The sequence below is a fragment of the Pseudomonas fluorescens genome, from assembly GCF_005938625.1.
GTDB classification, from domain to species: domain Bacteria; phylum Pseudomonadota; class Gammaproteobacteria; order Pseudomonadales; family Pseudomonadaceae; genus Aquipseudomonas; species Aquipseudomonas fluorescens_BD.
In genome coordinates this window covers 57,207-287,892 of the sequence record NZ_VCNJ01000024.1, presented here as the reverse complement: position 1 = coordinate 287,892, position 230,686 = coordinate 57,207, and the positions used below count along the sequence as shown (strand labels likewise).

Annotated in this window: 201 protein-coding genes, 3 tRNA genes, 1 other RNA gene and 4 pseudogenes (2 of these 209 only partly in view); 128 read left to right on the top strand and 81 right to left on the bottom strand. The window is 58.2% G+C overall.

Annotation, left to right across the window (positions count from 1 at the left end):
* The 5 genes from recB to FGA82_RS16560 form a co-directional block, all read left to right on the top strand.
* Window positions 1–2,889: the 3' portion of an exodeoxyribonuclease V subunit beta gene (recB, locus tag FGA82_RS16580; RefSeq protein ID WP_141127873.1), read on the top strand. Its footprint begins 801 nt before the window's first position; the window shows 2,889 of its 3,690 coding nt (coding positions 802–3,690); the start codon falls outside the window, past its left edge; it ends in the stop codon at window positions 2,887–2,889.
* Window positions 2,886–4,994: an exodeoxyribonuclease V subunit alpha gene (recD, locus tag FGA82_RS16575; protein WP_141127872.1), complete on the top strand. Its 2,109-nt coding sequence runs from the start codon at window positions 2,886–2,888 to the stop codon at window positions 4,992–4,994. Before recB ends, recD begins: the two co-directional genes overlap by 4 nt.
* Window positions 4,995–5,113: 119 nt before the next feature.
* Complete coding sequence (locus FGA82_RS16570; RefSeq protein WP_141127871.1) at window positions 5,114–5,689, top strand: YfiR family protein; 576 nt, start codon at window positions 5,114–5,116, stop codon at window positions 5,687–5,689.
* On the top strand, window positions 5,686–6,954 hold the full coding sequence (locus tag FGA82_RS16565; protein WP_141127870.1) for a diguanylate cyclase domain-containing protein: 1,269 nt from the start codon (window positions 5,686–5,688) through the stop codon (window positions 6,952–6,954). Before FGA82_RS16570 ends, FGA82_RS16565 begins: the two co-directional genes overlap by 4 nt.
* Window positions 6,955–7,001: 47 nt before the next feature.
* Window positions 7,002–7,454, top strand: coding sequence for an OmpA family protein (locus FGA82_RS16560; RefSeq protein ID WP_371043470.1), 453 nt, complete (start codon window positions 7,002–7,004; stop codon window positions 7,452–7,454).
* Here FGA82_RS16560 and FGA82_RS16555 read toward each other — a convergent pair.
* Window positions 7,451–7,588: pseudogene (locus tag FGA82_RS16555) on the bottom strand (LysR family transcriptional regulator); the annotation flags it as partial. The gene FGA82_RS16560 and the pseudogene FGA82_RS16555 overlap by 4 nt on opposite strands.
* Before the next feature lie 238 nt (window positions 7,589–7,826).
* Between FGA82_RS16555 and FGA82_RS16550 the strand changes: the two are divergent.
* From FGA82_RS16550 to FGA82_RS16535, 4 genes are all read left to right on the top strand, one after another.
* Window positions 7,827–8,987, top strand: coding sequence for a tyrosine-type recombinase/integrase (locus FGA82_RS16550; RefSeq protein ID WP_141127869.1), 1,161 nt, complete (start codon window positions 7,827–7,829; stop codon window positions 8,985–8,987).
* A complete protein-coding gene (locus FGA82_RS32310) occupies window positions 8,984–10,036 on the top strand; it encodes a DUF2815 family protein (RefSeq protein WP_212760540.1) in 1,053 nt (350 codons plus the stop codon). The genes FGA82_RS16550 and FGA82_RS32310 overlap by 4 nt, the downstream gene beginning before the upstream one ends.
* Window positions 10,037–10,321: 285 nt before the next feature.
* Window positions 10,322–10,630 (top strand): hypothetical protein, encoded by a 309-nt coding sequence (locus FGA82_RS16540; RefSeq protein WP_141127868.1) that lies wholly within the window; start codon window positions 10,322–10,324, stop codon window positions 10,628–10,630.
* 115 nt (window positions 10,631–10,745) lie between these two features.
* Window positions 10,746–11,090: a hypothetical protein gene (locus FGA82_RS16535; protein WP_141127867.1), complete on the top strand. Its 345-nt coding sequence runs from the start codon at window positions 10,746–10,748 to the stop codon at window positions 11,088–11,090.
* Window positions 11,091–11,095: 5 nt separating this feature from the next.
* Here the strand turns inward: FGA82_RS16535 and FGA82_RS16530 are convergent, their stop codons facing one another.
* Window positions 11,096–12,016 carry an HNH endonuclease gene (locus FGA82_RS16530; RefSeq protein WP_171057296.1) on the bottom strand — a complete coding sequence of 307 codons (921 nt, stop codon included), beginning with the start codon at window positions 12,014–12,016 and terminating at the stop codon, window positions 11,096–11,098.
* Between the two features lie 100 nt (window positions 12,017–12,116).
* Here FGA82_RS16530 and FGA82_RS16525 point away from each other — a divergent pair, with 100 nt between their 5' ends.
* From FGA82_RS16525 to FGA82_RS32925, 6 genes are all read left to right on the top strand, one after another.
* Window positions 12,117–12,680 carry a BRO-N domain-containing protein gene (locus FGA82_RS16525; RefSeq protein WP_141127865.1) on the top strand — a complete coding sequence of 188 codons (564 nt, stop codon included), beginning with the start codon at window positions 12,117–12,119 and terminating at the stop codon, window positions 12,678–12,680.
* A gap of 30 nt (window positions 12,681–12,710) precedes the next feature.
* Complete coding sequence (locus FGA82_RS16520; RefSeq protein ID WP_141127864.1) at window positions 12,711–13,229, top strand: HNH endonuclease; 519 nt, start codon at window positions 12,711–12,713, stop codon at window positions 13,227–13,229.
* Between the two features lie 161 nt (window positions 13,230–13,390).
* Window positions 13,391–17,503: a transglycosylase SLT domain-containing protein gene (locus FGA82_RS16515; RefSeq protein WP_141127863.1), complete on the top strand. Its 4,113-nt coding sequence runs from the start codon at window positions 13,391–13,393 to the stop codon at window positions 17,501–17,503.
* Window positions 17,504–17,748: 245 nt separating this feature from the next.
* A complete protein-coding gene (locus FGA82_RS16510) occupies window positions 17,749–18,237 on the top strand; it encodes a phage protein Gp13 family protein (protein ID WP_212760539.1) in 489 nt (162 codons plus the stop codon).
* The gene (locus FGA82_RS16505; protein ID WP_432767156.1) at window positions 18,122–18,844 is read left to right on the top strand and encodes a virion core protein, T7 gp14 family; all 723 of its coding nucleotides are present in this window, start codon (window positions 18,122–18,124) and stop codon (window positions 18,842–18,844) included. The genes FGA82_RS16510 and FGA82_RS16505 overlap by 116 nt, the downstream gene beginning before the upstream one ends.
* 225 nt (window positions 18,845–19,069) lie before the next feature.
* A complete protein-coding gene (locus FGA82_RS32925) occupies window positions 19,070–19,243 on the top strand; it encodes a gp19.5 family protein (protein WP_432767155.1) in 174 nt (57 codons plus the stop codon).
* A gap of 46 nt (window positions 19,244–19,289) precedes the next feature.
* Here FGA82_RS32925 and FGA82_RS16500 read toward each other — a convergent pair whose 3' ends face one another.
* Together FGA82_RS16500 and FGA82_RS16495 are read right to left on the bottom strand one after the other, a co-directional pair.
* Window positions 19,290–20,393, bottom strand: a complete 1,104-nt coding sequence (locus tag FGA82_RS16500; RefSeq protein WP_141127861.1) for a hypothetical protein — start codon at window positions 20,391–20,393, stop codon at window positions 19,290–19,292.
* Window positions 20,394–20,737: 344 nt separating this feature from the next.
* Complete coding sequence (locus FGA82_RS16495; RefSeq protein ID WP_141127880.1) at window positions 20,738–21,685, bottom strand: LysR family transcriptional regulator; 948 nt, start codon at window positions 21,683–21,685, stop codon at window positions 20,738–20,740.
* 149 nt (window positions 21,686–21,834) lie between these two features.
* Here FGA82_RS16495 and FGA82_RS16490 point away from each other — a divergent pair, with 149 nt between their 5' ends.
* Entirely contained in the window at window positions 21,835–23,361 is a 1,527-nt protein-coding gene (locus FGA82_RS16490; protein WP_141127860.1) for a CoA-acylating methylmalonate-semialdehyde dehydrogenase, read from the top strand.
* 9 nt (window positions 23,362–23,370) lie between these two features.
* Entirely contained in the window at window positions 23,371–24,273 is a 903-nt protein-coding gene (mmsB, locus tag FGA82_RS16485; RefSeq protein WP_141127859.1) for a 3-hydroxyisobutyrate dehydrogenase, read from the top strand.
* 161 nt (window positions 24,274–24,434) lie between these two features.
* Here mmsB and FGA82_RS16480 read toward each other — a convergent pair whose 3' ends face one another.
* Window positions 24,435–24,779, bottom strand: a complete 345-nt coding sequence (locus FGA82_RS16480; RefSeq protein WP_003177747.1) for a cupin domain-containing protein — start codon at window positions 24,777–24,779, stop codon at window positions 24,435–24,437.
* A gap of 513 nt (window positions 24,780–25,292) precedes the next feature.
* Between FGA82_RS16480 and FGA82_RS16475 the strand changes: the two genes are divergently transcribed.
* The 11 genes from FGA82_RS16475 to FGA82_RS16425 are packed head-to-tail and all read left to right on the top strand — an operon-like array spanning window position 25,293 to window position 39,977.
* A complete protein-coding gene (locus FGA82_RS16475; RefSeq protein ID WP_141127858.1) occupies window positions 25,293–25,862 on the top strand; it encodes an acyl carrier protein in 570 nt (189 codons plus the stop codon).
* Window positions 25,863–25,870: 8 nt separating this feature from the next.
* Complete coding sequence (locus FGA82_RS16470; protein WP_141127857.1) at window positions 25,871–27,145, top strand: beta-ketoacyl-[acyl-carrier-protein] synthase family protein; 1,275 nt, start codon at window positions 25,871–25,873, stop codon at window positions 27,143–27,145.
* Between the two features lies 1 nt (window position 27,146).
* On the top strand, window positions 27,147–28,205 hold the full coding sequence (locus FGA82_RS16465; RefSeq protein WP_141127856.1) for a beta-ketoacyl synthase: 1,059 nt from the start codon (window positions 27,147–27,149) through the stop codon (window positions 28,203–28,205).
* Window positions 28,202–29,497: a beta-ketoacyl-[acyl-carrier-protein] synthase family protein gene (locus FGA82_RS16460; RefSeq protein WP_141127855.1), complete on the top strand. Its 1,296-nt coding sequence runs from the start codon at window positions 28,202–28,204 to the stop codon at window positions 29,495–29,497. The genes FGA82_RS16465 and FGA82_RS16460 overlap by 4 nt, the downstream gene beginning before the upstream one ends.
* Entirely contained in the window at window positions 29,494–30,702 is a 1,209-nt protein-coding gene (locus FGA82_RS16455) for a beta-ketoacyl synthase N-terminal-like domain-containing protein (RefSeq protein WP_141127854.1), read from the top strand. Before FGA82_RS16460 ends, FGA82_RS16455 begins: the two co-directional genes overlap by 4 nt.
* Before the next feature lie 54 nt (window positions 30,703–30,756).
* A complete protein-coding gene (locus FGA82_RS16450; protein WP_141127853.1) occupies window positions 30,757–33,627 on the top strand; it encodes an aminotransferase class III-fold pyridoxal phosphate-dependent enzyme in 2,871 nt (956 codons plus the stop codon).
* Window positions 33,628–33,636: 9 nt separating this feature from the next.
* Complete coding sequence (locus FGA82_RS16445; RefSeq protein ID WP_141127852.1) at window positions 33,637–34,374, top strand: 3-oxoacyl-ACP reductase family protein; 738 nt, start codon at window positions 33,637–33,639, stop codon at window positions 34,372–34,374.
* The gene (locus tag FGA82_RS16440; RefSeq protein WP_141127851.1) at window positions 34,371–35,135 is read left to right on the top strand and encodes an SDR family NAD(P)-dependent oxidoreductase; all 765 of its coding nucleotides are present in this window, start codon (window positions 34,371–34,373) and stop codon (window positions 35,133–35,135) included. Before FGA82_RS16445 ends, FGA82_RS16440 begins: the two co-directional genes overlap by 4 nt.
* A gap of 2 nt (window positions 35,136–35,137) precedes the next feature.
* Entirely contained in the window at window positions 35,138–36,436 is a 1,299-nt protein-coding gene (locus FGA82_RS16435; RefSeq protein ID WP_141127850.1) for a DUF1302 family protein, read from the top strand.
* Window positions 36,437–36,491: 55 nt separating this feature from the next.
* Window positions 36,492–37,328, top strand: a complete 837-nt coding sequence (locus FGA82_RS16430) for an outer membrane lipoprotein-sorting protein (RefSeq protein WP_141127849.1) — start codon at window positions 36,492–36,494, stop codon at window positions 37,326–37,328.
* Between the two features lie 33 nt (window positions 37,329–37,361).
* Window positions 37,362–39,977: an efflux RND transporter permease subunit gene (locus tag FGA82_RS16425; RefSeq protein WP_141127848.1), complete on the top strand. Its 2,616-nt coding sequence runs from the start codon at window positions 37,362–37,364 to the stop codon at window positions 39,975–39,977.
* Between the two features lie 69 nt (window positions 39,978–40,046).
* Here the strand turns inward: FGA82_RS16425 and FGA82_RS16420 are convergent, their stop codons facing one another.
* From FGA82_RS16420 to FGA82_RS16410, 3 genes are all read right to left on the bottom strand, one after another.
* Complete coding sequence (locus FGA82_RS16420) at window positions 40,047–40,457, bottom strand: MerR family transcriptional regulator (protein WP_034154373.1); 411 nt, start codon at window positions 40,455–40,457, stop codon at window positions 40,047–40,049.
* A 199-nt stretch (window positions 40,458–40,656) separates the two neighbouring features.
* Entirely contained in the window at window positions 40,657–41,232 is a 576-nt protein-coding gene (locus FGA82_RS16415) for an NAD(P)H-dependent oxidoreductase (protein ID WP_141127847.1), read from the bottom strand.
* 55 nt (window positions 41,233–41,287) lie between these two features.
* Window positions 41,288–42,169: a LysR substrate-binding domain-containing protein gene (locus FGA82_RS16410; RefSeq protein WP_141127846.1), complete on the bottom strand. Its 882-nt coding sequence runs from the start codon at window positions 42,167–42,169 to the stop codon at window positions 41,288–41,290.
* A gap of 212 nt (window positions 42,170–42,381) precedes the next feature.
* Here FGA82_RS16410 and FGA82_RS16400 point away from each other — a divergent pair, with 212 nt between their 5' ends.
* Window positions 42,382–43,146: a sulfite exporter TauE/SafE family protein gene (locus tag FGA82_RS16400; RefSeq protein WP_141127844.1), complete on the top strand. Its 765-nt coding sequence runs from the start codon at window positions 42,382–42,384 to the stop codon at window positions 43,144–43,146.
* Here the strand turns inward: FGA82_RS16400 and FGA82_RS16395 are convergent.
* The gene (locus FGA82_RS16395; RefSeq protein ID WP_141127843.1) at window positions 43,136–43,450 is read right to left on the bottom strand and encodes a putative quinol monooxygenase; all 315 of its coding nucleotides are present in this window, start codon (window positions 43,448–43,450) and stop codon (window positions 43,136–43,138) included. The genes FGA82_RS16400 and FGA82_RS16395 overlap by 11 nt on opposite strands.
* 184 nt (window positions 43,451–43,634) lie before the next feature.
* Here FGA82_RS16395 and FGA82_RS16390 point away from each other — a divergent pair, with 184 nt between their 5' ends.
* The 8 genes from FGA82_RS16390 (at window position 43,635) to FGA82_RS16350 (ending at window position 51,667) form a co-directional block, all read left to right on the top strand.
* Window positions 43,635–44,225 (top strand): NAD(P)H-dependent oxidoreductase, encoded by a 591-nt coding sequence (locus FGA82_RS16390; protein ID WP_141127842.1) that lies wholly within the window; start codon window positions 43,635–43,637, stop codon window positions 44,223–44,225.
* Window positions 44,226–44,349: 124 nt separating this feature from the next.
* A complete protein-coding gene (locus FGA82_RS16385) occupies window positions 44,350–45,261 on the top strand; it encodes a LysR family transcriptional regulator (RefSeq protein ID WP_016984263.1) in 912 nt (303 codons plus the stop codon).
* A 103-nt stretch (window positions 45,262–45,364) separates the two neighbouring features.
* The gene (locus tag FGA82_RS16380; RefSeq protein WP_141127841.1) at window positions 45,365–46,258 is read left to right on the top strand and encodes an NAD-dependent epimerase/dehydratase family protein; all 894 of its coding nucleotides are present in this window, start codon (window positions 45,365–45,367) and stop codon (window positions 46,256–46,258) included.
* 186 nt (window positions 46,259–46,444) lie between these two features.
* Window positions 46,445–46,753 carry a Fic family protein gene (locus FGA82_RS16375; RefSeq protein WP_249384250.1) on the top strand — a complete coding sequence of 103 codons (309 nt, stop codon included), beginning with the start codon at window positions 46,445–46,447 and terminating at the stop codon, window positions 46,751–46,753.
* A gap of 661 nt (window positions 46,754–47,414) precedes the next feature.
* Window positions 47,415–48,764 carry a GntP family permease gene (locus FGA82_RS16365; RefSeq protein WP_141127840.1) on the top strand — a complete coding sequence of 450 codons (1,350 nt, stop codon included), beginning with the start codon at window positions 47,415–47,417 and terminating at the stop codon, window positions 48,762–48,764.
* 16 nt (window positions 48,765–48,780) lie between these two features.
* Entirely contained in the window at window positions 48,781–49,641 is an 861-nt protein-coding gene (locus tag FGA82_RS16360) for a MurR/RpiR family transcriptional regulator (protein ID WP_141127839.1), read from the top strand.
* Between the two features lies 1 nt (window position 49,642).
* The gene (locus FGA82_RS16355) at window positions 49,643–51,100 is read left to right on the top strand and encodes an N-acyl-D-amino-acid deacylase family protein (protein ID WP_141127838.1); all 1,458 of its coding nucleotides are present in this window, start codon (window positions 49,643–49,645) and stop codon (window positions 51,098–51,100) included.
* Window positions 51,101–51,298: 198 nt separating this feature from the next.
* Window positions 51,299–51,667 (top strand): glyoxalase superfamily protein, encoded by a 369-nt coding sequence (locus tag FGA82_RS16350; protein ID WP_141127837.1) that lies wholly within the window; start codon window positions 51,299–51,301, stop codon window positions 51,665–51,667.
* A gap of 254 nt (window positions 51,668–51,921) precedes the next feature.
* Here the strand turns inward: FGA82_RS16350 and FGA82_RS16345 are convergent, their stop codons facing one another.
* Window positions 51,922–52,287 carry a DUF6124 family protein gene (locus FGA82_RS16345; protein WP_095119566.1) on the bottom strand — a complete coding sequence of 122 codons (366 nt, stop codon included), beginning with the start codon at window positions 52,285–52,287 and terminating at the stop codon, window positions 51,922–51,924.
* Window positions 52,288–52,802: 515 nt separating this feature from the next.
* Window positions 52,803–53,819, bottom strand: a complete 1,017-nt coding sequence (gliR, locus tag FGA82_RS16340; RefSeq protein ID WP_141127836.1) for an AraC family transcriptional regulator GliR — start codon at window positions 53,817–53,819, stop codon at window positions 52,803–52,805.
* 211 nt (window positions 53,820–54,030) lie between these two features.
* Between gliR and FGA82_RS16335 the strand changes: the two genes are divergently transcribed.
* From FGA82_RS16335 to FGA82_RS16300, 7 genes are all read left to right on the top strand, one after another.
* Window positions 54,031–55,626 (top strand): FAD-binding oxidoreductase, encoded by a 1,596-nt coding sequence (locus FGA82_RS16335; RefSeq protein ID WP_141127835.1) that lies wholly within the window; start codon window positions 54,031–54,033, stop codon window positions 55,624–55,626.
* Window positions 55,627–55,631: 5 nt separating this feature from the next.
* Entirely contained in the window at window positions 55,632–57,227 is a 1,596-nt protein-coding gene (locus tag FGA82_RS16330; protein WP_141127834.1) for a glycerol-3-phosphate dehydrogenase/oxidase, read from the top strand.
* A 20-nt stretch (window positions 57,228–57,247) separates the two neighbouring features.
* Window positions 57,248–58,816, top strand: a complete 1,569-nt coding sequence (locus FGA82_RS16325) for an FGGY-family carbohydrate kinase (protein WP_141127833.1) — start codon at window positions 57,248–57,250, stop codon at window positions 58,814–58,816.
* A gap of 229 nt (window positions 58,817–59,045) precedes the next feature.
* Complete coding sequence (locus FGA82_RS16315) at window positions 59,046–60,335, top strand: phospholipase (protein ID WP_141127832.1); 1,290 nt, start codon at window positions 59,046–59,048, stop codon at window positions 60,333–60,335.
* A gap of 47 nt (window positions 60,336–60,382) precedes the next feature.
* The gene (locus tag FGA82_RS16310; protein WP_141127831.1) at window positions 60,383–62,341 is read left to right on the top strand and encodes a DUF1302 domain-containing protein; all 1,959 of its coding nucleotides are present in this window, start codon (window positions 60,383–60,385) and stop codon (window positions 62,339–62,341) included.
* Window positions 62,342–62,504: 163 nt separating this feature from the next.
* A complete protein-coding gene (locus tag FGA82_RS16305) occupies window positions 62,505–63,878 on the top strand; it encodes a DUF1329 domain-containing protein (protein WP_141127830.1) in 1,374 nt (457 codons plus the stop codon).
* 76 nt (window positions 63,879–63,954) lie between these two features.
* Window positions 63,955–64,203, top strand: a complete 249-nt coding sequence (locus FGA82_RS16300) for a FitA-like ribbon-helix-helix domain-containing protein (RefSeq protein ID WP_141127829.1) — start codon at window positions 63,955–63,957, stop codon at window positions 64,201–64,203.
* Window positions 64,204–64,502: 299 nt separating this feature from the next.
* On the opposite strand, the gene FGA82_RS32920 is transcribed toward FGA82_RS16300, so the two are convergent.
* Together FGA82_RS32920 and FGA82_RS32915 are read right to left on the bottom strand one after the other, a co-directional pair.
* Complete coding sequence (locus FGA82_RS32920) at window positions 64,503–65,216, bottom strand: methyl-accepting chemotaxis protein (protein ID WP_371042694.1); 714 nt, start codon at window positions 65,214–65,216, stop codon at window positions 64,503–64,505.
* A gap of 144 nt (window positions 65,217–65,360) precedes the next feature.
* Window positions 65,361–66,287 (bottom strand): annotated as a pseudogene (locus tag FGA82_RS32915) (methyl-accepting chemotaxis protein); the annotation flags it as partial.
* 388 nt (window positions 66,288–66,675) lie between these two features.
* On the opposite strand from FGA82_RS32915, the gene FGA82_RS16290 reads away from it, so the two are divergent.
* Together FGA82_RS16290 and FGA82_RS16285 are read left to right on the top strand one after the other, a co-directional pair.
* Complete coding sequence (locus FGA82_RS16290) at window positions 66,676–67,347, top strand: histidine phosphatase family protein (RefSeq protein WP_171057295.1); 672 nt, start codon at window positions 66,676–66,678, stop codon at window positions 67,345–67,347.
* Entirely contained in the window at window positions 67,344–68,165 is an 822-nt protein-coding gene (locus tag FGA82_RS16285) for a phosphatase PAP2 family protein (RefSeq protein WP_141127826.1), read from the top strand. The genes FGA82_RS16290 and FGA82_RS16285 overlap by 4 nt, the downstream gene beginning before the upstream one ends.
* Window positions 68,166–68,228: 63 nt before the next feature.
* Here FGA82_RS16285 and FGA82_RS16280 read toward each other — a convergent pair whose 3' ends face one another.
* The 3 genes from FGA82_RS16280 to FGA82_RS16270 form a co-directional block, all read right to left on the bottom strand.
* Window positions 68,229–69,668, bottom strand: a complete 1,440-nt coding sequence (locus FGA82_RS16280) for an ArnT family glycosyltransferase (protein ID WP_171057297.1) — start codon at window positions 69,666–69,668, stop codon at window positions 68,229–68,231.
* Window positions 69,669–69,736: 68 nt separating this feature from the next.
* On the bottom strand, window positions 69,737–70,324 hold the full coding sequence (rimJ, locus tag FGA82_RS16275) for a ribosomal protein S5-alanine N-acetyltransferase (RefSeq protein WP_141127824.1): 588 nt from the start codon (window positions 70,322–70,324) through the stop codon (window positions 69,737–69,739).
* A gap of 248 nt (window positions 70,325–70,572) precedes the next feature.
* Window positions 70,573–70,947 (bottom strand): DUF6124 family protein, encoded by a 375-nt coding sequence (locus tag FGA82_RS16270; protein ID WP_141127823.1) that lies wholly within the window; start codon window positions 70,945–70,947, stop codon window positions 70,573–70,575.
* 315 nt (window positions 70,948–71,262) lie between these two features.
* Here FGA82_RS16270 and FGA82_RS16265 point away from each other — a divergent pair, with 315 nt between their 5' ends.
* Together FGA82_RS16265 and FGA82_RS16260 are read left to right on the top strand one after the other, a co-directional pair.
* Complete coding sequence (locus FGA82_RS16265) at window positions 71,263–72,303, top strand: DMT family transporter (RefSeq protein ID WP_141127822.1); 1,041 nt, start codon at window positions 71,263–71,265, stop codon at window positions 72,301–72,303.
* A gap of 82 nt (window positions 72,304–72,385) precedes the next feature.
* Window positions 72,386–73,012: a hypothetical protein gene (locus tag FGA82_RS16260; protein ID WP_141127821.1), complete on the top strand. Its 627-nt coding sequence runs from the start codon at window positions 72,386–72,388 to the stop codon at window positions 73,010–73,012.
* Between the two features lie 289 nt (window positions 73,013–73,301).
* Here the strand turns inward: FGA82_RS16260 and FGA82_RS16255 are convergent, their stop codons facing one another.
* Window positions 73,302–74,279, bottom strand: a complete 978-nt coding sequence (locus tag FGA82_RS16255; RefSeq protein WP_141127820.1) for an ATPase — start codon at window positions 74,277–74,279, stop codon at window positions 73,302–73,304.
* Window positions 74,280–75,616: 1,337 nt separating this feature from the next.
* On the opposite strand from FGA82_RS16255, the gene FGA82_RS16250 reads away from it, so the two are divergent.
* Genes FGA82_RS16250 through FGA82_RS16235 form a run of 4 tightly spaced genes read left to right on the top strand, consistent with a single transcriptional unit; the run spans window position 75,617 to window position 80,440 of the window.
* Window positions 75,617–76,888: an SAM-dependent DNA methyltransferase gene (locus FGA82_RS16250; protein ID WP_141127819.1), complete on the top strand. Its 1,272-nt coding sequence runs from the start codon at window positions 75,617–75,619 to the stop codon at window positions 76,886–76,888.
* A gap of 7 nt (window positions 76,889–76,895) precedes the next feature.
* Window positions 76,896–79,181 carry a sensor histidine kinase gene (locus tag FGA82_RS16245; RefSeq protein ID WP_212760538.1) on the top strand — a complete coding sequence of 762 codons (2,286 nt, stop codon included), beginning with the start codon at window positions 76,896–76,898 and terminating at the stop codon, window positions 79,179–79,181.
* Window positions 79,178–79,810 (top strand): hypothetical protein, encoded by a 633-nt coding sequence (locus FGA82_RS16240; protein ID WP_141127818.1) that lies wholly within the window; start codon window positions 79,178–79,180, stop codon window positions 79,808–79,810. Before FGA82_RS16245 ends, FGA82_RS16240 begins: the two co-directional genes overlap by 4 nt.
* A 3-nt stretch (window positions 79,811–79,813) precedes the next feature.
* Window positions 79,814–80,440 carry an HNH endonuclease gene (locus FGA82_RS16235; RefSeq protein WP_141127817.1) on the top strand — a complete coding sequence of 209 codons (627 nt, stop codon included), beginning with the start codon at window positions 79,814–79,816 and terminating at the stop codon, window positions 80,438–80,440.
* A gap of 103 nt (window positions 80,441–80,543) precedes the next feature.
* Here FGA82_RS16235 and FGA82_RS16230 read toward each other — a convergent pair whose 3' ends face one another.
* From FGA82_RS16230 to FGA82_RS16140, 19 genes are all read right to left on the bottom strand, one after another.
* Window positions 80,544–80,909, bottom strand: a complete 366-nt coding sequence (locus FGA82_RS16230) for a histone-like nucleoid-structuring protein, MvaT/MvaU family (protein ID WP_141127816.1) — start codon at window positions 80,907–80,909, stop codon at window positions 80,544–80,546.
* A 218-nt stretch (window positions 80,910–81,127) separates the two neighbouring features.
* Window positions 81,128–82,072 (bottom strand): chromosome segregation protein SMC, encoded by a 945-nt coding sequence (locus FGA82_RS16220; protein ID WP_141127814.1) that lies wholly within the window; start codon window positions 82,070–82,072, stop codon window positions 81,128–81,130.
* Between the two features lie 93 nt (window positions 82,073–82,165).
* On the bottom strand, window positions 82,166–85,072 hold the full coding sequence (locus FGA82_RS16215; protein WP_141127813.1) for a DUF927 domain-containing protein: 2,907 nt from the start codon (window positions 85,070–85,072) through the stop codon (window positions 82,166–82,168).
* Window positions 85,069–85,341 (bottom strand): DUF3077 domain-containing protein, encoded by a 273-nt coding sequence (locus tag FGA82_RS16210; RefSeq protein ID WP_077574441.1) that lies wholly within the window; start codon window positions 85,339–85,341, stop codon window positions 85,069–85,071. Before FGA82_RS16210 ends, FGA82_RS16215 begins: the two co-directional genes overlap by 4 nt.
* Entirely contained in the window at window positions 85,338–85,622 is a 285-nt protein-coding gene (locus tag FGA82_RS16205) for a hypothetical protein (protein ID WP_136491916.1), read from the bottom strand. Before FGA82_RS16205 ends, FGA82_RS16210 begins: the two co-directional genes overlap by 4 nt.
* Window positions 85,619–85,777: a hypothetical protein gene (locus FGA82_RS32115; protein ID WP_171057294.1), complete on the bottom strand. Its 159-nt coding sequence runs from the start codon at window positions 85,775–85,777 to the stop codon at window positions 85,619–85,621. The genes FGA82_RS16205 and FGA82_RS32115 overlap by 4 nt, the downstream gene beginning before the upstream one ends.
* 374 nt (window positions 85,778–86,151) lie before the next feature.
* Window positions 86,152–86,457, bottom strand: coding sequence for a hypothetical protein (locus FGA82_RS16200; RefSeq protein ID WP_141127812.1), 306 nt, complete (start codon window positions 86,455–86,457; stop codon window positions 86,152–86,154).
* Window positions 86,454–87,062 (bottom strand): hypothetical protein, encoded by a 609-nt coding sequence (locus tag FGA82_RS16195; protein ID WP_141127811.1) that lies wholly within the window; start codon window positions 87,060–87,062, stop codon window positions 86,454–86,456. The genes FGA82_RS16200 and FGA82_RS16195 overlap by 4 nt, the downstream gene beginning before the upstream one ends.
* Window positions 87,059–87,298, bottom strand: coding sequence for a helix-turn-helix transcriptional regulator (locus tag FGA82_RS16190; RefSeq protein ID WP_141127878.1), 240 nt, complete (start codon window positions 87,296–87,298; stop codon window positions 87,059–87,061). The genes FGA82_RS16195 and FGA82_RS16190 overlap by 4 nt, the downstream gene beginning before the upstream one ends.
* Window positions 87,299–87,411: 113 nt before the next feature.
* Entirely contained in the window at window positions 87,412–87,606 is a 195-nt protein-coding gene (locus FGA82_RS16185; protein WP_249384253.1) for a helix-turn-helix domain-containing protein, read from the bottom strand.
* Window positions 87,607–87,819: 213 nt separating this feature from the next.
* The gene (locus FGA82_RS16180; RefSeq protein ID WP_141127809.1) at window positions 87,820–88,134 is read right to left on the bottom strand and encodes a pyocin activator PrtN family protein; all 315 of its coding nucleotides are present in this window, start codon (window positions 88,132–88,134) and stop codon (window positions 87,820–87,822) included.
* A 256-nt stretch (window positions 88,135–88,390) separates the two neighbouring features.
* Window positions 88,391–89,620, bottom strand: coding sequence for a tyrosine-type recombinase/integrase (locus FGA82_RS16175; protein WP_141127808.1), 1,230 nt, complete (start codon window positions 89,618–89,620; stop codon window positions 88,391–88,393).
* Window positions 89,621–89,787: 167 nt separating this feature from the next.
* Window positions 89,788–90,176, bottom strand: a transfer-messenger RNA (tmRNA) gene (gene ssrA / locus FGA82_RS16170).
* A 96-nt stretch (window positions 90,177–90,272) separates the two neighbouring features.
* The gene (locus FGA82_RS16165; protein ID WP_141127807.1) at window positions 90,273–90,551 is read right to left on the bottom strand and encodes a hypothetical protein; all 279 of its coding nucleotides are present in this window, start codon (window positions 90,549–90,551) and stop codon (window positions 90,273–90,275) included.
* 130 nt (window positions 90,552–90,681) lie between these two features.
* Entirely contained in the window at window positions 90,682–93,492 is a 2,811-nt protein-coding gene (locus FGA82_RS16160) for an FAD-binding and (Fe-S)-binding domain-containing protein (RefSeq protein WP_141127806.1), read from the bottom strand.
* Window positions 93,489–94,160: a LutC/YkgG family protein gene (locus tag FGA82_RS16155; RefSeq protein ID WP_141127805.1), complete on the bottom strand. Its 672-nt coding sequence runs from the start codon at window positions 94,158–94,160 to the stop codon at window positions 93,489–93,491. Before FGA82_RS16155 ends, FGA82_RS16160 begins: the two co-directional genes overlap by 4 nt.
* Window positions 94,160–95,614 carry a LutB/LldF family L-lactate oxidation iron-sulfur protein gene (locus FGA82_RS16150; protein ID WP_141127804.1) on the bottom strand — a complete coding sequence of 485 codons (1,455 nt, stop codon included), beginning with the start codon at window positions 95,612–95,614 and terminating at the stop codon, window positions 94,160–94,162. Before FGA82_RS16150 ends, FGA82_RS16155 begins: the two co-directional genes overlap by 1 nt.
* Entirely contained in the window at window positions 95,611–96,435 is an 825-nt protein-coding gene (locus tag FGA82_RS16145) for a (Fe-S)-binding protein (protein WP_141127803.1), read from the bottom strand. The genes FGA82_RS16150 and FGA82_RS16145 overlap by 4 nt, the downstream gene beginning before the upstream one ends.
* Window positions 96,436–96,596: 161 nt before the next feature.
* Window positions 96,597–98,291: a lactate permease LctP family transporter gene (locus FGA82_RS16140; RefSeq protein ID WP_141127802.1), complete on the bottom strand. Its 1,695-nt coding sequence runs from the start codon at window positions 98,289–98,291 to the stop codon at window positions 96,597–96,599.
* 262 nt (window positions 98,292–98,553) lie between these two features.
* Between FGA82_RS16140 and FGA82_RS16135 the strand changes: the two genes are divergently transcribed.
* The gene (locus FGA82_RS16135) at window positions 98,554–99,321 is read left to right on the top strand and encodes an FCD domain-containing protein (RefSeq protein ID WP_141127801.1); all 768 of its coding nucleotides are present in this window, start codon (window positions 98,554–98,556) and stop codon (window positions 99,319–99,321) included.
* 119 nt (window positions 99,322–99,440) lie between these two features.
* On the opposite strand, the gene smpB is transcribed toward FGA82_RS16135, so the two are convergent.
* Entirely contained in the window at window positions 99,441–99,923 is a 483-nt protein-coding gene (smpB, locus tag FGA82_RS16130) for an SsrA-binding protein SmpB (protein WP_008088297.1), read from the bottom strand.
* A gap of 118 nt (window positions 99,924–100,041) precedes the next feature.
* On the opposite strand from smpB, the gene FGA82_RS16125 reads away from it, so the two are divergent.
* From FGA82_RS16125 to FGA82_RS16115, 3 genes are read left to right on the top strand one after another with little or no spacing between them, the layout of a single operon-like run.
* Window positions 100,042–101,445, top strand: coding sequence for a sodium-dependent transporter (locus tag FGA82_RS16125; RefSeq protein ID WP_141127800.1), 1,404 nt, complete (start codon window positions 100,042–100,044; stop codon window positions 101,443–101,445).
* Between the two features lie 7 nt (window positions 101,446–101,452).
* Window positions 101,453–101,887 (top strand): type II toxin-antitoxin system RatA family toxin, encoded by a 435-nt coding sequence (locus FGA82_RS16120; protein ID WP_016986510.1) that lies wholly within the window; start codon window positions 101,453–101,455, stop codon window positions 101,885–101,887.
* Window positions 101,880–102,194, top strand: coding sequence for an RnfH family protein (locus FGA82_RS16115; protein ID WP_141127799.1), 315 nt, complete (start codon window positions 101,880–101,882; stop codon window positions 102,192–102,194). The genes FGA82_RS16120 and FGA82_RS16115 overlap by 8 nt, the downstream gene beginning before the upstream one ends.
* Before the next feature lie 60 nt (window positions 102,195–102,254).
* Here FGA82_RS16115 and FGA82_RS16110 read toward each other — a convergent pair whose 3' ends face one another.
* Window positions 102,255–102,782, bottom strand: coding sequence for an outer membrane protein assembly factor BamE (locus tag FGA82_RS16110; protein WP_038357476.1), 528 nt, complete (start codon window positions 102,780–102,782; stop codon window positions 102,255–102,257).
* A gap of 97 nt (window positions 102,783–102,879) precedes the next feature.
* Between FGA82_RS16110 and fur the strand changes: the two genes are divergently transcribed.
* Window positions 102,880–103,284, top strand: coding sequence for a ferric iron uptake transcriptional regulator (gene fur / locus FGA82_RS16105; protein ID WP_064119476.1), 405 nt, complete (start codon window positions 102,880–102,882; stop codon window positions 103,282–103,284).
* Between the two features lie 75 nt (window positions 103,285–103,359).
* On the opposite strand, the gene recN is transcribed toward fur, so the two are convergent.
* A complete protein-coding gene (gene recN, locus FGA82_RS16100) occupies window positions 103,360–105,033 on the bottom strand; it encodes a DNA repair protein RecN (RefSeq protein WP_141127798.1) in 1,674 nt (557 codons plus the stop codon).
* 240 nt (window positions 105,034–105,273) lie between these two features.
* Here recN and grpE point away from each other — a divergent pair, with 240 nt between their 5' ends.
* The 8 genes from grpE to FGA82_RS16060 all read left to right on the top strand — a co-directional run bounded on the left by grpE (window position 105,274) and on the right by FGA82_RS16060 (window position 115,745).
* A complete protein-coding gene (grpE, locus tag FGA82_RS16095; protein ID WP_122598517.1) occupies window positions 105,274–105,840 on the top strand; it encodes a nucleotide exchange factor GrpE in 567 nt (188 codons plus the stop codon).
* A gap of 102 nt (window positions 105,841–105,942) precedes the next feature.
* The gene (dnaK, locus tag FGA82_RS16090) at window positions 105,943–107,859 is read left to right on the top strand and encodes a molecular chaperone DnaK (protein ID WP_007915221.1); all 1,917 of its coding nucleotides are present in this window, start codon (window positions 105,943–105,945) and stop codon (window positions 107,857–107,859) included.
* A gap of 297 nt (window positions 107,860–108,156) precedes the next feature.
* A complete protein-coding gene (gene dnaJ, locus FGA82_RS16085) occupies window positions 108,157–109,281 on the top strand; it encodes a molecular chaperone DnaJ (RefSeq protein ID WP_016986506.1) in 1,125 nt (374 codons plus the stop codon).
* A gap of 9 nt (window positions 109,282–109,290) precedes the next feature.
* Window positions 109,291–110,097: a 4-hydroxy-tetrahydrodipicolinate reductase gene (gene dapB / locus FGA82_RS16080; protein WP_038357479.1), complete on the top strand. Its 807-nt coding sequence runs from the start codon at window positions 109,291–109,293 to the stop codon at window positions 110,095–110,097.
* Window positions 110,098–110,354: 257 nt separating this feature from the next.
* Complete coding sequence (gene carA / locus FGA82_RS16075; RefSeq protein WP_007915228.1) at window positions 110,355–111,491, top strand: glutamine-hydrolyzing carbamoyl-phosphate synthase small subunit; 1,137 nt, start codon at window positions 110,355–110,357, stop codon at window positions 111,489–111,491.
* 126 nt (window positions 111,492–111,617) lie between these two features.
* Complete coding sequence (gene carB / locus FGA82_RS16070; protein WP_007915231.1) at window positions 111,618–114,839, top strand: carbamoyl-phosphate synthase large subunit; 3,222 nt, start codon at window positions 111,618–111,620, stop codon at window positions 114,837–114,839.
* Window positions 114,836–115,312, top strand: coding sequence for a transcription elongation factor GreA (gene greA / locus FGA82_RS16065; RefSeq protein WP_064119469.1), 477 nt, complete (start codon window positions 114,836–114,838; stop codon window positions 115,310–115,312). Before carB ends, greA begins: the two co-directional genes overlap by 4 nt.
* A 28-nt stretch (window positions 115,313–115,340) precedes the next feature.
* Window positions 115,341–115,745, top strand: coding sequence for an MFS transporter (locus FGA82_RS16060; protein ID WP_141127797.1), 405 nt, complete (start codon window positions 115,341–115,343; stop codon window positions 115,743–115,745).
* 9 nt (window positions 115,746–115,754) lie between these two features.
* On the opposite strand, the gene FGA82_RS16055 is transcribed toward FGA82_RS16060, so the two are convergent.
* Window positions 115,755–116,063 carry a YhbY family RNA-binding protein gene (locus FGA82_RS16055; protein WP_016771761.1) on the bottom strand — a complete coding sequence of 103 codons (309 nt, stop codon included), beginning with the start codon at window positions 116,061–116,063 and terminating at the stop codon, window positions 115,755–115,757.
* Window positions 116,064–116,164: 101 nt separating this feature from the next.
* Here FGA82_RS16055 and rlmE point away from each other — a divergent pair, with 101 nt between their 5' ends.
* The 17 genes from rlmE to FGA82_RS15970 all read left to right on the top strand — a co-directional run bounded on the left by rlmE (window position 116,165) and on the right by FGA82_RS15970 (window position 132,305).
* Complete coding sequence (rlmE, locus tag FGA82_RS16050) at window positions 116,165–116,794, top strand: 23S rRNA (uridine(2552)-2'-O)-methyltransferase RlmE (RefSeq protein ID WP_141127796.1); 630 nt, start codon at window positions 116,165–116,167, stop codon at window positions 116,792–116,794.
* Window positions 116,795–116,996: 202 nt separating this feature from the next.
* Window positions 116,997–118,904 (top strand): ATP-dependent zinc metalloprotease FtsH, encoded by a 1,908-nt coding sequence (ftsH, locus tag FGA82_RS16045; RefSeq protein WP_016986501.1) that lies wholly within the window; start codon window positions 116,997–116,999, stop codon window positions 118,902–118,904.
* Window positions 118,905–118,912: 8 nt separating this feature from the next.
* On the top strand, window positions 118,913–119,764 hold the full coding sequence (gene folP / locus FGA82_RS16040; RefSeq protein WP_141127795.1) for a dihydropteroate synthase: 852 nt from the start codon (window positions 118,913–118,915) through the stop codon (window positions 119,762–119,764).
* Between the two features lie 16 nt (window positions 119,765–119,780).
* Window positions 119,781–121,118 carry a phosphoglucosamine mutase gene (glmM, locus tag FGA82_RS16035; RefSeq protein WP_122598522.1) on the top strand — a complete coding sequence of 446 codons (1,338 nt, stop codon included), beginning with the start codon at window positions 119,781–119,783 and terminating at the stop codon, window positions 121,116–121,118.
* Between the two features lie 65 nt (window positions 121,119–121,183).
* Complete coding sequence (gene tpiA / locus FGA82_RS16030) at window positions 121,184–121,939, top strand: triose-phosphate isomerase (protein ID WP_016986498.1); 756 nt, start codon at window positions 121,184–121,186, stop codon at window positions 121,937–121,939.
* 4 nt (window positions 121,940–121,943) lie between these two features.
* Window positions 121,944–122,330: a preprotein translocase subunit SecG gene (secG, locus tag FGA82_RS16025; RefSeq protein ID WP_141127794.1), complete on the top strand. Its 387-nt coding sequence runs from the start codon at window positions 121,944–121,946 to the stop codon at window positions 122,328–122,330.
* Window positions 122,331–122,352: 22 nt separating this feature from the next.
* Window positions 122,353–122,438, top strand: a tRNA-Leu gene (locus tag FGA82_RS16020).
* 97 nt (window positions 122,439–122,535) lie between these two features.
* Window positions 122,536–122,612 (top strand) — tRNA-Met (locus tag FGA82_RS16015).
* A gap of 139 nt (window positions 122,613–122,751) precedes the next feature.
* The gene (gene rimP, locus FGA82_RS16010) at window positions 122,752–123,210 is read left to right on the top strand and encodes a ribosome maturation factor RimP (protein ID WP_007915250.1); all 459 of its coding nucleotides are present in this window, start codon (window positions 122,752–122,754) and stop codon (window positions 123,208–123,210) included.
* A 47-nt stretch (window positions 123,211–123,257) separates the two neighbouring features.
* On the top strand, window positions 123,258–124,739 hold the full coding sequence (gene nusA, locus FGA82_RS16005) for a transcription termination factor NusA (RefSeq protein ID WP_008088341.1): 1,482 nt from the start codon (window positions 123,258–123,260) through the stop codon (window positions 124,737–124,739).
* 27 nt (window positions 124,740–124,766) lie between these two features.
* Window positions 124,767–127,298, top strand: a complete 2,532-nt coding sequence (gene infB, locus FGA82_RS16000; RefSeq protein ID WP_064119461.1) for a translation initiation factor IF-2 — start codon at window positions 124,767–124,769, stop codon at window positions 127,296–127,298.
* Between the two features lie 160 nt (window positions 127,299–127,458).
* Window positions 127,459–127,860 (top strand): 30S ribosome-binding factor RbfA, encoded by a 402-nt coding sequence (gene rbfA, locus FGA82_RS15995; RefSeq protein ID WP_095049714.1) that lies wholly within the window; start codon window positions 127,459–127,461, stop codon window positions 127,858–127,860.
* A gap of 4 nt (window positions 127,861–127,864) precedes the next feature.
* Window positions 127,865–128,782, top strand: coding sequence for a tRNA pseudouridine(55) synthase TruB (gene truB, locus FGA82_RS15990; protein ID WP_034154423.1), 918 nt, complete (start codon window positions 127,865–127,867; stop codon window positions 128,780–128,782).
* Between the two features lie 142 nt (window positions 128,783–128,924).
* A complete protein-coding gene (gene rpsO / locus FGA82_RS15985) occupies window positions 128,925–129,194 on the top strand; it encodes a 30S ribosomal protein S15 (RefSeq protein WP_003197723.1) in 270 nt (89 codons plus the stop codon).
* A 193-nt stretch (window positions 129,195–129,387) separates the two neighbouring features.
* Entirely contained in the window at window positions 129,388–131,493 is a 2,106-nt protein-coding gene (pnp, locus tag FGA82_RS15980; protein WP_007915263.1) for a polyribonucleotide nucleotidyltransferase, read from the top strand.
* Window positions 131,494–131,687: 194 nt separating this feature from the next.
* Window positions 131,688–131,763 (top strand) — tRNA-Thr (locus FGA82_RS15975).
* 242 nt (window positions 131,764–132,005) lie between these two features.
* On the top strand, window positions 132,006–132,305 hold the full coding sequence (locus tag FGA82_RS15970) for a DUF6388 family protein (protein WP_141127877.1): 300 nt from the start codon (window positions 132,006–132,008) through the stop codon (window positions 132,303–132,305).
* Between the two features lie 88 nt (window positions 132,306–132,393).
* Here the strand turns inward: FGA82_RS15970 and nadC are convergent, their stop codons facing one another.
* The gene (gene nadC / locus FGA82_RS15965; protein ID WP_141127793.1) at window positions 132,394–133,242 is read right to left on the bottom strand and encodes a carboxylating nicotinate-nucleotide diphosphorylase; all 849 of its coding nucleotides are present in this window, start codon (window positions 133,240–133,242) and stop codon (window positions 132,394–132,396) included.
* A 386-nt stretch (window positions 133,243–133,628) separates the two neighbouring features.
* On the opposite strand from nadC, the gene FGA82_RS15960 reads away from it, so the two are divergent.
* From FGA82_RS15960 to FGA82_RS15940, 6 genes and pseudogenes are all read left to right on the top strand, one after another.
* On the top strand, window positions 133,629–135,809 hold the full coding sequence (locus FGA82_RS15960; protein WP_141127792.1) for a DUF1631 domain-containing protein: 2,181 nt from the start codon (window positions 133,629–133,631) through the stop codon (window positions 135,807–135,809).
* Between the two features lie 64 nt (window positions 135,810–135,873).
* Window positions 135,874–136,434 carry a 1,6-anhydro-N-acetylmuramyl-L-alanine amidase AmpD gene (ampD, locus tag FGA82_RS15955; RefSeq protein ID WP_141127791.1) on the top strand — a complete coding sequence of 187 codons (561 nt, stop codon included), beginning with the start codon at window positions 135,874–135,876 and terminating at the stop codon, window positions 136,432–136,434.
* A complete protein-coding gene (gene ampE / locus FGA82_RS15950; RefSeq protein ID WP_141127790.1) occupies window positions 136,431–137,270 on the top strand; it encodes a regulatory signaling modulator protein AmpE in 840 nt (279 codons plus the stop codon). Before ampD ends, ampE begins: the two co-directional genes overlap by 4 nt.
* A 232-nt stretch (window positions 137,271–137,502) precedes the next feature.
* Window positions 137,503–138,594 (top strand): annotated as a pseudogene (locus tag FGA82_RS32910) (methyl-accepting chemotaxis protein); the annotation flags it as partial.
* Window positions 138,571–139,500 (top strand): methyl-accepting chemotaxis protein, encoded by a 930-nt coding sequence (locus FGA82_RS32905; protein ID WP_432767159.1) that lies wholly within the window; start codon window positions 138,571–138,573, stop codon window positions 139,498–139,500. The pseudogene FGA82_RS32910 and the gene FGA82_RS32905, both read left to right, overlap by 24 nt.
* A gap of 246 nt (window positions 139,501–139,746) precedes the next feature.
* A complete protein-coding gene (locus FGA82_RS15940; RefSeq protein ID WP_141127788.1) occupies window positions 139,747–140,136 on the top strand; it encodes a hypothetical protein in 390 nt (129 codons plus the stop codon).
* Here the strand turns inward: FGA82_RS15940 and FGA82_RS15935 are convergent, their stop codons facing one another.
* Both FGA82_RS15935 and cra read right to left on the bottom strand, forming a co-directional pair.
* Window positions 140,137–140,913, bottom strand: a complete 777-nt coding sequence (locus FGA82_RS15935) for a TatD family hydrolase (RefSeq protein ID WP_141127787.1) — start codon at window positions 140,911–140,913, stop codon at window positions 140,137–140,139.
* Window positions 140,914–140,916: 3 nt separating this feature from the next.
* A complete protein-coding gene (cra, locus tag FGA82_RS15930; protein WP_141127786.1) occupies window positions 140,917–141,912 on the bottom strand; it encodes a catabolite repressor/activator in 996 nt (331 codons plus the stop codon).
* A gap of 307 nt (window positions 141,913–142,219) precedes the next feature.
* On the opposite strand from cra, the gene ptsP reads away from it, so the two are divergent.
* The 4 genes from ptsP (at window position 142,220) to FGA82_RS15905 (ending at window position 149,494) form a co-directional block, all read left to right on the top strand.
* Window positions 142,220–145,081: a phosphoenolpyruvate--protein phosphotransferase gene (gene ptsP / locus FGA82_RS15925; RefSeq protein WP_141127785.1), complete on the top strand. Its 2,862-nt coding sequence runs from the start codon at window positions 142,220–142,222 to the stop codon at window positions 145,079–145,081.
* Window positions 145,081–146,022 (top strand): 1-phosphofructokinase, encoded by a 942-nt coding sequence (gene pfkB, locus FGA82_RS15920; protein ID WP_141127784.1) that lies wholly within the window; start codon window positions 145,081–145,083, stop codon window positions 146,020–146,022. The genes ptsP and pfkB overlap by 1 nt, the downstream gene beginning before the upstream one ends.
* Before the next feature lie 11 nt (window positions 146,023–146,033).
* Complete coding sequence (locus tag FGA82_RS15915) at window positions 146,034–147,767, top strand: PTS fructose-like transporter subunit IIB (protein WP_141127783.1); 1,734 nt, start codon at window positions 146,034–146,036, stop codon at window positions 147,765–147,767.
* Window positions 147,768–147,952: 185 nt separating this feature from the next.
* On the top strand, window positions 147,953–149,494 hold the full coding sequence (locus FGA82_RS15905) for an alkaline phosphatase D family protein (RefSeq protein WP_141127782.1): 1,542 nt from the start codon (window positions 147,953–147,955) through the stop codon (window positions 149,492–149,494).
* Window positions 149,495–149,879: 385 nt separating this feature from the next.
* Here FGA82_RS15905 and FGA82_RS15900 read toward each other — a convergent pair whose 3' ends face one another.
* On the bottom strand, window positions 149,880–152,408 hold the full coding sequence (locus tag FGA82_RS15900) for a PepSY domain-containing protein (protein WP_141127876.1): 2,529 nt from the start codon (window positions 152,406–152,408) through the stop codon (window positions 149,880–149,882).
* Window positions 152,409–152,642: 234 nt separating this feature from the next.
* The gene (locus FGA82_RS15895; protein ID WP_141127781.1) at window positions 152,643–154,964 is read right to left on the bottom strand and encodes a TonB-dependent receptor; all 2,322 of its coding nucleotides are present in this window, start codon (window positions 154,962–154,964) and stop codon (window positions 152,643–152,645) included.
* A 207-nt stretch (window positions 154,965–155,171) separates the two neighbouring features.
* On the opposite strand from FGA82_RS15895, the gene FGA82_RS15890 reads away from it, so the two are divergent.
* Both FGA82_RS15890 and FGA82_RS15885 read left to right on the top strand, forming a co-directional pair.
* Window positions 155,172–155,852: a Fe2+-dependent dioxygenase gene (locus tag FGA82_RS15890; protein WP_141127780.1), complete on the top strand. Its 681-nt coding sequence runs from the start codon at window positions 155,172–155,174 to the stop codon at window positions 155,850–155,852.
* Window positions 155,849–156,625 (top strand): tetratricopeptide repeat protein, encoded by a 777-nt coding sequence (locus tag FGA82_RS15885; protein WP_141127779.1) that lies wholly within the window; start codon window positions 155,849–155,851, stop codon window positions 156,623–156,625. Before FGA82_RS15890 ends, FGA82_RS15885 begins: the two co-directional genes overlap by 4 nt.
* 17 nt (window positions 156,626–156,642) lie before the next feature.
* Here FGA82_RS15885 and FGA82_RS15880 read toward each other — a convergent pair whose 3' ends face one another.
* From FGA82_RS15880 to FGA82_RS15850, 7 genes are all read right to left on the bottom strand, one after another.
* Complete coding sequence (locus tag FGA82_RS15880) at window positions 156,643–157,644, bottom strand: alpha-xenorhabdolysin family binary toxin subunit B (RefSeq protein ID WP_141127778.1); 1,002 nt, start codon at window positions 157,642–157,644, stop codon at window positions 156,643–156,645.
* 32 nt (window positions 157,645–157,676) lie between these two features.
* Complete coding sequence (locus tag FGA82_RS15875; RefSeq protein ID WP_141127777.1) at window positions 157,677–158,732, bottom strand: alpha-xenorhabdolysin family binary toxin subunit A; 1,056 nt, start codon at window positions 158,730–158,732, stop codon at window positions 157,677–157,679.
* A 160-nt stretch (window positions 158,733–158,892) separates the two neighbouring features.
* Complete coding sequence (locus tag FGA82_RS15870) at window positions 158,893–160,056, bottom strand: type III PLP-dependent enzyme (protein WP_008088754.1); 1,164 nt, start codon at window positions 160,054–160,056, stop codon at window positions 158,893–158,895.
* Between the two features lie 650 nt (window positions 160,057–160,706).
* A complete protein-coding gene (locus FGA82_RS15865) occupies window positions 160,707–161,864 on the bottom strand; it encodes an osmoprotectant ABC transporter ATP-binding protein OsmV (RefSeq protein ID WP_034154441.1) in 1,158 nt (385 codons plus the stop codon).
* The gene (locus tag FGA82_RS15860) at window positions 161,861–162,514 is read right to left on the bottom strand and encodes an ABC transporter permease (protein ID WP_064585940.1); all 654 of its coding nucleotides are present in this window, start codon (window positions 162,512–162,514) and stop codon (window positions 161,861–161,863) included. Before FGA82_RS15860 ends, FGA82_RS15865 begins: the two co-directional genes overlap by 4 nt.
* Before the next feature lie 12 nt (window positions 162,515–162,526).
* The gene (locus FGA82_RS15855; protein ID WP_038357501.1) at window positions 162,527–163,420 is read right to left on the bottom strand and encodes a glycine betaine ABC transporter substrate-binding protein; all 894 of its coding nucleotides are present in this window, start codon (window positions 163,418–163,420) and stop codon (window positions 162,527–162,529) included.
* Between the two features lie 20 nt (window positions 163,421–163,440).
* The gene (locus FGA82_RS15850) at window positions 163,441–164,130 is read right to left on the bottom strand and encodes an ABC transporter permease (protein ID WP_169844036.1); all 690 of its coding nucleotides are present in this window, start codon (window positions 164,128–164,130) and stop codon (window positions 163,441–163,443) included.
* A gap of 357 nt (window positions 164,131–164,487) precedes the next feature.
* On the opposite strand from FGA82_RS15850, the gene FGA82_RS15845 reads away from it, so the two are divergent.
* The 3 genes from FGA82_RS15845 to FGA82_RS15835 all read left to right on the top strand — a co-directional run bounded on the left by FGA82_RS15845 (window position 164,488) and on the right by FGA82_RS15835 (window position 168,449).
* A complete protein-coding gene (locus tag FGA82_RS15845) occupies window positions 164,488–166,071 on the top strand; it encodes a peptide chain release factor 3 (protein ID WP_064119440.1) in 1,584 nt (527 codons plus the stop codon).
* A gap of 757 nt (window positions 166,072–166,828) precedes the next feature.
* The gene (locus tag FGA82_RS15840; protein WP_141127776.1) at window positions 166,829–168,028 is read left to right on the top strand and encodes an MFS transporter; all 1,200 of its coding nucleotides are present in this window, start codon (window positions 166,829–166,831) and stop codon (window positions 168,026–168,028) included.
* Between the two features lie 160 nt (window positions 168,029–168,188).
* Complete coding sequence (locus tag FGA82_RS15835; protein WP_141127775.1) at window positions 168,189–168,449, top strand: hypothetical protein; 261 nt, start codon at window positions 168,189–168,191, stop codon at window positions 168,447–168,449.
* Between the two features lie 209 nt (window positions 168,450–168,658).
* Here the strand turns inward: FGA82_RS15835 and FGA82_RS15830 are convergent, their stop codons facing one another.
* From FGA82_RS15830 to FGA82_RS15790, 9 genes are all read right to left on the bottom strand, one after another.
* Entirely contained in the window at window positions 168,659–169,639 is a 981-nt protein-coding gene (locus FGA82_RS15830) for a peptide ABC transporter ATP-binding protein (protein ID WP_007917625.1), read from the bottom strand.
* Window positions 169,639–170,607 (bottom strand): ABC transporter ATP-binding protein, encoded by a 969-nt coding sequence (locus FGA82_RS15825; protein WP_102900707.1) that lies wholly within the window; start codon window positions 170,605–170,607, stop codon window positions 169,639–169,641. Before FGA82_RS15825 ends, FGA82_RS15830 begins: the two co-directional genes overlap by 1 nt.
* Before the next feature lie 10 nt (window positions 170,608–170,617).
* Window positions 170,618–171,541 (bottom strand): ABC transporter permease subunit, encoded by a 924-nt coding sequence (locus tag FGA82_RS15820; RefSeq protein ID WP_034154447.1) that lies wholly within the window; start codon window positions 171,539–171,541, stop codon window positions 170,618–170,620.
* Between the two features lie 11 nt (window positions 171,542–171,552).
* A complete protein-coding gene (locus FGA82_RS15815; RefSeq protein ID WP_007917620.1) occupies window positions 171,553–172,563 on the bottom strand; it encodes an ABC transporter permease subunit in 1,011 nt (336 codons plus the stop codon).
* Between the two features lie 73 nt (window positions 172,564–172,636).
* Window positions 172,637–174,232 (bottom strand): ABC transporter substrate-binding protein, encoded by a 1,596-nt coding sequence (locus FGA82_RS15810; RefSeq protein ID WP_141127774.1) that lies wholly within the window; start codon window positions 174,230–174,232, stop codon window positions 172,637–172,639.
* A gap of 78 nt (window positions 174,233–174,310) precedes the next feature.
* A complete protein-coding gene (locus tag FGA82_RS15805) occupies window positions 174,311–175,732 on the bottom strand; it encodes an OprD family porin (protein ID WP_141127773.1) in 1,422 nt (473 codons plus the stop codon).
* A 175-nt stretch (window positions 175,733–175,907) separates the two neighbouring features.
* Window positions 175,908–177,506 carry an ABC transporter substrate-binding protein gene (locus FGA82_RS15800; RefSeq protein WP_141127772.1) on the bottom strand — a complete coding sequence of 533 codons (1,599 nt, stop codon included), beginning with the start codon at window positions 177,504–177,506 and terminating at the stop codon, window positions 175,908–175,910.
* Window positions 177,507–177,805: 299 nt separating this feature from the next.
* Window positions 177,806–179,431: an ABC transporter substrate-binding protein gene (locus tag FGA82_RS15795; RefSeq protein ID WP_141127771.1), complete on the bottom strand. Its 1,626-nt coding sequence runs from the start codon at window positions 179,429–179,431 to the stop codon at window positions 177,806–177,808.
* Window positions 179,432–179,691: 260 nt separating this feature from the next.
* A complete protein-coding gene (locus FGA82_RS15790; RefSeq protein WP_141127770.1) occupies window positions 179,692–181,293 on the bottom strand; it encodes an ABC transporter substrate-binding protein in 1,602 nt (533 codons plus the stop codon).
* Window positions 181,294–182,287: 994 nt separating this feature from the next.
* On the opposite strand from FGA82_RS15790, the gene FGA82_RS15785 reads away from it, so the two are divergent.
* Complete coding sequence (locus tag FGA82_RS15785; protein ID WP_141127769.1) at window positions 182,288–182,644, top strand: DUF6124 family protein; 357 nt, start codon at window positions 182,288–182,290, stop codon at window positions 182,642–182,644.
* Window positions 182,645–182,826: 182 nt separating this feature from the next.
* Here FGA82_RS15785 and FGA82_RS15780 read toward each other — a convergent pair whose 3' ends face one another.
* The gene (locus FGA82_RS15780; RefSeq protein WP_141127768.1) at window positions 182,827–183,543 is read right to left on the bottom strand and encodes an SIMPL domain-containing protein; all 717 of its coding nucleotides are present in this window, start codon (window positions 183,541–183,543) and stop codon (window positions 182,827–182,829) included.
* Window positions 183,544–183,780: 237 nt separating this feature from the next.
* On the opposite strand from FGA82_RS15780, the gene FGA82_RS15775 reads away from it, so the two are divergent.
* The 4 genes from FGA82_RS15775 (at window position 183,781) to FGA82_RS15760 (ending at window position 188,343) form a co-directional block, all read left to right on the top strand.
* The gene (locus FGA82_RS15775) at window positions 183,781–185,043 is read left to right on the top strand and encodes an ATP-binding protein (protein ID WP_007915316.1); all 1,263 of its coding nucleotides are present in this window, start codon (window positions 183,781–183,783) and stop codon (window positions 185,041–185,043) included.
* A complete protein-coding gene (locus tag FGA82_RS15770; RefSeq protein WP_003221630.1) occupies window positions 185,036–185,596 on the top strand; it encodes a response regulator transcription factor in 561 nt (186 codons plus the stop codon). The genes FGA82_RS15775 and FGA82_RS15770 overlap by 8 nt, the downstream gene beginning before the upstream one ends.
* Window positions 185,597–185,692: 96 nt before the next feature.
* Window positions 185,693–187,420 (top strand): ABC transporter ATP-binding protein/permease, encoded by a 1,728-nt coding sequence (locus tag FGA82_RS15765; protein ID WP_141127767.1) that lies wholly within the window; start codon window positions 185,693–185,695, stop codon window positions 187,418–187,420.
* A 176-nt stretch (window positions 187,421–187,596) separates the two neighbouring features.
* Complete coding sequence (locus FGA82_RS15760) at window positions 187,597–188,343, top strand: FadR/GntR family transcriptional regulator (RefSeq protein WP_016984324.1); 747 nt, start codon at window positions 187,597–187,599, stop codon at window positions 188,341–188,343.
* A gap of 6 nt (window positions 188,344–188,349) precedes the next feature.
* On the opposite strand, the gene FGA82_RS15755 is transcribed toward FGA82_RS15760, so the two are convergent.
* A complete protein-coding gene (locus tag FGA82_RS15755; protein WP_249384249.1) occupies window positions 188,350–188,661 on the bottom strand; it encodes a hypothetical protein in 312 nt (103 codons plus the stop codon).
* Between the two features lie 258 nt (window positions 188,662–188,919).
* Window positions 188,920–189,300, bottom strand: coding sequence for a hypothetical protein (locus FGA82_RS15750; RefSeq protein WP_141127766.1), 381 nt, complete (start codon window positions 189,298–189,300; stop codon window positions 188,920–188,922).
* 297 nt (window positions 189,301–189,597) lie between these two features.
* Between FGA82_RS15750 and kdgD the strand changes: the two genes are divergently transcribed.
* The 5 genes and pseudogenes from kdgD (at window position 189,598) to FGA82_RS15725 (ending at window position 196,312) form a co-directional block, all read left to right on the top strand.
* Window positions 189,598–190,509: a 5-dehydro-4-deoxyglucarate dehydratase gene (gene kdgD / locus FGA82_RS15745; RefSeq protein ID WP_034154457.1), complete on the top strand. Its 912-nt coding sequence runs from the start codon at window positions 189,598–189,600 to the stop codon at window positions 190,507–190,509.
* A 75-nt stretch (window positions 190,510–190,584) separates the two neighbouring features.
* On the top strand, window positions 190,585–192,030 hold the full coding sequence (locus tag FGA82_RS15740) for an aldehyde dehydrogenase family protein (protein ID WP_141127765.1): 1,446 nt from the start codon (window positions 190,585–190,587) through the stop codon (window positions 192,028–192,030).
* 117 nt (window positions 192,031–192,147) lie between these two features.
* Window positions 192,148–193,542 (top strand): annotated as a pseudogene (locus FGA82_RS15735) (MFS transporter); the annotation flags it as partial.
* 11 nt (window positions 193,543–193,553) lie between these two features.
* The gene (gene garD, locus FGA82_RS15730; protein WP_095119494.1) at window positions 193,554–195,107 is read left to right on the top strand and encodes a galactarate dehydratase; all 1,554 of its coding nucleotides are present in this window, start codon (window positions 193,554–193,556) and stop codon (window positions 195,105–195,107) included.
* A gap of 263 nt (window positions 195,108–195,370) precedes the next feature.
* Window positions 195,371–196,312, top strand: a complete 942-nt coding sequence (locus FGA82_RS15725) for an AEC family transporter (protein ID WP_134174578.1) — start codon at window positions 195,371–195,373, stop codon at window positions 196,310–196,312.
* Between the two features lie 84 nt (window positions 196,313–196,396).
* Here FGA82_RS15725 and FGA82_RS15720 read toward each other — a convergent pair whose 3' ends face one another.
* The 6 genes from FGA82_RS15720 to gatC form a co-directional block, all read right to left on the bottom strand.
* Window positions 196,397–196,774, bottom strand: coding sequence for a carboxymuconolactone decarboxylase family protein (locus tag FGA82_RS15720; RefSeq protein WP_141127763.1), 378 nt, complete (start codon window positions 196,772–196,774; stop codon window positions 196,397–196,399).
* Window positions 196,771–197,832: a calcium/sodium antiporter gene (locus tag FGA82_RS15715; RefSeq protein ID WP_141127762.1), complete on the bottom strand. Its 1,062-nt coding sequence runs from the start codon at window positions 197,830–197,832 to the stop codon at window positions 196,771–196,773. The genes FGA82_RS15720 and FGA82_RS15715 overlap by 4 nt, the downstream gene beginning before the upstream one ends.
* 46 nt (window positions 197,833–197,878) lie before the next feature.
* Window positions 197,879–198,253: a septal ring lytic transglycosylase RlpA family protein gene (locus FGA82_RS15710; RefSeq protein ID WP_016984175.1), complete on the bottom strand. Its 375-nt coding sequence runs from the start codon at window positions 198,251–198,253 to the stop codon at window positions 197,879–197,881.
* Between the two features lie 145 nt (window positions 198,254–198,398).
* On the bottom strand, window positions 198,399–199,844 hold the full coding sequence (gene gatB / locus FGA82_RS15705; protein WP_141127761.1) for an Asp-tRNA(Asn)/Glu-tRNA(Gln) amidotransferase subunit GatB: 1,446 nt from the start codon (window positions 199,842–199,844) through the stop codon (window positions 198,399–198,401).
* A 10-nt stretch (window positions 199,845–199,854) separates the two neighbouring features.
* Window positions 199,855–201,306 carry an Asp-tRNA(Asn)/Glu-tRNA(Gln) amidotransferase subunit GatA gene (gene gatA / locus FGA82_RS15700; RefSeq protein ID WP_095119488.1) on the bottom strand — a complete coding sequence of 484 codons (1,452 nt, stop codon included), beginning with the start codon at window positions 201,304–201,306 and terminating at the stop codon, window positions 199,855–199,857.
* Window positions 201,307–201,322: 16 nt separating this feature from the next.
* A complete protein-coding gene (gene gatC, locus FGA82_RS15695) occupies window positions 201,323–201,610 on the bottom strand; it encodes an Asp-tRNA(Asn)/Glu-tRNA(Gln) amidotransferase subunit GatC (protein WP_007901429.1) in 288 nt (95 codons plus the stop codon).
* 211 nt (window positions 201,611–201,821) lie between these two features.
* Here gatC and mreB point away from each other — a divergent pair, with 211 nt between their 5' ends.
* From mreB to tldD, 8 genes are all read left to right on the top strand, one after another.
* Entirely contained in the window at window positions 201,822–202,859 is a 1,038-nt protein-coding gene (gene mreB, locus FGA82_RS15690) for a rod shape-determining protein MreB (RefSeq protein WP_002555108.1), read from the top strand.
* A gap of 141 nt (window positions 202,860–203,000) precedes the next feature.
* Window positions 203,001–204,143, top strand: coding sequence for a rod shape-determining protein MreC (gene mreC / locus FGA82_RS15685; protein ID WP_141127760.1), 1,143 nt, complete (start codon window positions 203,001–203,003; stop codon window positions 204,141–204,143).
* A complete protein-coding gene (gene mreD / locus FGA82_RS15680) occupies window positions 204,143–204,634 on the top strand; it encodes a rod shape-determining protein MreD (protein WP_077571118.1) in 492 nt (163 codons plus the stop codon). Before mreC ends, mreD begins: the two co-directional genes overlap by 1 nt.
* Before the next feature lie 37 nt (window positions 204,635–204,671).
* Entirely contained in the window at window positions 204,672–205,268 is a 597-nt protein-coding gene (locus FGA82_RS15675; protein ID WP_141127759.1) for a Maf family protein, read from the top strand.
* 58 nt (window positions 205,269–205,326) lie between these two features.
* Entirely contained in the window at window positions 205,327–206,784 is a 1,458-nt protein-coding gene (rng, locus tag FGA82_RS15670) for a ribonuclease G (RefSeq protein ID WP_007915369.1), read from the top strand.
* 75 nt (window positions 206,785–206,859) lie between these two features.
* Window positions 206,860–210,666, top strand: a complete 3,807-nt coding sequence (locus FGA82_RS15665) for a YhdP family protein (protein ID WP_141127758.1) — start codon at window positions 206,860–206,862, stop codon at window positions 210,664–210,666.
* 58 nt (window positions 210,667–210,724) lie between these two features.
* Window positions 210,725–211,585, top strand: coding sequence for a carbon-nitrogen hydrolase family protein (locus FGA82_RS15660; protein ID WP_141127757.1), 861 nt, complete (start codon window positions 210,725–210,727; stop codon window positions 211,583–211,585).
* A 4-nt stretch (window positions 211,586–211,589) separates the two neighbouring features.
* Window positions 211,590–213,032, top strand: coding sequence for a metalloprotease TldD (tldD, locus tag FGA82_RS15655; RefSeq protein WP_034154473.1), 1,443 nt, complete (start codon window positions 211,590–211,592; stop codon window positions 213,030–213,032).
* Between the two features lie 90 nt (window positions 213,033–213,122).
* On the opposite strand, the gene yjgA is transcribed toward tldD, so the two are convergent.
* Entirely contained in the window at window positions 213,123–213,647 is a 525-nt protein-coding gene (yjgA, locus tag FGA82_RS15650; protein ID WP_007915377.1) for a ribosome biogenesis factor YjgA, read from the bottom strand.
* A gap of 108 nt (window positions 213,648–213,755) precedes the next feature.
* Between yjgA and pmbA the strand changes: the two genes are divergently transcribed.
* The 6 genes from pmbA to FGA82_RS15620 all read left to right on the top strand — a co-directional run bounded on the left by pmbA (window position 213,756) and on the right by FGA82_RS15620 (window position 219,114).
* Complete coding sequence (gene pmbA, locus FGA82_RS15645) at window positions 213,756–215,102, top strand: metalloprotease PmbA (RefSeq protein WP_141127756.1); 1,347 nt, start codon at window positions 213,756–213,758, stop codon at window positions 215,100–215,102.
* A 242-nt stretch (window positions 215,103–215,344) separates the two neighbouring features.
* Window positions 215,345–215,752 carry a FagA protein gene (locus FGA82_RS15640; RefSeq protein WP_141127755.1) on the top strand — a complete coding sequence of 136 codons (408 nt, stop codon included), beginning with the start codon at window positions 215,345–215,347 and terminating at the stop codon, window positions 215,750–215,752.
* A complete protein-coding gene (locus FGA82_RS15635; RefSeq protein WP_141127754.1) occupies window positions 215,733–217,109 on the top strand; it encodes a class II fumarate hydratase in 1,377 nt (458 codons plus the stop codon). Before FGA82_RS15640 ends, FGA82_RS15635 begins: the two co-directional genes overlap by 20 nt.
* A 27-nt stretch (window positions 217,110–217,136) precedes the next feature.
* Window positions 217,137–217,577: a hypothetical protein gene (locus tag FGA82_RS15630; RefSeq protein ID WP_016984162.1), complete on the top strand. Its 441-nt coding sequence runs from the start codon at window positions 217,137–217,139 to the stop codon at window positions 217,575–217,577.
* A 1-nt stretch (window position 217,578) separates the two neighbouring features.
* Window positions 217,579–218,190 carry a superoxide dismutase gene (locus FGA82_RS15625; protein ID WP_141127753.1) on the top strand — a complete coding sequence of 204 codons (612 nt, stop codon included), beginning with the start codon at window positions 217,579–217,581 and terminating at the stop codon, window positions 218,188–218,190.
* 30 nt (window positions 218,191–218,220) lie between these two features.
* Window positions 218,221–219,114, top strand: coding sequence for a ZIP family metal transporter (locus FGA82_RS15620; protein WP_141127752.1), 894 nt, complete (start codon window positions 218,221–218,223; stop codon window positions 219,112–219,114).
* A gap of 94 nt (window positions 219,115–219,208) precedes the next feature.
* On the opposite strand, the gene FGA82_RS15615 is transcribed toward FGA82_RS15620, so the two are convergent.
* The 10 genes from FGA82_RS15615 to FGA82_RS15570 all read right to left on the bottom strand — a co-directional run bounded on the left by FGA82_RS15615 (window position 219,209) and on the right by FGA82_RS15570 (window position 226,241).
* Entirely contained in the window at window positions 219,209–219,490 is a 282-nt protein-coding gene (locus FGA82_RS15615) for an HPr family phosphocarrier protein (protein WP_141127751.1), read from the bottom strand.
* 15 nt (window positions 219,491–219,505) lie between these two features.
* On the bottom strand, window positions 219,506–220,363 hold the full coding sequence (gene rapZ, locus FGA82_RS15610; RefSeq protein ID WP_038357533.1) for an RNase adapter RapZ: 858 nt from the start codon (window positions 220,361–220,363) through the stop codon (window positions 219,506–219,508).
* 2 nt (window positions 220,364–220,365) lie between these two features.
* Entirely contained in the window at window positions 220,366–220,830 is a 465-nt protein-coding gene (gene ptsN, locus FGA82_RS15605; RefSeq protein ID WP_141127750.1) for a PTS IIA-like nitrogen regulatory protein PtsN, read from the bottom strand.
* A gap of 11 nt (window positions 220,831–220,841) precedes the next feature.
* Window positions 220,842–221,150 carry a ribosome hibernation-promoting factor, HPF/YfiA family gene (gene hpf, locus FGA82_RS15600; protein ID WP_007912419.1) on the bottom strand — a complete coding sequence of 103 codons (309 nt, stop codon included), beginning with the start codon at window positions 221,148–221,150 and terminating at the stop codon, window positions 220,842–220,844.
* 73 nt (window positions 221,151–221,223) lie between these two features.
* The gene (locus tag FGA82_RS15595) at window positions 221,224–222,717 is read right to left on the bottom strand and encodes an RNA polymerase factor sigma-54 (RefSeq protein WP_123451690.1); all 1,494 of its coding nucleotides are present in this window, start codon (window positions 222,715–222,717) and stop codon (window positions 221,224–221,226) included.
* Between the two features lie 187 nt (window positions 222,718–222,904).
* Window positions 222,905–223,630, bottom strand: coding sequence for an LPS export ABC transporter ATP-binding protein (gene lptB, locus FGA82_RS15590; protein ID WP_008085069.1), 726 nt, complete (start codon window positions 223,628–223,630; stop codon window positions 222,905–222,907).
* Complete coding sequence (gene lptA, locus FGA82_RS15585; RefSeq protein WP_141127749.1) at window positions 223,630–224,175, bottom strand: lipopolysaccharide transport periplasmic protein LptA; 546 nt, start codon at window positions 224,173–224,175, stop codon at window positions 223,630–223,632. Before lptA ends, lptB begins: the two co-directional genes overlap by 1 nt.
* Window positions 224,162–224,734, bottom strand: a complete 573-nt coding sequence (gene lptC / locus FGA82_RS15580) for an LPS export ABC transporter periplasmic protein LptC (protein ID WP_141127748.1) — start codon at window positions 224,732–224,734, stop codon at window positions 224,162–224,164. The genes lptA and lptC overlap by 14 nt, the downstream gene beginning before the upstream one ends.
* Before the next feature lie 8 nt (window positions 224,735–224,742).
* Window positions 224,743–225,267 (bottom strand): KdsC family phosphatase, encoded by a 525-nt coding sequence (locus FGA82_RS15575; RefSeq protein WP_141127747.1) that lies wholly within the window; start codon window positions 225,265–225,267, stop codon window positions 224,743–224,745.
* Window positions 225,267–226,241 carry a KpsF/GutQ family sugar-phosphate isomerase gene (locus FGA82_RS15570; protein ID WP_007912405.1) on the bottom strand — a complete coding sequence of 325 codons (975 nt, stop codon included), beginning with the start codon at window positions 226,239–226,241 and terminating at the stop codon, window positions 225,267–225,269. The genes FGA82_RS15575 and FGA82_RS15570 overlap by 1 nt, the downstream gene beginning before the upstream one ends.
* Before the next feature lie 275 nt (window positions 226,242–226,516).
* Between FGA82_RS15570 and FGA82_RS15565 the strand changes: the two genes are divergently transcribed.
* From FGA82_RS15565 to murA, 7 genes are all read left to right on the top strand, one after another.
* On the top strand, window positions 226,517–227,326 hold the full coding sequence (locus tag FGA82_RS15565) for an ATP-binding cassette domain-containing protein (RefSeq protein ID WP_007912403.1): 810 nt from the start codon (window positions 226,517–226,519) through the stop codon (window positions 227,324–227,326).
* Window positions 227,326–228,123: a lipid asymmetry maintenance ABC transporter permease subunit MlaE gene (gene mlaE, locus FGA82_RS15560; protein ID WP_007912402.1), complete on the top strand. Its 798-nt coding sequence runs from the start codon at window positions 227,326–227,328 to the stop codon at window positions 228,121–228,123. The genes FGA82_RS15565 and mlaE overlap by 1 nt, the downstream gene beginning before the upstream one ends.
* Entirely contained in the window at window positions 228,123–228,590 is a 468-nt protein-coding gene (gene mlaD, locus FGA82_RS15555; protein WP_007912400.1) for an outer membrane lipid asymmetry maintenance protein MlaD, read from the top strand. The genes mlaE and mlaD overlap by 1 nt, the downstream gene beginning before the upstream one ends.
* 11 nt (window positions 228,591–228,601) lie before the next feature.
* Entirely contained in the window at window positions 228,602–229,249 is a 648-nt protein-coding gene (locus FGA82_RS15550) for an MlaC/ttg2D family ABC transporter substrate-binding protein (RefSeq protein ID WP_038357539.1), read from the top strand.
* Window positions 229,246–229,551 (top strand): STAS domain-containing protein, encoded by a 306-nt coding sequence (locus tag FGA82_RS15545; RefSeq protein ID WP_141127746.1) that lies wholly within the window; start codon window positions 229,246–229,248, stop codon window positions 229,549–229,551. Before FGA82_RS15550 ends, FGA82_RS15545 begins: the two co-directional genes overlap by 4 nt.
* A 115-nt stretch (window positions 229,552–229,666) precedes the next feature.
* Window positions 229,667–229,906 (top strand): BolA family protein, encoded by a 240-nt coding sequence (locus FGA82_RS15540; protein WP_008085051.1) that lies wholly within the window; start codon window positions 229,667–229,669, stop codon window positions 229,904–229,906.
* A 22-nt stretch (window positions 229,907–229,928) separates the two neighbouring features.
* Window positions 229,929–230,686 carry the 5' portion of a UDP-N-acetylglucosamine 1-carboxyvinyltransferase gene (murA, locus tag FGA82_RS15535; RefSeq protein WP_007912385.1) on the top strand. The gene runs 508 nt beyond the window's last position, so the window shows 758 of its 1,266 coding nt (coding positions 1–758); the start codon lies at window positions 229,929–229,931; its stop codon lies off the right edge, out of view.

The following is a 230,686-nucleotide window of genomic DNA, read 5'->3' as shown; positions in this document are numbered from 1 at the left end:
GAACCCTGGTTTGAAAAGCTCAAGGCATGGGCCGAAGACGAGTCCCTGGAGCAACTGGATATCGGCACCGGTTTCACCCGACTGACCCCCGACGGCATGGCCGAAGCGTGGAAAGGTCAGGCCCCGAGCCACCCTGGCCTGGACGCCATGCCGACACTCAAATCGAACCTCGATGCATTGCCGACCCCCGATGCCGCTGTGCTGCAACATGCCGCTAAGTGGGTAGGTGCACGCTTTGAAGAAGAGAAGCGGCGGCGCGCCGAGATGGGCTTCGACGACATGCTGTTGCGCCTTGATGCCGCTCTGCAATCCGACGGTGGCGAACGTCTTGCGACGTTGATTCGAGAGCAGTTCCCGGTCGCGCTGATCGACGAATTCCAGGACACCGACCCGGTGCAGTACCGGATCTTCGAAAGCATCTATCGCATCGAAGACAACAGTCCTGACACCGGCCTGTTTCTGATCGGTGATCCGAAGCAGGCGATCTACGCTTTTCGCGGTGCAGACATCTACACCTACCTGCGCGCGCGGCAGGCCACCACTGGCCGACTGCACACGCTGGGCACCAACTTCCGTTCCAGCCACGGCATGGTCAACGCGGTCAATCATGTATTCGCACGCGCCGAGTCCCGAGAGCTGGGCCGTGGCGCGTTTTTGTTCCGGGAGAAAAACGGCGACAATCCGGTGCCGTTCCTGCCCGTGGAATCCCAGGGGCGCAGGGAACAACTGCAGGTTGGCGGACAAGATGTCGCAGCGTTGAATGTCTGGCACCTGCCCAGCGACCAGCCACTGTCCGGTGTGGTCTATCGCCAGCAATTGGCCGCCGCGTGCGCCAGCGAAATCACCGCGCTGCTCAATAGCGGGCAAAGCGCTAACGCGGGGTTCGTGCAGGATGGCAAAGACTTCAGAGGTCTGAGGCCGTCCGACATTGCGATTCTCGTGCGCGACGGCAAAGAAGCCCAGGCCGTACGCAGTGAACTCGCCGCTCGCGGCGTGCGCAGTGTTTATCTGTCGGACAAGGATTCGGTGTTCGCGGCGCAAGAGGCTCATGACCTGTTGTCCTGGCTCAAGGCCTGTGCCGAACCGGATGTCGAACGTTCCCTGAAAGCCGCTCTGGCCTGTATCACCCTGAACCTGCCATTGGCCGAGCTGGAACGTCTGAACCAGGACGAGCTGGTATGGGAAACCCGGGTCATGCAGTTCCGTGGCTATCGCGAGTTATGGCGCAAACAAGGCGTGCTGCCGATGTTGCGGCGCCTGCTGCATGACTTCCATCTGCCGCAAACCTTGATGACACGCACGGATGGCGAGCGTGTACTGACCAACCTTTTGCACCTGTCGGAATTGATGCAGCAAGCGGCTGCGGAGCTGGACGGTGAACAAGCGCTGATTCGTCATCTGGCCGAGCTGCTGGCAGTGTCCGGCCAGGCTGGCGAAGAACAGATCCTGCGTCTGGAAAGTGATGAGCAACTGGTCAAAGTCGTGACCATCCACAAGTCCAAAGGCCTGGAGTATCCACTGGTGTTCCTGCCGTTCATTTGCTCGGCGAAACCCGTGGATGGCAGTCGCTTGCCGTTGCATTACCACGACGGCGCGGGGAAGGCTCAGATAAGTCTCAAGCCAACCGCCGAACTGATTGCGCAAGCGGACGACGAGCGTCTGGCCGAAGACCTGCGCTTGCTCTACGTTGCCCTGACGCGCGCGCAGCATGCCTGTTGGTTGGGCGTGACGGATCTCAAGCGTGGCAACAACAACAGCTCGGTACTGCACCTTTCTGCGCTGGGTTATTTGCTCGGTGGTGGCGCATCTCTAGGCGAGTCCAGCGAGCTGAAACGCTGGCTGCAAGACCTGCAACAAGACTGCCCGGCCATCCACATCGATGAAATGCCGCAACCCACCGACGAGCATTATCAGCCGCCACGCAATGACGCCGTGCTGAGCGCCACACTGTTGCCCAAGCGCAAGGCCAGCGAAAACTGGTGGATCGCCTCCTACAGTGCTTTGCGCATCAGCGACGTGCTGAGTGTCGGCAGCGATGAAGCACCGGACAGCCCACAAGCGCAAAAGCTGTTTGATGACGAACGCCTGGACCCCGATGCACCGCGAGAAATCATTGCCGGTGGCGCCGATATCCATCGCTTCCCGCGTGGCCCCAATCCAGGAACGTTTCTTCACGGTTTGCTGGAATGGGCCGGAGATGACGGCTTTGCCGTTACCCGCGAGGCGCTGGAAGATGCGATCGCCCGTCGCTGCAACTTGCGTGGCTGGGAAGGCTGGATCACCACCCTGAGTGACTGGCTGCAGCACCTGCTCAAGTCGCCACTGCCAGTTGCAGGCGGGCAGCCGCCTGTTGTTCTGGAACAGCTGAAGCAATACCGGGTCGAGATGGAATTCTGGTTCGCCAGCCATAAAGTCGATGTCCTCAAACTCGACGAACTGGTCCGTCAGCACACTCACAGAGGCGTGGCCCGCGTGGCGGCAGAACCGGTGCAGCTCAACGGCATGTTCAAAGGCTTTATCGACCTGACCTTTGAACACAATGGCCGTTACTACGTGGCCGACTACAAATCCAACTGGCTCGGCGTGGATGAACTGGCCTACACCGAGCAGGCCATGGAACAGTCGATCCTCGACAACCGCTATGACCTGCAATACGTGCTGTACCTGTTGGCGTTGCATCGCCAGCTCAAGGCCCGGCTGCCAGATTATGACTACGACCGGCATGTCGGCGGCGCGTTGTATCTGTTCCTGCGCGGCACCCGCGCGGACAGTCGCGGTGTGTATTTTGTTCGTCCGCCCCGTGAACTGATCGAACGTCTCGACCGAATGTTTCAAGGCAAACCCGAACCCAAGACCGAACCCGCCTGGGAACAGGGAGTCCTGCTATGAGCCGCACCTTTGCCGATCTGCTCCCTACGCCGCTGGCTGCTGACAGTCTGTCGAGGTTATCGCCCCTTACCAGCGCCGATGATCTTTTGGTCTTGTTGACCCGGTGGGTCGAGCGCGGCTGGTTGCGAGCGCTGGACAAAGCATTCGTCGCGTTCCTTCACGAACTTGAGCGCGATACGGATCCGCTGGTGTTGCTCGCGGCCGCCCTGACCAGCCATCAACTTGGCCACGGTCACGTCTGTCTCGATCTGTATGAAACCCTGAAAGCGCCTGACTTCGCTCTGTCGCTGCCCCCCGAAGGAGACGTGCAAGGTGGTGTGTTGCTGCTACCTTCGCAATTGCTCGAGGCGCTTGATGGCGCTCACTGGTGCAAGGTTCTGGCGGGCAGCTCTCTGGTTGCACTTTCGGCGGATAGCAGCGATTCAGCACAACAACGTCCGTTGGTAATCGCGGGGAAACGCCTGTATCTACGACGCTACTGGACGTACGAGCGGCGCATCGATACGGCGTTGCGTCAGCGTCTGCAGCAAGTCGAGCCGACGCCGGACGATCTGCCGCAGCGCTTGAACGAGCTGTTCGGATCAGCGAAACCGGGTGAGGTGATCGACTGGCAGAAACTCGCCTGCGCCCTCGCCACTCGTGGCGCTTTCAGCATTGTCACCGGCGGTCCGGGCACCGGCAAAACCACCACCGTGGTGCGTTTGCTGGCCCTGCTTCAAGCACCTGCAGTAGCCACCGGTCACCCGCTGCGCATTCGTCTGGCGGCACCGACGGGCAAGGCCGCGGCGCGGTTGACCGAGTCCATCAGCCAGCAAGTGCAGTCACTGGAAGTCACCGAAGAGGTGCGAGCAAAAATCCCTTGCGACGTCACCACCGTGCACCGTCTGTTGGGAAGTCGGCCCGGCACTCGACACTTTCGGCACCACGCCGGCAACCGCCTGCCACTGGATGTGCTGGTGGTCGATGAAGCTTCGATGATCGACCTGGAAATGATGGCCAATCTGCTCGATGCCTTGCCAGCCCATGCTCGACTGGTATTGCTCGGCGACAAGGATCAATTGGCCTCTGTGGAGGCCGGCGCGGTGCTGGGGGATTTGTGCCGAGACGCCGAGGGTGGCTGGTACAACCCGCAGACCCGACAGTGGCTGGAGTCGGTCAGCGGTGAGTCGTTGCAGGATAGCGGTTTGCACGAGGACGTCGATGGCTCCCACCCGTTAGCGCAACAAGTGGTGATGTTGCGCTACTCGCGGCGCTTCGGCGAGGGCAGCGGGATCGGCCAGCTCGCGCGTCGGGTTAACCAACAGTTGCCGGATGAAGCGCGCCAGTTGCTCACGGCCGGACACTACGGCGATGTGTATTCGCTGCCGCTCAAGGGCGAACACGATCACAAGCTCGAGCGCCTGTTGCTTGAGGGACATGGCGACGGCCCACAAGGCTACCGCCATTACCTGACTGTGCTGCGTGATCAGCGTCCACCCGCGGGCCGGCCACTCGAACATCCGGACTGGATCATTTGGGCCCGCGAAGTTCTGCAGGCGTTCGACACCTTCCAGTTGCTGTGTGCCGTACGCAAGGGACCGTGGGGTGTCGAAGGTCTGAATCAACGCATCACCGCCGCGCTGCTCAAAGCACGTCTGATCGAAAACGATCAGCAATGGTACGAAGGCCGGCCCGTGCTGATGACCCGCAATGACTACGGTCTGGGCTTGATGAACGGCGATATCGGCATCGCCCTCAAGCTGCCCGAACGCGAAGGGCCTGACGCGGGCAAACCGGTGTTGCGCGTGGCGTTCCCGCGCAACGATGGTCAGGGCGGTGTGCGCTTCGTATTGCCGAGCCGCCTCAATGACGTCGAAACCGTCTATGCGATGACGGTGCACAAGTCCCAAGGCTCGGAATTTGCCCACACAGCGCTGATTCTTCCCGACGCCTTGAATCCGGTGCTGACCAAAGAACTGATCTACACCGGCATCACCCGCGCCAAGCATTGGTTCACCCTGATCGAATCCCGCCCGGGGGTGTTCGAGGAGGCGGTGCAGCGCAGGGTCAAACGCCTGAGCGGGCTGATGCTGGAACTGGAGGAGGGCGCCGTGCCTCGGGGGTGAAAATCCCTGCGATTGGCGGCGTTTACTGACCAACCGGTCAGAGGTCACTGTCTCGCTGGTGTTTCACTGCTGTGCTATCGTTGCGGCATCATTTCGCTACGATCCAAGAGAATCCCTGCATGAAGGTGTCTGTCTGGGCGACAGAGCGCGTAGTGGTCTGCAAGCACGCGTTGCTTGTCGGTCTGCTCTGGTTGTTGACGGGTGCAGCTGTCGCGCAGCCGCAAGCGCCGACGGGCATGGCCGAACAACGGGCCAAATCCGTCACGCAGGTTGTTCTTGGCATTCTCAGTTACGCGCGCTGGCCAGTGGAACCGGCGCAATTGCGCCTGTGCATCGTCGGCCCGACCGAATACACCGACGATCTGGTCAAAGGGACCACTCAGGCCACCGGCCGGCCGGTCACCGTACGTCGCCTGCTGGCCGACAACCCGGCCATCGTCAGCGAATGCGATGCGGTGTACATCGGCAAACTCACCGCGGATGAACGCACTCGCTTGTTCGCTTCGCTGATCGGTCACCCGGTGTTGAGCATCAGCGAGGGTGGCGATCAATGCACGGTCGGCAGCCTGTTCTGTCTGCGCGTTGGCGATGAGCAAGTGTCCTTCGAGGTCAATCTCGACTCCGTAGCCCGCAGCGGCGTGCGCATTCACCCCAGCGTGCTGCAATTGTCGCGTCGCAAACCGGCGGCGCCATGAACCTGTTCAGATCGAATAGCCGCCCAACGCTGGGCTCGGTCATTGGCCGAGGACATTTGACGGTCGCGCTGGTGGGCGTGGCGATGGCCAGCGTTTCACTGACGTTGCTAGGCGTACTGGCTTTACGGGTGTACGCCGATCACAACCTGCACTTGATCGCCCGTTCGATCAGCTACACCGTGGAAGCCGCAGTAGTGTTCAACGACAAGACGGCCGCCAACGAATCGCTGGCGCTGATTGCTTCCACCGAAGAGGTCGCTGACGCCCAGGTGCTGGACAGTCAGGGACAACTGCTCGCGCATTGGCAACGCCCGGAAAACGGGTTGTTCTCTGAGCTGGAAATGCAGATCACTCGCGCCATCCTGGAAAAGCCTGTCAGCCTGCCGATCGAGCATCAGGACCGTGAAATCGGTCGTGTGCTGCTCACCGGCCATGGTGGCAGCCTGATGCGCTTTCTGCTCAGCGGTCTGGCGGGGATCATCCTCTGCACCGCGATCAGCGCTTGGGTTGCGCTCTACCTGGCGCGCCGGCAGTTACGCGCGATCACCGGTCCTCTGCGCAGTCTGGCCAATGTGGCCCACGCCGCCCGCAGCGAACGCGCGCTGGATCGCCGCGTGCCGCCAGCGCAGATCGCCGAACTCGACAACCTCGGCAATGACTTCAACGCCTTGCTCGACGAACTGGAGTCGTGGCAAACCCATCTGCAAAACGAAAACCAAACCCTCGCTCATCAGGCCAGTCACGACAGCCTGACCGGTCTGCCAAACCGAGCGTTTTTCGAAGGGCGCTTGATCCGTGCGTTGCGCAATGCCAGCAAACACGACGAGCGCGTTGCCGTGTTGTTTCTCGACAGCGACCGCTTCAAAGGCATCAACGACAACTTCGGCCACGCCGCCGGTGATGCGGTGCTGGTGGCGGTGGCCAACCGCGTTCGTGCGCAGTTGCGCGAAGAGGATCTGGTGGCGCGGCTGGGCGGTGACGAGTTCGCCGTGCTGCTCACGCCGCTGCACAAGGTCGAAGATGCCGAGCGCATTGCCGACAAGATCCTCGCCAGCATGGACATGCCGATCGCGCTGCCGGGCGACACCAGTGTCGTGACCTCGCTCAGTATCGGCATTGCGGTTTTTCCCGATCATGGGGTCACGCCGGGGGCCTTGCTCGATGCCGCCGATGCGGCGATGTATCAAGCCAAGCGTCTGTCGCGCGGCGCCCAATTCACGGCTGGGGCGGAGCACCCGGTCGATTCCGTTCAAACCAGGAGCTGACTCTCGTGTTCACACTGTCCATTCGATCTTTTTACGCCGTGCTGTTGATGGCCGTACTGGCCCTGACCGGTTGCCAGACTGCACCACAAAAAGGCCTGACCCCGGCGCAAGTCGCGGTCCTCAAACAACAGGGCTTTGAGCTGACCGACGAGGGCTGGGAGTTTGGCTTGTCCGGCAAGGTGCTGTTTGGCAGCGACGTCGAAAGCCTGAACCCGCAAAGCACCGAGATCGTCGAACGCATCGGCAAGGCCCTGCTGGGTGTCGGCATCGAGCGTGTGCGGGTTGATGGCCATACCGACGCATCGGGCAAAGAGACGTACAACCAGCAACTGTCACTGCGTCGTGCGAAAAGTGTCGCTAACGTGCTGGGCACGGTCGGCATGAAACAAGAGAACATCCAGCTGCAAGGCCTGGGCAGCAAAGAGCCGGTGGCGTCCAACGATACGGCGGCCGGTCGCACGGAAAACCGCCGGGTGTCGATTGTGGTGAGCGCCGACTAGTCGGCGAACTGCATTTCGCCGGTCTGCCCCATCAGCAGACCCTGATTGCGCTCGGTCACCTCGCGGATGTAATCCCACAACAAGGTGATCCGCTTCAACTTCCTCAGATCCTCCCGGCAGTACATCCAGAACTTCAAGGAAAACAGGTTAACCCAATGATTACAGGGGCTAACCGCCATGCGTCTCCTTGAAGCTCACCCTGCTGTTACAAACACCGTTACAAACCTCAGTTTTCCTGTGAGGCCGACGACAAGACTCGCCAAGCCATATCACTTCAGGCGCAACGGGATTTACTACATGCGTCTTAGGGTTACGGGCAGCACCACTGAGTTCGCTTCGGTTTCTCTCAAGACCAGTAACAGGAGGGCTGCTATGGATGTCTCAGAGCAGCTATCAGGCTTCGTCAGAGCATTTCATTTGAAGAACCCAGAGGCTTCATGGAGCGAACTGAAGGAACATTTCCGTGTTGTCTCAGTGGAGCTGTTTGAGTCTGAGCGTGATGGCGACGTGGCACAGGTGTGGGGCGATTTGCACGATGGCCGCTCTGGATCTGTGGACGGCTCGGTCAGACCTCTGAAGTCCGTAGCGAACGCTCCTGTGTCCCTATCTGTATTAGCGTCAGCAACTACCTTTGAGGACCTTTCAGCTCTCTACTTGGCGGACCGTGGGCAGGACCAGAAGGCCTCGACCCTGAAGGAAACCAAGATTTGCCACGGGACAATCTCTGCGGCTCTCGGTGAGCTGGACATGCGGACTCACTCACGGGCTGACCTCGTAGCCCTGCGTGATCGTCTTGCAGATGGTCGCATGCCCTCAACGGTCAATAAGCTGCTTGTTAAGCTGTCGGCAGTGCTTGCATGGTCAGTTGAAAATGGTCACATATCCAAGTCATACGACAAAAAATTGAAGCTCACAAAGGGCCTTGAGTCGAGCCGTAAGGCATTCACACAGGATCAGATAGGCAAGCTGGTTGCTTACTCCAATACGATGCCTGAGACCTCTTGGAAGCGCTGGCTGTTGAGCCTCGGGGCAATCACTGGTGGCCGTCTGAACGAAATCTCACAGTTGACGGTAAGCGATGTTCAGACCCTTGCATTAGGCATCACAGCCATTCACATCAACGAAGCAGGCGAAGGGAAATCCATCAAAAACAAACGAAGTGAGCGACTGGTGCCGTTGACGGATGGTGCTTACGGGTTCGACCTCGCAGCGTTCTTGCGGTACGTCGAGGCGTGCAAGCTTAGTGGGTCAGACTCATTAGCTCAGATTGGCTACAAGACAGCCGGGGAGTGGGCAAACCAACATGCTATCCCAGCAGCCCTTGGGGAATCCTTTGGTCCCGGCTTGGTATTTCATTCGTTGCGTCACTCGTTGGCTTCCCTGATGCAGGCCAAAGGTGTCCCTACGGCATACGCACAGGCTGTGATGGGTCATGCATCGGGTACGATTACTTTTGATGTTTACGGCTCAGGGGTGCCCGTGGAGACCATAGCGGAGATGCTTGTGGGATTGTTTGAAGGTGGTGGTCAATGACTGTGTTAGGGACTGTTTTGGCGAGTCCTTACTTGTACAGGCGTAACAAGGTTTACTACCTGCGGTTGCGGGTTCGCGGGGTCAAGTCGGATAGCATTACCTTTTCACTCCGTACCATTGATAAAACCGTGGCTACCGGAATCACCAAGGACATCTTGAAGCGCCTGGCCAAGTATCACCTCGAAAGATCTTCAGCTACTTGGAAGCAGCTTAGGGCACGTCTACCTGACATCACACAGCGGTGTTTAGCTGCTGCACACGGGGAAACCTCCATGGCGGCTTACAGGACTGTCCCTGAAAAGCTTCAGGAATCAGCACCGAGTGGCCTACAAAATTCTGGTCGGGCTGGGCGAGTGTGGATCAATAAAGACTTCCACTTCACGCCACGCGGTATCGCTGAGCCGCATTGCTCGATTCATAAACCCGACTATGGCAACCCTGAAAAGGGATTCGGCAATCCACGTGGTGAATACAAGGTGAACATCACTTGTTCGTCCGCTGATGCTCAGCCGATTATCGACGAGATCGTCAAGGCTCATGAAGCCAACTATGCGGCACTGATGAAGCAGTTCGAGAAAGATGGGCCAGCTCTTCGCGCTGAGTCGCAGAACGGTAGACAACTCCAAGAACCCTATGAGGGTGACATGCCGTTCTTTGAGAATGATGACGGCACTGTGACGTTCAAGATTAAGGGCTATGCGTCGTATATCGACACCAAGACCCAAGAGTCCAAGCCGCTGGTCCTCAAGGTCGTTGACGCCAAAGGCAAGCGCATCGAGAACGTCCCGGCCATCTCTGGTGGTTCTGAACTGAAGGTCCGCTTCTCCCTGTTTCCTTATGGCTGGTCCAACGTGGCCGGCGCATCCGTGAAGCTTCAAATTGACAGCGTAATGTTGATTAAACTGGTCGAAACCGACAGTAACGGTTTTGATGATGTATGGCGTGACGAGATCGTCGAGGGCGGCTATGAAGTAGCAGACCCCGCGAGTGATGCCTTGGTTAAGGCTTTGCCGTGGCTCGCTTCTATTGCAACACAGACGCCGCGTTAGCCTCCCAGTCACCCGCAAGGGAAGGGTTTCATTCAGCGGCCCTTGGCGGCACCTCAAAGACCTCAGCAAAAATCCACTAAAACGGAAGGACATCACGTCCAACTGAATTTTGATAAGGGCGAAACCCGGTAATCAGGGCTCGATTGATGCTCGAATAAGCGCAGGGAGTAATAGAGGCCCAAAGAGGACGAGGGAATGGGAGGTGTGTGAGCAGTGGTCGTTGACGTATGTGAATAATGTTCGTATAGTCAGGTCTCTTCTTCAAGGTTAACGAGACATACCGCAATGACAACTTCCGCCGTGACTGTTATCGACACCTCTGAGCCAGCCATCTATGTTTCGATGGAATTTAGCGATGACTATGATATTTGTGGAAAAGGTACGTGGAAATGGGTCGCTAAGCGTTCTTGGACTGATCGTGGTGCAACGTTCACAGAAATATTTGAGGTCCCCCACGATGCGGAAGGTGCGGAGCAGGAAAATGTACACAGCATGATCCAAGCACTGACCCGCACGGCTGTAGGAAGCGATGCTAAATATGCCGTGTCTCGGGCTGATGAATTGCCTAAATATGTAGCTGTGCGTATCTGTTAGTTCGAAAAGTATCGTGTAATAAACTGAGTCACGATCATATCAAGTAAAATTAATATCGTATGTGAGCGAAGATCGTATATCTTGGGTGACTTAACGCTACCTAAGGAATACCTCTATGCCGGCTCCACACTTCGTAACCGATAGCCTCGCTATTGCAAAGGCGACACCTAAGAGACGTCATGTAGACCTCAAGGTAAGCCTAACTGCAGCCCTTAACGAATTCGTTGAATTGGGTCTGTTCGAAAGTGTGGAAGGCCCTGAAGGCTTGACCACTTGGAGTCTGGTTGGCGGTGCCGTGGTTGCGCAGGAAGCTTTTTATGAAGATTCTTTTAAGAGGCAGTTTGTGTTCACTCAGTTGACCCGTGATGCTGCATTGGGTGTGGTTTTGAGGGCGAGACATACTGGCGACCGTGCGGCGCTTGTTGATGCCATACGGCCTTTCAAAGGTAACAGAAAATAACGGCTTTACAGTCCCCAAGCAGGTAGAGGCCACCTTGAGGGCATCCAGTGGAACGTATCATCCTCCAGTGGCTTATATGCATTTATATCCGTGACTTCGACTGAGTAAGTTGCTTCGACTTTTTTGAAGACTCTATTGGACTCTGTTTCTCCCTCAACATCGCCTACCAAAACGTGATAAGCCGGAGTCCCAGTATTAGGAAGGATTCTGATTTCGACAATAATCAACATTCTCCCCGGAAATTTAATGCAATTAGTCCTCATCTCATATCCTAATTCAGGGGTTATCTCAGGATAGCTCCATCTTCCTCCCACGATATAAGAAAGGTTTTTCTTCTGGCCAAGAATGTACGGGACGCAAACTGGTCGGAAATCGTCAGGGTCAAGCGAACATAATGTTTGACCATAAGCTATTTTAGCCAGAAGACGCGCAAAGCTTTCTGGGACGTGCCTAAACTTCATAACGGGGCGCTGGCCATATTTAACCGTAAACTTTTCTATTTTATCTGTGTCCACAGGTGAGCAAAATTGCCAGCCCCCTGATAAATCGACCTCCTCGGAGACCCCTTGCAGTATTCCTGCTTTAGGCATTCGATAAAACACCATAGCCGCAGGATATTCTTCAGCAGGAATGCGAAGATATTCACCAGGATTGTATTGATCCGGCATTAGGATTGCTTTTGGTCGCTTCTTTTTTCGGCGGGAAGGTGCATCGAAGGCTATTCTTGCATCTCCCCATAGCTCCCTCGAAACATCACGCTCAAAGCTTGACGTTATCCTTGCGCAATCATCACAGCTTGCTTCTTTAAGTACGTGAGCGCCACCTATAAAATATGGCAAGATGTGCTCATCTGTCAGTCGCAATCCTGAGCGCTTGCAATATATACAGATGCCTCTGGGCGGAATGTGTGTAGGGCCGTGACTCATGCTTTCTCCAAACTTATTTGTCATCACATCTTGTTATGGCTGCTTGATATTGCACTCTACTCTTTAGCGAAATTTTATCACGCACAAACAGCGTCCCAAGGTGCAATTTGAAAAACGCAATTTCATGGGCATCGAGCTGGACGTTCTGACCGGCCATCCGGGACACGATTTACTGTTTGTCGCCACTCAGGTAGCCCGTGCGGCTGGCTTGAAAAACCCGAGTAGCGCTGTGGGCAACTTCAAGGCAAGCAAGGCCTGCTCTATGCACCGCACCCTCGGGGAAACAATTGTCTCCTACAGCAATCAGGTAGGAGAGATACCCAAGGCGGCTAACGGACGTGCGTACCACGCAGCTACTTCGCTACTGGATGAACCGATGGTCTATCAGATGCTCTTGCGCAGTCGTTCACCGGCCTCTGAGCCGTTCCGTAAGTGGGTCACTGAAGAGGTCTTACCGACCATCCGCAAGACAGGCAAGTACGACGCCGAACAGTCCACCAATCCAATCGCGCAGAGCGTGATGGATGAGCTGAAGACCCTGCGTGAAGGCGTAAGCAATCTCACGAGTGAGGTTAGTCAGCTAAAAGCCATGCTGTCGAACACATCATGTAGTGCTTTGAGTAAAGTCAAGACACCAAATATAGACCCCCACTATAAGCGATGACATCCCGTCAGGACACCGTGAGGGCACTCAATGAACCAGACAGAAAATCGAAACCTCCCCATGCCCGAGCTAAGCAAATTGCTCGATAACTTCAAAATCGACGCCGGCAGTCCTTCGGGGCTCTCTCGCATAAAAGCAGGAGGCGGCAAGAACGGAAAAATAGGCCCTGTTCTAAGTAGGGACCGTGAAGGTTACTACCGATTCAAATTCAAGAACCTTCATTACCGAACAAATCGAGTCGTCTACTTTATGCATACAGCCGAGGACCCAGGGCCCTTGGTTGTGGATCATATTGACGGCGATATATCGAACAATCACGTTAGCAATCTGCGGTGCTGCACCAATAAGGAAAACTTACGAAATGCGCGTAAACGTGGGAAAGGTGATCTTCCTAAAGGGGTCAGCAAACTACCGAACGGTATGTATCAGGCTCAGGTGACACTTGATAGTGGCGTACACCGCGCTGTACTTGCATCAATACGTACAGCAACGAACTACCTCGATCAAGTTCGAAAGCGGCATCACGGCAAATACGCCAGAAACCAATAAACGCAAATGCACCGCTTCTCAGGCCCGACCGCCAGAGAGTGAACCATCATTCAAAGCTTCTTTCTGTCTGACTTTCCGAACCATGCCGGAGCCCTGAGTGTGGGCGCTTTGAACTGGTCGTGGAGGTCGGCGGGAAGTCAGACAAAAGGAAAAATACTCAAATGACAACCAACTACGATTACGCATCGGTGAAGGCCCAAGGCACGCCATACGACAGCCTGATTCGACAAGAAGCTGACCGCAACAACATCCCCTTCGACTTCATGCATAAGCTGATTTTTAACGAATCCAGCTTTGAGCCAACCGCCAAATCTCCTAAAGGCCCTTTGGGTCTCGGACAGTTCACAGAGCTGACCGGTAAAGCCTACGGCTTAATGACTCCTGAAGATCGTATGGACCCGCAGAAAGCAGTCCCTGCAATTGCACGTCACCTCAAAGACCTCAGTGGTGCCTATAAGGGCGACTTGCTGAAAACCGCATTGGCCTACAACCAAGGTCAGGGCCGTTTAGGTTCTCCGCAATTGGCTGCGCTGGACACAGGTGACTTCACGAAGATCAGTCCAGAAGGGCAGAACTACATGCGCAAGCTGCTGGACGTTTCCGGTGATTCGCCATCTCGTCAGTGGTTCGATGCGCAGGAGGTGACCAATCCCGGCATCAACCCAAAGGCTCAAGCCGTCACCTTTGAGGAAGCAACTCAGGGTGTGGCGGCAACCTCGAAGGTTCGTGTAGGTGAAAACCTGCCCCAACTGGGGAACATGAATCTTGATGGCGGTACAGCGCCGCAAACGCAACAGGACTACATCACGCTCAAAGACCACATTGGGAAGCCCGATAAGGACACCTTTGAGGGCTTGGGTGATGCTACTGCTGCCGCACTGGCGACTTCTCCGATGGCCTCGATTTTCCGCTATGCCACACAGGAAGATCATGACCCGCTCGAATGGGTTAGCTCTACAGACAACTCTCAGTGGACCGCTGAGGATTACGACACGATCCGCAGGGAAGGTGTAGATCCTCAATACTTCAGCTTCGTGCAGGACTACGCCAAAGGCAATCGGGCCAATCTGCCAAGCGCCGTCGCCATGGCAAAGGAAAACATGGAGTACGAGCGGCGCATCTACGCGACAGGTACGGGCTCGCAAATTGTGAGCGGGTTTGCAGGAGCTGGCCTCGACCCAATGACCTACGTGCCGCTGCCTGGGACTTCAGGTCTCCGTCTCATCTCCCGTGTTGCGCAAGGTGCAATGTATTCAGGCGCTGCCGCCGTGGCGTCTGAGCGTCTTCGAGAAAACATGACGGGTATTGAGGGCCACTATGGAACCGCATTGGTTGGTGGGGCCCTATTTGGTGCAGGCGCTACAGTTCTCTTTGATAAAGCTTTTAGAGCCGCGTCTAAAAGTGCCCCACGTCCTGAGATGGCTGACGGGGATATTGAGGCGATTCTTGCACGGCATGGCGAGTCTGCTTTACCTAACGAACGCGTTAGCCTTCATCCTGAGATGGAGCCTGACTTTAACGATTTTGCAGCTCAGAGCATGCGCTTGGAGGCCCGCGAGACAGCCCGTCAGTTGGGTCAGGAAGACCCTTCACGTTTCCCATGGATGGCCGGTGAGGAGCCTAAAGAAGCACTTGGCGTCACCTACGTGGATCATCCGAGCGAGCCGGGCGCTGTTCGCCTGCAAGACGGCTCAATCCTCTCAGCCACCAATCCCCTCAATCCTAAGCTTCTGGCTGAGGCCGCTGAGGTCATGCCTGATCGTGCTGCCAAAGGCGTCTCAATGGGTGGCTTTACAGAGATAGGCTACACGCTGAATCGCTCTGAAAGCCCTGATGTTTTGGCGATTGGTAGCCAGTTGTTCCGCTCTCCTACAGGGACCGTCACGGGCTCTAACGGTAAGTTCGGGGCTACCGCTTCGGACATCATTGAGCGAATCCAAGGTCAGGACCATGTGACCTACAACAAGATGTCGGAAGAGGTCTTGGAGGCCATCAAGGACCCGAGTTATGCAATGACCGATGGTGGCCGTCAGGCTCACATTGAGCGTGCGTTTCGCCGTGTCGCTGAGGCCATTGAGGAGGTGTCGGGTAACAAGCTGACTCAACTCACAGCAGGCGAGCGAAAGCTTATGGACACCGTTAAGAGCCACTACGACCTCAAGGGTGACTATCTGGCCGCACCGGCTCAGTTTGGCAACCGCAAGGCTCGCCCTGTATTGCCCGAGACGCGTCACGCTGGTTCCTACATTCCTAACATCTATTCGAGCGCCGCCAAGAACCTTCACCTTCAAAAGTTTGGCGGTCAGGACGGCCTTCAGAACGCCATTAAGGAATCGTGGTTGGCCAGCTATGCGGCTCGCCCTCATGTCAAATCTCGTGTCGATAACTACCTGAAGGCTGCTGTTGAGGAAGAGCTGAAGGCGCGGATGCCCAAGCCGGTCGGTAAGAAGCCTCCGGTGCCAGTGGACGCCGTGAAGCTTCGTGAAGAAATCTTGGATGAGCTGGTAGAGGACTACGCCACTCGGAAGGCTTTCGGTGTCGCTAAGTCGGAAGACTTCGACGCGTCGAACCTTCTATCCCTGAGTGACCAAGGAAGCATCCCCGGCTCTATGGAGCTGGCCTCCAACAACTTCCTCGAAGGACGCCACCTGTTTGATTCAGACATGGCCGTACCTTTGTCGGATGGTTCTCAGTTCGCAGTTAATGACCTTCGTGAGTTCGATCTATCACGCATCACTCCAAGCTATGACCGCCGTGTTAATGGTGACATTGGGATCATGGGTGCTACAGGGAGAACCACAGCGGAACTCCTCCACGACATCACTAAGGTGAAAACCCCTGTGGCATCCGAGCGTAAGGCCCTCGAAGAGTCCGTAAAGATTCTGACAGGGCGGGCACGTCGAGACCCTGAAGGCGCGCTTGCGACTGCCGCTCGTTCCCTGACAGACATGAGTTTCTTTGCGAAGAATGCCTACATGGGTGTCCAGTCCATCACTGAGGTTGCCGCAATGGTGACCAAGGGGCATACACGGATGCTCCTGAAGGGTATCCCGCTCCTGAAGGACATGACCACATGGGGTTCCAATATTAAGCCTAACGATCTTGCTGACATGCATCTGATGGTCTTCGGGCGTGAGTTGGATAACCACATTCGCCCAACTCGTCAGGACATCATTCAGCGCCTAAGAGACCATGCGAATACCAACCCGACGCTCGCTCAGGTCGTGGGGACAATCAAGTACGGCACACAGGAGGCAGCGGCGTGGTCTCCATTCACCAAGTTCCTAACTGAGTCCTCCAACTACATCGCAGACGCGGGCCGTCAAGGGGTCCTTTCAGACTTCGTGAATCATGTCGTGGCCGGCCGTACGTCGAAGCTCTTTGATGCTGAACGCTTGAAGTCGATGTCGATCACGCCTGAGCAATTCGCCGGGATGAAGGACCTCATTGCGAACTACGTGAAGAAGCAGCCTGACGGGTCCTACAAGGTCACTGATCGTGCAGCTTTCCAGCGTGATCCTCGGACAATGGACCTCTGGCGCATGGGCGATAAGATCGCTGATGAAACAATTCTACGGCCTCACAAATTCTCTTCGACGGACACCGAGGCCTACGGCGCTGGCGTGAAGATGGCGATGCAGTTCAAGAACTTCACGATGCGCTCAGTCAACTCCAGGCTGATCCGTGGCTATCACGATGCGACCAAGAATGGGCGAGCGATTGACCAAACCATGCAGGCTGTCCTTTCGACCGGTCTGGCTGTGTCTGGCTACGTCGCAATGAAGTACAGCCAAGCGGCAGGGATGCCCAAGGATCAGCGTGAGAAGTTCCTAAAGCAATCTCTTGATCCCAACATGTTGGCCTATGCGGCTGTGTCACGCAGTTCCCACATAGGCGCTCCCTTGGGCTTGGTGAACATCGTCGCGGCACCTTTAGGATTCGATCAGGCCGCAATGGTCCGTTCCTCGATTCTCCCACGGGGCCCAAAAGAGCAACGTCCGCAAGGTGCCATGAAGTACAGCGCAACGAAGGACGACCGGACCACAGCGGTACTCGGTCGGGTGGCTGAACAAGTCCCGGCTTATGGGGTTCTCTCCAGCGTCGGACAGGTCGGCTACAACGCCTTTGGTGCATCCGGTACGGACTCCCGCCGTGCAGACCAAGAGTACATGACAGGCGTTTTCAATGGCCTTCGTGGGCTCGTGCCTAACGATCCAGTCAGCCAGAAGTTGTTGCTGATGATGATGGAAGGGCAGGGCGTAGAGATTCGTTAAAACACAGTCCCACAGTCTGCATCCAGCTAACGGAGTGGTTCATTCCGTTGGGCTTTCCGCAGCTCTTATAGAGCATCCACGTGATTCCTCGCAGGCCATTGAAACCGCTTGTCATGGGAAATCCCGCAATCAATCCACTCGCGCCATTGGCTGCCTCCTGGAACCACGCTCAGACCCTCCACAAGGTCGAGTTGATGGCCGTGGAGGTCGGCCAGAGCGCGAATCTATTATGGAGAAAATGAAACATGACCATTACTAAAACTGCCTGCCTTGATGTCGGCGATGCCCGAATTTATAAAGTAAAAGCGACTCTCGCTGACCTGCATGAGGCGGCAGATGATTTATCCGCTGGTGACCTCTCAGATTTTCATTCGATGCAATCAGACCGCGACCCTGCCGAGGTTTTTCCTAAGGCCCTCGACGAGACAACTCACGCAATCAAGTCGGGCTCCCGTGTGCTGGCTGTGGGCGGGCATGCTCAGGGAGGCATTTGGTTTGTTACCACGAACGTGGTTACGGGGCTCTCGAAAGCCGAACGGTATAGATTCTACAGAATACTGAAGAGTCACTTGGAAGACATCAAGCGCGGGAATTCCAGCGGAGTAGCGCTGACGAACTATGTCGCTGTTGGCAATCGCGCTCACGTCCGACTTTTGGAGGCACTTGGGGCAACATTCCAAGTTGACCACTCCATCAGCCCGGCTGGTTTTCCTTTCAAACAATTTTGGTTATAGGAGGATTTTTATGTGCGACCCAACAGGAGGTATTGCCACCGTTGCGATAGTTAGTGCCATGAGCGCGGCTATGAGTGCATCTGAAGGGGCCAAGGCCAAGGGTCAGATGACCGACAACGAACGCAAGCAGCAGAACGAAGTGGTCAAGCAAGCGAACTTCGCTGAGAACGACCAGAAGCTTGCAACTGTAGATAAGAACGATGAAGCCCGCCGGCAGCTCACTGAAGTCAACCTTCAGGCCATGCGGAACCAAGGGACCATTAACACAGCTATCGGCGAGTCTGGACTTGCAGGTAACTCGATGGACCGCCTGAAGAACTCAGTGGCAAATGATGCGTCCGCTCAGAAGATGAACATCACGGACAACTACACACGCGACTATCAAGCCATCTTCGCGAATCGCGTGGGCAGCTCTGAGAATTCCAAGGCCGCTGTACGTGGTCTGGGTGGCAACAAATACAAGGTGAACAACATCGCGAACGCTCTCAACATCGTGTCGGCTGGCGTTCAAGGATATACAGCGGCGGGCGGTAAAGTTGGTAAGGGCGCCTCTGGGACCCCGGCAGGTGGTAACAGCGCAAGCGTGCAGAACGGTGGCACACGGTAATACCCAAAGGGGACCTCAACGGGTTCCCTTATTTTTTCAAAATGACCACCTCTGAGAGGCCCGGTCTGTAAGGCCTCCAGAAACACCCACTATAAGCATAGGGGGACTTAAAGTTACCTGTACAGATAGGCCTTATGTTTCTTCTCCACGGTGTCCTGAAGCTGAGCTATCAGATGGTGGTTATCATCAAACACCACAACCCTACAGCTCAAGGAGGGGTATGCGATGACTACACGGTGGAAGACCTGTGTTGCTGTACTCCGCACTCTGGATACCCATCGTGTCACCTATCGATTTCTTGGTCTGCTCCTTGTCACTCTGGGAGTTGCTCAGGGTGGTCCTTTGGGGCAAGCCCTTGGGGAGGTCGCATGTATTTTACTCGGTGATTGTTCTAACTAAGGATTGATTTCGAGTTTGGCATCCTGTCCGAGCGTTGTGCGATGGATTAAAGGTTGAGAGATAAGTTTAGAAGTCGCAGATTCAATTTTTTTAGATAATCGTAATTCGGGTTGTCCACACTCAAATCTTCCAGTATTTTGGTGCATTCGTGCATGCCGCTGTTTAATACAGTGCTTTGAATTAGCCCTTCACGAAAACTGTCAAACGGATCTTTGAGCGAAAATATAATGTCGAGCCATCTATGGGTGCCAGGGAGAAGCCTCCTACCCTCGGAGTCTCGCGCGGCCTCGAGTTCAAGGTATAACTCTTCGAACTCGACAATGCTGGGAGCTTCTTTAAAAATGATTATGCCGTTGTTAAAGCGATGTTGAAGGAAGTGTCGAATAATGGCGTCTCTTTGGAATCCTCCAATATTGATGCTGGTGCTTTCAATTGCGGGATTTCCGGTGAAGAAGAGATGCGAGTTTAATATTGAGATAAGCCTGCGGATTCCGTCCTCAAGAAAGTAAATGTTCACCCCGATGTTATCACCGTCGTGAAGGACATCACCATCAATCGTCTCGGCAACCCACTCAATGTCTAATTTGTAGCTAATGAAAGACAGGCACGTAAATAAGTTTGTTATGTCTGCCGTCGTCCACTCAGGTAATTTGATCAGCCTGAATGTCTGTTCGAATAGAGTTTTGAGTTCTCCTAAAACATTGTGAGAGTTTTCGTCGTGTATGGGGAGGACTACAGTGTCTACATTGGTTGGGTTATTGCGTGGAAAAATGCCGTTGTAGGATGATTCAGTGCTGGGGAAGCGGAATGCGTTATTGTGGGCGTTCTGGAGTTCTACCAGTCGTTCAATGAATAACCTACGGTGGTTTATGTAGTGATCTAAAGTTAAAGCTTTGATTTGCCACTCGACGAAACTCTGATGGTTTTGATTCTGCGCATTGAGGAACAAAAGTGTGGCGATGGTCGCGATCACGCCGCTCAAAGTGAAGAAGCCACTTAGCAGTGATCCAAAGCTGCTCCAAGCAGTATGGTCATTAGAGATGTTCGGAAGGAAATGCCAATAAGCCCCGAAAATGAGCAATCCTAAAATGAAAACTATGATGGCTGAAACAATCCATATGCGGTAGACCGCCTTCGCACCTTTAAGCATTACATTTACCCCCCTTTGTTCTGCTATGAGCGAGGATCGTACCCGGAGCTTGGTGGTGCCGCAGCCAATTTCATGAGTCCTTGAGAATCTGACAGAAAAATCTGAATGACCACCTCAATGTCTTTACAGCCCAAAGCTCCCCCGTAGGCCCCTCGCGCCTGAGCCTTATCGTGCGCCCGCATGGGGTCCTCATCGCGCCCGCGCAGGCCTCTGGAAGCTGGCGCGTTTCGGTGTCTGCAAGGGCCTCTCAGTGTTACAAGTTACGTACCAACAACTGGTACAAACCGTTGGCAAAAGCCTGCTGACCTCGTTACGATGCCGCTACCTGATTCCTTGAAGAACAGTTAATCGGCGAACTGCATCTCACGGCTTTCGCCCATCAGCAGACCCTGATTGCTCTCGGTCACTTCGCGGATGTAATCCCACAACAAGGTGATCCGCTTCAACTTCCTCAGATCCTCCCGGCAGTACATCCAGAACTGTCGGGTGATGTCGATTTCCTCCGGCAACACCGGCAGCAGGCGTGGATCCTGCGCGGCGAGGAAGCAAGGCAGAATCGCCAGTGAGCGCCCTTGCTGCGCGGCGACAAACTGCGCGATCACGCTGGTGCTGCGCAAGTTGGCGCTGGCGCCGGGCAGCACGTTCGCCAGGTACAGCAGCTCCGAACTGAACGCCAGATCATCCACATAACTGATGAATTGATGCTTGCCCAAGTCTGCCGGGCGGCGGATCGGTGGGTGTTTGTCCAGATAGTCCTGAGTCGCGTAGAGCTGCAAACGGTAGTCGCAGAGTTTGCAGCACACATATGGACCATGCTCCGGCCGTTCGAGGGCGATGACGATGTCGGCTTCGCGCTTGGACAGGCTGATGAAGTGCGGCAGCGGCAAGATGTCCACCGAGATGGCCGGGTAGGCATCGACGAAATGGCTCAACTGCGGGGTGATGAAAAAACTGCCGAAACCTTCGGTGCAGCCCATGCGCACATGTCCGGACAGCGCCACGCCAGAACCGGAGACCTGCTCGCAGGCCATGTGCAACGTGCTTTCAATCGACTCCGCATAACCGAGCAAACGCTGGCCTTCGGTGGTCAGCACGAAGCCGCTGGTCCGCGACTTTTCGAACAGCAAGGTGCCGAGTGCCGCTTCCAGCGAACTGATCCGCCGCGAAACGGTGGTGTAGTCGACAGCCAGCCGTTTGGCAGCAGTGCTGGCCTTGCGGGTGCGGGCGACTTCGAGGAAAAACTTGAGGTCGTCCCAGTTCAGCGAACCTAGCGAGGTGATGTTTTTTTGCATGATGGACGGGCTTATATGTGCGTTCTTATTAGAAGTTTGCACATCTATACTCCAAAAACAGTCCGACAACCAATTCGTGACACACGCCTCATCTCAAGGCGAACCTTTCGCCTTGGCTCCTAAGATAAAAACAAGTTTCGGAGACCAGCATGAACGCATCGCTTACGCCCAACGAAACCACGGTCCAAAAGGTCAAGCTGCTGATCAATGGCGAATGGGTCGAGTCGCAGACCACCGAATGGCACGACATCGTCAACCCGGCCACCCAGCAAGTGCTGGCGAAAGTCCCGTTCGCCACCGCCGCTGAAGTCGATGCTGCCGTCAGCGCTGCCCAGCACGCCTTCCAGACCTGGAAACTGACCCCGATCGGCGCGCGCATGCGCATCATGCTCAAGCTGCAAGCGTTGATCCGCGAACACTCCAAACGTATCGCTGTAGTGCTGAGCGCCGAGCAGGGCAAAACCATTGCCGACGCCGAGGGCGATATTTTCCGTGGTCTGGAAGTGGTCGAGCACGCTTGCTCCATCGGCAGCCTGCAAATGGGCGAGTTCGCCGAGAACGTCGCCGGCGGCGTTGATACTTACACCCTGCGCCAGCCGATCGGTGTGTGCGCCGGCATCACGCCATTCAACTTCCCGGCGATGATTCCGCTGTGGATGTTCCCGATGGCCATCGCCTGCGGCAACACTTTCGTTCTGAAGCCTTCGGAGCAGGATCCGCTGTCAACCATGCTGTTGGTCGAGCTGGCGATCGAGGCCGGTGTTCCGGCTGGCGTGCTCAATGTGGTTCATGGCGGTAAAGACGTGGTCGATGGCCTGTGCACGCACAAGGACATCAAAGCCGTGTCCTTCGTCGGTTCGACCGCTGTCGGCACTCACGTCTATGACTTGGCTGGTAAACACGGCAAACGCGTGCAATCGATGATGGGCGCGAAGAACCACGCTGTGGTTTTGGCCGACGCCAATCGCGAGCAAGCGCTGAATGCACTGGTCGGCGCCGGTTTTGGTGCGGCCGGGCAACGCTGCATGGCCACTTCGGTGGTAGTGCTGGTCGGTGCGGCGAAACAATGGCTGCCGGATCTGAAAGCGCTGGCGCAGAAACTCACCGTCAACGCCGGCAACGAGCCGGGTACTGATGTCGGTCCGGTGATCTCGAAAAAAGCCAAGGCGCGGATTCTCGATCTGATCGAAAGCGGCATCAAAGAAGGCGCCAAACTTGAGCTGGACGGTCGCGACATCAAGGTGCCGGGCTACGAGCAAGGCAACTTTGTCGGCCCGACCCTGTTCTCGGGCGTGACCACCGACATGCAGATCTACACCCAGGAAATCTTCGGCCCGGTGCTGGTGGTGCTGGAAGTCGACACCCTTGATCAAGCCATCGCCCTGGTCAACGCCAACCCGTTCGGCAACGGCACCGGCCTGTTCACCCAGAGCGGTGCGGCGGCGCGTAAATTCCAGACCGAAATCGACGTCGGCCAGGTCGGCATCAACATTCCGATTCCAGTACCGGTGCCGTTCTTCAGCTTCACCGGTTCGCGCGGTTCGAAACTCGGCGACCTCGGCCCGTACGGCAAGCAAGTGGTGCAGTTCTACACGCAGACCAAAACGGTCACGGCGCGCTGGTTCGATGACGACAGCGTCAACGACGGCGTGAACACCACCATCAACCTGCGCTGAGGAACTGCCATGAAAATCGCATTTATCGGTCTGGGCAACATGGGCGCGCCGATGGCGCGCAACCTGATCAAGGCTGGCCACTCGCTGAGTCTGGTCGATCTGAACAAAACCGTGCTGGCGGAACTGGAGCAACTGGGCGGCAGCATTCGCGCTTCGGCCCGTGAAGCCGCCGAAGACGCCGAACTGGTGATCACCATGCTACCGGCGGCGGTACATGTGCGCAGTGTCTGGCTCGGTGAGGACGGTGTGCTGGCTGGCATTCGCCAAGGTGTGCCAGCGGTGGATTGCAGCACCATAGATCCGCAGACTGCCCGCGATGTAGCGGCCGCTGCGGCGAAAAAAGGCGTGGCCATGGCCGATGCGCCGGTGTCCGGTGGTACTGGCGGTGCGACTGCCGGCACGCTGACCTTTATGGTTGGCGCCACCCCGGAACTGTTCGCCACGCTGCAACCGGTGCTGGCGCAGATGGGCCGCAACATTGTGCATTGCGGCGAAGTCGGCACCGGGCAGATCGCCAAGATTTGCAATAACCTGCTGCTGGCGATTTCGATGGTCGGCGTCAGCGAGGCGATGGCGCTGGGGGATGCGCTGGGGATCGACACCTCGGTGCTGGCCGGGATCATCAACAGCTCGACCGGGCGCTGCTGGAGTTCGGAAATGTACAACCCGTGGCCAGGCATCGTTGAAACGGCGCCGGCTTCGCGCGGGTATACCGGCGGGTTTGGCGCGGAACTCATGCTGAAGGATTTGGGGCTAGCGACCGAAGCGGCGCGTCAGGCGCATCAGCCGGTGGTGCTCGGCGCGGTGGCGCAGCAGTTGTATCAGGCGATGAGTCAGCGTGGGGATGGCGGGAAGGATTTCTCGGCGATCATCAACAGCTATCGCAAGCCTGCAATAGAAGGACAGCGCTGAACACACTGTGGGAGCTAGCCTGCTAGCGATGGCAGAGTGTCAGGCAACTCATTTTCGCCAGATCAACCGCAATCGCCAGCAGGCTAGCTCCCACAGGGATTCGAGTGAATCTGGGACATTTGCCGGGAAATCACGTCGGGTGATCTCCCGGCTTTTTTGCATCAGGCAAACACGAAATATTTGCGCACGGTCTCAACCACTTCCCACGTACCTTTCATGCCCGGTTCAACCACAAAAATATCGCCAGCACGCAGATGAATCGGCGCCATGCCGTCCGGGGTGATCACGCAGTAGCCTTCCTGGAAATGGCAGTACTCCCACTTCACATAATCGACGCGCCATTTGCCGGGGGTGCAGATCCACGTGCCCATGATCTTGCTGCCGTCTTCGCTGGTGTAGGCGTTGAGGTTGACGGTGTGCGGGTCGCCTTCGAGTTTTTCCCATTTGCAGGCATCGAGAACCGGCAGCGGATGGGTGTCGCGCAGAACGGTGATAGGGGCAGTCATGTGTCGGCTCCAGACAAGGCGATCAAACGGAAGCTGCACCCTATAGCGCCGTGCTTCTGCCCAGATGTCTGTGCTCGACATTCAGATATCCATAAACGCTGCCAGCGTTTTTCGGATGGAGGCGTAAACCTTCCAGCAAAATCAATTAACGGCAGTACTGATCTAAAACAAAGGTTATGAAGTTATAACTATTTTACTTGTCTGGTTTTTGCTTTTAGTACGTCGGTTCCGTTGCGTCCTTAGTTGCTTTCGATAGTCAGCCTTCCCGATAGCGCGGGCGCCCCACCATACCCCGTCTTTGTTAAGTAAATAAGTCGTTCGCCGCACCAAGGAGGTGCGGTGTCTGTGGGGTTTTGCAGACTTTTTTCGAGTTGTAAAAAAACCTTGAATAGTTCGTTGACTCTCCCCTTAAGGGCAGAGTTTAGATTCCCGCCGCGTGAGAAGTTGCTGTGGGAAAAGTTACTTTTCATAAGTCGAATTAATGAAGTAGTCACGACATATAGGGAGATAGAAATGAACAATCCATTGGACTTGGAACATGTCGTTGCCAGCACTCGCGAAATCCTCGCGCAGCTGTTGGTGATGGGTGCGAATGACATCGAAGAAAACAGCAGCATTGTCGAAGACCTCGGTGCCGACTCGCTGGACATCGTCGACCTGAGCTTCCAGCTGGGCCGCCAATATGGCTGCACACTGCCGAAAACCAGCGTGCTCGACCATGCAGTGGCGGTTTGCGGTGATGCCAGCGAGTTTCTCGCCAACGGTCGCATTACCGAAAGCGGCAAGCACCTGCTTGAGCAAAGCCTCAGCGCCTACACCCCGGATCAACTGAAGGCGGGCATGCAACCGGCTCAAGTGTTCGCCGCGACTACCGTGCGCAACTGGGCCAACCAGTGCCGCAATCTCTTCAACTACCTGCCGGCCACCTGCCCGGATTGCAACGCCCACCAGGCGGTTCTGAACGAGCGTCAACAAGTGGTCTGTGGCGCGTGCAGTGCGCGCCTGGTGCCGGCGGATGGCGATGAAGTGTCGCGTCAATTGGTTGAGCAGTTTGTCACCACTCACGCCAAAGAAGCGGTGTAGGAGTTCTCATGCGGGCACGACAAGTCTATGTGAGCGGGTTCGGTCTGGTGGCGCCCATGGCGCTGGACGCTGCCACGTTGTTCGAGCGGATTTGCCGGAAGCAATCCTGTGTCCGCGAACATCCCCGGTTCAAGGCGCTGGGATTCAACAATAGCGCAGCCGGATTTATCGACGATACGCAGTGGCAGCGCATCGGGGCCGGTTTCGGCGGCAACGCGGCGCTGCACCCACGGCAAAGTGTGCTGGCCGAGTACGTTGCCCAGCAGGCGCTGGAGCACGCCGGCCTGACGCCGGCAGACCTTGCTCACAGTCGCAGCGGTCTGTTTCTGGGGGCCAACAAGTACTGTGCCGACAGCCACGATCTGCAGCGGCTCAGCCGTTGCATGGATGAGGCCGGACGTGTCGACCTCGACCGTCTGCTGGACAGTCCGGCACCGTCCAGTGCGACCTTCATCCGGCGGGTCGATCAACAGACGCAGCATCTGGCCGATCGGCTCGGCATCCGCGATCACATCTCGACCCATTCCGATGCCTGTGCCGCCGGCACCATGGCCATCGGCAGTGCTTACCGGGCCATCGAGCGCGGAGAGATCGATCTGGCTATCTGCGGCGCCGTCGAACTGATGGCCAACGAACTGCCTTATTACATGTTCAACAGCCTCGGCGCGCTCTGTCAGGCCGACTTGCCGGCGAGCGAACAGAGTCGCCCGTTCATGCCAGACCGTAGCGGTTTTGTCCTCAGCGAAGGCTCGGCGATGTTCATTCTCGAATCCGCTGAGCACGCGCAGCGGCGCAAGGCTGCGCCACTGGGCCGGGTGTTGGGTTACGCGAATGTCTGTGAGGCGCAGAAAATGACTTCTAGCAGTCGCGACGGCAGTAAATACGAGGAATGCATGGAAGCTGCAATCGAAGACGCCGGGCTGCTGCGCAGCGCCGTGCAACACGTCAACACCCACGGGACCTCCACGCAGGCCAATGACAGTTGTGAAGCGTTGGCGCTGCAGCGGTTGTTTGGCGGTTGCCAGGACTTCATGACCTTCACCGCTAACAAGTCCGCCATCGGTCATTCGCTGGCAGGCAGTGGCGCGATCGAAGCAGTGCTGTCGCTGATGAGCCTGCGTGACGGTGTGCTGTTGCCCACCCTGAATTACGACCCCGAGCGTGCCGAATACCCTTCGCTGAAGTTCTTGAGCGAGCCGGTGCGACAACCGATCAACGTGGTGATGTCCAACTCGTTCGGCTTCGGCGGCATCAACAGCTCGCTGGTTCTGGGGAGGGCATGAGATGAACAGAGCCATCTATCTCAATGCCGCTGCGGTGCTGAATGTGGCGGGCAGTGAATGCGCTGACTTGCTCGGCACGCCCTTTGCGGCGCAACCGCTGGCATTTGACTCACAGCGTCAGGCGTTTGCATTGCCGACGCCGCGACTGGCCAGTGACCTGTTTGATCGCAAGATCCAGCGCAGCGTCGAACCGCAGGGCTTGCGCCTGTTGCATTGCGCCGCACGGCTGGCGCCAGCACTGGCCGCGATGCAATTGCCCGCGTCACGCATTGCGCTGACAGCGGCCATTCCCGAAGTCGATGCGCCGAGTCCTTGCTGGGATGCGGTGCAGGCGATCATCGAACAGCCGCAAAAACAACTGGCGCAGTTATTGGCCAACACGCCGCCCCTGCATGCGCTGACCCTGCTCAACAGCAGCGTCATGGCTTATGTCGCCGAAGCATTGAATTGCCACGGGCCAATGGGCGGATTTTGTTCCCAGGACAACGCCGGGCTGGATGCGCTGATCGAAGCCTGCCAGCAGATTGGCGAGCGGCATGCCGACGCCGCGTTGGTGATCAGCAGCAGTCCGAACCTGACCCCGGCCCTGTACCTGCGCGAGCCGGATCAGGCGAGCGAACCGATTTTCGGTGAGGGCGCCGCCACGCTGTTGCTGGCGTCGACACCAGCGCCGGGTGCGGCACACGCGGTGCGCATTGCCGGGTTTGCCCGTGGTTACAGCACGGATCCGCAACGCTCTGAGGCGGTGGGGCGGCGTGTAATCGACCAGGTCCTGAGTGTCGAGAAACTGCGAGTCGGCGACGTCGAGCATATCGTCGGCAATTGCGCTGACGGGCAAGTGATGAAGTTGCTCGAAGCTTTCCCGCGCGAGATTCGCAGCACCCGCGCCATGACCGGTGAAATGGGCGCCAGCGGCTTGCTGACCGAGGTCGCACTGGCCTTGCACCTCAGCCGTGAAGTAGCGGCGACGCCGGGCTACACGTTGCTTGTCAGCCACACTCGCGCCGGTCACTGGGGCGCATTGCTGTTGGCCAGTGAAACCATGGAGAAGCACGCATGAGTGCGACACGGATTGTGATCACCGGCATGGGCGCCGTCACCGGTTTCGGTTTCGAATGGCAGACCCTCTGGGAAAAAATGCTCGGCGCCGAACATTGCGTGCGGCCATGGCAGCCGCACGACGTGCAAGAGGCGTCGTTCGCGGTGCGCTACGCGGCACCGGTCGACATGCGCCTGTTGCCGGAAAAACTGCAAAGCCATCCGGCCTGGACGATGCCGCTGGAAAAGCGCAGCCGGTTTGGCTGGGTGGCTGCCACGCAGGCCGTCGGTGACAGCGGCTTGCAGCCAGAACAGTTGCGGGGCGCGGCGGTACTGTGTGCCTCGGGAGCACCGCAGCACATGCTCGCTGACATGCTGCTGACCGAAGCCCCGAATGGCGGCACCCCGAGCTGGTCGTACCTGATGTCGCGGGCCGGGCAAGTGAATGCCGACGGCTCGCTGCGTCAGGGCAACGACCGTCTGGCGCGGGTAATCGCCGACGACCTGGGCTGTGAAGGGCCAGTGATCAACATCAGCAGTGCCTGTGCCGGTGCTTCGCAAGCCATTGGCAACGCCTTCCAGATGATTCGTCGCGGAGAAGTCAGCGTAGCGCTGGCGGGTGGCGCCGACTCGGTGCTCAACCTCGACACCATGGCCGCGTTATATCTGTTGGGTGCCGCTTCGGGCGAGCAACGCTGGGGCGCTGATCTGTGCCGTCCGTTCGATCGTGACCGCAGCGGTCTGATTGCCGGCGAGGGCGGTGGTTTCGTCGTTCTGGAAAGCCTCGAACATGCCTTGGCCCGTGGCGCCACGCCGTATGCCGAAGTGTTGGGTTTCGGCAGCAGTCTGGACGGCTACAAGGTCACCGCACCGCAACCGGAAGGACGCGGTGCGGCACTGGCGATGCAGGCCGCGCTGGATGACGCCGGTTTGCGCGCGCAGCAGATTGATCTGATCAACGCCCACGGCACGTCGACTCCGCTCAATGACGTTGCCGAAACCCTCGCTATCAAAAGTGTGTTCGCCGAGCACAAGCATTATCGAACCCTGGCGGTCAGCGCCAACAAATCACAGTTCGGTCACCTGATCGCGGCCGCTGGCGCACCGGAATGCATTGTCACCGCGTTGGCCTGCCTGAACGATCTGGTGACGCCAACGGTGAACCTGCATGACGCCGACGAACAGTGCGATCTCGATTACTGCGCCGGGCAAGCCGTCAGCCGCCGAGTGGATTACGCGTTGAGCAATTCCTTTGGTTTCGGTGGCCTCAATACCTCGCTGGCCCTTGGCAAATATCGGGAGCATGGACAATGACTGACGCCACTGTACGTGTCGCGATCGCCGGCAGCGGTTGTGTGTTGCCCACCGGCTGGGGCGTTGAGGGTTTCTGGTCGGCGGCCCGCGAAGGGCGTAGCGCGATCTCGCCTCTGAGCTCGTCACTGTTCCACAGCGAGCGGGTCATAGCGTTCGGACACGTCGCTGATCGGGATCATCAACGTAGCCGTCAGGACGTTGCACAAAACCTCCAGCGTTACTGTCCGCCGGCGGTGATCTGGGGCGTTAGTGCGGTGCGCCAGGCGTTGACAGAAGCCGGGCTTGAACCGGGTCGCGACAACGTGCGTTTTGGTCTGTATTGCTGCCAGGGCGGTTACACCCATCCCTCGCTCGCGTCTTACGGTGAACTGCTGCACGAATGTCAGACCGAGACCGGTGCCGACATGCAGCGTCTGGCCAAACGCGTGTTGCAGGAGCGCGCGCTTGATCCGTTTCTGGTCCTCAAAAGCCTCAGCAACGGGCTGCTCGGGGTGGTCAGTCTGGCGTTGAAACTGGAGTGCGAAAGCAACGCTTACATGCAAGGCGTGGCCGGCAATCTCGCGGCGCTGCGCGAGGCCTGCGCCGCGCTGCAAAACGGTCGAGTGGATGCGGCGATTGTGGTTGGCGCCGGCAGTGAACTTGATCCGCTGGCGCTGGCTGCACTGGCCGAGGCGGGGGTGATCAGCACCGACGGTTCGCAAAGCCTGCGTGCCTTTGATAGCCAGGGCCGTGGCGGCATTGCCGGCGAAGGTGCGGCGGCGCTGGTATTGCGTCGCGCCGATGACCTGCCGGCAGGGCCGCAAACATGCCTGACCACACTGTTCGCACATCCGCGTCTGGACTCGCTGAACTTGCCCGACAAACAGGTCGATCTTCTGATCAGCAGCGCCACTGGCGATCCGCACAAGGATGCCGATCTGGCCCGCACGCTGGCGCGAACCGGTGCCGCGCACATCACCAGCAGCACATCGCTGACCGGCATTCTGAGTGGTGCACCGAGTCTGGTTGACCTGATCTTCGCCCGGCAGGCCTTGCAGGCGCAAAGCATCCCGCCGGTCAGTGGCCTGGAGCAACCGCTGGATGCGCATCTGCCGTTTGTGATCGGCGGGCCGCGCGATGCCGTGCTGCACGATTGCCTGGTCATCAACCGCGACGACAACGGTTTCAGCGCCGGTTACCAACTCGAATTTCACGCAGCCGACTGACCGTCGGCACGTAAAGAAACGCAGCTGATTTTTTACTCAAGGGATAGAACTGTCATGGATTACCGCGATTACGTACGGCCGAAATTCGTTGAATTGATGCAGGCCCTGGGCCTCGAATGCCAGTTCCACAGAGCGCTGGGCAGCAAACTGTTTTACCGCGACCGGCAGGGCGAAGAGGTGACTGTCACTGACTTCCTCGGCGGTTACGGTGCCGCGCTGTATGGTCACAACGATCCGCAATTTGTCGATCAACTCGTCGACCTGCTGCGCGCCGATGTGCCGTTCAACGCGCAGATGTCGGTGCGCGGTGCGGCCGGTCAGTTGGGGCGTGAACTTAGTGAAGCGTTCAACCGTGAGCTGAACAACAGCGAACGCTACATCTCGACCTTCTCCAACAGTGGCGCCGAGTCGGTGGAAATCGCCGTCAAGCACGCCGAATACCGTCGTCAGAAAAACCTGCAGAAGCAATTCGACGAGCGCGATTTCGCCCTCGCCAATCTGGTCGCCAGCGACAAGGCATACGTCGAGCTGGACATCGACGATCTCGAGTTGCCAGCCGGTCTGCTGCCGCAGAATCTGTCCTGCGTCACCGTGCGCCAAGTGGCCGAAGCGGTGCGTCAGCACAACCTGGCGCAACTGCATGTCGAGCCGGTGTTTCTGGCTGTGCGCGGCAGCTTCCACGGCAAACTGGTGAACACCGTTCAACTGACGTACGGCAAGCAGTACCGCAAGCCGTTCGCCCGTTTCGGCCTCAACGTCGAGTTCATCGACCCGCAGCAACCCCAGCAATTGCAAGAACTGCCGGCCCGTCATATCCGTCACTGGCTGAGCCTGGAGTGGAGTGGCGACACCCTGCAGGTGCGCCGTGAGGCGTTCAGTGCGATCACCGCCGTATTGCTGGAGCCGATTCAGGGCGAGGGCGGCATCAACGAGTTCGCCAATGAGTTCTATCTGGGCCTGCGGCGTCTGTGCAACGAGCAGCAATGCCCGCTGATCATCGACGAAGTGCAATCGGGTTTCGGCCGCACCGGCACCTTGCTTGGCGCCAGTCATTTCAACTTGCAGGGTGATTACTACTGCCTGTCGAAAGCCTTGGGCGGTGGCCTGATGAAGATTGCCGCGACGGTGATTCGCGCCAGCCACTACGAAAACGATTTCAGCTACATCCACAGTTCGACCTTTGCCGAAGATGATGCGTCCTGCCATATCGCCCTGTCGGCCCTGCGCCGTCTGTTCGAGAACGACAGCGCGATGCTCAAGGACGTGAACAAGAAGGGCGAATACCTCAAGTCTTCGCTGCTGGAACTCAAAGCGGCCTACCCGGACGTGATCGCCGACGTGCGTGGTCGCGGCTTGCTGTTGGGCTTCGAACTGCACGACCTGACCGGCACCAGTTCGCTGGTTCAGGCCTCGGCGCAGTACAACGATGCGCTGGGCTACATCATCGCCGGCTACCTGCTGCAATTCGAATCGCTGCGCGTGGCGCCGTCGGGCAGCAACGCCAATGTGATCCGACTGGAACCGCCGGTGTGCATCACCTTCGAAGAGATCGACGGACTGATCGCTTCCTTGCAGAAAGTCTGCGACATGCTGCGCCGCCGCGATGCCTTCCCGCTGGCCGCGGGTGTGTGCGCCGACAGCATCGCTGACGTGCCGGCGCGCGAGGTCAGCTTCAAGGAGAGCGAAACTCGCCCAAAGTCTGACGAGAACGTGCGCGTAGTGGCTCGCGTGGCGTTCATCAACCATTTGATTGATTCGGACATGCTCAGCGACGTCGATCCTTCACTGTCGACCCTGAGCGCTGAGCAGAAGCGCGAGTTCATCAAACGCATGGCGCCCGAGCGCCGGGCCGCGCCCATCGGCCCGGTGCAGATTCGCTCGAAACTCGGCACCGCCGTGGAATTCACCCTGTATCCACTGTGCATGGATTCCGATGCCATGGCGGCGTATATCGCCAGCGGCGATCTGCAGACCATCCGCGAAGAAGTCGGCAATCGCATCAAGGATGCCCGCGCCGATGGCTACACCGTCGCCGGGCTGGGCATGTACACCTCGATCGTTACCAACAACTGCCAGGCGCTGCAGATTCCTGACATGGCGCTGACCTCCGGTAACGCCCTGACCATCGGCATGGGCCTGGAAGCCATCGAACAGGGCTGCAAGCAGCAAGGCCTGGAACTGAGCGAGCAGACCGCTGCAGTGGTCGGTGCGGCGGGCAATATTGCCTCGACCTACGCCTCGCTGTTGTCGACCAGCGTCGAGCACCTGATCCTCATTGGCAGCGGCCGCGACGGTTCCCTGCGTCGTCTGGAAAAAACCGCGCAACAGATTTACGCCGAAGCCGCCCGCGCGATCCTCAAGGGTGTCGCCGAACACGACCGCCTCGCCCGTCGCCTGCAGCAAATTGATGGAATCGACGGGCTCTTGCAGGCCCATGGCAGCAGTACCGATCTGGGTCAGCACGTGGCAAAACTGGTCGAGGAACGCCTGGGCGCAAACGCCTTCATCACCGTCAGCAACGATCTTGAAGTGCTGAAACAGGCGCGCATCGTGCTCTGCGCCGCGAACGCACCGCAGCCGTTTCTCTTTGCCGAACACTTCGCCGAAAACAGCGTGATCTGCGACATTGCCGTACCGCTGAACGTTGACCAGAACCTCGCCAGCCAACGCAGCGACGTGCTCTACATGCACGGCGGCATCGTGCAGACCCCGCTGGGTGATGGCCTGGTGAAAAACGTTCGTGCCTATCTCAAGCAAGGTCAGTTGTACGCGTGCATGGCCGAGTCGGTGCTGATGGGCCTGTCCGGTATGAAACAGCACTACTCCTACGGCGACATCAGTCGTGAGCAAGTGCAGCAGATTCGTGCACTGGCGGCGACCCACGGCTTCAGCCTTGCGCAGTTCAAAACCGACAACTCGCTCTAAGGAACGGTCATGCCGAATAAAGTAGCAGTGGTGACCGGTGGCAGTCGTGGCATCGGTCGGTCGATTGTCCAGACCCTGGCCGGGGCGGGTTATCAGATCGCGTTCAGTTACGTACGCGATGAAGTCGCGGCGATGGCCTTGCGCGATGAAGTACAGGCGTCGGGGATCGATTGCCTGGCGTTGCAATGCGATGTCAGCAGCGGCGACAGCATCAAGGCGTTTTTCGAGCGGGTCGATCAGCATTTTCAGCGTATCGATCTGTTGGTCAATAACGCCGGTATTACCCGTGACGGCTTGCTGGCGACGATGTCAGCGCGCGACCTGATCGACGTAATCCAGACCAACCTGATCGGCACGATGCTCTGCTGTCAGCAGGTGGTGCCGGGCATGTTGCGCCAGCGCAGCGGTTGCATCGTCAACATCAGTTCGGTGGCGGCGCAGAAGCCCGGCAAAGGCCAAAGCAACTATGCCGCCGCCAAGGGCGGGGTCGAATCGTTGACCCGTGCCTTGGCGGTGGAGCTGGCGCCGCGCAACATTCGCGTCAACGCGGTCGCTCCGGGCATCGTCAAGACCGAGATGAGTACGGCGCTGATCGGCAGTCAGGAGGAGGAAATTCAGTCGCGTCTGCTGATCAAGCGCTACGCGGAACCGCAAGAAATTGCCGAAGCGGTGCTGTACCTCGCCGATCGCGGTTTGTACCTGACCGGGGAGGTCCTGCCGGTCAACGGCGGGTTGAAGATGCCATGAGCCGGACCATTCTGATCACCGGAGCGGCGAAAGGCATCGGCCGCGCGGTCGCCGAGAACTTTGCCGCCGAGGCTGGCAATCGCCTGATTCTGCTGGATCTCGATCTGGCCGAACTGCAGCGCTGGGTCGATGAGCAACAGGAGCAGATCCAGGCGCGAGTCGAAACCCACGCGGCGAACATTGCCGACCTGCCGGCCATGCAGGCGTTCTTCAAGACCCTCGGCTCGCAAGTCGAGTACGTCGATGTGCTGGTCAACAGTGCAGGCATCTGCAACGAGAACGAGCCGGAGGATCTGCACAACTGGCACAAGGTGATTTCGGTCAATCTCAACGGCACGTTCTACGTGACCTCGCTGTGTCTGACACTGATGCCGGACCGTGGCCGGATCATCAACATGTCGTCGATCCTCGGCCGTGCCGGCAAGGTGCGCAACACTGCGTACTGCGCCTCCAAGCACGGCATCGTCGGCATGACCAAGGCGCTGGCGCTGGATCTCGCTTCGCGGCAAATCACCGTCAACGCGATTCTGCCGGCGTGGATCGATACGCCGATGTTGCAGGGTGAACTGGCGACGCAAGCGGCGATTGCCGGTTTGACCCAGGAACAGATCGTGCGCAACGCGAAGAAGAAACTGCCGATGCGCCGTTTCATTCAGAGCGAAGAAGTGGCGGCGATGGTGCGTTACCTGGCCAGCCCCGAGGCTGGCGGGGTCACCGCGCAGAGTCTGGTGATCGACGGCGGTGTCGGGTTGGGAATGTAGCGATGCCTCGATTTCACAACAGTCACATCGTGTATGCGGTGTGGGCGTGCATGGCTGCGCCCACCGCGATGGCCGAATTGACCATCGACGATTTGAAGCCTGATTACGCCGACGGTGAAGTCGGCGTGGCCACGGCCGTGCGTCTGCACGGCGATGATCAGGTCACGCAAAAAGCCGTGTATTTCAAGGCCAATCTGGAAGACAACTGGGAGGGCGGTTACTACAAGGCCAAGGGCCGAGTGCGTTATGACGCGCGCTATGACGGCAACAATCCGTACAGCGAACGGGCGCGGGACAAGTACCGTTTCGATGCCGATTGGCGGCACCTCTACGTCGGCCATTCGCTGGGCGACGGCGAAGTGACGGTGGGCTGGCAGCAGGTGGTCTGGGGCCGCGCGGATGAATTGCGCGTGCTCGATCAGATCAACCCGCTGGACTATCGCGATGGTCTGACGCCGCTGCTCGAAGACAGCCGCATTGCTGTGCCCATGGTGCGTTTTGCGCAACCGGTGGGCGAGTGGGAGCTGGAGGCGCTGTGGATCACCGACTTCGTGAAAAACCGGGCGCCGGTAGAGGGCAGTGAATTTGCCGCGCCACTGTTTGCTACGCCGGACCCGCAGTATTTCCTGCTCGATTCCAAACCCGGCTATGACGGCGACAAGGGCTATTCCTATGGCCTGAGCGCCAACGGCCGGATCGGCGCGGTGGACACCAGTTTTGTCGCCTTGAGCGCTCGTCAGCAAGACCCGGTGTACGCGGTCGAAGGCCTCGCCGATGACGGCCGCACGCGGCTGGAACGGCAGTTTCCCCGATACACCATGGGCGGTGCCGGGCTGGCGATCGACGCCGGGCACAGCATCGTGGTGCGCAGCGAGGTGGCGTATTTCGACAACTGGCGAGTGACCAATCCGACCCGCGCCTACGGTGTCGACAGCACGCCGATGGTCAAGTCGTTGCTGGGTGTCGACTACCTGTTGCGCGACTGGCTGATCTCCGCGCAGTGGCAGGAACAAGTGCTGCTCGACTGGCAGGACGGCATGTTGCAGGACAAACACGAACCGCTGTTCACCCTGTCGGCCGAAGGCACCCATTGGCAGGACCGCCTCAAGAGTCGTCTGGTGGTCGCTGGCTCACCGCCGTTTCAGGACGACGCCTTGCTGCAAGGCATCTTCACCTACAAGCCGGTCGACTACATCAAGCTCGGGCTGGAGGTGGACGTGTTCTTCGGCAAGCCCGAGAAGACTTTCGGCGAGTACAGCAAGCGCGATCAAGTGCGGCTGTCGGCCGGTTATCTGTTCTGACCCATTACGCCTGCCGCGCGCGCAGGTGCATTCATCCAACGAAAAGGAAGTTGTCATGTTGCCGTTTTTGAAAAGTCTGACCGCCGCCGCATTGATCCTCGGTAGCGCCTGCGCCAGTGCCGCTGAGGCCGCCAATGCCGATGAGATCATCCGTCAGGTACGCGATCGCAATGACGGGAACAGCTTCATGTCCCAGGTTTCGCTGATCCTGCATGACAAAAAAGGCAATACCCGCGTTCGCGAGTTCACCTACCTGCAAAAGGATTACCCGGACAGCGACAAGTTCAGCATGTACTTTTCCGCGCCGACTGACGTCCGCGACGTCGCCTTCCACATCGAAAACCCGCACGAAACCCTCGGCCTGGAAGACAGCCAGTGGATGTACTTGCCGGTCAGCCGTCAGACCCGCCGCATCTCCACCACCGACAAGCGCGGCTCGTTCATGGGCAGTGAGTACTCGTACGCCGATCTGGACAAGATTCGCGTCAAGGATTACTCGCAGAAACTCGTCGGCGAAGAACAGATCAAGGGCCGCGACTGCTACGTGATCGAGCGCGAACCAGCCTCCCCCGAGGTGCTGGCCAAGACCGGTTACAACAAGCTGAAGGTGTGGATCGACAAGCAGAACTTCCTGGTCATGCGCCAGGATTTCTTCGACGTCAAAGGCGTGTTGATCAAGCAGATGCGCACGCAGAAAGTCGCAACCATCGACTCGATCGACAGCATCGTCCTCAGTGAGACCGAGCACTTTATCGACGGCACCCGCTCGGAAATGCGCTTCAACCAGTTGCAGTACAACGTCTCACTGGAAGACCGCCTCTTCACCCAGACCGCCATCAAGCGCGGGCTGAAAACCGGTGACCTGCCGGACTTTGCCGTGTCTGCCCGCTAAGCGCCGACCCCGACCACCTGGAACCGCATGATCATGGAAAGATATCTGAATTTCGTCGAGCGCTATGCGCGGGCGATTGTTTTCCTGCTGGTGGCAATCACCGCGTATTTCACTTATACGCTGGGCGCGCTGGTGTCCGACACCAACCCTTACCTGCTCAAGGAAAGCCACCCGGCGCGCAAGACCATCATCGATTTGCAGGGTGAGTTCACCGGCACGTTCGACTCGGTGATGGTGGCGCTGAACAATCCGCAAACGGTGTTCAACAAAAACACGCTCAACGCGCTGTTTTCGATGTCGCAGTCGGTGCGCAAGATGATTCTGGCCAACGATGCCGACAAGGAGCAGTTGGCGCAAATCGTCGCCCGCCATCCAGACGACAGCCGTGCGCAGTTGTTGACCCGGGACATTCTCGAGGGTGGCTTTTCGCAGAACGATTACGCCAACGCCAAGGCCTTGCGTGATCATGCCCAGAGCCAGAACTGGGATTCCCATGATCAGCTGTTCCTGTCCTTTCTCGCCGAGCGGATCAACCCGATCCGCGAAATGGCCTCGATGGGCGACCTGGAAAACATCGTCCTGACCGACGACGGTGAGCTGTTGATCCACAAAACCCTGAATGCCTATGACATGGACCCGGCAGTGGTCGAGTCGCAGATAATGGGCAACGAATTGATGGTCGACGGGGTGGTGTCCAAGGACAAGAAAGTCGCGATGCTGGTGGCTGAGCTCGGCACCAAGCAGGACGACGCTCAGGCGCAACTGCGGGCTTATCAGATTGTGCGCGGCATCGTCGCGCAATATCAGGCTGAACACCCGGAGTACAAGGACGAAATCTTCATCGCCGGCATGCCGATCTTCATCGCCGCGCAGCAGGAAATCATCGATCACGACCTGGCGGTGTTGTTCCCGATCGTGTTTCTGCTGATTACCTTGCTGCTGATCTTCTTCTTCCGCAAACCGCTGGGCGTGCTGCTGCCGCTGTTCAATATTCTGTTCTGCACCATCTGGACCTTGGGCCTGATGGCGCTGTTGCGGGTGCCGTTCGACCTGCTGACCAGTGTGCTGCCGGTCTTTCTGTTCACCATTTGCTGTTCCGATGCGATCCACGTGATGGCTGAGTATTACGAGCAGAAAAATGCTGGCAAGAGCAATCGCGAGGCCAACCGCGAAACCCAGCGTTTGATGGTAGTGCCGGTGGTGTTGACGACCGTGACGACCATCGCCACGTTCATGATTTCCACCACCAACAACATTGTCAGCATTCGCAATTTCGGCGTGTTCATGTCGATCGGCCTGACCGCGGCGCTGATCATTTCGCTGTTGCTGATTCCGGCGTGGATTTCCATCTGGGGCAAGGATCAGCCGCAGCAGGCCAAGGCTGAGGTGCACAAGGAGTCGATCATCTCGCGGTATCTGGTCGCGTTCTGTGCCTGGATGATCCGCTTTCGCAAACCGATCCTGCTGGTCATGCTGCCGTTGCTGGCGCTGGCCACCGTGTTCACCTTCCGCGTCGATATCGAAGACTCCGGCATCGCCTACTTCAAGCCGGAAAGCCACATTCGCGTGTCCGATCAGTTCATCAACCACGCCAAAGTGGCGGGCACTGCGCCCGGCTGGATCGCGATCGACAGCAAAGAGCCGCGCGGCGTGCTAACCACCGAAGTGGTGCAGTTCATTGACAAGCTCGACCACTTCATCAAACAGCAGCCGAATGTCAGTTACGGCTATTCCCTGGCCACGTACGTCAAGCGCATGAATCTGGTGCTCAACGACATGAACCCGGAGTATCTGCGGGTGCCGAATGCTGTGGAGAAGGTCACATCAGTCAATGACGACGGGCAGATTGAGCGTTTTGAGGTGCCGGGCAATTCGCTGATCGAGCAGCATGTGATGCTGTTCGAGAACGGTGGCGGTTCGGACCTGAACAACGTGCTCAATGCGGACTTTTCCAAGGCCTTGACCCTCTACACCATGACCTCGTCGGTCGCTAGCGACTATCAGGGCATGCTCGACCGCCTCGATGCCTGGTTGCTGATCAACAAACCGGCCAACCTGGAAGTGACCCACGCCGGCACGCCGTTGATCTGGACGGGGGTACTGCAGGAAATCACTCAAGGCCAGGTGCTGAGTTTTTCCCTGGCCTTGCTGGTCGTCACGCTGATGATGATGTACTGGCTCAAATCGGTCCGCCTCGGGGTGCTGGGCATGTTGACCTTGCTGACCACGTCGGTGACGGTCTACGGCTTCATGTTCCTGTTCGGTATCGAGCTGAACATCGGCACGACGCTGGTGACGTTCCTGGTGGTCGGCGTGGTGGATTACGCGGTGCACCTGCTGTCGCGGATCAAGTTGCTGGTGCAGCAAGGCATTGAGATCGACGCGGCTATTTTGCAGGCGATGCACAGCGTTGGCCGTTCGACGGTTATCAACGTGGTGATCTTCTCCGTGGGCTTCATGGCGCTGCTGTTTTCCGACTTCAAGCCGATTGTCGATCTCGGCGCACTGGTGGCGATGGCGCTGTTTTCCAGCGGGGTCATGACCATTGTGCTGGTGACGCTGGTATCGCCGTGGTTCTTTGCGGCGATTGCGCCGGTGCATGCGCCGGCCCCAGCACTGCGCACAGAGGGGGAGACGGTGCCGGGCTGATCCGCCAACGCGCGGGCACGCCTGCCCTGAGGCGGCAGGCGAGTCCGCTCATGCGGCGCAGCAGGGTTTTCAGTTCAGTGTATTGACCGGATTTTTTTCGCCATAACGGGCGATGCGTTCGAACTGACATTCCTGGCGTGCGTCGTTGAGGTTGTGTTCAAACGCCTCGAGGCCATCATGCAATTGCTGCAAATCGCCGATCTGGGTCACCAGTTCGGCTTTTTTTTCGGCAATGGCTCGTTGCGCCATGTCCCACGGGAATTCGTCGCCGCGGTAGTTGTTGAGGATCACCTGCAGCTCTTTGAGCTTGAAGCCCAGTTGCTGGGCGCACTTGATGAACGTCAACACCTCGACACTTTGCTGGCTGTAGATGCGGTATTTGCCTTCACGCTTGGGCTCGGGCAACAGGCCGATTTCTTCGTAATGGCGAATGCTTTTGACTGTGGTGCCCGACAGTTGGGCGGCTTTGCCGATATACATAAGGTCCGTCTCGATGATCAAACATAGCGTAGCGCGATCAGGCGTCATGCCGGATCGGCGGCGATTATATGTCCAATACCATCAGAAAATTGCAACTGCGCGTAAATGACGTGCACAGGCGACGGACGGGCTCATGAAGGGAACCCGAGGAGGCACTGACGGCGGCGGGTGCGCCGTCAGTTGAGGCGGCTGGAAAACCTTAGACGGCGGCGGTCACGCGCGCCTGTTCCAGCCAGGCATCGCGCTGGTTTGGCTTGGAGCCTAGGATCGGCCCGAAGGTCAGCGTCTTCAGTGGCTTGATGCCGCAGAATTCCAGCGTGGTCTTGCGCATCTGATTCAGCCCCGGCATGCCGTAGATCCATTTGTAGTACCAGTACGGCGTGTCCATGGTCACCAGCAAATGCGCGGTGCGGCCCTTGAGCAACTTATCGGGGAAGGCTTTGCCTTCGCGGTATTTGAAGGCGAAACCCGGCAGGAAAATCCGGTCGACGAAGCCTTTCAACAGCGCCGGAATCCCGCCCCACCAGATCGGATAGACGAATGTCAGGTGTTCGGCCCAGGTGATATCGGCCTGGGCTTGCAGCAGGTCCGGTTCCAGTGGCTGCACCTTGTTGTAGCCTTCGTGCAGGACCGGGTCGAACTCCAGCGCATCCAGCCGCAGCAGCCGCACGTCATGCCCGGCGTCCTTGGCGGCCTGAACGTAGGTGTCACTCAATGCCCCGCAGAAGCTGTCGGTGGAGGGGTGACCCAGTATCACGAGCATTCGTTTGCTCATTGTGTGTACTCCTGAAATGAAGCGCACAGGATAGAGTCTGCCCCTAGCGGTAGAGTCAAGGCACCAGCGCATCAAACAAGGCTCGGGCGTAACCGGGCAGGCGGTCGAAGTCCCGTGCGCACAGTTGCAGAGTGCGATGGGCCCAGACTTCGTCCAGCGGCCGGCACGTTATCGAGTGCACCGCCGCCCAGCGCTCGATGGCCACCTTGGGCACGATGGCCAGCCCCGCACCTCGCGCCACCATGCGCATGACCCCCTCGAAGCCATCGGCGCGGATCCGGATCGACATGCGCTGGCCGATGTGCAGCGCTTGTTCCTCCAGGTGAATCGCCAGCGCGCTGTGGCTACCAAGCGCCACGTAGTCGTGCGCCAGGGTTTCACCAAACGTCAGCGACGCCTGACTCGCCAAAACATGGTCAGGGGGCAGGACCAGCACCAATGGATCGTCGCGAAAGGGCCGGGTCTGTAGACCGTGGGTGTCTACCGCATCGGAGACGATCCCGAGGTCCGCCGCGCCCTGACGCAAGGCGTGAGTGATGCGCGCGCTGGGTAATTCCTGCAAATCGATGTCGAGATTGGGGTGATCGCGCAGGAAGTCCGCGAGTACTTCCGGCAGGTATTCAGTGATCGCCGTGGTGTTGCACAGCAAGCGCACCTGACCTTTGACGCCTTGGGCATAGTCGGCCAGATCCTGCTGCAGGCGTTCGGCCTGTTGCAGGAGGATGCGCGCATGCTGGGCGAGGGCCTTGCCGGCCGGCGTCGGCGTGACGCCACGGCGACCGCGCTCGAGAAAGTCGGTGCCGAGTGAGGCTTCCATGGCGCGGATTCTGGCGCTGGCGGCGGCCAGGGATAAATGGCTGCGGGCGGCGCCGGCGGTGATGTTGCCGGTGTCGAGGATGTGCAGGTAGAGGCGCAGGTCGGTGAGGTCGAAGTGCATGGGCAGCCTCTGAAAGTTCTGGTGTCTCGGCTGGCCTCATCGCGAGCAGGCTCACTCCTACATGGGATCTGTGGCGACGCAAAACCTGTAGGAGTGAGCCTGCTCGCGATGAAGCCAGAAGCCTCAAAAATATATCAGCCTCTTGCCAGGGGAGAGGCAGCCTCAGTATATGGCAGATTTTCAGCCAACTCCGACTGGCGCACAGTAGCGCCATGAACACACTCACAGATTTCTACCAGCACCTCGGTCTGGCCCTGTCCTTGTTGGTTATCGCGACCTTCATTCTCGCCGGCCTGATCAAAGGCGTGATCGGCCTCGGCCTGCCCACCGTCGCCATGGGCTTGCTCGGTCTGGCTATGGCACCGTCGCAGGCAGCCGCTTTGCTGATCATCCCGGCAACCCTGACCAATGTCTGGCAACTGGCCTTCGGCGGCCATTTGAAAGTACTGATCAAACGCCTGTGGCCAATGTTGCTGATGATCTTCCTCGGCACCGCTATCGGCACGTTGTCGATCGGCATGACGGGCGGGCATTGGGTGGTGCGCGGGCTCGGCGCGGCCCTGTTGCTCTATGCGTTGACTGGTTTGTTTCTGCCAACGCTGAGCGTCAATCCACGCCATGAAGGCTGGCTGGGTCCGGCGTGCGGTTTGATCACCGGGGTCATCACCTCGGCCACCGGCGTCTTCGTGATTCCAGCGGTGCCGTACCTGCAAGCGCTGGGCTTGAATCGCGATCAACTGGTGCAGGCGCTGGGCCTGTCTTTCACCGTTTCGACGTTGGCGCTGGCCGCTGGATTGCTCTGGCGTGGCGCCCTCGGTGGCGGCGAACTAAGCGCTTCGCTGCTGGCGCTGATCCCGGCCATTCTCGGCATGTTGCTTGGTCAATGGCTGCGCGAACGCATCAGCGCCGTGCTGTTCAAGCGGGTGTTCTTTATCGGTCTGGGCGCACTCGGCGCCCATTTGTTGATCAGCGGTTAGCCGAGGCTTCGCTGAGCATTTCGATCTGGCGGATATCAAAATCACGCTCCAGATAATCCATGCGCCGTTCAAAAAACGCCTTCATGTGCGGCAGATTCGAATGCACATCCAGGTGCGCTTGCGACGCCCAGATCTCGTAGAAGATAAACAGCGTCGGGTCTTCCTTGTCGCGCAACATGTGGTATTCGATGCAGCCGTGCTCGGCGCGACTCGGCTCAACATAGGCGCGAAACAGCGTCTCGAAGGCTTCGGCTTTTTCCGGGCGGGTCTTGGCGTGCAGGATAAAACCCTGGCGTTCACTCATCGCAACAACTCCTCAAATGCAGATGGCCAAGAATGCTATGGCAATAATCGGCGTTCGATTCGTGCTTTTTACTCAAATGTATTTTGCGCAAATCCGGCTTATTCCGCGCGAGGCGGATCGTTAATCTGCCGCCATTCCAGTTTCCCTTCTCCATCCAGCCCAATGGCTGCGCCGAGGCTTTCTCATGAAAAAAGTGCTGTTGCTCAATGGCGGTAAAAAATTCGCCCACTCTGACGGTCGTTACAACACCACCCTGCACGAAGCTGCACTGAGCGTGTTGGATCGCGGCGGTGTCAACGTCAAAACCACCCTTATCGACGAGGGCTACGACGTTGCCGAAGAAGTGGCCAAATTCCTCTGGGCCGACGTGATCATTTATCAGATGCCCGGCTGGTGGATGGGCGCGCCGTGGACGGTGAAAAAGTACCTCGACGAAGTCTTCACCGAGGGCCACGGCAGCCTTTACGCCAGCGATGGCCGCACCCGTTCCGATGCGTCGCAGAAGTACGGCAGCGGTGGCCTGATTCAGGGCAAACAATACATGCTGTCGCTGACCTGGAATGCCCCGCAGCAGGCCTTTGATGACCCGACTGATTTCTTTGAGGCCAAAGGTGTCGACGCGGTGTACTTCCCATTCCACAAGGCCAACGAGTTTCTCGGTATGACCGGGTTGCCGACGTTCCTCTGTGTCGACGTGATGAAGCGGCCGAATATCGAGGCTGATGTGGCGCGTTATGAGCAGCATTTGACCGAGGTGTTTGGCCTCAAGGCTTGAGTGTTTCAAGCTACTATCGGTGGTAACAGCAAAAGATCGCAGCCTTCGGCAGCTCCTACAGGAACCCATTTCCATGTAGGAGCTGCCGAAGGCTGCGATCTTGGCGATTTCAAAGAGGACACCCGTGAAAGCCAGATCCGATGAGTTGCAGATTTTCGTCTGCGTGATCGAATGCGGTTCGATTTCCGCCGCCGCCGAGCAAGTCGGGCAAACGCCGTCGGCGGTCAGCCGCACGTTGTCGAAGCTGGAAGCCAAGCTCGACACCACGCTGATCAACCGCACCACGCGGCGTATGGATCTGACCGAAGAGGGCAAATATTTCTTCGAGCAGGCCAAGCTGATTCTCGATCAGATGGAACAACTCGAAGAACGCCTGTCCTCGCGCCAGCAAACCCCGTCCGGGCGCCTGCGGATCAACGCTGCATCGCCGTTTATGCTCCACGCAGTGGTCCCGTACATCGACGAATTCCGTCGGCTCTATCCGGACATCCAGCTCGAACTCAACAGTAACGACCTGATCATTGACCTGCTGGAACAAAGCACCGACGTAGCCATCCGTATCGGCACTCTCGCTGACTCGACGCTGCACGCGCGCTCGCTCGGCTGCAGTCCGCTGCTGATCGTCGCCAGCCCCGCCTACCTGGAAAAACATGGCGCGCCGCAGCAAGTCGCCGATCTGAGCGAACACACCTTGCTTGGCTTCACCCAGAACGAAGGCCTCAACCAATGGCCGCTGCGCTACGTGCACGGCGACCGCTGGCCAATCACCCCGGCGATCAGCGCCTCCAGCGGCGAGACCGTGCGTCATCTGGCGCTGGAAGGGCAGGGCATCGCTTGCCTGTCGCACTTCATGACCATCGACGACATCCGTGCCGGCCGTTTGAAAGTCCTGCTCGGCGAATTCAACAGCGGTTATCGCCAGCCGATCAACGCGGTGTACTACCGTAACTCGCAATTGGCGTTGCGCATTCAGTGCTTCCTCGACTTCATCCAGAGCAAACTCGCCGCCTACGCCAGCGCCGATTTCAAGGGCTGATTCGTGACCTCTGCGCAAGAGTGAATTGGGTGATGGCGGGTTTTTCCCTCCAGCTCAGGGGCAGATACTCGTCCTATCACTTACTCACGCAGGGAGTTACTCCATGAACGTATTCGTCACCGGCGCTGCCGGTTTTATTGGCGGCTCGATCGCTACCGGTCTGGTTCAGGCCGGGCATAAAGTCACCGGCCTGGTGCGCAGCGCCGAACAGGCGGCTGAGCTGAAAGCACTCGGCATTACCCCGGTCATCGGCACCCTCGATGACAAAGCGCTACTCGTTGAACAGGCCCGCGCTGCCGATGCGGTGATCAACGCCGCCAGCAGCGACCATCGCGGCGCGGTCGAAGCCTTGCTCGATGCCTTGCGCGGTTCGAACAAAGTGTTCCTGCACACCAGCGGTTCGAGCATCGTTGGCGATGCCTCCGGCGGTAAATCCAGCGATGTCATCTACTTTGAGGACAACCTGCCAGAGCCGACCGTCGACAAAGCGGCGCGTGTGGCCATCGACAACTTGATCCTCGCGGCGGCGAAGGACGGCGTGAATTCCGCCGTCATCTGCAACACGCTGATTTACGGCCACAGCCTGGGCGTCAATCGCGACAGCGTGCAACTGCCGCGATTGCTCAAGCAAGCGCGCAAAAGCGGCGTGGTACGCCACGTCGGCACAGGCCAGAACATCTGGTCCAACGTGCACATCGAAGACGTCGTCGCCCTCTACCTGCTGGCACTGACCAAAAACGTTCCGGGCACGTTCTACTTCGTTGAAAGCGGCGAAGCGTCATTCATCGACATGACCACTGCCATGGCCCAAGCGCTGAACCTGGGCCAACCGCAAGACTGGCCATTGAAAGACGCCGAAGCCGAATGGGGCTACGAAATGGCCAACTATGGCCTCGGCTCCAACAGCCGAGTGCGCGGCAAACATGCGCGTGAACTGCTGGGCTGGGCGCCGAAACGCACGTCAGTGGTTGAATGGATTCGTAACGAAATGGTGTGATGGGTGTTTGAGCCCCGCCGGGCTTTGCTATCACCCTTCAGAACGGCTGCCATCGGGCGGCCGTTTTCGTTTCAGGCTTTGCGCTTGTATTGCGCCAGACCTATGGTGCTCTGAACATCGCCAATTCAGCAGGTACAGGGATGATTAACCGTTACGACGCAGAAGGGGCAAAGGCAAATCCCTCGGTTGCTCGATGGATTTGAAAGGGACTGTCTTGCCAAATACACACCGTGCAGGCCCGAACTGGACGAGAACCTGATTCGCGCCATCGCTGTAACGCACGTGGAGTTCATCCTTATTCATCCCTTTCGCGAAGGTAATGGGCGCTTGTCGCGATTATTGGCGGATGTCATGGCCGTGCAGGCGGGCTACGTGCCGCTGGATTACAGCAGTTGGGAACGAAACAAAGAGGCTTATTTTGCAGCAATCAGTCAGGGGCTGAACTGCAACTACGAACCCATGGAGTATTGGGTACGACAGGCGTTGTGGACTTGAGGTCGACGCTACTTGGCCAGGGACAAATTTAGAAACTTACTGGATCTGACTTTGAGTTTGCGCTCAATTGCCTCGACACTTTGGCCCGTCTCTATGGCTGTCGAGCTGGCGATTGCGCGGATCAGAGTATCGGCTGTCAGTTTTTTTCTGGTGCGACGCGCGGAGGTCATGGCGGGGACTCTACGGAATTTGTAAGGCGAGTATAGCGCTTGGCTGGCTTAGAGAAACACAACGTAGGGTTGGACGCGAACCTGTGGGAGCTGGCTTGCCAGCGATAGCGGTTCACCAGTCAGCATCTAAGTTGAATGTGCAGCCGTCATCGCTGGCAAGCCAGCTCCCACAGGTTATCCGCGTTGCACCTGACGCAGTGCAATCAAACTGTAGGAGTGAGCCTGCTCGCGATAGCGGTCATTCAGCCAATGATGATATTGACTGACATGGCGCAATCGCGAGCAGGCTCACTCCTACAGGGGTTTTGCTTTGGCTGCATAAGTATGTAAATCCCACACCGCGAGTTTCATTAATCACGACAAAACATATCTGTTAGCGACATCCCTTACCTCTCCACGAAAATTACTTTCATGCGGTTTGAAATCTCGATCTCGAAATGATTTATGAGTTTCACAACCCATTCGAACGTGACCCTTTCGAGGAGTACCGCATGACGCCTTCCTTCGGCTATTGGCTGCTGGTGTATGCCGCCGTTGCCATCATCGCGCTGATCGTGTTGATCGCCCGTTACCGGCTCAATCCGTTCATCGTCATCACCCTGATTTCCATCGGCCTGGCGCTGGTCGCGGGGATGCCGCCGTCGGGTGTGGTGGGGGCATATGAGGCCGGGGTGGGCAAGACGCTGGGGCATATTGCGCTGGTGGTCGCGCTGGGGACGATGCTCGGCAAGATGATGGCCGAGTCCGGCGGCGCCGAGCAGTTGGCGCGCACGCTGATCGACAAGTTTGGTGAGAAAAACGCGCATTGGGCGATGGTTTGCATCGCGTTTCTGGTCGGGCTGCCGCTGTTCTTCGAGGTCGGTTTCGTCTTGCTGGTGCCGATTGCATTCACCGTGGCGCGGCGCGTGGGTGTGTCGATTCTGATGGTCGGGTTGCCGATGGTCGCCGGCCTGTCGGTGGTGCATGCGCTGGTGCCGCCGCACCCGGCGGCGATGCTCGCGGTGCAGGCCTATCAGGCGTCGGTCGGGCAGACCTTGCTCTACGCGATTGCCATCGGCATTCCAACGGCAATCATTGCCGGCCCGCTGTACGCCAAATTCATCGTGCCGCGCATTCAATTGCCGGCGGATAACCCGCTGGAAAAACAATTCCTCGACCGCGAACCGCGCGACAAACTGCCGGGTTTCGGCATCACCATGGCGACCATTCTGTTGCCGGTGGTGTTGATGCTGATCGGCGGTTGGGCCAACCTGATTTCCACGCCGAGCAGCGGTTTCAGCCAGTTCCTGCTGTTCATCGGCAACTCGGTGATTGCGCTGCTGCTGGCGACCTTGCTGAGTTTCTGGACGCTGGGCATCGCCCAAGGTTTCAACCGCGAATCGATTCTAAAATTCACCAACGAATGTCTGGCACCTACCGCCAGTATCACCTTGCTGGTCGGTGCTGGCGGTGGCTTGAACCGCATTCTGGTCGACGCGGGCGTCACCGATCAGATCGTCGGCCTCGCTCATGAATTTCACCTGTCGCCGCTGATCATGGGGTGGTTGTTTGCTGCGCTGATGCGCATCGCCACGGGGTCGGCGACCGTGGCCATGACCACCGCGTCCGGCGTGGTCGCGCCGGTGGCCATTGGTCTGGGTTATCCACACCCTGAACTGTTGGTGCTGGCGACTGGCGCTGGCTCGGTTATCTTTTCCCACGTCAACGACGGCGGCTTCTGGTTGATCAAGGAATACTTCAACATGACGGTCGCGCAGACGTTCAAGACCTGGACCGTGCTTGAGACGCTGATCTCGGTAGTCGCGTTCGGCCTGACCGTCGGCCTTTCTTACTTGCTGTAACCGGAGCCCGCCGCCCATGGACATCCTCTACCAGATCCGCGCCCGTCAGGATTCCTTCAGCGCCGGCGAAGGCCGTATCGCCCGCCTGATGCTCGACGATGTCGGTTTCGCCGCCAGCGCCAGCCTCGAAGACCTCGCGCAACGCGCCGAAGTCAGCACCGCCACGCTGTCGCGTTTCGCCCGCACCGTCGGCTGTCGCGACCTGCGTGATCTGCGTCTGCAACTGGCTCAGGCCAGCGGCGTTGGCAGCCGCTTTCTCGACCCGGCGGGCACGCCTGAACAGTCGGCGTTCTACGGCCAGATCGTCGGCGACATAGAAACCACGCTGCGCCAGCATCTGGCCGATTTCGATGAGTCACGCTTCGCCGATGCGGTGAAATTGCTCGGCCAGGCACGGATGATTCACGCCTTCGGCATGGGCGGTTGCTCGACGCTTTGCAGTGATGAGTTGCAAGTGCGCCTGGTACGTCTCGGCTACCCGATTGCGGTGTGTCATGACGCGGTGATGATGCGCGTCACCGCCGCCAGCCTGAACGCCGAACAGGTGGTCATTGTCTGTTCGCTGACCGGCATCACCCCGGAATTGCTTGAGACTGTCGAACTGGCGCGCAACTACGGCGCACGCATTCTCGCCATCACCCGCGCCGACTCGCCGCTGGCGGAACTGGCCGAGATCGTCCTGCCGCTGCAAGGTGCGGAAACCTCCTTCATCTACAAACCGACGGCGGCGCGCTACGGCATGCTGCTCGCCATCGACGTGCTCGCCACCGAGCTGGCGCTGGCCAATCCTGAAGACAATCAAGAACGTCTGCGGCGGATCAAACTGGCGCTCGATGAATACCGTGGCGGCGACGATCACCTGCCGCTGGGAGACTGACATGTTGTACGACACCCTGATTCGCAATGCCCTGATCATCGACGGCAGCAACACGCCCGGCTACCAGGCCGACGTGGCCATCCGCGATGGCCGTATCGAGCGCATCGGCGATTTGTCCGACGCCACGGCGACCGAAGAAATCGACGCCGCCGGCCGCGTGCTGGCGCCGGGTTTTATCGACGTGCACACCCACGACGACACGGTGGTGATTCGTCAGCCAGAGATGCTGCCAAAACTCAGCCAAGGCGTGACCACAGTGATTGTCGGCAACTGCGGGATCAGCGCCTCGCCCGTCAGTTTGAAGGGCAATCCGCCGGATCCGATGAACCTGCTCGGTACAGCGGCGGCGTTCGTTTATCCCCGTTTCAGCGATTACCGCGCGGCAGTCGAAGCGGCGAACACCACGCTGAACGTCGCCGCACTGATCGGCCACACGGCGCTGCGCAGTAATCATCTGGATGACCTGTTCCGCACCGCGACCCCGGAAGAAGTCACTGCGATGCGCGAGCAATTGCGTGAAAGCCTTGAGGCCGGTGCGTTGGGTTTATCCACAGGTCTGGCGTACGCCAGCGCCTACAACGCCTCCACCGATGAAGTGATGCAACTGACCGAAGAACTGACGGCATTCGGCGCGGTGTACACCACGCATTTGCGCAGTGAATTCGCGCCGGTGCTGGAGGCGATGGACGAGGCGTTTCAGATTGGCCGTCACGCCAAATCGCCAGTGATCATTTCCCACCTCAAATGCGCCGGCGTGGGTAACTGGGGGCGCAGTCCGCAATTGCTCGCGTCGTTGGAAGAAGCCGCCAAAACTCACCCGGTCGGTTGCGATTGCTACCCATATGCGGCGAGTTCTTCGACGCTGGATTTGAAGCAGGTCACCGATGCGCATCGCATCACCATCACCTGGTCGACGCCGCACCCCGAGGTCAGCGGCCGCGACCTGATCGACATTGCCGCCGAATGGAGCATGCCGCTGCTCGACGCCGCCAAACGCCTGCAACCAGCGGGCGCGGTTTACTACGGCATGGATGAGGCGGATGTACGAAGGATCCTCGCCCATCCGTTATCGATGGTCGGGTCTGACGGACTGCCGGAAGACCCGTTCCCGCATCCACGCCTGTGGGGCGCTTTCCCACGGGTGTTGGGGCATTTCAGTCGTGATGTCGGATTGTTTCCGCTGCACACCGCCGTGCACAAGATGACCGGGTTGTCGGCGGCGCGATTTGGTTTGAAGGAAAGAGGTGAGATTCGTGAGGGATATTGGGCGGATCTGGTGTTGTTCGACCCGATGACTGTGCGTGATGTGGCCGACTTTCACGACCCGCAACGTGCGGCGTTGGGCATCGACGGTGTTTGGATCAACGGTGTTCTGAGCTATCGCGACGGGCAGGCGAATGGTTGCAGGGAAGGGCGGTTTCTCGCGCGCGATGGGAATTTACGCGACGGGTTTGAGTGATTCTGCTGACGTCAAAAGATCGCAGCCTTCGGCAGTTCCTACATGGGAATGCAACCTTCTGTAGGAGCTGCCGAAGGCTGCGATCTTTTGAACTGTGTCTCATAGTGGCACTGTGCGATTAAAGAAACGCCAGCCCAAGCCGAATTGCTGACATCCACCCCGTCTACACTGTGGGGCCAATCAGTCAGGGAGCACCCCATGAGCTTCGGCAAAACCACCCCGATCCTGCGGATCTTCGATGAAGCCAAAGCTGTCGAGTTTTACGTCGACTTCCTCGGTTTCAAGGTCGACTGGCAGCATCGCTTCGAGGCGAATTTTCCGTTGTATCTGCAGGTGTCACGTGGCGAGTGTGTGCTGCATTTGTCCGAGCATCATGGCGATGCGTGCCCGGGTTCGGCGCTGCGTATCGAGACCGATGAGCTGGAGGCGTTTCAGCAGCAGTTGGAGGCCAAGGATTACAAGTTCTCGCACCCGGGGATTCAGGCGATGCCTTGGGGGAGCCAGGACATGACCATCGTCGATCCGTTTGGCAATCGGTTGGTGTTTACCAACGCGATTTGTCTCTGAAGCGAAAAGCCCCTCACCCTAACCCTCTCCCAAAGGGAGAGGGGACTGACCGAGTTGTCTGACGCTATGCACCGACCTGAAAGATCTGCAGCGATTATGGATTCACGGCAGCACTTTCAGGTCGGCGTATCTAATCAATATCCCCCGTTCGGCCCCCTCTCCCTCCGGGAGAGGGCTGGGGTGAGGGGAAAATGGCACACCGCAAAAAGAAGCCCGCCACTCAACCATCACAGTTGGGATCGCGGGCTTTTTCGTTACTCGGTCGGCACTAACCTGTCCAACACGCGATTGACGGCCATTTCCGCCACCATCACCACTTGCGCAATACCCTGCAGTGTCTTGCGGTGTGTGCCTTCAACCTGCGCAGCATGGTTGTTGAGCATGACCGTCGCCGAACCCAGGGTTTCGCTGGCGTCGGCCAGCAGGGATTCGGTGTCGGCGTTGGGGTTGGCCATGTACAGCGTGTTGGGGGTGTAGGGCGTGGCCATGAGGTCGGCGTTCGTCGGACCGAGATAGTGGTCGAGCGCGCGCTCGGCGGCTTCGTGGAATTTCTTTGAATCGGCGGATTCGTAGGGGGAGGCCGGGTCGGTGACCGGCGGGTTTGGCGTTATCTTGAACATAGCTGTGTTCCCTTTGTTGAGCGGCCACCCTTTGGCTACTAAACGAAAGGGTGGCAGCTGTACGCAGGTTAGTAGACCGGGGAACTCAGCTAAGCCGGCGCGCCGAAGCGCCCTGCGTACAGCCACCATCAAGCTCAGATACGCGAGTACCTGTGATGAATGTACGACCAGCGGAGTTACCTCCGGGCTACTAAACCCGAACACTGGGAATCAGTGACCCGATTGAAGTTACGCAGCATGCTCAGGGCGCACAAGCCGGCGGATTCTGGTACATGCGTAGGCAGTGGCGCAAGGATTTGTAGGCTCTTGCGCGTAACACTGAGTGTCTTTAAACGGCGGTGGGTTGAGGGGTTTATTGCGCTACAGAGTTTGAGGATTTGCTTGTCGGATACCGGTGCGGCGACTGGCGTCATCGCGAGCAGGCTCACTCCTACAGGGGATTCTGCCGGACACGGAATCTGCGTTCACTGAAGATCAATGTAGGAGTGAGCCTGCTCGCGATGGGGCCAATCCAGTCACCCGCGATGCATCTGCCGAAACTCCCCCGGCGGCATCCCCCGCCGACTCTTGAACGTGCGATGAAACGACCTCGGTTCGGTAAACCCCAGATATTGCGCAATGTCCTGAATCGGCAGCGTACTGTTGAGCAAATAATGCTCAGCCAGTTCCTGACGCAAATCATCGAGAATCTGCTGATACGACGTCCCCGCCTGATGCAACTGCCGCTGCAACGTTCGCACCGACACGCTCAGCTGTTCGGCCACCTGCTCCTTGCGTGGCAAGCCTTCCTTGAGCAACTGCCGCAGAATGTTTTTCACCTGCTGCGCAAGCGACGCATCCTCCAGCGTCGCCATCAACCCCAACGCATGTTCTTCCAGGGTGCGCAGCAACTGCGCATCGGCCTGGCGCAACGGCAACTGCAAATACGCCAGCGGCACGACCAGCGCCGAATACGGCTGATCGAACAACACCGGGCAATCGAAAAACGCCTCGTACTGCGCCGACGTAGCCTCGGCGGGGCATGAATGTTCAAGCCAGACAGCGGCCGGCGACATCTGTGTATCGGCGATCCAGCGTGCATATTGCAGCCATGATCCCAGCACGTTCTCCACCAGATGCCGACGAATCCGCGGACGCTGATAACGACAGGTCCAGATCAGATGAACATGGCCATCCTGCACCTCGGCGCGACTGACGCCCATGTCGCCGACCAGTTTCTCGAACGGCATGATCCGGCTCATCGCATCACCCAGCGTCGCGCAGTTCATGGTGATGTAACCGAGCACGCTCCACGAATTGGGCAGGACGAAATTCGCCGCGTTAAGTCCGAACAACGGATCCCCCGAGTGCTCGCAAAAAAAATCCAGCAGCCGCTCATGCGCCTCACCGGGCAAACGCAGGGTGTTGTCGCTCAGCTGCTGCGCGTGCAAACCCGCCGCCGCCAACGCCGGCTCGATATCCATACCCAGTTGTTCGGCGTGGCGCAGGTATTTGAGCAGCGGCGGAACCGAGGTGAAGCCGAGCGATTGCATGATCCCATTCCTTTGATCAATGGCGGCGGAAGCGGACGAATAGCCTGAAAGGTAATTTGAAACCACGACTAAAGTAAATGGCTGACGCTTGCGCGACGTTTGACTCAATTGGCTACACGAACTGGCCGGATGCGACCGTGACACTTTGCGGCCGCTGGCTAGTATGGGGGCCTGAAATATCACTGATCTGACGGCAAAAAAGGACACACGCATGCGACGCTGGAACGGCTGGGGAGATGCAACCACGGTGGTCGAACTGCCGGCCCAGGGCGCGGAGTTTCTTCATGAGCGATTGGGCGAGGGTCGCGCGCTGCCCGATGCCACGCTTGAAGCGGCATTGGCCCGCGTGCCGGCCTCGCGATTGCCTGCGCACGCGTTGTACAGCGTCGATGCCCATGACCGCTTGCTGCATGCCCGGGGCCAGAGCCTGCCGGACTGGCTGGCGTTGCGCGAAGGTGTTTTGGGCAATTATCCCGATGCCGTGGCGTTTCCCGAGACCGCTGAACACATTCGCCAATTGCTGGCGCTGGCTCACGAGCAGGACCTGTGCCTGATCCCGTATGGCGGCGGCACATCGGTGGCCGGGCACATCAATCCGCCGGATTCGACGCGGCCAGTAGTGACAGTGTCACTGGCGCGAATGAATCGCCTGATCGACCTCGATGAACAGAGCCTGCTGGCAACGTTCGGCCCCGGTGCGAGTGGCCCGCAGGTGGAAAGTCAGTTGCGTGCGAAAGGCTACACGCTGGGGCATTTTCCGCAGTCGTGGGAGCTGTCGACGCTGGGCGGTTGGGTGGCCAGCCGTTCCAGCGGTCAGCAGTCGTTGCGCTATGGTCGGATTGAGCAATTGTTTGCGGGCGGAACCTTGGAAACCTTTGCCGGGCCTTTGGAAATTCCAACTTTCCCGGCTTCGGCTGCCGGCCCTGATCTGCGCGAAGTAGTGCTCGGTTGCGAGGGCCGTTTCGGGATTATTTCCGAGGTCAAGGTGCGGGTCAGCGCGCTACCTGCCGATGAACGTTTCTACGGTGTGTTTCTACCCGACTGGCCGCAGGCACTCAGCGCCATCCGCCAATTGGCTCAGGCGCGCGTACCGCTGTCGATGCTGCGATTATCCAACGCCGTGGAAACCGAAACACAACTGGCGCTGGCCGGTCATCCGCAACAAATCGCCTGGCTGGAAAAGTACCTGAAGCTAAGGGGAGCGGCAGAGGGCAAATGCCTGCTGACCTTCGGCGTCACCGGCAATCGTCGACAAAACGCACTGTCGCTGACCCAGGCGCGGCAACATCTGAAGGCCTTCGGCGGCGTATTCACCGGCACCCTGCTCGGCAAGAAATGGGCGCAGAACCGTTTCCGTTTCCCTTACCTGCGCGAGAACCTGTGGAACGCCGGTTACGTGGTCGACACCCTCGAAACTGCCACCGATTGGAGCAATGTCGACCACCTGCTCAACCTCATCGAAAACAGCCTGCGCGAGGCCTTGGCCGCCGAGGGCGAACGCGTGCATGTGTTCACCCATTTGTCCCATGTCTACGGTGAAGGTTCGAGCATCTACACCACTTACGTGTTTCGCCCGGCGGCTGACTATCCGGCGACGCTCGCGCGCTGGAAAGCGCTCAAACATGCGGCCAGCCAGACCATTGTCGACAACCACGGCACCATCAGTCACCAGCATGGCGTCGGCAAGGATCACGCACCGTACCTGTTGCGCGAGAAGGGCGCACTGGCGATGGATACTTTGCAGGCGTTGAGCAAACACTTCGATCCGGCCGGGCGCCTCAACCCCGGCACGCTGCTGCCGGAGTGACGGCCATGAGTCAGGACTGGAACGCCGCGTGGCGCCAGCAGATTTTGCCGACTCTGGCGGACGAAACCTGGGATCTGATCGTCATCGGTGGCGGCATTAGCGGCGCTGGCATCCTGCGTGAAGCAGCGCGTCGAGGCTGGCGCTGCCTGCTGCTGGAACAGCGCGACTTTGCCTGGGGCACCTCCAGTCGATCGTCGAAAATGGTCCATGGCGGCTTGCGTTACATCGCCAAGGGCCAGTGGCGTCTGACCCGCGATTCGGTGCGCGAACGTCAGCGCTTGCTCGACGAAGCGCCGGGGCTGGTCGAGCCGATGAGTTTCATGATGCCGCACTATCGCGGCGGCTTTCCCGGGCCTCGGGTGCTGGGTGGTTTGTTGAGCGTCTACGATGCTTTGGCCGGAAGGCGCAGCCATCGTTTTCATGATGCACAACAGCTTCGATATCTGGCGCCGGGCGTGAAGGAAAGTGATTTGCTCGGCGGCACCAGTTTTGTCGATGCGCTGACGGATGACGCGCGACTGGTGATGCGCGTGTTGAGCGAGGCGCGAGCGGATGGCGCGGTCGTGGTCAATGGCGTCCGCGTCGAGCATTTGCTGCGAGAAAACGGTCGAGTGTGCGGCGTTCAGATCGAAGACTGCGAGGCCGGCGCGACCCTGCAATTGCGCTGTGGCGTGCTCGCCGTGGCGACTGGCGCGTGGGCTGAACGCTTGCGGCCGACTGAGGCACCACGGCAATTGCGGCCGTTGCGTGGCAGTCATTTATTGCTGCCGGGTTGGCGTTTGCCGGTGGCGCAGGCGTTTACGTTTTTGCATGAACGCGACCGCCGTCCGGTGTTCGTTTTTCCGTGGGAGGCCGCGACGGTGGTCGGCACCACGGATCTCGATCATCGCGAAGATCTCGATCAGAGCGCGAGCATCAGCGGCGAAGAACTCGACTATCTGCTTGCCGCCTGCATGCAACAATTTCCCGGCGCAGAAGTGACGGCTAATGATGTGTTGTCGACATGGTCCGGGGTTCGTCCGGTGGTGGGCAGCGCGGCGGGCGATCATCAAGACAAACCGTCGAACGAAACCCGTGAACATGTGCTGTGGCAGGAGCCCGGTTGCGTGACCCTGGCCGGCGGCAAACTGACCACGTTTCGCCCGCAAGCCATCGAAGTGCTCAAGGCCTGCGCGGACATGCTCGATCGTCCCTTCGTCGATGACGCCGCGCCGGTGTTTGCTGCCGTACCTGCGCTGCCGATTGCAGAATTGAGCAACCATCAATGGCGACGCTTGGCCGGACGGCATGGCCGCAACCTGCCGAAGCTGGCGCAGCTGATCAAAGACATCGGCCACGAAACGGTCGGCGCCACGGACACCTTGTGGGCGGAACTGGCCTTCGCCTGCGAAGCGGAAATGGTTCTGCACCTCGACGATCTGCTGTTGCGCCGCACGCGTCTTGGCCTGCTGCTGCCTCACGGTGGCGAAGATTATTTCACCGCAATCCGTAAACTCTGCCAGCCACGACTGGGCTGGAGCGACGAATACTGGCAGCAAGAAATTCAGCGTTATCGGGCGTTGTGGCAACGCCATCACGGTTTGCCGGATGCCACGCCTTGATGCCCCTTGAAGAGAGCTCCATGGATAACCACCCGAACAAGCGTTACCTGCTGGCCATCGACAACGGCACCCAGAGCGTGCGTGCGTTGCTCTTCGATTTGCAGGGCAATCTGCTCGGCAAAGGCAAGGTCGAACTGCAGGCGTATTACTCGACGCAACCGGGCTGGGCCGAGCAGGATCCGGAGTATTACTGGGCGAAATTGGGCGAGGCATGTCAGCAGGTCTGGGCACAGACCGGGATTGATCGCTCGCAGATTGCCGGGGTGTCGCTGACCACGCAGCGCGGCACGGTGATCAACGTCGATGCTGAGGGCAAGTCATTACGTCCGGCGATTCTGTGGCTCGATCAACGTCAGAACGAAGTCGAAGGCGGGATCAAAGGGCCGTGGGGCTGGCTGTTCAAACTGGTCGGCGCGCAGGGCACTGTGGATTATTTTCGTGCCCAGGCTGAGGCGAACTGGATCGCTCAGCATCAGCCTGAGGTGTGGGCGGCGACGGACAAGTTTTTACTGCTCTCGGGGTTTCTCACCCATCGACTGTGCGGGCGCTTTGTCGACTCGGTGGGTTGTTGCGTTGGCTACCTGCCGTTCGACTTCAAACGGCTGAAATGGGCCGCGCCGAGTGACTGGAAATGGCAGGCTCTGGCGGTGCGCCCCGAGCAATTGCCGAGCCTGCACAAACCCGGTGAAACCCTCGGCTACATCACCGCCGAGGCCGCTCGCCATACGGGCATTCCCGAAGGCTTGCCGCTGATTGCTGCCGGCGCCGACAAAGCGTGCGAAGTGGTCGGTGCCGGCGTGGTCGATGCGAGCACGGTGTGCCTGTCTTACGGCACCACGGCAACGATCACCAGCACCCGCTCGCGCTATCTGGAAATCGTCCCGTTGATTCCGCCGTACCCCTCGGCAGTGCCGGATCAGTACAACTGCGAGGTGATGATTTATCGCGGTTACTGGATGGTCAGCTGGTTCAAAAACGAGTTCGGCTTGCGCGAGATGCAGCAGGCCAAAGAGCAGGGTATCGAGCCGGAGCAGTTGTTCGATGCGCTGGTCGATGCGGTGCCACCAGGGTCAATGGGCTTGATGCTGCAACCGTATTGGTCACCGGGGATTCGCGAGCCGGGCGTGGAAGCGAAGGGCGCGATGATCGGCTTCGGCGATGTGCACACCCGCGCGCATATTTACCGGGCGATTCTTGAAGGGCTGGCGTATGCGTTGCGTCAGGGCATGGAGAATATCGAGCGGCGTTCAAAGGTTTCGGTGAAGCGCCTGCGCGTGGCCGGTGGCGGTTCGCAGAGTGATGCGGCGATGCAGCTCACGGCGAATATCTTCGGCCTGCCGGCGGAGCGTCCGCATGTGTATGAAGCGTCTGGCCTGGGCGCGGCGATCTGCTGTGCGGTGGGGTTGGGGTTGCATGTGGATTTCCCCACGGCCATCGCGGCAATGACCCGAGTAGGCGCGGTCTTCCACCCCCAACCCGAGGCACAAAAAATCTACGAGCAACTGTACAAAGACGTCTACCTGCGCATGTACCGCCAACTCAAACCGCTGTACCAAAGCATCCGCAAAATCACCGGTTACCCCGCCTAAAAAGAACACCACAAATCCCCTGTAGGAGCTGCCGAAGGCTGCGATCTTTTGATCTTGTTTTTCAAGATCAACGTCAAAAGATCGCAGCCTTCGGCAGCTCCTACAGGGGCCGTATTGCGACTCGATGTGGCGCCATCGGAGAACTTTTCTGGTGAGATCGGACAGTGTCACCAGCGGGGACGGTTGTTAGGCTCATCCCCCACGGCACTTCCAATAAGAACCAAAAGCAATGAAGCTGACCTTCCTCCTGTTGCTGCTTTGTGCAACGGCCCCGAGCGCTTGGGGCTGGTCGAACCATACGGTCGGCAGCTATCTGGCGTTGCAGGATCTGCCGGCGTTGCGTGATGCGCCACCGGTTGAAGTCGAGCCGCTGGAGCAGTTTCTCACTGAGCAATACCCGGCCGTGCTGGCGCTGTTGGAGCAGCAGGAAACCTTCGCCCGCGAGCACTTCGCGCAATACCCACCACGCCCCGATAACCTGAAATTGCCAGCGGTACCCAGTGACAATCTGCGCCACGACTTCCTCACGGCACTGCGCATCAATCCCGATATACATCTGGCGATGGTCATCCAGCCATTGCCCGGCAAAGATCTGCCAGAGCGAGCACATCTGCAAGCCGATCAAGTTATGGTCGGACAAACCCTGTCACCGTGGAATCGCCAGCGTTTCATCGTTGTCGCCGAGCACGAAAAAGTCGCGCCTCTCGCGGTGCTCGCCAGCGCCGCCGACGAACCGGATTACGGCCACGACATCAACTTGTTCAGCGACAACCCCGGCGATGTCGGCGCGCGCTACGGCTTCGGTCCGCAACCGTTCGGCGACGCCCGCTTTCAATACAGCTCGCAAGCGCCGTTCCACATGGGCTTCTTCCATGAAAGCGCAGTGGTCTACGCCGCTGCCGGTTTCCTCGAACGCAGTTGGCCGGACTGGCGCGCATATCAATACATGGGCCTGGCGCGATTGGCGTTTGCCAGCGGTCATCCGTACTGGGGCTATCGTTTTCTTGGCTGGGGCCTGCACCACATTCAGGACCTGACCCAGCCTTATCACGCCAAGCCGTTGCCGGGCGTCGACCTCGCCAGTCTTTTGTTACTGGAAGGCAAGGCCATCGCCGGTTTCGCTGCCGACAAACAAGCCTCCATCGAGCGCGTCGCCACACGGCATATGGAAGTGGAGAAGTACCAGTCGACCTGGCTGCGCCGCGTGCTGCGTGCCGGTCAGCCGCATCCGATGCTCGCGGCTTACGCCGATGTGGCTCAGGACAAAAGCTACCCACCGTACTCGGTCGACTACCTGCGCGAAGTGGTCAGTGCCGAATCGGTCAACGACTCCGCAGCGTTCGACGAGGCCATCGGGCAGTGGCTGGAAACGGCGCCCGTCAGCGGTGATTTCAGCAGCGGCAATCAACTTCATAGCGAAGATTTCGACCACCCGGCACTCAACCAGCAGTTGTTCAAGTTGCTGGGACATTTCGGCGCGCACAGCCGGATTTACGTCAGCGCCGGATTGGCGCCGTAACGCAGCAACGCACACCACAACAATAAAAAACAGGGAAGGAGGAACACATGATCAACTCTCGATTGCGCCTGACGGGCGCGGCGCTCCCCGGTGTCGGCCTGGCCGGGCTGCTGCAGTTGTGCGCAGTCGATGCGGCGCACGCGGTGGAGTTCAGCCTGATGGACAAGCAGGTCACCGGCTCCCTCGACACGACCTTGTCCTACGGCCGTTTATGGCGGGTGCAGGGCCGCGATAAAACCAACGACGATGTCAACACCAACGACGGCAATCGCAACTTCGACACCGGGCTGGTTTCCGAGGTGTACAAGATCACCTCCGAGCTTGAAGCCAACTATCAGAATTACGGTTTGTTTGTGCGCGGCACCGCGTTCTACGACACGCAACTGATGGACAAGCGCAACGACTACTACGACAACAACAGCCCGTCGCAGCCGAGCCAGAGCTATCCGCAGGACGATCATTTCACCAGCCAGACCCGCGACATCGCCGGCAGCCGCATCGAGATGCTCGACGCCTATGTGCATGGCAGTTGGGACGTCGCGCAGATGCCGGTGACGGCGCGTGTCGGCCGTCAGGTGTTCAACTGGGGCGAGGGCATTTTCTATCGCGGCGGGATCAACACCACCAACCCGGTGGACGCCGCCAAGTACCGCTTGCCCGGCGCCGAAGTCAAGGAAGTGCTGGTGCCGGTCGAGGCGCTGAGCTTCAACATCGGCCTGACCGATTCGCTGACCATGGAGAGTTTTTACCAGACCAACTGGAAGGAAACCCGTATCGATCCGGTCGGCACCTTCTACTCGCAAACCGACCTGTTCGCCGACGGCGGCAACACCGGTTACAACAACTTCAGCGGCACAGCGCTTGATACGCCAGTGCCGGGGTTTGGCAACGTCATCGGTTTGTACAGCGCACTCGGCAACAACCCGTTGCTGAACTCCGCCCTGCAAAGCACAGGGCTGTACGCCAACGGCGTCACTCCGGCCTACGGCAACACACTGAAAGTGGCGAGCATCGGCAAGGACTACAACGCGCGCAACGATGGCCAGTTCGGCTTTGCCTTTCGCTACATCGCCGAACAGCTGAACAGCACCGAGTTCGGCTTGTACATGGTCAATTACCACGCCAAGGAACCGACCATCGCGGCGGATCTGGGCGGGTACAAAGGCATCGACATGGATGCGCTGACCAATCTGTTGTCCGGTGTCGCCGGCAGTCAGGCCGGGGCGTTGGCCAATGGGTTGGCGACTGCCGACGTGATGGGCAATATCCAGGCGCATCGGCGTTACGCCGAAGATATTCGCATGTACGGCTTCAGCTTCAACACCACGTTGGGTGAGGCGTCGGTATTCGGTGAAATCGCTTATCGGCCGAACCTGCCGATCGGCGTTGCGGCCACCAATGATCTGATCGGTGACCTAGCCAACGGCGCAGCGGCAGCGGTGACCGGCAAGTCGATCAACGTCGGCGGGCAGATGGTGACGCTCGACAGCCAGATCAATAACGCCGAGCGTGTGGAAGCGTTCAACACCTCGCTGGGGACCATTTACAACTTCGGCCCCACGGCTTCGTTCGACTCGCTGTTCGGCATCTTCGAACTGGCCTCCGAACACCTGCGCGGCAGTAGTCTGCAGTACACCGCATATGACGGCAGTCGTCGTTTTTACGCGGGCACCGGTAACTATTCCTATGTATCCGGCGGTGATCGCGACGATCAGGTCAACCGCAATTCCTACAGTTACACGGCGATGCTCAATGGCACCTGGAACGATGTGTATGCCGGGGTCAACGTCTCGCCTTACGTCGTTTACAAGGACGATTTCGAGGGCAACAGCTATCAGGCCGGCAACACCATCGAAGGTCGCAAGGCCTACACGCTGGGGATCAAGGCCAACTACCAGAACAAGCTCGAAGCGGAACTGCAATACACCGAGTTCTACGGCGGCGGGCAAAACAACGGCATTCGCGACCGCGATAACGTCGGGTTCAACCTCAAGTATTTCCTTTGATACCCAGACCACAGGCGCACCCCTTGTAGGAGTGAGCCTGCTCGCGATAGCGGATTTTCAGTCGCTGTAGGTGTTGTCTGACACACCGCTATCGCGAGCAGGCTCACTCCTACAGGGGATTTACGGTGATTTGCAGACCTCACTCCCGTTTCGGAGATCGATCATGTTTCACACTTCAAGATTGACCAAGGCTTCGCTAGGGCTTGTTTTAGGCCTGGCCGCAGGCACCGCCCTGGCAGCCATCACCCCACAACAAGCCGAACAACTGAAAACCACCCTGACCCCCATGGGCGCCGAACGCGCGGGCAACGCTGCCGGCACGATTCCCGCATGGACCGGCGGCATCACTCAAGCCCCGGCCGGCTATAAACCGGGTCAGCATCACCCCGATCCATTTGCCGCCGACAAACCGCTGTTCACCATCACCAAAGCCAATCTCGACCAGTACAAAGCCCACCTCAGCCCCGGCCAGATCGCTCTGTTCAACAGCTACCCCGACACCTTCCAGATGCCGATCTACCCATCCCGCCGCTCCGGTTCGGCACCGCAATGGCTGTACGAAAACACCTTGAAAAACGCCACTTCGGCCAAGTTGCTCGAAGGCGGCAGCGGTTTCTCCGATGCCTACGGCGGCGTGCCGTTCCCCGTGCCTAAGGACGGCGTTGAAGTGCTGTGGAACCACATCACCCGCTATCGCGGCATCTACGTCGTGCGCCGCGCCTCCGAAGCGCCAGTCCAGCGCAACGGCAGCTTCGCGCTGGTGACCTCGCAGCAGGAAGCGCTGTTCAACTACTACCGCCCGAACGGCCAGTTCGCCGACCTGAAGAACATCCTGTTCTACTACCTCGCCTTCGTGAAAAGTCCGGCGCGACTGGCCGGTGGCGCAGCACTCGTGCACGAAACCCTCGATCAACTCAAGGATGCACGTCAGGCCTGGATCTACGACGCCGGCCAACGCCGCGTGCGCCGCGCCCCGAACCTCGCCTACGACACGCCGATCGCTTCATCCGATGGCCTGCGCACCGCCGACGACACCGACCTGTTCAACGGCTCGCCGGACCGCTACGACTGGAAGCTCAAGGGCAAACAGGAAATCTACATCCCCTACAACAACTACAAAGTCGGCAGCCCCAACGTGAAATACGCGCAACTGCTCACCCCCGGCCACCTCAACCCGCAATACACCCGCTACGAACTGCACCGCGTGTGGGTGGTGGAGGGCAACCTGAAACCGGGCTCGCGGCACATCTATTCCAAGCGTGTGCTGTTTCTCGATGAAGACAGCTGGGGCGCGGCACTGGTCGATCAGTACGATGGGCGAGGGGAGTTGTGGCGAGTGTCGATGGCCTATCTGAAGAACTTCTACGATCTGCCCACCACGTGGAGTGCGCTGGATGTTTTCCATGATTTGCAGGCGCGGCGTTACTACGTGCAGAACCTTGATAACGAAGAAGCGGAGACGGTGGATTTCGCACAACCGGTGCCGGAGGATGCGTATTTTATGCCGTCGGCGTTGCGGCAGCGTGGGACGCGGTAAGTGATTGCGCTGGCTGTTCTTGGGCGGATGGATGTTAGTCTCGATCAATGATTTTTAGTTGATAGCAGGAGTCATCATGGCCAGCATCACAATTCGAAATATTGATGGTCCGCTCATGGATCAGTTACGGATTAACGCGGCCCAGAACGGAAATTCCATCGAGGAAGAAGCTCGCATGATTCTGGGGCGAGCATTGATTAGAAGGGATAGCGCTGGAGGCTTGGGTAGCCGGATTCGCCAGCGCTTTTCCTCGGTCGGAGGGATCGACCTTGCTTTGCCTTCACGGCAGGAAAAAGACAGGGTTATGGATTTTCCAGATTGCTGATGCTCGAAATGCGCACGCGCTGAAGAATACTTTCATGTAGGAGCTGCCGAAGGCTGCGATCTTTTGATCTGGCTTCTGATTTGTTCAAAAGCGAAGATCAAAAGATCGCAGCCTGCGGCAGCTCCTACATTATTAGGCGGAGTTTTTTCCGGGACATCGGGGTGATGGGGCGGACGCAATCGCGAGCAGGCTCACTCCTACAGGGGATTGGCGTCGTTCACATAATCTGTGATCAACACCATTTCTTGTAGGCCTTCGCCTGCTCGCGATTCGGTTGTAGCTTCAGCGCGAAATCAGGATCAAACGCGGAAGTGGCTGACCATCTGCTGCAACTGACCACCCAAACGTGCCAGTTCAACACTCGATGCCGCCGTCTCATCACTCGCCGCAGCGGTCTGTTCCGACACGTCGCGTACGTTGATGATGCTGCGGCTGATCTCTTCAGCCACCGCGCTCTGCTGTTCGGCAGCAGCAGCGATCTGCTGGTTCATCGACTGAATGTTCGACACCGTACGGGTGATGTTTTCCAGCGATGCGCCAGCCTTGCGCGTCAGGGCGACGCTGCTGTCGGTTAGCGCGCGGCTGTTGCTCATTACCGCCGAGACTTGCTGGGTGCCGTTCTGCAGACCAGCGACCAGGCCTTCGATTTCCTCGGTGGATTTCTGCGTACGCTGAGCCAGGCCACGAACTTCATCAGCGACCACGGCAAAACCACGACCGGCTTCACCGGCACGCGCGGCTTCGATTGCAGCGTTGAGGGCCAGCAGGTTGGTCTGCTCGGCAACAGCCTTGATCACGTCCATGACGCTGCCGATCTTGTCGCTTTCCTGTTGCAGCACGCTCATCGCTTCGGTGGAACGCACCACTTCGCTAGCCAGACGTTCGATCTGCGCGATGGCTTCGTTGACCACTTTGTCGCCTTCACGGGCTTCGCCGTCAGCGGCGGCAGCGGCTTGCGAGGCTTCTTCGGCGTTGCGCGCGACTTCCTGCACGGTGGCAGTCATTTCGTGCATGGCAGTGGCGACCTGGTCGGTCTCGATTTTCTGGCTGTTCACACCGGCGCTGGTCTGCTCGGTCACGGCCGACAGTTCTTCAGCAGCGCTGGCGATCTGGGTGACGCCGTCGCGGATGCCGCTGATCAAGTCACGCAGGGTCACGCCCATGCGCGCGATGCCTTGTTGCAGTACGCCAAGTTCGTCACGGCGGGTGACGGTGACGTTCTGGGTCAGGTCGCCGCTGGCGATGCGCTCGACCACGGCCAGAGTTTCTTGCAGCGGCCGGGTGATCTGACGGGTGATGATCACCGCAGCAATCACGCCAACCAGCAATGCCAGCAAGGTGCTGATCAGTTGGAAGGTACGCGCCTGGGCACTTTCGATGTCGCGACGGTCGAGTTGGATCTGATACAGCTGCTCGCTCGTAGTGACGATGGCGGCACCTTGATCAGTCATTTCCTTACGGGCCTGCACGGCGTCAGTGTTGGCGTTTTTATAGGCCATCAATGCGCTGCGGTAGTTAACCAGTGCAGTTTCCAGCTGACGCAGGGCGTCTTGCTGAGAATCAGCAAAATGCACGTTCAGTTGTTTGAGGCTGGCGATCGCGATATCCAGTTGGCCGACGGCTTTCTGTTCGGTTTCGGCGTTGGTGGTGGCGGTGTAACCGCGCACTTCGTAACGCGCGAGGATAAACGCTTCCTTGGCGGCGGTGATCGCCTGGAACTGTTCGAAACGCTGCTCGCTCATGTCCATCTGTTGCACGCGTTTGCTGATCGATTCGATCTGGTTGTACGCGGTCTCGGCACTCACGCTCATGCTGTCGCGGGCGCTGTTGCCGGTGCGGTAGGCGTTGCGCATTTTGTTCAGCGAGGTCTGGTATTCAGCGATGGTCGCGGCCTGCTCCTTGAGCAGTTTGACGTTTTCCGGGCTCTTGAAGCTATTGATCAGCTTCTGTTGTTGCGCGGCGAAGCTTTCCAGGGTGGTCTGCACATTCTGCGCGGCGGTTTCATCGCCATTGGTCAGCATGTATTGCAGGCGCACCACGCGCAGTTTGGTCAGACCGGCATTAAGCTGGGTGATGTCGCTCATCCAGTTGCTGCGGTCGATCAGGCCACCGAGGCTGGTCCAGCCCGTCAGGGCCAGCACGCAGGTCAGGGCCAGCACCAGGCCGAAGCCCAGGCCCAGTTTCATGTTCACGCTGATGTTGCCGAACCAGCTATTCATCAAAAATCCTCCAGAAACGTTGGGTTTCTTGTCGTCGGTTAGGCTGGAAGATTGTTGTTTTTTTGAGCCAGCAAGGGTGTTAGCAGGTTTGTATCGGCCGCAAATCCGAGAGCTGAAAGGTTTTTGTCCGACAGAATTTGTAACAAGCCCGTCCAAGACTTTTTTCACATGGGTTTCACTGGCTGCCCACGCGCGCCTCTGTACCTTCGCCGCATCGAATGAACCCGTGATGCAGAGTGGCGAGGCAGTTTTTGTGGAATTGAGACTGAGTCTGTTCGGCGTCAAACGCTCGATCGATCTGAGCTTTGTGGCGCGTTTTCGCAACACCTGGGTGGTGTTGGCGGCATCGGTATTGGTGATCCCGCTGACCCTGTGGTTACTGGCGCCGGCGGCGGTGCCGGATCTCGCGCATGGCAATGTCGCCGGTGCGCAGGCGTTGGCAGCCGGTTGGGCAAAGGGCGAGATGATCGTGCTGGTGCGTCATGTCGAACGCTGCGATCACTCCAAAGCGGCGTGCCTGAGTGGCAATGACGGCATCACCGATCGCTCGCGCGGTGTCGCGGTGGCGGTCGGTGCAAGGTTCGAGCAACTGGGCCTGAACAACGCCGACATCTATAACAGCCCGTCGATGCGCACGGTGCAGACCGCCGGCTACATGTTCAACCATGCCGCCAGCGGTGACGACTGGCTGATCAACTGCCGGGGCCGCATGTTGCAGGACGCGTTGGCCCACAAGGTTCCCGGTCGCAATCTGGTCCTGGTGACCCACAGCGAATGCATGGCGCAAATCGAGAAAGACCTCAAAGTGCCAGCCTCGGACATGGGTTATGGCTCGTCATTGTTTGTTTCCGCTGCCAGTCCGGCGGCTCCCAAGATGCTCGGCTTTATTGACGCCTCCGACTGGCGCACGGTGACCACCCGATGAAATCCCGTTTCTACGCTTACAACTTCGGCATTCCATTGGCCTGCGCGATGCTGGTGTTCCTGATGTTCGACATGACCAGAATCGACATCGCCTTCAGCAACCTGCTGTTCGATCCGCTGACCCAGACCTTCCCGCTCGACAAAATCCACTTTTTTGAAAAGCTCACCCACAAATGGGCGCGGATCATTCCGAACTGGACGGCGGAAATCGCCCTGATCGGCGCGCTGCTGTCGGTGGTCTGGCCATTGGTCAATCCGCAGAAACGTCCGCGACTCGGTGCAATGCTGGAGCGCAGCAAAGTCGCGCCGGTGCTGCGATTTGCCGCTGATCACCGTAGGGATTTTCTGTTTGTGGTGGTCGCATTCGCGGTATGCACCGGGGTGATTCACTTCCTCAAGTCCCACACCAGCGTTTACTGCCCGATCGAGACCACGCTGTACGGCGGCAAAATGGCTCACGTTGAGTGGTACAGCAACTTTCAACTGTTCCACGAAGCCGGTAGTGGCCGGTGCTGGCCGGGTGGTCATGCGTCGGGTGGCTTTACCATGCTGGCCTTGTATTTCGTGGCGCGGCGCTATCAATGGCGTTTTTCCAGTGCAATCTTGTGGGGTTCGCTGCTGTTGGGGTTCGTTTACGGCACAACCCGCGTCCTGCAGGGCTGGCATTACATGTCCCACACGTTCTGGGCCGGAATCTTCGTCTGGCTGGCCTGTTTACTGACGGCGTTGGCGTTTTACGGACGCGCGCGGCTGGATCTACCGGTGCTGGGCAAGCTTGAGCAGAAAGCTTTCAGTGCTCAGCCAGAGCTTTCTCTCTGAGCCTGTTCAGATGAAGTGAAAAACCCGCCATCACGGCGGGTTTTTTATGCGGCTGCGCAGGTCTCAATAGCCGACGAAGTAATACGTCTGGCGCCCGACCAGCATGGTTTTGAGCACTTTCAGTGGCGCAACGGGTTCACTGTCGCCGGCCATCACCACTACACGGGATGGCGACGCGGTGAGGAAGTCTCGCAACTGCGCTTCGGTATCCAGACCTTTGAGTACTTGCTGGGTATAGAAGACCGTGGCGCCACCGACCCGCTCGTTGGCCTGAAACAGCGCGACTTGATGCCCAGCGGTTTGCAGCGTCTGAATCTCTGCACTCAATGGCAGGAACGAAAGCTTTTTGTCGGTGTGGGGCAGTGCCCATTGCGCGGCGGCGAGATAACTGCCGATCACCAGCGTGAGCACAGTTACTGCCAATGTCTGACGGTGACGGGCGATTCGGCCTACGAATCCATTGCCGGATTCGTACTGCTTCAAGCGCTCGAACAACACACCCACATACTCCGCCGCGATCACCGCAGCGGCCGGTGTCATCGACATCAGATACACCGTGCGCTTGCTCGACGCCAACGTCAGCATCACGAACTGCGCAACGATCCACAGGCTGAAAAACAGCAGGTAACGGTTGGCCTTCAATTGGCTACGGAAATGCCAGAGCCCCAGGTACACCAGAATGTTCCACGGCAGAAAGGCTTCTGGCAGTTTGGCGAGGTAGTAATAGAACGGTTCGTAGTGCCCGGCCTCGACGAACGAACCGCTGAAGCGCCCGACACTGTTGGTCAGCAGCACCTCTTTGACGGACTGGGCACCGCCGTGCTGGAAGAGGATGACGAGCCAGATCAGCAGCGGAATCAAACCGACCAGGGTCAGTAAGCCCGGTCGCAGCCAGTCGGCGATTTTCAGGCGCTTGTCCATCAGATTGTCAGTCAGCAGATAGGCGAAAATCACCACCCCCGGCATGGCCAGCCCCAGTACACCCTTGCTCAAGGTAGCGATGGCGATCCCGACGACAAACAACAGCGAGTTGCCCGCGGTTGACGCCCGTTGCGCCTGGAAAAAGGCCAGCAGCGCCGTGGTCACGCCGAGGGCGAGCAACGCATCTTCACCGACCCCGCGCACATTGCTCCAGTAACTGGCCATGGTCGCGAGCAGAATGCCTGCGGTCCAGGCGACCATTTTCGGTCGTTCGAAACGCCGCAACATGCCGTACAGCAGCATCACGCTGAGCAAGCCCGCCACCGCCGACGCCAGCCGCACGGCCCACGGTGAAACACCGAACACGCGCATCGCGCCAGCATCCAGCCACAGGCTCAGCGGTGGTTTTTCCAGAAACGGTTCACCGAACAGACGAGGTGTCACCCAGTCGTCGTCCAGATGCATCTCCATGGCGATGCCAGCCACGCGGGCCTCGGTGGAGCCTTGCAATTGATGGCCGCCCAATGCGAAGAAAAACAGCAGGGCGGCAAGCAGAAACAGCGAAGTGACGGCACGCGACATGGGGTTCAGGCAACCGGAAGGGGCGGGAGGCCTGAGCATACGTCGGCAATCCTGAACAAATTGTGAAGCTAGGCCAGTTGTCGCGACCAACGCTTCTCCGGCGTTTCGAACAGCGGATTGACCAGCGCTGTCAGCACATGATCCTGCCAGCGCCCGGCAATGTTCAGATACGCCTTGGCGTAACCCTCGAGCTCGAAGCCCAGACGCTCCAGCAAACGTGCACTGCGCTCATTGCCGGGAACGTAGTTGGCCATGATCCGATGCAGGTTCTGGTTATCGAACATGTAAGCGATGCCAGCCTCCAGCGCTTCCTGCATCAAGCCCTGACCCTGTTGGGCCTCATCGATGTGATAGCCCAAATAACACGCCTGAAAGGCACCGCGAATAATGCCGCTGAAGTTGCAGGCGCCGATCATCTGCTGGCCATCCGGGGTCAGCAGCGCAAAATGCATGGCCAGCCCGGCCTCGAATGCGCTGGCCTGCACGTCGAGGCGCCGGCGAATCTGCTCGGTGGAAAAGTATTCGGTGGTGCGGATCGGTGACCAGGGCGCGAGGTGGCGCTGGTTGCGTCGGTAAAACTCGCTTTCAAGCTCGGCCTGGTCCGGAGCCAGTATCGCGAGCGTCAGTCGTTGGCAGGGCAGGGTCAACAGCGGCATCGGGCGCTCCGGCTTGTGGGATCTGCTCGCAGAGTCGCGCAATCACCGGGGTTACGGCAAGACGTGGCGCAGAAGGGACTTTGTTTCAGGCAAAAAAAAGCCCGCAGGAGCGCGGGCGAACCGTAGTTTCTTGAATGAGCGAGCGGACTGTACAAGGCTTGGCCGCGTAGCTGCAGTGAAGAAAAATTCATCTCGATGGGCGGCCCCAATGCAGTCCGATGCACAACCGAGCGTCGGGGTTTTGCCCGTCAATGGCGGGTTTCAGGCCCGGTAGTGTTCTGCGGTTTCTGCGGATCAAGATTGTCCCGTGCCCGACAAATAAGGATCTCGGCCAGTGCGCTCAATTGCTTCATGGCCACCGCCACATGGCGTTTCGAACCGTCGAACTCATCGGCAAAGTTTGCGCTGATGGCCGCGAGGGAATCGAGAATTTCGCTGGCGTGGGTGAGCAGGGTCAGTGTGTCGACATCGTCGCGCACTCTGATGAGCTGATTGAGCGGGACGCTGCGCCGCCGACGGGGCGCCTCGGTGCTTGCGGTGGTGTTTGACTGAGGTTGGGTGCTGGAAGCGGGTGCTTCGGAAGGTGCCGAACCAACCAGCGAAAGCTGTGGGATTTTTTTCATGACGTAGCTCCGTGAAGTGAACATTCACTGCAATTTCGGCTGCCAAACCGTCCGCTGGTTGGCAGTGGTCGTGGAGCGTAACGCCCTGAGGAGGTGTTCACCAGTTCATCAAAGTCGACGCGTGTTGCGGGAATTTTCCTAGGACGTTCGATGTGGGAACGAGGGCGTGGCGATAAAACCAAACAGCGTTCGTGATGATCATGCAAAGTCATTTCAAGGCATGTGGTCAGCGGGCGGAACGGTTCACATAATTCTCACCTGAGTTTTGCCATGATTGTTGCCAATATCTCATCGGCCCGAGCGAGTGATTCCGTCATGAATGTGAGCGTGCTCTACGCGCTGGTTGCGGCAGCGTTGTTTGGCGCCAGTACGCCACTCGCCAAGCTGCTGGGCGTACAGATTTCGCCGATTCTATTGGCCGGGTTGCTCTATCTGGGCAGTGGGCTGGGTTTGGCCGCCCTGCGTTTTGCCCGCGATCGAGGCTGGCAGCATTCCGGACTCGGAGCCGGCGAATGGCCGTGGCTGGTTGGTGCCATCGGCTTCGGCGGCGTACTGGCGCCGGTGGCATTGATGTTCGGTTTGACCAGAACGTCCGGCGCGAGCGCGTCACTGATGCTCAATCTGGAATCAGTGCTCACGGCACTGCTGGCATGGGTAGTGTTCAAAGAAAATGCCGATCGGCGAATCGTGATCGGCATGCTCGCCATCGTGGCCGGCGGTGTCGTGTTGTCCTGGCCGCAAGAGGCTGTGTCGGCGCAAGACTGGACAGGCCCGCTGGCCGTCGCCTTCGCCTGCTTTTGCTGGGCCATCGACAACAACCTGACGCGTAAGGTCTCTGCTTCGGATGCACTGTTTATCGCGGGCAGCAAAGGTCTTGTGGCGGGGGTGGTCAACTGCGGCCTGGCCTTGTTCATCGGCAAACAACTGCCCGCCGCCGACTCGTTGGTGCCGATCCTGCTGGTCGGGTTTCTCGGTTACGGCGTCAGCCTGGTGATGTTCGTCCTCACCCTGCGCGGGCTGGGCAGTGCGCGCACTGGCGCGTACTTTTCCACCGCACCGTTTCTGGGCGCAGCAATCTCGATTCTGCTGCTGGGCGAGTCGGTATCGCTGATGTTCCTGCTCGCAGCAGCGTTGATGGCCGTGGGGGTATGGGTTCACTTGATGGAAAACCATATTCATGAGCATCAGCACGAACTGCTTGAGCATGATCATCGCCACACACACGACGAGCACCACCAGCATACGCACGGGGCTGACTGGGATGGAACGGAGCCGCACAGTCATCCGCATGTGCATACGCCGATGCGTCATAGCCATGCGCATTTTCCGGATGTGCATCATCGGCATGGGCATTGATTGAACGTCTGAAGTCTGTCGGTTGATATCACTGTGATATCATTTTTTGTCAGTTTCTTCAGTCTTTCATTTGAGTCATTCCATGAAACCCTTTTTCCTGCTGCCGCTTGTGACCCTCTTTTCTGCTTTCAGCGTCGCCGCTGCACCCTCACCGGTGGCGTCGTTTGCCGCTTGTGACGATCACTCACTGGCCGTTGTGCAATCACCTTTGCTCAAGGATCTGGTGCCAAGCTCTGTCGAAAATGGCCAGATCAAATTGTCCGGCGGCACCAAGAGCGACATGGGCCAGCGCTGGATGTTTGCCAAGCCAGTCGAGATCGATGGCATGTCGTTGACCGGCTTTTACGCCGAAGACATGGACCTGATGGGGACGCGCATCATCAGTTGGGGCTTCTACGCCAAACAGACGCCGAACGAACTTCACACTCAACTGGAAAAAGCGGGCGGCCCACGCCTGGACATGTCGCAGGGACTCTACGCTCGCGCGGAAATCTGGTCCCATGGCAAATCCAGCTGGCAGCCGGAAGATCCTGCTGCCACTGCCGGTAAACTGGTGGTCGATAGTGCCGAGCGCGTGTTTCTGATTGAACCGGCTCCGGAAGAGTTGAGCGCTGGGAGTAAGGGGATGTTTACCTGCTCGATTCAAGGCAAGGTCAATGAAGCGATGCTTAAGTCGAGTCGTCCGGATTTGCTTGGCGTTGTTCATTGATAGGTCAGGAGTGCAGGTATGGAAAAGGACGACATCAGTCGTCCTTTTTTGTGGGGGGGCAGCGCATCGCTGGGATATCGAGCCATATCGATTGTAGGCTGTGGTATTGGATGCCCGGCGTGGCTGTTGTCCAGATGCGACAAAGCCCGCACTTGGCGGGCTTTGTCGTTGAGAGTTGGTGGGCCGGGGTCATTTGAACCCGCTGGAAACTCCCTTGTAAACATTGAGTATTTTCAGTGGTGAATTTTTTTGGGATACAAATTGGGATACAAATCCTGAGCGGCTTAGATTAAGACGTCTCAGTTTTGGTCTTTGGAGGACCGAGAACGAAAGCTATCTGCCTCAGATCTTCCACCTTCAGGTCGATGCCTTTGCCCTTAGGGTTTTCCTCGAGATGTCCGAGCGTGTAAAGCGTGACATATCTCAATTCCTCTGCCTGGATGACCAGCTCTTTCAGGTACCGGCGGAAGCGATAAGCCTTCATTTGATCTGGAGGGACGTAAAGCGACACACGTTTTTCCGCCAGCCGATCAATGAAGTTGAAGCTGAATCCTTCGCCGTAGCGCTTTACTGTGCCCCCACCGAACAAGACACAGCCGTTTTCACCCATCGTTGCTGCTTCAATATGGCGGAAGTACGAGCGGAGAGGGATCACTCCATATCCCGAAACCTGCAACGTCAGGAGGTTGAACTCTTCCCACGGTAAGGTCTTGGCGTTTCTGTAACTTTCCACCAATCGTTCTAGATCGGTGGTTTTCGTGGGGCCCCGAGGCTTGTCGTTCGATTCAGTGCTAGTCCTACGAGCCCCTCTCCCCTCACCATCTCCATCTATCTCATCACCTCCCTTGCCCGGACGGTCGCCCCCGGGTTTCTTTTCCTTCAGGTTTGGATCAAAGATATCGATGTAGTCGTCGAGCTTGCGTTTGGCTTGGCGAACTTTTGCTTCTTCCTCTGTTTCCCCTGGACGGCTTCTGTCCAGATCGCCGCTTGAACCGTGTTCAATCCACTCACAGGTTGGACAGTGTTCATCCTTCGGATTGGCACGGAAATGCGCAGCCTGCAGTATCGTAGTTTCTTGGGGATTCAAATCGTAGTTGACGCCGGTGATCTTGGCATCGAGCGTCCTGCACTCCTCATTAGTGCAGAGGAATGTGAAGCGTGCGCGTGGCGGTTCTAGAGAGAGGTATTCACGCCGAGCAGCGACAATAGACAACTCCTTTTCGAGCTCGACACAGTAAGCACGTGTGATGCGTTTGTTTGTTTTCATCCGACTGACATTCCTTGAACAGCTCTTCGTTGGGTCAACACTCCTTGGCCTGCTATTCGAGGCTAACGTAGGGAGAGCCGAAGTGCTAGAGCGGTCGGGGGACTGAAATCGAGCGGGGGACCCTGAGGAGTTACAGAGCATACGGGGTCGGAAACCCGCGTGGCTGTGTTAGTGGAAGGATTTCAAAGTTACTGAAATTTCAGGCATTGAAATCGAAAGAATTCTGCTGAAAAAAGGCCATCGTTACCGCATCGGTAACGATGGCCTTTTGTGTTGATGATTATGGACACCTTGGGCTGTCAACCGAGTCAACCTGTCAACCAATGTAGAAAAATCAGCCACTGCCAAGATCGCGCGGGTTTTGTGCCCCGTGTCATCCGGAAACGCTCAGGGTCCCCGGCGACCTCCCATCATCTGTGCAAATGCACTGGTGAACTGTGTGTTCACCCGGTTCACCTGTTCACCTGTTCACTAAGCTGGGCGCCCGTCCGCTAACAAAGTCCCGCGGGTTTCCGACCCCGTGTGTTGGGCTAACTCTCAGGGTCCCCAGGCTTACTCTGACATCTTCTCGCTGGGGGGCGTCTTTTATTGGGGTGTGGGGTTTTCCGATACCTACTTAATGCAGTGTTACAGGTGTTACGGGTGTAACGGGTTCGGCTAACATATTGATTTTAAAGCTTTAAATACATGTAACACCTGGCTCGGGATATCTATGCGCGCGATGTAACAGCGCAGGGGGGTGTAACAGCTCTCGAAGGCCAGAGGGCTCAGGTACGTTAAATCGGCTGTTATTTGCAGATGCTCGCGTCTTGAGAGTTGAGCGCAGCCGCCAGCCTGTCGCTCAAGGCATAGCGCGTGGCACTCATGTCTTGGTTAGGATGGGCGTCGTTTCACATCCATGAATTGTGCCTGTGTGAATGACTATGCCACGTCAATAAGCCATTACGTAAACTGGCAGTCCGAAAAATCACCACATGTAACTGCTCTTGCGCTCAAGCTTGAGTGACTTGGGCAAATGGTACTCTTTGAACTCATTTCATTGCATCCTCAACTCGGCTAGCGACCGTCCTCGCTAATGTGTCCATGCGGGGGGAATAAGTTCCCAATAGGCGTTTACCAATTGAAGCTTTGATTAATGCAGTATTAATTAAATGTAACGAGTGGAGATTGATTTTTCCTAAGGCTGGCTGAGCGCTAGATTGCTTTCTAACTATGTTGAATTGTGCTGCTGTGCATAGTTAATTGCTAGCGAAAGATCGCGCTATGACTGAGTATTGATTCATGATAGGATAGACAAATTTTGGATATTTTTATTCGAGATATTATAAGCGCAAAGTATGAATAAATTTAATCCTCATAATGTCACTTTAACAAGTTTTTTTGACTCTATCATTGATTCGTACGATCAAGATCTGCTTCGAGAAATGATCAATCTTGATACAGCAGACTCAGTATTAAGAAAATTCTTATCTATCGATGAGATGCGACAATTTGGAAGTTTTTTTACAGGGCAGAGGCTGACCGGTCTTGCGATTGATGGATTCCGTCATCCAATAACACTTGGATCTGTTGTTCTAGATCCGACATGTGGGACGGGTAACCTTCTAATTGGGTGCTCTCGAAAGCTACCAGTGTGTCACTTTCTCTCCGATACCTTAGTTTCGTGGGGAAAAGTCCTGAGAGGCTTTGATATACATAGCGCTTTCGTTGAAGCTACAAAATTGCGTTTGATTCTCGAAGCAGTGAATAGAGGTGTAGTAAAGGATTGCTCCTTGGATCAAGCTCTACTCTGTTTTAGCGGTATTAAGGTCGCTGACGCGCTTTCCGTTGAAGATGAGGAGTTGAGTGACGTAACACATCTATTAATGAATCCGCCGTTCTCCAATTGGGATTCTCCTGCGTCAGAGTATTGGAAAGCTGGGAAGGTTAATGCTGCAGGCGTGATATTTGACCATTATATTCGTCGCCTTCCCAGCGGCTGCTTGATCAGCGCAATTCTTCCAGATGTCCTTAGGGCGGGCAGCCGATATGAAGGGTGGAGGAGGTTTGTTTCAGAGAAAATTAGTGGCGATATCCAAATAGCCGGTCGCTTTAATGAGAAAACTGATGTGGATGTTTTCTTGGTTGCCGGCGTATTAAAGGAAGCGACTTCAGAAGCGATTGTTTGGTACGACTATGCGGAAAGCGCTTTATATGTCGCAGATTTATTTGATGTCTGCATTGGGCCGCTAGTGGCTTATCGGGATCCGCAAGAGGGAACTTTATCTCCATACATACATGCTAAGAACACTCCCGTTTGGGGGACTATTAGGGAATTCGACGAGTTTAGAAGATTCAAAGGTCGATTAATAAAGCCGCCGTTTGTGGTGATAAGGCGTACATCCAGCCCTACTGATAAAAACAGAGCTTCAGGGGCTATAGTCTTGGGTGATACACCTGTCGCCGTCGAGAATCACCTGATTGTCTTGAAACCTAAAAATTCCAAAGTGTCGCACTGTAAAAAGTTGATAAATACACTTAAAGATTCGAAAACTAACGCCTTCATAAACGGAAGGATTCGCTGCCGTCATTTGACTGTCGGTGTGGTCAGGGAAATCCCTATATGGTGAGTGCTTTATGATCAAGCGTAAATTAATCGGAGAAAAGCCTTTTGAGTTCTCTGCTCGTGTGACGTTGCAATTAGGACGCGAGAGTATATCTAGCTCCACCGTGGCAATTTCCGAGCTTATAAAGAATGCTTACGATGCGGACGCTGATGAAGTAACACTTAGTTTCCATTTAAGAAAAAATTCGGTATCGACTTTGGTCATTGAGGACAATGGTGTCGGCATGAGTCCAGATACTATATTTGATCATTGGTTAAAGATTGGTACTGACAATAAAGCTACTATTGAGCGCTCTGCTGGAAAAGGGAGGGTTCTTACTGGTGCGAAAGGTTTAGGACGATTAGGGATTGATCGTCTTTGTAGGAAGCTTGTGCTCTATAGTAAGACGCCAGAAATGGATGATGCAATACAGTTGGATATTGACTGGCGAAAGTTTGAAAATACAAATAAAACGTTGTCTGAAATAAAGCACCCTATTTATGCTGTGGATTTGCCGCTTGTAGATAAATACGGAGACGTATTTACAGTCGAAAAAACGTCAGGCACGCGCATGGTGCTTATGGGGCTGAAAGATGAATGGGATGAGAGTTTTCTTGAGGCACTCGAAAATGAACTTCGTCTGCTGATATCCCCATTTCAAGCGGAAAATGAATTTTCAATTAATTTGAAAGTCTTTCGAGGCAATGAGCATCGAGAAAAAAGGCTGAGCTCTGAAAAGTTTTTAAACGCCGCTCGTTGGAAAGTCCGTGCAAGCGTGGACAGTGAGGGGCTCGTTTCGGCTTGTTACACCAATAATCAAAAGCAATTAGATGTAATTCAAGACCCAATCCCCTGGGAGAGTTGGCTTAAAAACTCTGGCACGAAACCTTTATTTGGTCCTATCGAGTTCGAATTTTATTACTTGGTTCAAGATGCAGCAAGCTTAACAAAGCTGAATTTAAGGGTTAGGAATTTCAGGGAGTTTATGCGTTTAAACCAAGGCGTAAGACTCTACCGAGATCATTTCAGAGTGCGGCCATACGGTGAGCCGTCCGGAAAGGGAGATTGGTTAGATATCGGCTTAAGAAAGGTTTCGAGTCCTGGTGGGGTATCTCAGCAGGGATGGAAAATTGGTCCTAATCAGATAATTGGCTCCGTACTCATATCTCGCGAAACCAATGCAATTTTGAATGATCAAGCTAATCGAGAGGGGATCGTCGAGAACACAGCTTTTTTTCAACTTCGCACGTTTCTTTTGAAAGTGATCGAAACACTCGAAGTTTTAGTTCACAAAGACGTGATAAATGATAGTGAAACGGATTTGTCTGGAGAGCTCGCAAGGCTACTTAGCAAGTCTAATGAAGATGTTGAAGCTGCGATTGAAGAGCTCAAGAAGACTGTATCTACGATAAGTCGGAAAAAGAAAAAGCATAAAAAGCAACAGTCTCCCGCGCAGCTGGTTGCCTACAGACTGAATGAACTTGAGGTTCTTAGAGAAAAGCAAAGTCAAGCAGAGCAGCGTTATCTCGAGGCTTTGCAATTGGAAAAAAGTGAGCTAGAGGAACAGAAAAATACGTTATCAAACCTTGCATCTATTGGTATTTTGACGATTAGTTTTGGCCATGAAGTAAGGCAGCATTCAGGGTTGGCATTGAATGGCTCCACTAGGGCTTTGTCCTACCTGAGGAAAGTAGATAAAAAAGATGGTCTACTTGACGATCCTATTGAGTGTGTGGAAATCGCCAGAGATGCTGCTCAGTATGTTGATAACTTTTCCAGATTTGCCATTGAGAATATAAAGCCTGATAAGCGTACGAGAAAAAAAGTCTGTGTTCACTCCGTATTTAGTTATGTCTTCGGTATTTTTTCGGCAACTCTTGAAAAGATGAATATCAAAACGGAGATTCATCTAAATACTGTTGATGCCGCGTATGAAGTATTTGCCTTCGAAATTGACTGGGAAAGCATTGCCATTAATTTAATGACAAATTCGATATGGGCGATCGAATCTAGTACTAACCGAAATAGTCCTAAAATTGTGGTGGAGCTATCGGAAACTGATGGTGAGGTTTACTTATCGTATAAAGATTCAGGGATTGGTCTCGAGGCGGATTCTGAAGAGCGAATATTCGCGCCTATGAATAGCGGGAAGCGTGATATGCGAGGAAATATTGTTGGGACTGGGATGGGGCTCGCTATCGTTAAAACACATGTCGAAGATCACATGCGTGGTACTATCAAAGCTATCGCGCACAGCGACTTAGGTGGCGCCCAATTTTTAATTAAAATTCCAACTAGCAGAGGCGGCTTAAAGTGAAAGAGACCGTAATTTTTATCGATGACGAAAAGAGCTCGAGGACTATCTATAAAGGCACGCTTCAAGATATATATGGTGATGAATATGATGTGGTTGCAATTGAGCCGGAAGTCACGATTCAAGACATGCTTGCCAAAATTGAAAGATATGAGGCGGTGGTTTCGATTGTTATAGACGAAAAACTACATGTTGTGGTCGGAACCGAATATAAGGGGTCACAGCTTGTAGAGGCTATAAGAGTCTCCGATAGCAAGCTTCCTCTCTATATATTGACAAGTGAGATGGGTTTGATTGAACCTCCGTTCGGTTCCGTCGAATACATAATTGATAAAACAAAAATAGAACAGGATGATTATAAGCGCGAGTGCGCTCTTCTAATGAGGCGGCACATCAACTCATTTAACGACATTGTTAGTCAGCGATCAGAAAGATTCGATGCTTTGCTGAAGAAGTCGATAGTCGGTGAGTTAACAGAGGAAGAGTTAGCAGAATATGAGTCATTGGATTTTTTACGAATTAAACGCGTATTGTCAACTGAGGCTGTTGTGCCATCGGCTGAGTTGAAGAAGCAAGAAGACTTGCTTGCAGAGATCGAAAGTCAGTTAAAAAAAATAGACAATGAGCAATAACAAATGTTTTTTCCTAAGCTAACTCGTCGTCAAGAAGACTATTACTATAACAATCGGAAAAAATTTTACGCGGATTATGGCGAGAACTATATAAAGGTTGCGGAGGACTGCCAGTTTCGATGTGTGTATTGCGATATTACCGTTGAGGAATCGGGTGGTGACGAAATGCACCTTGATCATTTTCGTCCTCAAGAACACTTTTCTGATTTGAGTGCTCATCCTTTTAATCTTTATCTAGCTTGTCCAAAGTGTAATGGTCTTAAAACTAGCGACTGGCCTTGTTCTAAAGATCATGGTGCTGTTACGTTTGTTGGTGGTGTGGGTTATTTAGATAGATTTAGCCATGATGTGGATACATTTCTAAGGGTTGATACTTCGGGTTGTATCGTTGCTTTGGCTGGACCTGTTAATTATATGATTAAAAAGATGCACTTGAATCGTCCGAGTCGGGTGAATGTTAGACGAAAACGGCAAATTGAATTTAGAAAGACTCGATTGCTTCAAGGTATTCTTGAACTGGCGAAGAGGGTGAAGGTTGCCGAGGAGAACAAGACAATGAAGCCGGAGCAGGTGGCAATTAAGCGCGAGCAAATTAACGCGCTAATGTTAAGCTATGCGAGCCTTGTTTGACTTGGGTTGTCATTGCATCGGTTTTTTTATGCAATCGACTTGTATGGTGAAAGTAAAATCTAAAAAGGGCCCGCGTGGACCCTTTTTCAGGTAAAGCGATTTGTTATTTCTGCAACCATCCCTCGACGACATTGACACCGTATCTTAATTTCCACTCTTTCAAAGCTTTGTGATTTCCACCTTTGGTTTCGATCACTTCCCCAGTATTCGGATTTTTGTAGACCTTGAGTTCGCGTGGTTTACGTGTGCTGGCCGCGGGAGCAGCAGATTGGCGCCGTGCAGTGGAGTGCGGATCGAGTAGGTTGACGATGTGCTTCAGGCTGAAGCCATACTGATCGAGCAGTTTGCGCAGCTTCGTTTCGAACTCGATTTCTTTCTTCAGTCCGTCATCACCTTTCAATGCTTCCAGTGCCTGGAGCTGCTCGGCGAGGTGTTTTTCCAGCTGACGGTATTCTGCGAGTTTGGACATTTTTATTTCCTTATTCTGACTGCTGTATGTGATTATTAGGATAGTCCCGGTGGTTACAAGTTCGGCACTATTTTCGACGATTCAGTTGGCTGTCAATATGCGTCATTTCCGATTTAATCGCGTTAATGGTCAGCGTTTGTATTGGACTGGATTTGCCCGGTCCTGTGTTGATGGTCTTCAAGAGGGCATTGAGATGGGCCTTCCGAGTTTTGAGCGTGTCAGACCAACTGGCGCTGTTCTGTATCGGCTTGTTCATTACGTTCATCCTTGCGTCGTTCTGGATTGTTCATATCTTCGAGATACTGCGGTACCGTCAGGCTGTCGAGCTGGATTAAGTCCCGCGCGCGATATTGGCGCGAACGAGCTGATAGCTCTTCCCACGTCCAATTCCCAAAGTTCTCACCCTGCTCTGGAACGGCAAGCTTCATAAGTCCAATCTGGTCACGGTCAAGCAGGGTGTAATTGGCCCACAATTTTCCACCCACCTCGAACAACGCTTTTGCGGCCTCGTTCCACTTCTCTTCGAGTACCGTCTGCGATAGCAGCAGGGCGGTGCGCTCTATCCCCTTATGCTTTACCTGTGCTTCTGCGATGTATTTATCTACGGTGACCAGCTCCTGCTCTAAAGCCTTCATGATCAGGTGTTGGCGACGATTGTGTTCGGTGGCCACCGTGAGGTTCTTCGCCGCCTTCTGCGCATCAGTGTTGGCGGTCTTCTCGCCGTCGGTATCACCCCAGGCGACTGCTTGCGCGTAAGCCGTGGCAGCGTCCGTCTCGGCCTGACGAGCTTTCGCCATGTCCTCTTCCGCCTGCTGCTGAATCTGCTCCAAACGGGTGCTGAGGCTTTGGCGCTTCTCCTTCAACTCCTGTTCATCAGCGGTCCAGTTATCCATCGCGTCGATGTATCCCGCCATCAGGGAATCGCAGCAGGCAAGGTTCTCGCGGCGACTGATCTTCCTGTCCAAAAGGTCGGCGTTGTTTTTGCGCGAATCGAAATTCCGTTTCAGCTCGTTGTACCTGTTGCGGAGTTCGCGCTCTTGAGTCGGCTCGATGGTTTCCTCGCTTTCTAGCACAGCCTCAAGAGGCAGTAGTTCGGCATGCAGTTGGTCGGCCTCACTCAACAGATGGTCGCGACGGTCTTTGAGGTTTTGAATCTCGTTCATGTGGTTGGTCTCTGTTCAATTCGATTATGGGGTTGTTGGGTGGCTGGCGAGGCCGGGAACAAGCCGGCGCTACCTCGATCAGCAGAGATGCCCTCAGGCAGCCCGAGCCTCGCTCTCATCCATTCCCGGAATCGTCTTCACGATGTAGCAGCGTTGCGTGCCGAGACCGGGTAACCGGATCAGGCTTGACGCCTTCCCGTCCTTTCCCGGTTCCAGAACACCGCGCTGTAGCAGCTCCTTGTTCACCGCGTTGATGTTCATGCCCCGGAAGATCTCCGAGCGCCATAATTCGGGAAGCACGTAGTAGGTGTTGGTGGTGTGCAGGGAATCCCCCAGACCGTGTTCCAACGTCTTACGAAAACCGAGTCGGTCGATGGTGCGCGGACCGTGTTCGTCGATCTTTGCCGCCGTCGATTCCCAACGCGTAAAGCGGCTTTCACCGAAGCGCTCGATGATCTGTCTAAGTCGCGCCACGATTGCATCGCCCTCGAAGTTACCGGCGCCGCCACGCTCGTTCATCCATGCGTTGAGGCACACACGGGCGGCAGTGGTGGCGGTTCCGTCGGGCCAGCCGGTGATCCCCATCGCGGTGGCCAACTCGCCCGCTGCAGCGGCGAGACCGAAGCGAGCGGCGGCACGGTGCGCTTGTCCACTGGCCGACGCCGGTAACGACTGGGCGATAAAACCTTCCAGCGTGCGGCGCAGGATGGCTGCCCAGCCGTGACGCTTGCCTGGTTCACATAGCGCCGTCAGGAATGCCGTGAGCGGCGTGCCGTAATACTTCGCTACGCGAGCCTTGAGCGCGTCGGACAGTGCCGCCGCATCCTCAAAACCGTTAAGCACATCGAACATGCCAAGGCCTTTGCTGGCATCGGCCGGGACAGCGAGCATGCGCACTTCCATACCCGCTTTCAGTTCCTTGTTCGCTTCGGCCATGTGCTGGGCCAAGGTTTTCTCGCCGGTGGAGAGAAATAGCAGGCGCCACTCCTGTACCTGTCGGCCAGCTTGGCCTCGATCGTTGGCGCGTGCCTTGCCTGTGCCGTTGCCGAGCATGTACACCGTCTCGCCGATGATGCGCGGGTCGCACATGCCGATTTCATCCAAGACCAGAAGGCCGTCGGAATGCGCGGCGGCGATGGATTCGAGCGCGTTATCGGTCGATCGCCACGAACGCACTAGACGCGGTCCACCGTAGATTGAAGCGGCAACTTGCAAATGCGTGGTTTTGCCGCCGGAACTGTCGCCGTACAAGTGAAAGCCGCCAGACTCATGGCCAAGCATGTGCAGCAGCGGCCCAGCGAAGGCGACGCCGACGACAAACGCCAAACGATGATTGCCGACGCACAGCGCGCCGATATGCTCCTGCCATTGTTCAAGCGTGCCCGCTTCGCTGATCGGCGGAAGTTGCGAACCAGCCTCGTAGAAGTGCAGGTGTTCGCTGTGCGTACCGACTTGCTGCTCGGGCAGTAGAAACGCCGTGTCATGCCAACCCAAACGCGTGACCAGTCGAGCCCGTTGGGCGCTGTCGAAGCCGCCGAGATAACTCTGCAGGTCATTGCGTGCATTGCGGCCAGAACGACTGCCTGCGAGGCGTAGCCCCATGTCCACAAGTGGTCCGAGCACATCTTTGCCGAAGTCACCGGTCATGGTGCGGGCCGGGATGTTCCATCGTTTCTTGGCGCCGTCGGGATCGTCGAATTCAACCAACAAACCCCAGTTCTGACCTTTGTCGTCACGAGTACGGGCGAGGATCTCCAGTGGTGAACACACTGGACGCGCCTCACCGTCGTCACCGGCATAAAACACACCTTCGGACGTCAGCCGAAAGCCGCCGGGCATCAGGTCGGTTTTCGATTTTGTCGGGCGCTTGGCTGCGGATTTCGTCTTCGCGTCCGGCTTGGCTTCAGTTTGCTCCGGGGATGGTTTTTCCTCGACCAAACCAAACAGCTCGCCGCTGCTTTGCAGCTCGGCGAAATGCGCGGCTGTCCAATTTTTGGTGAGCGCATCGGCAGCGTCATCACCATCATCCCATTGACCACCTTTGGCGAAAGCGGCGCGGCCACTTTTCAGCGTGGGCTTACGTTTGAATGAGTCCAGAGCGATGAAACGGACCGAGGCGGCGCCGATTTCGCGCAGCTTCTCGGCGACGGTTTCCATGCAAGCTTTGCCGCTGTCGTCGTTGTCAGGCCACAACAGCACTTCGCGACCCTTAAGTGGCGTCAGGTCAGCTTTATGCCAAGAGTTGGAACCGTTCGGCCAGCAGGTGGCCACGTGGTTCGGCAACAGTTCGGCGGCAGCGTCGGCAGCTTTCTCGCCTTCGCACAAAACTACCGGTGCATCACTACGTTGAGCCAGCTCATCAAGTCGCAACAGCGGACGTGGATCGGGCAGACCCTGCCAGCGCCATTGCTTGATTTGGCCATCGACGCGCTCGCACCATGTTAGGGGTGCAAAAACCTTCTTCGGTTTGCCGTCCTCATCGGGCGAGAGGTCGAAGCGGTAGAGCGCCATTAGCGGATTGCCTTGTGTGTCACGGTAGATCCACACCTTGGACGGTGCGCCGTGCTGCCGATGCTTGGCAGGGCACTTGTTCATGGCCTCCGCTGGTATCGGCTGAATGGCAGTCCAATCAGGGGCTTTTGTTTTGGCAGGAGCTGTCTTCGCCTGGGCGGCGCCGGGCGACACGTTGAGCAATTCTGCGAGTTGGTTGCAGGCCTCGATGTCGGTGCCGCCGTCCAGATAGCGCACCAGATCAATCAGATCGCCGCCCTTGTCGCCGGTGGCAAAGTCGGACCATGTGCCTTTGCTCAAACTGATCTTGAGCGAACCGGCGCGCTTGTCGCTGCGGGTTGGATTGGGTGCGGTGTATTCCTTGCCACCATCGACGCGCTTGCCGTTGGGCAGCCAGTGCGACAAGACACGATCAATGTCTTTTAGTGCTGCGGCTTTCACGTCGGCGAAACTTGGACGTTTGGTGTTGCTATTCGGGCGCTGGCTCATGCGTCAGCCCTCGGCAGAAACAATGCGTCGTTGATGTCATCGATCAGTGCTTTGGCCATCTCGCCGAGGTACATGGCAGGCCAACTGAAACGCTCACCGCTGTCACTCATGGCAGCGTCGAAGTTAAGTTGGTTTGCGTGATGCTGCAGCAGGGAAACCATCTCCAGTGCATCCTCGACCGGTACTCCGGCATTGACCCGGAACAACTTCAAATCGGAGGCGTTCACGCGAGTGAAGGTGGCATGCCCTAGGGTGGTGGAGGTGTTCATAGCGCACCGCCTTTCTGCACAGCAGGCGTCGAAGTGGAGTCGCCGTGCAAGGTCAGTGTTTTAATCAAACCAAGAGTGCCGCGCACGTCCCAGAGGACGGCGGCGATGACATGATTAGCGAGGCGTGAGGAGTCGTTTTCGAAGTGTTCTTCAAGCAGCGTCAGAACCGAGTCGGCACGAGCAATGGCGCAGGTGATGGCATCGATGGGCACACCGGCTTCTGCGGTCGGATTCACGCAGAGCAGGTCTTCGGGCAGAGCGAAACTCAAAGCGTTGTTCATTGGGCACCGCCTGCGGTTTCGAGTGCGCGGGCTTTGACCATGTGAGCGTTGTAACGGGAAAGGCGTGTAGCGAGGCTGGAATTGGCGTGTAAAGCGGCGAGAGCCATTGCACGATGTGCAGCGGCGCGGATTTTGGACGGATTGATAGCGGTCATGTAGAGCTCCTTTTGCTGAGGAGCTGCCACCGCTTGCGGCCAAGCAAGGAATGGTGACAGCTGTACGCGGGTTGGCCGACCGGGGCAAAAGGGACCCGGCACACCCGAAGGTGTCCCACGCACAGCCGCCATAACACGATACGGCGGGCACAAAAAAAGCGCCTGCGTTCGGATGGAGGGCGCTTGTGCGCCTTTTGCGGTTCGGACGGCCAAGTCCGGTCACTGAATTTGCAGCGACGACCAGAGAGTAACGTCCGTTTTTCGAAAGTGCAACTGCGCTGATGGCTTGCGGTTTTTCCAGGTGCGGCATAAATTGTTCGTGCATGTAGATTGACCTCAACGCCTCCGGATCGCCCCCGGAGGCGTTTTCGTTTTCAGGCATGGGCTTCCCAGCGCAGGGAAAGAAGGGGCAGGAAGCCACCGCTGAGCATCGAGCGGGCGTCTTCGTAGGCGTGCGTTTGCTGGCCTTCGTCGACGACCACGGCCCCGGTCTTTTCGCAGTTGAGGGAGAGGGCGCACCAGGTGCCGTCCGCCCAGCTCAGGACACTGACTACGCGACCTTGCTTTTCCTGACGGCTGCGGTGGCGTTCAAGACGCTGCATGAGGCGAGTAGAAAATCCGATCCGGCGCAATACGGAGAACGGATGCATCAAGGCGTTATCTGCGATCTTCCGATTCATGCTGCCTCCTGCGCGAGAGCAAAAAGAGGTGCTGGTGTTTCGCCTTTGAGCCAAGCCAGGATCTTGCTGTCCTCGGCGCATCGACGACGGTGCTCAACGGACATCTGCTCGTGGCGCTGCGTCAGGCACTCCTCCACGTAGCCGGTCAGGTCGCTGGTCAAGCGCATATCATGGTGAGTGCGCTCGCTAGCGGTCTTCTCGACGGCGAGATCTTGTTCCGTGATGCGCTGCCAAACTGCCGGATCGTTCGCGAATCCGCCCGACTGATCAACCAGCCAATAGGTAACCCAGTCGGTCATACCGAGGGACTTCAACGAAGTTAGGCGACCCGCTTTCATGGCGAAATGGCCGGTGCCGTGAACACTAGCGAACTCTCTGCGCACCGAGTTTCGGTGAATCAGCTCAGGCAGTTCCCACGGATTCGCTTTCAGCGGTAGGGCGAGGCCATCAGGGCTGAAGAAAAACGCCTCCTGCTCTTCGCCGTTCCAGCTCACGCCTGAAATGGTGCGGTGCCGCCAGTTGATCGCGCCCGGTTGATAGAGTTGAAATCCGATGCTATACGAGTCGAGAAATGGCCCTTTGAATGGACTATGGCCGCGCCTCATGCTGCGGCCTCATCGCGGGCAGCAATTCGTGCACGGGTCCAATTCAAAACTTCAGACAAAACCCATGCAACTGGGGCTCCACGAGCATTACTGTCGGTGAGCTTTACAGGCTGTGGAAAGCCGCTTTCGGGCTGGCTCATGAGCTTGTAAACAGTCGCACGACCGATGCCGGTGATGGATATCACCACAGGTATGCGAATGAGCGTCGCGGTTGGATCGAACCGTCCTAACACCATATCGCGATCTTTTAATCCACGTGCCGATGTCGACGCGTCTTCATGCGTTAGGGCTAGCTCGGGACCAGATGAAGGCAGCGCGAAAACGTTTTGAGTTTTACCGAGGGTAGTCATCAAAGTGGCCCTCGCGCTGCGTCTGTAGCGACGGAACACAGCCGGCTTTCAAGCCATGCAATGACATCCTCTGAGCGATATCGCACACGAGAGCCGAGCTTGAAAAAAGGGAGCGGACTGCGTCCTGAGCTACGCCATGCAGCGAGCGTTTTGTTGGATAGGGCTAATGCAGCGGCAACTTCGTTTGAGGTCATCAAACCAAAGATAGGGGTGGAGCCGACGGCATTTTGCTGTGGCTTTTCTGCCGTAGTTTTTCGTCTTGATTCTAGGGTTGCGATGGTCATTGATGGTTCCCTGTGGTTGTAGAAAGTCACAGGGCCATCTATTTATGTGGTTTATTTGATTAAAGAAACTAGAAAAAATCTGACGTTCAAATGTTATCCACACTAAATATCTTTAGCAGCACTTCACTCAGGCTTCGCGCCAAGTTGTTCCGACGAACGGTCGTCCTCGTTGGGCAGGTGTGCTTCGCTTAATGGATGGGTTGCCTTCGGGTGAAGATCTTCAATCCATTGCGCTAAATCGTGAAGATAGACCACCCTCTGCATCCTGCCTCCCCAATCTCCCTTCACTACACGCAGTGGTATCTCCTTCTCTCGAATCTTGCGTAAGAATCGCGGCATACCCAAATGGTTAGCGTAATGACGCCTCACTGTATCCAAAGGGATGCAGACACTGCCGTATCGCCTTCTCAATAAAGCCAATGTCGGAAAATCGTCCATTTAGACTCCCCCGCGCCCCATTTTTTGGCACCAAACCAGCGTGCATTTTCTGCAAATTGCAACGCATTGAGCTTGCCCGCAGCAGGCGATGGTCTTGGTCATTTGTTACACGCTTTCATCCTGATACACCTATCGTAAACACTGAATGCATAAGGTGTTACTCAGATAAAGTCTTTATAAAACAATAGGATATTCGTGTTCGTTACACGCGAAACACCTGTTACACCAATATTTTCAGGGATACGAAATATCAGACTCATCTTTCAACTTGTACCTGGGCGATATCCCCTTGCTCCAGCTCATCAAGATAATCTGCGTACCATTGCATCATCACAGTGCGAGGCTTGATATAGACCGCCTTGTTGTACACACCCGCGACTCCATCCTTCACGTGCGATAGCTGCGCCTCGATATGGTTTTCGTCAAAGCCGTGCTCGTTCAAGATCGTGCTCGCGATGTGTCGAAAGCCATGCCCTGTTTGCCGCCCCTCGTAACCCAAGCGTCGTAGCGCCATTAAGAACACTGTATTGGAGCGTGGCTTAGTGGTATCGCTGCGGCCTGGAAAAAGAAGAGGGTAGTGCCCGGTCAGACGTTGGAGATCTCGCAGCAACGTTACCGCTTGGTGGGGCAGAGGTACGAGATGTTCGCGGCGTCGTTTCATCCGTTCTGAAGGGATGATCCAAAGCGCTTTTTCCAAGTCGAACTCTGTCCATCTTGCTTCGCGCAATTCAGAGGGGCGACACGCAAGCATCGAAAGCAGGTGGAGGCCTATCCGAATATCGGTCGCACTCGGATAGGATCGTATAGCCCTGAGAAGAGGTGGCAATTCCTCTTGGGATACATGGGCGTAATTCTCTACAGGTTTGGTTTGCAAGAATTTGTGCAGACCTTCAAGCGGATTATGCGTCGCTCTTCCGGTCACTCGCGCAAGATCATAGATCTCACGACACATTCCGCGTACGCGACTGGTCTGCTCAATAATTCCTTTACGTTCCATTGTGCGGAGGAAGTCCATCCATTCCATCGGCAGAATCTCGCGATAGGAACGGGTTCCGAAAACCGGAAAGACGTGAAGCTCTAGCGCGCCGATTGTTCGAACGGCGGTCCCGTTGGTCCAGCCTTTTCGCTTGGACGAGTACCACTCCCTGGCTAGCTTCTCAAAGGTATTACTGGCGCTTTCCAACTCCGCAGCTTTTTTGGCTCGCATCGTCGCCAAGGGGTTGCTCCCTTCAGCTGTACTAGCCCGCAGTTCGGTCGCTTTCTGTCGTGCAGCAGATCCAGTAACTGCCGGGTAACTGCCTAGCCCTATCCAAGACCACTTACCGTCAGCTTTCTTGTACCGAAGCTGCCATGACTTTTTGCCATCGGGCCGCACTCGGAGATACACGTTGTTCCCATCGTGCTCCCTGTACTCCTTGGAGTCGGCTTCCAGAGCCGCTACGGCCGTGTCAGCTAGAGGACGACGTTTGATTTCAGTGCGCTTCATTCCCTTGTACCCATCAGTTTCAATTTACATCTCTGGTACACGGGAGGATACAGCGCACACTGGGATAGGGGTAGACAGAGACGGATAGCCAGAAACAAGAAAGCCCGCACAGGGCGGGCTTCTTGGGGTGTTTCGTAGACTGTCTGAGACAGGTCTAGATTGCTATTTGGTGGAGCCGGGGGGATTTGAACCCCCGTCCGCCAGTACTCCGCTGTCGGTACTACATGCGTAGCCGTTTCTATTAAGTTAACCCTCAGCGACCCGAAGGGCAGGGTGCTTTGGGCGAGTTGTGTAAGTTTTAGCCGCTTCGTCCACAACGTACTGCACGGCGATTCTGTTCTATATGACAATCATTTTGGGTTTACAGACATCCCCTGATGATTGCTGGACCCGAAGGTACCAGGAGCATTGTCAGCTGCAATTAAGCAGCGAGAGCAACACCGTATTGGTCGTCATTGGCAACTATAAGTAGTTGCAACAGTGGATTTACGACTTCTGTTACCAAGTCGGCATGCACCTAGAGTTTCGCAACCGGCGTCGAATCCTAAACGGCCCCGAACTCATTGCTCAGTACATCTGTTTGAGCAACAAGCCTGCGCAGTGTACGCCAATCAGCCCACAAGGCCAACCCGAAGGTTGGCCGCGACGCTGATCAGTTGTTGGTACCTGTGGCTTTGCGCAGTTCTACGATGGTTTGCGAGGTTTCAGCAACGCAATCGTCGATCTTGCCTTGGGCCTTGAGTGCCTTGGCCTTGGCCACACTGGTTTCGGCGCGCTGACTCAATTCTGGATTCGCTGAAAGCTGCGCCTTGCCATTATCAATGGTCTGAATATTGGCATCACACAGATCGGCAGGCTTGCCGTCAGCAAACGAAGTGGACGCCATCATCGATGCAGTAACGAACAGACCTAACAGTACAGAACGTTTCATGTGTATCTCCTTGAACCGAGTGGGTCCAGACTTCGCTGGCCGTCAGGACGGGCAACCGTATGGAAGAAAAACCCCGATCAGTCGGGGTTATTCTGTGGACTACAGGCGAACTCAAGGGTTCTATTTTTCTTCAGCAGGCCTTCGCCCGGGTCACGCGATCCACCAGATAGACCAGCCCGTGGTAGTCAATCCCGCCATGTTGCGTCAGGCCGATCTCACAGGTGCGACTGGTGGAAATCCCTTCGCTGCAATGCTGCACGGCATCCTTGAGCGTGCGCAGTGAATGGCTGTTCAGCTCTGGTGTGGTGAAGCCCTTGTCACCGGCAAATCCACAGCAATGAATGCCTTCCGGAATCACCACGTTGTTGCTGCACTTACGCGCCAGATCGATCAACGCCTGGCTTTCGCCGAGGTGCTGAGTGCTGCAGGTCACATGTACGGCAATCGGTGCGTCTTGTGCGGTGAACTCGAGTCGATCAAGAAGGTGCGTACGGATGAAGCGCACCGGGTCGTACAGATCCAGACGGGTTTCTCCTACATCCTGCACCAGCCGCAGCGTGCACGGACTGGTGTCGCAATAGATCGGATCGAGCCCGCCGCGACTGGCGTGGAGCAATGCGCTGATCAGCTCCTGACGCTTGTGTTCGGCTTGTTCGGCGTAGCCTTTGGAGGCGAAGGGCTGACCGCAGCAGAGGTTGTCCTGATTGTCCGGGAAGACTACTTGGTAACCGGCCTTTTCCAGCAAACCACGGGTTTTGTCGTAGAGCGACATCTGCTCTTTATCGCCCGCCGCCGGACCCATGACCCTCGAAACGCACGCGGCTAGATAGACCACACGCGGGCGTTCGTCCGAGACGCTGGGGCTGAAGCGAATGGCTTTTTCCGGTTGCGGCATCGCATTCGTCCACAACGGCACCTGACCTTTGGACAGGCGCGTAATCGTTGCCGAAAGTTTCGCCAGACGCGGTGCGCCAAGCATCATCCGCGCACCGTTGGCCACGTGCAGGGTGAAGCGTGCGCCTTGCAGGGTCTTGGCGAAATTTCCTTCGATCCAGTCGGCGGTTTTCTGATGCGTTGCGTGTCGGCCACGCAGCTTTTTCACCAACTCGCCAGTGTTGATACCTACAGGGCAACGTTGCGCGCACAGACCAGTGGCGGCACAGGTTTCGATGCCTTGGTACTCGTAGGCTTTTTCCAGTTCGGTGGTGTCGACGCCAGCGCGTTTCTTCGCCTGAATATCACGCCAGATCACGATGCGCTGACGCGGGCTCAAGGTCAGTCCTTTCGACGGGCAGACCGGTTCGCAGAAACCGCACTCGATGCACTTATCGACAATCTCGTCCGCCGCAGGCAGCGGTTTCAGATGTTTGAGATGGATCTGCGGATCTTCGCTGAGCACCACGTCCGGGTTGAGAATCCCGTTCGGGTCGAGCAGACGTTTGAGCTGCCACATCAGTTGATAGGCGTCGCTGCCCCATTCCAGTTCCACGAACGGCGCCATGTTGCGGCCGGTGCCGTGTTCGGCTTTCAGCGAACCACCGAATTCAACGGCGACCAGTTGCGCGACGTCATCCATGAACGCTTGATAGCGTGCGACTTCTTCCGGGTTGTTGAAGCCTTGGGTGAAGACGAAGTGCAGATTGCCTTCCAGCGCGTGTCCGAAAAGAATCGCCTCATCGTAGGCATGTTTGTCGAACAGCTCGATCAAACGGTTAACGCCTATGGCCAGTTGTTCGACCGGAAAGGTTACGTCTTCGATGATTACCGTGGTGCCGGTTTTGCGCACGGCACCGACGGCGGGGAAAGTATCCTTGCGGATCGCCCAGAGCTTGGCGTTCTCCAAAGGGTCTTCGCTGAAGTCGATTTGCTTTTCTACCGGGAAACCACTGAGCGACGCCATGATCTGCGCCAGTTGTTCCTGTAGCAAAGTGGAAGAAGCGGCGCGGGATTCGATCAACAGCGCGCAGGCATTGTTCGACAGCTGTTGTACGAAAGCGGGCATGCCCGGTTTGTCTTGTACCGAACGCAGGCTGCGTCGATCAAGCAACTCTACGGCGGATACCGGTTGGCTTTTCAACACGGTGACGGCGTTGCAGCAGGTTTCCACATCCGGGAACACAATCAGCGCCGAGGCTTTGTTCGGGTGATCAATCACCGTGTCGTAAGTCACCGCGCTGATGAAGCCGAGAGTGCCTTCGGAGCCGACCAGCAAGTGGCTCAAGATATCCACAGGCTCGTCAAAATCCACCAGAGCGTTGAGTGACAGGCCGGTGGTATTTTTCAGACGGTATTTGTGGCGGATTCGTGCAGCCAGTTCGGCATTGGCGCGGGTCTCGCGGCCCAATGTCGCCAAGTGCTCCAGCAACTCGCCGTGACTGTTGCGAAACGCTGCAACACTGGCAGCGTCTTCGGTATCCAGGCGCGTGCCATCGGCCAACACCAAACGAATCCCGGCCAGCGTGTGATAGGTATTCTGCGCGGTACCACAGCACATGCCGCTGGCGTTGTTGGCGACGATACCGCCGATTTTGCAGGCGTTGATCGAGGCCGGATCCGGGCCGATCTTGCGCCCGAACGGTGCCAGCCATGCATTGGCTTGCGCACCGATCACCCCCGGTTGCAGGCGGATTTGCATGCCTTGGCCGCGAATCTCACGAGCGTTCCAGTTATCCCCAAGCACGATCAAAACAGAATCGCTGATCGCCTGACCGGACAAACTGGTGCCCGCCGCACGGAAGGTCACTGGAACATGGTCGCGCTGAGCCAATTTCAAAAGCGCGACCACTTCATCTTCGGACTCGACGCGAATTACCAGTTGCGGAATCAGCCGATAAAAACTGGCGTCCGTACCAAAGGCCAGCGTCGATAACGGATCATCAAAACGGCGCTCCGCCGGGATCAGTTGCTGCGCATCACGCAGGAAATTCGCTGGAAGCGTCATTGGTCCTCCAGGATCAGCACCACCAGGTCTTTCGGGCCGTGGGCGCCGTAAGCCAGCACTTGCTCGATGTCAGCGGTTTTCGACGGGCCGGACACCAGCAATGCGTTGGTCGGCATGCCTTGCGCCCATTCGAATTCCTGCTGCACCTGATAGAAGTTGTCGCGGATTTCGCTGGCCTTGAGTAGAGCGAAATGCACCGGTGGTACCAGGCTCATCAGCCGCGGTTCTTCGCGGGTTGGCCACATGATCAGGCTGCCAGTGGCGGCGATGGCGCCGAGGGTGCCGGTGAGACTCGCCGGCGTGTCGTTGAACAGTTCGGCTTTCCACTCTTCCATCGGCCGGTCGTAGGACTTCAGCGTTGGCAGGTCAGGATAGTTCGCCCAATGTTGTGTGATGCGTTGCCCATGCGCTGTAGTCGGTGCGATTAACAGACTCGGCAACTGACGATCACGCAGCAATTGCGCAAGCAGCGCCGGCCATTCTTCGCCCGAGGTCAGGTGGATTTCGGTGTGCACCGCTTCCATCAATTTGCGCAGTTGCGGGATGCGTTGTTCGGCGCTGTAGGTGTAAGGCTGCGTCACCAGATCGACATCGAAGTCGTCGGCAATCGGCGTGGCGCCCGTCAGACTTTTCCGCAGCTTGCCGAGGATATTTTGCTTGGCGCTCATCAGCGGTCTCCCTGTTTGGCCAGATGCTCGCGGGCCATGTCGTGCAGTGAGCGGGCGGCGGGTTTTGGCGCGCTGTGATTTTGCGTCCAAGGGCCGACGTTGCTTGGCGTCAATGCCCGCAAGCGTGTGGCGAAGAAACCGAATAATCGATACAAAATTGGCGAGCTGTTGAGCTTGGCCCAGGCGTTCCAGATAAAGCGTTCCTTGCGCGAATACTTGCTGCCCTGACCGCGCATCACTTGATTCGGGCTGTCAGGGGCTTTGACGTTTTCTTCGCGCAGGCGCCGCAGGATCGCCGGGATAGGAATTTTTACCGGACACACTTCGCCGCAGGCACCGCACAGCGATGACGCACTCGGGTGATCCGGGACTTTGGCCAGACCGACCATGTGCGGGGTGATGATTTTGCCGATCGGCCCCGGATACACCTCGCCATACGTGTGGCCGCCGACGCGGGTGTAGACCGGGCAGTGATTCATGCAGGCGCCGCAGCGGATGCAGTTCAAGGTCTGACGCAGTTCACTGTCGGCAAAGGCTTGGCTGCGTCCGTTGTCGAGCAGCACCAGATGCACTTCTTGCGGGCCGTCGAGTTCGTGCTCCTTGCGCGGGCCGGAGATCATGTTGACGTAAGTGGTGATCGGAATGCCCAGCGCCGAGCGCGTCAGCAGTGACAGCAGCGGCACCACGTCGCGCAGGTTTTCCACAACCTTTTCGATGCCGGTGACAGCGATGTGCACCGGCGGCACGGTGGTGGTCATGCGGCCGTTGCCTTCGTTTTCCACCAGCAGCAGGGTGCCGGTTTCGGCCACCGCGAAGTTGACACCGGAGACGCCGATGTCCGCTTCGAAGAATTTCTGCCGCAGGACTCTGCGACCAATCTGAATGAGTTGGTCAACGTCCTTGGTGTATTCCACGCCAAGTTTGTCGTGGAACAAGGACGCGACCTGACCGGCATTCTTGTGGATCGCCGGCATAATGATGTGTGAAGGCTTCTCGTGGTCGAGCTGAACGATGTATTCCCCCATATCGGACTCCAGACATTCAATGTCCCGAGCCTCGAGGAAATGGTTCATCTCCATCTCTTCGCTGACCATCGATTTGCCCTTGATCACTTGCCGCGCCTCGTGAGCGCGGATGATCGATAAGACGATGCCATTGGCCTCGTCCACCGTTTCCGCCCAGTGCACTGTCACACCGTTGCGGGTCAGGTTCTGTTCCAGTTGCTCGAGCAGGTCGGGCAACTTGGACAGCGCGCGGGCTTTGATCGAATTGCCCAGTGCGCGCAAATGTTCTCTTTCGTGGGCATCACTGAAAGCGGCTGCCCGCTTGACCATCAGTGAGTCCATGGCAGTGCGGAAGTTGTTCCGCAGCTGCTGATCGCCCAAGGCATTGTGTGCCCGGGTGCGGAAATCTTCTTCTACGGCGACCGTAGGAATAATCGCGGAAGTGCTCATTGCGCCCCCCCGGTTCGTTGCCACAAGAAGCTGGCGAGATGTTGCCCGCGTAGCGCTTCTTTTTGTTTCTCCAATGCGCCGTTGATGTTCATCAAACAGCCACAGTCGGCACTCAACACCTTGTGCGCGCCGGAATCCTTCAACGCTTTGGTCTTGTCAGCCACCATCGCGCCGGAAATGTCTGGCATACGGACGCTGAATGTCCCACCGAAGCCACAGCATTCGCTTTCGTGGTCATGGTTGACCCGTTCCACATTGCTCAACTGCGCCAACAGCTCGCGGCCGTGCAGGTGGGTGTTCATTTCGCGGCGTGCCGAACACGAAGTGTGCAGCGCGACTTTGACCGGTGCTCCGCTGTCCTTGAGCTGCACCTTGCAGACGAACAGCAGAAACTCGGCCAGTTCATAGGTGCGGGCCGCGAGGGCCTGAACCTGTTTCAACGTTTCCGGCTCGTCCTTGAACAAGTCGGCGTAATGCTCGCGCAGCATGCCCGCGCAGGAACCCGACGGCACCACCACCGGATAATCGCCGGCAAACAGCGCCAGTTGCGAGCGCGCTACCGTCCGCGCCTGCTCGGTGTAACCCGAGGTATAGGCCGGTTGGCCGCAGCAGCTCTGCCCTTGCGGGTACTCGACCCGGATCCCTTCGCGCTCCAGCAAGTGGATCGCGTCCATCCCGGCTTCGGGGTAGAACAGGTCGACCACACACGTGCCGAACAGATAAACCCGCGACGGTTTCTCGCTGGGGTATTGCCGAGGTTCGGGCAGTGGCGGTGCCACGCGGGTCGCGTTCGGCACGGCGTTGTAAAAAAGCTCGCTCATCAGGCGTGTCTCCGGGTGGGCCCGGTTATCCGTCTGTTGTGGCTGCTGAATATAGAGAGCATTGCTTTCAGCAGCCTTACAGACCGGGTTGTGAATTGCTGACGCCGGCATCACGGACCGGCGTCGGTTTTTTCTGTGTTGCTTGTACGTTTCTTATTGATTTAGTGCACCAGCATGCCGGTGAACCAGTAGGCCTGAGCCAGGGTGATCAGACCGACAATCGTTGCAAAGAATAGGCTGTGCTTGAGGGTGAAGCGGAACAGATCCGATTCTTTGCCCACCAGCCCGGTCGCGGCACAGGCCACGGCGATCGATTGTGGCGAGATCATCTTGCCGGTCACGCCGCCACTGGTATTGGCCGCCACCAGCAGAGTGTCGTTGACCCCGATCTGGTGCGCGGTGGTCGCTTGCAGTGAGCTGAACAGCGCGTTGGACGAAGTATCCGAGCCGGTGAGGAACACGCCGAGCCAACCAAGGAACGGCGAGAAGAACGGGAATGCTGCGCCCGTACCGGCCAGTACCAGAGCCATTGTCGAAGACATGCCGGAGTAGTTGGTGACGAAAGCGAACGCCAAGACCATGCCGATCGACAGGATTGGCCAGCGCAGTTCGTAGAAGGTCTCTTTCAAAGTGGTAAGACCAGTTTTGAAGTTGATCTTCAGCACCAGCATCGAGATCAGCGCGGAGAAGAAAATCGCTGTGCCGGTCGCGGAAATCGGGTCAAGTTTGAACACCGCAGGGATGGCCGTCGGAGCTGCAACGATCGGTGCGGTTTTGATCACCAGCTGATCAAGGTGCGGGATCGCGAAGTTGAACACCCAGCTGTACATCGAGCCGCCGGCGGCGAACATCGCTTTGAAAGGCTTCAGCGTCCAGATGGTCACCAGCACGGTGAGGATCAGGAACGGCGACCAGGCCTTGAAAATTTCCCCGAGGCTGTAAGGCGAAGCCACGGTTGTGCGCTTTTGACCGAAACCGCCGACGCTCGCGGTGATTGCTGCACTCGACGTGGCGCCGGCGATTTGCGCTCCTGCGGTACGTTTCGGCTGCCAGACTTTCAGGAACAGGGTCAGCGAGATCAGGCTGGCCAGGGCCGAAGTGATGTCCGGCAGTTCCGGGCCGATGAAGTTCGAGGTGAAGTATTGAGTGACGGCGAAGCTCAGGCCCGCGACCAGTGCAGCCGGCCAGGTTTCACGCACGCCGCGCAGGCCGTCCATCATGAACACTAGCCAGAACGGTACGAATAGCGAGAGCAGCGGCAGCTGGCGACCGGTCATGGCGCCGATCTTGAACGCGTCGATGCCGGTGACTTGCCCGGCAACAATGATCGGAATACCCAAGGCGCCAAACGCCACCGGTGCGGTGTTGGCGATCAGGCACAGGCCGGCGGCGTACAGCGGGTTGAAGCCCAGCCCGACCAACAGCGCGGCAGTAATCGCCACGGGCGCGCCGAAACCGGCGGCACCTTCCAGAAATGCACCGAAGCAGAAACCGATCAGCAGCACTTGCAGGCGCTGGTCGTCAGTAATCGATAACACCGAACTGCGAATGACCTCGAATTGACCACTTTTGACCGTCAGTTTGTAGAGGAATACCGCCGCGACAATGATCCAGGCAATCGGCCACAGACCGTAGGCGAAACCATACCCGGCGGCCGCGAAGGCCATGTCGACCGGCATCTGGAACGCGAAGATTGCTACGGCAATCGACAGGGCGAGGGTGATGCTCCCGGCCACGTGGCCTTTGAGGCGGAACACCGCCAGCGCGAGGAAAAAGAACACGATGGGGATGACGGCCGCGAGTGCGGACACGCCGAGACTGCCGAGCGGGCTGTAGAGCTGTTGCCAGGTTTGCATATGGGGTGGCCCCTAATTGTTGTTGGTCAGGCACTGTCAGCGTTCTTGGATAATTGGTAATACCAATTTACAATCGCTGTTGGCTAGGGTAAAAGCCTTGATGTAGGTGTGTCAATTTGCCGCGCTAAAACTTTTGTCGAACAAGCGGTGCAGATCGCATCTGATCCGGTTTCGGCAAGTGGCGTCTGGTAGGTGTCGGCAAGGCGCCGATAGGCCAGAATAGAGAGCCCGGCGAGCGGTCGGGATCGTGGAGAAATGAGTTATGGGGTTTGATCAGATTCGGCAGCGCCGTTTGTCTGACGATATTGTCGAGCGACTTGAGGGGATGATCCTTGAGGGCACGCTGAAGTCCGGTGAGCGGCTGCCGGCGGAGCGCACGCTGGCCGAACAATTTGGCGTCTCACGGCCGTCGCTGCGTGAGGCTATTCAGAAACTGGCGGCGAAAGGCTTGCTGGTCAGTCGTCAGGGTGGCGGCAATTATGTGGTGGAAAGTCTGGGTTCGACGTTCAGTGATCCGCTGTTGCAACTGCTCGAAAGCAATCCTGAAGCACAGCGCGACTTGCTCGAGTTTCGGCACACTTTGGAGGCATCGTGCGCCTATTACGCAGCATTGCGCGCGACGGATGTTGATCGCGAGCGGCTGACGGCGGCGTTCGAAGAGTTGCAGGACTGCTATTCACGCCACGACGAAGTCAGTCGGGCGGAGGAGGGCGCGGCGGATGCGAAATTCCATCTGGCGATTGCCGAGGCGAGTCATAACGCGGTGTTGCTGCACACCATTCGTGGGCTGTTTGATCTGCTCAAGCGCAACGTGGTGACCAACATTGGCGGCATGTACAAGCAGCGCACGGAGACCCGCGACATGCTGATTTCCCAGCATCGGGAGTTGTATCTGGCGATTATCGAAGGTCGCGCGGAGCAGGCGCGGGAAGTCTCCAGCCGACATATTTTATATGTGCAGGAAGTGCTGGAAGAGGTGCGGCAAGAGGTTCAGCGCATGGCTCGGGCGGAGCGGCGCAAGGGGATGTGATCAGTTGTTTCTGTGGTGATGCTGCAATAGCGTTCGCGAGCAAGCTCGCTCCCACATTTGAAATGCATTCCAAGGTGGGAGCGAGCTTGCTCGCGAATACGCTCTAAAGGCAGAAGAAATTAATCTTCCTTGCCCTTGTTGCGCACCGCACGCTGCAGTTCACGACCAGCGTCGCGCTCGCGCTCGGTGTCACGCTTGTCGTATTCCTTCTTGCCCTTGCCCAGAGCGATCTCGCACTTGACCATGTGCTTGCTCCAGTACCAGGACAGGCAGACGCAGGCGTAACCCTTTTGCTGCACCATCGCTGCAAGCTTTTCCAGCTCGCGGCGGTTGAGCAGCAATTTGCGTGTGCGCACCGGGTCAGCGATGACGTGGGTGCTTGCGGTCATAAGAGGCGTGATGTGGCTGCCGAGCAACCACGCTTCGCCATCCTTGAGCAGGACATAGCTGTCGACCAGCTGTAGCTTGCTTGCCCGCAGACTTTTTACTTCCCAGCCGGCCAGGACCAGACCAGCCTCGAACTTATGCTCGATGAAGTAATCGTGTCGCGCCTTTTTGTTCTGCGCGATGGTCCCTGTTGGGTGTTTCTTCTGTTTAGCCATAGGGGCGGCATTATATGGAGATAAACGGCTGTCGGCTACGGTGATGCTGCGTGCTTGAGCAGGTTGAGTGAATCCCGGACAATGCGGCCTCTTTTCTAACGCTTGGGCGTGATAAACGATGTCGACAGACAAGGTTTCTGTCCACGGCAGTTGGGCTAGCCGCTGGGTATTCATACTCGCCGCGACCGGTTCGGCCGTGGGACTGGGTAGTATCTGGAAGTTCCCCTACATGGTCGGGGTCTACGGCGGCGGTGCGTTTGTACTGATGTTTCTGGCGTGCATCGCGCTGATCGGTATCCCGGTCATGCTCGCTGAAACCCTGATCGGCCGGCGCGCCCGGCAAAGTCCGGCGAACGCTTTGAAGGTGCTGGCACTGGAAGCCGGGCATTCGGGCAAGTGGTCGTGGGGCGCGTTCGCCGGGATGATCACGGCATTGTTGATCCTGTCTTTCTATAGTGTGGTCGGCGGCTGGTCGCTGGACTACATCGTCGATATGGGGCGCGGCGACTTCCAGGGCGCGACGGCCGATCAGGTTGGTGCCTATTTCGGCAATGTCATCTCCAATCCATGGCGCCTGACACTTTGGCACACGATATTCATGCTGCTGTCAGCGTACGTGATCGCCAAGGGCGTGGTCGCCGGGCTTGAGCGCAGCTTGCGCATCATGATGCCGCTGCTGTTTGTGATGATCCTGGTATTGCTGGGTTACAGCATGACCACCGGGCATTTCATGGAGGGCGTGCATTTCATGTTCGACTTCCACCCGGAAAAAGTCCTCGACGGTTTGTTGCCGGCGATGGGGCATGCGTTCTTCTCGCTGAGCGTCGGTGTCGGCTCGATCATGATCTACGGCGCTTACATGCCTAAGAGTTCGTCGTTGTCGGGCACAGTCGTCGGCGTGGCACTGCTCGATACCTTTGTGTCTCTGGTCGCCGGTCTGGCCCTGTTCCCGATTGTATTCGCCGGCGGCCTGAATCCAAGCGAAGGGCCTGGCCTGATGTTCGTCAGCCTGCCATTTGCTTTCGGTAACGTGGCTTTCGGTCAACTGATGGGTGTGGTGTTCTTTGTGCTGGTGGCGATTGCGGCATGGAGTTCGGCGATCTCCCTGCTGGAACCAATGGTTGCCTATCTGGTTGAGCGCACGAAAGTCAGTCGCGCGTGGGTGACTTTCTGGCTGGCGTTCATCTGCTGGTTCGTCGGTCTGGGCACAGTGTTCTCCTTCAATATCTGGAAGGAAGCCAAGTTTTTCGTGAACGAAGGCGGGATGTTCCATCTCTACCAATGGGGTGCGCAGAGCGGTCTGGACTTCTTTGGCGTGATCGATTTCTTCACCTCGCGGATCATGTTGCCGCTCGGTGGCCTGTGTTTTGTGCTGTTTGCCGGATGGGTGATGGGGCGTGAAGCGGTACGCGACGAGTTGTCGATCCGCAATCCGGCACTGTTCGCCCTGTCTTTGTTTTTGATGCGCTACGTGGCGCCCATCGGCATTCTTGTAGTGTTTGCCGCTCAGCTCTGGAAGTAACGCTCACATGACGACACATATTCAACGATCAGCGCTGCTGCCGTACCCGGCGCAATTTCTCTACGACCTGGTCAACGACGTGGCGCGTTACCCGGAATTTCTGCCGTGGTGCTCGTCCGCTGAAGTGCTGGAAAGCTCACCAGAGCATATGCGCGCCAGTGTTGGCGTGGCCAAGGGTGGTCTCAGCCAGCATTTTGTGACGCGCAATACGCTGGTGCCGGGGCAGTCGATCGAAATGAACCTAGAAGAAGGCCCGTTCAATCAGTTGCACGGCGTCTGGGTGTTCAAGGTGTTGAACGAGAAGGCCTGCAAGATCAGTCTGGATCTGTCGTTCGATTACGCCGGGCCGCTGGTGCGTGCCACGTTGGGGCCGCTGTTCAATCAGGCCGCCAATACGCTGGTGGACGCGTTCTGCCAGCGCGCCAAGCAGATGCATGGTTGAGCCGGTGATCGAGATAGAGGTCGTTTACGCCGCCGTGGACCGTCAGGTTTTGCGCTCGGTCAGTGTGAATGAGGGGGCAACGGTTCGGGCTGCAGTGCTTGCGTCGGGTATCGGTAGCGAGTTCCCAGAGCTGAATCTGGCAGAGTGTCCGCTGGGCATCTTTGGCAAAGTGGTTGCTGACCCGGATTCGCGGGTGATTCAGGCGGGCGAGCGCATCGAGATTTACCGCCCATTGCTCGCCGATCCAAAAGAGGTTCGCCGTTTGCGTGCAGCCAAGGCTGCCGAGGCCAAAGCGCGAAACGCGTAAAAAGCCAAATCGCAGGCAATAAAAAACCCGGATTTTCCGGGTTTTTTATTGCCTCGCAAATTATTGCGGCGAGGTGTCCAGCGGCTCTGGTGTCGGAACCGGAACGGTTTCTACCCCATCGACGTCCTTCTGGATCTGATCCAGCAAGGAACCTGGCTTGACCGGTTTTTCCGGTTTTGGCTTCTCGGCGTTTTCAGCAGGAGCGGTCACCGTAGTGCCACTGTCCTTGCCGAGAATGGCTTCGTCACGGCTTACGCCCGGCATAAAGTCACCGGACAGGCTGACAAGCTGGTCGTTTGAGTTGAAAATAACGCTGATGCGTTCCTGTTGGCGTTCACCGCCACCCGGTTGCAGGCTGTACAGATAATCCCAGCGATCGGCATGGAACGTGTCGACAAGCAGAGGGTTACCCATGATAAACCGTACTTGCGGCCGGGTCATTCCCGGGCGTAACTGGTCTATCATGTCCTGCGTGACGACATTGCCCTGCTGGATGTCGATTTTGTAAACCCCGGGGAATGAACAACCGGCGAGTGCGAGCAGTCCCACAAAGGTGAAACTGGTTAGCAAGAGCTTGGTGTTTTGCATCGGTGGGCGACTTCCACTATCTTGGCTGGGACAACGTAAACGCCGATCATACCCGCATTAAGAGAAGCTGCGAAGCAGCATCGCGAGAAAGCTGACCATGGTTGAAAATAGCGAACTACGCAAAGCCGGCCTCAAAGTGACCCTGCCACGGGTCAAGATCCTGCAAATGCTCGACTCCACCGAGCAGCGTCACATGAGTGCCGAGGACGTCTACAAGGCGTTGATGGAAGCTGGCGAGGACGTCGGTCTGGCCACGGTTTACCGTGTTCTGACCCAGTTCGAAGCTGCTGGCCTCGTGGTCCGTCACAACTTCGACGGCGGCCACGCGGTATTTGAACTGGCTGACGGTGGCCACCACGACCATATGGTCAACGTGGAAACCGGTGAAGTCGTCGAATTCGTCAGCATCGAAATTGAAAAGCTCCAGAAGGCAATTGCCGAGGAGCACGGTGTCGAGTTGGTTGATCACAACCTGGTGCTGTACGTGCGCAAGAAAAAGTAAGCATGTCGCGCGAATTTCACATTCGCGAAACGAACGAAGGCGACCCAAGGGTCGCCTTCGTGCTTTCTGTCGTTGTCAAACCTTGGCGGTGACGACCATTTTTTTCGCGTGAGCCAGGGACTCCTTGGTCAGATCAATACCGCCGAGCATGCGCGCCACTTCTTCTATACGGTCGTTTTTGCTCAGTTTGGAGACGGCAGTGTGAGTCGCCTCTTCACCGCGCACCTTATGCACGAACAGATGTTGATGGCCTTGCGCTGCCACTTGCGGCAAGTGCGTCACGGTCAATACCTGGCCGCGGTCGCCGAGACGGCGCAACAGTTGGCCGACAATTTCAGCGGTCGGGCCACCAATGCCGACGTCCACTTCGTCGAACACCAGTGTTGGAACGCGGGATGTCTGCGCGGTGATCACCTGAATCGCCAGGCTGATCCGTGACAGCTCACCGCCGGAAGCGACTTTGGCCAGTGCCTTAAGTGGTTGGCCCGGGTTGGCGCTGACCAGCAATTCAACCTGTTCCAGTCCGTTGGGCAGCAGCTCATCGCTGCTGTTGGCCTTCAATTCGATAGTGAAGCGACCACCCGGCATGCCCAGTCGTTGAATCTCCTGCTCAACCGCGCTGGCGAGACTCCCGGCAGCCTGGTGCCGCAAATCGCTCAGCTCTCGTGCCTTCTCTTGATAGTGGCGGGCATAGGAGGCCAGCTCTTCACCGAGGCGCTCGATGGATTCGTCGTTGGCGTTGAGGGTTTCGATTTCATCCAGCAACTTCTGCTGCATCTCACCGACCTCGGTCGGCTGGATCCGGTGCTTGCGCGCCAGGGTGTAAATCGCGTCGAGACGTTCTTCCAGATATTGCAGGCGCGCCGGATCGGCATCGAAGTTATCGAGGAAACGATTGAGTTCACCGACGGCCTCTTCGACCTGGATCTGCGCGCTGGTCAGCAGGCTGCTGGCTTCGCCCAGTGCGCCGACGGAATTATTTACGCTCGACAGGCGGTTGAGGCTGGCAGTCAGTGCGTTCAGCACGTTGCCGGAATCGCTTTCGCTGCATTGTTCGACCACTTGTCGGCAAATACCTAGCAGGGTTTCGGCGTTGGTCAGGTTTTTGTGTTCCTGCTCCAGTTGCTCCAGCTCGTTATCACCGAGGCCGAGGTTTTCCAGCTCTTCGAGTTGATAGCTCAGCAACTGGTGGCGTGCGCGTTGTTCGTCACCGGAATTGGAGAGGCGCTCCAGTTCCTGGCGAGTCTGCCGCCAGCGCTGGGCGGCGAGCTGAACCTGGCGGGCCAGATCGGTAGCGCCGGCGTACTCGTCCAGCAAGCGACGATGGGTATCGGTTTTCAGTAGGGACTGGTGTTCATGCTGGCTGTGGATATCAATCAACAACTCGCCCAGCGACTTGAGGTCACCGAGTGGGCAAGGGGTGCCGTTGATGTAGCCGCGCGAACGACCCTCCGATGTGATCACCCGGCGCAGAATGCACGGGCCGTCATTCTCCAGATCGCGCTCGGCCAGCCAAACGCTGGCTTCAGGGATGTCGGCCAGATCGAAAGTCGCGAGGATATCGGCTTTGTCGGCGCCGGGACGAACCACGCCGCTGTCAGCGCGATCGCCAAGAGTCAGGCCCAGCGCGTCGAGCATGATCGACTTGCCGGCGCCGGTTTCCCCTGTGATCACGCTCATCCCGCGATCGAGTTCGAGATCGAGATGTTCAACGATGGCGTAGTTGTGTACGGACAGGTGCACCAGCATAAAGGCCGCTCCCAGGCTTTAGGTCTGGTTATTTATACAGTGTTTTGTTTCGGGCTGACAATGCCCACCCTTAGCTCGATTCGCTTGAACGTAAAAGCTGCTTAGCGCATTCAGGAATGAGAATGTGGCACTTTTTTGTAGGGTTAATGGTTGAAAGCCCTTGAAGCCTGATTTTGCGGCCCCATATATCGGGGCAGAAGCGCGAGTCAGGCTCGCGGACGAAATTGAAAGGAGAATTCTATGGCTGACGAACAGACAGTAGATACGCAAAACCCAGAAGCCAATCAGGCGCCCGAAGGTTCGGGTGATGACCTGGCGACCCGTGTACAAGTGCTCGAAGAGCAATTGGCCGCCGCGCAGGATCAATCTCTGCGTGTTGCTGCCGATCTGCAGAACGTCCGTCGCCGTGCCGAGCAGGACGTCGAGAAGGCGCACAAGTTTGCCCTGGAAAAATTCGCCGGCGACCTGCTGCCGATCGTCGACAGCCTGGAGCGCGGCCTCGAGCTGTCGAACCCGGACGACGAAAGCATTCGTCCGATGCGCGAAGGCATCGAGCTGACGCTGAAAATGTTCCACGACACCCTCAAGCGTTATCAGCTGGAAGCGATCGATCCGCATGGCGAACCGTTCAACGCCGTTCAGCATCAGGCGATGGCCATGCAGGAAAGCGCCGACGTAGAACCGAACAGCGTTCTGAAGGTGTTCCAGAAGGGCTACCAGCTCAACGGTCGCCTGTTGCGCCCGGCCATGGTTGTGGTCAGCAAGGCGCCTGCGCCAGTTTCGCCTTCGATTGACGAGCAGGCTTGAAATTGGCCGTAAGGCCCCCATTTAGAAGTCAAGCGTTTAAGTATTACCGCAGTCAGCCACCACTGCTGCGGCAAAAAAATCCAAAGTTTCGGGAGAGTTAACATGGGCAAAATTATCGGTATCGACCTGGGGACTACCAACTCCTGCGTCTCCGTGCTGGAAAACGGCAAAGCAAAAGTTATCGAAAACGCTGAAGGCGCGCGTACCACGCCGTCGATCATCGCTTACGCCAACGATGGCGAAATTCTGGTAGGTCAGTCGGCCAAGCGTCAGGCTGTAACCAACCCGCACAACACTCTGTACGCGGTAAAGCGTCTGATCGGTCGTCGTTTCGACGAAGAAGTTGTGCAGAAAGACATCCAGATGGTCCCTTACAAGATCGTCAAGGCTGACAACAACGACGCCTGGGTAGAAGTGAACGGCCAGAAAATGGCACCGCCACAAATCTCGGCTGAAATCCTGAAAAAGATGAAGAAGACCGCCGAAGACTACCTCGGCGAGACCGTGACCGAAGCGGTGATCACCGTTCCGGCCTACTTCAACGACAGCCAGCGTCAGGCGACCAAAGACGCCGGCCGCATTGCTGGGCTGGACGTAAAACGTATCATCAACGAACCGACCGCAGCTGCTCTGGCTTACGGTATGGACAAGGCCAAGGGCGATCACACCGTGATCGTTTATGACTTGGGTGGCGGTACTTTCGACGTTTCCGTGATCGAGATCGCTGAAGTTGATGGCGAGCACCAGTTTGAAGTTCTGGCCACCAACGGTGACACGTTCCTCGGCGGTGAAGACTTCGACATTCGTCTGATCGACTACCTCGTTGACGAATTCAAGAAAGAAAGCGGCATGAACCTCAAAGGTGACCCGCTGGCCATGCAGCGCCTGAAAGAAGCCGCTGAGAAAGCCAAGATTGAGCTGTCGTCCGCTCAGTCGACCGACGTCAACCTGCCGTACATCACTGCAGACGCGACCGGTCCTAAGCACCTGAACGTGAAGATCTCGCGTGCCAAGCTCGAAGCACTGGTTGAAGACCTGGTTCAGCGCACCATCGAACCTTGCCGCATCGCCATGAAAGACGCAGGTCTGGACGTTGGCGCGATCAACGACGTGATCCTGGTCGGTGGTCAGACCCGTATGCCGCTGGTGCAGAAGCTGGTTACTGATTTCTTCGGTAAAGAAGCTCGCAAAGACGTTAACCCGGACGAAGCTGTTGCCATGGGTGCTGCGATTCAGGGCGCTGTTCTGGCCGGTGACGTCAAAGACGTTCTGCTGCTCGACGTCAGCCCGCTGACCTTGGGTATCGAAACCATGGGTGGCGTGATGACCGCGCTGATCGAGAAAAACACCACGATTCCTACCAAGAAATCGCAAGTGTTCTCGACTGCCGACGACAACCAGGGCGCTGTGACCATTCACGTGCTGCAGGGCGAGCGCAAGCAAGCCACTCAGAACAAGTCCCTAGGCAAGTTCGACCTGGCCGACATTCCACCTGCTCCACGTGGCGTGCCGCAGATCGAAGTGACCTTCGACATCGACGCTAACGGCATTCTGCACGTTGGTGCGAAAGACAAGGCTACCGGCAAGACCCAGTCGATCGTGATCAAGGCCAACTCCGGTCTGTCCGACGAAGAAATCGAGCGCATGGTGCGTGACGCCGAAGCCAACGCTGAGGAAGACCGCAAGTTCGAAGAACTGGCCGCTGCCCGTAACCAGGGTGATGCACTGGTGCACTCGACACGCAAAATGATTGCTGACGCGGGCGACAAAGTCACCGCCGAAGAGAAGACTGCGATCGAAGCCGCTGTGGTTGCTCTGGAAGCCGCTGTCAAAGGCGACGACAAGGCTGCTATCGAAGCGAAGGTTGAAGAGCTGTCGAAAGTCTCCGCTCCGGTTGCTCAGAAGATGTACGCCGAACAGGCTCAGCCAGCTGATGGCGCAGCCCCGCAAGGCGAATCGGCTGAGAAGGCTGACGACGTTGTCGATGCAGAGTTCGAAGAAGTCAAAGACCACAAGTAAGTTGTTGGTCGGCCGGTTGACTGCCTTTAGGCAGTGACTGGTAGGATGTCGCCGCGCGGGAGCTAGCTCCCGCGTTGGCGTATCTGGAATACGCGAATTTTTACAGCATGCGACAGCGTTCGGGTGTTGGCGGTATGGCTGAAGATGCTCCTGCTTTTCACGCCGCAAGTGCCGCAAGAAACAAAGACCAGGATCGTTGAATTGACGTGAGTTGGGTCCGGGCCTGTATTGGGGCTCAACGAGTTTGGCGATCCTCAGGAGGGGTTTGCCGAACGTCCTCAAGAGTGCAGAAGACTTATGGCAAAGCGTGACTATTACGAAGTGTTGGGTGTTGAGCGCGGCTCAAGCGATGCGGACCTGAAAAAGGCTTACCGTCGTCTGGCGATGAAGCACCACCCGGACCGTAATCCCGATGACAAAGCGTCGGAAGAAATGTTCAAAGAGGCCAACGAGGCCTACGAAGTGCTGTCCGACTCGAGCAAGCGTGCGGCGTACGACCAGTATGGTCATGCCGGCGTCGACCCGAGCATGGGTGGCGGTGGTGCCGGTTTCGGCGGTCAGAACTTCTCGGACATCTTTGGTGATGTCTTCAGTGATTTCTTCGGTGGCGGTCGCGGCGGTTCCCGTGGCGGCGCTCAGCGTGGCAGCGATTTGCGCTACACCCTTGAGCTGAATCTGGAAGAAGCGGTACGCGGTACGTCGGTGAATATCCGCGTTCCGACACTGGTCAACTGCAAGCCGTGCGATGGTTCTGGCGCGAAGAAAGGCTCGTCGCCATCGACGTGCCCGACTTGCGGCGGCATCGGTCAAGTGCGCATGCAGCAAGGCTTCTTCTCGGTGCAGCAAACCTGCCCGCGTTGCCATGGCCAGGGCAAGATTATTTCCGATCCGTGCGACTCCTGCCACGGTGACGGACGCGTCGAAGAGTACAAAACCCTGTCGGTCAAAGTGCCGGCCGGTGTCGATACCGGCGACCGCATTCGTCTGTCCGGCGAAGGCGAGGCGGGTACGCAGGGTGGCCCGACGGGCGACCTGTACGTGGTCATCAATGTCCGCGAACACGACATTTTTCAGCGCGATGGCAAACATCTGTTCTGCGAAGTGCCGATCAGCTTCGTTGACGCGGCGCTGGGTGGCGAGCTGGAAATTCCGACCCTCGACGGTCGCGTCAAGCTGAAAATCCCTGAAGGCACCCAGACCGGCAAGCAGTTCCGCGTGCGCGGTAAAGGCGTGGCGCCGGTGCGTGGTGGTGGCGCGGGCGACTTGATGTGCCGTGTGGCGGTCGAGACTCCGGTGAACCTCAATCGTCGTCAGCGCGAACTGCTGGAAGAATTCCGTAGCTCGCTGGCCGACGACAATAGCCACTCGCCAAAAACCACCGGTTGGTTCGACGGTGTGAAGCGCTTCTTCGGCGATCTGTAAGGAGTCGGCATGCGACGTATAGCTGTGATGGGCGCTGCTGGGCGCATGGGTAAGATTCTGGTCGAGGCCGTGCAGCAGCGCGCGCCGCTGACTGGTTTGACCGCCGCTGTGGTTCGTCCTGGCAGCACGCTGATCGGCGTCGATGCCGGTGAGCTGGCGTCGCTGGGTCGCATCGGCGTGCCGTTGTCCGGGCATATCGAAGCGGTGGCTGAAGAGTTCGATGTGTTGATCGACTTTACGCTGCCGGAAGTGATGCTGAAAAACCTCGCCTTCTGCCGCAAGGCCGGCAAGGCCATGGTCATCGGCACCACTGGCCTGGACGCTGCGCAGAAGCAGTTGTTGGTCGAGGCGGGCAAGGACATTCCGATCGTGTTCGCGGCCAACTTCAGCGTCGGCGTCAATCTGTCGCTGAAGCTGCTGGATATGGCGGCGCGGGTGCTGGGCGATGATGCCGACATCGAAATCATCGAAGCTCATCACCGCCACAAGATCGATGCGCCGTCGGGTACGGCGTTGCGCATGGGTGAAGTGATCGCCAGTGCGCTGGATCGCGATTTGCAGAAAGTCGCGGTCTACGGTCGCGAGGGTCACACCGGCGCCCGTGAGCGTGAAACCATTGGTTTTGCAACTGTGCGCGGCGGTGACGTGGTGGGTGATCACACCGTGCTGTTTGCCTGCGAAGGCGAGCGCCTGGAGATCACACACAAGGCGTCGAGCCGCATGACGTTTGCCAAGGGCGCGGTGCGTGCCGCGCTGTGGCTGGATGGTCGCGAGCCGGGTCTGTACGACATGCAAGACGTGCTTGACCTGCGTTGATACACTGCTAAACCCGGCGCAAACGGCCTGTTTGCGCTGGTTTTTCTCCGCTTGGCGACGACCTGTCGCATTCTCCGGCCTTTTAGGCTCTTTAGCGGTGGACCAAAAAAGCCTTTTTCTGTAAGCTACAGCTTTAGTGTGTCCACTAAAAGCGCGCAGAATAATTCAGTGAAGAAGCGGGGTGACGTGTCCATACGTCACTCCGCTTTTTTACAACCTGCGATCGCCCTTTCATGCGTTATTTACGGGAGGTCTTCTTGACTAAGCCAGCCATACTTGCCCTTGCTGATGGCAGCATTTTTCGCGGCGAAGCCATTGGTGCCGACGGTCAAACCGTTGGTGAGGTGGTGTTCAACACCGCAATGACCGGCTATCAGGAAATCCTTACCGATCCTTCCTACGCCCAACAGATCGTTACCCTGACTTACCCGCACATCGGCAACACCGGCACCACGCCGGAAGACGCCGAGTCCGATCGCGTCTGGTCCGCTGGCCTGGTCATCCGTGACCTGCCGCTGGTAGCGAGCAACTGGCGTAACACGATGTCCCTGTCCGACTACCTGAAAGCCAACAACGTTGTGGCAATCGCTGGTATCGACACCCGTCGCCTGACCCGCATCCTGCGTGAAAAAGGCGCACAGAACGGCTGCATCATGGCCGGCGACAACATCTCCGAAGAAGCGGCAATCGCCGCTGCGCAAGGCTTCCCGGGCCTGAAGGGCATGGACCTGGCGAAAGTCGTCAGCACCAAGACTCAATACGAATGGCGCTCGACTGTCTGGGACCTGAAAACCGACAGCCACGCGACCATCGACGCTTCCGAGCTGCCTTACCACGTGGTTGCCTACGACTACGGCGTCAAGGTCAACATCCTGCGCATGCTGGTCGAGCGCGGCTGCCGTGTCACCGTGGTGCCGGCTCAGACTCCAGCTGCCGACGTACTGGCACTGAAGCCGGACGGCGTGTTCCTGTCCAACGGCCCTGGTGATCCGGAGCCATGCGACTACGCGATCAAGGCGATCAAGGAAGTCCTGGAAACCGAAATTCCGGTGTTCGGCATCTGCCTCGGTCACCAACTGTTGGCTCTGGCCTCCGGCGCCAAGACCCTGAAAATGGGCCATGGCCACCATGGTGCAAACCACCCGGTGCAGGATCTGGACACTGGCGTTGTGATGATCACCAGCCAGAACCACGGTTTCGCGGTAGATGAAGAAACCCTGCCAGCCAACGTTCGCGCGATTCACAAATCGCTGTTCGACGGCACCCTGCAAGGCATCGAGCGCACTGACAAGAGCGCGTTCAGCTTCCAGGGTCACCCTGAAGCGAGCCCGGGCCCGAACGATGTTGCGCCACTGTTCGACCGCTTCATCAACGAGATGGCCAAGCGACGCTAAGCGTTCGCCTTGAGACTGTAGAGAGAAGCCCCTCGAGGGCGGCCCCGACACCGGTGGCCCCCTCGGGACTTCAGAAATCGATCAAGACGGCTTGCCGACTGACCTGCGGATTTGAGTGACAAACCCATGCCAAAACGTACAGACATTAAAAGCATCCTGATTCTCGGCGCTGGCCCGATCGTTATCGGCCAGGCTTGCGAATTCGACTACTCCGGCGCCCAGGCCTGTAAAGCCCTGCGCGAAGAGGGTTACCGCGTCATCCTGGTGAACTCCAACCCGGCTACCATCATGACCGACCCGGACATGGCCGACGCCACCTACATCGAGCCGATCAAGTGGCAGACCGTTGCCAAGATCATCGAAAAAGAGCGTCCGGACGCGGTGCTGCCAACCATGGGCGGCCAGACTGCTCTGAACTGCGCCCTGGACCTGGAGCGCGAAGGCGTTCTGGAGAAGTTCGGCGTAGAAATGATCGGCGCCAACGCCGACACCATCGACAAGGCTGAAGACCGTTCGCGTTTCGACAAGGCGATGAAATCCATCGGCCTGGCGTGCCCGCGTTCCGGTATCGCCCACAGCATGGAAGAAGCCAACGCGGTTCTTGAAACCCTGGGCTTCCCGTGCATCATCCGTCCGTCCTTCACCATGGGCGGCACCGGTGGTGGTATCGCTTACAACCGTGAAGAGTTCGAAGAAATCTGCGCCCGTGGTCTGGACCTGTCGCCGACCAAAGAGCTGCTGATCGACGAATCGCTGATCGGCTGGAAAGAATATGAAATGGAAGTTGTCCGCGACAAAAAGGACAACTGCATCATCGTCTGCTCGATCGAAAACTTCGACCCGATGGGCGTGCACACCGGTGACTCGATCACCGTTGCCCCGGCTCAGACCCTGACCGACAAGGAATACCAGATCCTGCGTAACGCCTCGCTGGCGGTACTGCGCGAGATCGGCGTCGAGACTGGCGGTTCCAACGTTCAATTCGGTATCTGCCCGAACACTGGCCGTATGGTCGTGATCGAAATGAACCCGCGCGTATCGCGCTCCTCGGCGCTGGCTTCGAAAGCCACTGGTTTCCCGATCGCCAAAGTCGCGGCCAAACTGGCTGTGGGTTACACCCTCGACGAACTGTCGAACGACATCACCGGCGGCAAGACCCCGGCGTCCTTCGAGCCGTCGATCGACTACGTCGTGACCAAGCTGCCACGTTTTGCCTTCGAAAAATTCGCCAAGGCTGACGCACGCCTGACCACTCAGATGAAGTCGGTCGGTGAAGTCATGGCCATCGGCCGGACTTTCCAGGAATCCCTGCAGAAAGCTCTGCGCGGTCTGGAAGTGGGCGTTTGCGGTCTGGACGAGAAGCTCGACCTGAGCAACCCGGAAAGCATGAGCGTGCTCAAGCGCGAACTGACCGTTCCGGGCGCCGAGCGTATCTGGTACGTCGCTGACGCTTTCCGCGCCGGCCTGTCGGTCGAAGACATCTTCGGCATGAACATGATCGACCCGTGGTTCCTGGTGCAGATCGAAGATCTGATCAAGGAAGAAGAGAAGGTCAAGACCCTCGGTCTGTCGGCTATCGACCGCGACCTGATGTTCAAGCTCAAGCGCAAAGGCTTCTCCGATCAGCGTCTGGCCAAGCTGTTGGGTGTGACCGAGAAGAACCTGCGTACGCACCGTCAGAAGCTGGAAGTGTTCCCGGTCTACAAGCGTGTTGACACCTGTGCCGCCGAGTTCGCCACCGACACCGCTTACCTCTACTCGACGTACGAAGAAGAGTGCGAAGCCGCGCCGTCGGGTCGCGACAAGATCATGATTCTGGGCGGCGGTCCAAACCGTATCGGCCAGGGCATCGAGTTCGACTACTGCTGCGTTCACGCCGCCCTCGCTCTGCGCGAAGACGGCTACGAAACCATCATGGTCAACTGCAACCCGGAAACCGTTTCCACCGACTACGACACTTCCGACCGTTTGTACTTCGAGCCGGTAACCCTGGAAGACGTGCTGGAAATCTGCCGCGTCGAGAAGCCGAAAGGCGTGATTGTCCAGTACGGCGGCCAGACTCCGCTGAAACTGGCTCGTGCCCTGGAAGCGGCTGGCGTGCCGATCATCGGCACCAGCCCTGACGCCATCGACCGCGCTGAAGACCGTGAGCGCTTCCAGCAGATGGTTGAGCGTCTGAACCTGCGTCAGCCGCCAAACGCCACCGTGCGTAGCGAAGACGAAGCTGTTCGTGCTGCCGCGAAAATCGGTTATCCGCTGGTGGTGCGCCCGTCCTATGTACTGGGTGGCCGCGCGATGGAAATCGTTTATAAAGAAGACGAGCTCAAGCGTTACCTGCGTGACGCGGTGCAAGTGTCCAACGACAGCCCGGTGCTGCTCGACCATTTCCTCAACTGCGCCATCGAGATGGACGTGGATGCGGTCTGCGACGGCAAAGACGTGGTGATCGGCGCGATCATGCAGCACATCGAACAGGCGGGCGTTCACTCCGGTGACTCCGCGTGCTCGCTGCCGCCGTACTCGCTGCCGGCGCACATCCAGGACGAAATGCGCGAACAGGTCAAGAAAATGGCCCTGGAGCTGGGCGTTGTCGGCCTGATGAACGTGCAGTTGGCGCTGCAAGGCGAAGACATCTACGTCATCGAAGTCAACCCGCGCGCCTCGCGTACCGTACCGTTCGTGTCGAAGTGCATCGGTGTTTCCCTGGCCATGATCGCTGCCCGCGTAATGGCCGGTAAGACCCTGAAAGAAATCGGCTTCACCAAAGAAATCATTCCGAACTTCTACAGCGTGAAAGAGGCGGTGTTCCCGTTCGCCAAATTCCCTGGCGTTGACCCGATCCTCGGCCCAGAAATGAAGTCGACCGGTGAAGTGATGGGCGTCGGCGACACCTTCGGTGAAGCATTCGCCAAAGCCCAGATGGGCGCCAGCGAAGTGCTGCCGACCGGTGGTACAGCGTTCATCAGCGTACGTGACGACGATAAGCCACTGGTTGCAGGCGTGGCCCGTGATCTGATCAACTTGGGCTTCGAAGTGGTTGCCACTGCCGGTACTGCCAAGCTGATCGAGGCTGCAGGCCTAAAAGTGCGCCGTGTGAACAAGGTGACCGAGGGTCGTCCACACGTGGTCGACATGATCAAGAATGACGAAGTCACCCTGATCATCAACACCACCGAAGGTCGTCAGTCGATCGCTGATTCGTACTCCATTCGTCGTAATGCCTTGCAGCACAAGATTTACTGCACCACCACCATTGCTGCTGGCGAAGCTATCTGTGAAGCGCTGAAGTTCGGTCCGGAAAAGACCGTGCGCCGCTTGCAGGATCTACACGCAGGATTGAAGGCATGATCAAATACCCAATGACTGTCCAGGGCGCTAAAGCCCTGGAAGAAGAACACGCTCACCTGACCAAGGTCGTCCGTCCGAAGCTCAGCCAGGACATCGGTACGGCCCGCGAGTTGGGCGACTTGAAAGAAAACGCGGAATACCATGCCGCCCGCGAACAGCAAGGCATGGTCGAGGCGCGGATTCGTGACATCGAAGGCCGGATCCAGAATCAGGTCATCATCGATGTCACGAGCATTCCTCACACCGGCAAGGTGATTTTCGGCACGACCGTCGAAATCGCCAACGTCGAGACCGATGAAAGCGTCACTTACCACATCGTGGGTGAGGATGAGGCTGACTTCAAACTCGGCAAGATTTCGGTTGGCTCGCCTTTGGCCCGTGCCTTGATTGGCAAGGAAGAGGGCGATGTGGTCGCCGTGAAAACGCCAAGCGGCGTGATCGAGTACGAGATTGTCGAAGTTCGTCACATCTGAAAAAGGGCGCCCGCTGCATGCGGGCGCCATGCTTTGGCAGCTGACCCAGATGCTTTGGGTCGGCGGTCTATGGCTGATTCATCTTGGTTTGCAGCCGGCGTTGGGCAAGATTGGCCTGGCACCGCTGCTGATCGATGAGGTGGCCAGTGCATTCGAAGTGCTGGTAGTTGGGTTCGCCGCCGCATGCGTGATATTTCAGGCTTTGGTGCTGGTTCAGGCCGAGGGCCTTGCCAGTCTATGGCGAGATTTTCGTGGGCAGGTGCTGTTGATGGCGTTGTATGCGTGTGCGATGTTTGTCGCAGTGCGTGTCGGCTGGCCGGATGCGCAGCGCTGGCAGGTGTTCAGTTATCTGGTTCTGGGCTTTTCCGGACTGGTGTTGGTGCTGCAACCGGTGCCGGGATGGAGTGGCAGGGTGCGCGAAGCACACCCTTGACCCTTTTCATCACTTGAAGCGATGAACGTTCGACAGCTGCTTGTTGGCGCTGAAGTTCTTGCGGTAAACCAGTGCCATCTTGCCGATGACCTGTACCAGATCCGCTTTGCCAACCTTGCACAGCTCTGCGATGTGCGCGAGGCGCGATTCGCGATCGAGGATATTGAGCTTGATTTTGATCAGCTCGTGATCCGCCAAAGCGCGTTCAAGTTCGGCTAAAACACCTTCAGTCAAACCGTTGTCAGCTACCGTCAAAACTGGTTTGAGGTGGTGGCCAATGGATTTGTACTGTTTCTTCTGCTCTGGAGTGAGCGGCATAATCTGACCCTTTCGTCTGGATTCTGTAAAATGGCGGCCATTTTACCCGAGGGCTCGTGGATCCGCCCAATTAATCACGACCCTTATCAACGAGGTGCCCAATGGCGCGTTCCAAGACAAGCCTTGGTTGGCTGAAAAGACATGTCAACGATCCCTATGTGAAACAAGCGCAGAAGGATGGCTACCGCTCGCGTGCGAGTTACAAGCTTCTGGAAGTCCAGGAGAAATACAAGCTGATCCGCCCTGGCATGAGCGTTGTCGATCTGGGTGCAGCCCCTGGTGGCTGGTCGCAGGTCACCAGTCGGCTGATCGGTGGTCAGGGGCGTCTGATCGCTTCGGACATCCTGGAAATGGACAGTATTCCTGACGTGACCTTCATTCACGGAGACTTCACTGAGGACGAAGTGCTCGGGCGAATCCTTGAAGCTGTGGGTAATTCGCAGGTGGACCTTGTGATTTCCGATATGGCCCCCAATATGAGTGGTACGCCCGAAGTGGATATGCCCAAAGCCATGTTCCTGTGCGAGCTGGCGCTTGATCTGGCGGAGCGGATCCTCAAGCCGGGAGGTAATTTCGTCATCAAGATCTTTCAGGGCGAAGGCTTTGATGTCTACCTGAAGGATGCCCGCAAGAAGTTCGACAAGATCCAGATGATCAAGCCGGACTCCTCTCGTGGCAGCTCCCGCGAGCAATACATGCTGGCTTGGGGTTATCGCGGGCGTAGCGAGTAAATCGAGGTTTTTGTGTGGGGTGATAGGTTTTTCGTATTTTGCCCCGGGTGCTTTAGCGAATATTGTGTAGAAAGTGTTTCACAAAGGGTTACAGACGGCGCCTGCCAGAGTCGTAGGTAATGTAGTAAGTTAGGCCGGTGAATATCATGCGAAGCGCGCGCCAGTAGCGGAGCTTGCTTCAGAGGGTAGTTAATTGAACGATATGGCAAAGAATCTGATCCTGTGGTTGATCATCGCAGCTGTCCTGGTGACGGTGATGAACAACTTCTCCAGCCCTAACGAGCCGCAGACCCTCAACTATTCCGACTTCATCCAGCAGGTCAAGGATGGCAAGGTCGAGCGCGTAGCCGTTGATGGTTATGTGATTACCGGCAAGCGCAATGATGGCGACAGCTTCAAGACCATTCGTCCGGCAATTCAGGACAATGGCCTGATCGGTGATCTGGTCGACAACCACGTTGTGGTCGAAGGCAAGCAGCCTGAGCAGCAAAGCATCTGGACCCAGTTGCTGGTAGCCAGCTTCCCGATCCTGGTGATCATCGCGGTGTTCATGTTCTTCATGCGCCAGATGCAGGGCGGTGCCGGTGGCAAGGGCGGGCCGATGAGCTTCGGCAAGAGCAAGGCGCGCCTGCTTTCCGAAGATCAGGTGAAAACCACATTGGCTGACGTCGCCGGTTGCGACGAAGCCAAGGAGGAAGTCGGCGAGCTGGTTGAGTTCCTCCGTGATCCGGGCAAGTTCCAGCGTCTGGGCGGCCGCATTCCTCGCGGTGTGCTGATGGTCGGTCCTCCGGGTACCGGTAAAACCTTGCTGGCCAAGGCGATTGCCGGCGAAGCCAAGGTTCCGTTCTTCACCATTTCCGGTTCCGATTTCGTCGAAATGTTCGTCGGTGTTGGTGCCAGCCGTGTACGTGACATGTTCGAGCAGGCGAAGAAACACGCGCCTTGCATCATCTTTATCGACGAAATCGACGCCGTCGGTCGCCATCGTGGCGCCGGTATGGGTGGCGGTCATGACGAGCGTGAGCAGACTCTCAACCAGTTACTGGTTGAGATGGACGGCTTCGAGATGAATGACGGCATTATTGTTATCGCTGCAACCAACCGTCCTGACGTACTCGACCCTGCGCTGCTGCGTCCGGGCCGTTTCGACCGTCAGGTTGTGGTGGGGCTGCCGGATATCCGTGGTCGCGAGCAGATCCTCAAGGTTCACATGCGTAAAGTACCAATGGGTGACGACGTCGCTCCGGCCGTTATTGCACGTGGTACTCCGGGTTTCTCGGGTGCTGATCTGGCTAACCTGGTCAACGAAGCGTCGCTGTTCGCTGCACGCAGTGGCAAACGCATCGTTGAAATGAAAGAGTTCGAACTGGCCAAAGACAAGATCATGATGGGCGCCGAGCGCAAATCGATGGTCATGTCCGAGAAAGAGAAGCAGAACACCGCTTATCACGAAGCAGGCCACGCCATCGTTGGTCGCGTCGTGCCTGAGCATGATCCGGTCTACAAGGTGTCGATCATTCCGCGCGGCCGTGCGCTGGGTGTGACCATGTTCCTGCCGGAAGAAGATCGCTACAGCCTGTCCAAGCGCGCGCTGATCAGCCAGATCTGCTCGCTGTACGGCGGCCGTATCGCTGAAGAAATGACCCTTGGCTTCGACGGTGTAACCACCGGTGCCTCCAACGACATCATGCGTGCCAGCCAGATCGCACGGAACATGGTGACCAAGTGGGGTCTGTCGGAAAAACTCGGTCCGTTGATGTACGCCGAAGAAGAGGGTGAAGTATTCCTCGGTCGCGGCGGTGGCGGTCAGGCTGCCAGCTTCTCCGGTGAGACAGCCAAGCTGATCGACTCCGAAGTGCGCAGCATCATTGACCAGTGCTATGGCACGGCCAAGCAGATCCTGACGGATAACCGTGACAAGCTCGACGCCATGGCTGATGCCCTGATGAAGTATGAAACGATCGACGCTGAACAGATCGACGACATCATGGCGGGTCGTACGCCGCGTGAGCCTCGCGACTGGTCGGGTGGCACGGGTACACCGCCACCTCCGGTAGTTCGTGACGAACGTCCGGAAACACCGATTGGCGGTCCGGCTGCTGACGTTTAAGGTTTGAAATGACTTCTGTACAGTCCCTGACCCGGTTGCCTTGCGGCAACCGGGTTCTTGATTTGGCCCGGACGCATGTCATGGGTATTCTCAATGTCACCCCTGATTCTTTCTCCGACGGCGGCCAATATAGCCAGCTGGATGCCGCCTTGCGCCACGCAGAAGCGATGGTTGCTGCGGGTGCGACGCTGATTGATGTCGGTGGCGAATCCACGCGTCCTGGCGCGCGAGCGGTGTCGCCGCTCGAAGAGCTTGAGCGTGTGGCGCCGATCGTCGAGCTGATCAATCGCGAGCTTGATGTGATCATCTCGGTGGATACTTCTACACCTGCTGTCATGCGCGAAACCGCACGGTTGGGTGCCGGATTGATCAATGATGTGCGCTCGCTGCAGCGCGACGGCGCACTGGATGCTGCTGCGGCTACCGGTTTGCCTGTGTGCCTCATGCATATGCTCGGCGAGCCTGGAGACATGCAGGACAATCCGCAGTATCAGGATGTCACGCGCGAAGTCGGCGAGTTTCTCGCTGAGCGCATGGCCCAATGTGCGGCGGCAGGTATTCCTGCCGAGCGGATCATTCTTGATCCGGGTTTCGGTTTCGCCAAAAACCTGCAGCACAATCTAAGCTTGTTCAAGCACATGGAAGCCCTGCATACGCTGGGCAGGCCTCTGCTTGTCGGTGTTTCTAGAAAGAGCATGATCGGGCAGGCTTTGAATCGTCCTGTCGGCGAGCGGTTGCATGGTGGCCTGGCGCTGGCGGCACTGGCGTCGGTGAAAGGTGCGCGTATATTGCGCGTCCATGATGTGGCGGAAACAGTAGACGTGGTGCGGATGATCGCGGCCGTGGAATCAGCCGAATAAGAATGATGGAGCACTTATGAGCAAGAAATACTTTGGTACTGACGGCATTCGTGGTCGCGTCGGTGAATACCCGATTACTCCTGACTTCATGCTCAAGCTCGGCTGGGCCGCCGGCATGGCCTTTCGCAAGATGGGTGCCTGCAAGGTGCTGGTTGGCAAGGACACGCGTATTTCCGGCTATATGTTCGAATCGGCGCTTGAGGCCGGCCTGACGTCGGCGGGTGCCGATGTGATGCTGCTGGGCCCTATGCCGACGCCGGCTATCGCCTATCTGTCGCGAACGTTCCAGGCTGAGGCCGGTATCGTGATCAGTGCTTCGCACAATCCCCATGACGATAACGGCATCAAATTCTTTTCCGGTAAAGGCACGAAATTGCCGGATGAGCTGGAGTTGATGATCGAGGAGTTGCTCGACACTCCGATGACCGTGGTCGAGTCGAGCAAGATCGGCAAAGTATCGCGGATCAACGATGCGTCGGGACGCTACATCGAGTTCTGCAAGAGCAGTGTGCCAACGGGGACCAGTTTTTCCGGCCTCAAGATCGTTATTGACTGTGCGCATGGCGCGACCTATAAGGTGGCCCCGAGCGTCTTCCGGGAGTTGGGGGCAGAGGTCGTCGTTCTGTCGGCGCAACCAAATGGTCTGAACATCAACGAAAATTGCGGCTCGACCCATATGGGGCAGTTGCAGGCTGCGGTACTGGCTGAGCACGCCGACCTGGGTATTGCTTTTGACGGTGATGGCGACCGGGTTTTGATGGTCGATCATACGGGTGCCATTGTTGATGGCGACGAATTGTTGTTCATTATCGCCCGTGACCTGCATGAGCGTGGCAAATTGCAAGGCGGCGTGGTTGGCACCTTGATGAGTAATCTGGGGCTGGAGCTCGCGCTTGCAGAGCTTTCCATTCCATTTATTCGGGCCAATGTCGGCGACCGGTACGTGATCGCCGAGTTGCTTGAGCGCAATTGGCTGGTCGGTGGTGAGAATTCGGGGCACATCGTTTGCTTTAATCACACCACGACCGGTGATGCGATCATTGCTGCACTGCAAGTATTGATGGCGCTGAAGACCCGTAATGAGGGCTTGGCGCAAACGCGTCAGGCATTGCGCAAGTGCCCTCAGGTACTGATCAATGTGCGTTTCGGTGGTGGCGAAAGTCCGCTCGAGCATCCGGCTGTCAAGGAAGCCAGTGCGCGTGTCACCCAGGCAATGGCGGGGCGCGGTCGCGTGCTTTTGCGCAAGTCCGGAACAGAGCCGTTGGTGCGGGTAATGGTCGAAGGTGAGGACGAAACCCAGGTTCGCAACTATGCCGAAGAGCTGGCAAAACTGGTAACTGAAGTTTCTGCCTGATTCGGCTTGCAAGCCATGATTGTGTTGGGTAACATCTGCGCCCACTTTGACCGACGAGGTACAGCATGCGTCGCCCTATGGTAGCTGGTAACTGGAAGATGCACGGTACCCGCGCCAGCGTCGCTGAGCTGATCAACGGCCTTCGTCATCTGGCCTTGCCAAGCGGTGTTGATGTCGCGGTATTCCCGCCTTGCTTGTATATCAATCAAGTGATTGATGGCTTGAAAGGCAAGTCGATTTCGGTCGGCGCGCAGAATTCTGCGGTGGAATCCATGCAAGGTGCATTGACCGGTGAAATTGCTCCGAGTCAGTTGGTGGATGCAGGTTGTTCCCTGGTACTTGTCGGGCACTCCGAACGCCGCCAGATAATGGGCGAGCGAGACGGGATGCTGAATCGCAAGTTCGCAGCGGCACAGGCATGTGGCTTGATTCCGGTGCTGTGTATAGGGGAAACCCTTGAGCAGCGTGAAGCCGGGAAAACTCTTGAGGTTGTCGGGCGTCAGCTGGGCAGCATCATCGAGGAGCTGGGTGTAGGTGCTTTTGCCAAGGCAGTCATTGCTTACGAGCCTGTCTGGGCCATTGGTACCGGACTGACTGCAACGCCGCAACAGGCTCAGGATGTGCATAAAGCCATTCGCGAGCAGTTGGCGGCAGAGAATTCTGAAGTCGCACGAGGTGTGCGGCTTCTATACGGCGGCAGCGTGAAGGCGGCCAATGCGGTCGAACTGTTCGGCATGCCGGATATCGATGGGGGGCTCATTGGTGGGGCTTCCCTGAATGCAGATGAGTTCGGTGCGATCTGTCGCGCCGCGGGAAACTGAAAAAATGCTGGAAACAGTCGTAGTCGTTTTTCATCTGCTGGGTGCATTGGGCGTAGTTGCTCTGGTTTTGCTGCAGCAGGGTAAGGGTGCGGACGCTGGCGCGTCTTTCGGAGCAGGTGCTTCAAATACTGTGTTCGGAAGCCAAGGTTCCTCTACCTTTCTTAGTAAGTTTACTGCTATACTTGCCGCCGGTTTCTTCATAACCAGCTTGGGGTTAGGTTACTTTGCTAAAGAGAAGGCTCATCAGCTGACTCAGGCAGGTCTCCCAAATCCAGCGGTGTTGGAAGTACCTAAGCAGCAACAACCGGCTTCTGATGATGTCCCGGTGCTTCAAGAGCAAAAGTCGGCTTCTCCAGCGACTGACGTACCTCCAGCTCAAGAGCAGAAGTAAGAAGGGTTTCAAACGTAGTTTTGCCGAGGTGGTGGAATTGGTAGACACGCAACCTTGAGGTGGTTGTGCCCATAGGGTGTAGGGGTTCGAGTCCCCTTCTCGGTACCAATTAGTCAGGAGAGCCCGCTGTTGCGGGCTTTCTTGCAGGTGGAAGGTTACATTGACCCTATAAGGGATCGGTCGTATACTTCCGCCCCAGCTTTGTCGCGGGGTGGAGCAGTCTGGTAGCTCGTCGGGCTCATAACCCGAAGGTCGTCGGTTCAAATCCGGCCCCCGCAACCAGTTTAAGGAGCCCCTTTTAAGGGGCTTTTTGTTAGCTGGACACTTTCAACGCCGCTGTTCGACGGCGTTTCAAGGATGGGCGTTTCGCCCATTTTTTTATTTTGCAACGCATGCACATATCATGCACTAGGGGGTTCAGGTGTCGAGCAAGCTAGAAGAGTTGCAGGCCTTGCTGGCCCCGGTGGTCGTGGCCCTGGGCTATGAATGCTGGGGTATCGAGTTTTCGGCTCAGGGTCGTCACTCGATGTTGCGCGTTTATATCGATAAAGAGGGCGGCGTGCTGGTGGACGATTGCGCCATTGTCAGCCGTCAGATCAGCGGTGTACTGGATGTTGAAGATCCTATCTCCGTTGAATACACCCTCGAAGTTTCCTCGCCTGGCATGGAGCGCCCACTGTTCACTCTTGAGCAGTTTGCAAAGTTTGCCGGTGAACAAGTGAAGATCAAGCTGCGCTCGCCTTTTGAAGGTCGACGCAACTTTCAGGGCCTTCTGCGCGGTGTAGAAGAACAGGATGTCGTGGTGCAGGTAGACGACCATGAGTTCCTGTTGCCGATCGATATGATCGACAAGGCCAACATTATTCCCAGTTTTGACTGAGACGCGGATCCCGCGGATCCAATGGCTTGCGAAAGGCGAGGCGTACGATGAGCAAAGAAGTACTGCTGGTTGTTGAGTCGGTATCCAATGAAAAGGGCGTACCGGCAAGCGTAATTTTTGAAGCGCTGGAGCTGGCTTTGGCCACTGCTACCAAAAAGCGTTTTGAAGACGAAGTTGACCTGCGTGTGGAAATTAACCGCCACACCGGGGCATACGAAACTTTCCGTCGCTGGACGGTCGTTGAAGAGAATGATCTCGACGATCCGGCCATCGAAACCTGGCCGAGCAAGGTTGCCGAAACGCATCCGGGTGCCAACGTTGGCGACGTCGTCGAAGAAAAGATCGAATCCATCGAGTTCGGCCGCATTGCTGCACAGACTGCCAAGCAGGTCATCGTGCAAAAAGTGCGTGAAGCCGAGCGCGCACAAGTGGTCGACGCTTATCGCGAGCGCCTTGGAGAAATCATCTCCGGCACCGTGAAAAAGGTCACCCGCGACAACGTGATCGTCGATCTAGGTAACAACGCTGAAGCGTTGCTGGCCCGTGAAGACATCATTTCTCGCGAAACTTTCCGTGTTGGCGTGCGTTTGCGTGCGCTGCTCAAGGAAATCCGCACCGAGAACCGCGGCCCGCAGCTGATCCTGTCGCGTACCGCGCCGGAAATGCTGATCGAGCTGTTCCGCATCGAAGTGCCGGAAATTGCCGAAGGCCTGATCGAAGTAATGGCAGCGTCCCGTGATCCGGGTTCGCGCGCCAAGATCGCCGTCCGCTCCAAGGACAAACGCATTGACCCACAAGGTGCTTGCATCGGTATGCGCGGTTCGCGCGTCCAGGCAGTGTCGGGTGAGTTGGGCGGTGAGCGTGTGGATATCGTTCTTTGGGACGACAACCCGGCTCAGTTCGTAATCAACGCCATGTCCCCGGCCGAGGTTGCGGCAATTATCGTTGACGAAGATGCCCACGCAATGGACATCGCCGTTGGCGCAGACAATCTGGCTCAGGCCATCGGTCGCGGTGGTCAGAACGTGCGTCTGGCTAGCCAGTTGACTGGCTGGACCCTGAACGTGATGACCGAATCGGACATCCAGGCTAAGCAGCAAGCAGAAACCGGCGACATCCTGCGCAACTTCATCGACGAGCTGGAAGTCGACGAAGACCTGGCACAGGTGCTGGTAGATGAAGGCTTCACCAGCCTGGAAGAGATTGCCTACGTACCGTTGGAAGAAATGCTCAACATCGACGGCTTTGACGAAGATACCGTCAACGAGCTTCGCGCTCGTGCCAAGGATCGTTTGTTGACCAAAGCCATCGCTACTGAGGAAAAGCTGGCAGACGCCCATCCGGCCGAAGACCTGCTCTCGCTTGAGGGTATGGACAAGGATTTGGCGATGGAACTGGCGGTGCGCGGCGTAATTACCCGCGAAGACCTGGCCGAGCAGTCTATTGACGACCTGCTCGACATCGACGGCATTGACGATGATCGTGCCGGCAAGTTGATCATGGCCGCCCGAGCCCACTGGTTCGAGTAATTAGGCGCGGCCTGAGGAGAGAAGTGCATGACGCAAGTCACGGTGAAACAACTGGCCGATGAGGTCAAAACACCGGTAGAGCGCCTGTTGCAGCAGATGCGTGAGGCAGGTCTGCCGCACACCGCCGCCGAAGAAAATGTGACTGACAGTGAGAAGCAGTCCCTGCTGACTCACTTGAAAAGCAGCCACAAGGCGAAAGTGGAAGAACCACGCAAGATCACGCTGCAGCGTAAAACCACCAGCACCCTGCGTGTGGCTGGTAGCAAAAGCATCAGCGTAGAAGTTCGCAAAAAGAAAGTTTTCGTACAGCGCAGCCCGGAAGAAATCGAAGCCGAGCGCAAGCGTGAACTGGATGAGCGTCGCGCAGTAGAAAATGCTGCCCGTCAGAAGGCTGAAGAAGAAGCCAAGCAACGCGCCGAAGTAGAAGCGCGTAATCAGCCTGCTGCTGCGCAGAACGCTAACAGCGCTGCCGTTGCGGCGCCGGTTGCCGCTGCAGAACCTGTTCGCGAAAGCGCGCCGGTGGTTGCCGCTGCTCCAGCTCCGTCTGCTGACGTTCGCAACAAGCAGAACGAACAGCGCCGTCCTGACAAGCCACGTGCCGACGACAACAATCGTCGCAGCGGTGGTGGTGATGGCGAGCGCAAAAACGCTCCGCATCGCGCATCGGTCAAAGAAAAAGCGCCAGCTCCACGTGTGGCACCACGCACTACCGACGAAGAAAGCGATGGCTTCCGTCGCGGTGGTCGCGGCAAGGCCAAGCTGAAGAAGCGCAACGCCCACGGTTTCCAGAGCCCAACCGGCCCTGTCGTGCGTGATGTGCAGATCGGCGAGACCATCACTGTTGGCGATCTCGCCAATCAGATGTCGGTCAAGGCAGCTGAAATCATCAAGTTCATGTTCAAACTGGGCACTCCAGCGACCATCAACCAGGTGCTTGATCAGGAAACTGCTCAGCTGGTAGCCGAAGAACTGGGCCACAAAGTGACCCTGGTCAGCGACACCGCCCTGGAAGATTCCCTGGCCGAGTCCCTGAAGTTTGAAGGTGAGTCGTTCTCCCGTGCGCCAGTTGTGACCGTAATGGGCCACGTTGACCACGGTAAAACGTCCCTGCTCGACTACATCCGTCGTGCCAAGGTAGCTGCTGGCGAAGCCGGTGGTATTACTCAGCACATCGGTGCATACCACGTTGAAACCGAACGCGGCATGGTCACCTTCCTCGACACCCCGGGTCACGCCGCGTTTACCGCAATGCGTGCTCGTGGTGCCAAGGCGACCGACATCGTGATTCTGGTGGTTGCAGCGGACGACGGCGTAATGCCGCAGACCATTGAAGCTGTTCAGCACGCTGTTGCGGCTGGCGTTCCACTGGTTGTAGCAGTGAACAAAATCGACAAGCCGGGCGCCGATCTCGATCGCATCCGTAGCGAACTGTCGGTTCACGGCGTGACTTCCGAAGAGTGGGGCGGTGATACGCCGTTCGTACCGGTTTCGGCGAAAGTCGGTACTGGCGTGGACGAGCTGCTTGAAGCCGTTCTGCTGCAAGCTGAAGTTCTCGAACTGAAAGCGACTCCATCGGCTCCTGGCCGTGGTGTTGTGGTTGAATCGCGTCTCGACAAAGGTCGCGGCCCGGTGGCAACCGTTCTGGTTCAAGACGGTACCCTGCGCCAAGGCGACATGGTCCTGGTCGGTTCGAACTATGGCCGCGTTCGCGCCATGCTCGACGAGAACGGCAAGCCAATCAAAGAAGCCGGTCCATCCATCCCTGTCGAGATCCTCGGCCTGGACGGTACCCCGGACGCTGGCGACGAGATGAGCGTGGTTGCTGACGAGAAGAAAGCCCGTGAAGTGGCTCTGTTCCGTCAAGGCAAGTTCCGCGAAGTCAAACTGGCTCGCGCTCACGCCGGCAAGCTGGAAAACATCTTCGAAAACATGGGTCAGGCCGAGAAGAAGACGCTCAACATCGTCCTCAAATCCGACGTCCGTGGTTCGCTGGAAGCGTTGAACGGTGCCTTGAATGGCCTGGGCAACGACGAAGTACAAGTGCGCGTAGTGGGTGGCGGTGTCGGTGGTATCACCGAGTCCGACGCTAACCTGGCACTGGCTTCCAACGCTGTACTGTTCGGCTTCAACGTGCGTGCCGATGCTGGCGCACGGAAGATCGTCGAGCAGGAAGGTCTGGACATGCGTTACTACAACGTGATCTACGACATCATCGAAGACGTCAAGAAAGCCCTGACCGGCATGCTCGGCAGCGATGTTCGCGAGAACATCCTGGGTGTGGCCGAAGTGCGTGACGTGTTCCGTTCGCCGAAGTTCGGCGCGATCGCTGGTTGCATGGTGATCGAAGGTGTTGTGCACCGTAACCGTCCGATCCGTGTACTGCGTGAAGACATCGTTATCTTCGAAGGCGAGCTGGAATCCCTGCGCCGCTTCAAGGATGACGCTTCCGAAGTACGTGCCGGCATGGAATGCGGTATCGGCGTGAAGAGCTACAACGACGTCAAAGTCGGCGACAAGATCGAAGTCTTCGAGAAGGTTCAGGTTGCTCGCAGCCTCTAACTCGCGCACTTCAGGAGCCGTGATGGCCGGCCACACTCACCAGTGTGGCGCATCACCTGGACTCTAAACGCAACGCCCGGTCTGGCTTTTGTCAGGCCGGGCGTTTGCCGCTTTCAGACCTTGCGGGTTTCACCGCTGGGCAGTAACAGGTAACAAAATCATGGCAAAAGAATACAGCCGTACCCAACGTATCGGCGATCAGATGCAGCGTGAGCTGGCTCAACTGATCCGTCGCGAAGTCAAAGATCCACGTGTGGGTCTGGTCACCATTACCGCTGTTGAAGTCAGCCGTGACGTCGGTCACGCGAAGATTTTCATCACCGTGATGGGCCAGGACAACGCTGAAGACATCGCACAAAGCATCAAGGTGCTCAACGCCGCCGCAGGTTTCCTGCGTATGCAATTGGCCCGTGAAATGAAACTGCGCAGCGTGCCGCAATTGCACTTCCACTACGACGAATCCGTCGTCCGTGGTGCGCACTTGTCGGCCCTGATCGAGCGCGCCGTGGCTGAAGACAATCAGCACCTGGACGTCGCTGCACCTGAAGACACCAAGGAGTAATTCGGTGGCTCAGGTCAAACGTATCCGTCGTAACGTCAGCGGTATCATCCTGCTCGACAAACCGTTGGGGTTCACCTCCAACGCTGCGTTGCAGAAGGTTCGCTGGTTGCTCAATGCCGAGAAAGCCGGTCACACCGGTAGCCTCGACCCGCTGGCCACTGGCGTCTTGCCGCTGTGCTTCGGTGAGGCCACCAAGTTCTCGCAATACCTGCTCGATTCCGACAAGGGTTATGAAACCCTGGCGCAACTGGGCAAGACCACCACCACGGCAGACGCCGAAGGTGAGGTTTTGCAGGAACGCCCGGTGACCGTTGGTCGCGCCGATGTCGAAGCGGCATTGCCGAAATTTCGTGGGCAAATCAGTCAGATACCGCCGATGTACTCGGCGCTCAAGCGTGATGGCCAGCCGCTGTACAAGCTGGCCCGTGCAGGCGAAGTAGTGGAGCGCGAACCGCGTTCTGTTACTATTGCGCGCTTGGAATTACTGGCCTTCGAAGGCGATACTGCGCGTCTTGCGGTGGACTGCAGCAAGGGTACCTATATTCGCACTCTGGTGGAGGATATCGGTGAGCAACTCGGTTGTGGTGCGTACGTCGCGGAATTGCGTCGTACCCAGGCCGGACCTTTTACCCTGGCGCAGACGGTTACCCTCGAAGAGCTTGAAGCGGTACATGCCGAAGGCGGCAATGAAGCGGTCGACCGCTTCCTGATGCCATCGGACAGCGGCCTGCTGGATTGGCCGTTGCTGCACTTCTCGGAAGCGAGCGCGTTCTACTGGCTCAACGGCCAGCCAGTACGTGCCCCGGATGCTCCGAAGTTCGGCATGGTGCGGGTACAGGATCACAATGGTCGCTTCATCGGTATCGGTGAAGTGAGCGAAGACGGGCGCATCGCGCCACGTCGTTTGATTCGGTCAGAATGACCGGAACCGGCCTGTGTCACAGCAGGTCGGCGAGTGTGGCTGTTAACAGGCACGGTCACGACTCATTTATAGATACAGGGATTTGTCCCTGGCCTGTTGAAGCTGTTTCCCTGAAACAGTTTCCTGATAAAAGGATTGCCTCATGGCTCTCGACGTTCAAGAAAAAGCTCAAATCGTTGCTGACTACCAGCAAGCTGTTGGTGACACTGGTTCGCCAGAAGTGCAAGTTGCACTGCTGACCCACAACATCAACAAACTGCAAGGTCACTTCAAGGCCAACGGTAAAGATCACCACTCCCGTCGTGGTCTGATCCGCATGGTAAACCAGCGTCGCAAGCTGCTGGACTACCTGAAAGGCAAGGACGTGAGCCGTTACAGCGCTCTGATCGCTCGCCTGGGTCTGCGTCGCTAATCAGCGATTGCGCTATGAGGTTGGTTGTCTGCCAGACGTCAGCGGTTTACCGCCGGCGCCTTGCAGGCTCCCAGCCTCAAGTTTTATCTGGATACACGTTTTACCCTGGACAGGCGTTGGGCCGATTCCCGACATTGCCCAAGAATTCGCAAGAAACCAGTTCCCCCAAGAGCCACAAAGAAGGTAGGACACCGTGAACCCGGTAATCAAAAAATTCCAGTTCGGTCAATCGACCGTTACCCTCGAGACTGGCCGTATCGCCCGTCAGGCCTCCGGCGCAGTATTGGTCACCGTTGACGACGACGTCAGCGTATTGGTGACTGTAGTTGGTGCCAAGCAAGCCGATCCAGGCAAGGGCTTCTTCCCTCTGTCCGTTCACTACCAGGAAAAGACTTACGCTGCCGGTAAGATCCCTGGCGGTTTCTTCAAGCGTGAAGGCCGTCCTTCCGAGAAAGAAACCCTGACTTCCCGACTGATCGACCGTCCGATCCGTCCGCTGTTCCCAGAAGGCTTCATGAACGAAGTGCAGGTTGTCTGCACCGTCGTTTCCACCAGCAAAAAGACCGATCCGGACATCGCTGCGATGATCGGTACCTCGGCTGCCCTGGCTATCTCGGGCATCCCGTTTGACGGCCCGATCGGCGCTGCTCGCGTTGCTTTCCACGAAAGCACCGGTTACCTGCTGAACCCGACTTACGAGCAGCAAGCTGCTTCGAGCCTGGACATGGTCGTTGCCGGTACTTCCGACGCCGTACTGATGGTTGAATCGGAAGCCAAAGAGCTGACCGAAGACCAGATGCTGGGCGCCGTACTGTTTGCTCACGACGAGTTCCAGGTTGTGATCAACGCTGTTAAAGAACTGGCCGCTGAAGCTGCCAAGCCAACCTGGACCTGGGCTCCGGCTCCAGAAGCCACCGAACTGCTGGGCGCTATCCGTGCCGAGTTTGGCGAAGCGATCTCCCAGGCTTACACCATCACCGTCAAGGCCGACCGTTACGCTCGCCTGGGCGAGCTGAAGGATCAAGTTGTTGCCAAGCTGTCCGGTGAAGAAGGCCAGCCTTCGTCCAGCGAAGTCAAAGCCGCTTTCGGTGAAATCGAATACCGCACCGTTCGCGAAAACATCGTAAACGGCAAGCCACGTATCGACGGCCGCGACACCAAGACCGTACGTCCGTTGAACATCGAAGTCGGCGTTCTGCCGAAGACTCACGGTTCGGCGCTGTTCACCCGTGGTGAAACCCAGGCTCTGGTCGTTGCAACTCTGGGCACCGCCCGTGATGCACAACTGCTGGACACCCTGGAAGGCGAGAAAAAAGACCCGTTCATGCTGCACTACAACTTCCCTCCGTTCTCGGTAGGTGAGTGTGGTCGCATGGGTGGTGCTGGTCGTCGTGAAATCGGTCACGGCCGTCTGGCCCGTCGTTCGGTTTCGGCCATGCTGCCAGCCGCTGACGTGTTCCCATACACCATTCGTGTGGTGTCGGAAATCACCGAATCCAACGGTTCGAGCTCGATGGCTTCCGTTTGCGGCGCTTCCCTGGCCCTGATGGACGCTGGTGTACCGATGAAGGCGCCGGTTGCCGGTATCGCCATGGGTCTGGTTAAAGAAGGCGAGAAATTCGCCGTCCTGACCGACATCCTCGGTGACGAAGACCACCTGGGCGACATGGACTTCAAAGTAGCCGGTACCGCCAAAGGTGTTACCGCGCTGCAGATGGACATCAAGATCAAAGGCATCACCGAAGAAATCATGGAAATCGCTCTGGGCCAAGCCCTGGAAGCGCGCCTGAACATCCTCGGTCAGATGAACCAGATCATCGGCCAGTCGCGTACCGAACTGTCGGCCAACGCTCCGACCATGATCGCGATGAAAATCGACACCGACAAGATCCGTGATGTTATCGGTAAAGGTGGCGCGACCATCCGTGCGATCTGCGAAGAAACCAAGGCTTCGATCGACATCGAAGACGACGGTTCGATCAAGATCTTCGGCGAAACCAAGGAAGCCGCTGAAGCTGCACGTCAGCGCGTTCTGGGTATCACCGCTGAAGCCGAGATCGGCAAGATCTACGTCGGTAAGGTTGAGCGCATCGTCGACTTCGGCGCATTCGTCAACATCCTGCCTGGCAAGGACGGTCTGGTTCACATCTCGATGCTGAGCGACGCTCGCGTAGAGAAAGTGACCGACATCCTGAAAGAAGGCCAGGAAGTTGAAGTACTGGTACTGGACGTGGACAACCGCGGCCGTATCAAGCTGTCCATCAAAGACGTGGCAGCAGCCAAAGCTTCGGGCGTTTAATCACCCCCAGGCTTTAGCGCAATAAAAATGCCCCGCCGTGAAAACGGCGGGGCATTTTTTTGTCTGGCATAAAGATCAAAAGATCGCAGCCTGCGGCAGCTCCTAAAAAAGCGCTGTGATAACCCAATCATGTAGGCGCTGCCGCAGGATGCGATCTTTGCTTTTGTGAAAACCGGTGCTAGGTTTAGCCCACCGCCCGTGTAGCTCAGCCGGTAGAGCAGCGCACTCGTAACGCGAAGGTCGCAGGTTCGATTCCTGTCTCGGGCACCACCTCCTTCATCACTCTCAGTCATGGCAAACGCGGATTTATGTTCCGCAGGTCAGCTTTTTGTGGGAGAGATGTAAAGAGCCGTGTAATTCGTCATGCAAACGTCCTATATTCGGTGCCTGCATGAGCATCGCCCAGCAGTTTTCAGATGATCCCGAATGGTTCCGAAGGCCGGACAATCCGCGTCAGAGAGATCCTTGATGATCCAGATCCATCCTCCATTCTTACGATCAGCGAGAACGCCATGACCGAATTAACTCAAGAGCAACGCCACGAACTAGCGCTGGAAAAGTACATTCTGGACGTTCCGGACCTCAAAGAAGAGATCAAGGATCTCAGTCCCGATGATCAAAAAGATCAGATCCAGTGGGCCTTCGAAGACGAAGCCGAAGCCCAGGGCTTGCAGCCATGGGAACTGACGCTCAAGTACACGAGCACGCCAGAAGAGTTCGAGGCGCAGCGCCTTGTGCTGCACAAAGAGGCGGCCGAAGTGCTGGGTGTCGATTGGGAAGAGTACTGCGAGATGAATAATCTCGTCGTATAAGAGCAGCTCCAAGCTTTAAGCGGCAAGCTGCAAGTCAACGCAAAAGCGCTGTGGCTTGCAGCTTGTAACTCGCATCTTGCCGCTGCCTTTAGAGGCTGAGTCGCATCGACAGATCCACCGCTTTGACATCTTTGGTCATTGCGCCAATCGAAATGTAATCCACCCCGGTTTCGGCGATCGGCAGCAGCGTGCTTTCGTTGATACCGCCGCTGGCCTCCAGCTTCGCCTTGCCGCCGTTCAGACGCACGGCTTCGCGCATGTCATCCAGGCTCAGTTCGTCGAGCATGATGATGTCGGCGCCGGCGGCCAGTGCCTCTTTCAGCTCCTCCAGACTTTCCACTTCGACTTCCACCGGTTTGCCCGGCGCTATCTTATGCGCAGCGGCAATGGCTTGTGGAATGCCACCGCTGGCGGCGATGTGGTTTTCCTTGATCAGGAATGCGTCGTACAGACCGATGCGATGGTTGTGGCAGCCGCCGCAGGTCACCGCGTATTTCTGCGCCAGTCGCAGACCCGGCAGGGTTTTGCGGGTGTCGAGCAGTTTGACCTGAGTGGTGCCGACGAAATCGGCAAGGTACTGCGCGCGCGTGGCTACGCCGGACAGCAGTTGCAGGAAATTCAGCGCACTGCGTTCACCGGTCAGCAGCGAACGAGCCGGGCCTTCCAGGTGAAACAGCGGCTGATTGGGCTTGACCCGTTCACCATCGACCACTTGCCAATGCACTGCCACCCGCGGATCGAGCTGACGAAACACGGCATCAACCCACGCCGTACCGCAGATGACGGCGTCGTCGCGCGTAATGATGGTGGCTTTGGCCAAGCGTTCGGCCGGGATCAGTTGCGCGGTGATGTCGCCGCTGCCGATGTCTTCGAGCAACGCACGGCGCACGTTGGCTTCGATTTCGGCGGTCAAATCGGCGAGACGTAGATTCGGCATAACGGGCTCCACAAACAAAGTGGTTCGATTATAGGGGCATGGCATGAGCCAACCCAAGACGAGAACACGCGTGCTTGCCTGCATCCGGTCGATTTTCTTTGAGCAAACCGCGCTCAGACATGGTCACTGAGGGGGCATAGGGGAAACCCTGACGGCTATGGCGTCGGGTACACGTTATGAAAGATAATCCGCCTTGCATTTGACGTCATAGCTTTGACGTGCAATGCGGCCAAAGTTGTTGAGACCTGTGGGAGCGAGCTTGCTCGCGAAAGCGCAGTGTCAGTCACCAACGATGTCACTGACCGATCGCCTTCGCGAGCAAGCTCGCTCCCACAGGAGGCTTATGTTGAAAGTGACCGAACGAATCACCGTTTCAGGAGGCTTGGATGCACAACGACGGGAAAGTGGTGCCTTTGCACAAAGGCACTGCCGATCAGGCGAATCACTCGCCGCTCGCCCGCCTGCCTGTGATTCTGCTTCAGGTTCGCGACAAGGCTGCCCAGCAACTGCGCCACGGTTTGCAGGAGCTGTTCGATAACGCCGACGACACGCTGTTCGAAATGGCCGACCGGGCGCGCAACGACGTCGAACAGAATATTTTTTTCGAAGCCATGCGCGACCTGCGCCTCAAGCGCAAAAACATCGAGCGCGGTTTTCTTGAGCAATTCTTTGAAGCTTTCGTTGGCCTGACGCAATACGACCCCACGCACAACACGCTGCCCCATGCCCTGATATATGACGAGTTGGCGCCACGCAGCGACGACATGGAGCGCAGCGTGGCGGTCGAGACCATGGTCGGTCGCGTACTCAAGCGTGACGGCTTCGCCCTCGATCAACTGACTGCGCGGCTTAACGCGCTACTCGGCAATACCCTCGACGATCAACACAACCCGCTCGGCCCGGCGATGCTCTGCGAGTTTTTCCTCCAGGCCGGGCGCAACCTGGGCGTGGAAATCAAGGTCAAGCTGATCCTGCTCAAACTGTTCGAACGTTATGTCTTGGCCGATACCGAACAGCTTTACGCCGAAGCCAATCAATTGTTGCTCGCCACCGGTGTGTTGCCCGAGTTGAAGGCCGCCCCGGCGCGGCGCGCCATTGATCGTGCGATCGCCAGTGTGAACAACGATGAAAGCGACGATACGCCGCCCGTCGATGAAGGCGTGCAGGAGGTCTTCGCCGCGCTGCAGCAATTGCTCGCGCACGTGCGTGGCAGTGTCGCGCCGACGCTGGAACCCAGCCTTGCCGCGCAACCGATTTCCACCCGCGACCTGCTCCGTCTGCTCTCGCATTTGCAACAATACGTACCGGCGCTGGCGGCACAGGATGACTTCGATCTGCGCAATCAGCTCGAACAACTGCTGACCCGCGTCAGCGTCAGAAGTGGCAAATCGCGGATCGTCGGCGATGCGGATGAAGACGTGATCAACCTGATCGCGATGGTCTTCGACTGCATTCTTGAAGACCGCAATGTGCCGGATTCGCTCAAGGCTCTGATCGCGCGGTTGCAGATCCCGATGCTGAAGGTCGCGGTGCTCGACAAGAGTTTCTTCAGTCGCACCACCCATCCGGCGCGGCGCCTGCTCAACGAAATCGCCGAGGCGGCGATGGGCTGGGGCGACTGCGACGGTGAGGCGCGCGACAGCTTGTACCTGCGTATCGAGCAAGTGGTGCAGCGCCTTCTCACTGACTTTGTTGATGATCCGGCGATTTTCTCTGAGTTGCTCGCCGATTTCCTCGCGTTCACCAGCGACGAACGCCGCCGCAGCGAGCTACTTGAACAGCGTCTGCGTGACGCCGAAGAAGGGCGGGCAAAAACCGAGTTGGCCCGGCACCGGGTCGAGCGGGCGTTGAATCAAGCATTGCTGGGTAAAACGCTGCCGCCCTCGGTGCTCACCTTCGTCCAGGACGCCTGGAGCAAAGTACTCCTGCTGACCTGCCTCAAGCATGGCGATCAGTCAGCCGAATGGCAGGCCGACGTGCTAACCATGGAGCAACTGATCTGGAGTGTGCAGCGTCATGAAGACACTGAATCCAGTCTGCGCTTGCTGGCACTGGTGCCGGGGTTGCTCAAGTCGCTGCGTGATGGTCTGAGCAGTTCGGCGTTTGACCCCTTCGCCACCAGCGAATTTTTCAGTGAGCTGGAAGCCCTGCATGTGCAGGTGCTTGAGCGTTCCGTCGAGGTGGATCAAGCAACGCCAATGATCGAGGTGTCGCAGCAGATCGTGCTGCAAACCGCTGACGAGGGCAGCGCGGTGTTGACGTCGGTTCGTTTGCCTCACGACGCCGCCGGTTTGCGTCAGGTCGAACAACTGCGTCTGGGCAGTTGGGTAGCTTTTCGAGAGGATGATGAAAACAGCCTGCGATGCAAGCTCGCGGCCATCATCGAAGCCACTGGCAAGTACGTGTTCGTCGATCGCACCGGGATGAAGGTGCTGGAACGCAGCCGCATTGCGCTGGCCGTGGAATTCCAGCGTGGCACGGCGCGTGCGCTGGACGATACCTTGCTGTTCGACCGCGCACTCGAATCGGTGCTGGGCAATCTGCGGCGACTCAATCGCGGCAAGTGATCGCGCGCCGGGGGCCGATCACGGCATACTGGGCGCCAACACAGTCGGCGTTGAAGGAATCGGTATGCAGTTGGATCCCGCTAGCGGGTGGTGTCACGGGGTGCAGGTCTGCCCATCGCCCAACTTCAATGAGCGCCCTGCGGGCGAAATTTCCCTGTTGGTGATCCACAACATCAGTTTGCCGCCGGCGCAGTTCGCCACGGGCAAGGTGCAGGAATTTTTCCAGAATCGTCTGGATGTCACTGAACATCCCTACTTTGCAGGGATCGCTGACCTGCGCGTCTCGGCGCATTTTCTGATCGAACGTGACGGCAAGATCACCCAGTTTGTCTCCTGTCTTGAGCGGGCGTGGCATGCGGGTGTTTCGATTTTCGAAGGGCGCGAAACCTGTAACGATTTTTCCGTGGGCATCGAGCTTGAAGGCACCGATGATCTGCCGTTCACCGACGCGCAATATCAGGCGTTGACGGCGTTGACCCGCCAGTTGCAGACAGCATTTCCGGCGATCACCGGCGCCCGCATTTGTGGGCACAGCGACATAGCACCCGGGCGTAAGACCGATCCTGGCCCGGCATTCGACTGGGCGCGTTACCGCGCAGCCCTGGCACAAGAGGAAGGACAATGAGTTTTCTGGTGTTACTGCTGGCGCTGTGGATCGAGAAGTTTTCGGCCCTGCGTCATCGGGTTCAACGCGATGGCGGATGGATCCGCGAACTGAACAAACTCGAAACTGGCGAGCGGTTGGGCAAACAACCCTGGCTGGTGCTGACGATTCTGGTGCTGTTTCCAGTGGCGTTGCTGGCGCTGTTGCTTTTGGTGCTGGAGCCGGTGGCTTACGGCTTGCTGGCGTTGCCGGTGCATTTACTGGTGGTGATTTACAGTCTGGGGCGCGGCGACTTGCTCGGCGGTCTCGGGCCGTTTCGCGATGCCTGGCGTCGTGAGGATCTGCAAGCCGCAGCGCATGTGGCCAAGCGTGATCTGAATATTTGCGCCGACAGCGGCGAGCAGTTGCTCGAGCGTGTGCAGGGGCATCTGCTGTGGCAGGCCTACCAGAGCTTTTTTGCGGTGATCTTCTGGTATTTCGTGCTCGGCCCCGTGGCAGCGCTGGCGTATCGCCTGCTGGCACTGGCGCAGGAACACGGCCAGAACCCGGCGCTGGTCGAGCGCGCCGCGCAAATGCGGCATGCCTTTGACTGGCTGCCGGTACGCTTGCTGGCCGCGAGTCTGGCGCTGGTCGGCAACTTTGTCGCGGTCAGCCGGGTGATGCTGCATGAATTGCTCAACTGGAACATCAGCGCTGCGCAGCTGATCAACCGAGTCGGTTTGGCGGCGGGTGAAATTCCACCTCCCGTGGTCGGGCCGGACGGCATCAACACCCTCGATTGCCTGTGGGAACTGCTGCTGCGTGCGGCGGTGCTGTGGTATGCCGGGTTTGCCTTGTGGACAGTTTTGATCCACTGATTTAAGCAAGATCAAAAGATCGCAGCCTGCGGCAGCTCCTACGAGGAGATCTGTGTGTCGCGGGCTGCTATGTCGTTAACCTTAAGTTACAAAACCTCCCTTCGATTTGAGCTATACAGAGATGGCGCCCGATAGTGGCTATCTACTGTCGCCCCGCGCCTGCCAATAAAAACAAGAAAAAAACCAAGGGAGACTTCCAGTGAAGAGCTTGCTCTATCCCGCCGTCTCGCTGATGAACCGTCTGAGCTTCGGCATGAAGTTCAGCCTGATCAGCGTGCTGTTCCTGGTGCCGATGCTGGTGACCAATTTCTATCTGGTGCGCGATTCCTATCGCGAATTCCAGGGCACCCGTGTCGAGCTGCAAAGCCTTGATCTGCTGGGCAGCAGCCTGGCCTTGCGCCGGGATCTGGAAACCCTCAACAATCTTGTGCAGATCAACGTCACCCTCGGCCAGTCCGGCAAGGCCGGGAATGTCGAGTCGCAAATCACCACCCTCGAACAAGCAGTTCTGGCGCGTCTCCAAGGGTTGGTCGCAATGACCGACGATCCCGAGCAGATCAAAGTATTCAATGGCAAACGCGATGAAATGATCGTCGCGTTCAAGGCCCAGCAAACGGAAAATTCGCTGCAGAGCAAAAGCGCGTTGATCGGCAAATTGTTGGCCAGTGCGCAGATTTTCAGCCAGATCATCACCAGTCAGGCCGGGCTGAGCCGCGACAACCAGAGCGATATCCGTCAGCTCAGCGAACTGATCACCCTGATCACGCCGAGCGTCACGCAAACCCTCGGCGAAGGCCGAGCCATGGGCTCGTATTCATTGGGCCAGGGGTTTCTCAACAGCTCTTCAAGCACCCGTTTCGATGAGCTGCTGGTGCAGATCGAAAAACTCCAGGCCGAGTACGGTCTGAAACTGCAGGACGCCCTCGGCTCCAGCAAGGCCGCGCGGGACAACCTCAGCGCGGCGGCCGACAGCAGCAAGGCCTCGCTGAAACAGGCCAGCGAACTGTTCGAAGAACAGGTGGTGATGGCTGACACCCTCGATGCGCCGTGGCAGGCGTTTTACGATCAGGTCACCGGGCTGATCGACAGGACTTACCAGCTCAACGACGCCACGCTGAAATTCCTCGATACTCAACTACAGCAACGTCTGGCGCAGAACCGCACGCACATGGTCTTGCAGGCGGTGGCGCTGACGGTGGTGTTCGTGCTGATTTTCTATCTCTACGGTGGTTTCTACGCCTCGACCCGCACCACGCTTAAACGCTTGGGCGCGATGATGGACAGGGTCGCGGCGGGTGACATGACGGTCAACTTCAAAGCTAACAGCCAGGATGAACTCGGCGAGTTGGGCGAAGTGTTCAACGGTACGGTGAAGAAGATTCACGACTTGATCGAGCGGGTGGGGCAGACCGTCGGCGAGGTCGAGCGCCAGGCCGGGCAAGTTGAAAATGTCTCTGCGCAAAGCAATCAGGCAGTGGCGGGCCAACGGACGCAGATCGAGCAAGTGGCGACGGCGATGAACCAGATGTCGGCGACCTCACTGGAAGTGGCGCGCAGTGCAGCCGCAGCCGTCAGCAGTGCCCACAGTGTGAATGACGAGACCATCAGCGGTCGCGGCCTGGTCGAGTCGCAGCAGGGCAGCATTGCTGCGCTGGCCAGCGAAATCGACCAGTCGGTGCGGGTCATCAACCAGTTGGCCAGCGACAGCCAGTCGATCAGCCGCGTGCTGGAAGTGATCAAGAGCATCGCCGAACAGACCAACTTGCTGGCGCTCAACGCCGCGATCGAAGCGGCGCGTGCCGGCGAGCAGGGACGTGGTTTTGCCGTGGTCGCCGACGAAGTGCGCACCCTGGCCAAACGCACCCAGCAATCGACCGAAGAGATTGAGCAGATGATCGCCAAGCTGCACGGCGGCGTCGGGGCGGCGGTGAAAGCCATGGGTGTCAGCCATCAGATGGCCAATGGCACCGTCGGGCAATCGGAGAAGGTTCAGCAGGCGCTGGAAAATATCCTCGGGGCTGTGGGAATGATCGTCGATCAGAACCAACAGATCGCCGCTGCCGTTGAGCAGCAAACAGCGGTGGCCCATGACATCGATCAGAACATCGTCGAAATCAACCGCGCCGGCGAGCGCACGGCGCAGGGTGCGCACCAGACCGAAGATGCCAGCCGTGCGCTGTCAGCCCAAGTTGTTGAGCTTAAACAACTGATCAGCGCGTTCCGCGTCTGAGTCGTACATACCAGCTGCGCGAGCGAGCCTGCTCGCGAATGCAATCTGTCAGTGACATCTCTGTCACCTGACACACCGCCTTCGCGAGCAGGCTCGCTCCCACAGGGTTTCGCGTTTTGTCAGAACTCTTTGTAGTACTTTTTCAGTTCCGGCCGTAAGCCCAATCCTGTTTCTCTGCAGACTCTGGCATTTCCCCAGCAATGAGCCAGTATCCATACCCAATCGTTCGTGTAGAGGAGGCCGCTCATGTCTGTCGCAAACTTGGGAGTCCAGGGCCATTGTGCTCATTGTCAGACCACGCTGGCGCTCAGGCCCTGGCAGCTAAATGCCATCTCGATTAATGAACCGTTCACCTGCGAGCATTGCCAGCAAACGCTGGAATTGCGTTGCCCGCAACAGATCAAACGCTTCAAGTCCCTCGATTCACTGGCGCTGCTGCGTTTCAGCGCTTCGGTGACGGTGTGCACCGCGCTGCTGGTGGCGTTGGTGATGGAGTGGGTGGGGCTTCTGAGTGTCACCGAACAACTGAACGCTTCACTGATCACGATCTTCGTGTACTTCGTGGTCGTCCGTTATGCACGTCAGCGTCAGCATCTGACGCTGATTCTGGAGGCCGCCAAGGCGCACGCCGACTGATTACCAGCCGAATATCTCGCAGCTATTGGCGGTACTGGCCATGGCCAGTTGTTGCGGGCTGATCTTCATCAGTTCGGCCAACGCCTGACAAATTGCCGGCAAGTGCACCGGGCTGTTGCGCTGGCCGGGAAACATGACAGGCGCCATGTCCGGTGAATCGGTTTCCAGCACGATCGATTCCAGCGGCAGTTCCGCCAGCACCCGATGCATGCGCAACGCTTGCGGCCAGGTCGGCGCGCCGCCCAGACCCAGTTTGAAACCGAGTTTGATGTACTCCCGCGCCTCTTCACGGCTACCGGCAAAGGCGTGGATGATCCCTGCGCGTTGGAGCTTGAAGCGCTTGAGCGTCGCGATCACTGCCGCGTGGCTGCGGCGCACATGGATCAGCGCTGGTAATTCGAAGTCAGCGGCCAATTGCAGCTGCGCTTCGAACAGCGCCTGTTGCCGCTCGCGGTCGAGGGTTTCGATGAAGTAATCCAGACCGATCTCGCCCACCGCACACAACTGCCGATGACCGCGTAATCGAGTCAGCCAATCACCAAGCGCCGACAAATCTTCGGGACGATGCTGATCGAGATAAACCGGGTGCAGGCCGAATGCCGCGTACAAATCGGCATCGCTCTGCACCAGATCCCACACCCGTTGCCAATTACCTTCAAAGACGCCCAACACCACCATCCGCCGCACCCCGAGGGCGCGGCTCTCGGCAAGCAACGCCGGGCGATCGGCATCAAAGTCGGGGAAGTCGAGGTGGGTGTGACTGTCGATCAGCTCCACGGCTCAGTCCTGGTGGATACGCTGCTTGAAGGTCCGCGCGATGGCCTGCACACCGGGCTTGTACTCCGACTGTTCGACAGCGGCCAGCGCCAGTTCCAGCGCCTTGTCGGCAATCAACTGGTGCTGCTGGGCCATGGCGTTGACCGGCAGCGGCAGGAAATCCAGCAACTGCGTATCGCCGAAGGTGCCGAGGCGCAGCGGCCGCGATTTCAGCGGGAAGTCATGCAGCGCATCGAACACGCCCTGCAGCAGCACGTAGGACGTAGTCACCAACGCATCGGGCAAATGCCCCAGACGTTGCAGGAGTTCTTCCATCAATTGCTTGCCGCATTCACGGCTGAAGGATTCCGCATGCTCGACCAGCACTTCGCCTTTGAAGTCGACCAGCGCCTCTTTGAAACCGGCGGCACGTTCCTGGCTGATGCTCAGTTCCGGACGGGCGCCGAGCAGTACGATCTGCTTCGGTTGCGGATCGAGCAGGCTCTGGGTGAGGTGCAGACTGGCTTCGCGGTCGTCACTGATCACCGAGCAGAAATGCTCCGGCTCCATGACCCGGTCGATGGCGATGATCGGCGTGCCCTTGGCCTGCAACTGGCGATAGCTGTCATCGCCGGCCGGCAGGCAACTGGCAACGATCAGCGCATCGCAACGGCGCGCGCGGAAAAGTTGCAGCAACTGCCGCTCGCTGTCCGGAGCATCATCGGAACTGGCGATCAGCAATTGATAGCCACGCGCTCGTGCACCTTGTTCGAGCAGTTTGGCGATCCGCGCGTAACTGGGGTTTTCCAGATCCGGCAGAATAAAGCCCAGCGTGCGCGTATGCCGACTGCGCAGCCCGGCCGCTTGAGGGTTTGGCGTGAAGCCGTGCAGATCGACCACCGCCCGCACCCGCTCGACGGTGGCGTTGCTGATGCGTTGCTGTTCGGCCTTGCCGTTGATGACGTAGCTGGCGGTGGTCACGGACACTCCGGCCAACCGCGCGATATCACTGAGTTTCAACCCGGGATTTCCTTGTTTATTCGAGCTTGCCGCGACATTTTCGCCAATCCTACCCGATTAGGGCAGGCGACTATTGTCGCAGCGCATCCGACAAGTTGGACTTCAAGGATGGGACATTATCGAGTAACGTGCCGATCAATCTAGATTAAACGTTTCAGCAAGCGTATTTTCTACGTTTTAGACGCCTTTGGCCGGTGCTGCCGTGAAACCGCCAAAACTGCCGCCGAAAAGCAAAGCGGCAGAGCGCCTAAGCTGCAACCATCCAAAACAATACCTGGCACTCATACAGCGCCAAAAAGGAGATCGCATGCTCGAGCTCACTATAGAGCAGATATCCATGGGCCAATCGGCTGTGGATAAACCCGCTGCCCTGCAACTGCTGGCCAATCACCTGGTGGCCGATGGTCTGGTCGCCGACGGCTACCTCGCCGGATTGCAGGCCCGGGAAGCCCAGGGCTCGACCTTTCTCGGTCAAGGTATTGCCATTCCCCACGGAACGCCGGAAACCCGCGATCAGGTGTTCGCCACCGGCGTGCGCCTGATGCAGTTCCCGGAAGGCGTGGATTGGGGCGATGGCCAGATCGTTTATCTGGCGATTGGCATCGCTGCCAAATCCGACGAACACCTGCGCCTGCTGCAACTGCTGACCCGTGCCCTCGGCGAGACCGATCTGGGCCAGGCTTTGCGTCGTGCGAGTTCGCCTGAAGCGCTGCTGAAACTGCTGCAAGGCGCGCCGCAGGAGCTGGCGCTGGATGCTCAGATGATTGGCCTCGGCGTCTCCGCCGATGATTTCGAAGAGCTTGTCTGGCGTGGCGCGCGTCTGTTGCGTCAGGCCGATTGTGTGAGCAACGGTTTTGCCGGTGTGTTGCAGCAGGTCGAAGCGCTGCCGCTGGGTGATGGTTTGTGGTGGTTGCACAGCGAGCAAACCGTGAAGCGTCCGGGGCTGGCGTTCGTGACGCCGGACAAACCGATGCGCTACCTCGGTCAGCCGCTCAGCGGCCTGTTCTGCCTGGCCAGCCTTGGCGAAGCGCATCAGGCGTTGCTTGAACGCCTGTGTGCGTTGCTCATCGAAGGTCGCGGCCATGAACTGGGCCGCGCCACCAGCAGCCGCAAAGTTCTCGAAGTGCTTGGCGGTGAATTACCCGCCGACTGGCCGAGCGCACGCATTGCCCTGGCCAATGCCCACGGTTTGCACGCGCGTCCGGCGAAGATCCTCGCGCAACTGGCGAAGAGTTTTGACGGCGAGATTCGCGTGCGCATCGTCGACGGTCAGGACAGCGCCGTGTCGGTGAAGAGTTTGAGCAAACTGCTCAGCCTTGGCGCCCGTCGTGGTCAGGTGCTGGAGTTGATCGCCGAGCCGAGTATCGCCGCTGATGCCTTGCCGGCGTTGCTCGCCGCTATCGAAGAAGGCCTCGGTGAAGAAGTCGAGCCGCTGCCGGCCATCAGCCCGCAACGCGAAGTGATCGCCGACATCGCCGAAGTGGTCGTCGCCCCGGCCTCCGGCAGCCAGTTGCAAGCAATCCCCGCTGCCCCCGGCATCGCCATTGGCCCGGCACACATCCAAGTGCAGCAAACCATCGATTATCCGCTGCGGGGCGAGTCCGCTGCCGGTGAACGCGAACGCCTCAAGCAAGCGCTGAGTGACGTGCGCAGTGACATTCAGGGTCTGATCGAACGCAGCAAAGCCAAAGCCATCCGCGAGATCTTCATCACCCATCAGGAAATGCTCGACGACCCGGAACTCACCGACGAAGTCGACACTCGCCTCAAGCAGGGCGAAAGCGCCGAAGCGGCGTGGATGGCGGTGATCGAAGCAGCGGCCAAACAACAGGAGTCGCTGCAGGACGCGTTGCTCGCAGAGCGCGCTGCGGATCTGCGTGACATCGGTCGCCGCGTACTGGCGCAACTGTGTGGCGTGCAAACTGCGAGCGAACCCGAGCAACCGTACATTTTGGTGATGGATGAGGTCGGCCCGTCCGACGTCGCGCGTCTGGACCCGGCGCGCGTGGCGGGGATTCTCACCGCACGCGGCGGCGCCACCGCGCACAGTGCCATCGTAGCGCGAGCCCTCGGGATTCCTGCGCTGGTCGGCGCTGGAGGAGCGGTGTTGTTGCTGGCGCCGGGCACACCGTTGCTGCTCGACGGTCAACGCGGTCGTCTTCACGTCGACGCCGATGCCGCGACCCTGCAACGCGCCACCGAAGAACGCGACACCCGCGAACAACGCCTGAAGATTGCTGCCGAACAACGCCACCAACCGGCGCACACCACCGACGGTCACGCGGTCGAAGTGTTCGCCAACATTGGCGAAAGCGCTGGTGTGATCAGCGCGGTGGAGCAGGGCGCCGAAGGCATCGGTCTGCTGCGCACCGAACTGATTTTCATGGCCCATCCACAAGCGCCGGACGAGGCCACGCAAGAAGCCGAATACCGCCGCGTGCTCGATGGTCTCGCCGGGCGGCCGTTGGTGGTGCGCACGCTGGACGTCGGCGGCGACAAACCGCTGCCGTATTGGCCGATCGCCAAAGAAGAAAACCCGTTCCTCGGCGTGCGCGGCATTCGCCTGACTTTGCAGCGCCCGCAGATCATGGAAGCGCAACTGCGCGCCTTGCTGCGTTCGGCGGACAACCGTCCGCTGCGCATCATGTTCCCGATGGTCGGCAGCGTCGAAGAATGGCGTCAGGCCCGCGACATGACCGAACGTTTGCGTCTGGAAATCCCGGTCGCCGACCTGCAACTGGGGATCATGATCGAAGTGCCGTCCGCCGCTTTGCTCGCGCCGGTGCTGGCCAAGGAAGTCGATTTCTTCAGCGTCGGCACCAACGACCTGACGCAATACACCCTGGCCATCGACCGTGGCCATCCGACCCTGTCGGCGCAGGCTGACGGTTTGCACCCGGCGGTGCTGCAACTGATCGACATCACCGTGCGCGCGGCCCATGCCCACGGCAAGTGGGTCGGTGTTTGCGGTGAGTTGGCGGCGGATCCGCTGGCGGTGCCGGTCCTGGTCGGCCTCGGTGTCGATGAACTCAGTGTCTCCGGGCGCAGCATTGCTGAAGTGAAAGCACGCATCCGCGAACTCAGCCTGTCCGAGGCGCAAACCCTTGCTCAACAGGCCCTGGCCGTGGGCAGCGCGAATGAAGTGCGCGCATTAGTGGAGGCCCTGTAATGGCCAAGATTCTTACCCTGACCCTCAACCCGGCGCTCGACCTTACCGTCGAACTGCCACGGCTGGAGGCCGGTCAGGTCAATCGCAGCGACGAGATGCACACACACGCCGCCGGCAAAGGCGTGAACGTCGCGCAAGTGCTGGCCGACCTTGGTCATCAACTGACGGTCAGTGGGTTTCTCGGTGAAGACAACCTGCAAGCGTTCGAAACGTTGTTCGCTAAGCGCGGTTTTGTCGACGCGTTTATCCGTGTGCCGGGCGAGACGCGCAGCAACATCAAAGTCGCCGAACAGGATGGCCGCATCACCGACATCAACGGCCCGGGGCCGGTGGTCGACGCCGCCGCGCAGCAGGCGTTGCTCGAGCGTCTGCTGCAGATTGCACCGGGTCACGATGCGGTGGTGGTTGCCGGCAGTTTGCCGCGTGGCGTCACCGCGCAGTGGTTGCGTGAACTGATCGAACGGCTCAATCAGCTCGGTCTGAAAGTTGCCCTCGACTCCAGCGGCGAAGCGTTGCGCGAAGCTTTGAAAGCCAGTCCGTGGCTGATCAAACCAAACACCGAAGAACTCGCCGACGCCCTCGGTTGCGACGTGGTTTCGCACGCGGCGGAAGCGCAAGCAGCGGCGCGCTTGCATGCCCAAGGCATCGAGCACGTGGTGATTTCCCACGGTGCTGACGGCGTGAACTGGTTCAGCGTCGGTTCGGCGCTGCACGCCACGCCACCGAAAGTCAGCGTTGCCAGCACGGTCGGTGCCGGTGATTCGTTGCTGGCCGGCATGCTCCACGGTTTACTCAGCGCCGACACGCCTGAACAAACCCTGCGCACCGCCACCGCGATTGCCGCGATGGCGGTGACCCAGATCGGTTTCGGCATCAACGACGCTGCGCAACTGGCGCAGCTCGAACAGGGCGTGCGCGTGCGTCCCCTGACAGAACAATAAGAGGGTTTGTGATGAAATTAGCCATTGTTACGGCTTGCCCGAACGGCATGGTCACCAGTGTGCTGTGCGCGCGTTTGCTTGATGCGGCGGCGCAGCGTCAGGGCTGGAGCACCAGCGTTGAAGTGGTCGATGCAGCGCACCCTGAGCGCGAGTTGTCGGCGGCGACCATTGCCGCGGCCGAGTGGGTTTTGCTGGTTACCACCGGCGCGGTCGACATGACGCGTTTTGTCGGTAAACGTGTTTTCCAGATTGCCCCGGCGCAGGCGTTGCAGGATGTTGAAGCGGTGCTGCGTCGTGGCGCTGAAGAGGCTGAAGTTTACGTCGCCAGCGCGGCTGCACCGGTCGCTGATGCGCCACGTGCACCGCGCATCGTCGCGATTACCGCCTGCCCGACCGGTGTCGCCCACACCTTCATGGCCGCCGAAGCCTTGCAGCAAACCGCCAAGCGTCTGGGCTATGAATTGCAGGTCGAAACCCAAGGCTCGGTGGGTGCGAAAACTCCGTTGAGCGCAGCGGCGATTGCCGAGGCAGACGTGGTGTTGCTGGCGGCGGATATCGAAGTTGCCACCGAGCGTTTCGCTGGCAAGAAAATCTATCGTTGCGGCACTGGCATTGCGTTGAAGCAGTCCGAAGCCACGCTGAAAAAAGCCTTGGCCGAAGGTGCTGTGGAAAGCGCGGCGAGCGACGGCAAGGCACCGGCCAAGCAAGAGAAGACCGGCGTCTATAAACACCTGCTGACCGGCGTGTCGTTCATGCTGCCGATGGTGGTGGCCGGCGGGTTGATGATCGCGCTGTCCTTTATGTTCGGCATCACAGCGTTCAAGGAAGAAGGCACGCTGGCCGCTGCACTGATGCAGATCGGCGGCGAGACCGCGTTCAAGTTGATGGTGCCGCTGCTGGCGGGTTACATCGCCTATTCGATCGCCGACCGGCCGGGCCTGGCGCCGGGGATGATTGGTGGTTTGCTGGCGAGCACCTTGGGCGCTGGTTTTATCGGCGGCATCGTCGCCGGTTTTATCGCCGGTTACGTGGCGAAGGCGATCAGCCGTTATGTCGCTTTGCCGCAGAGTCTCGAAGCGCTGAAACCGATCCTGATCATCCCGCTGTTCGCCAGCCTGATTACCGGTCTGGTGATGATTTACGTGGTCGGCAAACCGGTTGCCGGGATGCTCGGCGCGCTCACGCATTTCCTCGATAGCATGGGCACCACCAACGCGATTCTGCTTGGCGTGCTGCTCGGCGGCATGATGTGCGTCGACCTCGGCGGGCCGATCAACAAAGCGGCGTATGCGTTTTCGGTCGGGCTACTGGCTTCGCAGAGTTATGCGCCGATGGCTGCGACCATGGCGGCGGGCATGGTGCCGCCGATTGGCCTGGGTATCGCTACGTTTATTGCGCGGCGCAAGTTTGCCCAGACCGAGCGCGAGGCGGGGAAAGCGGCGTTGGTGCTGGGTTTGTGCTTTATTTCCGAAGGGGCGATTCCGTTTGCCGCGAAAGACCCGTTGCGGGTGATCCCGGCGAGCATCGCCGGCGGTGCGCTGACCGGTGCTCTGTCGATGTATTTCGGCTGCAAACTGATGGCGCCGCACGGTGGCTTGTTTGTGTTGGCGATTCCGAATGCGATCAATCATGCGTTGCTGTATTTGCTGGCGATTGTCGCGGGGAGTTTGTTGACGGCTGTGGTCTATGCGACGGTCAAACGCCCGGAAGCCGTCGAGCTGGCCCTGGAACCCGCCAAGGCTTAACAGACACCGCAAAACCCCTGTAGGAGTGAGCCTGCTCGCGATATCGGTCTGTCAGTGACATGAGTGTTGGCTGATACACCGCTATCGCGAGCAGGCTCACTCCTACAATGGGTTCTGCGGTGTGTCTGGTGTCATGTGTGTTTCATGATCGCGTGCTTAAGTTTTCCTTTTTCAGGGAGAACACCATGAGCGATTTCAACCCCGGTCGCCGGCGTGTCATGCAAGTCGTTGGCGCCGGTCTGCTGATGCCAAGTCTGGCACCGGCGGTGATTGCCTCGGTCAAGGACCGCCCGCAGTTGACCGATGGCGTGCAGTCCGGCGACCTGCAAGGCGACCGCGCGATGATCTGGAGCCGCAGCGATCGCCCGGCGCATATGGTGGTCGAGTGGGACACCCGCAGCCAGTTTCGCCATCCACGCCGATTGGTCTCGGCCCTCGCCGATGCCCGCAGCGACTTCACCGCCCGCGTTGAACTGACCGGGCTGCCCGCCGATCAGGCAATTTTCTATCGGGTGTATTTCAAGGACGCCCGCACCGGCGTTGCCAGCGAACCTTGGCTTGGCCACCTGCGCAGCGCTCCGACGGCGCGGCGCAATATTCGTTTCGTCTGGAGCGGCGACACCGTCGGCCAGGGCTTCGGCATCAACCCGGACATCGGCGGCATGCGCATCTACGAAGCGATGCGCCTGCGTTTGCCGGACTTCTTTATCCACAGTGGTGACACCATCTATGCCGACGGCCCGGTGCCCGCTCAACTGACCACCGAAAACGGTCGGGTGTGGCGCAACCTCACCACTGAAGCCAAGAGCAAAGTCGCGCAGACCCTCGACGACTATCGCGGCAACTACCGCTACAACCTGATGGACGAAAACATCCGCCGCTTCAACGCCGAGGTGCCGCAGATCTGGCAGTGGGACGACCATGAAGTGGTCAACAACTGGTCGCCGGGCAAGCAGCTCGACGAGCGTTATCAGGAAAAAGATATCCACACCCTGGTCGGGCGCGCACGCGCGGCGTGGCTGGAATATTCACCGATGCGCTTACAGACTGCCGACGGCGGCGGGCGGATTTATCGCAAGTTGAGCTATGGGCCGATGCTCGATGTGTTCGTGCTCGACATGCGCAGTTATCGCGGCGCCAATGACGACAACCTCGGCGCGGCGAAACCGTTTCTCGGGCGTGAGCAATTGGACTGGCTCAAGCGCGGTTTGAAGAAGTCGAAAGCGCAATGGAAGGTCATCGCCGCCGACATGCCAATCGGCCTGGGTGTGCCGGATGGCGAGGTCAGCCCGGGTGTCGCGCGTTGGGAAGCGGTGGCTAACGGTGATCCGGGACCGGCGCAGGGGCGCGAGGTGGAAATCGCCGAATTGCTCGGTTATCTGCGTGCGCAGCAGGTGCGCAATTTCGTCTTCCTCACGGCGGATGTGCATTACTGCGCGGCGCATCACTATCACCCGGATCGCGCGGCGTTTCAGGATTTCGAACCGTTCTGGGAGTTTGTTGCGGGGCCGTTGAATGCCGGGAGCTTTGGGCCGAATCCGCTGGATAAAACCTTTGGCCCTGAGGTGGTGTTCGAGAAGGCGCCGCCGGTGCAGAACGCGTCGCCGTTTGCCGGGTTTCAGTTTTTTGGCGAGGTGAATATTGAAGGGGGGAGTGGGGAGATGAGCGTGGTGTTGCGGGATTTGAATGGGGTGGCGGTTTTTGAGAAGAAGTTGCAGCCGGTTTGAAGATCAAGAGCGACCCTCACCCCAGCCCTCTCCCGGAGGGAGAGGGGGCCGATCGAGGTGTCTGAAGAGGTACGTCGACCTGAAAGACCGAGTCGATTATGAGATTGGACACAAAGACTTTCTCTCGATTATGGATTCGGTAGAGGACGTTCAGGTCGGCTTATAGCGTGGATCTCCCCCAATCAGCCCCCTCTCCCGGAGGGAGAGGGGGCCGATCGAGGTGACTGAAGAGGTACGTCGACCTGAAAGATCGAGTCGATTATGAGATCAGCACAAAGCCTTTCTCGATTATGGATTCGGTGAGGGACGTTCAGGTCGGTGTATAGCGTGAATCTCGCAAGGTCAGTCCCCTCTCCCTTTGGGAGAGGGCTAGGGTGAGGGGCTTTTAATAGACATCACGCCGATATCGACCCTGCTCAATCAACCGCTCTACTTCGGCACTGCCGAGGATGTCGTTTAGCGCTTGATCAACCCCCGAAGCCATCCCCTGAAGGCTGCCGCAGATATAAATAACCGCCCCGTCCGCCAGCCATTTCTTCAACTCACCCGCCGATTCACGCAAGCGATCCTGCACATAAATCTTCTCGGCCTGATCCCGCGAAAACGCCAGATCCAGCCGCTCCAGATCACCATTGATCAACCACTCTTCCAGCTCCGCGCGGCAGAGGAAATCGTGTTGACGATTACGCTCGCCAAACACCAGCCACTGGCGCTGCTGACCATCGGCAATCCGCGCCTTGAGCAAACTGCGCAGTCCTGCGATGCCGGTGCCGTTGCCCAGCAGAATCATCGGCAACGGCTCGTTCGGCAGATGGAAACCACTGTTGCGCCGCACCCGCAGGCTGATGCTGCCGCCCACCGGCGCGTGCTCGGTCAGCCAGCCAGAACCGATGCCAAGGGTGCCATCGGCATGCTGTTCCTGGCGCACGATCAACTCCAGCACACCATCGGCGGCAATCGAGGCGATCGAGTATTCGCGCATGGCCAGCGGCACCATCGCGTCGACCAGTGATTGCGCGTGCAGGCCGACCAGATGGGCGCGATGCTCGGGCAATTGGCGCGAGGCCAGTGCCACTTCCAGCGGCTCGTCGAGGCCGTTGATTTTCACTGGGGTTTCACCGCGAATGCCGAGGCCGTCGAGGAAATGCTCGATGGCCCACGGGCAGTTGCGCGGCAGCACCTCCACCAGATCGCCGGCCAGCCAACTGCTGGTGTTCGGTGCGTTCAAGCCCAACAGATAAACCGGTGCGCCGCTGCTGTCCGGGTTCATCAATTCGCGGCGGGTCAGCGTCCAGTTGTCGTAGCTTGGCGCTTGCCAGGTATCGACCGGCGCTTGTCCGGTGAGCAGACCGAGTTGGGTTTGCCAGTGGCGCAGCGCGTATGGATCGCCACTGTCGACTTCCACGGGCGCGAACAGGGTCTTGCCGCCGTGTTCGCTCAGCCACTGATGCAGGCGCTTGGCGAAGCCGCAGAAGTGCTGATACTGACGATCACCAAGACCGAGCACCGAGTAATTCAAACTGTCGAGCGTTGCAGCCTTGCTCAACACTTTGCGCTCAAAACCGCGCGCGCTGTCCGGAGCTTCGCCGTCGCCGAAAGTGCTCACGACAAACAATGCATTGTTCGAATCACGCAGATCCTGCTCGCTGACATTGGCCAGCGGCTGCACCTTCACCGGCAACCCGGCGGCCTGCAATTGCCCGGCGGTCTGCCACGCCAGTTGTTCGGCAAAACCACTCTGGCTGGCGAAACCGATCAGCCACGCCGAGGCATTGCCAGTCGGTTGTTCGAGGCCTTTTCGCGCATCCTTGATCTGCTTTTTCTTGCGCCGACGATCGAGGTACAGCAGCCATCCGGTGATGAAAAACAGCGGCATGCACACCGCCGCGACGGTGATGATGATCCGTCCGACCAGACCGAAATAGCTGCCGACGTGCAGCGCATAAATGCTGGTCAGCAGTTGCGCCTTGAAGCTCTTGTCGGCGTAGCGGTCGACGCGTTTGACCACGCCGGTGGCCGGGTCGAGGGTGATCTGGTTCAGCGCGCGATCATGCGGCGAGCTGTCGAGCAGATAGAACACGGTTGCCGGTTGGCCAGCCACGGCCGGCATGCGGATGTTGTAGGCGGCCAGTCCCGGACCCGCAGCGCTGTAAATGCTGCTCCACATCGCTGCGTAATCGGCAGTCGGCGCCGGGCCTTCAGGCGCCGGACCACGACCGCCGCGCACGCGCTCGTTTTGCGGTGCGTCGGAAAGCAGCTTGGTCAGGCCTTTGTTGTACCACTCGTAGGACCACGACAACCCGGTCAACGCTAGCAGCAGATACACCAGCAGGCACCAGGTGCCGGCCACCGAATGCAGATCCCAATTGAAGGCGCGGCCCTTTTTCTTCCAGTCCAGCGTCAGCCATACGCGCCAACTGTTCCACTGACGTGGCCAGCGCAGGTACAGACCGGAGAGACAGAAAAACAACAGGATCAGCGTGCAGGCGCCGGTGATGTTGCGTCCGGTATCGCCCATCGCGAGGAAGCGGTGCAGTTGCAGCATCAGGCCGAAGAAGTCCTGGCCGACGGCATCGCCCATGAATTCCCCGGTGTACGGATCGAAGTAGCGCATCTCGCCGCGACGCTCACCCTTGGGCGGGGTGAAGAACACTTTCGCTGCGCTGCCGCTGTCGGTCTCGACCCAGAGCATCGAGACTTTTTTGCCCGACGTGGCTTCCATGCGCTCGACCAGTTCGACGGGCGGCAGGACGCCGGCGACTTGTTTTTCCACCTGCAGGACGGAGGGATTGATCGCCCGCAGGATTTCATCCTGAAACGAATAGGCCGCGCCGGTGATGCCCATCAAGGCCAGCACCAGGCCTGCGGTGATGCCAAAAAACCAGTGCAACTGGAACAGGGTTTTCTTCAACACGTCACTCGCCGTCCATTCGGAAATTGTCTTCACGGCGCGCATTATGCCGTGGGTTATCGAGAAGCGTTCTTTATTACGCACAAAAGCCCCGTTCAATTGAATGAACGGGGCCAAGCCTTGCGGCGCATACCTTGTGGGAGCGAGCTTGCTCGCGAATGCAATCTGTCAGTGACATGAAGGCTGACTGACCCACCGCTTTCGCGAGCAAGCTCGCTCCCACAGGTTCCACCGTGTTTAGAAGTGGAAGTTGGTGCTCAACAATGCCGTACGGCCCGCCGCCTGGTTGGCGAAGTGGGTCGAGAAGGCTTTGTCGTAGTAGGTTTCGTTGGTCAGGTTCTGCACGTTGAGTTGCAGGTCGACGTTCTTGGTCAGCTTGTAAGCCGCCATCGCGTCGTAGCGAACATACGAGTCAACCATGGTGGTGTTGGCCACGCTGCCGTACACGTCGTCGACGTAGAACGCACCGCCACCGATGGTCAGCTTCGGCGTGACCTGGTAAGTGGTCCACAGGCTGGCGCTGTTTTTCGGCGTGTTAGGCAGTTCGTTGCCATCGTTGGCCTTACCCATCGGGCCGCCGTCGACTTGTTCGCTGTCCATGAAGGCGTAACCGGCGAACACTTGCCATTTGTCGGTGATCTTGCCGCTGGCCGACAGTTCGATACCTTGTACGCGGGTCTTGCCAGCGTTTTCGTACGAGGTGGTGTCGACTTGCACACGAGCGTTTTCTTTCTCGGTGCGGAAGATGTCAGCGGTCAGCGACAGGCGATCGTTGAGCAGATCCCACTTGGTGCCGATTTCGTAGTTCTTGGTGGTTTCCGGCTCCATGTCGCTGCTCAGCAGATTGCCGCTGCGATCTGCCGTGCCGCCCAGCGGGTTGCCTTCTTGACCTTCGCCCAAGGTGTTGCCTGGCGGTGTGGCCGAGGTAGCGTAGGACGCGTAAATGCTGCCGTTTTCCGCAGGCTTGTAGACGACACCGAACTGACCGGTGACGAACTCGCTGGTGTCATCGCCCTTGGACGTGGTGGTACCAGCGGCGTTGTAGGTCTTGTAGTCGGTGTCGAAGTGGTCGTAACGCAGACCCATGTTCACCAGCCATTGCTCGTTCAGCTCCAGCGTATCGAACACATACAGCGCGTAGGTGTTGGCCTGGGTGTCGGTGCCGGCGTAGTTGCGCGAAATGGCGCCGTTCCACGGATCGTTTGCGTTTGGATTCGACAGCGAGGTGCAGTTGTAGCCACTTGAAGCGCCGATCATCGACGGTGTGCAGTTGCTGCTCGCCGGCACGTTGGTCGTGCGCGGCGTGGTGTCGGTGTTGACGTTGTACGAGGACTTCTGGCTTTCCTCACGGGTGTACTCGACACCGGTGGAGAAGCTGTTCTTGAAGCCAGCAACATAGAAGTTGCCGAACAGGTCAGTCTGGTTGGTGGTGGTCTCGGTGTTGCTCACCCGAGTATTCGCCCGACGCCAGAGGCTGCCATTGTTGACGTTGCCCTTGCTGTCGTCCGGCTGGGTCAGGATGTAATCCTGCATGCTGGTGCCGTGACGCAGGGTGTTCTTGATCGTCAGCGAATCGCTCAGGTCATGCTCGATGGCGAACGTCGCGGTGTCGGTGCGGCCCTTGCGGAAGTCGCGATCCAGACCGTAGAAGTTGCTGTGATCGCCACCGGCGTACGGCTTGTCCGGGTTGGACTTGGTACGTGCAGCCGAACCGCCGGCCGGGATGGTGTAAGGGATGCCCGAATCCGGGGTGTCGTTGCTTTCGAGATGGTAATAATCGAGGTTGACGCGGGTGTCGGTGCCCAGGCCAAACGCCAGGGACGGCGCGATACCCCAGCGGTCATAGTCGACCTTGTCGCGACCGGCGACATTGCTCTCGTGGCTCATCAGGTTCAGACGGCCAGCAGCGGTGTCGCTGAACTGGTAGTTGCCGTCGAGGGTATAGCGCTGGGTCTGGTCGGAGCCCCAGGTGAAACCACCGTCGAACGAGTTACCCAGGTGGGCTTTCTTGCTCACCAGGTTGATGCTGCCGCCTGCTGCGCCACGACCGCCGATGGCGGAGTTCGGGCCCTTGCTGACTTCAATGTTTTCCACGGCGAAGATTTCGCGGCTCTGCGAACCGGTGTCGCGCACGCCGTCGAGGTAGGTGTCGCCCTGGGCGTCGAAACCGCGAATGAACGGACGGTCGCCCTGTGGGTTGCCGCCTTCACCGGCGCCGAAGGTGATGCCCGGCACGGTGCGCAACGCGTCCTGCATGTTCAGGGCGCCGGTGTCTTTGAGGACTTGTTGCGGAATAACGGTGACCGAGCGCGGCGTGTCGACCAGCGGCGCGGTGTACTTGGGCGAGGAGGCTTTTTCGACCTGGTAGGACGTCGAGTCCTGGGCTTCGCCGGTGATGGCGGTGGCGTCCAGGGCGATGGCGTTGCCGGAGGCTTTGCTGTCGGTTTTTTCCGCGGCGAACACCATCTGGCCAGCGGAGCCGGCGGTGATTGCCACACCGATTGCAGAGGCGAGCAGACGTGGTGAACTGACCGGAAGTTGTGCGTGTTGACGTGCCATTTTTATTCCCCTCCCCAAGGATTTGAGGCGGCGGAATATAGGGTAAACAGGTATTCGTATCAATTGCGAAACATTGTTATTCGCACTGAATTTACATTCTTTACAATTTAACCTTACGGTTTTTGCCAGTTCATTCGTCTCTCGGGTTTTACACGGTCAATAAGAATCAATACCATTGCCGCCTCTTTGCCATCAGGTGTCATTGCCATGCTGTTGCACATCCCCGGGCTGTTCGCGAAAGACGAAGTGCAGCGCATCCGCGACGCACTGGAACAGGCCGATTGGGCTGATGGAAAGATCACTGCCGGTTTTCAATCGGCCAAGGCCAAGCACAATCTGCAACTGCCCGAAGGCCATCCGCTGGCCAAGGAAATCGGCGCGGCGATGCTTGAACGGCTGTGGAAAAACCCACTGTTCATGTCCGCCGCGCTGCCGCACAAAGTCTTTCCGCCGTTGGTGAACTGTTACACGGCGGGTGGCAGTTTCGACTTTCATATCGACAACGCGGTGCGCCAACCAAAGGGCAGCATTGAACGCGTGCGCACCGATTTGTCGGCGACGCTGTTCTTCAGCGAGCCGGAGGACTACGACGGTGGCGAGCTGGAAATCCAGGACACCTACGGCACTCGACAGGTGAAGTTGCCCGCCGGCGATATGGTGTTGTACCCGGGCACCAGCCTGCACAAAGTCAACGCGGTCACTCGTGGTGCGCGTTATGCGTCGTTCTTCTGGACGCAAAGTCTGGTGCGCGAAGACAGCCAGCGCGCGTTGCTGTTCGAGATGGACGGGGCGATCCAGCAACTCACTCAGGATATGCCTGATCACCCGTCGCTGATTCGCCTCACTGGCACTTATCACAACCTGTTGCGTCGCTGGGTCGAGGTATGACTTTCCAAATACGTCGCGAGGAGGTCCTCAGCGGTGCGCAACTCAGTGCCATGCTCGAGCAGAGCCCGGCCCGAGCCGCACAGGCGATTCTGCTCGCGGCGGGTGAAGGTGAAGTTGAAGCGCAGGCGTTGCTCGGGCAGATCCTGCTGGATGGTCAGGGCATCGCGCAGGATCAGTCGCTGGCGCTGCGTTGGTTCGGCATCGCGGCCGAGCGCGGGCACCTGATGGCGCGCAACATGCTCGGGCGTTGTCATGAGCATGGCTGGGGCGTGGCTGCGGATGCGTCGATTGCCGCGCAGCACTATCGGATCGCAGCGGAAGCCGGGCTGGATTGGGCAATGTACAACCTCGCCAATTTGCTGGCGACCGGGCGGGGCGTCGCGATGAATCATTCGCGGGCGTTGGCGCTGTATCGGTGCGCTGCCGAGCGGAGACATGCGAAATCGATGAACCTGCTTGGGCGGTATCTGGAAGAAGGGCAGGCATGCCCGGTGGATGCGGCGGCGGCTCGCGACTGGTATCGACGTTCGGCCGAGGGTGGGGATTTTCGAGGGCAGTTCAGTTTTGCTGCGGTGTTGGCGGGTGAGGGGCGGATCGAAGAAGCTCTCAATTGGTTGGGTGAAGCAATGAGCAAAGGCAACCTGGCTTTTCTTCGTGTCAGCAGTGAGTCGCTGCTTGCCTCCCCGCATCCGGATATCCGCAGCATGGCTCAGGCCTATCGTCAGAGGATGACTTTACTGGAGTCCCGGACCGTTGCCCCTCATCTGCAATGAGGGGCAACGGATGGCGATCAACCGCGTAGCCAGCGTCCCTGAAGCTTGTTCATATACCTGAGCAGTGCCTGGCTGTTTTTGAGCATGAGTTCGCCGCGTGCCAGGATGTCATCGCGAGACGTATACATGACCGTATCGAGAAAGGCATACAGCGCGTCGATCAGTTTGTTGGTTTCACTGACATAAACCTGTCGGTGGGGAATGACTTTTTGCGTGTCATTCAATTGCCGGGTTCTGTTGTCGTTTTCACGCAACTGGCTTGTCAGAGACGACACGCGTTCCTCACGCTGCGAGATGCGGTTCTGAATGACGTCCCGGGCTTTGGTCAGGCTCTGGTATTTGATCAGCTCGTTGGCCTCGTCCAGAAATTTGTTGGCAACAATGATGCCGGCCTCCATCGCGGCGCTTTGCGGCGTTGATGCGTCTTTGCCAAGCAAAGTCTTTAATTGATCCAGCAGTGGTTTCAGGCGGTCGATAATTGTCAGCTTCTCGAACTCCTTGATCGCATTGTTCAGCACGAGCAAATCAGCATTCATTTGGACGATGGGCGCTTGCTCGGTGATGAGTTGCTGCTCCAGAACGACTCTGGCGTCGGCAAGTTCCGCGAGCCGGAAACGATTGTTGCTGATGCTTGCGCTCTGGACGTTGTAAACGCCGTCTTCGAGTCTTGCGTGCAATTGCGAAATCTGGTCAGTGCACAGGTCCATCAGTTGGCTGGAGATTGTCGAATAGACCTTGATGGCTTCCTTGGTCTGGGTGTCTGTTTGACGCGCCATCAACGCTGTCAGGGCTTGCAGGTTCTCGCGCAGATCATCGGTTTCCAGTGCGACGATAGCGCTGGTTATGGCGTTGGCGGCCAGCTGATCCGCGTGGCCAACGGCTGCGTTGAGGCCAAGCAGCTCGTCGCCCAGGGCTTTGATGTACAAATTGGCGGAGCCCACAATCGCTTGATATCGGATGGCTTCACGACTGTCGTTAACTGTGGTCAGCTCGGGGAGCTGGTAACTCGCAAGTGTCATAAGAATATCCTTTTCGTTGTTTTTTATATGAGTCAGTCGAAGGCGGCGATCAGTGCATTCGAGTTGTTTTGGATGGTCTTCCAGTTTTTCAAGACAACACGCAAACTTGAAACGAAACTTCTGAGGGTGAGGAAGTCATGCATGCCCATTACTTTGTTTTTTGAAGAGTCGATATACTCGGAGATTGTTACCCAGACTGTTTCAAGTTGCGACGTGCTCTGAATGGCGCCGTCTACATAGATTAAAAGACTGTCAAGGTCAGCGTGCAACTGCAGAAGAGTGCCGGCGAGAATGTCTTTTTGTTTAACCTGTTCTACCAGTTGGTCCCGTTGCTCGCGCAACGGAGCAATATTTTTAATCTCGAATAATTCCAGCGTTTGATAAACACCCTTCGGGTAGGGGCTTACAAAAGCCAGGAAGTGCTCGAAGAAATTTGGTTCGGCCTCTCGAATCTTCTCATCGAGGCGCGCTTGAGCTTTATCAATGGCCAAGTTCAAATCGGTGATCTGCCGATTGATCTCGTTATTGTTGGCGAGTTTCATCTTGCTGCCGATGCCGGGAGCGACGATATTGTTGAGCTCGGCCTTGAAGTACTGTAAGCGCAGTATCACGTCCTGACTGTTCAGCTTCTTCTCATCAATGGAGTCGGCGATAAACAACAGCGATTCCTGAATGGAGCCAAATCGGTTTTTCTCCGACTTGCCTATTTCCAATGGCGGCAGACTGTTTATTTCATCCTCGGTGAGCGTGCTGATGGTGCCGAGATAATTCAAGTAACCGGGCATGGTTGCGATGGCGTCGATAATTTCCTGGCCAAAGTTTTCCAGGTCCTCCGAGAAGGCTGCCAGGCTGCCGCCGACGCGCTTCATGGAGTATTCGATATCACCCCACGCGTTGGCGTTGTTGATGACCTTATGGTTAAGTTCGACAACGTCAAATGGCTCTAGGCCGACAATGCCGGTATGTTTTACCTGTAACTGGGTTTCTACATCCGCGATCGTTCGGGGCAGTGATTGCGCGGTAGAGATATAGTCCTTGATTTTCTTTATATCGTTTTTTGTAATTGATTTGGTTGAACTCGTTTGCACTTTTTAATCCTTTTCAAGTGATATTGAGTTCTTAGATTAGAGTTTGTTTGCAGGCGAGGTATATGTTTTCTATGTAACTTGTTGTTGGTGGGGAGTTGTTGTTTCAGTATTGAAATAAAAAAAACCCGTGCCTGGGCACGGGTTTTGGGGGGGAGAACTATTATACGTAATATGACTTCAACGGCGGAAAGCCATTGAACTCAACGGCGCTGTAACTGGTGGTGTACGCACCAGTCGACAGCCAGTACAACCGATCACCGATCGCCAGGTTCAGCGGCAGACCGTATTTGTAGTTCTCGTACATGATGTCGGCGCTGTCGCAGGTCGGGCCGGCGATGACCACTTCTTCCATCTCGCCTTTCTTCTCGGTCCAGATCGGAAACTTGATCGCTTCGTCCATGGTTTCGATCAGGCCAGAGAACTTGCCCACATCGGTATACACCCAACGCTCGACGGCAGTGCGCGACTTGCGTGCAACCAATACCACTTCGCTGACCAGAATACCGGCGTTGGCGATCAACGAACGGCCTGGCTCAAGAATGATTTCCGGCAGATCATCACCGAAGTCTTCTTTCAGGAAGCGGATGATTTCTTCGGCGTAGGTTTCCAGACTGTTGGTGCGGGTGATGTAGTTGGCCGGGAAGCCACCGCCCATGTTGATCAGCTTGAGGTGAATACCGTCTTCTTCTTTCAAACGCTCGAAGATCACTTTGACCTTGGCGATCGCCGCGTCCCAGACGCTGATGTCGCGCTGCTGCGAACCGACGTGGAAGGAGATGCCGTAAGGCACCAGGCCCAGATCGCGGGCGAGGATCAGCAGGTCCATGGCCATGTCGGTCTGGCAGCCGAATTTGCGCGACAGTGGCCAGTCAGCCGTGGTCGAGCCTTCGGTGAGGATGCGCACATAGACTTTCGAGCCCGGTGCAGCCTTGGCGATGTTGCGCAGGTCGGCTTCGGAGTCGGTGGAGAACAGACGCACGCCCTTCTCGTAGAAGTAGCGGATGTCCTTGGATTTCTTGATGGTGTTGCCGTAGCTGATACGGTCGGCGCTGACGCCGCGATCCATCACCTTGTCCAGCTCATAGATCGAGGCGATGTCGAAGCTCGAACCTTTCTCTTTGAGCAGGTCGATGATCTCGACGGCCGGGTTGGCCTTGACCGCGTAGTAGACCTTGGCGAATTCGAAACCGGCGCGCAGGTCATCGTAGGCCTGGCTGATCATCGCGGTGTCGATCACCACGAACGGGGTTTCCTGTTTATCGGCGAACGCCTTCATTTTGTCGAATGTAGCGCGCGCGAAATAGTCTTCGACCTGGATCGACATGCTGGGAACTCCTACTGGCAAACTAAGTTAATCAATGGGTGCAAATGAACGCCCTCCGTATCCCCACTTTGGTTCGCCTACTTCCCAAGGCATGTCGCCGAAAGCAAAAAGGCCATGGGATGTGCAGCTTTCCCTTGGCCTTGCTGTCTCGTCGTCAGTACTTGAGCCGGATGGATCGTTTCCAGCATGGACGTTCGGCGCGAACTTTAGGGCGTGAGGGGCGTGAGATCAACTAAAAATGTCGCGTTTTTGCACGCTTCTGACGTGCGTCGCGTTCATCACTCTTTGTAGCCGACCGAGATGACGGACAGATGTTCCCCGAGAATTTTCCAGTGTTAAAAATACCTGCACGTTCGCGGATTATGTCGGCGAAGTCGTGGATAAGTGTGATGGCGGCAACATCGGCGACGTTGGCGGCGAGAGAGCGGTTTGAGATGGATTTTGGCTGTTTCGCAGGTCGCTAAAGATAGGCTGTGAGCTTATTCGGTGTTGAGATTCTTTTCCGTCTGATGAGTGAAGAAAAAATCACCCGGATCCTGTGGGAGCGAGCTTGCTCGCGAAGGCATTTTCACAGTCGACATCGTTGTTGACTGATATTTCGCTTTCGCGAGCAAGCTCGCTCCCACAGGGTTTTGTGTTTTACCGGTTAATCAGGCGACCACCGCCTCAGCCGGCGAGACGATACTGGTCTTCATCCCGCGCGAACGACCCGAACTCAGATAAGCCGCAATCGACTCCTGCGTCACTTCACCGAGGAACACCCGCTCGGCATCCATCACCGGCAGCCACGAACGATTGAACTCGTACATCCGCGACAGCAGGATGCGCAAATGCTCGTCGTACGCCGCCGTGGCGTTGAACTCACGCAGGAACTGCGCGCAAGTGCCGGTCTGACGATGCAGATCACGACGACGCACATAGCCCAACGCCTTGTTCTCGGCACAGGTGACGACCACATAGCGACGGTCATGTTCGTCCATCAATTCCAGCGCATCGGCCACCGGGGTTTCCGGGCTCACCGACGGCGCGTTGTCCGCCGCATCTTCGGCTTTCACCAATAACAGACGCTTGAGCGTGCTGTCCTGACCGACGAAGTTGCTGACAAAGTCGTCTGCCGGGTGCGCGAGCAGCGTGTCCGGATGATCGATCTGCAGCAGTTTGCCGGCGCGGAAAATCGCGATCTTGTCGCCGAGTTTGATCGCTTCGTCGATGTCGTGGCTGACCATGATCACGGTCTTGTTCAGCGCGCGCTGCATCTCGAAGAACTCGTTCTGAATCATCTCGCGGTTGATCGGGTCGACCGCGCCGAATGGTTCGTCCATCAACAGCAGTGGCGCATCCGCTGCCAGTGCACGGATCACGCCGATGCGCTGTTGCTGGCCACCGGACAGTTCGCGCGGATAACGATGCAGATACTGCTTGGGCTCCAGCTTGATCATGCTCATCAACTCGCGGGCGCGGTCGTGGCATTTCTGTTTGTCCCAGCCGAGCAGTTTCGGCACGACGACGATGTTTTCTTCGATGGTCATGTTCGGGAACAGACCAATCTGCTGGATCACGTAACCGATGTTGCGACGCAGGGTCACTTCGTCGAGATCGGTGGTGTCTTCGCCATTGATGAGGATCTTGCCCGAGGTCGGTTTGATCAGGCGGTTGATCATTTTCAGCGTGGTGCTTTTGCCGCAACCCGATGGCCCGAGGAACACACAGATTTCGCCTTCATTGACGGTCAGGCTCACCGAGTCCACGGCTTTGACATCTTTGCCGTTGCTTTGAAAAGTTTTGCTGAGGTTTTGAAGTTCGATCATTTGAGGAGTCCTTTTGGAGTCAGCGTACGTTGCAGCCACTGCAGGAGAAGGTCGGCGAAGATCGCCAGAAGACTGACCAGCAGTGCGCCGACGATGAGCATCGACATGTCACTGCGGCTGATGGAGGCGAGGATCAACACACCGAGGCCGCCGGCGCCGATGGTCGCGGCGATGGTCATTACGCCGATGTTCATCACCACGGCGGTACGCACGCCAGCGAGGATCACCGGCACGGCGATCGGCAGTTCGACCATGCGCAGGCGCTGGCCGAAGGTCATGCCGATGCCGCGTGCGGCTTCACGGATGCCCGGTTCTACACCGGTCAGGGCGAGGTAGGTGTTACGCATGATCGGCAGCAATGAATAGAGAAATACTGCAGTGATCGCCGGCATCGGCCCGAGGCCCTGGCCGAACTTGGAGTAGAACGGCAGCAGCAGACCGAACAGGGCAATCGACGGCACGGTCAGCAGCACCGTGGCGCTGGCTTGCAATGGACCGGCGAGAGTCGGAAATCGCGTCATCAGAATGCCCAATGGCACGCCAACGACAATCGCCAGGGTCACGGCAATGCCGACGAGGGTGATGTGCTGCCAGGTCAGGTGCATCACCTGCTGCCAGTCGAGGTGGGAAAAGGCGTTCAGAAATTCCATGACTTTTCCTCCTTAGTTAAGTGGGTGCTGGCGCAGGAAATCGGCGGCCACTTTCGAGGGGCTTTCGTGATCGACATCGACCCGCGCGTTGAGCTGGCGCATGGTTTCGTCGTCGAACAGTTCGGCCAGCGGCTTGAGTTGCTCGGCCAGTTGCGGGTGCGCGTCGAGGTAGGCCTGACGCACCACCGGCGCGGCGGTGTAGTCGGGGAAGTAATGCTTGTCGTCTTCCAGCAACTTGAGGCCAAAGGCGTTGAGACGCCCGTCGGTGGTGTAGACCAGACCGGCGAACACCTGGCCGTTACGCAGCGCGGTGTAAACCAGGCCCGCGTCCATCTGGCGGATGTTCTTGCGGGTCAGGTTCATGCCGTAGAGATCGACCATGCCGATCAGACCGTCGGAGCGGTTGGCGAACTCGGTATCCAGCGCCACCAGATGATTGGTCTTGGCCTCGGCGCGCAGCACTTCGTTCAACTGGCTGATGTTGTTGATCTGTGGATATTCCTCGGCGACTTTTTTCGGCAGGGCGAGGGCGTAGGTGTTGCTGAATTTCGACGGAGTCAGCCAGACCAGGCCTTTTTTCGCGTCGAGTTCTTTCACCCGGGCGTAGGACTGGGCGCTGTCGAGTTTTTCGGTGACATGGTTGTAGGCCACCAGCGATACGCCGGTGTACTCCCAGAGCATGTCCAGTTGCCCGCTTTCGTGGGCGCTGCGGGCGAGGTTGCTGCCCAGACCACCGGTGATCTGCGCGTCGTAGCCTTTGCTGCGCAGGTATTGCGCGGTGATTTCGGCGAGCAGGGTCTGCTCGGTAAATACTCGTGCGCCGAGGCGGATAACCGGTTTTTCAGCGGCTTGGGCGACGCCTGCGAACAGCAGGATACAGCCCAGAATCAAGCTCAATCGTTTCATAGGTATTCCTTCACAAAGCCTTAAGACGGGCGCAAACCGCGTTCCAGCCAGAGGCGGCTGGCGAGGGTGACGACGCCATCGAGCAGCAAGGCCAGCAGTGCGGTGCACGCGGCGCCGAGCAGCAGTTGCGGCTGATTGTTCAGGGCGATGCCGGGGAAGATCAGGCTGCCGAGGCTGTTGGCACCGATCAGGAAGGCCAGCGGCGCGGTGCCGACGTTGATCGCCAAAGCCACGCGCACACCACCGACAATGATCGGCACCGCGTTGGGCAATTCGACTTTCCACAGCACTTGGCGCGGGGTCATGCCGATGCCGACGGCTGCTTCTTTCAGCGAGCCCTGTACGTTTTTCAGGCCTTCGTAGGTGTTGCGCACAATCGGCAACAGGGAGGCGAGGAACAAAGCGAAGATTGCCGGGCCACTGCCGATGCCGAGGACGCCCAAGGCAATCGCGAGCACGGCCAGCGGAGGCACGGTGTTACCGATATTGAAGATCTGCATGAAGCGTTCAGCGCGGCCGACCATGGTCGGGCGACTGAGAAAGATGCCGGCAGGGATGCCCACGACAAGGGCAGCCAGCATTGAAGCGAGGACGAGAATCAGATGAGCTTGCAGGTAAAACAACAAATCGTCGCGGTAGTGTTCGATCGTGTTGATGCCGATCCAGTGGACCAGCAGGGCCAGGAGCGCGATCACCACCGCACCTCCCATCAGCCCTTTGCCATAGCGGATAGCCACAGGCGGACTCCTTTTTTTGTAGTCGGCGAACGCTCTCCCGTGTGGCATGCCATACATGGCTGCCGGGAATAAACGTTCGCGAGAAGCAGCTCCCTCAGCACCGGCAAAAGCGGTCTGAAAGCGAGCCATGAGCGCAGCCTCGTCAGGCTAACTTGCTGATTTTTCAGCCCCTGACGAAAATTCGTAACAGGGGATGGACGTCTCCGTGCTTTAAAAGGTTCCCATCTGCGGCAGCATTTGGCCACCCTTAATGTGCTCAACGGTTCGGTTATTGCATCGAGTTGGGCTATAATCGCGGCCCTTTTTTGAATCACCGCCAGGCGATTTCCCATGACCAACCAGGCCGCCGAAGTCGCGAAACGCCGCACTTTCGCCATTATTTCCCACCCCGATGCCGGTAAAACGACGATCACCGAAAAGCTCCTGTTGATGGGCAAGGCGATTGCAGTGGCCGGTACGGTGAAATCCCGTAAATCCGATCGCCATGCGACATCCGACTGGATGGAGATGGAGAAACAACGGGGTATTTCCATTACCACGTCGGTCATGCAGTTCCCGTATCGCGAACACATGATCAACCTGCTCGACACCCCGGGCCACGAAGACTTCTCCGAAGATACCTACCGCACCCTGACGGCGGTCGACTCGGCATTGATGGTTCTCGACGGCGGTAAAGGTGTCGAGCCACGGACCATTGCGCTGATGGACGTCTGCCGTCTGCGTGACACGCCGATCGTCAGCTTCATCAACAAACTCGACCGTGACATTCGCGACCCGATCGAACTGCTCGACGAAATCGAAGCCGTTCTGAAAATCAAGGCTGCGCCGATCACCTGGCCGATCGGTTGCTACCGCGACTTCAAGGGCGTGTACCACCTGGCGGACGACTACATCATTGTCTACACCGCCGGTCACGGTCACGAACGCACCGAAACCAAGATCATCGAGAAGCTCGACTCCGACGAGGCGCGCGCGCATCTGGGCGACGAGTACGAGCGTTTCATCGAGCAGCTGGAACTGGTTCAGGGCGCCTGCCACGAATTCAACCAGCAGGAATTCCTCGACGGTCAGCTGACCCCGGTGTTCTTCGGTACGGCATTGGGCAACTTCGGTGTTGACCACGTTCTCGATGCTGTTGTTGATTGGGCGCCGCGTCCGCTGGCCCGTGTGGCCAACGAGCGTACCGTCGAGCCGGTGGAAGAGAAGTTCTCGGGCTTCATCTTCAAGATCCAGGCGAACATGGACCCGAAACACCGCGACCGCATCGCCTTCATGCGCATCTGCTCCGGCAAGTACGAGAAAGGCATGAAGATGCGCCACGTGCGCACCGGCAAGGACGTGCGTATCGGCGACGCCCTGACGTTCTTCTCCTCCGAGCGTGAGCAGCTTGAAGAAGCCTTTGCCGGCGACATCATCGGTTTGCACAACCACGGCACCATTCAGATCGGCGACACCTTCAGTGAAGGTGAAACCCTGGGCTTTACCGGTATCCCGCACTTCGCCCCGGAGTTGTTCCGTCGTGTGCGTCTGCGTGATCCGCTGAAATCCAAGCAGCTGCGTCAGGGTCTGCAGCAGTTGGCCGAAGAGGGTGCAACGCAGGTGTTCTTCCCGGAGCGCAGCAACGACATCATTCTCGGCGCCGTCGGTGTGCTGCAGTTCGATGTGGTCGCCAGCCGTTTGAAAGAGGAATACAAGGTTGAGTGCTCGTATGAGCCGATCACTGTGTATTCCGCTCGCTGGATTGAATGCGGCGACAAGAAGAAGCTTGAGGAGTTTTCCAACAAGGCTGTGGAGAATCTGGCGGTCGATGGCGGTGGGCACCTGACCTACCTCGCGCCGACGCGGGTTAACCTGGCGTTGATGGAAGAGCGTTGGCCGGATGTGAAATTCCGTGCGACGCGTGAGCATCATTAAGTTCTGAATTGGTTTGTCGAAAGCCCTCGATGTGAAAGCATCGGGGGCTTTTTGTTTTGGTCTTGGCGGCCTGTGGGCCGACCAGGTTCTTGGGGTTTTGGGTGAATATCCCTTGCTACGGGTGTTGCTGCTGGCGGTTTCGCTCTTACAGCGAGTCCCTTTGGCAAACGCCCCAAAGGAACCAAAGGTCTGCGCCCTGACGTTCGGCCCACTCGCTGAGGCTCGGGGTTCCTTCGCTCCGGGATCGATCCGGGGGGCATCGCTTCCGGTTTGCTTCGCTGCACCTCCTTTCGATGTGTTCGACTTCGTCGAACGGCGCTGCGCGCCTACCCCCGGATCAATCCCTCCACTCAGCCTGCCGACGGGCTCCAAGATCAAAAGCAGGCGAGCTGACACTCGGCCTATTGAGTGGTTAAGGGCCAAGCGGTGTTCGGCTCTTGATTTGTGTTGGGGCTGCCCCTCACCCCAGCCCTCTCCCGAGGGAGAGGGAGCCGATTTGTGGGCCTTTCAAAACCTGAGTTCGGCTCGGTATTTCACGTCGGCGTACATCTCCCAAACACCTCGGTTAGTCCCCTCTCCCTCCGGTTGAGGGCTAGGGTGAGGGGCTTTTGATCTCAAGTCGGTTCCTGGTTCCGTCAGCGCAATGGCTGTAGGACGACTCCGTTTTTCATGATCTCGATGCACTTGAACGCGACAACCCGCGTGCTGACCGTTAGTGTTTCAGCTCCACGCAAGTCGCTTTGGAGAGGTCAACGGAATGACGAGTCGCCTGACTCACTTGCTACGACTGGACGGCTATTTCGGCGTGATGGCCTGGGTGCTCGCGGCGCTGTTGTTCATCAATCGCCTGAGCAGCATGGTCAAGCTGTTCATGGCGCTGTATCTGCGTCAGGAGCTGGGTCTGGCGATCGAGACCGTTGGCTGGTTGCTGTCGGCCTATGGTGCAGGTTTGCTGGTCGGTTCGATGCTCGGTGGCTGGCTCAGTGATCACGTGCGCACGGCGCGGCTGACGGCGGCGTTGTTCTTTGTTTCGGTGTGGGTGCTGATGCTGTTGGGGCTGGTCACGCAAGTGCCGTTGCTGGCGGCATTGCTGTTGCTCAGTGGAACCATCGATGGCGCCATTCGCACGCTGCATCAGCGGCTGATCATGGAATATTGCGAGGTGGCGCAGCGCTCGCGTGCGCAGGCGTTGAGTCGGGTGGCGCGCAACCTTGGCATGGCCGCCGCCGGTGTGGCGGGCGGGGTGTTGGCGCAGACTGATTTTCGCTGGGTGTTTTTTGGCAGCGCGGCGATGACGTTGCTGGCCTTGCTGTGGTTTGTCCGCACCACGTGGCAGCGTCCGGTGCTGATCAATGAAGAGTCATCCACCGTCGGCGCCGGTGGTTCGGGTGTGCCGTATCGCGATACACCCTTCCTCTGGTTGTTGGCAGCGACGGCCGTGCTCGGCATCGCGTTCGACACGGTCTACAGCACGCTGGGCAACTATCTGCGTGATTACTATGAGTTGAGCACAAAGGCCATTGGTTGGCAGTTCGGGCTTAATGCGTTGTTGGTGATCGCGCTGCAGATTCCGCTGTCGCATTGGGGCGAGCGCTGGGGGATGCGCCGGCAAATGCTGCTCGGCAGTGTGTTGCTGGCTTGCGGGTTGGGCATGCTGCCGTTCGGTTCCGGGCTGTTTTACGTCTGCCTGTCGACGCTGATCTGGACCTTGGGCGAGGCCTTTTTCATGCCGCCGCTGAATGTGCTGGCCATGCGTTTTGCTCAGGGCGGCAAAAGCGGTCAGTACTTTGGCCTGTTCTTTATGAGCTGGAGCGCCAGTGCGCTGTTGTCACCGGTACTCAGTGGCCAGTTGTACGGTCAATTCGGTGGCCACAGTGTGTGGCTGGCGAGTGCGCTGATGGTGTTGATTTCCATGCCGTTGACTTGGCAGGCCACCCGCCTGCGCCCGCTCGCTTAGCTGATCCGGCTATTGGCGTTATTCGAAAGCAATCTGTCTGCTAAGGGCATTTCTGCGCGCTCGTTAGCGTCCTATCTGGTGAACCCGATGGATCGGAACTAGATTTCACACAGCGCCAGTCAGGCACGAATGTCTCACCTGAAAAAGGATGGAGTCGGCTATGAAAAGCAGATTGCTACGGGTTTTATTGCTATTGAAAGTGATGGTCATGCTGTCCCTCGGCACCGCGACGGCCTGGGCCGAGTGCGAGGATCACGATTCTCAGGCGTTCAACGGCCAGGTCGGGCACAGCGGCTTGATGCTCGCCAAGTCTGAGTCCGAACCAGGCGATCAGGGGCAGGGTGGTGCTGCCGATGATGACGACTCGACCACCGATGAGCCGGACACTGATGATCCGGACGACGGCGACAGCCAGACGTAAATTGCAGGCAAAAGAAAACCCCTTCTGCTTCGACTGATGCGCAATCGAGGCGGGAGGGGCTTGCTCAACACTTTATCACTGAATAAACACGATCCCTGTAGGAGCTGCGGCACGCTGCGATCTTTTGATTCTGATTCTGACAATCAAAAGATCGCAGCCTCGTTTCACTCGACAGCTCCTACAGGTTTTGTATCGCTCTCCAGATTTGCTTACGCCGCGCCGTCGAGGAATTGCTCGGCGTAGTGGCAAGCCACCTGCCGGCTGTCGAGCTGGCGCAACGCCGGCTCTTCCGTGCTGCAACGCTCGGTCGCATATGGGCAACGCTTGTGGAAAGCACAGCCCGGTGGCGGGTTCAGCGGGTTGGGCAGTTCGCCGACGATCTTGATTTTCGGCTTGTTCGGGTCCGGGTGAATGGTTGGGGTCGCCGACAGCAGCGCCTGGGTGTAAGGGTGCAACGGACGCTCGTAGATGTCGTTCTTCGGACCCAGTTCCACCGGGCGACCGAGGTACATCACCATCACGTCATCGGCCACGTGTTGCACCACCGCCAGGTTGTGCGAAATGAACACGTACGCGGTGTTGAACTCCTGCTGCAGATCCATGAACAGGTTCAGTACCTGCGCCTGAATCGACACGTCGAGCGCAGAAGTCGGTTCGTCCGCCACCAGCACTTTCGGTTGCAACATCATGGCGCGCGCCAGGGCGATACGCTGGCGCTGGCCGCCGGAGAACATGTGCGGATAGCGCTGATAGTGCTCAGGACGCAAGCCGACCTGCTTCATCATCGCCTGGACTTTCTCGCGACGCTCGGCGGCGGAGAGGTTGGTGTTGATCAGCAGCGGCTCGCCGAGCTGATCACCGACTTTCTGCCGTGGATTCAACGACGCGTACGGGCTCTGAAAGACCATCTGCACGTCTTTGCGCAGTTGCTTGCGCTGGGCCTTGTCGGCGCCGGCGACTTCCTGGCCGGCGATTTTCAGCGAGCCGGACGACGGATCTTCAATCAGCGTCAACGCGCGGGCGAGGGTGGATTTACCGCAGCCCGATTCACCAACAACGGCGAGGGTCTTGCCGGCTTCCAGTTCGAACGACACGCCGTTCAGTGCGCGCACGGTCGCGTGGCCCTTGAACAAGCCACGGGAGACTTCATAGTGACGGGTCAGGTCGCGGGCGGTAAGTACGACGGCCATTACGCCACCTCCTGGTTCAGCGGGAAGAAGCAGCGGGCGAGGCTGTGGGCTTTCGGATCAAGGCCTGGACGCTGCGCGCGGCAGCTGTCCTGCACGTACGGGCAGCGCGGCGACAGCAGGCAACCCTGCGGACGGTCGTAGCGGCCCGGAACGATGCCCGGCAGGGTCGACAGGCGTGCGGCACCCAGGCTGTGTTCGGGAATCGCTTTGAGCAGCGCTTCGCTGTACGGGTGTGCAGGGACGTCGAATAGTTGCGGCACTTGGCCGACTTCAACGGCTTGCCCTGCGTACATCACGCAGACGCGCTGGGCAGTTTCCGCCACGACCGCGAGGTCGTGAGTGATCAGCACCAGGCCCATGTTCTGTTCTTTCTGCAACGCCAGCAGCAGATCCATGATCTGCGCCTGAATCGTCACGTCCAGAGCGGTGGTCGGTTCGTCGGCAATCAACAGTTTCGGCTCGCCGGCAATTGCCATGGCGATCGCAACGCGTTGGCTCATACCGCCGGACAATTGGTGCGGATAGGCGTCCATACGGCTGGCGGCGCCCGGGATTTCGACTTTTTCCAGCAGTTCGATCGCACGTTTGCGCGCTTGCTTGCCAGACATCTTCAGATGCAGACGCAGCACTTCTTCGATCTGGAAACCGACGGTGTAGCTCGGGTTCAGCGCGGTCATCGGGTCCTGAAAGACCATCGACAGGTCTTTGCCGACGATTTGCCGACGCTGACGGTTGCTCAGCTTGAGCATGTCTTTGCCATCAAAGCTGAGCGCGTCGGCGGTGACGATGCCGGGGTGCTCGATCAGGCCCATCAGCGCCATCATGGTCACGGATTTACCCGAACCCGACTCGCCCACGATGGCCAGTACTTCGCCTTTGTCGACTTTCAAATCGAGGCCATCGACCACCGGGGTCGCGGTCTTGTCGCCGAAGCGGACGTTGAGATTCTTGATTTCTAGCAGTGACATGGGAATCTCCTCAGGCGGCGTTCTTGAGTTTCGGGTCCAGCGCATCGCGCAGACCGTCGCCCATCAAGTTGATTGCCAGCACGCTGAGCAAAATGGTCAAACCAGGCAGGCTCACCACCCACCAGGCGCGTTCGATGTAGTCGCGGGCCGAGGCCAGCATAGTGCCCCACTCCGGGGTTGGCGGTTGTACGCCAAGGCCGAGGAAGCCCAGTGCGGCGGCATCGAGAATCGCCGAGGAGAAGCTCAGGGTCGCTTGAACGATCAGCGGCGCCATACAGTTCGGCAGCACGGTGATGAACATCAGACGTGGCAGACCGGCACCGGCCAGGCGGGCGGCGGTCACGTAGTCGCGGTTCAGTTCGCCCATGACGGCTGCACGGGTCAGGCGCACGTAGGACGGCAGCGAAACCACAGCAATGGCGATCACGGTGTTGATCAGGCCAGGGCCGAGGATGGCGACAATCGCCACAGCCAGCAGCAGCGACGGCAGGGCCAGCATGATGTCCATCAGACGCATGATGGTCGGGCCGATCATCTTCGGGAAGAAACCGGCGAACAGACCGAGGAGGATCCCCGGGATCAGCGACATCACCACCGACGACAAACCGATCAGCAGCGACAGGCGCGAACCCTGGATCAGACGCGACAGCAGGTCACGACCCAGTTCATCGGTGCCGAGCAGGAACTGCATCTGCCCGCCTTCCAGCCACGCCGGTGGCGTCAGCAGGAAGTCGCGGTATTGCTCGCTCGGGTTGTGCGGCGCGACCCACGGCGCGAACAGTGCGCAGAAAATCACCAGCAACATGAACAGCAGGCCGGCAACGGCACCTTTGTTCTTCGAGAAGGCTTGCCAGAATTCTTTGTACGGCGACGGGTACAGCAGGCTTTGATCCGCGTTGGCGGCGGTGGCTACTGAGGATGTTGGAGTGCTCATGGTTATTGACCTCAGCGCTGATGACGGATGCGTGGGTTGGCAAAGCCGTAGAGGATGTCCACTACGAAGTTGACCAGAATCACCAGGCAGGCGATTAACAGGATGCCGTTTTGCACAACCGGGTAGTCCCGGGCGCCGATGGCTTCGATCAGCCATTTACCGATGCCGGGCCAGGAGAAGATGGTTTCGGTCAGGACTGCACCCGCCAGCAGGGTGCCGACTTGCAGGCCGACCACGGTGAGTACCGGAATCAGTGCGTTACGCAGGCCGTGCACGAATACCACGCGCGACGGCGACAGGCCTTTGGCCTTGGCGGTGCGGATGTAGTCTTCGCGCAGCACTTCGAGCATCGACGAACGGGTCATCCGCGCGATCACCGCCAGCGGGATGGTGCCGAGGACGATGGCCGGCAGGATCAGGTGATGCAGGGCGTCGAAGAACGCACCAACGTCATCGGCCAGCAGCGTGTCGATCAGCATGAAACCGGTGCGCGGCTCGATGTCGTAGAGCAGGTCGATCCGTCCGGAAACCGGGGTCCAGCCCAGGCTCACCGAGAAGAACATGATCAGGATCAGGCCCCACCAGAAGATCGGCATCGAATACCCCGCAAGGGAGATGCCCATCACCCCGTGGTCGAATAGGGATCCTCGCTTGAGTGCTGCGATCACCCCGGCCAGAAGCCCGAGGATGCCGGCGAACAGCAGTGCGGCCATGGACAGTTCCAGGGTCGCCGGGAAGAGGGAGGTGAACTCGGTCCATACGCTTTCACGGGTACGCAGGGATTCGCCGAGATCGCCTTGAGCCAGTTTGCCGATGTAGTCCAGATACTGGGCATACAGCGGTTTGTTCAGACCTAGGCGTTCCATTGCCTGAGCGTGCATTTCGGGGTCGACCCGACGTTCGCCCATCATCACTTCCACGGGGTCGCCCGGAATCATGCGAATCAACGCGAAAGTCAGCAAGGTGATGCCGAAAAACGTGGGGATCAACAACCCCAGTCGGCGGGCAATAAAACTAAACATCTTGTGTGGTACCTCATCAGCCGGTTAGGCGTGCCCGGCGTCACTGGAGTCAGGGACGCCGGGAGTTTCTTATCTACTTCACCTGGGTAGTGGCGAAGTTATTAGTGGTGAGAGGGCTGATGTGATAGCCCTCTACGTTGTTGCGCATTGCAGTAAACATCCGGGTGTGGGCCATGCTGATCCACGGTTGATCCTGATTAAACAGGACCTGAGCCTGCTCGTAGAGTTTCGCGCGTTCGGCCGGATCTACTTTAGCCCGTGCTTCGTCGAGCAGTGTCTGGAATTTCTCGTTGCACCAGCGCGCGTAGTTTTCGCCGTTCTTGGCAGCTTCGCAACTGAGCATAGGCGTCAGGAAGTTATCCGGGTCGCCGTTGTCGCCCGCCCATCCGGCCGAGACCATATCGTGTTCGCCGGCCTTGGCGCGTTTGAGCATTTCGCCCCATTCCATCACGCGGATGTCGATCTTGATCCCGACTTTCGCCAGGTCAGCCTGCATCATTTGCGCGCCGAGCATCGGGTTCGGGTTGGTCGGACCGCCGCCGTTACGGGTAAACAGGGTAAACACGGTGCCGTCCGGAACCCCGGCTTCCTTGAGCAAAGCGCGGGCCTTGTCGAGGTCGCGTGGCGGGTTTTTCAGCTCGTGGTTGTAGCCCAGCAGCGTGTCCGGGTACGGGTTGACCGCGACGGTCGCATTGCCCGGGCCAAACAGTGCGTTGACGTAAGCCGCTTTGTCGAAAGCGATGTCGATCGCTTTACGCACGCGCACGTCGCTCATGTATTTGTGCTGGGTGTTCATGGCGATGTACGAAACGGTCATCGCATTCAGTTCTTCGACCTTGAGCTTGTCGTCTTTCTTGATGCTCGGGATGTCATCCGGTTTCGGATACAGCGCGATCTGGCACTCGTTGGCCTTGAGCTTCTGCAGGCGCACGTTGTTGTCGGTGGCGATCGCCAGAATCAACGCGTCGGCCGGTGGCTTGCCACGGAAGTAGTCCGGGTTGGCCTTGAAGCGCACCTGCGCATCCTTGGCATAACGCTGGAAGATGAACGGGCCGGTGCCGACCGGCTTGTTGTTGAGGTCGCCGGTCTTGTTGGCCTTGAGCAGCTGATCGGCGTATTCAGCGGAGTAAATGGCGGTGAACGGCATCGCGACGTCAGCCAGGAACGGCGCTTCGCGGCGGGTCAGGGTGAACTTGACCGTGTGCTCGTCGACTTTTTCTACGCTTTTGAGCAGTTCTTTGAAGCCCATGCTTTCAAAGTACGGGAAGCCCACGCTCGACAGTTTGTGCCACGGGTGATTCGGGTCCAGCTGACGCTGGAAGCTCCAGACCACGTCGTCGGCGTTCATGTCGCGGGTCGGCTTGAAGTATTCGGTGGTGTGAAACTTGACGCCTTGACGCAGGTGGAACGTGTACGTCAGACCGTCTTCGCTGATTTCCCAGGTGTCTGCCAGGGCCGGAACGATTTCCGTCGTGCCAGGCTTGAAGTCCACCAAGCGGTTGAAGATGGTTTCGGCCACAGCGTCCGCCGTGACTGCAGTCGTGTACTGGACCATATCGAAGCCTTCCGGACTGGCTTCGGTGCAGACCACCAAGGGTTTGGCCGAGACGCCGACAGCGACACTCAGCAACGCAGCCGCGATGGCCGCACGTAGGGGAAGCATTTTCATCGATAACCCTCTGCAATCGGTTGAAGACAAAAAGCCGAACGGCCGACTCATCATGAGTCAGCCGTCGGCTGGCGTTTTTTACAGGATGTTGAATGGAATCGTGGTCACGAGACGGAACTCGTTGATGTTGCCGTCAGCCTGATGCTCGCTGGCGCGGTGCGTGGTGTACGTCGCGCGAATCGCGGTGGCTTTGAGCGGACCGCTCTGCACGGCGTAGGAAGCACCGATGCCGTATTCGTAGTGGGATTCGCCGTCCATCAGACTCAGATCGCCGCGCTTGTCATCTGGAATGGTGTAAGCGGTGCCACGGTAGTGAGTACCGTCGATGCCCCATCCGCGAGCCTGGTAGATGTTGAACTTCAGGCCTGGCACGCCGTACTCGGCCATGTTGATGCCGTAGGCGATCTGGAAGGATTTCTCGTTCGGGCCGTTGAAGTCCGACAGCAGGGAGTTGGCCAGGTAGATGCCGTTGGTTTCGTGCAGGTAGTCGAAGTACTCGTTACCGTTCACTTGCTGATACGAGAAGGTCAGGCTGTGGGCCTGGTGGGTCAGTCCCAAGGACAGCGAGTAGGTATCGTTGTCGATGTTGCCCATCAACTTTTTGCCTTCGTCGACGGTCTTGTAGTAGTTCAGGCCGGTGGTCAGGCTCAATACCTGGCTGTCACCCAATTCGTGGGTTCCGCCGAAGTAGTACTGGTTCCAGAAGTCTTCGACGTTGGCGACGTACAGGCTGGTTTTCAGGCTTTTGAGCGGCTGATAGTTCACGCCCGCGGTGTAGACCTTGTCGGTTTCTTCGCCGTTGGCGCCGTATTCGGAACGGAATTTCGACAGGCTCTGCTCGGTACGTGGCGAGACGCGGTCGAAACCGGCGAGGTCGAACGACAGGTTGTTCAACTCTTCGCTATGCAGACTGATCCCTTCAAAGCTCGAAGGCAGCGGACGGTTGCCGATAACATCGACAATCGGCGTGCTGAAGTTCTGGCGACCTGCGGTCAACGTGGTGTTGGACACGCGGAACTTGACGTTGGCCAGACCCAGTTTGCTCCACTGGTCGACCGCATCACCGTCGGAATGGGCGAGGGTGCGGTTGGAGCCGCCAGCAATATCCTTGCGGTCACGGTCGAGAACGATGGCGTTGTAAGCGGCAACTTCGGTGCTCACGCCAACGGTGCCTTGGGTGAAGCCCGAGGTGTAGTTGACGATGGTGCCCTGAACCCAGTTGATACGACGCGGGGTCTTTGTTCTTACCGTTGGGGAGGTGTCTTTGTCGCTGTTTTTCACGTAGCTGAAGCTGTCGTCACGACGACGCAGTTCATTGGCGTACCAGTTACGGGTTGTGCCGCCCAGGCTTTGTCCATCGATAAAGCCTTTGGCCTCGCTTTGGGCGCTACTGCCGGCCAACGTGGTAGGGACGAACTCCTGACTTGCAGGTTCTGCGTACGCCGTGGCGGTGATGCTGCTGATGGCCAGGGCCAGTATCGCGGTGCTGCTCAGTTTCATGGGTGAAGCTCCTTTACTTTCTTTTTATGCCGGCTTTTTTTGGTATGCCGGTTATTGGTTTAGAACTCATTCACACATCGCAAACGTTTGCAAAATGCCGGATTGGCGAATTTCGGCAAAGCGCTTGCGTGAGGGGTTAGACAGCGCCCCCCAGCGTTGCGGCTAATCGTCTGGTTTAATCGATACCGACACCCGAGAACACGTTGCGACCGAACGGGCTGACTTTGAACCCTTCGATCCTCGCGCTTAACGGCTGGTTGACCGTCGAGTGGGCGACAGGCGTGATCGGCACCTGCTGTTTAAGCAATTGCTGAGCCTGTTTGTAGAGCACGGTGCGCTGGTCGCGGTCGGTGACGACCTTGGCCTGTTTGATCAGCTTGTCGTACGCCGGATCGCACCACATGGAGTAGTTGTTGCCGCCGATGGCATCGCAGCTGTACAGCGTGCCGAGCCAGTTGTCCGGATCCCCGTTGTCACCGGTCCAGCCGATCAGGCTGATGTCATGCTCGCCATTTTTGGTGCGCTTGATGTACTCGCCCCATTCGTAGCTGACGATCTTCACTTTCAGACCGATCTTGGCCCAGTCCGCCTGAAGCATTTCGGCCATCAGTTTGGCGTTCGGGTTGTATGGACGCTGCACCGGCATCGCCCACAGGGTGATCTCGGTGCCTTCCTTGACGCCTGCAGCCTTGAGCAGCTCTTTGGCTTTTTCCGGGTTGTAGGCGGCGTCTTTGATGCTGTCGTCGTAAGACCACTGGGTCGGTGGCATGGCGTTGACGGCCAGTTGGCCGGCGCCTTGATAAACAGCGTTGAGAATCCCCTGTTTATTCACCGCCATGTCCAGCGCCTGACGCACTTCGAGCTGGTCGAATGGCTTGTGGCGCACGTTATAGGCGATGTAGCCGAGGTTGAAACCCGGCTTGGAAATCAGTTGCAGTTTCGGGTCGGCCTTCAACGCTTCAACATCGGCAGGGCGCGGATGCAGGGTGATCTGGCATTCGCCGGCCTTGAGCTTCTGCACACGTACCGAGGCGTCGGTGTTGATCGCGAAGATCAGGTTGTCGAGTTTGACCCGGCTCGGATCCCAGTAATGTTTATTACCGGTGTAACGGATGTTCGAGTCTTTCTGATAACTCTTGAACACGAACGGCCCGGTGCCGATCGGTTTCTGGTTGATGTCGCTCGGCTTGCCTTCGGCCAGCAATTTGTCGGCGTATTCGGCGGACAGGATGGCGGCGAAGCTCATGGCGATGTTCTGAATGAACGCGGCGTCGACGCTGTTGAGCGTGAACTCCACGGTCAGCGGCCCGGTCTTCTCGACCTTGGCGATGTTCTTGTTCAGGCTCATCCCGTTGAAGTACGGGAATTCTGTGGGATAGGCCTTACGGAAAGGTTGCTGGGCATCCAGCATGCGATTAAACGTGAACAACACGTCATCGGCGTTGAAGTCGCGGGTCGGCTTGAAGTACGGCGTTGTGTGAAATTTCACACCTTCACGCAGGTGAAAGGTGTACTTGAGACCATCCTCGGAAATATCCCACGTGGTTGCCAGGCCAGGGACGACATTGGTCGCGCCTTTTTCGAACTCGACCAGACGGTTGTAGATCGGTTCGGCGGCGTCGTTATCGGTCGCTGTCGTGTATTGCGCGGTATCGAAACCGGCGGGGCTGCCTTCGGAGCAGAACACCAGGCTCTTGCTGGCGGCGAAACTGGCGGACGAGGCGGCCATCAGGCCGGCGCCCAGCAATGCGGAAAAAATCAAGGTATGGCGCATGACGCTCCCTCTTTTTTAGTGTTGTTCAATGCGCCGCCGTCCCATCCTGAGACGTTTGGCTGCATCGAGCTCAATCCAGTACGTACGGCAAACCGGTGGCCCACGCAGAAACTGGTCAGTACCCGACGGTAGGGGCCGCGGTCCTGGCAGTAAATGCGTAAATGCCTTAAAGCTCGTAGGAAAAGGCGACGCGTCCTATACCACTGTGGTAATCCGCAGTGGAATTGGCTGTAGGCAATTTCCTAACTTCCCGGCAGGTAAAACAACGGCGACGTCAAAAACGTCGCCGTTGCAGTGCCTTATTTGCTGACGCTGACGCCGTAGAAGGAGTTCAAGCCGAATGGGCTGATCTTGAAGTCCTGCACGTTGGCGCGCATGGGTTGGTACACCGTCGAGTGAGCGATAGGTGTCATAGGGACTGCATCTTTGAGGACGTGTTGTGCCTCTTTGTACAGTTCGGTGCGCTTACCTTGGTCGGTTGTGCGCTTGGCTTCTTTGACGAGGCCATCGAACTTCTTGTCGCACCACTTGGAGAAGTTGTTGCCGCTGAGCGAGTCGCAGCCGAACAGCACGTTCAGCCAGTTGTCCGGATCACCATTGTCACCGCTCCAGCCAATGATCATGGCCTGGTTCTCGCCACCTTTGGAGCGCTTGATGTACTCGCCCCACTCGTAGCTGGTGATCTTCACTTTCAAGCCGATCTTGGCCCAGTCGGACTGGAGCATTTCAGCCATCAGTTTAGCGTTCGGGTTGTATGGACGCTGCACCGGCATCGCCCACAGAACGATCTCGGTACCTTCCTTGACGCCGGCTTCCTTGAGCAGCTGTTTGGCTTTCTCAGGATCGTACTTGGCATCTTTGATGGTGGTGTCGTAAGACCATTGGGTCGGCGGCATGGCGTTGACGGCCAGTTGGCCTGCGCCCTGGTAAACCGAGTCGATGATCTGTGGCTTGTTCACGGCCATGTCCAGCGCCTGACGTACGCGCAGGTCAGCCAGCGGGTTGGCCTCGTTGCTGCCCTTGACCTTGTCCATCACGTTGTAGGCGATGTAACCGAGGTTGAAACCAGCCTGGTCAGGCATCTTCAGGGTTTTGTCTTCTTTCAGCGCTTTCAGGTCGGCTGGACGCGGGAACAGAGTGACCTGGCACTCGTTCTTTTTCAGCTTCTGAATACGTACCGACGGATCGGTGGTGATGGCGAAGATCAGGTTGTCGATCTTCACGTCATCCGGCTTCCAGTAATCCTTGTTGCCGGTGTAACGGATGTTGGAATCTTTCTGGTAGCTCTTGAACACGAACGGACCAGTGCCGATCGGCTTCTGGTTGATGTCGGCAGCCTTGCCTTCTTTCAGCAGCTGCGCTGCGTACTCGGCGGACTGCACCGAGGCGAAGCTCATGGCCATGTTCTGGATGAACGCGGCATCTACTTCTTTCAACGTGAACTTGACAGTGTGGTCGTCGACTTTATCGATCTTGGTGATGTTGGTGTCCATCCCCATGTCGGTGAAGTACGGGAATTCGGTCGGGTACGCCTTACGGAACGGGTCATCCTTGTTAATCATGCGATTGAAGGTGAACAGTACGTCGTCGGCGTTGAACTCACGAGTCGGCTTGAAATACGGGGTGGTGTGGAACTTGACGCCTTCACGCAGGTGGAAGGTGTAAGTCAGGCCATCATCGGAAATGTCCCACTTGGTCGCCAGACCAGGAATCACGGCGGTGCCGCCGCGCTCGAACTGGGTCAGACGGTTGAACATGGTTTCGGCTGAGGCGTCGAAGTCGGTTCCGGTGGTGTACTGGCCTGGGTCGAAACCGGCCGGGCTGCCTTCGGAGCAGAACACCAGGTTAGTCGCAGCGGATGCGAAAGGTGCGGAGGCTAACAAGCCTGCGCCGACTAAAAACGGAATGACCGCGTGTTTAAGCATGTTGGCCTCATGATTTGTTGTCATTTTTTAGTTGTGAGGTACGACCTCGTGAGTCGTGCCTGCGGATACTTATGCAGGGGCCATACCCATTGCAAGATCCAGAGCGACTGCCGGCCTCAAAGCGTGGCACGAACGTACCTTAATGTCGCATCTGTATAACTTCTGACGCATTTGACCGTTTGCGAGTGGTTTTTACGGTGCAAATGAAGCCCCAAAACGGTGCATTGGTCACGTTGTGCGCGCCGCCTTGGGGCTCGGTGTTACTTATTTATACCCACGCCATAGAAGGGGGTCAGACCGAACGGGCTGATCCGGAAGTCGGTGACTTCCTTGCGCAGCGGCTGAAACACCGTGGAGTTGGCAATCGGTGTAATCGGCACTTGCTGTTTAAGGATCAGTTGCGCCTGTTGATACAGTTTTACCCGCTGCTCTTTGTCGGTGGACAACTTGGCCTGCTGGACCAGTTTGTCGTAGGCCGGATCGCACCATTTGGCGTAGTTGCTGCCTTTTACCGCCGCGCAGCTGTAGAGCACGCCAAGCCAGTTGTCCGGGTCACCGTTGTCACCTGTCCAACCATAGATCATGGCGTCGTGTTCGCCATTTTTCGCACGTTTGATGTACTCGCCCCATTCATAGCTGACGATGTTGGCCTTGATGCCGATTTTCTCCCAATCCTGCTGGATCATCTGTGCCGACATCCGCGCATTCGGGTTCGAAGCGCGTTGCACTGTCATCGCCCAAAGGTTGATGGTTGTACCCGGCGCAACCCCTGCTTCTTTGAGTAGCACCCGCGCTTTGACCGGGTCGTAAGGGGCATCCTTGATGGTCGGGTCAAACGACCATTGTGCTGGCGGCAAGGCGTTTTGCGCCAACTGGCCGGCGCTTTGGTAGACGGCTTTGATGATTGCCGGTTTGTCGATGGCCATGTCCAGCGCCTGCCGAACCTTGAGCTGATCGAGAGGTGCGTGGGTGGTGTTGTAGGCGAGGAAGCCGAGGTTGAAACCCGCTTGCTTGAGCACGCGCAGGTTCGGGTCTTTTTCCATCACTTCGATGTCGGCCGGGCGTGGGTAGCCACTGACCTGGCATTCGCCGGCCTTGAGCTTTTGCAGGCGCACGGCGGCATCCGGGGTGATGGAGAAGATCAGGTTGTCGATCTTCACGTCTTCGGGTTTCCAGTAGGCCGTGTTGGCGGCGTAGCGGATTTGCGAGTCCTTCTGGTAGCGCTTGAACACGAACGGGCCGGTGCCGATCGGCTTCTGGTTGAGATCGGCGGCTTTGCCTTCCTTCAACAGTTGGGCGGCGTATTCGGCTGATTGCACCGAGGCGAAGCTCATGGCGAGGTTTTGCACGAAGGCGGCGTCGACGTTGTTGAGATTGAAGCGCACGGTTTGCTCGTCGAGTTTTTCTACCGATTTGATCGTGGTGTTCAGGCCCATGTCGGTGAAGTAGGGGGACTCGGCGGGGTAGGCCTTGCGGAAGGCGTTCTCCGGGTCGAGTAGGCGCTGGAAGGTGAAGAGCACGTCGTCGGCGTTGAAGTCGCGGGTGGGTTTGAAGTAGTCGGTGGTGTGGAATTTTACGTTTTGGCGCAGGTGGAAGGTGTATTGCAGGCCATCCGGGGAGATGTCCCATTTTGTTGCCAGGCCGGGTTCGATGTCGGTGCCGCCGCGTTTGAATTGGGTGAGGCGGTTGAAGACGGTTTCGGCGGAGGCGTCGAAGTCGGTGCCGCTGGTGTATTGGCTGGGGTCGAAGCCTGCCGGGCTGGCTTCGGAGCAGTAGACCAGGGTTGTGGCGGCGTTGGCGATTGGGGCTATGGCGGTTAGTGCGAGGGAGATCAAGAGCGGTTTTAGGGTGGATCTTGGCATGGGGTCCCCGGGGAATCGGCGGTGGTAATCGTGGAAGAGTAGCTGGGGCGGGGGTGTTGGCGGAAATATCGTTTTTCCTGTTGAAGCGTCTATCTCGGTATATCCAGCGGTTGTGGGCATATCCGTTACTGCGGTGATGGCTGCTTAGGGTTCCGCCCTTACGGCGGGTCACTTTTGACAAACGCCTCAAAAGTAACCAAAAAGGCTTGCTCCTGCGTGCGGCCCGCTCGCTGGGGCTCGGGGTTCCTTCGCTCCGGGATGGATCCGGGCGCAGCGCCTACGGTTTGCTTCGCTGCACCTCCTCTCGCTGTGTTTGGCTTCGCCAAACGGTCGCTGCGCTCCCACGCCCGGATCAATCCCTCCACTCAGCCTTCCGACGTCGCCCGTGGATCAAGATCAAGAGCAGGCGAGCTGACACTCGGCCTATTGAGTGGTGAAGAGCACGGCGCGCACGGCTTTGGTTTTTGTGGTGCTCTTGCCCCTCATCGGAACGCCGCCCGCCCAGCCCTCTCCCGAGGGAGAGGGAGCCGAGGGTGGGCCTCTCAAAATTTGCGTTCAACTCGGTATTTCATGTCGCCGTATCTCTCGCAATCACCTCGGTCAGTCCCCTCTCCCTACAGGCGGTCCGACGTTTCGGGAGGGCTAGGGTGAGGGTTTGCTTTTGACTGTTTAAATATGTGTCAGATAACCAGAACCTTCCCACAAGGTTTTCAGGTTGTCCGTCGGACGTTGGCTCTCTAGGCTCTGGGTGTCGCTGAAGACTCAGCGATCGGGAGGTGAGATTCCCGGTTATTGAATTTGGAAACCTGCACAAGCCCCTCCATAATCGCCGCCAGCTCATGCTGTCAGCAGTTTTTATGGCGGCTATGTACGGGCGGACTTTTGTCCGGCCGGGTTGGTTTCCTTACCGGTAATCTCACTCCGTACATAGTTGCCACCTCATTTCTCGAGTGAGATCGGAAATGAATGGCGTCAGTTCATAAGGAAATTTTCCATGGATAAATTGATACCTGACCCACCCCTCGATACCCCACTCGAAAACGCCATCCGCGCCGACGACCAGATCAAAACCCGCGAAGCCATCAAACGCGCGCTGGATTTCTACCTCAGCCCCGACCTGGTCAAGCCCCGGCAACCCAGCACGATGTTCCTGATCCAGCCGAACATCGACACCGAAAGTCTGTTGGCGCATGCCTGTGAGTCACTCGCGTCGGCGAACACGCTAACGGGTAATTTTGCTGATCAATTGGGCCGGCCTGAGCGTAATACGGCGTTGGCGATTCAGCAGATCATCATGCTGGCCGAGCTGGCGGTGAATCGGGCGTTGGATCGGGTTGATCCGCAGACATAATCAGTCTGCTCCACCGCGTTATCGTTCTTCGCGAGCAAGCTCGCTCCCACAGGTGGAATGCATTTCAAACTGTGGGAGCGAGCTTGCTCGCGAAGACGGTGGTTCATCCACAGCAAATCCCAGGCACAAAAAAACCGCCGATCATTCACCGATCGGCGGTTTTTCATTCAGAACAGATCAAATCACTGCATCAACACTTCAATCGAGCCATCGGCCGTCATGCTGACCTGGCTGGTGCCCGCTTCAACTTCTGGCGTCACCGGCGCCGAATCCATCGCTGCCGCTTTCATCATCATTGGTGCGCGCAGGTACGGTTGTGGATAACCGTTGCTGTTGAGGTTCAGGTTGACGATTTTGTAGCCCTTGCCGCCCAGTGCATCGGTGGCAAGCTGCGCGCGGGCCTTGAAGGCGGTCACGGCTTCTTTGAGCAACTGGTCTTCACTGGATTTGCGGGTCGGGTCGGCGATGGCGAAGTCCATGCCGCCCATTTTCAGGTCGCCCAGCAGTTCGCCGGTGAGTTTGGACAGGGCGGCGAAGTCGGCGCTTTCCAGACGCAGTTCGGCGCGTTCACGCCAGCCGGTGATCTTCTGGCCTTTGGTGTCGTAGATCGGGTAGCTGTTGCGGCTGCCTTGGCGCAGGGTGATGTCTTTGACTTGCTTGGCCTGGGCCAGGGCCTTGTTCATGGTGGTGCTGACGTCGGCGGCGAGTTTGGCCGGGTCGGTGTTTTGCTCTTCGGTATAGAGGGTGACGATCATCAGGTCGCGGGCGACTTCCGTGCTGACTTCGGCGCGCAGGGAAATCTGGTTGTAGTGCAGCTCATCGGCGGCCATGGCCGGAAGGCTGGCGACGCTGCCGACGGTCAGGGCGAGAAGGGCGGCGCTGCGGCGAAATGTGTGCATGAAAGCTCCTTGATGAGGGCGCAGGTGATGGTTCGGGGGCCTGCGTGAAACCATCAGACTCTATAAAGCAGCTTCAAGTTGCAAGCGTCGAGCTGCAAGCCAAAAGCTTTTACTTGCCGCTTGCAGCTCGAAACTTGCAGCTTGTGCGGTGTGGTCGTTTGCCGCACTTTCGCCTCTCGGGCGCGCGGCTTGGTTATACTCCCTGCGATCCGCCTGGAGCGCTCATCAGGAGAGCTCATGCTCGCCCCCGTACAACTGACTTCCGCCACTCGCCAGAACCTCTGGCGGCTGACTTTCATTCGCACCCTGGTGCTCGCCGCGCAGGCCGGCTCCGTCGGCCTGGCCTACTGGCTGCAACTGTTGCCGTTGCCGTGGGTGCAACTGGCGATGACCCTCGGCTGCTCGACGCTGCTATGCGTGTTCACCGCGGTGCGTTTGCGTACTTCGTGGCCAGTTACGGAACTCGAATATGCCCTGCAACTGGCCTGTGATCTGGTGATCCACAGTGCGTTGCTGTACTTCTCCGGCGGTTCGACCAACCCGTTTGTCTCCTATTATCTGGTGCCGCTGACCATCGCTGCGGTGACGTTGCCGTGGCGCTATTCGGTGATTCTCTCTGGCATCGCGCTGGCGCTGTATACGGTGATGCTGACGCGTTTCTATCCGCTGGAAACCTTGCCGGTAGCCCGCGAGAACCTGCAGATCTACGGCATGTGGCTGAGCTTTGCGCTGGCCGCTGCGGTGATCACGTTCTTCGCCGCGCGCATGGCTGAAGAGCTGCGCCGTCAGGAAGAATTGCGCGCGATCCGCCGCGAAGAAGGCCTGCGCGATCAGCAATTACTGGCCGTCGCCACCCAGGCCGCCGGCGCCGCCCATGAACTCGGCACGCCGCTGGCGACCATGAGTGTATTGCTCAAGGAAATGCAGCAGGATCATCCCGACCCGATGCTGCAGGACGATCTGAAAGTGCTGCAGGATCAGGTCAAACTCTGCAAAGAAACCTTGCAGCAACTGGTGCGCGCCGCCGAGGCCAACCGGCGCCTGGCTGTCGAGATGCAGGACGTCACCGACTGGCTCGATGAAGCGCTGAACCGCTGGCACCTGATGCGTCCGGAGGCCAGTTATCGTTTCCACCGTCTCGGCCAAGGCACGGTGCCGCGCATGGCGCCGCCGCCGGATCTGACTCAGGCGCTGTTGAATTTGCTCAACAACGCCGCCGATGCTTGCCCGGAAAATCTCAAAGTGACCCTGGACTGGGACGTCGAGAACCTGACCATCAGCATTCGTGACCACGGCGCCGGTGTGCCGCTGGCCATCGCCGAGCAGATCGGCAAACCGTTTTTTACCACCAAGGGCAAAGGTTTCGGCCTGGGCCTGTTTTTGAGCAAGGCCAGCGTGACACGCGCCGGCGGCTCAGTGAAACTCTATAGTCATGAGGAAGGCGGCACGCTCACCGAGCTGCGTCTGCCCCACGGCGCCCGAGGAGACCAACATGAGTGACGAAATCCAAGTCGAAGGCGAAGAACTGCCGCATTTGCTGCTGGTCGACGATGACGCAACGTTCACCCGAGTGATGGCCCGTGCCATGGCTCGTCGTGGCTTTCGCGTCAGCACCGCAGGTTCGGCCGAAGAAGGCCTGACCATCGCCCAGGCCGATCTGCCTGATTACGCTGCGCTCGACCTGAAAATGGACGGCGACTCCGGTCTGGTGCTGCTGCCCAAGCTGCTGGAGCTGGACCCGGAAATGCGCGTGGTGATCCTCACCGGTTATTCGAGCATTGCCACCGCCGTCGAGGCGATCAAGCGCGGTGCCTGCAACTACCTGTGCAAACCGGCCGACGCCGACGACGTACTGGCCGCGTTGCTCTCCGAGCACGCTGACCTCGACAGTCTGGTACCGGAAAACCCGATGTCGGTCGATCGCCTGCAGTGGGAACACATCCAGCGCGTGCTCACCGAACACGAAGGCAACATCTCCGCCACTGCCCGCGCCCTGGGCATGCACCGCCGCACCCTGCAGCGCAAACTGCAGAAGCGCCCGGTTCGTCGCTGAACCTGCGCTGAACGACTATCGCCAGCCCTCGCGATAAAACGCACCGATCTACTATGATCGGTGCGTGTCTGTTCTTTTCTATATCGAGCCTTATCCATGAATCAGAACGCTGAATATTCCGCGGTCAACGATGCTGTGCGCGGGCAGTTTTTTCGCAAGGTATGGGCAATGATCACGCCTTACTGGCGCAGCGAAGAGAGGGGCAAGGCCTGGATATTGCTGATTGCCGTGATCGCGCTGACGCTGTTCAGTGTGTGGATTTCGGTGTGGCTCAACAGTTGGTACAAGGATTTTTACAACGCCTTGCAGAAGAAGGACGAGGCGGCGTTCTGGCAGTTGATCCTGTATTTCTGCGGTATCGCGGCGGTGGCGATTCTCGGCTCGGTGTATCGCCAGTATCTGACGCAAATGCTGACCATCCGCTGGCGTGCCTGGCTCACCGAAAAGCATTTCACCCGGTGGCTGGAGCACAAGAATTACTACCAGATGGAGCAGGGTGGTTACACCGATAACCCGGACCAACGGATTTCCGAAGACCTCAACAAATTCACCAGCAACACGTTGGGGCTGGGTCTTGGCCTGATTCGAACGGTGGTCAGCCTGGTGTCGTTCTCGATCATTCTGTGGGGCGTTTCGGGCACGATCGAGGTGTTCGGCTTTACCATTCCCGGGTACATGTTCTGGTGTGCGCTGCTTTACGCGGCAATAGGCAGTTGGCTGACGCATCTGATTGGTCGGCGTCTGATCGGTCTGAACAACCAACAACAACGTTACGAAGCCGATCTGCGTTTCTCCATGGTCCGCGTGCGTGAGAACGCCGAGAGCATCGCCCTGTACAACGGCGAGCAGAACGAGAATCGTCGTTTGAGCCATCGTTTCGGGCTGGTCTGGCACAACTTCTGGGACATCATGCGCGTGTCCAAGCGTTTGACGTTTTTCACCTCAGGTTACGCGCAGATCGCGATCATTTTCCCGTTCATCGTCGCCGCGCCGCGTTACCTCTCCGGCAAGATCGAACTGGGTGAGCTGATGCAGATCAACTCGGCCTTCAGCAATGTGCAGGACAACTTCAGCTGGTTTATCAGTGCGTACCAGGATCTCGCCGAATGGCGTGCCACCTGTGATCGTCTGCTGAGCTTCCGCCAAGCCATGACCGATAACGAAGAGCGCATCCCGGCCATTGATGTACAGAATCAGGGCAGCGAATTGAAGGTGCACAACCTCGGTCTGGATCTTGCCGATGGCCGTCATCTGCTGACAAGCGCCGACATGACTGTCGAGCCGGGTGAGCGAGTGATGCTCAGCGGCCGTTCCGGCAGCGGCAAGTCGACGCTATTGCGAGCAATGGGCCATTTGTGGCCGGCGGGGCACGGCAACATCCGCCTGCCGGCAGCACGTTATCTGTTCTTGCCGCAGAAGCCTTACTTGCCGATCGGCACCTTGCGCGAAGCGTTGAGTTATCCACAACCGGGTGACACCTACGCGCCTGAGCGTTATGCACAAGTGCTGGAAACCTGCCGCTTGCCGCATCTGGTCGCGCGACTGGACGAGGCCAATCACTGGCAACGCATGCTCTCGCCGGGTGAGCAACAACGACTGGCCTTCGCCCGTGCGCTGCTTTATGCGCCGCACTGGTTGTACATGGACGAAGCCACTTCGGCGATGGATGAGGAAGACGAAGCGACGCTGTATCAGGCGCTGATTGACCAATTGCCGGGGCTGAGCATTGTCAGCGTTGGCCATCGCAGCAGTTTGAAACGCTTTCATCCACGGCATGTGCGGATCGACAGCGGACACTTGGTTGAACAGACCGTGACTGCCTGACGCCACGGATCCCTTGTAGGAGCTGCCGAAGGCTGCGATCTTTTGATTCTAAAAGGTCAAAATCAAAAGATCGCAGCCTTCGGCAGCTCCTACAGGAAGGTCGTGTTGGCAGTGATCGTACAACCCGCTTGAGCTATCATGCCTTCAAGCCGAATTTTCGAGACTAGATGCACACCATGGAAAACCTGATCGAAACCCCGCGTCTCCCGCGCAAGCGCCGCAGCCTGGCCCAGGAACTGGTGACGGTGCTGAGCGAGCAGATCCGCGATGGCCTGCTCAAACGCGGTGACAAACTGCCCACCGAGTCGGCGATCATGGAAGCCCATGGCGTCAGCCGCACTGTGGTGCGCGAGGCGATTTCCCGTTTGCAGGCTGCCGGCCAGGTGGAAACCCGCCATGGTATCGGCACCTTCGTGCTCGACACGCCGAGCCCGAGTGGTTTCCGTATCGACCCGGCCACCGTCGTCACCCTGCGTGACGTGTTGGCGATTCTCGAATTGCGCATCAGCCTCGAAGTGGAGTCTGCGGGCCTTGCCGCGCAACGTCGCAGTGCCGAGCAACTGGCGACCATGCGTGCCGCCCTCGATGCACTCAACGAAAGTGCTGCCCACGCCAGCGATGCTGTGGCTTCAGACTTTGCTTTCCATCTGGAAATCGCCCTGTCCACCGGCAATCGCTACTTCACCGACATCATGACCCACCTGGGCACCAGCATCATTCCGCGTACGCGGCTGAACTCGGCGCGTCTGGCCCATGATGATCAGCAGCACTACATGAGCCGCCTGAGCCGCGAACACGAAGAAATCTACGACGCAATTGCCCGTCAGGATTCCGATGCAGCGCGTGCGGCGATGCGTCTGCACCTGACCAACAGCCGTGAAAGGCTGCGCCAGGCCCATGAAGAGGCGCAGGCGCAGGGTTAGTATTTATTAGAGTTTGAGGTAAACCAGCAGCTTTGCAGACTGAGCCGTATTACCTGACGAAGTCTGCACGCTATAACTCAATGTAGCGGTGGCACCCGTTACGAACTCTTCTGCAAATACCTTTTTCAGAATCTCGAATACAAATGGAGCATCGGCGGGTGACCCTACGGTAAGTTCCCGGCTGTATTCATTCCCTGTGGAAGTACTGACCTCGAATGTAATCTTGTCTCCCTTGCTAACATTTGGATAGGACTGGACTTCGCCGTGGGCAGGATCAACCAGGTTGTGCACGAAAAGTATGAGCTTTCCGTCGTGCACGATGGCTTCGTGGAGGAGGGGGGCAGCGAGTGCTTTTACTTGAACATTGATGATTGAAATTCCTTTTATAACCAATCAAACCTTTGCAATCGCGTAGTGATGACACACTACGATCGGAGTCGGTTTGTTATCTCCTGACTTCATTAGCTCAGGGATCCCCATTCTTACGCACCTGTAAGAAATACCAGTCCCGACGAACGGTCATCATCCGAAGCGCAAGCGCCAGGGACCGTGAACTGGTCAAGCGAAAATTCATTATCAAGCCTTAATCCGCAACCTCAACATTTCCGAAAACGGTTCCATACTCGACTCATCACAAAACTTGTAGCGCAGTTCAACCTCCCTGTTCAGGTACGGACGAAGTGCCTCTTTAGGCAGCTGCAACTCGATTCCCGTCAGTTTCTCCATCTCGTCTTCAGCATCGTCCCAAGTGCCGGTGTCCACTTCTTCACCTGCCCACTCCGGCTCTTCCGGGTCGTCGCCGAGAATCGGGTAGACGCTCCAGTTCGCCGGAAAATCGCTGGAGTCGGGGACCTGGACGATCATCTCATCGGGCAGAGTCGATAGCTGAAGCGTGAGTGTGTCGGAGGTCGGGGCGGCAATTTGCGAAAGGGTAGGGGCAGCGTAATTCATCGACATTTCGGGTTCCTTCGAGTGGTCCGCCACGATCCTTCGTGGCAGTCGTCGCACCTTACCCGGCGTTTCTCCAGTGCTCAGTAAACGAATCTTGACCAGACATTTCCGCGCTGGAACCCTTTAAACGCGGGCTTTTGCGACGAGTCCTGCCAAGCCTTAAACAGTTTTGTTCGACAAAAAAACACCCACAACGATGAAATGCAGTTGACGGTTATTATTTAAGTTGTACGATGACCTACAACTTCAGCGAAGGCTGAACGGACCAATCACAAAAAACGTTGCTACCAGGGTGTTCGAATAATGAATCCACAAGAACTGAAGTCCATCCTCTCTGCCGGCCTGCTGTCTTTCCCGGTGACCGATTTCAACGCGCAGGGCGATTTCAACCGCGCCGGCTACATCAAACGCCTGGAATGGCTGGCTCCGTATGGCGCTTCAGCCTTGTTCGCCGCCGGCGGCACCGGTGAGTTTTTCTCCCTCGCCGCCAGCGAATACTCGGAAATCATCAAGACTGCCGTCGACACCTGTGAAACCAGCGTACCGATCCTTGCCGGTGTCGGTGGTTCGACCCGTCAGGCCATCGAATACGCTCAGGAAGCCGAGCGTCTGGGCGCCAAAGGTCTGTTGCTGCTGCCGCACTACCTGACCGAAGCGAGCCAGGACGGTGTTGCCGCTCACGTTGAAGCCGTGTGTAAATCGGTCAACATCGGTGTAGTCGTTTACAACCGCAACGTTTGCCGCTTGACCGCGCCGCTGCTGGAACGTCTGGCCGAGCGCTGCCCGAACCTGATCGGTTACAAGGACGGTCTGGGTGATATCGAATTGATGGTGTCGATCCGTCGCCGCCTCGGTGATCGCTTCAGCTATCTGGGTGGTCTGCCGACCGCCGAAGTCTATGCCGCTGCCTATAAGGCGCTGGGCGTGCCGGTCTACTCCTCGGCGGTTTTCAACTTCATCCCGAAAACCGCGATGGACTTCTACCACGCGATCGCCCGTGAAGATCACACCACCGTCGGCAAGATCATCGACGACTTCTTCCTGCCGTACCTCGACATCCGTAACCGCAAGGCCGGTTACGCCGTGAGCATCGTCAAGGCAGGCGCAAAGATCGCCGGCTATGACGCAGGCCCGGTGCGGGCACCGCTGACCGATCTGACTGGCGAAGAGTACGAAATGCTCGCCGCGCTGATCGACAAGCAAGGTGCGCAGTAACACCCGACAAAAACGCGGCCGCTGAGTAATCAGCGGCTTTTTGCGTAAAGGCTTTTAGTTTTGAGGGCTGCCCCTGTGACAAATGCAAAACGTTACGACAACTACATCAACGGCGAATGGGTTGCCGGTGCCGACTACTCGGCCAACATCAACCCGTCGGAACTGAGCGACACCATCGGCGATTACGCCAAGGCTGACCTGACTCAGGTTCACGCTGCCATCGACGCCGCCCGCGCGGCATTCCCGGCGTATTCGACTTCGGGTATTCAGGCCCGTCACGATTCGCTGGATAAAGTCGGTACGGAGATTCTCGCCCGCCGCGAAGAGCTCGGCACCCTGCTGGCCCGGGAAGAGGGCAAGACCCTGCCTGAAGCCATCGGCGAAGTCACCCGCGCCGGTAACATCTTCAAGTTCTTCGCCGGTGAATGCCTGCGTCTGTCCGGCGACTACGTGCCGTCGGTGCGCCCGGGCGTCAATGTTGAAGTGACTCGCGAAGCACTGGGTGTGGTCGGTCTGATCACCCCGTGGAACTTCCCGATCGCGATTCCTGCGTGGAAAATCGCGCCAGCCTTGGCCTACGGCAACTGCGTGGTGTTGAAACCAGCCGATCTGGTACCGGGCTGCGCTTGGGCACTGGCGGAAATCATCTCCCGCGCAGGCTTCCCGGCCGGCGTGTTCAACCTGGTGATGGGCAGCGGTCGCGTGGTTGGCGATGCGCTGGTGCAGAGCCCGAAAGTCGACGGCATCAGCTTCACCGGTTCGGTGGGCGTGGGTCGGCAGATCGCGGTCAACTGCGTGTCGCGCCAGGCTAAGGTTCAGCTGGAAATGGGCGGCAAGAACCCGCAGATCATTCTCGACGACGCCGACCTCAAGCACGCGGTCGAGCTGTCGGTGCAGAGCGCGTTCTACTCCACCGGTCAGCGTTGCACTGCCTCCAGCCGTTTGATCGTCACTGCCGGGATTCACGACAAATTCGTTGAAGCGATGGCCGAGCGCATGAAGTCGATCAAGGTCGGCCACGCGCTGAAATCCGGCACCGATATTGGTCCAGTGGTTTCCCAGGCGCAGCTGGAACAGGACATGAAGTACATCGACATCGGCCAGTCCGAAGGTGCGCGTCTGGTCAGCGGCGGTGGTCTGGTAACTTGCGACACCGAGGGTTACTTCCTCGCGCCAACCCTGTTTGCCGACAGTGAAGCGTCGATGCGCATCAGCCGCGAAGAGATCTTCGGGCCGGTGGCCAACATCGTTCGCGTGGCTGACTACGACGCAGCGCTGGCGATGGCCAACGACACCGAGTTCGGCCTGTCTGCGGGCATTGCGACCACCTCGCTGAAGTACGCCAACCACTTCAAGCGCCATTCGCAAGCCGGGATGGTCATGGTCAACCTGCCGACGGCTGGCGTCGATTACCACGTTCCGTTCGGTGGCCGTAAAGGTTCATCCTATGGCTCACGTGAGCAAGGCCGCTATGCGCAAGAGTTCTACACGGTCGTGAAGACCAGCTACATCGGTTCCTGATAAACGCAATAACCCTGTAGGAGCTGCCGAAGGCTGCGATCTTTTAAGATCAAAAGATCGCAGCCTTCGGCAGCTCCTACAGGGAACAGATGCAAGACCAAAGAAGATTCACCCGCGCATAAAAATAATCAGTGGGAGTACCTCTACATGCAATCCTCCAAGCCGACTCACGTCCGCTATTTGATCCTGCTCATGCTGTTTCTGGTGACCACGATCAACTATGCCGACCGCGCCACGATCGCCATCGCCGGCTCCAGCCTGCAAAAAGATCTGGGCATCGACGCAGTTACCCTCGGCTACATCTTCTCCGCCTTCGGTTGGGCCTACGTGGCCGGGCAAATTCCCGGTGGCTGGCTGCTCGATCGCTTCGGCTCGAAAAAAGTCTATGCGTTGAGCATTTTCACCTGGTCGCTGTTCACCGTGCTGCAAGGCTTTGTCGGTGAATTCGGTATGTCCACGGCGATCGTCGCGCTGTTCATGCTGCGCTTTTTGGTCGGTCTGGCTGAAGCGCCATCCTTCCCCGGTAACGCGCGCATCGTCGCCGCTTGGTTCCCGACCGCTGAACGCGGCACCGCTTCGGCGATCTTCAACTCGGCGCAATATTTTGCCACCGTGTTGTTCGCACCGCTGATGGGCTGGATCGTTTACTCCTTCGGCTGGGAGCACGTGTTCATTGTCATGGGCCTGTTCGGCATCGTTTTCTCGGGGATCTGGCTGAAGGTTATCCACAGCCCGCGCCAACACCCGATGGCCAACGAAGCAGAAGTACAGTTCATCGCCGACAACGGCGGCATGGTCGACATGGACGTCAAGCAAGGCAAAAAAGCCGACGGTCCGAAGTGGGATTACATTCGTCAGTTGCTGACCAACCGCATGATGCTCGGCGTGTATCTGGGCCAGTACTGCATCAACGGCATCACTTACTTCTTCCTGACCTGGTTCCCGGTGTACCTGGTGCAAGAGCGTGGCATGACCATTCTCAAGGCCGGTTTCATTGCCTCGTTGCCGGCGATTTGCGGTTTCATCGGTGGCGTGCTCGGCGGGGTGATTTCCGATTACCTGTTGCGTAAAGGCCACTCGCTGACCTTCGCCCGTAAAGCGCCGATCATTGCCGGTCTGCTGGTTTCCAGCAGCATCGTCGCCTGCAACTATGTCGATGTTGAATGGATGGTCGTTGGCTTCATGGCTCTGGCCTTCTTCGGTAAGGGCGTTGGCGCATTGGGTTGGGCGGTGGTCTCCGACACCTCGCCAAAACAGATCGCCGGTCTGAGCGGTGGCCTGTTCAACACTTTCGGCAACATCGCTTCGATCACCACGCCGATCGTGATTGGCTACATCATCAGCTCCACCGGTTCGTTCAAATGGGCGCTAGTGTTCGTCGGTGCCAACGCACTGGTGGCGGTGTTCAGCTATCTGGTCATCGTTGGCCCGATCAAACGTGTGGTACTCAAAGAGCCGCCAACCCATGGCGGTACTGAAGCCACCGGCAAATTGTCTCAAGCGCATTCCTGAGGAGCGGCGTCATGCAGTTGATTGAACATTCCGACTCGCCGCGCCACATCCGCCTGCACGAGCGGGACAACGTGGTGGTAGTGGTCAACGACCAGGGCGCACCGGCCGGCACTGAGTTTGCCGATGGCCTGGTGACGCTGGAATTTGTGCCGCAGAGCCACAAGGTCACTCTCGAAGACATTCCCGAGGGCGGCCAGGTGATTCGCTACGGTCAGGTGATTGGCTACGCGTTGCAGCCGATCCGCCGGGGCAGTTGGGTCAAGGAAGATCAACTGCGCATGCCGACCGCGCCGCCGCTGGACAGCTTGCCGCTGTCCACCGACGTGCCGGACGCGCAGGCACCGCTGGAAGGCTTCACCTTCGAGGGTTATCGCAACGCTGACGGTACCGTCGGCACGCGCAATATTCTCGGCATCACCACCACCGTGCAGTGCGTTACCGGCGTGCTTGATCACGCGGTAAAACGCATCAAGGAAGAACTGCTGCCGAAGTACCCGCACGTCGATGACGTGGTGGCGCTGACTCACAGTTACGGCTGCGGCGTGGCGATTACTGCCACCGACGCCTACATCCCGATTCGCACCGTGCGCAATCTGGCGCGCAACCCGAACCTCGGTGGCGAAGCGTTGGTGATTAGCCTGGGCTGCGAGAAATTGCAGGCCGGGCAGGTGATGCACGAGGACGATGCGTCGGTGGATCTCAGCGATCCGTGGCTGTATCGCTTGCAGGATTCCAGTCATGGCTTCACCGAGATGATCGAGCAGATCATGGAACTGGCTGAAGTGCGCCTGAAGAAACTCGATCAGCGCCGCCGCGAAACCGTGCCGGCGTCCGAGTTGATCCTCGGCATGCAGTGTGGCGGCAGCGATGCGTTTTCCGGGATCACCGCCAACCCGGCGCTGGGCTACGCTTCGGACTTGTTGTTGCGCGCGGGGGCGACGGTGATGTTTTCCGAAGTCACCGAAGTGCGCGATGCGATTTACCTGCTGACTTCACGTGCCGAAAGCAAAACCGTTGCCGAGGAATTGGTGCGTGAGATGGACTGGTACGACCGTTACCTGGCCAAGGGTGAAGCAGATCGCAGCGCCAACACCACGCCGGGCAACAAGAAGGGCGGGCTGTCGAACATTGTCGAGAAGTCGCTGGGTTCGATCGTCAAATCCGGCAGCAGCGCGATCAATGGCGTGCTCGGCCCGGGCGAGCGCTTCAAGCAGAAGGGTCTGATTTTCTGTGCGACGCCGGCGAGCGATTTTGTCTGCGGGACGTTGCAGTTGGCGGCGGGGATGAACCTGCATGTGTTCACCACCGGGCGTGGCACGCCGTATGGTTTGGCGATGGCGCCAGTGGTGAAGGTCTCGACGCGTACGGAATTGGCGCAGCGTTGGCCTGATCTGATCGACATCGATGCCGGGCGGATTGCTACAGGGCGCGCGACCATCGAGGAGTTGGGTTGGGAGTTGTTTCACTACTATCTGGATGTGGCGAGCGGCAAACAGCAGACGTGGGCGGAGAAACACAAGCTGCATAACGACATTACGTTGTTCAACCCGGCGCCGATTACCTGATGCGTGACCGGCCTGGCCCTCACCCCAGCCCTCTCCCGGAGGGAGAGGGGGCCGACCGAGTTGTCTGGCGCTGTACATCGACCTGAAATATCGAGTTGATTATGGCCTGCTACAGGCAGTTCTGGATTCAGCGATGTCATTTCAGGTCGGTGAAATTATTGAATATCCCGCGGTCAGTCCCCTCTCCCTCTGGGAGAGGGTTAGGGTGAGGGGCTTTTGCTTTATCATTGGCCCCTAACGACGCTCACCCAAGGCTCCCCGGCATGCTGGCAATCTTCCTCGAAACCCTGAACATCACCGCGCCGGTGTTTGCCATGCTGTTTCTCGGTGTGCTGCTCAAGCGCATCGACTGGATCAACGACAACTTCATCCACACCGCCTCGTCGCTGGTGTTCAACGTGACCATGCCGGCGTTGCTGTTCCTCGGCATTCTGCATGCCGACCTGCACGCCGCACTGCAACCGTCCCTGCTGATCTACTTCTCCCTCGCCACGCTGGTGAGCTTTGCCGTGGCCTGGGGCTGGGCGATTTTCAAATGCCCGCGTGAAGATCGCGGCATCTACACCCAGGGCGCCTTTCGCGGTAACAACGGTGTGATTGGTCTCGCGTTGGCGGCGAGCATGTACGGCGATTACGGGATTTCCCTCGGGGCGATTCTCGCGGCGCTGGTGATCCTGTTTTACAACACCCTGTCGACCATCGTGCTGGCGGTGTACAGCCCGGTGATCAAGTCCGATCCGTGGAGCATCTGCAAAAGCGTGTTCAGCAATCCACTGATCATCAGCGTGATTGCGGCGGCGCCGTTTGCCTATTTCAAGATCGGTTTGCCGGGCTGGCTGGAGACCTCAGGTCAGTATCTGGCGCAGACTACGTTGCCGCTGGCGCTGATCTGCATTGGCGGCACGCTGTCACTGGCGGCGCTGCGCAAGAGCGGCAATATGGCGCTCAGCTCCAGTCTGGTGAAGATGATCGGTTTGCCGGTGCTGGCGACGCTGGGGGCGTGGTTGTGGGGCTTTCGCGGCGCGGAACTGGGGATTCTGTTTCTGTATTTCGGCAGCCCGACGGCAGCGGCGAGTTTCGTCATGGCCCGGGCGGCGCAGGGCAATCATGAGCTGGCGGCGGCGATTATCGTGATGACCACATTGATGGCGGCGATTACCACCAATGTCGGGATTTTCGTTCTGCAGTGGGGTGGGTGGATATAAAGGCAAGATCAAAAGATCGCAGCCTGCGGCAGCTCCTACAGGAGACCGCATTTCCATGTAGGCGCTGCCAAAGGCTGCGATCTTTTAGCTTTTCTCGTAACTGTCGATCACTTCCTGCGCCGCGCGAAACGCATCAATCGCCGCCGGCACGCCGGCATACACCGCGCAATGCAGCAGCGCCTCACGAATCTCGTCCACGGTGCAGCCATTGTTCAGCGCACCGCGCACATGGCCTTTCAACTCCTGCGGGCACTTCAATGCGGTCAGCGCGGCGAGGGTGATCAGGCTGCGGGTTTTCAGCGGCAGACCTTCACGATTCCACACGCCACCCCAGGCATGTTCATTGACGAAATCCTGCAACGGTTGAGTGAACTCGGTGGCGTTGCCTAGCGCGCGATCAACAAACGCATCGCCCATTACCTGGCGGCGGATTTCAACCCCGGACTTCTTCGATTCGGTCATGGCATATCCCTCTTGTGGTGTTGGCGGCGCCAGGCGCGAATCGACGTGAACAGCAGAAACGTCAACAGCGTCGGCAAGACATAAAACAGCATCAGCCGCTCAAGCTTGCCGGCCAGCGGCATGCCAGTGGTGAACGACACCACGTGCAGCCCGTACGCCAAATACAAACCGAGCAACAGCAAACCTTCGGCGCGCGTTACCCGATAGCCGGAATAGAACACCGGCAGGCACAGCGCGGCGACGCCGAGCATCACCGGCAGGTCGAAATCCAGTGCGTTCGGCGACACCGACAGCGGCGTCGGTGCGATCAATGCGGTCAGGCCGAGTACCCCGAGCAGATTGAACAGGTTGGCGCCGATCACGTTGCCGACGGCGATATCGCGTTGCCCGCGCAATGCGGCGATCAACGACGTGGCCAGTTCCGGCAGGGAGGTGCCGACAGCGACAACGGTCAGACCAATGACGCGCTCGGAAAATCCAAGATCAGTTGCCACCACCACGGCAGCTCCGAGCAGAAGATGTCCGGCGAAAACCAGCATCGCCAAACCGACAATGATCATCAGCGAACTGCCGATCCACGACGCTTGGGTTGTTTCAACTCGCTCCGTATGCGGGCGCGTCGAGTGCCGCGACTGGCGCAACAGCAAGCCGAGATACAGCGCCAATGCGCCCAACAACAGAATGCCGTCGAAGCGTCCGATCTCTTCATTCCACGCCAATACAAACACCAGCAGACTGGCGCCGATCATCAGCGGAATATCGAGTCGCACCAGTTGCCGCGAGACACGCAGAGGAATGATCAGTGCTGACAAACCTAGGGTGACGAGGATATTGAAAATGCTGCTGCCGACCACGCTGCCAACGGCGATGTCCGGGTTGTGCGCCAATGCGGCTTGCAGGCTTACGGCCATTTGCGGCGCGCTGCTGCCGAGGGCGACGATGGTCAGGCCGATGATCAGCGGTCGCACATGCAGACGCGCCGCCAGGCGCACCGCCGCACGCACCATCAGTTCGGCGCCGAAGATCAGCAGGCACAGGCCGGCGAGCAGTTCGATCACGCTGATCAGGGGTAAGTCGGCTAATCCGAAAATGGTCAGCGCTCCATCAATCGTCGAGGGCCTGCACGCGAACCCGTGCGGTGCCGCTGCGCAGCATGCCGAGTTGTTCGGCGGCCTCGCGGGACACGTCGATCAGGCGTCCACGGGTATGCGGGCCACGGTCATTGATGCGGACCACGACGGATTCATCGTTTTTCAGGTTGGTGACCTTCACCCGTGTGCCAAAGGGTAGCTGGCGGTGGGCGGCGGTCAGGGAATTCTGGTTGAACGCTTCGCCGCTGGCGGTGCGTTTACCGTGGTGCTTTGCACCGTAATAGGAAGCGACGCCGGTCTGGTCGTAGCCGTGCGGGTCGATGGTGTCGGTGCTGGCGCAACCGGCCAGTAAAGAAAGCAGGGCGCAGGCGCCGAGCAGACGTTTCATTCAGATACTCCAAAGTGATCGTTCCCACGCTCCAGCGTGGGAATGCATCCCGTGACGCTCTGCGTCACACCGCAATGGACGCGGAGCGTCCGGGGCGGCATTCCCACGCAGAGCGTGGGAACGATCCCCGAGCGCGGGGCCGGAATCAGCCTTCGAGCTTGCTTTTCAGCAGTTCGTTCACTTGCTGCGGGTTGGCTTTGCCTTTCGACGCTTTCATCGCCTGGCCGACAAAGAAGCCGAACATCTTGCCGCGTTTGGCTTCGTCAGCCGCACGATATTGTTCAACCTGCTCGGCGTTGGCCGCGAGCATTTCGTCCAGCACTGCCGAGATCGCACCGCTGTCGGTAACCTGCTTCAGGCCACGCTTTTCGATGATCTCGTCCGCGCTGCCTTCGCCGTTGGCCATCCCTTCGAACACCACTTTGGCGATCTTGCCGGAGATGGTGTTGTCCTTGATGCGCTGCAGCATGCCGCCCAACAGTTCAGCGGAAACCGGCGATTCGTCGATGTCCAGGCCTTGCTTGTTGAGCAGGCTGCCCAACTCGACCATCACCCAGTTCGCCGCCAGTTTGGCGTCGCCGCCGATGGCTGCGACTTTCTCGAAGTAGTCCGCTTGCTCACGGCTGGTGGCCAGCACGTTGGCGTCGTACGCCGACAGACCGAACTGGCTCTGGAAGCGCTCGCGTTTCTGCGGAGGCAGTTCCGGCAGGGTGGCGCGCACCTCGCCGAGGAACGATTCTTCGATAACCACCGGCAGCAGGTCCGGATCGGGGAAGTAACGGTAGTCGTTGGCTTCCTCTTTCGAACGCATCGGGCGGGTTTCGTCCTTGTTCGGATCGTACAGACGGGTCTGCTGGATCACTTTGCCGCCGTCTTCGATCAGCTCGATCTGACGCTGGATCTCGGAGTTGATCGCCTTCTCGATGAAGCGGAACGAGTTGACGTTCTTGATCTCGCAGCGCGTGCCGAATTCAACCTGGCCTTTCGGACGGATCGACACGTTGCAGTCGCAACGCAGCGAGCCTTCGGCCATGTTGCCGTCGCAGATGCCCAGATAACGCACCAGCGCGTGGATCGCCTTGACGTAAGCCACGGCTTCCTTGGCGCTGCGCATGTCCGGCTCGGAAACGATTTCCAGCAGCGGCGTGCCGGCACGGTTCAGGTCGATGCCGGTGGCACCGTTGAATTCTTCGTGCAGGCTCTTGCCGGCGTCTTCTTCCAGGTGCGCACGGGTGATGCCGACACGTTTGACGGTGCCGTCTTCCAGCGCGATGTCCAGGTGGCCCTTGCCAACGATCGGCAATTCCATCTGGCTGATCTGGTAGCCCTTCGGCAAGTCCGGATAGAAGTAGTTTTTACGCGCGAACACGTTGTGCTGACCGATCTCGGCGTCAATCGCCAGACCGAACATCACCGCCATGCGCACCGCTTCCTGGTTCAGCACCGGCAGAACGCCGGGCATGCCCAGATCGATCAGGCTGGCCTGGGTGTTCGGCTCGGAGCCGAACGTGGTGGAACTACCGGAAAAGATTTTCGACCGGGTGGTGAGCTGAGTGTGAATCTCCAGCCCGATCACGACTTCCCATTGCATGTGTGTCTCCTCAGAAGCCGGTTGGGGTGCGGGTGTGCCAGTCAGTATTGAGCTGATACTGGTGCGCAACGTTGAGCAAACGGCCTTCCTGGAAATACGGCGCGAGCAGCTGCACGCCCACCGGCAGACCGTCGACAAAACCGGCCGGCATCGACAGGCCCGGCAGGCCCGCGAGGTTGGCGGTGATGGTGTAGACGTCTTCCAGGTAGGCAGCAACCGGGTCGCTGTTCTTCGCGCCAAGCTTCCAGGCCGGGTTCGGCGTGGTCGGGCCAAGGATGATGTCGACTTCATTAAAGGCAGCCATGAAATCGTTCTTCACCAGGCGACGGATTTTCTGCGCTTTCAGGTAGTAGGCGTCGTAGTAACCGGCGGACAGCGCGTAGGCACCGACCATGATCCGGCGCTGCACTTCCGGGCCGAAGCCTTCGCCACGGGAGCGCTTGTACAGGTCGATCAGGTCTTTCGGTTGCTCGCAACGGTGGCCGAAACGCACGCCGTCGAAACGCGACAGGTTGGAAGAGGCTTCTGCCGGGGCGATCACGTAGTACGCCGGAATCGCGTGCTGCATGTTCGGCAGGCTGATTTCCTTGATCACGGCACCGAGCTTCTGCAGCTCTTTAATGCTGTTCTGGATCAATTCGGCGATGCGCGGGTCGAGACCGGCGCTGAAGTATTCCTTTGGCACGCCGATGCGCAGGCCTTGCAGCGAATCGCCCAGGCTTGCGGAGTAATCCGGCACGGGCTCATCGATGCTGGTGGAGTCGTTCTGATCGAATCCAGCCATACCTTGCAACAAAATTGCGCAGTCTTCGGCCGTGCGCGCCAACGGGCCACCCTGATCGAGGCTGGAGGCGTAAGCGATCATGCCCCAGCGCGAAACACGACCGTACGTCGGTTTCAGGCCGGTGAGGTTGGTGAACGCCGCCGGCTGACGGATCGAACCGCCAGTGTCGGTGGCCGTCGCCGCTGGCAACAGACGAGCGGCAACCGCCGCCGCCGAACCGCCGGACGAACCGCCCGGTACGTGTTCCAGGTTCCACGGGTTTTTCACCGCGCCGTACCAGCTCGACTCGTTGGCCGAACCCATGGCGAATTCGTCCATGTTGGTCTTGCCCAGAGTTACGGCACCGGCAGCCGCCAGTTTCGCGACCACGGTGGCGTCGTACGGAGCTTTGAAGTTGTCGAGCATCTTCGAGCCGCAGCTGGTGCGAATGCCCTGGGTGCAGAACAGGTCTTTATGAGCGATCGGCGCGCCGAGCAAGGCGCCGCTCTCACCGTTGGCGCGGCGGGCATCGGCGGCTTTCGCCTGCTCGATGGCCAGCTCTTCGGTGAGGCTGATGAAACTGTTGAGCTGCGGATCGAGCTGGGTGATGCGCGCCAGCAGGACTTTGGTCAGCTCTTCGGAGGAAAACTTTTTATCGGCGAGACCGCGGGCGATCTCGGCCAGAGTCATTTGATGCATTGCAGGCTCTTTCCCTTTAGTCGATGACTTTCGGAACCAGATACAGGCCGTTTTCGACCGCTGGTGCGATGGACTGGTAGGCCTCGCGGTGATTGGTCTCGGTCACAACGTCGGCGCGCAGGCGCTGACTGGCTTCCAGCGGGTGGGCCAGAGGCTCGATTCCGTCGGTATTAACAGCCTGCATTTCGTCGACCAGACCGAGAATGCTGTTGAGGGCGGAAGTAATGTGTGGAAGATCGGCATCATTGAGGCCAAGGCAGGCCAGATGAGCGATTTTTTCCACGTCGGAGCGTTCTAGCGCCATCGGGATTCTCCAGTGGAAAACAGAACGGACGGCGTCCGTGTGTTAGATTGTCGGAACACTACCGCACTTCTACGGTCATAAGGCCGCGATTGTGGGGCTTGGTGCACAGAAAAGCGGCCAATTTAACATATTGGCGCCTTGCCCAAAATCCCTGTCGTTGTTAGAGTTTGCCGCACTTTTTTACCCACGCGTTGCCTAGGGTCCCTTTCCCATGTTCAAGAAACTGCGTGGCATGTTTTCCAGCGATCTTTCCATTGACCTGGGCACTGCCAACACCCTTATTTACGTGCGCGAGCGCGGTATCGTCCTGAATGAGCCATCGGTTGTGGCCATTCGGACACACGGTAACCAGAAAAGTGTCGTTGCTGTCGGCACCGAGGCCAAGCGCATGCTCGGCCGTACGCCGGGCAATATTGCTGCCATTCGTCCGATGAAGGACGGCGTGATCGCCGACTTCAGCGTTTGCGAAAAGATGCTGCAATACTTTATTAACAAGGTTCACGAAAACAGCTTTCTGCAGCCTAGCCCTCGTGTGCTGATCTGCGTTCCATGCAAATCCACTCAGGTTGAGCGTCGTGCCATCCGTGAATCGGCCCTTGGTGCCGGTGCCCGTGAAGTGTTCCTGATCGAAGAGCCAATGGCTGCTGCGATCGGTGCCGGCCTGCCGGTCGAAGAAGCACGCGGTTCGATGGTCGTGGATATCGGTGGTGGTACCACTGAAATCGCGCTGATTTCCCTGAACGGTGTGGTCTATGCCGAATCCGTGCGCGTTGGCGGCGACCGCTTCGACGAAGCGATCATCACCTACGTGCGTCGTAACTACGGCAGCCTGATCGGTGAATCCACCGCTGAGCGCATCAAGCAGGAAATCGGCACGGCCTACCCGGGCGGCGAAGTTCGCGAAGTCGACGTTCGTGGTCGCAACCTGGCCGAAGGCGTTCCACGCGCATTCACCCTGAACTCCAACGAAGTGCTGGAAGCTCTGCAAGAGTCCCTGGCAACCATCGTTCAGGCTGTGAAAAGTGCCCTGGAGCAATCGCCGCCGGAACTGGCTTCCGACATCGCCGAGCGTGGCCTGGTGCTCACCGGTGGTGGCGCGCTGCTGCGTGACCTCGACAAGTTGCTGGCCCAGGAAACCGGTCTGCCAGTCATCGTTGCCGAAGATCCGCTGACCTGTGTTGCTCGCGGCGGTGGCCGTGCATTGGAAATGATGGATAAGCACACCATGGACCTGCTCTCGAGCGAATAAGTCGCCGGGTGCAATACGTGGGTGAGCGCGCAGGCAGCACTTTGCAGTGCTGCCTGTTGGCGTTTATCTTCTGTCAGTCTTCATCCAGGCCGGTTTGATGCCGTATGAATAAACAGAACATTTGCCTGGGAGGAGCGGCTTATTAAACCGCTTTTCGCCAAAGGCCCTTCGTTGGGTGTGCGCCTGTTGGTGCTGGCCGTGCTGTCGGTCGCACTGATGGTGGTCGATGCCCGCTTCGACCTGCTCAAGCCTGCGCGCAAACAAGCGTCGCTGGTGTTGATGGACGCCTACTGGATCACTGACCTGCCCGGACGGCTGTGGGAAGGGATTGCCAGTCAGTTCGGCAGTCGCACCGAACTGGTCGCCGAAAACGAAAAACTCAAGACCGAAAATCTGCTGTATCAGGGTCGCATGCAAAAGCTTGCTGCACTGACCGAGCAGAACGTTCGGCTGCGCGAGTTGCTCAATTCCTCTGCGCTGGTCAATGAAAAGGTCGAAGTGGCCGAGTTGATCGGCATGGACCCCAACCCCTTCACGCATCGCATCATCATCAATAAAGGTGAGCGCGACGGCGTGGTACTGGGGCAACCGGTGCTCGATGCGCGCGGTCTGATGGGGCAGGTGGTCGAGTTGATGCCTTACACTTCCCGTGTATTGCTGTTGACCGATACCACCCACAGCATTCCTGTGCAGGTGAACCGCAACGGCTTGCGTGCGATTGCCAGCGGCACCGGTAACCCGGAGCGTCTGGAATTGCGTCACGTCGCCGACACGGCCGATATCAAGGAAGGCGATCTGCTGGTGAGCTCCGGTCTCGGCCAGCGATTCCCGGCCGGTTACCCGGTCGCCACGGTGAAGGAAGTGATCCACGATTCCGGTCAGCCGTTCGCGATCGTCCGCGCCGTGCCGACTGCCGCACTCAATCGCAGCCGTTACCTGCTGTTGGTATTCAGCGACAACCGCACCGCCGAAGAGCGCGCCAACGATGTCGCGCAAGCACAGGAAAATCTTGATGCCTTTGGCGGCGGCCCGATTGTTCCGGCCACTGTGCCGAAAACGGTGACACCGCCTGCAGCTGCTGCGACAACGCCAGCAACGCCTGCCGCACCGGCCGCTGCAGCCAGCACCACACCGGCCAAACCCGCTGCCAGTAAACCGCCAGCGGCTGCCAAACCACCGGCAGCGACGCCGACGGCCAGCAAACCTCCAGCTGCCCAGCCCGCTGCACGACCTGCGGCGAAACCGCCTGTCGGTGCGCCGGCGACAACCGGGAGACAAGAATAATGGTCGGGGCTACCGCATCGCGAAACGGCTGGATTGTCTGGCTGACGTTTCTCATCGGCATGCTGCTCAGCGTCTCGCCGTTGCCGCAATTCATGGAAATCCTGCGTCCGCTATGGCTGGCACTGCTCCTGACATTCTGGGCGCTGTACATGCCGCAAACGGTCGGCATGGTCACAGCGTTCTGTCTGGGCCTGGCTGAAGACGTGCTCTACGGCACGCTGCTGGGCCAGAACGCGTTGATCCTGACGCTGATAACCTTCCTCGTGCTGTCATTGCAACAACGCCTGCGGATGTTCCCGATGTGGCAGCAATGCCTGGTGATTCTGGTGATCTTCGGCCTCGCGCAACTGGTGCAGTTGTGGCTCAGTGCCTTGACCGGTAACCGTCAGCCAACCCTGGCGCTGGTGCTACCGGCGCTGGTCAGTGCCTTGCTTTGGCCGTGGGTCAGCTTTGCCCTACGCGGATTGCGCCGACGCTACAAAATAAATTGAGCCGGTGAAGCTGGGCACTGAACAGGGAGATGTTTTGATGAAGCCGCTTTACCTCGCCTCCGGATCGCCGCGCCGCCGTGAATTGCTCACGCAGATAGGCATTGCGTTCTCCGCCATCAGTGCGGATATCGACGAAACTCCATTACCCGAAGAATCGCCGTCGGCCTATGTCGAGCGTCTGGCGCGCGGCAAGGCCGAGGCCGGGCGTCGCACAGTCGTGTCCGCTCAGCCATTCTGCGTGCTGGGTGCCGACACCGCCGTGGTGCTGAACGGCAAAATTCTTGGCAAACCGGTGGACGAAGCCGACGCATGCGCCATGCTGATGATGTTGTCCGGCAAGGAGCACGAAGTGCTGACCGCCATCGCTGTGCTGGAAGACGAGCGCTGCGAGTCGCGGGTGGTGCACAGTCTGGTGCGGTTCCGCCCGATCAGCAGTGAAGAGGCCGCTGCCTACTGGGCCAGTGGCGAGCCGCGGGACAAGGCCGGCGGTTATGGCATTCAGGGGCTCGGCGCGGTGTTTGTCGCGGGGCTCAACGGCAGCTACTCGGCAGTGGTCGGGCTGCCGGTTTGCGAAACCGCAGAACTGTTGGGCCATTTCGGCATACCCTGTTGGCAAAACCTGAACGCGCAATAAGCGTCGTACGAATCCAGATGCGGCCATTATCGTGAACACGCCTGAACGAGATCCTGCCATGAGTGAAGAGATTCTGATCAACATCACGCCGATGGAGTCGCGCGTGGCGGTGGTCGAAAACGGTGTGCTGCAAGAAGTCCACGTCGAGCGCACGCAAAAACGCGGGATCGTCGGCAACATCTATAAAGGCAAGATTGTCCGGGTGCTGCCGGGCATGCAGGCAGCATTCGTCGACATCGGCCTGGATCGCGCGGCATTCATTCATGCTGCAGAAATCTCTCTGCGTGAAGGCCCGGCGGTGGAAAGCATCAGCGCGCTGGTGCATGAAGGCCAGAGCCTGGTGGTGCAAGTCACCAAGGATCCGATCGGCTCGAAAGGCGCGCGGTTGACTACGCAGCTGTCGATCCCGTCGCGCTATCTGGTGTACATGCCACGCACCGCCCACGTCGGCATCTCGCTGAAAATCGAAGACGAAGCCGAACGCGAACGCCTCAAGCAAGTGGTCAGCGATTGCGTGGCCAAAGAGGGGATCAAGGAGGCCGGCGGTTTTATTCTGCGCACCGCCGCCGAAGGCGCTGGCGCCGATGAAATCCTCATGGACATCCGCTACCTGCGCCGCCTGTGGGATCAGATCAACGAACAGATCAAAACCATCGCCGCGCCGAGCGTGATTTACGAGGATCTCGGTCTGGCGTTGCGTACGCTGCGTGATCTGGTCAACCCGAAGATCGAGAAGATCCGCATCGATTCCCGGGAAACCTTTCAGAAAACCACGCAGTTCGTCGCCGAACTGATGCCGGAAATCGCCGATCGTCTGGAACATTACCCGGGTGAGCGGCCGATTTTTGACCTGTACGGCGTCGAAGATGAAATCCAGAAAGCCCTCGAACGCAAGGTGCCGCTGAAATCCGGCGGCTATCTGGTGGTCGATCCGGCGGAAGCCATGACCACGATCGATGTGAATACTGGCGCCTTCGTCGGCCATCGCAACCTCGAAGAAACCATCTTCAAGACCAATCTCGAAGCGGCCACCGCGATTGCCCGGCAGATGCGCCTGCGCAATCTGGGCGGGATCATCATCATCGACTTCATCGATATGGAAGATGAGGAACACCAGCGCCAGGTGCTGCGCACGTTGGAAAAACAGCTGGAACGTGATCACGCCAAGACCAACATCATCGGCATTACCGAGTTGGGTCTGGTGCAGATGACTCGCAAGCGCACCCGTGAAAGTCTCGAGCAGGTGCTGTGCGAACCGTGCAGCAGTTGCCAAGGGCGCGGCAAACTGAAAACCGCGGAAACCATCTGTTACGAGATATTCCGCGAGATCCTCCGTGAAGCGCGTGCCTATCAGGCCGAGGGTTACCGGGTACTGGCGAACCAGAAAGTCGTCGATCGCTTGCTCGATGAAGAATCCGGTAACGTCGCCGAGCTTGAAGGGTTTATCGGTCGCACCATACGCTTCCAGGTGGAAACCATGTATTCCCAGGAACAATATGACGTGGTGCTGCTCTGATCCCCTGCGTCACGTTTATTCCACCGCGGCTGGCCTCAGCTTTTCGCAGTATTTTTGCCATGGGAGCCATCTGACATGGAGCGTCTGACACGCATTCTGGCCGCACTCACCCGTTGGGGGCTGGGCCTGTGCGCGTTGGTTCTGGTGTTGATGGCGTTATATGTCAGTCTCGGCCGCGAACTGACCCCGCTGGTGGCTGAATACCGCGCCGACATCGAAGACAAGGCCAGCGCCGCCCTTGGTATGCCCTTACAGATCGGCGAACTTGAAGGCAACTGGAGCGGTTTTGCGCCGATCCTGCTGGCTCATGACGTTATGGTCGGGGCTGGTGCCAATGCGTTGCGTCTGGACCGCGTGCGAGCGGTGCCGGATCTCTGGGCCAGTCTGTTGGCTCGCGAAGTGCGCATTGCCCACCTTGAACTCAACGGCCTGAAAATCAGCCTCAAGGAAGCCGAGGACGGCACCTGGGCACTGGAAGGTCTGCCGGTGCAAGACGATCAGCCGCTCGATCCGCAGCAACTGTTCAATCGCTCGCAGATGATTCAACAACTGTCGGTGCTCGACAGTCAGGTGACCTTGCAGCCGCAGGATCACGCGCCGCTGACGCTCACCTATGTCGGCCTAAATCTGAAAACCGGCGCCAGCCGTCAGCGGCTCGATGCGCGTTTGACCTTGCCCGATGGCCAGCCTGTTGCGTTGAGTCTGCGTACGCGAATTCGCCCGGAGCAATGGCAGGACAGTGTGGTGGAGGGGTATGCCAGTCTGCCGCAAAGCGACTGGTCGAAGTGGCTGCCGGAACGTCTGACCCAACAGTGGAATTTTTCCGAGATCAAGGCTGGCGGCGAACTTTGGGTCAATTGGGCCAAGGGCACACTGCAAAGTGCGGCGCTCCGTTTGAACGCGCCGCAACTGACCGGCGCTTACGCCGAGCGCAAGCCGATCCAGATCAATAATCTGGCGCTTAACGCCTACTACGAGAACAGCGCCGAGGGCGCGACCGTTACCCTCGATTCGCTGGCGATGAGTTTCGGTGAAAACCGTTGGGAGTCGCATGTACAGATGAAGCAGACACGCGCGACCGACAAGGTGGACGAGCTCTGGCACTTGCAGGCGGATCGTCTCGATCTGACCCCGATCACTCCACTATTGAACGCTTTGGGGCCGCTGCCGCAAGGATTCGCCACCGCCGTCGATCATCTGAAGGTCACCGGTGGCCTGCGTAACGTGCTGCTGGATTTTCGCCCCAACGCCACCGATGGCAACAAATTCAGTTTCGCCACCAATCTGGATAACGTCGGTTTCGACGCCTATCACGGCGCTCCGGCAGCACGAAACGTCAGCGGCAGCCTCAGTGGCAACCTCGACGGTGGCGAGTTGCGCATGGACAGCAAGGATTTTGTCCTCCACCTCGATCCGATTTTCGCCAAGCCATGGCAGTACATTCAGGCCAACGCACGCCTGACCTGGAAACTCGATAAAGACGGCTTCACCCTGATCGCTCCATACCTGAAGGTGCTCGGCGAGGAGGGCAAGATTGCCGGCGATTTCCTGATTCGCCTGCATTTCGACCATAGCCAGGAAGATTACATGGACCTGCGCGTCGGTCTGGTCGAGGGCGATGGTCGCTATACGGCCAAATACCTGCCCGAAGTCTTGAGCCCGGCGCTCGACGAGTGGCTGCGTACGGCAATCCTCAAAGGTGCGGTCGATCAGGGCTTCTTCCAGTATCAGGGTTCGCTGAGCAAAAATGCCGGTGAGGCCGACCGCAGCATCAGCCTGTTCTTCAAGGTGCACGACGCCGAACTGGCCTTCCAGCCGGGCTGGCCGCACGTGAGCAAGGTCAGTGGCGACGTGTTCATTGAAGACAGTGGCGTGCGGATCTGGGCCGACAAGGGCCAATTGCTCGACACACAGGTCAGCGATGTATTCGTCAACATTCCCCACGTACCGGCCGGGCAACACACGCACATGTATCTCGATGGCGCGTTTGCCGGTGGCCTCGGTGATGGCCTGAAAATTCTTCAGGACGCACCGATCGGCACGGGTGAGACCTTCGCCGGTTGGGAAGGGGCTGGGGATCTGCAAGGCAAGCTCAAGCTCGATATCCCGTTGGACAAGGGCGGCGACCAGCCGAAAATTCTTGTCGACTTCAAAACCGCCAATGCGCGGTTGAAACTGGCTGAGCCGAAGCTGGAGCTGACTCAACTCAAGGGCGATTTCCGTTTTGACAGTGCCAAAGGACTCAGCGGGCAGAACATCGCAGCGCGCGCATTCGACAAACCGGTGACTGCGCAGATCTTCGCCGATGGCAGCCCCGGCAAGCTCAAGACCCGGGTCGCGGCATCCGGGCAGGTCGAAGTGAAGAAACTCACCGACTGGCTGGGTGTGACGCAGCCATTGCCAGTGTCAGGGACGATTCCGTATCAGCTGCAGTTGAGTCTGGACGGTGCTGACAGCCAGTTGATGGTCAGCTCCAGCATGAAAGGTGTGGCGGTGGATCTGCCGGCACCGTTCGGCATGGCGGCGGATGTCGGGCGCGATACTGTGTTCCGCATGACGTTGCAGGGGCAGGAGCGGCGTTACTGGGTCAATTACGACCAACTGGCCAATTTCACCTTTGCCGCGCCGCCGAGCAATTTTGCCGAGGGCCGTGGCGAACTGTTCCTCGGTTCTGGCGAAGCGGTGCTGCCGGGCGCCAAAGGCTTGCGGATTCGCGGGGTACTCTCGGAACTGGATGTCGCGCCGTGGCAGGATCTGGTCAACAAATACGCCGGGCAGGATCCGGGCGGCAGCGCCAAGCAATTGCTCAACAGTGCTGATTTCAAGGTCGGCAAGCTCACGGCATTCGGAACGACGCTGGATCAGGCATCGGTTCAAGTCAATCGCAAGCCGGGCACGTGGAATCTGACCCTCGACAGCCAGCAGGCCAAAGGCTCGGCGAGCCTGCCGGACGCCAAGGGCGTACCGATTACGGTGAGTCTGCAATACGTGAAACTGCCGGCGCCGGACCCGACGGTTCAGGCTGACGAGAATTCGCCGGATCCGTTGGTGTCGGTCGACCCGACGAAGATTCCGGCACTGGATATCACCGTCAATCAACTGTTTCTGGGACCGGATCTGGTCGGCGGCTGGTCGTTGAAGGTACGGCCGACTGCCAAAGGTATCGCCCTGAACAATCTCGACATGGGCCTCAAAGGCATCCTGTTGCAGGGCAACGGCGGCTGGGAAGGCACGCCGGGTGCGACCAACAGCTGGTTCAAGGGCCGGATCGGCGGCAAAAACCTCGCCGATGTCCTCCAGGGCTGGGGTTTTGCCCCGAGCGTGACCAGCGAAGAATTCCACATGGACGTCGATGGCCGTTGGCCGGGCTCGCCGGCATGGCTGGCGACCAAGCGCTTCTCCGGCACCCTCGATGCGTCGTTGAACAAAGGCCAGTTCGTTGAAGTGGAGGGTGGTGCACAAGCGTTGCGGGTGTTTGGGCTGCTCAACTTCAACTCTATCGGCCGGCGTTTGCGTCTGGACTTCTCCGATCTGTTCGGCAAAGGCTTGAGCTACGACCGGGTCAAAGGCCTGCTGGTGGCAAACAATGGCGTTTATGTCACCCGTGAACCGATCCGCCTGACCGGCCCTTCGAGCAACCTCGAACTGGACGGCACGCTGGATCTGGTCGGCGACAAGGTCGACGCAAAGTTGCTGGTGACCTTGCCGGTGACCAACAACCTGCCCATCGCTGCGCTGATTGTCGGTGCACCGGCGGTTGGCGGTGCGTTGTTCCTCATCGACAAGTTGATCGGTGACCGTGTGGCGCGCTTTGCCAGTGTGAAGTACACCGTCAAAGGCCCTTGGAAAGAGCCGAAAATCACCTTTGACAAGCCTTTTTGAACAGCCAGCCCCTGAACCGATGGAGTAGCATGGCCGCATACCTCTTGCGGAGTTCGCCATGTCTTTAGCGGTGATTCAAATGGTCAGCCAGAGCGACGTGCTGGCCAATCTGGTCCAGTCCCGGCGCCTGCTCGAGCAGGCTGCGGCCGGCGGTGCGAAGCTCGCGGTGCTACCGGAAAATTTCGCCGCCATGGGCCGTCGCGACATCGCTGATATCGGCCGCGCCGAAGCAGTGGGCGAAGGACCGATCCTGCCATGGTTGAAACAGACCGCCCGCGACCTCAAGTTATGGATAGTGGCCGGTACTTTGCCGTTGCCTCCAGTGGGGCAGCCGACGGCCAAGGTCAATGCCTGCTCGCTGCTAGTCAATGATCAGGGCGAAATCGTTGCCCGCTATGACAAGTTGCATCTGTTCGATGTCGATGTAGCGGACAATCGCGGCCGTTACCGCGAATCCGATGACTATGCTTATGGCAGTGGCGTGGTGGTTGCCGACACGCCGGTGGGCAAACTCGGTCTGACCGTGTGTTACGACTTGCGCTTTCCGGAGCTGTACAGCGAGTTGCGCGCTGCCGGTGCTGAACTGATTACTGCACCGTCAGCCTTTACTGCGGTGACCGGCGCAGCGCATTGGGATGTGCTGATTCGCGCGCGGGCCATCGAGACACAATGTTATGTGCTGGCCGCAGCCCAGGGCGGGACCCATCCAGGACCGCGGGAAACCTTTGGCCACGCGGCGATTATCGACCCGTGGGGCCGCGTGCTGACGAGTCAGGATCAAGGCGAAGCGGTGTTGTTGGCCGAGCGCGACAGTATTGAACAAGCGTCCATCAGGGCGCGAATGCCGGTGACCAGTCATCGGCGGTTTTTCTCGCAGGGCGCACAGCGTCCTGCTTCAGAACACGAATTTAAGGCGTAAACCTATGAGCGAGTTGTTGTCCTCAGTCAGTGACCACCTGTTGGCGCCCGGTGGCGTGACGATCGAGAGTCTGCAAGGCGTGCTCGGTGATCTGGCCGGTCCTGGCATCGATGCCGCCGACCTGTATTTCCAGGGGCAGATTTCCGAGTCGTGGGCGCTGGAAGACGGCATCGTCAAGGAAGGCAGCTTCAACCTCGACCAGGGTGTCGGCGTCCGCGCGCAGTCCGGTGAGAAAACCGGTTTTGCCTACAGCAACGCGATCACGCTCGAGGCCCTCGGCGCAGCGGCCCGTGCCGCGCGCTCGATCTCCCGCGCCGGGCAGAACGGCACCGTGCAGGCGTTCACCACGCAGGATGTCGCGCAGCTGTACGCGCCGGATAATCCGTTGGAAGTGTTGAGCCGCGCCGAGAAAGTCGAGCTGCTCAAGCGCATCGATGTGGCTACCCGTGCACTCGACCCGCGCATTCAGCAGGTCAGCGTCAGCATGGCCGGCGTCTGGGAGCGGATTCTGGTGGCGTCCACCGATGGTGGGCTGGCAGCGGATGTACGCCCGCTAGTGCGTTTTAACGTCAGCGTGATCGTTGAGCAGAATGGCCGCCGCGAGCGCGGCGGGCATGGCGGCGGCGGGCGTACCGATTACCGTTATTTCCTCGCCGAAGACCGCGCCATGGGCTATGCCCGTGAAGCGTTGCGTCAGGCGCTGGTGAATCTGGAAGCGATTCCTGCACCGGCCGGTACGTTGCCGGTGGTACTGGGCTCGGGCTGGTCTGGCGTGCTGCTGCACGAAGCCGTCGGTCACGGTCTGGAAGGCGATTTCAACCGCAAGGGCAGCTCTGCCTACAGCGGGCGCATGGGCGAAATGGTTGCCTCGAAGCTCTGCACCATTGTCGATGACGGTACCTTGAGCGGCCGTCGCGGCTCGCTAAGCGTTGATGACGAAGGCACACCGACCGAGTGCACTACGCTGATCGAAAACGGCGTACTCAAGGGCTACATGCAGGACAAGCTCAACGCGCGCCTGATGGGCGTGGCCCGCACCGGTAACGGTCGTCGTGAGTCCTATGCGCATCTGCCGATGCCGCGAATGACCAACACATACATGCTCGGTGGCGAAAGCGATCCGGCGGAAATCATTGCTTCGGTGAAGAAAGGTATCTACTGCGCCAACCTCGGCGGCGGTCAGGTCGATATCACCAGCGGCAAGTTCGTATTCTCCACCAGCGAGGCGTACCTGATCGAAGACGGCAAGATCACTGCGCCGGTCAAAGGCGCGACGTTGATCGGCAACGGCCCTGAGGCGATGAGCCGGGTATCGATGGTCGGTAATGATCTGGCGCTGGACAGCGGTGTGGGCACGTGCGGCAAGGATGGGCAATCGGTGCCAGTAGGCGTGGGTCAGCCGACGCTGAAAATCGATGCGATCACCGTGGGTGGCACGGGCGCATAAGAAACGTGTGTAGGAGCTGCAGCAGGCTGCGATCTTTGTTTTTAGAATCAAAAGATCGCAGCCTTCGGCAGCTCCTACAGGGGCGAGATATCAACGCAGACCGCGTTGAGTCTCGTCCAGCTCACGGATGTACTTGAAGATCTTGCGGCTGGAAGCAGGAGGTTTGTTTTGCGCAACCTCGTGCTGAGCCTGACGGATCAGGGAACGCAATTGCTGGCGATCGGCGTCCGGGTACTCGACGACGAATTTCTCCAGCACGGCATCGTCGCCCGCGATCAGGCGATCACGCCAGCGTTCGAGATTGTGGAAACGCTCGTTGTACTGGCGAGTCGAGGCATCGAGTTGATCGAGCAAGGTCAGAATCGCGTCAGTGTCCTGATCGCGCATCAGTTTGCCGATGAACTGCAGGTGCCGTTTACGCGCGATGTTCGCGGTGTGCTTGGGCGCATCGGCCAGAGCCCGGCGCATGGCGTCGGTCAGTGGCAGTTTTGCGATCAAGTCAGGCTTGAGTGTTGTCAGGCGCTCGCCGAGGTCAACCAGAGCATGCAGCTCGCGTTTGACCTGAGATTTGCTTTTTTCTCCCGTATCGAGGGAGTCGTCGTAAGAATCAACCATGGTGGCAGTCCGCAAAGAAACGCCGCCATGATAACCAGTCGGGGGCCGCTTGTCCGGCCCGGTCGCTCGATGACCCTAGCCGAAAGCAGAATTTGAGTGGAGATGAGCATGAGTGCAGTTCAAAGCGTCGGCCCGCAGGCATTGCCGGCACTGCAGGAACAAGTCGAGCAGATCATCGCCGAAGCCAAGCGTCAGGGCGCCAGCGCCTGCGAAGTAGCCGTGTCGCTCGAGCAGGGTCTGTCGACCTCGGTGCGTCAGCGCGAAGTCGAAACGGTCGAGTTCAACCGTGATCAGGGCTTTGGCATCACGCTGTATGTGGGGCAGCGAAAAGGCTCGGCCAGCACCTCTGCCACCGGACCGGACGCCATTCGCGAAACTGTCGCGGCCGCTTTGGCGATTGCCAAACATACCTCGGAAGACGAAGCCTCGGGTCTGGCTGACGCTGCGCTGATGGCCCGCGAGCAGCAGGATTTCGATCTGTTCCATGAATGGGATATCACTCCGGAGCAAGCCATCGAGAAAGCTCTGCTCTGTGAGGCGGCAGCATTCGACGCCGATTCGCGGATCAAGAACGCCGATGGCACCACGCTCAGCACCCATCAGGGCTGCCGCGTTTACGGCAACAGCCACGGTTTCATCGGCGGTTACGCGTCGACCCGGCACAGCCTGAGCTGCGTGATGATCGCCGAGGCCGATGGCCAGATGCAGCGCGATTACTGGTACGACGTGAGCCGTCAGGGCCAATTGCTGGCCGATCCGGTGAGCATCGGTCAGCGTGCTGCGCAACGGGCGGCAAGCCGTCTGGGCGCCCGCCCGGTGCCGACCTGTGAAGTGCCGGTGCTGTTTTCCGCAGAGCTGGCGGGCGGTTTGTTTGGCAGTTTCCTCTCGGCGGTATCCGGTGGCAGCCTGTATCGCAAATCGTCGTTCCTTGAGGGCTCGCTGGGGCAGAAGCTGTTTCCGGAATGGCTGACCATTGACGAGCGTCCGCATTTGATGCGTGCGATGGGTAGCGCTTCGTACGACGGTGACGGTCTGGCGACTTACGCCAAACCGTTCGTCGAAAAAGGCGAATTGGTGTCGTACATCCTCGGCACTTACTCCGGACGCAAACTGGGTATGCCGAGCACCGCTAACGCGGGTGGCGTGCACAACCTGTTCGTCACCCATGGCGACGAAGACCAAGCGGCGCTGTTGAAGCGCATGGGCCGTGGCTTGTTGGTCACCGAATTGATGGGCCATGGCTTGAACATGGTCACCGGCGACTATTCGCGCGGGGCGGCGGGTTTCTGGGTCGAGAACGGTGAAATCCAGTTCGCGGTGCAGGAAGTCACCATCGCCGGCAACATGCGCGACATGTTCAAGCAGATCGTTGCGGTGGGTAATGACCTGGAGCTGCGCAGCAACATTCGCACCGGTTCGGTGTTGATCGAGCGGATGACAGTGGCGGGTAGCTAAGCTCCAACCGTGACAAAAAAGGCGCGCCATCTACTCGGATGGCGCGCCTTTTTCATGTCTGGCACAAATCTCCTGTGGGAGCGAGCTTGCTCGCGAATGCGTTGCGTCAGTCAGAGATGTTGTTACTGAAAGTCCGTATTCGCGAGCAAGCTCGCTCCCACAGGGGGGGTGCATATCCCGGGCTTGTTTTGGTTCTCATTATCATCTAATAATAAATCTCATTATCGGATGAGCCCCGGATCATGAGTTCTGCCTTGCATGAGCAGCCGTACCTCGAAAGCTGGCGCTGGATGAGTCGCCAGATCCGTTGCGCGATGGATCCTGACGAGCCGCGCCTGATCGAACATTACCTGGCTGAAGGCCGATACCTGTCTTGTTGCACCGCGACCTCACCTTGGACGGTCGCCGAAACCTCCTTCCGTTTGCTGTTCGACACGGCCACCGACATCGCCTTGCCGTGGCACTGGCGCAGCCTCTGTCTTGATCAAGCCTGGCGCCCGTTGCGTGAAATGGAACGCCTCTCTTTGTGCAAATGCCGGCTTAAACGCTGGCAGCGGTACACCTGGCAGCTCGCTACTTGCGAGTTGCTTCCCTCGATTCCTCTCATTGAATTAGTCCAAGGATTTACCGATGACCAAGACACGTATTGAGCGCGACAGCATGGGCGAACTGCAGGTGCCGGTGGACGCTCTCTACGGCGCGCAAACCCAGCGCGCAGTGGATAACTTCCCGATCAGCGGCAAGCCGATGCCGACGCAATTCATCCGCGCACTGATCCTCGCCAAAGCCGCCGCAGCCCGTGCCAACGTCGAACTCAACCAGATCACAGCCGCGCAGGGCAAAGCCATCAGCGATGCCGCGCAAGGCCTGCTCGAAGGCGATTTCATGCAGCACTTTCCGGTGGATATCTTCCAGACCGGTTCCGGTACCAGTTCCAACATGAACGCCAATGAAGTGATTGCCACTCTGGCCAGCCGTTTGCTGGGCGAGCTGGTCAATGCCAACGATCACGTCAACTGCGGCCAGAGCAGTAACGACATCATCCCGACCACCATCCACGTCAGCGCCGCGCTGGCCCTGCACGAACAACTGCTGCCGGCGCTGCTGCACCTGGTGCAAGTGATCGAGCACAAGGCCGCGCAAGTGCATCACCACATCAAAACCGGCCGCACGCATTTGATGGACGCGATGCCGGTGCGCATGAGCCAGGTACTCAATGGCTGGGCGCAGCAGCTCAAGGCCAACATCGGTCATCTGCAGGATTTGCTGCCGAGCCTGCAATCGCTGGCGCAGGGCGGCACGGCGGTTGGCACCGGGATCAACGCGCATCCTGAGTTCGCCGCACGTTTCAGCCGCCAGTTGAGCCAACTGACCGACGTACAATTCACCCCGGGCAAGGATCTGTTCGCGCTGATCGGCTCGCAGGACACCGCCGTCGCGGTCTCTGGCCAGCTCAAGGCCACCGCTGTGTCGTTGATGAAAATCGCCAACGACCTGCGCTGGATGAACTCCGGCCCCCTCGCCGGCCTCGGTGAAATCGAACTGGAAGCCCTGCAACCGGGCTCGTCGATCATGCCGGGCAAGGTCAATCCGGTGATTCCGGAAGCCACTGCCATGGTCGCCGCACAAGTGATCGGCAACGATTCGGTGATCACCATCGCCGGTCAGTCGGGCAACTTCGAACTGAACGTGATGCTGCCGATCATCGCGCAGAACCTGTTGAGCAGCATCGAATTGCTGGCCAATTCCAGCCGCCTGCTCGGCGACAAAGCCATCGCCAGCTTCAAGGTCAACGAATCGCGCTTGAAAGAAGCCTTGTCGCGCAACCCGATTCTGGTCACCGCACTCAACCCAATCATCGGTTACCAGAAAGCCGCCGAGATCGCCAAGCAGGCCTACAAGGAAGGCCGCGCGGTGATCGACGTCGCTCTGGAACACACCGACCTGTCGCGCAGCCAACTGGAAGAGTTGCTCAATCCCGAGAAACTCACCGCCGGCGGCGTGTAACCCCCGCAACCGCTTTGGAGGCTCACCATGGAGCACTGGAAACGCACGATCGAACGGGCCAATCGCTGCTTCATGCTCGGCGAATTGATCGACGCCCGTGAGGCTTACCTGCAAGCCCTGGCCCTGGCGCAAGTGTTGTTCGAACGCTGGGCGGATGCCGACGAAGCGGTGGCGGCTTGCGTCATCTCCCACCACAACCTGGCCGATCTGCACTTGCGCCTGAATCAGCCGGAGGAGAGCGCCGAATACCTCTGCGCCATCCATCAACGCTTGTTGCAGACCATGCAGGACGAACGTCAGCGTCTGGCATTGCGTGAAGCGGCGCTGCGCCAGAGCAGCAAGACCTACGTCGAGCTGCTGAATTTCATCAGTGAACACGGCGAATACCCGCGCACCCAGCGTCTGCTGCACCCGGATACCGGCAATGCGCGCCGCGCACCTGCCCCACATCACCATGGAGTCCATTGAAATGGCTTTTACCTTGCCTGCCTTGCCTTACGCCTACGACGCCCTCGAACCGCATATCGATGCGCAGACCATGGAGATTCACTACACCAAGCATCACCAGACTTACATCAACAACTTAAACGCCGCCGTAGAAGGCACTGAATACGCTGAGTGGCCGGTAGAAAAACTGGTCGCCAGCGTTAAGGATCTGCCGGAAAAACTCCGTGCGGCAGTGATCAATCAGGGCGGCGGTCACGCCAACCACTCGCTGTTCTGGGAAGTGATGGTGCCAAACGGCGGTGGTAAACCGGACGGCGCGTTGGCCAAGGCGATTGATGAGCAACTGGGTGGCCTCGACAGTTTCAAGGAAGCTTTCACCAAGGCCGCGCTGACCCGTTTCGGCAGCGGCTGGGCCTGGCTCAGCGTGACCCCGGAGAAAAAACTGATCGTGGAAAGCAGCGGCAATCAGGACAGCCCTTTGATGAATGGCAACACGCCGATTCTCGGTCTCGACGTCTGGGAGCACGCCTATTACCTGCGTTATCAGAACCGTCGTCCGGAATACATCAATGCGTTCTACAACGTGATCAATTGGCCTGAAGTGGCTGCGCGCTACCAGGCCGCACTGGTTTAAGTCTTCTATAAAAACAATCCAAGGCTGACTATGGGCACTGAAACACTGGCGATCGGAAGTGGGCGTATGTTTCGTTACGCAGTGGGATCGCTGTTGCTGTTGGCGGGCATGACCTTGCTGGTTGCCCACGGGCTGGAATGGCTGAATCTCGAGCCGAAGCTTTCGCGGGCGTTGCAGGGCGGTGCGATCTGCGCCCTCGGCACGGCGCTTGGCGCTGTTCCGGTGCTGGTGATTCGGCGCATGCCGCAGGCACTCAGCGATACCCTGCTGGGTTTTGGCGCCGGGGTGATGCTGGCAGCGACGGCGTTTTCACTGATCGTACCGGGCATTGCCGCCGCTGAAAGCCTTGGCCTGACACCGTGGGGCGCCAGTGGGCTGATCTGTTTCGGCATCATGCTCGGTGCGTTCGGGTTGTACCTGGTCGATCGTCAGTTGTCCGGAGCCTCGCCGGAAATGCTGGTGGGTACGCCGGAGCGTCCGGTGATTCCGCCACGAATCTGGCTGTTCGTGTTCGCCATCATTGCCCATAACATTCCTGAAGGCATGGCCGTTGGCGTTTCCGCCGGCGGCGGCATGCCGGATGCGGACAGCCTGGCCATGGGCATCGCTTTGCAGGATGTGCCGGAAGGTCTGGTGATTGCGCTGGTATTGGCCGGGGCAGGGATGTCGCGGGTCAAGGCATTCCTGATCGGCGCGGCGTCAGGCCTGGTCGAGCCGGTGTTTGCGTTGCTGTGTGCGTGGCTGGTCGGTCTGGCGCAGGTGCTGCTGCCATTAGGTCTGGCACTGGCGGCGGGTGCCATGTTGCTGGTGGTGACTCACGAGGTCATCCCGGAATCACGACGCCATGGGCATGACAAACTGGCCAGTCTTGGCCTGTTGATCGGGTTCTGTCTGATGATGGTGATGGATACGGCGTTGGGTTAAAGAAGATCAAAAGATCGTAACCTTCGGCAGTTCCTGTATTGGAATGCGTTCCCTGTAGGAGATGCCGAAGGCTGCGATCTTTTGATTTTGGCTGTCAGCCACCTTCGTCGAAATAGTTGTTGATCAGCGCCACCAGCGCATCCAGCGCTTCCTGTTCCTGATGCCCTTCAGTACTCAGATAGATCTTGGTGCCCTTGCCAGCTGCCAGCATCATCATTGCCATGATGCTTTTGCCATCGACCATTTTCTGCGGATCGGGATCTTTGCCTACTCTGATCGAGCAATCCGGATACTGCCCGGCCACCCCGACAAACTTGGCCGATGCGCGGGCATGCAGGCCCAGCTTGTTGATGATTTCGATTTCCAGAGCAGGCATCGCGGTGTGAATCCTTTAAGTGAGGTCGCGGTGGCGAACCTGGACGTTCTTCAGGGTTTTCTGCAGGGCCTGACCCAGGCGTTCGGTCAGGTAGACGGAGCGGTGGTGCCCGCCGGTGCAGCCAATGGCAATGGTGACGTAGGCACGGTTGCTGGCGGCAAAGCGCGGCAGCCACTTGTGCAGGTAGGTGAAAATGTCCTGGAACATTTCTTCGACCTCCGGCTGCGCCGCGAGGTACTCCGCCACCGGCGCATCAAGACCTGATTGCGCCCGCAGTTCCGGCTTCCAGTATGGATTGGGCAGGCAGCGCACATCGAATACCAGATCCGCGTCTACCGGCATGCCGCGTTTGAAGCCGAATGACTCGACCAGAAACGCGGTGCCTGGCTCCGGCTGATTCAGCAGGCGCAGCTTGATGGAGTCGCGCAACTGGTACAGGTTGAGGTTGGTGGTGTTGATTTTCAGGTCGGCGAGGTCGGCAATCGGGCCGAGCAGGGCGGTTTCATCCTGGATCGCCTCGGCCAGTGAGCGATTGGCGTTGCTCAGTGGATGGCGACGGCGAGTCTCGGAAAAACGCTTGAGCAGGGTTTCTTCGTCGGCATCCAGATACAGCACATCGCACTGGATGTGCTTGGCCCGGACATCTTCAAGCAGCTCGGGAAAGCGCGTCAGATGACTCGGCAGGTTGCGCGCATCGATCGACACGGCCACCAGCGGTTGCGCCAGCTCAGTGTGAATCAGCGCGCGTTCGGCCAGTTCCGGCAGCAAGCCTGCGGGCAGGTTGTCGATGCAGTAATAGCCGTTGTCCTCAAGGACATCCAGAGCCGTACTTTTACCCGAGCCGGAGCGGCCACTGACGATGATCAAGCGCATGATTAGTGCCCGTTCTGCTCGTCCAGGACAACCTGATACAAGGCTTCGTTGCTCGCGGCGCTGCGCAGTTTATCGCGCACATCCTTGCGGTCGAGCATGCTGGCGATCTGACGCAGCAACTCCAGGTGCGCATCGGTGGCGGCTTCCGGGACCAGCAATACGAACAGCAGGTCAACCGGAGCGCCATCAATGGCGTCGAAATCGATTGGCGTATCAAGGTGCATCAAGGCACTAATAGGTGACTGGCACCCCTTGAGACGGCAGTGAGGAATGGCGATGCCGTTGCCAAAACCGGTGGAACCGAGTTTTTCACGGGCAATCAACGCCTCGAAGACATCTTGCATCTCCAGATCCGGCACTTCGCGGGCGATCAGGTTGGCAATTTGTTCTAGGGCTTTCTTTTTACTGCCGCCCGGCACGTTCACGAGGGAACGGCCGGGGGTCAGGATACTTTCAAGTCGGATCATGGAATGGGGGGTTATCGACCGGTCGCGCCCTGGAGGAGGCTTTGGGTCTTTTCCTTATGCTTTTTGAGTTGGCGATCCAGCTTGTCGGTCAGTGAGTCGATCGCAGCATACATATCAGTATCTTCTGCGTTGGCGACCACTTCGCTGCCGGGAATATGCAAGGTGGCTTCGATTTTCTGCTTCAGCTTTTCGACGCACATCGTGACTTGCACGTTGGTGATCTTGTCGAAATGTCGCTCCAGTCGTTGGAGTTTTTCCTCGATATAGGAACGCAGAGGTTGGGTCACTTCCAGTTGGTGTCCACTGATGTTGACTTGCATACAGCTTCTCCTTCGTTGCCAGTGCATAAAGCGGCAGGCTGGATAGCCTGCCACTGGAACGCTGTAACGTGGCTTACATCAACCGCTTGCGTTCGCTCGAAGGCGCGATCCCGAGGGATTCGCGGTACTTGGCGACGGTGCGGCGAGCCACCTGAATGCCTTGTGCCTCCAGTAAACCAGCGATCTTGCTGTCACTCAACGGCTTTTTCTGATTTTCCGCGGCAACCAGTTTTTTGATGATCGCGCGGATCGCCGTGGACGAGCATTCGCCGCCTTCGGAGGTGCTGACGTGGCTGGAGAAAAAGTATTTCAGCTCATAAATACCGCGCGGGGTATGCATGAATTTCTGCGTGGTCACCCGTGAAATCGTCGATTCGTGCATGCCGACCGCTTCGGCGATGTCATGCAGGACCAACGGCTTCATCGCTTCGTCGCCGTACTCCAGAAAACCGCGCTGATGCTCGACGATCTGGGTGGCAACTTTCATCAGGGTTTCGTTGCGGCTCTGCAGGCTCTTGATGAACCAGCGAGCCTCCTGCAACTGATTGCGCATGAAAGTGTTGTCGGCGCTGGTGTCGGCGCGGCGGACGAAACCAGCGTACTGGGCGTTGACGCGCAGGCGTGGTACCGACTCCTGGTTCAACTCGACAAGCCAGCGTTCGTTGTCCTTGCGCACGATTACGTCAGGGACGACGTATTCGGCTTCAGTGGACTCGATCTGTGAGCCCGGACGGGGATTGAGGCTTTGCACCAGCTCGATGACCTGGCGCAGTTCGTCTTCCTTGAGCTTCATGCGCCGCATCAACTGGCTGTAGTCGCGGCTGCCGAGCAGATCGATGTAATCGCTGACCAAGCGTTTCGCTTCAGCCAGCCATGGAGTCTTGGCAGGCAGCTGGCGCAATTGCAGGAGCAGGCACTCGCCGAGATTGCGCGCGCCGATGCCGGCCGGTTCAAACTGCTGGATGCGGTGCAGGACGGCTTCGATTTCGTCCAGCTCAATGTCCAGCTCCGGATCGAACGCCTCAAGGATCTCTTCGAGAGTTTCGTCCAGGTAGCCCTGATTGTTTATGCAATCGATCAGAGTGACGGCAATCAGGCGATCGGTGTCGGACATCGGTGCAAGGTTCAGTTGCCACAGCAAGTGGCTTTGCAGGCTCTCGCCGGCGGACGTGCGTGTGGTGAAGTCCCACTCGTCATCATCGCTGCTGGGCAGGCTGCTGGCGCTGGTCTGGTAGACGTCTTCCCAGGCCGTGTCGACCGGAAGCTCGTTGGGGATGCGCTCGTTCCATTCGCCGTCCTCGAGGTTGTCCACCGTCGGCGCGGTTTCCTGATACGAGGGCTCCTGGATCTCGGTGTTGGGCTTCTGCTCGGCGTTGTCGGCCAAGGGGTCGGAATTGTCGAAGTCGTCGCCTTCTTCCTGGCGTTCGAGCATCGGATTGGATTCCAGAGCCTCCTGGATTTCCTGTTGCAGATCCAGGGTCGACAATTGGAGCAGGCGGATGGCCTGTTGCAGCTGCGGTGTCATCGTCAGCTGCTGGCCCATTCTCAAGACTAGCGATGGTTTCATGGCAGGGGCTTAACACCTTATTCGCCGGCGCTATGCGCCATCCACTACAGGGCGCCGGAGCGCCAAACTTAAGCAAATTATATGCCTGAAACTGAAGTGTTTGCCTAGAGCGCTGTAACAATTAAAGCGTATTAAATCCTGCTTGAATCGATACAGCGCCCGGGCGGCGCACCGGGCACTGTTGCGCTTACAGGCGGAACTCGTGGCCCAGATACACTTCCTTGACCAGATCGTTGGCCAGGATGGTTTCTGCATCGCCCTCGGCAATCAACTGACCATCGTTGACGATGTAAGCGGTTTCGCAGATATCCAGCGTCTCACGGACGTTGTGGTCGGTGATCAACACACCGATGCCTTTGGCCTTGAGGTGGTGGATGATCTGCTTGATGTCGCCGACCGAAATCGGGTCGACACCGGCAAACGGTTCGTCGAGCAGGATGAATTTCGGTGCCGTTGCCAGCGCGCGAGCGATTTCCACGCGGCGGCGTTCACCACCGGACAAGCTCATGCCGAGGTTGTCGCGGATGTGGCTGATGTGGAATTCCTGCAGCAGGCTTTCCAGCTCTTTGCGACGGCCGGCCTTGTCGAGTTCCTGACGGGTCTCGAGGATGGCCATGATGTTGTCGGCCACCGACAGTTTGCGGAAGATCGACGCTTCTTGCGGAAGATAGCCGATCCCGGCCTTTGCACGGCCGTGCATTGGCTGGTGGCTGACGTCCAGGTCGTCGATCAGCACGCGGCCCTGATCGGCCTGCACCAGGCCGACGATCATGTAGAAGCAGGTCGTCTTGCCGGCACCGTTCGGGCCGAGCAGGCCGACGATCTGGCCGCTGTCGATCGACAGGCTGACATCACGCACGACCTGGCGGCTTTTATAGGCCTTGGCCAGGTGCTGAGCTTTCAGGGTTGCCATTACTGGGTTTTCTCGTCGGTTTTCTTCTTCGGCTGGATCACCATGTCGATGCGCGGACGCGACTCGGTGACCTTGTTGCCAGTAGCGCGACCGGCGCTGGCCAGTTTCTTCACGGTGTCGTAGACGATTTTCTCGCCCTGAGTCGTGTTGTTGTCCTTGTCGACCACCTTGGCCTTGTCGATCAGTACGACGCGGTTTTGCGCGGCGTGGTACTGGATCGTCACGCCCCAGCCCTGCACGGGCTTGGTGTCACCTTGAGTTTGCAATTGCTCAAAGTAGGCAAGGTTGCCCACCGACGTCACCACGTCGATATCGCCAGCCGGGGTACGGGTGATGGTCACGGTATTACCGGTCACCTTCATCGAGCCCTGAGTGATGATCACGTCACCCTTATAGGTGGCGATGCCGTTCTTGTCGTCCAGTTGGGCGTCGTCGGCCTGAATGCGGATAGGTTGCTGCTGATCGTTCGGCAGAGCCCAGGCGCTCACGCTTCCCAGTGCTGCGCCCAGACTGAGCAAAATAGGGAGGGTTTTAACGAGCCTCATACTGTCCTCTTACGTTCGATAGCAGGTGTATCCTGCTTTCCTTCAGGTACGCTTTCATTCCAACGCCAGTCGATACACCGCCAGCGCCGTCGATTCTAACGGGTTGCTCGGTCTGCGCATATTGCTCCTGCGGGAACACTGTCATGCGCGTGGAAGTAACCAACAGATCGCGGTTCTGCTCATCGGTGCGCTTGATACGCACCGAATCGATCAATTCGACTTGGGTGCCGCCCGAATTCACTTCGCCGCGCTCGCTGGTCACGTGCCAGGGAAAATCGGTTCCGCGATACATGTTCAGATCGGGTTTGGTGACGAGCGTGATATCGGTTGCCTTGACGTGCTCGGCCTTGTCGGAGGTCATTTCATACTGCACTTTGCCGTCCGGAAGGTATTGCAGGGTATGCGTGTTGGTCGCATACCAGTCGATAGGGGTGTCAACGGACGAAACCGGAGGCTTGTCGAGGAAGCGTTCCGGGCTGATGTTCCAGTAGCCTACCGCGGCGAATATCGCCGCGATGCAGCCGAACAGCAGGAAGTTGCGAAATTTTTTGCTAAACATGGTTTCGCTCAAAGGTAAGCGGCGTTGGCCGCATCGAGGCGGCCCTGGGCGCGCAGGATCAATTCGCAGAATTCGCGGGCGGCACCTTCGCCGCCACGGGCGCGGGTGACGCCATGGGCATGTTCGCGTACGAAGTCAGCCGCATTGGCCACTGCCATGCCCAGGCCGACGCGGCGGATCACCGGCAGGTCTGGCAAGTCGTCACCGAGGTAGGCGACCTCTTCGTAGCTTAGGCCCAGTTGTTCAAGTAGACCGTCGAGAACGACCAATTTGTCTTCACGACCCTGGAACAGGTGGGGAATCCCCAGGTTTTTCGCACGACGTTCGACCACCGGTGTTTTGCGGCCGCTGATGATAGCGGTCTGCACGCCGGCGTTCATCAGCATTTTGATGCCTTGCCCGTCGAGCGTATTGAAGGTCTTGAATTCGCTGCCGTCTTCGAGAAAGTACAGGCGACCGTCGGTGAGAACGCCGTCGACGTCGAAAACCGCCAGTTTGATCGCTTTGCCGCGTTGCAGCAGATCGTTGTTCATTACATGACTCCTGCGCGCAGCAGATCGGAGAGGTTGAAGGCGCCGACCGGGCGATCTTCTTCATCCACAACGACCAGTGCGTTGATCCGGTGGTCTTCCATGATTTTCAGCGCTTCGGCGGCCAGCATCTCTGGCCGTGCAGTCTTGCCATGGGCCGTCATTACCTGGTCGATGGTGGCGCTGCGAATGTCGATGCTGCGATCCAGCGTGCGGCGCAAGTCGCCGTCAGTGAAGATCCCGGCCAGTTTACCGTCAGTTTCAAGGATGACGGTCATGCCCAGACCTTTACGAGTCATTTCCATCAATGCGTCTTTAAGCAACGTGCCGCGTTGTACTTGCGGCAATTCCTGCCCAGCGTGCATGACGTTTTCCACTTTCAGCAACAGACGACGACCGAGCGCGCCGCCCGGGTGGGAGAATGCGAAGTCTTCGGCGGTGAAACCGCGTGCTTCCAGCAGCGCGACGGCCAACGCATCGCCCATGACCAGTGCCGCTGTCGTCGACGAGGTCGGCGCCAGATTCAGCGGGCAGGCTTCGTGCTCGACGTGAACGTTGAGATTGACCTCGGCAGCCTTGGCCAGCGGCGATTGCGGGTTGCCGGTGACGCTGATCAGCTGGATGCCCAGACGCTTGATCAGCGGCAGCAGGGTAACGATTTCATTGGTCGAGCCGGAATTCGATAGGGCCAGAATCACGTCATCACGAGTGATCATGCCCATGTCGCCATGGCTGGCTTCTGCCGGGTGGACAAAAAAGGCCGGGGTGCCGGTGCTGGCCAGGGTCGCGGCAATCTTGTTGCCGATGTGCCCGGACTTGCCCATGCCGACCACCACTACACGGCCTTTACTGGCCAGAATCATCTCGCAAGCGCGTACGAAATCGGCGTCGATATGGGGCAACAAGCCTTGTACGGCCTCCACTTCGAGTTGGATGGTGCGTTGTGCCGATTGAATCAGGTCGCTGGATTGGCTCATGTCAGAAATCGTATAGCCCGATGAAAAGGCGGCGATTATAGCGGTTATGTTGCAAAGCCTCACGCAAGTTCGTCGTGCTTTGTCATTACTCGATACCAAAACCCGGCAAAAGAGCCTGCGCACCTGTCATATCGCCGAACACAGGCTGGTACAAGCCTTGGGCGCGCAGCCTTTGCAGTGATATAGTTCGCCGCCAGTTCGGCCTGCCCGGGATGTACGTACTTTTTAAGTAAAGACAGGCGTCCGAGTGAGAGGCTGCATCGCAAGGAGTTTAGATGAGTGCCGATAACGCCTACGCGGTCGAGCTGAAGGGAGTCTCCTTCAAGCGCGGTGCGCGCAGCATTTTCAATAACGTCGATATTCGCATCCCGCGCGGCAAGGTCACCGGCATCATGGGGCCTTCCGGGTGTGGCAAGACCACGCTGCTGCGATTGATGGGCGCACAGTTGCGCCCTGCCAGCGGCGAAGTCTGGGTCAACGGCCAGAATCTGCCTGCGCTTTCGCGCAGCGATCTGTTCGATGCGCGAAAGCACATGGGTGTGCTGTTTCAAAGCGGCGCGCTGTTCACCGATCTCGATGTGTTCGAGAACGTGGCTTTCCCCCTGCGTGTTCATACCGATTTGCCGGAAGAAATGATCCGCGACATCGTTCTGCTCAAACTGCAGGCAGTCGGTCTGCGCGGTGCCATCGAGTTGATGCCGGATGAGCTGTCCGGTGGCATGAAGCGTCGTGTCGCGCTGGCACGGGCGATTGCGCTCGATCCGCAGATCCTCATGTACGATGAACCGTTCGTCGGCCAGGACCCGATCGCCATGGGCGTGCTGGTCCGTCTGATCCGCCTGCTCAACGACGCGCTGGGGATCACCAGTATCGTGGTGTCCCACGATCTGGCCGAAACCGCGAGCATCGCCGACTACATCTATGTCGTCGGTGATGGTCAGGTGCTGGGGCAGGGGACGCCGGACGAGTTGATGAACTCGGACGAACCGCGTATCCGTCAGTTCATGACCGGCGATCCCGATGGCCCGGTGCCGTACCATTTTCCAGCGACGGATTACCGCGCAGATCTTCTGGGGAAGCGCTGATGCGCAGAATTTCATTAATAGAACGCGTACGCCGGTTCGGCGAGGCGGCGATCGACGCCGTCGCGGTGTTCGGTCGGGCGACATTGTTCCTGTTTCACGCTCTGCTGGGGCGCGGCGGGATCAGCGGCGGCTTCAGCTTGCTGGTCAAGCAACTGCATTCAGTCGGCGTGATGTCGCTGGTGATCATCGTCGTTTCCGGGATCTTCATCGGCATGGTGCTGGCGCTGCAGGGCTTCAGCATTCTGTCCAGCTACGGTTCGGAGCAGGCGGTGGGGCAGATGGTTGCGCTGACCCTGTTGCGTGAGCTCGGCCCGGTGGTGACCGCACTATTGTTCGCCGGTCGTGCCGGTTCGGCGTTGACCGCAGAGATCGGCAACATGAAGTCCACCGAACAGCTTTCCAGCCTGGAAATGATCGGCGTCGATCCGCTCAAATACATTATTGCCCCGCGCCTATGGGCCGGCTTCATTTCTCTGCCGGTGCTGGCGATGATCTTCAGCGTGGTAGGTATCTGGGGCGGTTCGTGGGTGGCCGTCGACTGGCTGGGTGTGTATGAAGGCTCTTATTGGGCGAACATGCAGAACAGCGTGAACTTCACCAGTGACGTGCTCAATGGCGTGATCAAAAGTATTGTTTTTGCCTTTGTAGTGACCTGGATCGCCGTATTCCAAGGCTACGACTGTGAGCCCACATCCGAGGGAATCAGTCGTGCCACCACCAAGACCGTGGTGTTTGCCTCGCTGGCAGTGCTCGGCCTGGACTTTATTCTGACCGCTTTGATGTTTGGAGATTTCTGATGCAAAACCGCACCCTGGAAATCGGTGTCGGCCTGTTCCTGCTGGCAGGGATCCTGGCTTTGTTGCTGCTTGCTTTGCGGGTCAGTGGTCTGTCTCCGACGTCGACCACTGACACCTATAAACTCTATGCCTATTTCGACAATATCGCCGGTTTGACGGTTAGAGCCAAAGTGACCATGGCCGGTGTGACCATCGGCAAAGTCACGGCAATCGATCTGGATCGCGACAGCTTCACCGGTCGGGTCACCCTGCAAGTGGATAAAAAGGTCGACAACCTGCCGACCGACTCCACAGCGTCTATCCTGACCGCTGGCCTGCTGGGCGAGAAGTACATCGGTATCAGCGTCGGCGGGGAAGACAAACCGCTGAAGGATGGTGGAACCATTCACGACACGCAGTCGTCACTGGTACTGGAAGACCTGATCGGTAAATTCCTGCTCAATACCGTTAGCAAAGACGCCAAATGAGGAGCTTTTGAATGATCTCTATCTTGCGACGCAGCCTGTTGGTGCTGCTGGCGGCCTTGCCGTTGATGGGTAACGCCGTGGCTGCTGCGACTTCGGCACATGATCTGGTTCAGGACACAACCACCCGGTTGCTGGCCGACCTGGCTGCCAACAAAGAGAAATACAAGCAGGATCCGACTGATTTCTACGCGGCGCTCAACACCATCGTCGGGCCAGTAGTGGACGCCGAGGGCATCTCCAAGAGCATCATGACGGTCAAGTATTCGCGCAAGGCCACGCCAGCGCAAATGCAGACCTTCCAGGAAAACTTCAAGAAAGGCCTGTTCCAGTTCTACGGTAATGCGTTGCTCGAGTACAACAACCAGGGCATTACCGTTGACCCTGCCAAGGACGAATCGGGCGACCGCACCAGCGTCAACATGACCGTCAAGGGCAGCAGCGGCGCAATCTATCCTGTGCAGTACACGCTGGAGAAGATCAACGGCGAGTGGAAACTGCGCAATGTGATCATCAACGGCATCAACATCGGCAAGCTGTTCCGTGATCAGTTCGCTGACGCGATGCAGCGCAATGGCAACGACCTGGACAAGACCATCAACGGCTGGGCCGGTGAAGTGGCCAAGGCCAAGGAAGCCACCGAAAAGAATCCAGCACAATGAGTGAGGCCGCAGTTCGTATGAGTGATGTCGACGAGCTTCTGCTCAGTGGCGTGCTGGACTATCGCACCGGTGCCGACCTGCGCAAGGAAGGCCAGGCGCTGATCAAGTCCAGCAAGGCTGCGTCGCTGGTGATCGATTGCTCGGCGGTGAAGAAGTCCAGCAGCGTCGGCTTGTCGTTGCTGCTGTGCTTCATGCGCGATGCCAATGCGGCCGGCAAGGCCGTCAGCATTCGTGCGATGCCCGAAGACATGCGCGAAATTGCTCAGGTCAGTGAACTGACCGAACTGTTGGCGCACCCCTGAACCCGCATCAATAAAGAAGCCCCCCGTCAGAGTCCTGCCATGCGGGGTTCGCAGGCGCGGGGCTTTTTTGTATGATGTCCGACCCGTGCGCACAGGGCGCCGATTGAGGTTGAGCATGCAGGCCGTAGAAGTGAAGAGCTTCCTTGAAGGAAAGCTGCCCGGAACGTTGGTAGAAGTTGAGGGCGAAGGCTGCAATTTCCAGCTGAACGTGATTAGCGATGAACTGGCGGCGTTGAGCCCGGTGAAGCGTCAGCAGCAGGTCTATGCCCATTTGAACCCATGGATCACCGATGGCAGCATCCATGCGGTCACTATGAAATTTTTCAGCAGCGCGGCCTGGGCCGAGCGCACCTGAGCCTAAGGGCGTCGAGATTCTTATGGATAAATTGATTATTACCGGTGGCGCTCGTCTTGATGGCGAGATCCGCATTTCCGGCGCAAAAAACTCCGCCCTGCCGATCCTGGCGGCCACCCTGCTGTGCGATGGCCCGGTGACCGTTGGCAACCTGCCGCACTTGCACGACATCACCACCATGATCGAGCTGTTCGGTCGCATGGGCATTGAGCCGGTGATCGACGAGAAACTCAGCGTCGAAATCGACCCGCGTACCATCAAGACCCTGATCGCGCCGTACGAACTGGTGAAAACCATGCGTGCCTCGATCCTGGTACTGGGCCCGATGGTTGCCCGTTTCGGTGAAGCCGAAGTTGCACTGCCTGGCGGTTGCGCCATCGGTTCGCGTCCGGTTGACCTGCACATCCGTGGCCTCGAAGCCATGGGCGCGGTGATCGACGTCGAAGGCGGCTACATCAAGGCCAAGGCGCCTGAAGGCGGCCTGCGCGGTGCGCACTTCTTCTTCGATACCGTCAGTGTGACCGGTACCGAGAACATCATGATGGCCGCCGCTCTGGCCAAGGGCCGCAGTGTGTTGCAGAACGCCGCCCGTGAACCGGAAGTGGTTGACCTGGCGAACTTCCTCAACGCCATGGGCGCCAAGGTGTCCGGTGCTGGTACCGACACCATCACCATCGATGGCGTCGAGCGTCTGGGTTCGGCTTTCTATAAGGTCATGCCTGACCGTATCGAAACCGGCACCTACCTGGTTGCCGCTGCCGTGACCGGTGGTCGCGTCAA

What these genes read in the sequence shown, in the direction of transcription:
- recD (WP_141127872.1), top strand. Translation starts at nt 2,886, where the DNA reads ATGAGCCGCACCTTTGCCGATCTGCTCCCTACGCCGCTGGCTGCTGAC.
- FGA82_RS16570 (WP_141127871.1), top strand. Translation starts at nt 5,114, where the DNA reads ATGAAGGTGTCTGTCTGGGCGACAGAGCGCGTAGTGGTCTGCAAGCAC.
- FGA82_RS16565 (WP_141127870.1), top strand. Translation starts at nt 5,686, where the DNA reads ATGAACCTGTTCAGATCGAATAGCCGCCCAACGCTGGGCTCGGTCATT.
- FGA82_RS16560 (WP_371043470.1), top strand. Translation starts at nt 7,002, where the DNA reads ATGGCCGTACTGGCCCTGACCGGTTGCCAGACTGCACCACAAAAAGGC.
- FGA82_RS16550 (WP_141127869.1), top strand. Translation starts at nt 7,827, where the DNA reads ATGGATGTCTCAGAGCAGCTATCAGGCTTCGTCAGAGCATTTCATTTG.
- FGA82_RS32310 (WP_212760540.1), top strand. Translation starts at nt 8,984, where the DNA reads ATGACTGTGTTAGGGACTGTTTTGGCGAGTCCTTACTTGTACAGGCGT.
- FGA82_RS16540 (WP_141127868.1), top strand. Translation starts at nt 10,322, where the DNA reads ATGACAACTTCCGCCGTGACTGTTATCGACACCTCTGAGCCAGCCATC.
- FGA82_RS16535 (WP_141127867.1), top strand. Translation starts at nt 10,746, where the DNA reads ATGCCGGCTCCACACTTCGTAACCGATAGCCTCGCTATTGCAAAGGCG.
- FGA82_RS16530 (WP_171057296.1), bottom strand. Translation starts at nt 12,016, where the DNA reads ATGAGTCACGGCCCTACACACATTCCGCCCAGAGGCATCTGTATATAT.
- FGA82_RS16520 (WP_141127864.1), top strand. Translation starts at nt 12,711, where the DNA reads ATGAACCAGACAGAAAATCGAAACCTCCCCATGCCCGAGCTAAGCAAA.
- FGA82_RS16515 (WP_141127863.1), top strand. Translation starts at nt 13,391, where the DNA reads ATGACAACCAACTACGATTACGCATCGGTGAAGGCCCAAGGCACGCCA.
- FGA82_RS16510 (WP_212760539.1), top strand. Translation starts at nt 17,749, where the DNA reads ATGACCATTACTAAAACTGCCTGCCTTGATGTCGGCGATGCCCGAATT.
- FGA82_RS16505 (WP_432767156.1), top strand. Translation starts at nt 18,122, where the DNA reads ATGTCGCTGTTGGCAATCGCGCTCACGTCCGACTTTTGGAGGCACTTG.
- FGA82_RS32925 (WP_432767155.1), top strand. Translation starts at nt 19,070, where the DNA reads ATGACTACACGGTGGAAGACCTGTGTTGCTGTACTCCGCACTCTGGAT.
- FGA82_RS16500 (WP_141127861.1), bottom strand. Translation starts at nt 20,393, where the DNA reads ATGCTTAAAGGTGCGAAGGCGGTCTACCGCATATGGATTGTTTCAGCC.
- FGA82_RS16495 (WP_141127880.1), bottom strand. Translation starts at nt 21,685, where the DNA reads ATGCAAAAAAACATCACCTCGCTAGGTTCGCTGAACTGGGACGACCTC.
- FGA82_RS16490 (WP_141127860.1), top strand. Translation starts at nt 21,835, where the DNA reads ATGAACGCATCGCTTACGCCCAACGAAACCACGGTCCAAAAGGTCAAG.
- mmsB (WP_141127859.1), top strand. Translation starts at nt 23,371, where the DNA reads ATGAAAATCGCATTTATCGGTCTGGGCAACATGGGCGCGCCGATGGCG.
- FGA82_RS16480 (WP_003177747.1), bottom strand. Translation starts at nt 24,779, where the DNA reads ATGACTGCCCCTATCACCGTTCTGCGCGACACCCATCCGCTGCCGGTT.
- FGA82_RS16475 (WP_141127858.1), top strand. Translation starts at nt 25,293, where the DNA reads ATGAACAATCCATTGGACTTGGAACATGTCGTTGCCAGCACTCGCGAA.
- FGA82_RS16470 (WP_141127857.1), top strand. Translation starts at nt 25,871, where the DNA reads ATGCGGGCACGACAAGTCTATGTGAGCGGGTTCGGTCTGGTGGCGCCC.
- FGA82_RS16465 (WP_141127856.1), top strand. Translation starts at nt 27,147, where the DNA reads ATGAACAGAGCCATCTATCTCAATGCCGCTGCGGTGCTGAATGTGGCG.
- FGA82_RS16460 (WP_141127855.1), top strand. Translation starts at nt 28,202, where the DNA reads ATGAGTGCGACACGGATTGTGATCACCGGCATGGGCGCCGTCACCGGT.
- FGA82_RS16455 (WP_141127854.1), top strand. Translation starts at nt 29,494, where the DNA reads ATGACTGACGCCACTGTACGTGTCGCGATCGCCGGCAGCGGTTGTGTG.
- FGA82_RS16450 (WP_141127853.1), top strand. Translation starts at nt 30,757, where the DNA reads ATGGATTACCGCGATTACGTACGGCCGAAATTCGTTGAATTGATGCAG.
- FGA82_RS16445 (WP_141127852.1), top strand. Translation starts at nt 33,637, where the DNA reads ATGCCGAATAAAGTAGCAGTGGTGACCGGTGGCAGTCGTGGCATCGGT.
- FGA82_RS16440 (WP_141127851.1), top strand. Translation starts at nt 34,371, where the DNA reads ATGAGCCGGACCATTCTGATCACCGGAGCGGCGAAAGGCATCGGCCGC.
- FGA82_RS16435 (WP_141127850.1), top strand. Translation starts at nt 35,138, where the DNA reads ATGCCTCGATTTCACAACAGTCACATCGTGTATGCGGTGTGGGCGTGC.
- FGA82_RS16430 (WP_141127849.1), top strand. Translation starts at nt 36,492, where the DNA reads ATGTTGCCGTTTTTGAAAAGTCTGACCGCCGCCGCATTGATCCTCGGT.
- FGA82_RS16425 (WP_141127848.1), top strand. Translation starts at nt 37,362, where the DNA reads ATGGAAAGATATCTGAATTTCGTCGAGCGCTATGCGCGGGCGATTGTT.
- FGA82_RS16420 (WP_034154373.1), bottom strand. Translation starts at nt 40,457, where the DNA reads ATGTATATCGGCAAAGCCGCCCAACTGTCGGGCACCACAGTCAAAAGC.
- FGA82_RS16415 (WP_141127847.1), bottom strand. Translation starts at nt 41,232, where the DNA reads ATGAGCAAACGAATGCTCGTGATACTGGGTCACCCCTCCACCGACAGC.
- FGA82_RS16410 (WP_141127846.1), bottom strand. Translation starts at nt 42,169, where the DNA reads ATGCACTTCGACCTCACCGACCTGCGCCTCTACCTGCACATCCTCGAC.
- FGA82_RS16400 (WP_141127844.1), top strand. Translation starts at nt 42,382, where the DNA reads ATGAACACACTCACAGATTTCTACCAGCACCTCGGTCTGGCCCTGTCC.
- FGA82_RS16395 (WP_141127843.1), bottom strand. Translation starts at nt 43,450, where the DNA reads ATGAGTGAACGCCAGGGTTTTATCCTGCACGCCAAGACCCGCCCGGAA.
- FGA82_RS16390 (WP_141127842.1), top strand. Translation starts at nt 43,635, where the DNA reads ATGAAAAAAGTGCTGTTGCTCAATGGCGGTAAAAAATTCGCCCACTCT.
- FGA82_RS16380 (WP_141127841.1), top strand. Translation starts at nt 45,365, where the DNA reads ATGAACGTATTCGTCACCGGCGCTGCCGGTTTTATTGGCGGCTCGATC.
- FGA82_RS16365 (WP_141127840.1), top strand. Translation starts at nt 47,415, where the DNA reads ATGACGCCTTCCTTCGGCTATTGGCTGCTGGTGTATGCCGCCGTTGCC.
- FGA82_RS16360 (WP_141127839.1), top strand. Translation starts at nt 48,781, where the DNA reads ATGGACATCCTCTACCAGATCCGCGCCCGTCAGGATTCCTTCAGCGCC.
- FGA82_RS16355 (WP_141127838.1), top strand. Translation starts at nt 49,643, where the DNA reads ATGTTGTACGACACCCTGATTCGCAATGCCCTGATCATCGACGGCAGC.
- FGA82_RS16350 (WP_141127837.1), top strand. Translation starts at nt 51,299, where the DNA reads ATGAGCTTCGGCAAAACCACCCCGATCCTGCGGATCTTCGATGAAGCC.
- FGA82_RS16345 (WP_095119566.1), bottom strand. Translation starts at nt 52,287, where the DNA reads ATGTTCAAGATAACGCCAAACCCGCCGGTCACCGACCCGGCCTCCCCC.
- gliR (WP_141127836.1), bottom strand. Translation starts at nt 53,819, where the DNA reads ATGCAATCGCTCGGCTTCACCTCGGTTCCGCCGCTGCTCAAATACCTG.
- FGA82_RS16335 (WP_141127835.1), top strand. Translation starts at nt 54,031, where the DNA reads ATGCGACGCTGGAACGGCTGGGGAGATGCAACCACGGTGGTCGAACTG.
- FGA82_RS16330 (WP_141127834.1), top strand. Translation starts at nt 55,632, where the DNA reads ATGAGTCAGGACTGGAACGCCGCGTGGCGCCAGCAGATTTTGCCGACT.
- FGA82_RS16325 (WP_141127833.1), top strand. Translation starts at nt 57,248, where the DNA reads ATGGATAACCACCCGAACAAGCGTTACCTGCTGGCCATCGACAACGGC.
- FGA82_RS16315 (WP_141127832.1), top strand. Translation starts at nt 59,046, where the DNA reads ATGAAGCTGACCTTCCTCCTGTTGCTGCTTTGTGCAACGGCCCCGAGC.
- FGA82_RS16310 (WP_141127831.1), top strand. Translation starts at nt 60,383, where the DNA reads ATGATCAACTCTCGATTGCGCCTGACGGGCGCGGCGCTCCCCGGTGTC.
- FGA82_RS16305 (WP_141127830.1), top strand. Translation starts at nt 62,505, where the DNA reads ATGTTTCACACTTCAAGATTGACCAAGGCTTCGCTAGGGCTTGTTTTA.
- FGA82_RS16300 (WP_141127829.1), top strand. Translation starts at nt 63,955, where the DNA reads ATGGCCAGCATCACAATTCGAAATATTGATGGTCCGCTCATGGATCAG.
- FGA82_RS32920 (WP_371042694.1), bottom strand. Translation starts at nt 65,216, where the DNA reads ATGCACGAAATGACTGCCACCGTGCAGGAAGTCGCGCGCAACGCCGAA.
- FGA82_RS16285 (WP_141127826.1), top strand. Translation starts at nt 67,344, where the DNA reads ATGAAATCCCGTTTCTACGCTTACAACTTCGGCATTCCATTGGCCTGC.
- FGA82_RS16280 (WP_171057297.1), bottom strand. Translation starts at nt 69,668, where the DNA reads ATGTCGCGTGCCGTCACTTCGCTGTTTCTGCTTGCCGCCCTGCTGTTT.
- rimJ (WP_141127824.1), bottom strand. Translation starts at nt 70,324, where the DNA reads ATGCCGCTGTTGACCCTGCCCTGCCAACGACTGACGCTCGCGATACTG.
- FGA82_RS16270 (WP_141127823.1), bottom strand. Translation starts at nt 70,947, where the DNA reads ATGAAAAAAATCCCACAGCTTTCGCTGGTTGGTTCGGCACCTTCCGAA.
- FGA82_RS16265 (WP_141127822.1), top strand. Translation starts at nt 71,263, where the DNA reads ATGAATGTGAGCGTGCTCTACGCGCTGGTTGCGGCAGCGTTGTTTGGC.
- FGA82_RS16260 (WP_141127821.1), top strand. Translation starts at nt 72,386, where the DNA reads ATGAAACCCTTTTTCCTGCTGCCGCTTGTGACCCTCTTTTCTGCTTTC.
- FGA82_RS16255 (WP_141127820.1), bottom strand. Translation starts at nt 74,279, where the DNA reads ATGAAAACAAACAAACGCATCACACGTGCTTACTGTGTCGAGCTCGAA.
- FGA82_RS16250 (WP_141127819.1), top strand. Translation starts at nt 75,617, where the DNA reads ATGAATAAATTTAATCCTCATAATGTCACTTTAACAAGTTTTTTTGAC.
- FGA82_RS16245 (WP_212760538.1), top strand. Translation starts at nt 76,896, where the DNA reads ATGATCAAGCGTAAATTAATCGGAGAAAAGCCTTTTGAGTTCTCTGCT.
- FGA82_RS16235 (WP_141127817.1), top strand. Translation starts at nt 79,814, where the DNA reads ATGTTTTTTCCTAAGCTAACTCGTCGTCAAGAAGACTATTACTATAAC.
- FGA82_RS16230 (WP_141127816.1), bottom strand. Translation starts at nt 80,909, where the DNA reads ATGTCCAAACTCGCAGAATACCGTCAGCTGGAAAAACACCTCGCCGAG.
- FGA82_RS16220 (WP_141127814.1), bottom strand. Translation starts at nt 82,072, where the DNA reads ATGAACGAGATTCAAAACCTCAAAGACCGTCGCGACCATCTGTTGAGT.
- FGA82_RS16215 (WP_141127813.1), bottom strand. Translation starts at nt 85,072, where the DNA reads ATGAGCCAGCGCCCGAATAGCAACACCAAACGTCCAAGTTTCGCCGAC.
- FGA82_RS16210 (WP_077574441.1), bottom strand. Translation starts at nt 85,341, where the DNA reads ATGAACACCTCCACCACCCTAGGGCATGCCACCTTCACTCGCGTGAAC.
- FGA82_RS16205 (WP_136491916.1), bottom strand. Translation starts at nt 85,622, where the DNA reads ATGAACAACGCTTTGAGTTTCGCTCTGCCCGAAGACCTGCTCTGCGTG.
- FGA82_RS32115 (WP_171057294.1), bottom strand. Translation starts at nt 85,777, where the DNA reads ATGACCGCTATCAATCCGTCCAAAATCCGCGCCGCTGCACATCGTGCA.
- FGA82_RS16200 (WP_141127812.1), bottom strand. Translation starts at nt 86,457, where the DNA reads ATGAATCGGAAGATCGCAGATAACGCCTTGATGCATCCGTTCTCCGTA.
- FGA82_RS16195 (WP_141127811.1), bottom strand. Translation starts at nt 87,062, where the DNA reads ATGAGGCGCGGCCATAGTCCATTCAAAGGGCCATTTCTCGACTCGTAT.
- FGA82_RS16190 (WP_141127878.1), bottom strand. Translation starts at nt 87,298, where the DNA reads ATGGTGTTAGGACGGTTCGATCCAACCGCGACGCTCATTCGCATACCT.
- FGA82_RS16185 (WP_249384253.1), bottom strand. Translation starts at nt 87,606, where the DNA reads ATGACCTCAAACGAAGTTGCCGCTGCATTAGCCCTATCCAACAAAACG.
- FGA82_RS16180 (WP_141127809.1), bottom strand. Translation starts at nt 88,134, where the DNA reads ATGGACGATTTTCCGACATTGGCTTTATTGAGAAGGCGATACGGCAGT.
- FGA82_RS16175 (WP_141127808.1), bottom strand. Translation starts at nt 89,620, where the DNA reads ATGAAGCGCACTGAAATCAAACGTCGTCCTCTAGCTGACACGGCCGTA.
- FGA82_RS16165 (WP_141127807.1), bottom strand. Translation starts at nt 90,551, where the DNA reads ATGAAACGTTCTGTACTGTTAGGTCTGTTCGTTACTGCATCGATGATG.
- FGA82_RS16160 (WP_141127806.1), bottom strand. Translation starts at nt 93,492, where the DNA reads ATGACGCTTCCAGCGAATTTCCTGCGTGATGCGCAGCAACTGATCCCG.
- FGA82_RS16155 (WP_141127805.1), bottom strand. Translation starts at nt 94,160, where the DNA reads ATGAGCGCCAAGCAAAATATCCTCGGCAAGCTGCGGAAAAGTCTGACG.
- FGA82_RS16150 (WP_141127804.1), bottom strand. Translation starts at nt 95,614, where the DNA reads ATGAGCACTTCCGCGATTATTCCTACGGTCGCCGTAGAAGAAGATTTC.
- FGA82_RS16145 (WP_141127803.1), bottom strand. Translation starts at nt 96,435, where the DNA reads ATGAGCGAGCTTTTTTACAACGCCGTGCCGAACGCGACCCGCGTGGCA.
- FGA82_RS16140 (WP_141127802.1), bottom strand. Translation starts at nt 98,291, where the DNA reads ATGCAAACCTGGCAACAGCTCTACAGCCCGCTCGGCAGTCTCGGCGTG.
- FGA82_RS16135 (WP_141127801.1), top strand. Translation starts at nt 98,554, where the DNA reads ATGGGGTTTGATCAGATTCGGCAGCGCCGTTTGTCTGACGATATTGTC.
- smpB (WP_008088297.1), bottom strand. Translation starts at nt 99,923, where the DNA reads ATGGCTAAACAGAAGAAACACCCAACAGGGACCATCGCGCAGAACAAA.
- FGA82_RS16125 (WP_141127800.1), top strand. Translation starts at nt 100,042, where the DNA reads ATGTCGACAGACAAGGTTTCTGTCCACGGCAGTTGGGCTAGCCGCTGG.
- FGA82_RS16120 (WP_016986510.1), top strand. Translation starts at nt 101,453, where the DNA reads ATGACGACACATATTCAACGATCAGCGCTGCTGCCGTACCCGGCGCAA.
- FGA82_RS16115 (WP_141127799.1), top strand. Translation starts at nt 101,880, where the DNA reads ATGGTTGAGCCGGTGATCGAGATAGAGGTCGTTTACGCCGCCGTGGAC.
- FGA82_RS16110 (WP_038357476.1), bottom strand. Translation starts at nt 102,782, where the DNA reads ATGCAAAACACCAAGCTCTTGCTAACCAGTTTCACCTTTGTGGGACTG.
- fur (WP_064119476.1), top strand. Translation starts at nt 102,880, where the DNA reads ATGGTTGAAAATAGCGAACTACGCAAAGCCGGCCTCAAAGTGACCCTG.
- recN (WP_141127798.1), bottom strand. Translation starts at nt 105,033, where the DNA reads ATGCTGGTGCACCTGTCCGTACACAACTACGCCATCGTTGAACATCTC.
- grpE (WP_122598517.1), top strand. Translation starts at nt 105,274, where the DNA reads ATGGCTGACGAACAGACAGTAGATACGCAAAACCCAGAAGCCAATCAG.
- dnaK (WP_007915221.1), top strand. Translation starts at nt 105,943, where the DNA reads ATGGGCAAAATTATCGGTATCGACCTGGGGACTACCAACTCCTGCGTC.
- dnaJ (WP_016986506.1), top strand. Translation starts at nt 108,157, where the DNA reads ATGGCAAAGCGTGACTATTACGAAGTGTTGGGTGTTGAGCGCGGCTCA.
- dapB (WP_038357479.1), top strand. Translation starts at nt 109,291, where the DNA reads ATGCGACGTATAGCTGTGATGGGCGCTGCTGGGCGCATGGGTAAGATT.
- carB (WP_007915231.1), top strand. Translation starts at nt 111,618, where the DNA reads ATGCCAAAACGTACAGACATTAAAAGCATCCTGATTCTCGGCGCTGGC.
- greA (WP_064119469.1), top strand. Translation starts at nt 114,836, where the DNA reads ATGATCAAATACCCAATGACTGTCCAGGGCGCTAAAGCCCTGGAAGAA.
- FGA82_RS16060 (WP_141127797.1), top strand. Translation starts at nt 115,341, where the DNA reads ATGCTTTGGCAGCTGACCCAGATGCTTTGGGTCGGCGGTCTATGGCTG.
- FGA82_RS16055 (WP_016771761.1), bottom strand. Translation starts at nt 116,063, where the DNA reads ATGCCGCTCACTCCAGAGCAGAAGAAACAGTACAAATCCATTGGCCAC.
- rlmE (WP_141127796.1), top strand. Translation starts at nt 116,165, where the DNA reads ATGGCGCGTTCCAAGACAAGCCTTGGTTGGCTGAAAAGACATGTCAAC.
- ftsH (WP_016986501.1), top strand. Translation starts at nt 116,997, where the DNA reads ATGGCAAAGAATCTGATCCTGTGGTTGATCATCGCAGCTGTCCTGGTG.
- folP (WP_141127795.1), top strand. Translation starts at nt 118,913, where the DNA reads ATGACTTCTGTACAGTCCCTGACCCGGTTGCCTTGCGGCAACCGGGTT.
- glmM (WP_122598522.1), top strand. Translation starts at nt 119,781, where the DNA reads ATGAGCAAGAAATACTTTGGTACTGACGGCATTCGTGGTCGCGTCGGT.
- tpiA (WP_016986498.1), top strand. Translation starts at nt 121,184, where the DNA reads ATGCGTCGCCCTATGGTAGCTGGTAACTGGAAGATGCACGGTACCCGC.
- secG (WP_141127794.1), top strand. Translation starts at nt 121,944, where the DNA reads ATGCTGGAAACAGTCGTAGTCGTTTTTCATCTGCTGGGTGCATTGGGC.
- nusA (WP_008088341.1), top strand. Translation starts at nt 123,258, where the DNA reads ATGAGCAAAGAAGTACTGCTGGTTGTTGAGTCGGTATCCAATGAAAAG.
- infB (WP_064119461.1), top strand. Translation starts at nt 124,767, where the DNA reads ATGACGCAAGTCACGGTGAAACAACTGGCCGATGAGGTCAAAACACCG.
- rbfA (WP_095049714.1), top strand. Translation starts at nt 127,459, where the DNA reads ATGGCAAAAGAATACAGCCGTACCCAACGTATCGGCGATCAGATGCAG.
- rpsO (WP_003197723.1), top strand. Translation starts at nt 128,925, where the DNA reads ATGGCTCTCGACGTTCAAGAAAAAGCTCAAATCGTTGCTGACTACCAG.
- FGA82_RS15970 (WP_141127877.1), top strand. Translation starts at nt 132,006, where the DNA reads ATGACCGAATTAACTCAAGAGCAACGCCACGAACTAGCGCTGGAAAAG.
- nadC (WP_141127793.1), bottom strand. Translation starts at nt 133,242, where the DNA reads ATGCCGAATCTACGTCTCGCCGATTTGACCGCCGAAATCGAAGCCAAC.
- FGA82_RS15960 (WP_141127792.1), top strand. Translation starts at nt 133,629, where the DNA reads ATGCACAACGACGGGAAAGTGGTGCCTTTGCACAAAGGCACTGCCGAT.
- ampD (WP_141127791.1), top strand. Translation starts at nt 135,874, where the DNA reads ATGCAGTTGGATCCCGCTAGCGGGTGGTGTCACGGGGTGCAGGTCTGC.
- ampE (WP_141127790.1), top strand. Translation starts at nt 136,431, where the DNA reads ATGAGTTTTCTGGTGTTACTGCTGGCGCTGTGGATCGAGAAGTTTTCG.
- FGA82_RS32905 (WP_432767159.1), top strand. Translation starts at nt 138,571, where the DNA reads ATGACGGTCAACTTCAAAGCTAACAGCCAGGATGAACTCGGCGAGTTG.
- FGA82_RS15940 (WP_141127788.1), top strand. Translation starts at nt 139,747, where the DNA reads ATGTCTGTCGCAAACTTGGGAGTCCAGGGCCATTGTGCTCATTGTCAG.
- ptsP (WP_141127785.1), top strand. Translation starts at nt 142,220, where the DNA reads ATGCTCGAGCTCACTATAGAGCAGATATCCATGGGCCAATCGGCTGTG.
- pfkB (WP_141127784.1), top strand. Translation starts at nt 145,081, where the DNA reads ATGGCCAAGATTCTTACCCTGACCCTCAACCCGGCGCTCGACCTTACC.
- FGA82_RS15915 (WP_141127783.1), top strand. Translation starts at nt 146,034, where the DNA reads ATGAAATTAGCCATTGTTACGGCTTGCCCGAACGGCATGGTCACCAGT.
- FGA82_RS15905 (WP_141127782.1), top strand. Translation starts at nt 147,953, where the DNA reads ATGAGCGATTTCAACCCCGGTCGCCGGCGTGTCATGCAAGTCGTTGGC.
- FGA82_RS15895 (WP_141127781.1), bottom strand. Translation starts at nt 154,964, where the DNA reads ATGGCACGTCAACACGCACAACTTCCGGTCAGTTCACCACGTCTGCTC.
- FGA82_RS15890 (WP_141127780.1), top strand. Translation starts at nt 155,172, where the DNA reads ATGCTGTTGCACATCCCCGGGCTGTTCGCGAAAGACGAAGTGCAGCGC.
- FGA82_RS15885 (WP_141127779.1), top strand. Translation starts at nt 155,849, where the DNA reads ATGACTTTCCAAATACGTCGCGAGGAGGTCCTCAGCGGTGCGCAACTC.
- FGA82_RS15880 (WP_141127778.1), bottom strand. Translation starts at nt 157,644, where the DNA reads ATGACACTTGCGAGTTACCAGCTCCCCGAGCTGACCACAGTTAACGAC.
- FGA82_RS15870 (WP_008088754.1), bottom strand. Translation starts at nt 160,056, where the DNA reads ATGTCGATCCAGGTCGAAGACTATTTCGCGCGCGCTACATTCGACAAA.
- FGA82_RS15865 (WP_034154441.1), bottom strand. Translation starts at nt 161,864, where the DNA reads ATGATCGAACTTCAAAACCTCAGCAAAACTTTTCAAAGCAACGGCAAA.
- FGA82_RS15860 (WP_064585940.1), bottom strand. Translation starts at nt 162,514, where the DNA reads ATGGAATTTCTGAACGCCTTTTCCCACCTCGACTGGCAGCAGGTGATG.
- FGA82_RS15855 (WP_038357501.1), bottom strand. Translation starts at nt 163,420, where the DNA reads ATGAAACGATTGAGCTTGATTCTGGGCTGTATCCTGCTGTTCGCAGGC.
- FGA82_RS15850 (WP_169844036.1), bottom strand. Translation starts at nt 164,130, where the DNA reads ATGGGAGGTGCGGTGGTGATCGCGCTCCTGGCCCTGCTGGTCCACTGG.
- FGA82_RS15845 (WP_064119440.1), top strand. Translation starts at nt 164,488, where the DNA reads ATGACCAACCAGGCCGCCGAAGTCGCGAAACGCCGCACTTTCGCCATT.
- FGA82_RS15840 (WP_141127776.1), top strand. Translation starts at nt 166,829, where the DNA reads ATGACGAGTCGCCTGACTCACTTGCTACGACTGGACGGCTATTTCGGC.
- FGA82_RS15835 (WP_141127775.1), top strand. Translation starts at nt 168,189, where the DNA reads ATGAAAAGCAGATTGCTACGGGTTTTATTGCTATTGAAAGTGATGGTC.
- FGA82_RS15830 (WP_007917625.1), bottom strand. Translation starts at nt 169,639, where the DNA reads ATGGCCGTCGTACTTACCGCCCGCGACCTGACCCGTCACTATGAAGTC.
- FGA82_RS15825 (WP_102900707.1), bottom strand. Translation starts at nt 170,607, where the DNA reads ATGTCACTGCTAGAAATCAAGAATCTCAACGTCCGCTTCGGCGACAAG.
- FGA82_RS15820 (WP_034154447.1), bottom strand. Translation starts at nt 171,541, where the DNA reads ATGAGCACTCCAACATCCTCAGTAGCCACCGCCGCCAACGCGGATCAA.
- FGA82_RS15815 (WP_007917620.1), bottom strand. Translation starts at nt 172,563, where the DNA reads ATGTTTAGTTTTATTGCCCGCCGACTGGGGTTGTTGATCCCCACGTTT.
- FGA82_RS15810 (WP_141127774.1), bottom strand. Translation starts at nt 174,232, where the DNA reads ATGAAAATGCTTCCCCTACGTGCGGCCATCGCGGCTGCGTTGCTGAGT.
- FGA82_RS15805 (WP_141127773.1), bottom strand. Translation starts at nt 175,732, where the DNA reads ATGAAACTGAGCAGCACCGCGATACTGGCCCTGGCCATCAGCAGCATC.
- FGA82_RS15800 (WP_141127772.1), bottom strand. Translation starts at nt 177,506, where the DNA reads ATGCGCCATACCTTGATTTTTTCCGCATTGCTGGGCGCCGGCCTGATG.
- FGA82_RS15795 (WP_141127771.1), bottom strand. Translation starts at nt 179,431, where the DNA reads ATGCTTAAACACGCGGTCATTCCGTTTTTAGTCGGCGCAGGCTTGTTA.
- FGA82_RS15790 (WP_141127770.1), bottom strand. Translation starts at nt 181,293, where the DNA reads ATGCCAAGATCCACCCTAAAACCGCTCTTGATCTCCCTCGCACTAACC.
- FGA82_RS15785 (WP_141127769.1), top strand. Translation starts at nt 182,288, where the DNA reads ATGGATAAATTGATACCTGACCCACCCCTCGATACCCCACTCGAAAAC.
- FGA82_RS15780 (WP_141127768.1), bottom strand. Translation starts at nt 183,543, where the DNA reads ATGCACACATTTCGCCGCAGCGCCGCCCTTCTCGCCCTGACCGTCGGC.
- FGA82_RS15775 (WP_007915316.1), top strand. Translation starts at nt 183,781, where the DNA reads ATGCTCGCCCCCGTACAACTGACTTCCGCCACTCGCCAGAACCTCTGG.
- FGA82_RS15770 (WP_003221630.1), top strand. Translation starts at nt 185,036, where the DNA reads ATGAGTGACGAAATCCAAGTCGAAGGCGAAGAACTGCCGCATTTGCTG.
- FGA82_RS15765 (WP_141127767.1), top strand. Translation starts at nt 185,693, where the DNA reads ATGAATCAGAACGCTGAATATTCCGCGGTCAACGATGCTGTGCGCGGG.
- FGA82_RS15760 (WP_016984324.1), top strand. Translation starts at nt 187,597, where the DNA reads ATGGAAAACCTGATCGAAACCCCGCGTCTCCCGCGCAAGCGCCGCAGC.
- FGA82_RS15750 (WP_141127766.1), bottom strand. Translation starts at nt 189,300, where the DNA reads ATGTCGATGAATTACGCTGCCCCTACCCTTTCGCAAATTGCCGCCCCG.
- kdgD (WP_034154457.1), top strand. Translation starts at nt 189,598, where the DNA reads ATGAATCCACAAGAACTGAAGTCCATCCTCTCTGCCGGCCTGCTGTCT.
- garD (WP_095119494.1), top strand. Translation starts at nt 193,554, where the DNA reads ATGCAGTTGATTGAACATTCCGACTCGCCGCGCCACATCCGCCTGCAC.
- FGA82_RS15725 (WP_134174578.1), top strand. Translation starts at nt 195,371, where the DNA reads ATGCTGGCAATCTTCCTCGAAACCCTGAACATCACCGCGCCGGTGTTT.
- FGA82_RS15720 (WP_141127763.1), bottom strand. Translation starts at nt 196,774, where the DNA reads ATGACCGAATCGAAGAAGTCCGGGGTTGAAATCCGCCGCCAGGTAATG.
- FGA82_RS15710 (WP_016984175.1), bottom strand. Translation starts at nt 198,253, where the DNA reads ATGAAACGTCTGCTCGGCGCCTGCGCCCTGCTTTCTTTACTGGCCGGT.
- gatB (WP_141127761.1), bottom strand. Translation starts at nt 199,844, where the DNA reads ATGCAATGGGAAGTCGTGATCGGGCTGGAGATTCACACTCAGCTCACC.
- gatA (WP_095119488.1), bottom strand. Translation starts at nt 201,306, where the DNA reads ATGCATCAAATGACTCTGGCCGAGATCGCCCGCGGTCTCGCCGATAAA.
- gatC (WP_007901429.1), bottom strand. Translation starts at nt 201,610, where the DNA reads ATGGCGCTAGAACGCTCCGACGTGGAAAAAATCGCTCATCTGGCCTGC.
- mreB (WP_002555108.1), top strand. Translation starts at nt 201,822, where the DNA reads ATGTTCAAGAAACTGCGTGGCATGTTTTCCAGCGATCTTTCCATTGAC.
- mreD (WP_077571118.1), top strand. Translation starts at nt 204,143, where the DNA reads ATGGTCGGGGCTACCGCATCGCGAAACGGCTGGATTGTCTGGCTGACG.
- FGA82_RS15675 (WP_141127759.1), top strand. Translation starts at nt 204,672, where the DNA reads ATGAAGCCGCTTTACCTCGCCTCCGGATCGCCGCGCCGCCGTGAATTG.
- rng (WP_007915369.1), top strand. Translation starts at nt 205,327, where the DNA reads ATGAGTGAAGAGATTCTGATCAACATCACGCCGATGGAGTCGCGCGTG.
- FGA82_RS15665 (WP_141127758.1), top strand. Translation starts at nt 206,860, where the DNA reads ATGGAGCGTCTGACACGCATTCTGGCCGCACTCACCCGTTGGGGGCTG.
- FGA82_RS15660 (WP_141127757.1), top strand. Translation starts at nt 210,725, where the DNA reads ATGTCTTTAGCGGTGATTCAAATGGTCAGCCAGAGCGACGTGCTGGCC.
- tldD (WP_034154473.1), top strand. Translation starts at nt 211,590, where the DNA reads ATGAGCGAGTTGTTGTCCTCAGTCAGTGACCACCTGTTGGCGCCCGGT.
- yjgA (WP_007915377.1), bottom strand. Translation starts at nt 213,647, where the DNA reads ATGGTTGATTCTTACGACGACTCCCTCGATACGGGAGAAAAAAGCAAA.
- pmbA (WP_141127756.1), top strand. Translation starts at nt 213,756, where the DNA reads ATGAGTGCAGTTCAAAGCGTCGGCCCGCAGGCATTGCCGGCACTGCAG.
- FGA82_RS15640 (WP_141127755.1), top strand. Translation starts at nt 215,345, where the DNA reads ATGAGTTCTGCCTTGCATGAGCAGCCGTACCTCGAAAGCTGGCGCTGG.
- FGA82_RS15635 (WP_141127754.1), top strand. Translation starts at nt 215,733, where the DNA reads ATGACCAAGACACGTATTGAGCGCGACAGCATGGGCGAACTGCAGGTG.
- FGA82_RS15630 (WP_016984162.1), top strand. Translation starts at nt 217,137, where the DNA reads ATGGAGCACTGGAAACGCACGATCGAACGGGCCAATCGCTGCTTCATG.
- FGA82_RS15625 (WP_141127753.1), top strand. Translation starts at nt 217,579, where the DNA reads ATGGCTTTTACCTTGCCTGCCTTGCCTTACGCCTACGACGCCCTCGAA.
- FGA82_RS15620 (WP_141127752.1), top strand. Translation starts at nt 218,221, where the DNA reads ATGGGCACTGAAACACTGGCGATCGGAAGTGGGCGTATGTTTCGTTAC.
- FGA82_RS15615 (WP_141127751.1), bottom strand. Translation starts at nt 219,490, where the DNA reads ATGCCTGCTCTGGAAATCGAAATCATCAACAAGCTGGGCCTGCATGCC.
- rapZ (WP_038357533.1), bottom strand. Translation starts at nt 220,363, where the DNA reads ATGCGCTTGATCATCGTCAGTGGCCGCTCCGGCTCGGGTAAAAGTACG.
- ptsN (WP_141127750.1), bottom strand. Translation starts at nt 220,830, where the DNA reads ATGATCCGACTTGAAAGTATCCTGACCCCCGGCCGTTCCCTCGTGAAC.
- hpf (WP_007912419.1), bottom strand. Translation starts at nt 221,150, where the DNA reads ATGCAAGTCAACATCAGTGGACACCAACTGGAAGTGACCCAACCTCTG.
- FGA82_RS15595 (WP_123451690.1), bottom strand. Translation starts at nt 222,717, where the DNA reads ATGAAACCATCGCTAGTCTTGAGAATGGGCCAGCAGCTGACGATGACA.
- lptB (WP_008085069.1), bottom strand. Translation starts at nt 223,630, where the DNA reads ATGGCAACCCTGAAAGCTCAGCACCTGGCCAAGGCCTATAAAAGCCGC.
- lptA (WP_141127749.1), bottom strand. Translation starts at nt 224,175, where the DNA reads ATGAGGCTCGTTAAAACCCTCCCTATTTTGCTCAGTCTGGGCGCAGCA.
- lptC (WP_141127748.1), bottom strand. Translation starts at nt 224,734, where the DNA reads ATGTTTAGCAAAAAATTTCGCAACTTCCTGCTGTTCGGCTGCATCGCG.
- FGA82_RS15575 (WP_141127747.1), bottom strand. Translation starts at nt 225,267, where the DNA reads ATGAACAACGATCTGCTGCAACGCGGCAAAGCGATCAAACTGGCGGTT.
- FGA82_RS15570 (WP_007912405.1), bottom strand. Translation starts at nt 226,241, where the DNA reads ATGAGCCAATCCAGCGACCTGATTCAATCGGCACAACGCACCATCCAA.
- FGA82_RS15565 (WP_007912403.1), top strand. Translation starts at nt 226,517, where the DNA reads ATGAGTGCCGATAACGCCTACGCGGTCGAGCTGAAGGGAGTCTCCTTC.
- mlaE (WP_007912402.1), top strand. Translation starts at nt 227,326, where the DNA reads ATGCGCAGAATTTCATTAATAGAACGCGTACGCCGGTTCGGCGAGGCG.
- mlaD (WP_007912400.1), top strand. Translation starts at nt 228,123, where the DNA reads ATGCAAAACCGCACCCTGGAAATCGGTGTCGGCCTGTTCCTGCTGGCA.
- FGA82_RS15550 (WP_038357539.1), top strand. Translation starts at nt 228,602, where the DNA reads ATGATCTCTATCTTGCGACGCAGCCTGTTGGTGCTGCTGGCGGCCTTG.
- FGA82_RS15545 (WP_141127746.1), top strand. Translation starts at nt 229,246, where the DNA reads ATGAGTGAGGCCGCAGTTCGTATGAGTGATGTCGACGAGCTTCTGCTC.
- FGA82_RS15540 (WP_008085051.1), top strand. Translation starts at nt 229,667, where the DNA reads ATGCAGGCCGTAGAAGTGAAGAGCTTCCTTGAAGGAAAGCTGCCCGGA.